Here is a 230,686-nt window from a genome sequence, read left to right on the forward strand (position 1 = left end):
CAAATAACAGCGCCAAACGAGCCTGCATCAGTGCGGTTAACTCCAAGCCCTGCAAAGGTACCATGCGTTTCTGCTGTAAAATCTGGCTGGCGACGGTGACTAACCGTTGCTGCTCCGCTTCATCCAATGGAGAAAGTAAAGGAATAGCCAGTGCTTCATGCCATTGCATCAGCACTTCCGCTTGCGGTTGATTTGCTTTCCACAGCCACTTCATCATCGTGTCGCTCGCAATGTGATTTCTTGGGTACCAAGGCAGGATGTTGTAAACATGCCGTAAAAAAGAGCATGATGGCAACTATAAGCACGGAGAGATGCCGGAGCGGCTGAACGGGACGGTCTCGAAAACCGTTGAGGGGGAAACCCCTCCGAGGGTTCAAATCCCTCTCTCTCCGCCACTATTCAATCAGTTAGGCGAGATTTTTTCAGCGACCCGCATCACAGTTAGTCTATTGTCGATATGTCGGGCTGCCATATTTATGGGCGACTTCACTTTTTTATTCGGTCAATAGGTGTCCAAAATCAGTGAAATATTATTTCACTCGAGCGCCCGGTAATCGCTTATCCTACGATGTAACACAAATGGCTAGCTGGGCTACGTGCTTGGGTAGTAAAAATGATGAGCGGTGTTTTGTTTATAAGTAAAATCCAATAGGACTACTTAGATTATAGTAGACTTTGAATTTTCATATAACCTATAGCGCGAGCCACGCGGCTACTTAAATATGGACTAAGAGATAATTAACGCTTGGGGGCGAATAAAAAGAATCTCTACAATAGAAGGCGTAGGATTCAAAAACGGCGCGGAAGCGACTAATGAAATCATTCAATCTGGTATCTAACCTACCCTCTTACATACTGATATTTTAGAGGAATAATTACTCAGGCGCTTGACCCGGAAAGCTTACTCAGACAGAAAGCGCACTTGGCTAGATATGCCCGCCCATTGCTGCTGATTTGAAAAATCTGCTGTCGGAAGAATAGGTAAGGAATATCCAGGGCTATTCAGAAAACGTTTAGCGCCCAATCTGGAAGTTTCTGTAACCGCTATAGAAAAAAAGTCTGCTAACAGGCGGTGATATAACTTATCGCTTTAACCTATGGAATTTAATTGCTTATATCACGGTAACTTACTTTACCTTCAAGTTTCTTGGTCTATCTTTGCTAAGCTAAATAGATAAACTAAAGGAGCATAAGAAGATGCAAATTCCCCCTAAACCTCCGAATGAGAACGCTCGTATTGCGACACTGCTCGCTTATAATATTCTTGATACTTCTCCCGAAGAACGTTTTGATCGAATCACTCGGCTAGCAAAACGCTTATTTAATGTCCCTATTGCCTTGATATCCTTGGTTGATGTTAACCGCCAGTGGTTTAAATCCAGCGTAGGTCTGGCCGAGTCGGAAACATCGCGAGATATCTCGTTTTGCGGTCATGCGATTTTGGAAGAGGGGATTTTGATGGTGCCCGATGCGTTAACCGATCAGCGCTTTTGCGATAATCCCTTGGTGATCGATGCACCGGGCATTCGTTTTTATGCGGGTTGCCCGTTAGTGGTGCCAAACGGTAGTAAGCTGGGCACTTTGTGTCTGATTGATGTAGAGCCGCGCTCTTTGGATGAAACCGATCAGCAGCTATTATGTGATCTGGCAAAAATGGCTGAGCAAGAAATTGCCGCGGTACAATTGGCTACTATTGACGAGTTGACGCAGTTGACCAATAGACGCGGTTTCGAAATATTGGCACAACATGCGTTAACTTATTGCGTACATAATAATATTCCGGCCAGCGTCGTGTTTTTTGATCTTAATAATTTTAAAGCGATCAATGATAATTTTGGTCACGCCGAAGGTGATAAAGCTTTAATGACTTTCGCGGACGAACTGCAACTATTCTTCAGTGAGACTGACATCGTTGCCCGCTTAGGGGGAGATGAATTTGTGGCGCTACTGACGGCATCTAGCTGCAAAGATATGGTGGACATACTCAGTCGCTTTAAAATTGCCTTAGAGCAAAGAAATCGTCGTGAACGACGAGGGTATGATATCTGTTTCAGCGTGGGTTATGCTAACTGCGATTTTGATAAGTTCACTACAATAAAAGCATTACTAGCTGTTGCAGATTCTTCTATGTATACACATAAACTAGAGTTACGCGATAAACGGAAATCTCAACATAAGAACTGAGCTAATGTTTCGGTTTTGCTGTCATGGTTTGAATCAACAAGAGTGCAAATATCCTTTGGAACTACGTTATCCTATGGCAATCGTTGGTCTATAAAGATAAAAACAACTGACGTACGCACGAAATATTTAAAATGAACTAAATAAGGTTAATAAATTAGCCAGTATCTCTACTAGAAGGCCTCGCTTGAACGAGGCTTTGTTGTTTAATAAACAGGAATAGTTAATCCCACCCTATTGCATTATTCTCAATCAACAATAGATTACTAATGGCACTTCGGTTATTTCCCTCAACCGGAGGGATGTATTTAGTTATGTAGATCATCGGTCAACGATATCGATGAGACACTCTAGGCCTATCTATAGCAAACAATTTAGCTCCATTTCCCAGTTTTTTTATTCATTGAGATATTTGCACGGTATCGCTCGAAAATTAGCCAGATAGGTCGTGGCTTAACTTGATGAAAATGCATGCAAATTAGGTATTAAGATATACATTATTCATCTATGTTGTTTAAGATTTTACATGTAATATTATTTTGAACCGGCCAATCCAGCACCGTATAGCATAGATAAGAATCGCAATTAATTTTTAATTAAGGAATAGCATCGAATGAAGCAGACATTAAGATATTCGACAATAGCCCTTTCGTTATTCGGTGCTTTAATTTTGACCGGATGTAGCCCGGATAAAAAGAACGATAATCATATAAAAGTTGGTATTAGCGCAGGTATCGATCAGCCTCTTTGGGATGTGGTCAAAAAAACGGCTAAAGATAAATACAATCTCGATGTGGAAGTGGTGACATTTACGGATTATGTCTTACCGAATGAAGCGTTAAGCACTGGCGATATAGATGCTAATTCATTCCAGCACCGGCCTTATCTGGATCGCCAGACTGCGGAGCGGGGCTATAAATTAGCGGTTGTTGGTACTACCTTTGTTTATCCTATTGCTGGCTATTCTAAAAAAATAAAATCGCTGGCTGAATTGAAAGATAATGCTCAGGTTGCTGTACCGAATGATCCAACTAACCTCGGTCGTGCGCTGCTGTTATTACAAAAAGTTGAGCTGATAAAGCTGAAAGATGGCGTTGGTTTACTTCCTACCTCTCTGGACATTACTGAAAACCCGAAAAAATTGAAAATCGTCGAGATTGAGGCCGCGCAGCTCCCGCGTTCACTGGACGATAAAAACGTGGCTCTTGCCGTAATTAACACTAATTATTCGAGTCAGATTGGCCTAACGCCTAAGAAAGACGGTCTGTTTGTAGAAGATAAAGACTCGCCGTACGTCAATATTATTGTCGCTCGTGAAGATAATAAAGACAGCGAGAAAATCAAAAATCTGGTTAAAGCTTATCAAACCAATGAAGTCGTGGCCGCAGCAGATAAAATTTACCATGGCGATGCAGTGAAGGCCTGGTAATAATTTAAGGTGAAAAGTCTGGCTGCTTTAGTCAGTAACTAAAAATAGTATTATAAAAAGAAAAGCACTCACCCATTATTAGGTGAGTGCTTTTTTACTACATGTGTTTTTTAGCGAATGACAAAATGTCTTGTTTGAGGTCGGTTACTTTTTTCTCTGGAGATTTCTTGCAAACTTCAACGACTTTCGGTGTGACTAGCGTGTCAGTTTCCTGGAAATCTACATAGTCACCTTGCTTATATTCCGTGGTGTCATTTAACACCCAAAATACAACTGGGGTGTAAGATTTAGGATTTAAGTCAAGGAACTCTTTACAAGTCATATCTGCGGGAGTCGTTGCTGCGAAGGTGGTTGCAGCAGCGGAGAGTAATAGGCTTGTCAGTGCGATTTTTTTAAATGAATTATTAAACATACTGTTTTCCTTTTTATCTCTACCTTGCCAAGGACAATTTATATTTACGCTAAAAAACCCTTGTTAGCAGGAGTATTCTGAACCCAAATAAGTTCATTGGTCAATATCAGAAAGGAAATTCTATATATATTGATGATGACAGGTAATCATCAATAGGCCAAGGTGATTTTAAATAAAATAAATTAGTTAATAATCAATAATTTAAATAGGTTCATGGTCATATTCCATGTATGGATTGTTTTTCTTATCTGTAAACTTTTGTTTAAATTGTAAATCATAGATTACACGAAATTCTAAAGGGGGGCTATTTTAACCATTTAAATTTGGCAATATTATTTTGCATTTTGCATTTTGCATTTTGCATTTTGCATTGGCTTTTAAATTAAATATAAGACCAGAATGAATTGGATAGTTGAAATTATTAATATGTTAGCGAAGATGCAACAATTGCATCACCTTAATAGTAAGGAGGTTACAGAAGCCGGCTATAAATAACAAAGCATGTCATTATCTAACATGGGGCAAATTCATTAATAAAAAATAATATACATTCGCATTTTAAATATATTAGTGAATCATGTTGTTGTAATCACAGTTCTCAACCATACTCCTCGTGATAAAGTTTATTATGAGTGGAGCGGGGGAATGATAACGATAAAGCGGAAGCTAAGCTTATCTGCAATGATATTAACATTTATCGGCAGTGCTATAACTATCCCAAAAGTAGTGGCGGAAGAAGTGGGATATACGCTGGAAAAAGTGGTGATATTGAGCCGCCATGGCGTGCGATCGCCAACTAAGCAAACGGAATTGATGAATGAGGTCACGCCCGATAAATGGCCCGAATGGCCGGTCAAAGCTGGGTATCTTACGCCAAGAGGTGAGCAGCTAGTTAAGATAATGGGACACTTCTACGGACAATATTTCCGTCATACCGGATTATTGCCGAAGGAAAGATGCCCGGCTGAGGGGCAGGTTTACGTTTATTCAGATATTGACCAGCGTACTTTATTAACTGGTCAGGCGTTAATAGACGGAATTGCTCCCCAGTGTGGATTTAAAATATTTCATCAGAAGAACTTAAAGCAGATCGATCCCTTGTTTCATCCCGTTGAGGCTGGTATCTGCGCTTTAAATGCAAAAAAAACGCAGGAAGCAATAGAAAAGAAGCTTGGCGCACCTATCACGACATTAAGTCAACGTTATGCTAAATCCCTGGCCTTAATGGGGAAGGTACTCAATTTTTCTGCTTCCCCATATTGTCAGAAAATGGAAAAGCAAGGGATGGATTGTAATTTTGCCGATCTATCACCTAACGAAGTTCAGGTAAATCAGGAAGGCAGCAAGGCTTCATTGAGTGGCCCGGTTGCTTTGTCTTCTACGCTGGCTGAAATATTTCTGCTACAAAACTCGCAGGGTATGCCGATAGTGGCCTGGCATCGTTTGCTGACGAGAGAGGATTGGCAGACTCTGATGCTTTTGCATAACTCGCAATTCGATCTCATGGCCAAAACTCCTTATATAGCACAGCATAAAGGAACTCCTTTATTACAACAGATAAATGTGGCGCTTTTACAGCCTGAGCAGGGAAAGGCTGGGCTAGATAAACAGCCCGCGACTAAAAAAACGCTAAGCAATACTCAATTACCCGATAACAATGCGGTATTTATTCTAGGTGGCCACGATACCAATATTGCAAATGTTGCCGGAATGCTGGGTTTAAATTGGACATTACCGCTGCAGCCGGATAATACCCCTCCGGGAGGTGGATTAGTTTTTGAACGTTGGCGAGATCAGCATGGACAAAGCTTCGTGGCGATTAAAATGTTCTACCAAACGCTAAATCAGCTGAGAAATATGGAGAAGTTGGATTTGTCGATTAACCCAGCCGGAATGGTTAGCATCGATATTCCTGGTTGCGAAAATGAAGGTGAAAATAAACTGTGCCGCTTAGCGACGTTCCAGAAGAAAGTCGTCGAGGCTATTGAGCCGGCCTGTAATCTGCCATAAGTGATAGCGGCGTAATAAACCAATAAGGCCACTGTAATGCAGGCGGCCTTATTGGTGGTTACGAGAGTAAAGTCAGATGAGAGATTGAAATCTTATTAAGGACGTTATTGGCCAAGACGAACTAGATCAAAAGGCACATAACGTTCGCAGGCGTGTTGTAACTCAACACACTGAGCGCGCTCGGCCTCAATATCAGAGAGTCCATCAGCATGTATTGCCTTCGCAACATCAATCAAACCTGACTGTGCGACCATAACGCGATGCCCAGGGCGAATTTGGTTTCTATTTCTGTCATAGACTTTAACCATATTGACCTCCAGTTAATCCTGTCAATTTGCGGCTATAGGCTACTTATCACGCCCCTAATTTCTTTGCCTCAGATCAAAAATATTTAATTTTTTATAGCTGAGTTTTATCTACTGACCCAACAGCGAATGGATATGCAACCAGAAAGGAAAGGTCTGACTGCCGGATTGCTATTAAAAAAGCTTTATAGAAGGTAACAAGGATTGCAGAGCATAAGCACAACGAGTTTAAATCAGGTTTGGTACGTATGAGTCATTGGATTAGGGTGTTCAGTGATGACTTTCGGTTATTAACCATCTCGACTTATGGTCTGACTTAACAAAAATGTATAGTTCAAATGACTGATTTTTATCTGTAAACAAACTTATATGCTATTAGTGTGATATATTAGCTTGCTATTTATGAGCCGTACTGGTTTAATGCGTCATCGGTTTGGAACACAGACCTTATGAAAGCAGTTTTAGTAAAGCAGTTCACAGTATTAGCGTTATCCTCAATAGATACCTCTTCACCGCGAAACTCCTTCTTAAGTGCCCCATAAGAAATAACTGAAAGACAGACCTCTCTTGCCTTATGGCAGCTTAAATAAATGAAGGAAGTATCGCTATGTCTAATAAAATGACTGGTTTAGTAAAATGGTTTGACGCGGGTAAAGGCTTTGGTTTTATTACCCCAGCGGACGGTGGCAAAGATGTATTCGTGCATTTCTCTGCTATCCAGAGCAACGATTTTAAAACGCTGGATGAAGGTCAGCGCGTAGAGTTCTCGATTGAGAACGGCGCAAAAGGGCCTTCGGCGGCCAATGTTGTTGCCCTGTAAAGACAGGCAATAACGGCTAATTATCAGGTTAGAAATCCCCGGTTTTTGCTCTGATATGAATTGCCCAAATAAAGAACGCTTTGCGCGAGATACCAAGTTTGGAGATCCTTAGATCGATCCTTAAACTACGGTACTATGACGGCTCCTATGACTAGGAGCCGTTTTTTTGTGCTATTTTTCAGGTTAGTGACAACTTTCATTGCTACGGTATTCTTCGTAAAAATCATTCCACTGAATTAATTTATCACAGCCTGTTTAAGCACGTTAGAATTCGCAGGGCTAATCTCAAAGAGAATAGAGCAAACAGCGACGTGGGAATTTTTATAAAGAAACGCCCTCGTCTATCAAGACTGAGGGCGGCAAAGACTTCTATTCGAAAAAACCAGCGCCATTCCAGTTAATCGAGCTGAAGGGATTGGATAAGCGAAATAGCTAGATCAATCGTTGGCCAGTGAGCGCTTCAAGAATTTTCAACGGGGACTGCTCTGGGTGTTTCATACCCTTTACCGGTAATAGGAAGGTCTGTTCCAGCATATATTGGCCTCCCATTGCGGCATGTGGTGTTTGATCTGAAAAACAAATCCAACTGCTACCAGGCGGAAATTCGATCGCAACTTGTTGGCCATTTTGCTGATAATCTGCGTCAGATTTCATTTTATCGTGTAGCTGCAACATTAAATGATCGTAATGGCTGCGTCGGAGTTTGGTGATACCAACTTTATGCTGTAACCAACTGCTAATAGGTGAGTAGCGATCGAGTTTTGGCAGATAACGGCTCGCTAATTGCTGAAAATCTTCACCTACTCGCCAAGAGCGATTTTCACCGTGGGGATTAATATTGGTGAAAATACGAATAATCCGCTCACCGTAATTAGGCCTCGAGGGGAAAGCATCAACGTGTAAACGGCTATCATCTTTGCGCCAGGACGTTTTGTCCCGCCATGCGGCGACTGGATGCAGCCTTAGGCTGTTAGTTGGGCTGCGTAGGGCATGGGTATATTCAGGTAATAATTGTCCTAATAGACTAACGCAGTGTTGATAATAGCGCTCAAGCAGCTGGCGCGTTAGCTCGATTTTACTTTCATCCGTCACACCAGTAAGTTCACCTTCCAGAGGTTTGAAACTGATGTTTTTGCGTTTTATATCGACCAGCGCTGGGTTCAGTAATTGCTTCTCTTGTGAGCTTAACGGGAAAGCCAGATTCGGTAAAAAAAGAACTTTTCCCTGTTCTAAGGCTTCAATTGCATCGGGAATGACATGCTCATTCTTGCCCCAATGTTGGTGAGGGAGAGTGAGAATCATCGGATCTGGGGCGATAGAGTTAGAATTCATCAGATATCCGGCCTAGATTATTTTAGTCAGTGATAAATAATATAACTTTTTTTAAACAATTAATTGCACTTTTGTGGCGAATTGCGAGCAAACAGAACATTCCGGTTAGTGGCAGAGCAAGTAATGGAGTGGCACTTATGCAGAGTGTCCCATTAGGTGATTTTGGTTCTGAATATTCTGAGGACAATGATGCTCAATGAGCTGAGCATCATGGTGCTAGATAAGGTTGTTTTAGAGAGGATGGCGATAGACGACGTATCGTATTCCTTTGGCTAAGAAACGTAGAAAAATTGAATTAATGTAGTGAAATATTAATATGTTAACTGAACTGTGATTGGTTCTAATAAATATGGACATAAAAAAGCCCTGATAATCTGATCATCAAGGCTTTTTTTATCAGGTACATATCATCTGATTAGACAGGCACGATTCTCGAGTCAGTAATCGAGGAGACTTGCTTTTTTGAGTAGGCCAGATCGTAAACATCGTAGAAATCGATTTCGCCTTTATTTTCTATGATGCGTTTAATTTTATTTTTAAAGTCATCATTGATATTTTTATTTTCAAGCAATTTAGCCACTGCTTCTGGAGACAGAGCGCGGCTGAAAAACCATTCGCCGTTATAGCAAACGCGGAGGTCGAGTACACCAATGTCTTCAAATTTAAATATCGGCTTTATTTCCATCAATAAAATTGCTGACATGATGACAAAAAATGCAGTAAAACCAATAACGTAATAAGTACCAAAATAAGGTGTTAAAAGCATCAGAATTAAAACAAAGAAATATGAAATCAGCATTGCCAAACACAAATACGGATGTTTATGAATGAACTCAATATTAAAGTCAAGACGACCATTCCGGTTTTCTTTTTTATTGATTTTCTCAATGTCTTCAATGAGTATTTCTTTTATTATATCCATTGCGATGACCTTGTAATTGCAGATGAGTCGGATAAAATTATTATCTATTACTATAGATTAGCACGAGAAATGCGTCCTCAAGTATATCAGTTCGATGAATTACCTGACCTAACTGTTATAGGCAGTTTCTGCGTATCGTGAGTTTTTGAACACTGTTATCACCTGCTGGTGACGACGTAATTCCCTGCTTTACTGAGCTAAAATTTAGTAGAGCGTAGAACCTGATGAGATTGAACGCTCTACTTGTTTTATCAAGCACGGGGTGACTATTTGAGGTTAGAACGTGAGTACAATTTTACCAATATGAGTGCTCGCTTCCATTAACTCATGTGCGGCGGTGGCCTCCTTGATAGGGAAGGTCGCAAAAACCTGTGGTTTTAGCTTCCCTTTCTCTATCAATGGCCAAATTTTTAGTTGTAACTCTTCTGCAATGATTGCTTTTTCTGCCACGGTTCGTGAACGTAGCGTCGAGCCGGTATGTGTCAGGCGTTTTAATAGCATCGGCATCAAGTTCAGATCTTTAGCAGGACCATTTTGCGTACCTATTTGTACAATTCTGCCATTCATCGCAGCGGCTTCATAATTGCGTGCTACATAGTCACCAGCGATGAGATCGACAATGACGTCGGCACCGTTGCCTTCAGTGGCTAATTTTGTTTCAGCCACAAAATCCTGAGTACGGTAGTTAATCGCTACATCGGCGCCCATTGCCAGGCAAGCTTCTCGCTTATCTTCCGATCCGACGGTGACAATTATTTTGGCTGCGCCAAAAGCTTTGCTTAGCATGGTTGAGGTTGTACCAATGCCTGAGGAACCACCGTGTATCAGCACGGTTTCTCCTGCTTTTAAGCCGCCGCGCTGAAATAAATTAGCCCAGACGGTGAAAAAGGTTTCGGGTAACGCCGCCGCCTCGATCATTGATAATCCTTCCGGAACCGGGAGGGCGTTTGTTTCGTGTATCACACAATATTCAGCATAACCGCCGCCTGCGATCAGGCCGCAAACTTTGTCGCCCATCTTGAATCGGGATGTTTTCTGTCCTAAGGCCACAACTTCGCCTGAAATTTCTAAACCCGGAATGTCTGATGCGCCCGGTGGTGGGGCATACAGGCCGCGACGTTGCAGAACATCGGGCCGGTTAACGCCGGCAGCCGCAACTTTGACTAAAATTTGCCCTTCATCTGGTGTAGGGATAGGGCGTTTCCCTGCCATCAAGACGGAAGGTGGGCCAAATTGGGTTATTTCTATCGCAACCATGCGACTATCGGAGGTTATTGAAGACATATCATTCCTCTTTAGTTATGGCGAACTCATTGAGTAGCCAATGGCTTCTGATTTACAGAAAAGGTTAATAGTTTAATAAACCCCTCTGAGTGCTGACCATATTATCCTCATTGTGAGAATAATCCATTCGTAGAGTGCGAGTCAGATGTGAAAAGTAAGGTACGACAGAAAGTAATAAATAAAAAAGGCGCCCAATAGGGTGGGCGCATAAAAGTGCTAAAAATGAATAACTACAGGACTAAGAGATACTCTGGATCATTTTAATTGTATGGGTAAACCCATAGGCCGTTATATAGGTATAAATCCTAAACCTTGCTCCATAAAAAAGCCGGCTTAGTTTACTTAATTATTTGAACTGCCAGCAGACTTGGTAATGATAGTTTTCTGCATTCAGTAGGAAATCATCATTGACACTGGGACTCCAAGAATCGTCCCCACCAACGCCCATGTGGTAACCATCGATGTTTAACCAAGTCCCTTTTTCATGTTTCAGCAGATGTTGATGTGATGTTTCCATCAATTGTTGCAAGCCGTAGCGACTAATCCCGAAATGGAAGTTACCTGTTAGTTGTAAATTGCCATAGCTTAAACTGCGGGTGTTACAACGCAGGCCATTCTCACTAGGGAACGTATAGGGAGTGTGTAGCGATTCAAGAGGCAAAGTCCATTGGCTGAAAGTCGCAGATAGTTGGCGATCTGGATAATTTTCATGTGGACCCAGCCCAAGCCAACTTACTTGCGATTCGATAAGATTCAGTTGGCAGCACATGCCTATCCGGGCTGGAGATGGTGAGCCTGAGGCCCGCGTAACATTGACTTCAATTTTCATCTGATTTTGTTCATTGAAATGATAGACCCAACGGCTTTTTAATAAACCTCCTTGAGGAGCGTTATACTCATAATCTGCGGTTATCAATACGCCATTAGACATTGTGCTGGCATGTATTGAGATACAACGGCGATCAAGTTGATACATTCCGGCCTGTTTCCAGCGCTCAACCCAGGCATTTGGATCAATCCGCGTCGTTTCGCTGATACCAATATCATTATCTAATGGAGCGCGAATAAACTGATCCTGAAGCGGAGTAAGTAAAAGCGGTTTTTCATTAATTAACCACTGTTCTAATAAACCACTTTGTCGATCGAATAACCAACGCTGACGATTATTTTCAACAATCCAATATTGCTCATTAGATGTAAGTTGAGGATGTCCAATCACGGAGATATTTTGCTTCGATGCGGTGTTCGATGCGTGGGTTAATGAAGGCAGAATGGTAGGTAATTTCCATTGGTGCCACGCTGACTTGTGGTCTTCTTCAGACCACTGGGTAGCGGTTGGTTGTTTAATCTCAACGTGTAGCCACAATTCACCTTGTAACTTTAGGGGAGCTGGTAATGATCCTAACTCTAGCTTTTGGCTTAGCTCTGGGGCGATAACAATAGGTATATTTCCATGCTGAATTATTTCTCCATCCAGTTCTAGTCGCCAGTAAAAATGTTCATTGTCAGTATGACGGAATAGAAATTCACTGGTTACTTCCACTATGAGTGGGGTGGTGCTGACAAGCGTAAATTGAAAGAACTGCTGCGCTCGCTGTGCTTCATAAAGGCTAGGATGGGGAGTTCTATCAGGGAAAACCAATCCGTTCATACAAAATTGGCGGTCGTTAGGAGTATCACCAAAATCGCCACCGTAGGCCCAGTAGGCTTGCCCGTTTTCATCATGGCGAGTCAGACTTTGATCAACCCAATCCCAAACGAACCCCCCTTGTAAGCGTGGATGCTGCCGGAAGGCCTGCCAGTAACGATCAAAACCACCAAAACTATTCCCCATCGCGTGCGCATATTCACAAAGAATTAATGGCCGGGGCTCTTCGGGTAGACCAATCCATTTTTTTATCGACCACTTAGGCACGGCATCAAAAGGTTGGTCTTGATCCACTCTGGCATACATCGGACAGAGAATATCGGTAGCGGCAGTATTGGCTCCGCCACCTTCATATTGAACAGGACGGGTTGGATCGTTAGTTTTGATCCAGCGATATAGCGCATCGTGAGTTGCGCCATGGCCTGACTCATTACCAAGGGACCAGATGATAATGCAGGTATGATTACGGTCTCGTTGTACCATCCGAGTGACGCGTTCACTGAATGCATTGAGCCAACGTGGATCGTCAGACAGTCGGCTCATCGGTTGCATCCCGTGAGTTTCAATATTAGCCTCATCGACCACATAAAGGCCCAGTTGGTCGCATAAACGATACCACAGCGGGTGATTTGGGTAATGAGAGCAGCGAACGGCATTGAAATTATGCCGTTTCATTAACTGAATATCCTGACGCATAGTAGCTTCATCTATGGTCTGGCCTGTCAGCGGATGATGCTCATGACGATTGACTCCCCGGATAAGCAAGGGTTTGCCGTTTAGTTTGAGTAGCCCTTTATCAATTTCGATTTTCCTAAAACCTATGTCATAAGCTTCCGCCTCAATGATTTCTTGATCCAAAGACTTGAGAGCAACAACAACGCGATAAAGTGTAGGTTGTTCTGCGCTCCATAAGTGGGGCGATTCTACCGGTAGTACCAATTCGACACGTTCCGGATAGTTACCTCGTTCATCAATTGTTTTGCTCCCCATGTCCTGTTCTTGCTGCCCAATCAGAACATCATTTAGCCAAAGCTGAGCCTTTATCAAATAATTGTCGGCAATATGAGGTTGCAATAGAGGCAAATTGATCGCCGCCATAACGGAGAGCTCCGCGGAGCGAAAACCAGGTGCCAGTAGTGTCTTAATCTGGATATTAGACAGATGGATATCTGGTTTATGCAGCAACGTCACGTCGCGGAAAATCCCGCTCATACGCCACATGTCCTGATCTTCAAGATAGCTGCCATCACTCCAGCGCAAGACCAACACGGCAATGCGGTTACTTCCGGTTTGAAGATAGGGACTAATATCGAATTCAGCAGGCAGGCGGCTGTCTTGCGAATATCCAACCCAGTTGCCGTTACACCACAGGTGAAAAGCCGAGTTTACACCGTCGAAAATGATGCGGGTTTGACCGGATGCTGGCCAGTCGGGATTGAGCATGAATTCAGTTGAATAACAGCCCGTGGGATTTAAGTCAGGTACATAGGGTGGATTAACAGGTATCGGATATTGGACGTTAGTATAAATAGGTGTATCAAAACCAAATAACTGCCAATTTGAAGGTACAGGTAAAAGAGTTGATTTAGGTAAGTCCTGAGTAATCCAATCCTCGGGAACGGCCTCAGGGCGGTCAAAATAACTGAAATGCCAATATCCATTTAGAGAATGCAGACTTGCCGAATCGGTATCATCACGAGCCTGAGTAACATCACGCCAGCTGCGAAAGGGAGAATGTGCATCCAGTCGATTATATTGAGTGATACCTGGGTTTTCCCAGTCACGTCGAGACAGTATATTTGCCAGTGATTTCTCTCGATTACCTTGCCTTATCTCTGCATTCATTTTCAGCCTTCTTTTTCCGTTTGATTATCGGGGCTTGCATTTAGTCGATAGGCGACACTGAATCGCATAAATATAGCCACACAAATGTTATGCGCTCACATTTCTTGTTTTGCTTACCTTGAAGGGGAAGGAATCGCTTGTAAACGGGTAAAAAATGAATAAGCGAGTGAGATCGCATTTATTTTTGGTTATGCAAAAAATCGTAAAATTTTTTCCGAGAAGGTTCGTAAAATTTATTTATGGCTGATGATATGTGTGCCAATAACACGTAATTTTATTTCGAACTACAAGGTACCCAGACGATTCGCTATTTGTGTTCCGCAAGCTCTTGTGGTGTAGTTTGTGACATGATTGGAACGTTATTTACTGGGGCTGTTGTTTGACGAAGCACAAGTTCAGGGCTTAAAAGCAGAGAGTTTAGCTGGATGCCATGGCTAGTTCGCAGTAACGCGACCAATTGTTGCAGGCTTTTCTCGCCTAGCTGACGAAAATCTTGTCTGACGGTCGTTAAAGGGGGGTGAAAATAGGCACTATCGTCGGTGTCGTCGTATCCAACTATGGAAACATCTTTTGGAATGCTGAGACCTTGTTCCTGGAGGGCGCGTAAAACCCCCAAAGCCATCTGGTCACTGGCAACCAGAATAGCGGTAAAAGAGGTGCCGCTTTGTAAAAGGGATTTTGCGCAAAGATAGCCACTGTGTGCGCTCCAGTCTCCATAGAACACTTTCTGAGGCTTTAGGCCGCTCAAGGCTAATGTGGTTAACCAGCCTTGATAGCGCAGTTGGGAGGAAATTGTGTCTTTAGAGCCTGCGATCAGAACTATTTTCTGATGCCCTAACGCCAATAAATGTTCGGCACCTTGCCTGGCGCCATGAAACGGGTCAAAAACCACGCTATGAGCGGTTGATTGCGGATCAACGTCCAGAAATATGACGGGAACATTGGTGCATTGATGGGTTATTTCTGCGCTTTGCTGCTGAGTTAGTGGCGCATTGATTAATATCCCCTCAACTCGCTGAGCCAGGAGTTCATTCACAGCGCGCTGGCAGGCCTGCTCGTCAAAATGATCAATCATGGCGATGACGACGCTAAAACCTAATTGGCGGGCTTTTATCTTTATTGCAGAGGCAATCTGCGATGGCGCATGTAAAGATAAATCGGTTGTGACTAACCCAAGTGTACAGCTGTTCTTACCAGCCAGCTGTTGGGCAACGCGATTGGGTACATAGTGCAGTGCTGCCATTGCCTGTTCTATTTTAGCTCTGGTTTTGTCTGAGACATTCGGAGCCTGATTTAATACGCGAGAAACAGTCTGATAGGATACACCCGCGTAATGTGCGACATCATCGAGCGTTACGGATTTGGTTTTCATAAACAGCTTCTCAGCAACAGAACTTACTGAACATAATAGCAAAATTGTGGCATAAATTTTTGAACGCAGCAGTAAAAGGTTAAAATCGCCTGCCAGAAGCCAGAAGCCAGAAGCCAGAAGCCAGAAGCCAGAAGCCAGAAGCCAGAAGCCAGAAGCCAGAAGCCAGAAGCCAGAAGCCAGAAGCCAGAAGCCAGAAGCCAGAAGCCAGAAGCCAGAAGCCAGAAGCCAGAAGCCAGAAGCCAGAAGCCAGAAGCCAGAAGCCAGAAGCCAGAAGCCAGAAGCCAGAAGCCAGAAGCCAGAAGCCAGAAGCCAGAAGCCAGAAGCCAGAAGCCAGAAGCCAGAAGCCAGAAGCCAGAAGCCAGAAGCCAGAAGCCAGAAGCCAGAAGCCAGAAGCCAGAAGCCAGAAGCCAGAAGCCAGAAGCCAGAAGCCAGGTTTTATTTTGTCGGCTCACTGAGCTTTATAGATAACACTTATTTAAAAAATCATTCGCAACGAAATTGGCGTAGGGCTAAAACCTGCAGAGTTAATGCAATTTTATAGATAAGCTGGTTTAACTGATGGCGTTGATAGCTAAAAGCATGGGTTAGGGTGAAAAGCGTCAAGCATCAGCATCAAGCATCTGCGCCAATGCCGGATAATCAGGCGTAGTGGTATTTAATGAAATGGTTCTGGCGACAGGTTGTGGCCGGGGGAAGTGAATAAAAAATGGCTTCTTTGCCTTAATTTTAGGCATGTGAATCACAATATTCGGTTCCTGTAATAAAAAGAGTTGCTATTAAAAGCCCGTCATGAGTTAATGCGTCTCGGCCTGTGGTACAGACCTATTTATGCACGACATCTTGAGTAAAGTAGTTCATATTTAAAGCGTTATCGTTGATAGCTCTTCACTGACGAATTTCCTTCATAGTGCCTCCATAAGTAACGACTGATAACCGGCTATAACACGCCCATGGTGGCAAAAATTTTTTAATTAAGGAAATAAACATGTCTAACATGATGAAAGGTCAAGTAAAGTGGTTCAACGAGTCTAAAGGCTTCGGTTTCATCACTCCAGCTGACGGCAGCAAAGACGTGTTCGTACACTTCTCTGCAATCCAAGATCAAGGCTTCAAGACCCTGGCTGAAGGCCAGAACGTACAGTTCTCTATCGAGAACGGTGCTAAAGGTCCGTCTGCAGCAAACGTAACTGCAATCTAATCGGCCTCTCGCTGATTAATTGAAAAAACCCGCTCAGGCGGGTTTTTTGTTATCTGTAATAGGCCATGACTCAAGTTTTACGTTCCGTTTGCAACATCCCGTTCTTCCTCCAGACAATCTATCCTCGAAAGCTACCTATCAGCGCTTCCTTATTTAAAATACTACCTATCGGTAATTACCGTTGCATACCACTCTGGTACGCGTAAACCTTATCATTCTCACTGTATTATGTACTACACTAGCTGCATTGATTAAGGATAGGATAAGACTATGAAAGTTAACGATCTAGTGACAGTTAAAACCGACGGCGGCCCGAGACGGGAAGGCGTGGTTCTTGAGGTTGAGGAATTCAGTGAGGGCGTAATGTATCTGGTTTCACTGAAGGATTATCCTGAGGGAGTTTGGTTCTTCAACGAAATTGATAGCAAAGACGGGACTTTCGTGGAACCGCGTTGAATTGATTAAGCCTATATACAAGAAACCGGAGTAGGGGATTCCCTGTCTCCGGTTTTTTTACATCAATGTTAGCCTGCTACCGGCTAACACATTGAATATCCGATATATAGAGAGTTAATCGGCATGAGTAACTCGCTTAAAATGTTTCCCAGTTTTCCGTATCCAGTTCTGGTTTTTTAGCATTAAAATTATTGCTTGTCTTGGCGTTACTTGCGGGTTGTCCACCCGTGTTTTTACCTTTGCTATTTAATTGGAAAACAGCCACTGCGTGAGTCAGCATTGATGCCTGCTGCTCTAGTGATGCCGCCGCCGCTGACGCTTCCTGCACTAAAGAGGCATTTTGCTGCGTGACATTATCCATTTCAGAAACTGCCTGAGCTACCTGACTAATGCCCCGACTTTGTTCATCGGATGCAGAGGCAATTTCACCCATAATATCCGTAACATGAGTGACCGCAGTTACAATCTCTTTCATCGCTTTGCCTGCGTCAGAAACCAAAATCGAACCGTCGCCGACCAGATCAACGGAAGCTTCAATCAGACATTCTATTTCTTTGGCCGCGTCCGCACTACGTTGAGCCAAGTGACGAACTTCACTAGCGACAACCGCAAATCCACGTCCCTGCTCTCCTGCTCGGGCGGCTTCGACAGCCGCGTTTAGCGCCAGAATATTGGTCTGGAATGCTATGCTATTGATAACATTGGTAATATCTGCGATTTTCATTGAGCTAAGGGATATTTTATCCATCGTGCTCACGACATCGCTGACAATATCACCGCCTTCACGAGCTTTGCTGGAGGCATTGGCTGCCAGTTGGCTGGCATGATGAGCGTTTTCAGAGTTTTGTTTTACCGTGGCGGTTAGCTGTTCCATGCTGGCGGCAGTTTGTTCCAAAGATGCGGCCTGTTGCTCTGTTCGTGCTGATAGGTCGGTATTTCCAGACGCTATTTCACTGGTCCCTTGATAGATAGAATCTGCGCTATTTCTGACAGATTCAACGGTTCGGGATAATGATTCCTGCATCAGCTGAATGTTGCTGCCGAGTAGGCCAATTTCATTTTTGCCGAATGGAATAGTCGGTTGAGTCAGGTCGCCATCGGCAATCCGTTGGATGCGGGTGACCAGCACATTCATGGGCTTGATGATAACTTTACTAATGACTAAAAAAGTCACCAAAGTAAGAACCACGGTGAAAATGAAGGCTCCGCCCATCAAGATATAACCTAACCGAGCCCCTTGTTTAGCCGATTGATTTATCTGATTGGCTTGCTCGGCAAGATAATTAATGCTGGCGAGCAAAGGTTCGTTATAGGCCATATCTAACTGTTTAAGCTTTTCCGCTTCGAGAGAAATAACTTCCTCAAAGTGCCCCTGTTGTGAGGCATCCAACATCGGCATCATCCCTTCGCTGCGATATTGTTCGTAAGCTTTCTTAAGCGGTATATCCAGAGCTAACTCATTTTTATCTTTACCTGGGCGATTGAAGTAAAGATCAAACATCTTTTGCGATTCAGCCAGACGATTCTCCGCCGTTTTTAAACCGGATTGATAACTTTCCGTGTCGCCAATGCGTGCGGCAGAAGCGGCCTGAATCAAAATTAAGCGTGCCGCTCGGAGATAATCTGAGCTGTTGGATAAACCTAGACGAATGTCCACCTCTTTAGTAGCGTGCTCAAGATACTGATTACTTTGTTTTAAGAAGTAGCTAGATGTGCCAATGGCCACGGCAAACAGTGCCAGTATGCCAGCCAGAATTGCCACAAACAGAGTAACCAGGCGGATATTATTAATAAATATGACTTTTGCCTGCGAAGGCGTGGCTGTATCTATTAATTGCTGTGTACTTCCACTTTTCATTATTATTTCCGTCTTAAAGGCGATCGAAGGGAGAGGTAGGAACCGGACAGAACTTTATTCACATTGGTAATTAACTACATAAACTGCATAGAGTACTTTTAAAACCTATCGGCCATTGACCCGAAATGCTTAGGGTTATATATGCGACAGAGATCGCAAAACTGATTAAATACGTTCATAAAACTAAAGAATGGAGCCTATAAGGCCGATAAAGCTGCAAATTTACCAAGGGATTTATCAGAAAAACTGGATTGGCTTAATACAGTATCGCGGTAACTTGCTGTTTTTCATCTTCCTTGCCTTCCTCACGCTCTGGTTGAATGGCCCGAGCGAAGTACGATAGCTAATGCAATAGCGCTCCTACGAATGAAAGAACTGCTGGTGGCTGTGAACTTATGCTTGAGTAAGGGAACATCAGCTCTAAAATGCTGACAACCCGACAACCCGACAACCCGACAACCCGACAACCCGACAACCCGACAACCCGACAACCCGACAACCCGACAACCTGACAACCTGACAACCTGACAACCTGACAACCTGACAACCCGACAGATTGAATTCTTTATACAGATTGAGTTACAGGGAGCGGTAGGGATAAACACGATTATCTTTGCGAAGGATAAGATACGCGAAGCGATGCAATGTCTCATACAGGGCTTGGGCTTTTGTTAATCTTTCTGAGTTAGCCGTCACTGAAACGAGTAAATTCGTGATAGGGGAGCTAAAAATGTTTTGGTTCCCTGCGCGGGAGAGCAAAAATCAGGTGCGCTGTGGCATTACGGAAACTCATAAGCCGGCTTAATTGAACGCCAGAAGATTATTTTTTCCTTGAGCAATAAATTCAATGATAAGAATATTTTCCTTTTTTAAGCGAAATACACTTAATTATCAACGTAAACGAAGTTTTTAATTATATTTCCTAATGAATTATTGTCGTTTATGATTTGTTGAAAAAACCTCGCTTTACATATTTATTCCCCGAACCTATAATTATGCGAAATTTCAGTGGAGAGAATTAATGGACACCCAAAGTTGTAGTCAAATAAGCAAGGCAAGCTGACTCATCTCCTTCTGATTTGTTGCTTGCCGAACATGGCGGGCAGCACCCTCAAGTTTTATTCTGAACTGTGCATACCCTAGTGAATTATAAATAGTCGATGGTTTTATCATCGAAAGAGTTTATTTGGATTTTATTATGGTATTCAACGGTCACTCTCTATTTCCTCCTGGTTTTCACATCAGTTAATTGCTGAGTATTCTCTCGGCACAATTACCTGTGTGCTAAATAGCACATGATTACTCTTCCATTAATAATGTGGATAGAATCATGTCATTGACTCCGTTCGTCTTAAATATATTACTCGCTACGGCTTTGGGCGCATTAATTGGCGCTGAGCGTCAATGGCGTCAGCGTATGGCGGGATTACGCACTTATGCTTTGGTTGCTACAGGCGCTGCGATATTTGTTCTTAGCTCTGCCGTAACATCTCCGGATAGTCCGGGGCGAATTGCCGCACAAATTGTTTCTGGGATCGGTTTTTTGGGCGCCGGTGTTATTATGCGCGACGGCATGAATATTCGCGGTTTGAACACGGCGGCGACTCTGTGGTGTTCCGCTGCGGTGGGCGTTCTTTGCGGACTTGGGCTTGTCTGGCATGCGGTGTGTGCGACTGCGATTATTTTGAGCGCTAATATATTACTGCGCGAAGCTGCTCATCGAATTAATCTACAGCCCCAACAACAGGCTCTCGATCTGGAAGTTCGTTATCGTATTCAGGTAACCTGCGGCACTGAAGATGAAATATTGGTGAGAACATTAATATTGCAGGGATTGAATGGAATGGCACTGCGTTTGCAATCTTTATGTAGCGCAGATATTTCTCGTCCCGGTCAATTAGAAGTGTGTGCCGAAATAATGGCAACGCCAGCGGCGCAAAAAGAAATAGAAGGCATTGTTTGTCGCGTTAGTCTGGAAAGAAGCGTCAGCGCGGTTCATTGGCGAGTGGCATCAGAATTGCCCATATGAAATTTTACTGTTATCTGGCAAAACTATTAATCATAAATAATAAACTATTCTCACCCAAGTGGTAGTAAGGAGCCGTTATGGACGAGCACCCCGGAGTTAAATTAATCAAGCGTTGTTAATTTCGATTTAAATTAATCTGGTTGGCAACGCAATAAATAAATCTCGACGTCAGTTTATTCTCAAAATAATTGGGAGGATAAACCCTGCGTGATGAGTATGAAATAAAAAGAGATGCGTTATGACCAAATTAATGAAAACAGGGCAAGCGGAAAATTATCGCCGTGAAAAAAACAAACCTTTTGTCGTTGCACAAGAGGCCAAAAATAGTCTGGATTTAACCTTATCCAAATTGAATGCCAATTTAAATGGTTTAACCGAAGAGGATGCCCAGGAACGCCTTGAGCAATATGGCGCAAATGAAGTTGCTCATGATAAAGCCCCACATGCGTTGATACAACTGGTCGCTGCTTTTAATAATCCGTTTATTTTTGTCCTAATGGTACTGGCGGCGATCAGTTTCTTCACTGATTACTGGCTGCCGATGAAACAAGGGGAAGAAACCGATCTTACCGGCGTATTTATTATTGTGATTATGGTACTGCTGAGCGGATTTTTGCGATTCTGGCAAGAATACCGTACCAATAAAGCGGCAGAAGCCTTGAAATCGATGGTAAGAACTACCGCAACGGTAATGCGTCGTGAAAAACACAGCGTGCAGCCGGTTAAAAGGGAAGTGTCGATTAAAGAATTGGTTCCGGGGGATATTATTTATTTGTCTGCTGGAGATATGGTTCCTGCTGATCTCAGATTGGTTTCTTCAAGGGATCTGTTTATCAGTCAGGCAATTTTGACTGGTGAAGCAATTCCTATCGAAAAATACGATGCATTAAGCTGTGTAAGCCAAAAATCAACCTCCTCGGAGGCCTGTAGTGAAAGTGAGCTGCTGGAATTATCTAACGTTTGTTTGATGGGAACCAACGTGGCGAGTGGAACGGCGACCGCGGTGGTCGTGGCTACCGGAGGGCATACCTATTTTGGTTCGCTGGCGAAATCTATCGTAGGAACGCGTTCTCAAACCGCATTTGACCGTGGCGTCAACAGTGTTAGCTGGTTATTGATCCGATTTATGCTGGTTATGGTTCCGATTGTTTTACTGATTAATGGTTTTACCAAAGGTGATTGGACGGAAGCGGCATTATTTGCCTTAGCGGTTGCCGTGGGCTTAACGCCAGAAATGTTGCCAATGATTGTCAGCTCTAACCTGGCAAAAGGCGCAATCGCCATGGCCAAAAGAAAAGTGGTTGTTAAGCGACTAAATGCTATACAAAATTTCGGCGCGATGGATGTGTTGTGCACCGATAAAACCGGCACATTGACTCAGGATCGTATCATTCTGGAACATCATTTAGATGCGAAAGGCTGTAACGATACTCGGGTCCTGCAACTGGCCTGGCTCAATAGCTATCATCAAAGCGGTATGCGGAATCTGATGGATCAGGCGGTTATCAGTTTTGGCCGCGGTAAATCAGTTATCGATCCTTTGCGTAGTTACAATAAAGTCGATGAATTACCTTTCGATTTTGTGCGTCGCCGCTTGTCGATTGTGGTGAAAGATAAGGATCAGCGGCAGCAGTTGATCTGCAAAGGTGCGGTGGAAGAAATGCTCCAAATCTGTAGCCATATTCGCGATGGCGATCAGATTTTGCCGATGAATGATGCGCGTCGGCAGGCATTGCTGACACTAGCCAGCCAATATAATCAGGACGGTTTCCGGGTTCTGCTGCTAGCAACTCGGGATATGGGATCGCAGGTCAGCAATGTTCCACTCAGTATTCACGATGAAAAAGAGCTGATTGTCGAAGGGGTGTTGACGTTCCTCGATCCGCCAAAGGAAAGTGCGGCGGCGGCCATTGCTGCACTGCGTGAAAATGGCGTAGCGGTAAAAGTTTTAACCGGCGATAACCCGATTATCACCAGCAAAATTTGTCGCGATGTTGGTTTGGAACCGGGAGAACCACTCGGTGGCAGCGATATTGAATTGATGGATGCTGAAACGCTGGCGCGTGAAGTCGAGTTGCGCACGGTATTCACCAAACTAACACCATTACAAAAATCTCGCGTATTGAAAATGTTGCAGGCCAACGGGCATACGGTCGGTTTCCTCGGCGATGGTATCAATGATGCTCCGGCGTTGCGCGATGCAGACGTGGGAATTTCCGTTGATACCGCAACCGATATAGCGAAAGAATCCGCGGATATCATTTTGCTGGAAAAAAATCTGATGGTGCTGGAGGAGGGCGTAATCAAAGGGCGAGAAACCTTTGGTAATATCATCAAATACCTAAACATGACCGCCAGTTCCAACTTCGGCAATGTGTTTTCCGTATTGGTTGCCAGTGCTTTTATTCCTTTTTTGCCGATGTTGGCGATTCATTTACTGCTGCAAAATCTGATGTACGATATTTCCCAGCTATCATTGCCTTGGGATAAAATGGATAAAGAATTTTTGCGCAAACCGCGTAAGTGGGATGCGAAAAACATTGGCCGCTTTATGCTATGGATTGGCCCAACCTCGTCTATTTTTGATATTACTACTTACGCATTAATGTGGTTTGTCTTCGCGGCTAATAGCGTAGAGCATCAGGCGCTATTCCAGTCTGGCTGGTTTATTGAGGGGCTACTCTCGCAAACATTGGTTGTGCATATGTTGCGCACGCAAAAAATTCCGTTTATCCAAAGTACTGCTGCGTTGCCGGTTTTATTGATGACCGGATTGGTTATGGCGATTGGTATTTATATTCCGTTCTCACCTCTTGGCGCGCTGGTCGGTCTGCAGCCGCTGCCGTGGCAATATTTCCCGTGGTTAGCGGGTACATTGATTAGTTATTGCGTGGTTGCGCAATTGATGAAGCGATTCTATATCCGTCGCTTTGGGGAGTGGCTGTAAATTAAAGATTCTGATTAAACGGCGTCGTACAATTATTCACCGGGGTCTTCTGACCCCGGTTTTATTGTTTATTCGTTGCTCACGCGAATAACCAACTTACCAAAGTTCTTACCTTGTAGCAGACCCATAAAGGCCTGTGGGGCATTCTCCAATCCATCAACTAAATCTTCGCGGAATTTGATCTTGCCCTGTTCGAGCCATTCGTTCATCTGTTTGATGAATTCGCCGTAGTGATGACCATAGTCATCAAAAATGATGAACCCCTGCATTCTGATGCGTTTACGTAAAATCAGACCTTGCAATAACGGCAGGCGATCTGGCCCGTCAGGTAATGCGGTGGCGTTATACTGTGAAATAATGCCGCAAACAGGAATACGTGCTTGGGTGTTTAGCAGAGGTAAGACCGCATCGAATACGGCACCGCCGACGTTTTCGTAGTAAATATCTATACCGTCAGAGCAGGCTTTAGCTAATTGCTGAGGAAAATCAGTAGATTGATGATCAATGCAGACGTCAAATCCCAGTTCTTCTACCACATAGCGACATTTTTCTGTGCCACCGGCAATGCCAACTACACGGCAGCCTTTAATTTTCCCAATTTGTCCAACAACCGAACCTACCGCGCCGCTGGCAGCCGCCACCACCAGTGTTTCGCCTTCTTTTGGCTGACCTATATCCAGTAATCCCATATAGGCGGTAAATCCAGGCATGCCCAAAACACCAAGTGAGCGAGAAGGATGAGACAGTAATGGGCCAAGGTTTTTCACATTGCTGCCGTCAGAAACCGCGTAATCCTGCCATCCGTTAGCGGACAATACCCAATCACCGACTTTAAAATCAGGATGTTGCGAGGCTTCAACCCGGGAAACCGTGCCGCCAACCATCACGTCGTCAATGGCAACTGGAGGGGCATATGATGGGGCATCGCTCATGCGACCACGCATATAAGGATCGAGAGATAAATAGCGGGTTCTCAGCAAGATCTGTCCTGCCGCTGGCTGAGGGATGTCTATGATCTCTAAACGAAAATTATCCGCTGTCGGTGCGCCTTTGGGTCTGGAGGCCAGCACAATACGACGGTTATGGATTTTATCTTGAGGCATGTTGAGTTCCTTGCTCGTTTGACAGATCGGAATGAGGTGTGGCTAGCGCAAACCTCGTTAGGTGCTGCAAAAAGAATAATGGGTATTGCACAAAATGCCTCAATAAGGCACAGCCGTTATAGCGGGACGATCAGGACATCAACGCGGCTGGCATTGATTAATCGGGTTGCTGAGCAATAAATTTTATTCATCATGCTGGCGCTATGATGGCCGCAAATAACCAAATCTATTTGCCGTTTATTACTGACGTAATTCAGGCTATCCGCTAATTCGCCGTGGAGAATGGCCATTTCAGCAATGGGATAATTGGTTTTGGCCTGTAACTCAGCCATAAATAAGCGAGCTTCTTCCTGTAACAGGTTGCGCAGATCGCCCAGCATTGGCGCTGCAAAGTTATTATACATTTCCGGTTCGGTAGTCAGCGTGACCAAAGAAATAATACCGTTATGTGGGCGAACGATTGAAACCGCCTTGTCGACTAATTGCTGGCTGTCCGGCGAAAGTGAAACAGCAACCAGTACATTTTGATATTTCATTATTCTCTCCACTAAACAACATCATAGCTAAAGAGTAGGGGATAGGCCGGCTTGAGGATGAGATCTGCTTCACAGTTAATCTTTTTGTTAAATTCATAGCATAAAATAGCGCCAATCGTATGCAAAATGACCTTATAAACGGTTTTTATGTGTAAATTTTACCCAAAACGAGATTATACCTTTGCAAAAAGTATGGGTATGTACCACATTTAATAAATTCTCTCCAAGCGCAGTAGACAATGACGCTATCTGAAATGTTTTGTTACGTCTGTTGTGGCTTTCCAGACCTCTTTTGGACATTTTTAACCGATTATTCCTAGCTGGTTATTATTCGAACACTTATTAAGTGGCTGCTAATGGTTTTTAATCGTCGCGATTACTCGGGAAAAAATATAGTTTACTTAAGTTATTTATAGTTTTGACGATCATTTAATTTACTTAATAGCGATTAATTCTGGGATTCCCGCCTCATGGCAGATTTATGCTCCGTTATTTTGGTTTGGTGATGTTTTTGTTCGAATTGATCTAAAAAAGCTAAGAATTAGGCTTATATGATTGGATTTTAAGACGGTTTCTGACTTGGGCTTGTTTTTTAACCGTCAAATTGATCAAAAAATAAGCTAGCTACACCATATTTCAGAAAATTATATTTTATTTTTGTGACTTGTGTCACATTACATTTAAAATAAATCACTACTCACGTTGTATGTGCCGACGATTCGGGAGTAGAGTTGGCCCTCTTTAGGAATATTCCTAATATTTGTAAGAAAAGTTTCATGAACATGACGCAATAATAGAACGGTCGAAAAATACTGTAGCCCAAGCGTCTGACATGAGGCTACGTAACAAAATGGTTTTTTTCTGTGATACCAGTAGTCTTTTAATTACTTTTAGTTCTATACGTTTTAATAAACGGTATAACGGGAAGGATCCCTGGTCATGGGTGATAAACACCTTCACCCAACTTATGTTTTAAAACATAATCTGTCGGGATGTATAAGATGAGTACGTCTGAATTACTCAAACATATTTATGATATTAATTTGTCATATTTACTTTTAGCACAGCGTTTAATTAATGATGAGAAAGCATCTGCCATGTTTCGTTTAGGTATCACGGATACTATGGCCGACGCATTATCTCAATTAACGTTGCCTCAAATGGTTAAATTGGCGGAAACCAATCAATTAGTTTGCCATTTCCGCTTTAACGATCACAACACTATTCATCATCTGACGAAAGAATCTCGCGTGGATGATTTGCAGCAAATCCATACTGGGATTTTATTGTCAAGCCACTTACTGCATGAGTTATCGTTGAAAGACGGTAGTGCGTCTAAAAAAAGAGCATGACGATGGTTGAGAAAAGTATTGTTCAGGAAGCCAAAGATATTCATCTCGCAATGGAGCTGATTACCTTAGGTGCGCGTTTGCAAATGCTAGAAAGTGAAACTCAGCTCAGTCGTGGCCGTCTGATTAAACTTTACAAAGAGCTACGAGGCAGTCCGCCGCCGAAGGGAATGTTGCCATTCTCGACGGATTGGTTCATGACGTGGGAACAAAATATTCATTCATCGATGTTTTATAATGCCTACAGTTTCTTACTGAAAAGTGGGCAATGCACCGGCGTTGAAGCGGTTATTAAAGCTTATCGGCTCTATTTGGAACAATGCCCGGATCGGGTGGAAGAGCCGCCGTTACTGGCTTTGACCCGTGCCTGGACTTTAGTGAGATTCGTTGATAGCGGTATGTTGCAGCTATCTGGCTGTAGCTGCTGTGGGGGGACTTTTATCACCCACGCCCATCAACCGCGTAACAGTTTTGTCTGTAGTCTTTGCCAGCCTCCTTCCCGCGCAGTAAAAAAACGTAAACTTTCTCCGCAACCTGCCGATATAACTACACAACTGCTGGATGAGCAGGTTAGACGCGCAGTTTAAGTGAGATTTGATTGTTAGATTTTTGTCAGGCAGGCCCGGTATGGATACTCGGTTTGCCTGATACTAGCGACTTTCGATGGATCTTAAACTCCGCAAAACACCTCACCTTCCACCCACACACTTTGCTAAGGATGTCACGTGTTAGTTATTTTGGGTTATATCGTGGTACTAGGTGCGGTACTCGGTGGCTACATGATGGTAGGGGGCCACCTTGGTGCGCTCTATCAGCCGTCGGAATTTTTAATTATCGCTGGTGCCGGTATTGGGGCATTTATTGTTGGTAACAACGGTAAAGCGATAAAAGCCACATTGCGCGCAATGCCGAAGCTATTGCGCAGATCTAAATATAACAAAGTGCTATATATGGATTTAATGGCATTGTTGTATCGGTTATTAGCTAAATCGCGTCAGCAGGGGATGTTGTCACTCGAAAATGATATTGAAGATCCCCAGCAAAGTGAAATTTTCTCTAATTATCCCCGTATTCTCGCCGATAAAATATTAGTCGAGTTTATTACCGACTATTTGCGTTTAATAGTCAGCGGAAATATGAATGCCTTCGAAATTGAAGCGCTGATGGAAGAAGAAATAGAGACCTTCGAACAGGAAAGCGAAGTCCCCGCCGGTAGCTTGGCCATGGCGGGCGATTCATTACCCGCTTTCGGTATTGTGGCCGCGGTGATGGGGGTTGTTCATGCCCTGGCTTCTGCGGATAGACCTGCGGCTGAACTGGGCGCGTTAATTGCTCATGCAATGGTTGGTACTTTCCTCGGTATTTTATTGGCTTACGGCTTTGTTTCTCCGCTGGCAACCCTATTGCGTCAGCAAAGTGCTGAAACGACCAAAATGATGCAGTGCATCAAGGTGACGCTGCTTTCCAGTCTGAACGGCTATGCGCCGCAAATCGCCGTAGAGTTTGGCCGCAAAACCCTTTACACCACCGAGCGCCCGTCATTTATCGAGCTAGAAGAACATGTGCGTAGAGTGAAAGCTCCTGCACCTCAAGCGACAGAAGAGGACGCATGAAGCATCAGAATCACCCCGTTATTCTGGTTAAGAGGCGTAAAGGCAAACATGGGGGAGGCCATCACGGCGGCTCATGGAAGATTGCTTATGCTGACTTTATGACAGCGATGATGGCTTTCTTTTTGGTGATGTGGTTACTGTCGATTTCCAGCCCCCAAGAGCTGACGCAGATTGCAGAATATTTCCGTACGCCGTTGAAGGTGGCTTTAACCAGCGGTGATAAAAGCAGCTCCAGCACTAGCCCGATACCTGGCGGTGGTGACGATCCCACCCAACAACAGGGCGAAGTGAGGAAAGTAAGCAAATCGGCCGAAGCCCGGCAGGAAGAAAATCGGTTGAATAAACTGCGCGAGAAGCTGGACGAACTGATTGAGTCCGATCCTCGCCTGAAAGCGCTACGTCCACACCTACTGATTAACATGATGGATGAAGGGTTACGCATTCAAATTATTGATAGTCAAAATCGGCCTATGTTCCAGATGGGCAGCGCGCAGGTTGAGCCGTACATGCGCGATATTCTGCGGGCGATTGCGCCAATTTTGAATGATATTCCGAATAAAATCAGTCTGTCAGGCCATACCGATGATTTGCCTTATGCCAACGGTGAACGAGGTTACAGTAACTGGGAGCTCTCTGCCGATCGTGCTAATGCTTCACGACGCGAATTGCTGACCGGCGGGTTGTCGGAAGGGAAGGTGCTGCGGGTGGTGGGCATGGCGTCTACAATGGGGTTAAAGGAGCAGAGAGCCACCGATCCAGTGAACCGACGCATCAGTATTTTGGTGTTGAACAAACAGACGCAGCAAAGCATTGAACACGAAAATCTGGATAACAAAGCGCTGGATATTGAGAAAGCTGAAGGTTTGAAACAGCTCGAATCCAGTGCACAACCTGTCGCAGGAACGGAGTCCACTGCAACGGTTGCACCGCAGGCCGCACCGGCCGTCGAGCCAGCTGTATCTGCGGTAACAACACAATCTGCGCCGGTTGCTGAGTCGCCGGTAGTGGGGAATTCAGTGGCAGCACCTGACGCACCGGTAGCGACACCGCCGGTCGGCGCGGATGTCACTCCGCCGCCGGCAGCAGAGCCACCACAACCGAATACGGAGACGGCTACCTCAGTCGCCACTGGGCCAACAACATCGTTGCCAGCTGCACCTGAATCTCAAGTACCTGTCTCTCCGACAAGCCGCGACGCACAGTAGAGGTGACAACGTGAGCATGGATATTACCGCGTTTTATCAAACATTCTTTGATGAAGCAGACGAACTGCTGGCAGACATGGAACAGCACCTGTTATTGCTGGACCCATTAGCGCCTGATAATGAACAGCTCAATGCGATTTTTCGTGCAGCGCATTCAATCAAGGGCGGGGCCGCAACCTTCGGCTTTACCGTGTTACAAGAAACAACCCATCTGCTGGAAAACTTGTTGGATGGTGCCAGACGCAATGAAATGCGCCTGAGCACTGACATCATCAACCTGTTTTTGGAAACAAAAGACATCATGCAAGAACAGTTGGACGCCTATAAAACCTCCCAAGAACCCAATCGGGATAGCTTTGAATATATCTGTCAGGCATTGCGCCAACTGGCACTTGAAGCATTAGAACCGACGGCTGCGGCTAACGCACCTGCGGCGGCTAACGAGGCTAAAACCACAGCGACCCCGGCTCTGGTTCAGGGAGGAATGCGTATTTGCCTGTCTGGCCTGAAGCCACAGGAAATCCCGCTGATGCTGGAAGAACTGGGCAATCTGGGGGAAGTGAAAGACCCTCATCAGGGTGAAAACAGCCTGGAAGCGACGCTGATAACTTCAGTGAGTGAAGACGATATTTGTGCCGTGCTGTGCTTCGTTTTGGAACCGGAACAAATCAGTTTTGTAGAAGCACCGGCAGTAGCGGACGTTGTTATACCAGCGACAAATGCACCTGCGGCAAGTGCGCCAGCAGTGGAAGCGGCGCCTGTTACAGCCGCTGCACCGGTAGCGGAAGCGGTGAAACCGGCTCCGGCTACCGGCGCTGAGCCAGCGAAACCGCGGCCAAAAGCCAGCGAATCAACCAGTATTCGCGTAGCGGTTGAGAAGGTTGACCAATTGATCAATCTGGTGGGTGAATTAGTGATCACCCAATCCATGTTGGCCCAGCGTTCCAGCACTCTGGATCCGGTAGCTCATGGCGATCTGCTTAACAGCATGGGGCAGTTGGAGCGTAACGCTCGGGATCTGCAAGAGTCGGTAATGTCGATTCGTATGATGCCGATGGAATATGTATTCAGCCGCTTCCCGCGTTTAGTTCGCGATCTGGCCAGCAAGCTGAATAAGCAAGTAGAACTGACGTTATTGGGCAGTTCTACCGAGCTGGACAAGAGCCTGATCGAACGCATTATCGATCCGTTAACGCATTTGGTGCGTAACAGTCTGGATCACGGCGTTGAAAATCCTGAAACCCGTATTGCAGCAGGTAAATCCCCGGTCGGCAATCTGACGCTGTCGGCGGAGCATCAGGGCGGCAATATCTGTATTGAGGTGATCGATGACGGCGCCGGTCTGAATCGTCAAAAAATTCTGGCTAAAGCGATGTCTCAAGGCATGGCGGTGAATGAACACATGAGCGATGAAGACGTCGGCATGTTGATTTTTGCACCGGGCTTTTCCACCGCTGAGCAGGTAACGGATGTTTCCGGCCGCGGCGTGGGCATGGACGTAGTGAAACGAAATATTCAGGAAATGGGCGGCCATGTGCAAGTCAGTTTCCAGGCAGGGAAGGGCACGTCTATTCGCATCCTGCTGCCGCTAACGCTGGCGATTCTGGACGGTATGTCGGTCAAAGTGAATGATGAAGTGTTCATTCTGCCATTGAATGCGGTTATGGAATCTCTGCAACCTCAGGCGGAGGATTTACATCCGTTGGCTGGCGGCGAGCGCGTATTACAGGTACGCGGTGAGTATCTTCCTTTGGTTGAGCTATACCGGGTGTTTGACGTTCCTAATGCTAAAACCGAAGCCACTCAGGGCATTGTGGTGATTCTGCAAAGTGCAGGCCGTCGTTATGCGCTGTTGGTCGATCAGTTGATTGGTCAGCATCAGGTGGTAGTGAAAAACCTGGAAAGTAACTATCGCAAAGTGCCGGGTATTTCTGCCGCAACCATTCTGGGGGACGGCAGCGTTGCTCTGATCGTGGATGTTTCTGCTCTACAGGCGTTAAACCGGGAAAAGCGTGTATCCGTTGAGGATGCCGCGTAGCCAGTCCGAATATGGACACAGGATGCCGACTAAGGTTGGCAGTCCTGAATATAAGCATAACAATCTATTCACGCCGTGCGGTTAGTTGAGTTTAATCGCGCTGGCCGGGCTAAACGGCTTCGTGGAATAGATTATAAATTCAACCTATTGATTGAAGGGTAGAAACATGGCAGGACTAGCAACCGTCACTAAATTGGCTGGCGAAACGGTAGGACAAGAATTCCTGATTTTTACGCTGGGTGATGAAGAGTACGGCATTGATATTCTGAAAGTGCAGGAAATTCGCGGTTACGATCAGGTCACGCGCATTGCAAACACCCCGGCGTTTATTAAAGGCGTCACCAACCTGCGCGGCGTCATTGTGCCGATTATCGATCTGCGCGTGAAGTTCGCGCAGAACAACGTGTCTTACAACGAAAATACCGTGGTGATCGTCTTGAATTTCGATCAGCGCGTGGTGGGTATCGTGGTTGACGGCGTGTCCGACGTGCTGTCATTAACTAACGAGCAAATCCGCCCGGCACCTGAGTTTGCCGTGACTCTGGCAACTGAATACCTGACGGGCCTTGGCTCTCTCGGGGAAAGAATGCTGATTTTGGTGGATATCGAAAAGTTGTTGAGTAGCGAAGAAATGTCGTTAATCGACAGCGTTGCGAAAGGTTAAGTAGATACCAGCGGGGGAAACCCCGCTTTTTTACAGGTGAATACCGTGTCTGCCGCTCAATAGCTCCCTTCAGGTGCCGCAAAATAATAGTTGTGCCCTCAGGTAAAGTTCCCCCTGCCGCTGCCGATAACACATGTAATTGACGTACTTTTGATTTGACGTACTTATGAAGGGATAACATGTTCAAGCGTATGAAAGTAGTCACCAGTTTATTGCTGGTGTTGGTGTTATTTGGTGCCTTACAGCTTATTTCTGGCGGGCTTTTCTTTAATGCCCTCAAAAACGATAAAGAAAACTTTGCCGTTTTGCAGGTTATTCGTCAGCAACAATCTTCACTGAGCGATAGCTGGGTCAATCTGGTTCAAACCCGAAATACCCTGAACCGCGCGGGGATTCGCTATATGGCGGATGCGAACGGTACCGGTAGCGGTACGCCGTTGCCTGAGTTGTTGACCTTGGCGAAAGACACGCTGGTTAAAGCGCAAAAAAGTTACGCTGATTTCGAACAGATTCCAGTGGATAGCCGACAGAGCGCTGAAAGTACCCAACGCATGAAACAGACTTACGATGCATACGTAGGCGCGTTGGCCGAACTGATCCAGTTAATGGAAGCCGGCAAAATCAAAGAGTTCTTCGATCAGCCGACCACCAGTTTCCAGGACGCCTTTGAAAAAGATTACACCGCTTACCGTATGCTAAACGACAACCTGTATGCCTCAGCGGTAGAAGACAGTAATAAGTCATTCACCGTTGCTATGGGTATCCTGATTGCGATTCTGATCGCGGTAGTAGCAGTGATGCTGATCGTTTGGTTCGGTATCCAACACATTCTGATTAATCCGTTAAATCGTTTGATTGAACACATCAAACACATCGCTGGCGGTGATCTGACTCAGCCGATCGAAGTGCTGGGTCGTAACGAAATGGGCGCGTTGGCAGCCAGTTTGAAAAACATGCAGTCAGAGCTGATCAACACCGTGAGCGGCGTGCGTATGGGTGCCGATGCTATTTATAGTGGCGCATCTGAAATCGCTGCGGGTAACAACGATTTGTCTGCTCGTACTGAACAGCAGGCCGCTTCTCTGGAAGAAACCGCCGCCAGCATGGAACAGCTGACCGCAACAGTGAAACAGAATGCCGAAAACGCTCGTCAGGCAAGCCAATTGGCTCTGAGCGCCTCTGAAACCGCGCAAAAAGGCGGCAAAGTGGTGGCTAACGTGGTGCAAACCATGCATGACATTGCCGGTAGTTCACAGAAGATCGCCGATATTACCAGCGTAATTGATGGTATTGCTTTCCAGACCAACATTCTGGCGTTGAACGCCGCGGTAGAAGCCGCGCGCGCCGGTGAGCAAGGTCGAGGCTTCGCGGTGGTAGCGGGTGAAGTTCGTAACCTGGCGCAGCGTAGTGCACAGGCGGCAAAAGAAATTAAAGGTCTGATCGAAGACTCGGTTAACCGGGTAGACATGGGCTCCGTGCTGGTAGAAAGCGCCGGGGAAACCATGGGTGACATTGTGAATGCAGTGACCCGCGTCACTGACATCATGGGCGAAATCGCTTCCGCCTCTGATGAACAAAGTCGCGGTATTGATCAGGTTGGTCAGGCGGTGACAGAAATGGACCGCGTAACGCAACAAAACGCCTCGTTGGTTGAAGAATCTGCTTCCGCCGCTGCGGCTTTGGAAGAGCAGGCCAGCCTGCTGACCCAATCGATGTCTGTTTTCATCCTGCGGGTGGATAACGGTAATAGTAATAAAGATGTGAGAAGAACCAAGCAGCCGGTAGTGGAACAGACCGGTACTGCTAAAAAAACACTGGGAAGTGACCTGCAAGAGAATTGGGAAACTTTCTAGACCCTACAAAATATAATATTAAAAGCCGGCCTTAGAGCCGGCTGAGAAGAGGTTACGATGTTTGGCCGAATCCGGATTTCTACCAGCTTTTTCCTGTTACTGATGATGATTTGCTCTATACAGTTGATATCAAGTGGTCTGTCGTTTACTGCTTTTCGTGCAGACAACCAAAATCTCAACCGAGTGGATCTGAGTAGCCAGCAACGGGATGCATTAAGCCTGAGTTGGGTATCCTTGCTTCAGGCTCGTAATACCTTAAACCGCGCGGCTACCCGGGCGGCTCTCAACGTACCACAGGAAAAGGTCAACGAATTAATGGGCAATGCCCGCAGTTCGTTACAGAAAGCAGATCTCTACTTTAACCAATTCCTGGCTGTACCCCGTGTTGATGCCAGCGCCGTTGAATTAACCGACGCGACACAAGCCAGCTATCAGAATTTACGCGCGGCGCTGCGGGAATTGATCGTGTTCCTCGAAGCCGGCAAGTTACAAGAGTTTATGGATCAACCGACCCAGAAAACTCAGGATCTGTTTGAAGCTGATTTTGTGCAATACCTACAGCATACCTCTGAAATTATTGCCGAATCTGGCCATGAAAATGGGCAGGCTTATTTGCTTTCCAAATGGATTTTTGCTGGTGCAATTGTGCTGGTGATTTCTATGGCGATTTCTTGCCTGATCTGGCTGCGTACCATGTTTGTGACGCCGCTGGCGATTATGCGTGAGCATTTTGACCGGATTGCTCAAGGCGATTTAGCGGGCAATATTTCGGTTACCGGGCGTAATGAAATCAGTCAATTATTCGGCAGTTTGCGCATTATGCAGCAGTCGCTGATTAGCACTGTGAGTAAAGTCCGAGACGGCACCGAATCAATGTTGACCGGTATTCAGGAGATTTCCGCAGGTAATAACGATCTTTCCGCCCGTACGGAACAGCAGGCGGCTTCGCTGGAAGAAACCGCGGCCAGCATGGAGCAATTAACCGCAACGGTAAAACAGAATGCGGATAACGCCCGTCAGGCAACGCTATTAGCCAAGGATGCTTCGGCAACCGCCGCTAAAGGTGGCGCTCTGGCCAGCGACGTGGTTAGCACTATGCACGAAATCGCTGCGAGTTCTCATAAAATCGGTGCAATTACCAGCGTAATCGACGGCATTGCTTTCCAGACCAATATTCTGGCGCTGAACGCTGCGGTAGAAGCGGCTCGTGCCGGTGAACAAGGTCGCGGGTTTGCCGTTGTCGCCGGTGAAGTGCGGAATCTGGCTCAGCGCAGTGCGCAGGCCGCAAAAGAAATTAAAGGACTGATCGACGAATCCGTTGGTCGCGTGCGTCAGGGCTCTACTTTGGTAGAAAACTCAGGCACCACCATGGAAGAAATTGTCCGCTCTGTAACAAGAGTTACCGACATTATGGGGGAAATTGCCTCGGCTTCGGATGAGCAAAGCCGCGGGATCGAGCAGGTTTCGCTGGCGGTCACCCAAATGGATCAGGTAACACAGCAAAACGCCGCATTAGTGGAAGAGGCAGCTTCTGCAGCCAACGCATTGGAAGAGCAAGCAGGTTATCTCTCCCATGCGGTGTCAGTCTTCCGTTTGGCGCAAGATGGCTACGATGGGGATTGGCAGGAGGCTACAGGTGCAGATAAGCAACCTGTTGTTAAGGAAATCTCAGATTGTTAAACGGCGTAGCATGTCATTTTTTAAGGGTGAGGCCGGATGAAACCATCTCCTAAGTCAACCCCCCCAGATTCTGGGTCGATATTAAACCAGATGGTACAACGGTTACCGCTGTCGGATGTGCATTTCCGACGTATCTGCCAGCTGATTTATCAGCGGGCAGGTATCGTACTGGCCGATCATAAGCGGGAAATGGTTTACAACCGCCTGGTGAGACGCCTGCGGTTGCTGAATATTAATGATTTTGGTCAATACCTGGCGTTGCTGGAAACCGATCCGAATAGCGCAGAATGGCAAGCGTTTGTTAATGCTTTAACCACTAACCTGACGGCTTTTTTCCGCGAAGCCCATCATTTTCCGATTTTGGCTGAACATGCTCGCCAGCGACCAGGGAATTATTCGGTCTGGAGTACCGCGGCCTCGACGGGAGAAGAACCTTATTCTATCGCGATGACGTTGAGCGATACCTTAGGGCATCGTGCCGGTAGCTGTCAGGTTTTGGCCAGTGATATTGATACTCAGGTATTGGAAAAGGCCACCAGTGGCGTTTATCGACAGGATGAATTGCGCTCGCTTTCTGCTCAACAGATGCAGCGCTATTTTTTACGCGGAACCGGCCCTCATCAAGGCTTGGTTCGGGTACGACCGGAACTGTCTAATATGCTGACTTTTCAGCAGCTTAATCTGTTAGCGCCAGAATGGGCGCTGCCGGGACAGTTCGACGCGATATTCTGTCGTAATGTTATGATTTATTTTGATAAAGAGACGCAGGAACGCATCTTGCGCCGCTTTGTTCCTTTGCTAAAACCCGGCGGCCTGATGTTTGCTGGCCACTCGGAGAATTTCAGTCAAATCAGTCGGGAATTCTATTTGCGCGGGCAGACCGTTTATGGACTGACCAAGGAGAGGTGATGAGTAAAATCAGAGTATTGTGCGTTGATGATTCAGCATTAATGCGCCAGTTAATGACCGAGATTATTAATAGTCACCCGGATATGGAAATGGTCGCTACGGCGCCAGATCCGCTGGTTGCCCGTGATTTGATCAAGAAATTTAATCCGCAAGTACTGACACTTGACGTTGAAATGCCGCGCATGGATGGCCTGGATTTTCTTGAAAAACTGATGCGACTGCGACCTATGCCGGTAGTGATGGTTTCGTCATTAACTGGTAAGAATTCCGAAATTACTATGCGAGCGCTGGAGCTTGGGGCGATTGATTTCGTCACTAAACCTCAATTGGGTATCCGCGAAGGCATGCTGGCTTATAGCGAGCTGATTGCAGAAAAAATCCGCACCGCGGCGAAAGCCCGTTTGCCACGACGCATTACGGATAATGCGCCGGTCATGCTGAGTCATGCTCCGCTGCTGAGTAGTGAAAAACTGATTGCCATTGGCGCATCCACCGGAGGAACCGAGGCGATTCGTACCGTATTGCAGCCTTTGCCGCCGACCAGTCCGGCGTTGCTGATTACTCAGCATATGCCACCGGGATTTACCCGTTCTTTTGCCGAACGTTTGAACAAGCTTTGTCAAATTACGGTAAAGGAAGCGGAGGACGGCGAACGTGTGTTACCGGGACATGCTTACATCGCACCGGGGGATCGCCATCTGGAACTGACCCGCAGCGGCGCGAACTATCAGGTACGTATTCACGATGGCCCGGCGGTGAATCGCCATCGCCCGTCGGTTGACGTACTGTTTCGTTCCGTTGCCCAGTGCGCGGGGCGTAACGCCGTCGGCGTGATTTTAACCGGTATGGGCAATGACGGTGCCGCCGGTTTGCTGGAAATGCATCGGGCTGGCGCATATACCATTGCCCAGAACGAAGCCAGTTGCGTGGTGTTTGGTATGCCACGTGAAGCCATCGGCATGGGTGGCGTCAATGAAGTACTGGATCTGAACCAGGTAAGCCAGCGTATGTTGGCGCAGATAAGCAGTGGTCAAGCCTTACGTATCTAGGGATCGGCTTCAGATTTTAATATTCCGGTGTAAATCGGCTTTTGTTTTCAATAGCTCAGCGGTGAGCAACAAACCTTAGGAGTAAGTATGGCGGACAAAAATCTCAGATTCTTAGTGGTAGACGATTTTTCGACCATGCGTCGTATTGTCAGAAACCTGCTAAAAGAGCTGGGCTTTAACAATGTGGACGAAGCTGAAGACGGCGTCGACGCATTGAACAAATTACGCGCAGGCGGTTTTGATTTTGTGGTTTCTGACTGGAACATGCCAAACATGGATGGCCTGCAATTGTTGCAAACCATTCGCGCGGACGGCGCGCTCGCAGCTTTACCGGTGCTAATGGTGACCGCAGAAGCCAAAAAAGAAAATATTATCGCGGCTGCGCAAGCGGGTGCCAGCGGTTATGTAGTGAAGCCTTTTACTGCAGCGACCTTGGAAGAAAAACTCAATAAGATCTTTGAAAAATTGGGCATGTAAGGAGTCGAGATGAATAACCATCCAATGCCCGCAACTGATGCGGCATCAGCCAGTGATATAATCAGCCGGATTGGTAATCTGACACGTATGCTACGTGACAGCCTGCGTGAGCTGGGGCTTGATCAGGCGATAGCTCAGGCGGCGGAAGCGATTCCAGATGCACGCGATCGTCTCGACTACGTGGTTCACATGACGGCACAGGCGGCGGAACGTGCGCTGAACTGTGTTGAGGCGGCTCAACCACGCCAAAACGAGCTGGAGTCATCGGCTAAAGCGCTTAAAGTTCGCTGGGATGAATGGTTTGCCAATCCGATCGAATTGTCTGATGCACGTTCACTGGTCACTGATACTCGCGAATATCTGGATTTGGTACCAGAACACACTTCTTTCACCAACGCGCAGCTGTTGGAGATTATGATGGCGCAGGATTTCCAGGATCTTACCGGTCAGGTGATCAAGCGCATGATGGATGTGGTGCAGGAAATTGAGAAACAGTTATTAATGGTGCTGATGGAAAATATTCCGGAACAAACGGCAAAACCTCAGCCAGTCAATAGTTTACTTAATGGCCCTCAGCTGGATAAAAACGGTGCAGGGGTAATTGCAAACCAGGATCAGGTTGATGATTTACTGGATAGCCTAGGTTTCTAAGCTGACGGTGAACGTTTAAATGCAGATGAGGACATTTCCCTCATCTGCAATTTACTGCTTGGCCATCATTTTGACTGGTTATCCAACTGAAAAATGGCGCTTCACTCGTTGTCACAGATTTATAGTACGTCCCTCACTTCTTCCTGCCTGCATTTGGCTAACAACACTGCCTTTTCCGCATTGACTCGCCCGTAGCCATACCATTTGCTGTGCCCATTTTTATCATATTTGCCATTTTTCCGATCAATCTTATCGCAGGAGTCGCGGATGATATCTCTGACCTCAAGGTAGGTGAGCGATGGATTGACGGACAGAATCAGGGCGGCCACGCCAGCGGCGCCGGGGCAGGAACTGGAGGTGCCGCCGAACTTGTTGGTGTAATTACCAAAGAGATCGCCGGTTAGCGTCATACCGGTATTATACCCGTCCTGATTACGTACATCGGTGGTCCAGATGCCGGAGGTGAGTGGGGCGGGGTGGAATTTCTCAGGATGGGCGAAATCCCCGCTGGGGAAGGTACACCACAGCGCTTTGCCGAAGTCACTGTAGGCGCAGCGGGTGCTGCGGTCATTACAGGCACCAACGGCTATGACTTTGTCATTACTGGCGTAACCGTTATTATCGACCGATTCATTACCGTTGCCTGCGGCAAAGAAAACCGCGCACCCTTTCCCGTTACGCCCTTTTTCTACCGCATAGTCTATGGCTAGACGCGTAAGCGCCGGTAATTCGGTTTCTCTATCGTGATATTCATCATCAGGATCAAACCAAATACCGTCGGCGGGCCCCCAACTGCAAGAAATGATATCCGCGCCTTTATCCGCAGCCCACACGAAAGCGAGAGCTTCCCCCATGGAGCCTAAGCCATCGACCAGACGAATAGGCATCAGATTTGCCTCCGGTGCTACGCCGGATGCGCCATACAAACCATCGGCGCAGGCCACGCCGGCGCAGGCGGTTCCGTGTCGGTTACTTTTATCCGGCAAGGGATTTTCATTCTCATAACCCATTTCATAGTTATGGGGATGGACGACTTTACCCGGCCGCATAAATTCAGGGTGCTGAATATCAAAGCCATCATCAATAATGGCAATGGTGATACCCGCGCCGCGTGTTATTTCGTGGGCGGCTTCAACGTTAGCGCTGGCGTCGACATCCGTTTCTGTTCTCACGGTAGTTTTCTTCAAATGCCATTGATTGGGGTGAATCGCTTTAGGCATTTTTTGGTGAATTAATTCAGGATGACAATATTCCACTTCTTCACAATTCAGTATGTCCTCCGCGAGAGTAAATATATCATCGCCGGTATCTTCTATGGCTGAAATAAAATAGGCGTTTTTAAGGAATGAAATTTCATTTTTTATAATAAGATTGTATTTATTAATGATATATTCACATTGGGTTTTTTTTATGTCATTTTTGAATTTGATAAAGATATTTTCTGTATAAACGATCGGCTCAGCAGTTTGTTCATTCCTAAAACCGAAACCGGCAAATCTGACATCCCGATCGGTGGAAAGTTTTTCTCTCAATTCATTGATAACGTTTTCTTCCCCTTCAACCCTAACCACATAGACGTTTACATTACTGATATTAAACAATAAATTGTAATGTAAGGGTTCGTCTTTAATGATTTTATCCATTGTATCGGAAAATTCTTTTCCAGCTTTCATTCTTACAATAAGTAAATCGCCGGATTTAACCAAAGGTAAAATTTTTCTATGGTTATCTTTAATGTCATAAGTAACGTCAAATCTTTTCATTTCAAATCCTTTTTGATTGAATTGGTCATCGGTTTATTATGCTAACAGTGAATGTTAGTTATTCTTGGTTAATGGTTTTGATATAATTAATCACTCCCAACTTCTATTTATTTATATCACCTGGAACCTGTCTTTTACATAAACGCCTCGCTAATGACTATCAGGCGTTTATGACGGGATATTCATTATCATTAGCTAGCCTAAGCGTTATTTTTGCTAAAAATAAAATGATAAAACCGAATGCAGCGTTGAATTTTCAACTGGCGATATCTCCCTGTGGCTTAAAAATTATGCGTGGAGCGAGGCGAAGCCCATCGCCTTATCAGAGAAATAACCGCCTAATTGCTGCTTTGTTCCGTCCATCACCCCAGAAAAATTTTGTCATGCTAGCGGCAATTATTTTTCCTTTAATTTTTTATTCTTAACAGGAACGCCCAAGCTGAACAGGGACACTGACTGTGGCTGAAGATAGCGATCTGGAAAAGAGCGAGGAACCCACAGCCCATAAGCTGGAGAAGGCTCGCGAAAAAGGCCAGATTCCTCGCTCGCGCGAACTGACCTCGATGCTGATGCTCGGGGCCGGTTTGTCGATCCTGTGGGTTTTTGGCGAATCCATCGGGCGGCAACTGGCGGCGATGATCGCGCAGGGATTACAGTTTGACCACAGCGTGATTGGTGATGAAAAGCATATGCTGCGACAGATTGGCATGCTGCTGATGCAAACCGTGACGGCGCTGTTACCGGTATTTATTGGATTGGTATTGGTCGCGCTGTCGGTTCCGATGTTATTGGGCGGCATCTCATTTAGCGCCGAATCCTTTAAGTTCGATTTAAAACGTATGAATCCGCTTTCCGGCTTGAAGCGCATGTTTTCTTCGCAAGTGCTGGCCGAACTGCTGAAAGCGATTCTTAAAGCCACGTTAGTCGGTTGGGTCACCGGCATGTTTTTGTGGCACTACTGGCCTGACATGCTGCGGCTGATAGCGGCTCCGCCCCTTGCCGCACTGGGTGATGCCCTGCGTTTGATTTTGTTCTGCGGTTTTATCGTGGTGTTGGGCTTAACGCCTATGGTGAGTTTTGATGTGTTTTATCAAATTATGAGTCATATCAAAAAGCTCCGCATGACCAAGCAGGAAATACGCGACGAATTCAAGGATCAGGAAGGGGATCCGCACGTTAAAGGACGTATTCGCCAGCAGCAGCGCGCAATGGCCCGTCGCCGCATGATGGCCGATGTACCGCAGGCGGATGTGATTGTTACCAACCCGACGCACTATGCGGTGGCCTTGCAGTATAACGAGAACAAGATGAGTGCGCCGAGAGTGTTAGCCAAAGGTGCAGGAGAAATAGCGTTACGAATTCGTGAGTTAGGTGCTGAACACCGCATCCCGATGTTAGAGGCGCCGCCGCTGGCTCGTGCTCTGTATCGTCATAGTGAGATCGGTCAGCATATCCCGGCCACCCTGTACGCGGCGGTGGCAGAGGTTCTTGCCTGGGTTTATCAGCTTAAACGCTGGAAGCTGGAAGGTGGGCTGATTCCTAAAAAACCTGAAAATCTACCGGTGCCGGATGCACTGGATTTTGCTGGAGAGAGTGAGACTAATGGCTAACTTGGCCGCCCTGCTTCGTTTACCGGGCAATTTTAAAGACACGCAGTGGCAGATACTTGCCGGTCCAATTCTGATTTTGATGATTTTGTCGATGATGGTTTTGCCATTGCCGCCGTTCATTCTGGACCTGCTGTTTACCTTCAATATTGCGTTGTCCATCATGGTATTGCTGGTTGCGATGTTTACTCAGCGCACGCTGGAGTTTGCCGCTTTCCCAACTATCCTGCTGTTTTCTACCTTATTACGCTTATCCCTTAACGTTGCCTCGACCCGAATCATCTTGATGGATGGTCATACCGGTGCGGCGGCGGCGGGGCGGGTGGTAGAAGCTTTCGGCCACTTCCTGGTGGGCGGTAACTTTGCCATCGGTATCGTCGTGTTTATCATTCTGGTGGTGATTAACTTTATGGTTATCACCAAGGGTGCAGGACGTATTGCCGAAGTAGGCGCGCGCTTTGTACTGGACGGAATGCCCGGTAAGCAGATGGCTATCGATGCCGATCTTAACGCCGGTTTGATTGGCGAAGAGGAAGCAAAAAAACGACGTTCTGAAGTTACCCAGGAAGCCGATTTCTACGGTTCAATGGACGGTGCCAGTAAGTTCGTTCGCGGTGATGCCGTAGCCGGTTTGCTGATCATGGTGATTAACGTGATCGGCGGTTTGTTGGTTGGGGTGATGCAGCATGATATGGCCGTGGGCCACGCCGCAGAAACCTATACCTTGCTAACCATCGGTGACGGTCTGGTTGCGCAGATTCCTGCCTTGGTTATCTCTACTGCTGCCGGTGTTATCGTCACCCGCGTGAGTACCGATCAGGACGTGGGCCAGCAAATGGTCACCCAACTGTTCAATAACCCGCGCGTGATGGTGCTGAGCGCCAGCGTTCTGGGGTTACTGGGCATGGTGCCGGGAATGCCGAACTTTGTCTTCCTGTTGTTCACCGCGGCTTTACTGGCTTTGGCCTGGCGTTTAAAGGGCAAACAGACCAGTCAGCCTGCGGTGGCAGAACAGCCCGTGGTGCAGGATCAGCAGCAGGCTGCCGAAGCGACTTGGTCAGATGTACAACTGGAGGATCCGCTGGGCATGGAAGTGGGTTATCGCCTGATTCCTATGGTGGATTTCCAGCAAAACGGCGAATTATTGGGGCGAATCCGCAGTATTCGTAAGAAATTTGCGCAGGAAATGGGCTATCTGCCGCCGGTGGTGCATATTCGGGATAATCTCGAATTGCCACCTGCCAGCTACCGTATTCTGATGAAAGGGGTGGAGATCGGCAGCGGCGAAGCCCATCCGGGGCGCTGGCTGGCTATTAACCCTGGCAATGCCGTGGGAACATTACCCGGTGAAGCGACACAGGATCCAGCCTTTGGGCTGGCTGCGGTCTGGATTGAGAGTGCTTTGCGTGAGCAGGCGCAGATTCAGGGCTTTACCGTGGTTGAGGCCAGCACCGTGGTGGCGACTCACTTAAACCATTTGATCAGTCAATATGCTAGCGAATTATTCGGTCGTCAGGAAACGCAGCAGTTGCTGGAGCGTGTGTCGCAGGAAATGCCTAAGCTGACGGAAGATTTCATTCCGGGTGTGGTGTCTCTGACAATTTTCCACAAAGTGTTGCAGAATTTGTTGTCCGAGCGGGTGTCTATTCGCGATATGCGAACCATTATTGAAACGCTGGCGGAACATGCGCCGAACCAAACCGATCCGTACGAGCTGACGGCGGTAGTGCGCGTGGCGCTGGGTCGTTCGATTGCACAGCAGTGGTTCCCTGGTACCGGAGAAATTCAGGTTATCGGTCTGGATGCGGCGTTGGAGCGTTTGTTGTTGCAAGCCTTGCAAGGTGGTGGCGGTTTGGAACCGGGTCTGGCGGATCGTTTGCTGGATCAGTCGAAACAGGCATTGCAGCGTCAGGAAATGTTGGGCGCACCGCCGGTATTGCTGGTTAACCACGCGTTGCGTGCGTTGCTGGCTCGCTTCCTGCGTCGCAGTCTGCCGCAAATGGTGGTGCTGTCCAATCTGGAGATTGGCGACAATCGTCAAATTCGCATGACATCCACCATTGGAGCCGCCTAATGAAGTTTCATGCTTTGGTTTTAGCCGCGTTAGCGTCAGTGTCGTGGGGCGCTTACAGTGCTTCCGGCAGTTGGGTTGCCGATGATATTGGTGTGACGCAGAATTTACGTGGCGTGCCGACTTCATCGCCGGTATTGCGTCCGACCACGCCTTATGTCACCGCGGAGCATCGCATTGTGTCGGTTAGCTGGCGGATACAGTTGCTTTCCGCCGCTCCCAATGGTCTGCAAATGAAGCTTTGTTCCCCCTCTCGTTGTATTGATTTGAACGGCGGTAGCGGTTCCAGCCGGGGTCTGGCGGGTGAGTCTGCAACCAGTCCGTTGACTTTTGTCTATCTGATTCAAGGGCAGGGGCGAGTGAATCCGCCGTTACAGGTGATGAGTAACCAGGTGATAGTGAATTATCAATAGAATTCCCTTTTTAAGGTAAACAGATTCAGATTGCCAATATCTTTCAATTGAGCCGCTTTTCAGTGGCTCTAAATTGAGGATATTTACCCTTTTCTATCAGATTCACCTTAGAGTAATAAAAGATAAATATAAAACTGGAGCCGATTTTTAAAGCCTCGTCGTTCGGCTTTTCCCTCGCTTTCTTATTGTGTTTTCCCATCTAAGTCAGACGAAGATTAAGTTCGGATCTGGTTTCGAAAGCCCGGTAGCTCACTGTTTCCTCCCTCGTGCACTCTTCGTCCGGTGAGCCAGCGCTAGATTCAGCAGCGGGCGCATCCTGACCCTACGGCTCAAAGCGCTTTAAACAACTGCCGGCTGTTCACTCTGGTTCTTATCCCGGCTTGGCCTACTTCCCGATTGCGCCTTGTTAAAATTAAAACCATTTTTCTTATGAGTCATAATTTGTCTTTCGCCGTTGATATGGCTTTTGACCTTGAGCTTGACCTTTCAGAGCGCATTTGAGTTGTCGAATGAAGAATGCAGGCAGGACGCGAAGCATGGGCGCCGCGCTTGAACAGGCGCGAATCGCGGCGTTCCGTCAACCGAAATTTGATCCGGCACCCAATTTTCATCAGGCTTGTGATGTTGACCAGAAGCGTTATCTGAAACCTTCAGCAATAACAATCAATAGATGAGTGAGAGTCAGATGGGTAAGTTACCTTGCGGTAGATGTAACGACCCGGAAGGAACACAGTACAAGAAAAATATTAATTTTATGAAGAATAATAACGTGAAAAACCAGAGGAAATTAGAAAGGAAAAAATTCACCTTTAACGGTGATGCGTGACGAACGCCACCACCGTCAGATAATCAGCTCAAAAATCAACCGCAGGTTGAAGTTTAAACGCCGATTTTACGCCCCAGCAGGCTAGCGCCGCGGGACTGACCATCGGGGCCATACAGAGACTGACCGTGGCGCGTATTCAATACCGCCAGCGCCTCATCATTGTGCGCGATGTGCTGATTCAGCAAAAAACCGTTGTGCAAATTGGTATAACGCATCTTTTCGGCTTTTTTCAGGATTCGCTCCCAGCGCTCTGTCAGCGCAGGAACTTGCTGATAAGGGGCTTTGATTTTGGCCGCTGTTTCTGCCGCCAGACGGTTTTGATCCAGATAATCCAGAGTCGCTAATAACGAACTTTTTTGCTCGGTTATCCCTTGCAGAACCACGCCGTGAATTCGCCCGTCGCACAGTAATCGCTGCTCTTCAGCAATAACCACGGACAGGGTATCTAAACATTCCAGCTGTTGATCCAGATTGGTCTGTAATCTTTCCACCGCCACTTATCCTTACACAATTAACTATTTTTAAGATAATCCGCAGCGTCTTTTAACAGGGCATCGGCAATTTTACCGGTGTCCATGGTCAGTTGGCCGGAGCGAATAGCCTGTTTCAAACTTTCTACACGTTCTACATTAATATCCTGGCTGCCCGGTTGCATCAGCTTGGCTTGCGCGTCGCTGAGTTTAACCTGCGTGCCGCTAACTTGCGCTTTAGCCTGGGTAGACTTACGCATTTGCTGCGCTGCCTCGCTGGTTTCGCGCGGTTGTACCGGGCTGACCGGCACCAGTGGCTGTGTGCGATCGATGCTCATGGTGTTACTCCCTTCATGGCGGGATTTAGATTAGTGACCCGCAAACTGGTGGCGGGATTTACGCTAATTCACCCGCGAATAACTGCTTGTTAATGGTTATCGGCAACGATGATAAAAACTTTAATCACTATAACATAATGCGAATAACGCCATCGTCACCCAAGGTGCCACTGACGATTTGACCCGACGCCATACGCACCCGAACGTTATCCTGAAGGGCGGCGTTGTTCATCGCCTTGCCTTCGCTATTGATATTAAAGCCTTCTCCCTGCGCGACAACCTGAACCGCCTGACCGGCCTTGATCACCCATGAGCGCCTGAGCATGGCCTTGGTCAGCGGTTGTCCGGCATTAATATGGCGTAAACTGATCGTACCCTTAGCAAAACGTGCCTCGTTTAACGCGCCTTGCGGCAAGGTGTCCAACCGTCCTTCCTTATAAGCCATGTCTTTTTCTGCCAGCTTCTCACCGGCAGTGATCTGGCGGCTGGCCACCAGATATTTCCCCGTGACCTGCACCTGCGTCTGCATAAAACGCCGTTGCTGACCACAGCGCACCGACAAACTGACGTTACCCCATGGGCGCGCGTTGGCCGGTAGCGAGATTTCGGGATTTTCACACTGCGGCCATTGAGCCTGTGGCGTTTTTATTTTCACTTCAACCTGCCGGGTATCCGAGGGGAATTGGCTGTGAAAGAACTGGTCAATCTGTTCGGCCAGATCCGTTGCCTGCGCTGTTCCTACACACAGCCACGCCAAGCCTAACCCGATGACACCGCCTGCTTTCATGGAATCCCCTACGTCTTGAGGCCGATTTAATGGCCCGATAGATTGACTGCTTCCCCACTAGTGTACCTGTAGCTGAAAAGGGTTAAGGGGATAAATAGCGACGCATTTTGCCCTTATTCAAACGATAGGCTTTCCCTAACGCCGTTTATGCTGTCGACTCCAAATTCTAACCTCGCGGGGGGGCTATGCTCGACAAACTGGACGGTGCTCTGCGCTTTCAACAAGAGGCGCTAAATCTTCGCGCTCAGCGGCAGGAAATTTTGTCTGCCAATATTGCCAACGCCGATACGCCGGGCTTTCAGGCTCGCGATATCGATTTCTCCAGCCAACTGCAAAAAGTGATGGAGCAAGGGCGTGTTAACGGCAGCGGGATGTCACTCAGTTTGACCGCAGCCCGTCATATTCCGGCTCAAAATATTCAGCCGCCGGATCTGGATCTGCTATTCCGGGTTCCAGACCAACCCTCGATGGACGGCAACACGGTAGATATGGACCGTGAACGTACCAATTTCGCCGATAATAGTCTGAAATATCAAACCGATCTGACCATTCTTGGCAGCCAGATCAAAGGGATGATGTCAGTGTTACAACAAGGATAAGGCGTATGTCTTTACTGAATATATTTGATATCGCCGGTTCTGCGTTGTCTGCGCAATCCCAGCGGATGAACGTGAGCGCCAGTAACATGGCCAACGCCGACAGCGTAACCGGGCCGGATGGCCAGCCTTATCGCGCAAAGCAGGTAGTGTTTCAGGTTGCCAATCAAGGCGCTCAGGAAACCGGCGGCGTTCGTGTCGCACAGATCGTAGAAGACACGGCTCCGGATCGTTTGGTGTATCAGCCGGGTAATCCACTGGCGGATGCCAAAGGCTATGTGCGTATGCCGAACGTGGATGTGGTGGGTGAGATGGTGAACACCATTTCCGCTTCCCGAAGCTATCAGGCCAACGTGGAAGTGCTGAATACCACTAAATCCATGATGCTCAAAACGCTGACTTTGGGCCAATAATCGGAGCCGACAATGGCAATTAATACCTCAATGAATGACAGCTTGGACAACACTATTCCCAATACCGCTGCCAAGCTTCAGCAAAAACAGACTCTCGGCGGTGCTGGTAGCAGCGAAGAGATGCAAAACAGCTTTCTGACGCTGCTGGTTGCCCAGTTGAAAAACCAGGACCCAACTAATCCTCTACAAAACAATGAATTGACCACTCAGCTGGCGCAAATCAGTACGGTACAAGGTATTGAGAAACTGAATACGACCTTGGGTTCGATTTCAGGTCAGATTGATAACGGTCAATCGTTACAGGCTAGTGCGCTCATTGGCCACGGCGTGATGGTGCCGGGCAACAGTATTCTGGCCGGTTCGAAGGACGACATCGTGAGTACGACGCCGTTCGGTATGGAACTGGTGCGCGGAGCCGACAAAGTGACCGCCACTATCAGCGATACCAACGGTAACGTGGTCAAAACTATTGAATTCCCTGGTGGTTTAGAGGCAGGCGTTCATGTCTTTACTTGGGATGGCAAGCTGGAAGACGGCAGCAACGCACCGGATGGCGCCTACAGCGTCAGTATCGCCGCCAGCAGCGGTGTGGAGTCACTGAACCCAACGGCGCTGAGCTTTGGCGTGGTGAACGGTGTCACCAAGGGCGCTCAGGGTACCAAGCTGGATCTCGGCCCGCGTGGCACCGTGACGATGGATGAAGTTCGCCAGATTCTGTAAGTCCGCTGCTTCGTGCACGGAAGGCATTTTGATAAAGCAGTGGGCCAGACAAGAGTTTGGTTCTCTCATTTACCCGGCGTTTTGATGTTGTATCAACGCCTTGAATCCTAACGGAGAGTAACATGGGTTTTTCTCAAGCAGTCAGCGGTTTAAACGCAGCGTCTAGTAATCTGGATGTGATCGGTAACAACATTGCCAACTCGGCTACCTCTGGTTTTAAAGCAGGTTCCGTATCTTTCGCCGATATGTTTGCCGGTTCTCAAACCGGTATGGGCGTAAAAGTTGCCGGTATCACTCAGGACTTCAACGACGGTACCCCAACCACCACTAACCGTCGTTTGGATCTGGCTATCAGCCAAAGCGGTTTCTTCCGTATGCAAGACAGCAGCGGCGGTATTTTCTACGCGCGTAACGGCCAGTTCAAACTGGATGAAAACCGTAACATCGTTAACCAGCAAGGCTTGCACCTGACCGGCTATCCTGCCACAGGTACACCGCCAACGGTTCAGCAGGGTGCTCAGCCGATTCCGCTGACGATTCCACAGGGCATGATCAGCGCGAAAGCGACCACTTCCGGCAACATGGTCGCTAACCTGAATTCATCTCACAAGCCAATCACCGAAACTTTTGATCCGGCTAAGCCTGATACTTATAGCTTCGTCAACAATATCACCACCTTCGATAGTCTGGGTAACAGCCACGATGTCAGCGTGTTCTTTGTGAAAACCAAAGACAACACCTGGGACGTGTACACCCAAGACACCAGCGTGGCCGGTTCTAAAGCCGACAAGCAAGGCACCATGAACTTCGATACCAACGGTCTGCTCACCGGCACGACCGATGGGGCAGGTGCTCCAAGCGCAACGCCATTCACTCTGAATGTGCCAATGTCCGCATTGAATGGTGCGCCAGCGCAGACGTTTACACTGAATCTGGCCGGTGCCAAGCAGCAGAATACCGGTACTGACAGCATCTCAGCCCAGAACCAAACCGGCTATGCGGCAGGTGAGTTTACTGGCTTCCAGATCGAAAAAGACGGTTCCGTGATCGGTACTTACTCTAACCAACAGAAACAGCTGCTGGGCCAGATCGTACTGACTAACTTTGCTAACCCAGAAGGCTTGTCTTCACAGGGCGATAACGTTTGGAAAGAAACTGCGGCTTCCGGTAACGCGATTCTGGGTACGGCAGGCGGTGGTGGTTTCGGTACGCTGACCAGCGGTGCGTTGGAATCTTCCAACGTGGATCTGAGTAAAGAACTGGTAAATATGATCGTTGCCCAGCGCAACTACCAGTCCAACGCCCAGACCATCAAAACCCAGGATCAGATCTTACAAACTCTGGTCAACCTGCGCTAATCGCGCTAACGGGATAGCAGCATGGATCACGCAATATATACCGCGATGGGTGCCGCCCGGCAGACGCTGGAGCAGCAGGCCGTTACCGCGAACAATCTGGCAAATGCTTCAACGCCGGGCTTCCGCGCGCAGTTATCTGCGTTGCGAGCAGTACCGATTGACGGGCCGAGCATGGCGACGCGTACTTTGGTGGCGGCATCGACGCCCGGTGCGGATATGAGTCAGGGGCCAATGAACTACAGCGGTCGCCCGCTGGACGTGGCGCTGCAGCAAGACGGTTTTATGGCCGTGCAGTTGCCAGACGGCACCGAAGGTTATACCCGCAACGGTAACATTCAGGTTTCTGCCGACGGTCAGATGACGGTGCAGGGTTATCCGCTGATGGGGGATAACGGCCCGATTGACGTCCCGCCGCAGGCGGAAGTCACGATCGCGGCTGACGGCACCATCTCGGCGTTGAACGCGGGCGATCCGCCAAACACCATTGCTCAGATTGGCCGGTTAAAACTGGTTCAGGCGCAGGGCAGTGAGCTGACGCGCGGCGATGACGGTTTGTTCCATCTGACGCCGGCTACGCAACAGCAACGTGGTGCTACGTTGCCGAACGATCCGCTGGTCAAAGTGATGCCTGGCGTGATTGAAGGCAGCAACGTCAAACCGGTGGAAACTATGGTGGATATGATCGCCAACGCCCGCCGTTTTGAAATGCAGATGAAAGTCATTCACAGCGTGGATGAGAACGAACAGCGCGCTAACCAGCTGTTAGCTATGAGTTAAGCGCCCAGGCGCAGAGGAGTACACTGATGATCCGCTCATTATGGATTGCCAAAACCGGTTTAGATGCCCAGCAAACCAACATGGACGTTATTGCCAACAACCTGGCAAACGTTAGCACCAATGGCTTTAAGCGTCAGCGCGCCGTGTTTGAAGATTTGCTGTATCAAACCATGCGTCAGCCGGGGGCTCAATCTTCGGAACAGACTACCTTGCCGTCCGGCCTGCAAATTGGTACGGGTGTTCGTCCGGTGGCCACCGAGCGCCTACACAGCCAGGGGAACCTGTCCAAGACTGATAACAGTAAAGATATCGCCATCAAAGGGCAGGGGTTCTTCCAGGTGCAATTGCCTGACGGCACCAATGCCTATACCCGTGACGGTTCATTCCAGATGGATCAGAACGGTCAACTGGTAACCGCCGGTGGTTTTCAGGTGCAGCCTGCCATCACGATTCCTGCCAATGCCTTGAGCATCACGGTAGGGCGTGACGGTATCGTTAGCGTGACTCAGCAGGGGCAAACCGCCGCTCAGCAGGTCGGGCAACTGACGTTGACTACCTTTATCAACGACACCGGTCTGGAAAGCGTAGGCGAAAACCTGTATCAGGAAACCGCCAGCTCCGGCGCACCGAATGAAAGTACGCCGGGCCTGAACGGCGCAGGCTTGCTGTATCAGGGCTATGTTGAAACCTCTAACGTCAACGTGGCGGAAGAGTTGGTCAACATGATCCAGACCCAGCGCGCCTATGAAATCAACAGTAAAGCGGTAACAACTTCTGATCAGATGCTTCAAAAACTGACTCAGATCTAAGATAGCTTTCGGGGGGCTGGATTGCCCCCTGACTGCGTTAGGCCGATTGGAATTTTGGGGTTCAAGGCAGCTTACCCCTTTGGTTACAGGTAATAAAAACAGAGATGGATACTTCGCCGTTCAGAAAATTAAGTGGATTGAGATGGGTCTGTGCGCCAACAATGGCGGTGCTGCTGCTCAATGGCTGTGCGTATATTCCGCATAAACCACTGGTGGATGGCACCACCTCTGCGCAACCCGCGCCAGCGAGTGCGCCCTTGCCGAATGGCTCAATATTTCAGGCTGTTCAGCCGATGAACTATGGCTATCAGCCGCTATTTGAAGACCGTCGCCCGCGCAATATCGGCGACACGCTAACCATTACCTTGCAGGAAAACGTCAGCGCCAGCAAAAGCTCTTCTGCCAACGCCAGCCGTAACGGTGCCAGCAAATTTGGCGTAGCCACTGCGCCGCGCTATCTGGAAGGTTTACTGGGCAACGCCCGTGCCGATCTGGATATTTCCGGCGATAGCACCTTTGGCGGCAAAGGTGGAGCCAATGCCAATAACACCTTTAACGGCACTATTACCGTGACCGTGGATCGGGTTCTGGCCAACGGTAACCTGCATGTCGTGGGGGAGAAGCAGATTGCAATCAACCAGGGAACCGAGTTTATTCGTTTCTCCGGGGTCGTCAATCCGCGCACCATCAGCGGCAGCAACACCGTTACCTCAACTCAGGTGGCGGACGCACGTATCGAATACGTGGGTAATGGCTATATCAATGAAGCGCAAACCATGGGCTGGTTGCAGCGGTTCTTCCTTAATGTTTCGCCGTTCTAAGAGGCCGATTAATGCGTAAACAATCTCTCATCCCGCTTTTTGCCGCACTGTTGTCATTGGTGTGGCTGCCGGCATCGGCAGAGCGAATTCGTGATTTGGTTACCGTTCAGGGCGTGCGGGATAACGCCCTGATTGGCTACGGGCTGGTCGTGGGGCTGGATGGCTCCGGTGACCAGACCATGCAGACTCCCTTTACCACTCAAAGCCTGAGCAACATGTTGTCCCAGTTAGGGATTACTGTGCCGCCGGGCACCAATATGCAGCTGAAAAACGTGGCGGCGGTGATGGTTACCGCTAAATTGCCTGCGTTTTCTCGCACTGGGCAAACCATCGATGTGGTGGTTTCTTCCATGGGTAACGCCAAAAGTATTCGCGGTGGGACTTTGCTGATGACTCCGCTGAAAGGCGTGGATAATCAGGTTTATGCGTTGGCGCAGGGCAACGTTCTGGTCGGAGGCGCAGGGGCGTCTTCAGGCGGCAGCAGCGTAACCGTTAACCAGTTGACCGGTGGACGAATCAGCAATGGCGCGACCATAGAACGAGAATTACCGACTACCTTTGGCAGCAGCGGCGTGCTTAACCTTCAGTTAAATAACGAAGATTTTACGCTGGCGCAGCAGATAAGCGATGCGATAAACCGTTCGCGTGGCTTCGGTTCTGCCACCGCGATTGACGCCCGTACCATTCAGGTTCTGGTGCCAAGCGGTAGCAGCTCACAGGTGCGTTTCCTGGCCGATATTCAGAATATTCCAGTTAATGTCGATCCGGGCGATGCCAAGGTCATTATCAATTCCCGCACCGGCTCGGTGGTGATGAACCGTAACGTTGTGCTGGATTCTTGTGCGGTGGCGCAGGGCAATCTGTCGGTTGTGGTGGATAAACAAAATACCGTAAGCCAGCCGGATACGCCGTTCGGCGGCGGTCAGACCGTTGTCACGCCAAATACCCAGATATCCGTACGTCAGGAAGGGGGCGCGCTGCAAAAAGTGAATGCCAGCCCGAATCTGAACAACGTTATTCGCGCGCTGAATTCTCTGGGCGCAACGCCAATCGACCTGATGTCTATTTTGCAGGCGATGGAAAGCGCCGGCTGTCTGCGGGCTAAACTGGAAATTATTTGATGAGCGATTTGATGGCCATGTCCGGGGCGGCATACGACGCCCAATCCCTGAACGCCTTAAAGCGTGATGTGGCAAAAGATCCGCAGGGCAACCTAAAACAGGTGGCTCAGCAGGTCGAAGGGATGTTTGTGCAAATGATGCTGAAAAGTATGCGTTCCGCCATGCCGGAAGACGGCCCGCTGAGCAGCGACCAAACCCGGCTCTATACCTCTATGTATGACCAGCAGATTGCGCAGGAAATGTCGGTGAAAGGTCTCGGCCTGGCCGATATGATGGTGAAGCAACTTTCCGGTAGCCAGTCGCCAAGTGAAACGGCCGGTACTGTGCCGATGGCGCTGGATAAAGAAGTCATGCAAACCCTGCCGGCGCAGGCGCTGGCGCAGATGATGCGTCGGGCAATTCCCACGCCGCCGCCGGAAGGTACCAGCCCGCTGTCGCTCAATAACAATAACTTTGTTTCGCGTTTGTCGATCCCGGCCAAAATGGCCAGCCAACAGAGTGGCATTCCTCATCAACTGATTGTGGCTCAGGCGGCGCTGGAATCAGGCTGGGGGCGCCGCGAGATCCCGACGGCGGAAGGCAAATCCAGCTACAACCTGTTTGGTATTAAAGCAGGCAGCAATTGGGAAGGGCCGGTTAGTGAAATCACAACCACTGAGTACGAGCAAGGCGTGGCGAAGAAAACCAAGGCCAGCTTCCGCGTTTACGGTTCTTACGTCGAAGCGATTAGCGACTACGTCAAATTGCTGACCAAAAATCCTCGCTATGCGGAAGTGGCGGCGGCGAATACGCCGGAGCAGGCGGCACATGCCTTGCAGCGAGCGGGTTACGCAACCGATCCACAATACGCGCAGAAATTGGTGGGCGTTATTCAGCAAATGAAGAGCGCTGGGAATCAGGCGGTCAAAGCCTATACCCATGATTTAAGTCAAATTTTCTAACGGCAGGCAGCAAACTGACGGCGTAAAACCCCGACCGCCCTGTGATTTATCCCCGGGCGGTTTTTTTTAGCAGGAATATCGCCGTAATCCATCGGGAAAAATGGGTATTTTTTGCCAAATTTACTCAAGTTATCCGATCTTTGGCCGATAAATATTACAGGCTGCGCGGGGACTTGTACCCCTCAGACAGTAACCCTATTCATCACCGCAGGTGACACAAACTACCGATCGCCTGCCGTAAAAGGATTTCTTTATGTCCAACAATCTGATTAATACCGCGATGAGTGGTCTGAGTGCGGCGCAATACGCCCTGAGCACCGTGGGTAATAATATTACCAACTTCCAGGTCGCCGGGTATAACCGCCAGAACGCTATTTTTGCGCAAGCGGGCGGCACCTTGTCTCCAGCGGGTTTCCTCGGTAATGGTGTTAACGTGACCGGCGTAAATCGTGAGTACAACTCCTTTATTAATAATCAGTTACGCTCAGCCCAAACTCAAAGCGCCGGTCTGACAACTTATTACAATCAGATCTCGCAGATTGATAACCTGTTGGCGGATAAAAATAACAGCCTGTCCGTTACCATGCAGGATTTTTTCAGCAATCTAAAAGGTCTGGAAACGCTTCCTAATGACGACGCGACGCGTAAAACCGTGTTGGGTAAAGCCGAAGGTTTGGTAAACCAATTCAAGAATGCGGATAAATATCTGCAAGACATGAATAACGGTGTTAACCAGAAAATTAGCGACAGCGTTAACCAGATTAATAACTATTCTGAGCAGATCGCCAAACTTAACGACCAGATCACCCGTTTACGCGGCAGCAGCGGCAGCGAGCCAAATGCTTTGCTCGATCAGCGCGATCAGTTGGTTAGCGAGCTGAACACCATTATTCCTGTCACCGTAACCCAGCAAGACGGCGACGCTTATAACGTGTCCTTCGCCGGTGGTTTATCGCTGGTACAGGGGTCGAATTCTTATAATATGCGTGCAATTCCTTCTAGCGCAGACGGTACTCGTATGACCATCGGTTATGACCGCGGTCTGGGCGGTGTGGCTGAGCTGGACGAATCCCGCATTACATCCGGTTCTTTGGGCGGTACGCTGAAATTCCGCAGTGAAGCACTGGATAGCGCTCGCAACCAATTAGGGCAGTTGGCGTTGGTGATGGCCGACAGCTTTAACCAGCAGCACGAAAAAGGCTTTGATATCAACGGCGATCCAGGAGAGAAGTTCTTCAACTTTGCTCAGCCAAACAGCGTCAGCAATGCCAAAAACACCGGCACCGGCCATCTGGATGTGAGCTACAGCAACACTAGCGAAGTGCAGGCCAGTGATTACAGCATGGAATTCGACGGCACCAACTGGCAGGTTACGCGTCTATCAGATAACAGTAAAATCGCGCCTAAAACCGAAGCTGACGGCAGTCTGAGCTTTGATGGCCTGAATGTTTCTGTCGGCGCAGGCGTAGCGGCGAACGATAAGTTCACCATCAAACCGGTGGCTAATACCATTTCTAACCTGGATGTGGCAATCAAGGATTCCTCCAAAATTGCTGCTGCGGGCGCGGATCCAACCGGTGTAGACGGTGGGAAAGGCGATAATAACAACGCCAAGGCGTTACTGGATCTGCAAAACAAACAATTGGTCAACGGCAAAGCGACGTTGTCCGGTGCTTACGCCGGTTTAGTCAGTAACGTGGGTAACCAAACCAGTACGGCGAAAGTGAACAGTACCGCGCAGTTCAATATCGTGAAGCAGCTTGATGAGCAGCAGCAGTCCATTTCCGGGGTAAACCTGGATGAAGAGTACGGCAATCTTCAGCGTTTCCAGCAATATTACCTGGCCAATGCGCAGGTTATCCAAGTGGCTTCGACTCTGTTTAATTCCTTGCTGGAAATTCGTTAAACCGAACCCTGCGGGGATAAATACTCAATCACTGTTCTGCGATACGGCTCGCAGAACAGACGCTAAAAGGAACTGACATCGTGCGCCTTAGTACCAGCATGCTGTATCAGCAAAATATGCGCGGCATCACTGATGCCCAATCTCTGTGGTTGCAGTCTGGCCAACAGATTTCTACCGGCAAACGAGTGATTAACCCATCGGATGATCCCATGGCAGCCTCACAGGTGATCATGCTGTCTCAGGCTCAGTCTGAGAATGCGCAATTTGCCTTAGGCCGCAGCTATGCGCGCCAGACTTCATCTTTGGAAACCAACTTTTTGGCGCAGTCAACCAGCACCGTGCAGCAAATGCAAGCATTGGTGATCAGTGCCAGTAAAGACTCCCTGAGTGATGATGACCGAGCTTCTTACGCGACTCAGTTGCAGGGCCTGAAGGATCAATTGTTAAATCAGGCTAACTCCACGGATGGCAACGGCAACTACATGTTTGGCGGTTTCAAGAATGACAAACCTCCTTTCGTTGCCGATCCGGTGACCGGCGCGGTAACCTATAACGGTGGTGATGAGCCTAAGACTCAACAGGTTGATTCTTTCCGTAACATGACCGTAGGCCACACGGGGTCCAGCGTGTTTATGAGTCTGACCGCCAATGCGCGTCCGGAGCCAACGGATCCGGCTACCGGCACGACGCCAGCGTCAGAAAGCAATATTTTCAATACCATCGATACCGTATTGAACGCGCTGAAAATGCCAATGAATGGCGCATCGGAAGCAGATAAAAAAGCTCTCCGCGGATGCGATGGATAAAGGGATTCGCGGGTTAGACAACTCGTTGAATAATATCCTGTCCGTTCAGGCCGAAATTGGTACCCAATTGCAGGAATTGGACAGTCTGGATAGCCTGGGCGACGACCGTACTCTGATAAACAAACAACAGCTTAGCGATTTACAGGATGTAGATTGGAACGCCGCGATTTCATCCTACGTTATGCAACAAGCCGCATTACAGGCTTCGTATAAAGCTTTCAGCGATATGCAAGGCATGTCCCTGTTCCAGCTTAACCGTTAATACCCTGCGTTCTTACCCGCTGACCAGCTCGGCGGGTCCCCTTTTAAGTGTACTTAAACCGGGTGCACTTTTCGGTATGTCATCTTTTCCCACTAAGGTTTGGGATGGCATACCACCTTTTTATTCGTCCCCCCATCTTTAGCCTCGTTTCAAGTTAACTTCCAACCCTAAAGCATCGCTATAACAATCCGTTATGGCAGAGTGATTATTGCTATTGCTGCAAGTAATTAGTGACGTGAAATGATGGGGCTCAGAGAAAGAGGGCGCTAGCTTCAGGCCATCCCGCCAACAACACCGGCCAGACGATCGAAGAACTCACCGAACAGATGCTCGCAGTAGGGAGCAAGACTCGGCATTAACAAGCCCAGAACCAGCATACCTATGGTTAAAGTGAGGGGGAAACCGATCACGAATACCGAAAGCTGCGGCGTCATGCGGTTTAACATCCCCAGTGCCATGTTTAGCGTGAGCAGAATAGTGATCATGGGTAACGCGAGCATAAGTCCACTGATAAAGATCAGAGAACCGATCTCGGTTAAGGCGCGGAACCCGCCGCCGTTTAGGGGCGCAAACTGAATGGGCAGCGTGTGGAAGCTGTCGGACAACATAGAAATCAGCCATAAATGGCCGTTGAGGGACAAAAAGAGCAGCATTGCGATTAGATTCAGCAATCGCGCCAGCACGGGCATATTGGGGCCACCGGAGGGATCGAAGAAGGTAGCGAAAGACAGCCCCATTTGTAACCCGATGATTTCCCCCGCTAAACGAATGGCTGCAAAGGCGAACTGCATGGTCAGGCCAATAGCGACGCCGATGATCACTTGCTGAATGGCGACCCAAATAGCGCCGACGGAAAAAATGGGAATATCAATGACCGGCAGGGACGGTGCAATCAGAAAGGTAATCATTACCCCAAGGCCGACTTTGACCTTACGGTTGATCGATTTTTCATTCAGAACCGGCGCGGTGCTGATCAGCGCCAATACACGAACCAGCGGCCAAAAATATTGGCTGACTAAATGGCTAAGCTGGCTGGTATCAAAAGAAAGCATGTTTAGCCGATCAGCGTAGGCAAGCTGGTGAAAAGATTACGCATGTAATCCAGAATCAAATTCAGCATCCATGGCCCGGCGATAACCAAAGTGGCGAAGACTGCCAGAATTTTAGGAATGAAAGACAGGGTCATTTCGTTAATCTGCGTGGCGGCCTGTAGCAGGCTGACCAACAGACCGCTGACCAACGCCGCCAGCAATAGCGGCGCGGCCAGTGCCAGGGCGATTTTCATCGCTTCAGTGCCAAGCGCCATTACCGATTCAGGAGTCATAGCCTACCTTTGTATAAAATGAGCTGGATGAGATAATTTCAGGCTAACTGTAGAAACTTTGCGCCAGTGAACCTAGCAGCAATTGCCAGCCGTCCACCAGAACAAACAACATCAGCTTAAAGGGGAGCGAGATCGTCGCCGGCGGCACCATCATCATACCGAGGGCCATTAATACGCTAGCGACCACCAAATCGATAATCAGGAACGGAATAAATACGGTAAAACCGATCTGGAAGGCGGTTTTCAGCTCGCTGGTGACGTAGGCCGGAAGCAAAATACGCATTGGCACCGCTTCTGGGCCTTCAAACGCAGGCAGATTGGCTAAACGGGCGTACAGCGCCAAATCGGTTTCCCGGGTTTGTCGCAGCATAAATTCCCGCAGCGGCTGTGAGCCTTTATCTATGGCGATGTCCATGGTGATCTTATCCTGGCTAAACGGCAGATAAGCATCCTGATAAACTTTGTCGAACACCGGTGACATGATAAAGAAGGTCAAAAACAGCGCCAGACCTAACAAAACCTGATTCGGCGGTGCCGATGGCGTGCCGAGGGCGTTACGTAACAAACCCAGCACGATAATGATTCGGGTAAAACTGGTCATCATCAGCAACGCCGCCGGTAAGAAGCTCAGCGAAGTGATCAGGACTAAGGTTTGTACCGGTAGTGACCAGCTTTGCCCGCCGTTGGCGAGAGGCTGGCTGATAATACCGGGTAATTGCGCAAACACCGCCGGTGAGAACAACAGGGCGGTGAAAGTGAATAGGGGGGTAAGCAGACGGCGCATCCGCACCGTTAAGGCAAAAGTGGCCTTGAATTCAGGGCGCTGAGACGTCATGCCGATTTTTCCGGGTGTTTCAGGATTTTTTGCAGTAGCTGACGAAAATCAGCCGGTTTAGTGGTATCTGGCTCGACGGTAGGGTCTACCGGAGGGCGTTCCATCGTGTGCAACTGAGTGACCTGCTGTGAAGTGACGCCCAGCACTAACCAGGTGTTATCTACTTCCACAATGACTACGCGCTCGCGCTGGCCAACCTGACAGCTAGCGCGCACATTCAGCAATTTGTTATTGCGCGCCTGCGGAGCAAAGCCCAGCCGTTTTACCAGCCAGGCACCGCACAGAATCAGTAAAATAACGCCGCCGAGAACGCTGCCAACCTGCGTTAATACCGCACCAGCCGGAAGGGCAGGTGCCGCGGGAACGGCTGTTTGGCTACTCACTCCAGGGTGAGAATTGGCGAAACCGGTGACCGGCGTTTGTGCTTCACTCATTAGCGGCTTAAACGGCGCATACGCTCAGATGGCGTAATGATGTCGGTAATACGTACGCCGTATTTATCCGCAACCACTACCACTTCACCTTGCGCTATCAGGTAACCGTTAATCAGGATATCCAGCGGCTCACCAGCCAGACCATCCAGAGAAACCACTGAACCTTGCGATAGGCGCAGCAATTCTTTGATGGTCATTTTGGTGCGGCCCAGCTCTACGGACAGTTTTACCGGAATATCAAGAATCAGATCGATTTCCTGCAAATTGCCAAGTGCGTCCGGTGCCTCCAGCGATTTGAATACGCCTTCAGTTGTTGCCGTTGGTTTTTCTGTCGCTTGCTGCTCGTTAAACGCATCAGCCCACAGATCATCCACGGATTCCTTTCCATCGCCAGACGGCAGCTTAGGGTCACTCATTGGGCTGTTCCTCATTTAGAGCATTCAAAATAGGGTTAATCAGATGTTCAACACGAAGGGCGTATTGCCCGTTCAGAGTACCGTACTGGCTGGTTAGCACCGGTACGCCATCAACGTGGGCGATCAGCCGGTCTGGCTTATCTATCGGCAATACATCGCCCGGTTTCAGTTTTAAAATCTGAGACAAACGCAGCGAGATCTCGGCAAAATTGGCCACCAGCTCCAGCTCGGAGTGTTGAACCTGTTTTACCAACGTTTCGCGCCAGTGGGTGTCTTCCTGACGTGAGTTTTCCAGCGGCGGATTGGTCAATAGCTCGCGCAGCGGTTCGATCATGGCGAAAGGAATACAGATATTGAATTCGCCGCTTAGCGCGCCGATTTCCACGTGGAATGGCGTGGTGACCACGATGTCGTTCGGCGAGGTAGTGATGTTGGTAAATTTCACCTGAATCTCGGAACGGACATATTCCACGTCGATCTTGTAAATGGCGGCCCAGGCGTCGCGGTAGGCGTCCAGCGCCAAACGCAGCATGCGGGTAATCACCCGTTGTTCAGTATGGGTAAATTCGCGGCCTTCCACTTTAGTCGGGAAACGGCCATCCCCGCCGAACAGGTTATCGACGGCGATAAACACCAAACTTGGCTCAAACACAAATAGGGCAGTGCCGCGCAGCGGTTTGAGATGTACCAGGTTCAGGTTGGTTGGCACCGGCAGGTTACGGGCAAATTCATGGTAAGGCTGGATTTTAATCGGGCCTACCGTGATGTCCGGGCTACGACGGAGCAGGTTGAACAACCCCATGCGGAACTGACGGGCAAAACGCTCGTTAATGATCTCCAGCGCGTGCAGACGCTCACGCACCACGCGGCGCTGGGTTGTCGGATCGTAAGGCTTAACGTCACTGTCACTGCCGACTATGGCAACCGGCTCATCGTTTCCGCTGTCGCCGTTTAACAGTGCGTCAATCTCTGCTTGTGAAAGTATGCTGTCGCCCATAATGATTATCGCAGTATGAATGCGGTAAACAGCACGTCGCTGATTACCTGATTAGGTTGACCTTTAACCATTGGCGGGCTGAGGACGGTTTTGATTTGCGCCATTAACCGCTGTTTGCCTTCTTCGTTCGCCAGGCTTTCGGCAGTCTGGCGAGACAGCAACAACAGCAGACGGCTGCGAACTTCCGGTAAATAGTCGTTCAGCGCGCGACGGGTATTCTCGTCTGGCAGGCGCAGAGTCAAACCGATGTACAGCACGCGATCCAGGTTGTTGTCCGGCGTGATCAGATTAACGGTAAAGGTATCAAGCGGCATAAAGACCGGAGCCACAGGGACAGGTTTAACGTTCGCAGGCTTGCTGTTGTGCAGTACCCACCAGCTATAGCCGCCGCCCGCAGCAGAAGCCACGGCAATCAGTACTAGCAGAATCACCCAGATTGAACTTTTACGCTTGGCCGGGATGGTGTTATCAGACATGGGGAAGACAAATTCCTGTTTCGTGTATCTGCATAATAACGCGGGTATGACTCGTTGACGGATGTCGCCACCTTGGCAACTTCTGACAACCTACCCGCGTTAAACGAATAATGGTGATGATTATCCCGCGTATCACCGCCGGCAATAGGCAGAATAGGTGGGAAAAAACGGCCTACCTCGCCCGTTTGTTCAATTTTAGGCGAAAATATCAACACCGCCGTTGCCGGATGCTAAAGATTGCAGTGCGGCTGGCGTCACCAACGGTGTCAGAGAATCAGCCGATTCAGCGTTTTCGCCGTAAGCAGGCTGGCCATTAGCCGCATAGTTTTGCTGATTTTGTTGATGCTGCTGTTGCTGAGCCTGCTGCCACTGAGACGATCCTTCGCTACTGACACTGCTCTGGCCCAATTGAATCCCACTTTCAGCTAAAGCATGACGCAGCCCCGGCAGAGCGGCTTCTAGCGCGGCGCGAACCTGACCGTGAGCTGAGGCGAAGTGCAGCTGCGCCTGATTATCTTCGATCTTCAGACTGATTTGCAGCGCGCCCAATTCCTGCGGATGCAAACGCAGTTCGGCATTTTGCTGGCCGTTGCGGCTAAACATTAATACCTGCTGGCCTAACGCCTGCTGCCATTCCTGACTGCCCAACTGAGCGCTCAAATGGCCGGCAACCGGGGCGGAAGCAAGGCCGCCGGTAGGCGCAGCCATGATTGGGCTGGAGACCGGCGGTAATGAAGGGGTGATAGCGCTGGTTAACAAGGCTTTCTCGCCGCTATTGACTGCTTCTGTCGGGGCGATTAACGCACTCAGCGCAGCGGTTTTATTGGCGGCGATGGCGCTGTTGTCCTGTGTCTGACCGGTAGGGCGGTTCTGACGCAGTTCTACCTTTTCGGTTTTGGTTTTTACCTCGGCCAATAGGTTATTCGCGGGGTTACCACCCTCTTTTTTACCGTTACTCAAAGTGGTACTCAACAGCGCGCCCAGCTCTTTATCCTGACCGGTTAAGCCCAGCAGACTGCCCAGCGCTTCGCCTTTACCTGCGGGGCTACTTTTGGAGCCAGCATTCAGATTATCCTGTGCGGTCAGCCCTGATTTCAGGCTGTTACCGCTTGCCAGTGTAGTCGCTACCTGATGGGGCAACATCGCCAGCAAAGTATGTAATGGGTTCAGGTCGGGTTTATCGCGCTGAATTTCCAGTTTTTGATCGTCTTCTGGCGTTGTTTTCTTGCCATGAGACTCGCCTGTCTGACCTGCGGCCGTTAATCCTGCCGGCAGGGTCGCGGTGATATCACCCAATGCGGCCAGCAACTGGTTAAGCTTGCTACTGCCTTGGCTGGTTTTATCCCCTTCGACATCGGCAATGTTACCGGTGACGGCGGCTAAAGAAGATTTCAGCGCTTTGGCATCGGCGGCATCCAGCTTCTGAGCCAATTGGCTCAATTGGCCGCCTAGCAGCTCGGCAAAATCCGCCGGTAAACCCGCATCGCTGAATAACGCAGCGATAGAAGAAGACGCTGCACCCTCAGTTTCGGTTGGTGTCGCAACACCGGGCAGTACAGACAGATTCATGAATTCAGGCTCCTTTGTGAGCTGCGCTGGGCAAACTCATCCATCAATTTTTGATCCATACGGTTTTCATGGTGACGCTGGGTGGTTTCCGCCCGTTCCTGCAAGGTTTCGAACGCGTTGAGGCGTTGCTGTTTCTCTTGCCAGTGCTTGACGGCTAAATCGACGCGCTGATTCCATTGCAATAGCTGCTGCCGGTGCTGATCGATTGCCAATTCCAACGTCTGAATAAACTGCTGATAATTCTGCCAGGTTGAGGAGGCCATCCCGTCGGATAAGGTATCGTTCAGCTTGACCCGATATTCATCCTGATAGTTGAGCAACATATTCAATTGCTGCTCGGCTTGCAGGTACGATTGACGCACCTGTCCCAACTGTGTACTGGCCTTTTCGACGGCCTTCTGCGCCAAGTCGCGCAGGGTAACGAGAGGTGATTGACTTTTCATCGTATTCCTCATCTATTACGGAATGAAGATTGGCGTCAGTGAGCTGACGGCCAATCAGCCGGGAAACAGCGCCTTCAGATGCTGACAGGCATCCTCATAGCTACTTCGCTCAAACATTCCTTGCTGCAAGAAGGTTTCCATCTGGGGGTAAAGCAAGATTGCGCGGTCGAGCAGCGGATCGCTCCCTGCCGCGTAGGCACCGACGCTGACCAAATCGCGGTTGCGTTGGTAGCTCGCCAGTAACTGTTTGAACTGACGAACTTTGCTGTAGTGATCCTCATCAATCAGCGCCGTCATGGCTCGGCTGATGGAGGCTTCGATATCAATAGCCGGATAATGGCCGGATTCGGCCAAACGGCGGGACAGCACCACGTGGCCATCCAAAATGGCGCGGGCGGAGTCGGCAATCGGATCTTGCTGATCGTCGCCCTCGGTCAATACGGTATAGAAAGCGGTGATAGAACCGCCGCCGCTGACGCCGTTACCGGCTCTTTCGACCAACGCCGGTAGCTTGGCGAAGACAGAAGGCGGGTAGCCTTTGGTGGCAGGCGGCTCGCCAATGGCCAGCGCGATTTCACGCTGTGCCATGGCATAACGCGTCAGGGAGTCCATAATCAGCAGCACATGCTGACCGCGATCGCGGAAGTCTTCGGCGATACGAGTCGCGTAAGCGGCACCCTGCATACGTAATAAAGGGGAAACGTCGGCCGGTGCGGCAATGACTACCGAACGTGCGCGACCTTCTGCCCCAAGAATATTTTCAATAAAGTCTTTTACTTCACGACCACGTTCACCGATTAGCCCGACCACAATGACGTCCGCCTGGGTATAGCGTGCCATCATGCCAAGCAACACGCTTTTACCGACGCCGGAACCGGCAAACAGACCCATACGCTGACCGCGACCAACGGTGAGCAGGGCGTTGATAGTGCGCACGCCCACGTCCAGAACCTGTTCGATAGCGGTACGCTGCAACGGGTTAACCGGCGGCGTAATCAATGGTGCGCGATAGCCGGTTTCTGGCGCGGGTAAACCGTCCAGCGGCTTGGCGCTGCCATCCAGTACGCGTCCGAGCAATTCAGGGCCGAGAGGCAGTTGTTTACTGGCGGAAGCGCCATTGGCGGTAATGCGTGCATAGACGCGCGCGCCGGGCACAATGCCTTCCACTTCTTCCAACGGCATCAAAAACAGGCGCTGGCCGTTAAAACCAACCACTTCGCTTTCTACTTCCTGCACTTCGCCGCCGTCGTGTCGTTCAATCAGGCAGGTTGCGCCAAGGGGCAATTGCAAGCCAGTGGCTTCTAAAACCAGACCGGTGGCGCGGGTCAGACGACCATAGCGCCGAACCGAAGGCGACTGAACGATTCGCTGTTCCAGTTTATCCAGTGTAGTCAGCCAGCGGCCAAGACGGGCGGTCATTACAAATCTCCCGGTGCGGCCAGGCGGCACAGCTCATGCCAACGGGTTGCGACGCTGGCATCCAGATCGCCTTCTTCCGCGCTGACTTTACAACCACCGGCGTGAATCTGGCTGTCGGCCAGCAAACGCCAACCGTGCAGGCTCAGGGTGGCGCCTAAGCGCTGCTCCACCATCGCCAAATCGTCCGGATTTACGCGCAACTGCGGTTTGCCGTTAAACATTGGCTCTTGCTGAATCAGCTGTTGGATTTGACCCAGCAGTGCGGTGCCGTCACAAATAGCCGGTTGCCCCAAAATCTGTTTCGCCGCCGTCAGCGCCAATTGCATCAAACGAGAGGCGATGACGCTGTCGAGGGAATCGAGCGTATTTTGGAAATCAGCGACCAGCGCCTGCCAGTGAGCGGTCATCGGCTCTTGCAGTTTCTGCGCTTCCAGCAAACCTTGTTCACGCCCTTCCAGCAGCCCGGTTTGATAGCCCTGATCCAGACCTTCCTGCAAACCTTTGGCGAAACCTTGCTGCCGACCCTGTTGCTCCGCCTGCTGTTGCAAACTTTGCAGCACCTGCTGTTGGTCGGGTTCCTGTGGTTCGCCTGCTTCGTCGGTAAACTCGGTCATCGCGACTTCCGGCTGGGTAGCCGGAGCGTCATCAAACTGACTGGCGAAATCCTTGGGAGCCCAAGGCTGCCAGGGCAGGGCATTAAGCTGATCAGACATAGATGTCCTCGCCGCCGCCAATTACGATCTCGCCGCTTTCCGCCAAACGACGGACGATAAGCAGGATCGCTTTCTGTTCGCTTTCCACCAGTGACATACGCACTGGCCCACGCGTGGCCAGATCGTCGCGCAGAATCTCGGCAGCACGCAGAGACATGTTGCTGAGGAAACGTTCGCGCAGAGCCTGATCCGACCCTTTCAATGCCACCAATAGGGACTCGGAGTCGATCTCTTGCAGCAAACGCTGAATGCTGCGGTCGTCGACGCCAACCAGATTTTCGAACAGGAACATCTCGTCGATAATCTTTTGTGCCAGTTCGCCATCGTATTCGCGCATGGCGTCCATAACCGCTTCTTCCTGCTGGGTTTTCATCAGGTTGATAATCTCGGCAGCGGTGCGGATACCGCCCATTTTGCTGCGTTTGAGATTCTGGCCGTCCAACAGGTTGTTCAGCACTTCAGTCAATTCCGCCAGCGCCGCCGGTTGAACCCCACCGAAGGTGGCGATACGCAGCATGACATCGTTGCGCAGACGTTCGTCGAACAGCGCCAGAATATCGGCAGCCTGACCGCGTTTCAGGTGAACCAAAATGGTGGCGATGATCTGCGGGTGCTCGTCCCGAATCAGATCCGCAGCCATCTGCGGTTCCATAAAGTTGAGGGTTTCCATGCCGCTGGTGGTTTCGCGAGACTCCAGAATATCTTCCAGCAGGCTGGAGGCACGTTCTTCCCCCAAGGCTTTCACCAGCACGCCGCGCAGGTATTCGCTGGCGTTGACGCTCAGCGCTGCATATTGCTCGGCGTCGTCTTCAAACTCGACTAACACGTCAATTAATTGCTGATGAGAAACCTGACGCATACTCGCCATGGTGGTACTCAGTTGCTGCACCTCCCGCGACGAGAGGTGTTTGAAAACTTCTGCGGCGTGGTCTTCGCCCAACGTCATCAGCATGATGGCGCTCTTTTCAGTTCCGGTCAGGCTCATTGGTCTGTACTCATCCATTGACGAATTACCAGCGCGACAACGCGTGGATCTTTATCTGCAAGTTCGCGGATACGCTGGGCCTGAACTTCAGCGCTTACACGCTGTTGTGATTTCTTACGCAGGGCCAGCTCTTCTTTGCTCTGTTTCACTGTTTCAGCGGTTTGTGCCGTCTGCGCTGCGTTATTAGCCGCAGTAATCGCCGGATTCACTTCCTGTTTCTTAGCGATAAACGGACGTACCAGTTTGCGCCACAGAATCCAGGCAACCAGCAGAATCAACAGATAACGACCGGCACTCATCAACTGCTCGAAGAAGGATTGTTGTTTCCAGAACGGCAGGGCGCTGCTGGTTTCTTCGGTTGCGGTAAACGGCGTATTGACCACGTTTAGCGTATCGCCACGCGCGGTAGAGAAGCCCATGGCTTCACGGGTTAGCGCCTCAATTTGCGCCAACTGATCTTTGCTCAGCGCGATCGGCTTGCCGGTTTTCTTGTCGATATCCAGATAGTTAACCACCACGGCGACGGACAGGCGTTGCACCATGCCAGCCTGTTGCTGGGTGTGACGAATAGTCCGGTCAACTTCATAGTTAGTGGTTTCATCCCGACGACTGCTGCCCGGAACGCTATTGCGGTTGCCAGTGCCGGCGGTGTTGTTGCGGTTAGCCGCAGTGGCTGCGGCGGTATTCGCTGCTGCACCGGTAGCCCCCGGCGCTGCGCCAACTGGCGGAGTTTCAATCGGAGCAACCGGCGTGGCCGAAGGCTGATTGGATAAAGCGCCCGGAACGCCGCCGATTGGCGTGCCGCCAACCTGTTCGCTTTGGCTTAGCTGCTGTGACCGTACCGCGCCCTGTTCAGGGCGTTGGTTTGGTTTGTATTCTTCGTCCGTCTGCTCGCGGGTCGCAAAATCAACCTGCGCGGTGACCTGAGCGTGGACATTTCCGTTACCGACCATCGGAGCCAAAATAGACTCAATGCGGCGTTGGAAGCGGGCTTCCACCTCATTGGTAAATTTCAACTGAGCGGCATTCAAATCGCGACCGGCGCTATCTGATTGCGTCAACAGGCGGCCCGTTTGGTCAACGACGGTGACGTTACCCGGAGGTAGACCGGCCACGCTGCTGGAAACCATATAAACAATGGCGTTAATCTGGCCATCATCCAATGCGCGCCCAGGCTGTAAAGCCAGTGTGACGGAAGCCGAAGGGGATTTTTGTTCACGAACAAACAGCGAAGGCTTCGGCAATGCCAAATGAACGCGTACGTTCATGACCGGGCCGAGGGTTTCGATGGTGCGGGATAATTCTCCCTCCAACGCCCGTTGGTAGTTGATTTGTTCACTGAACTGGCTGATGCCGAATTTTTCCTGATCCAGCAGTTCAAAGCCAACGGCACCGCCTTTCGGCAGCCCTTGCTGCGCCAGGCGCAGACGGGTTTCATGCACCTTGTCTGCCGGAATCAGCAGCGCACCGCCGTTTTCGGCAAAGCGATAAGGAATATTGAGCTGAGTCAGTTGAGTGACAATAGCGCCGCCATCGCGATCGCTCAAATTGCTGTAAAGGACGCGATAATCCGGGCTTTTCGCCCATAACATTAAGGCGACAACGATCGACACTGCGGCAGCAGCGGCGATAAGTAACGGAATTTTTGGATTGGCGCGCAGGCGATTCAACAGCCCGCTAAAGCCATTCTCACGGTTCTCTACGCCAGTTATCGAGGCATTCATACGCATTCCTTGCCAGGCTGGACAACGTTGACGTTAGTATTTGTGTAAGTAGTGTATCGAAACAAAACAGACTCCCTGGTACGTAAGCGACAAAGCAGCAATCGCCGGTCTCCCCTTTTATGGGCATGCCATTATTTGTCGGATTAAGGGAATTTGATGAGTCAATAAGGCGATGTTTTTGTATCTAATTAGCCGGTTTAGCTAAAAAATGATGTGTTAGGGTGTCAGCCTGAAAATACCAATCTGTGCCGGGCTTAAAGAATATCCGTCCTGAGCACGCGCTTTTTACTGAGGTTTTATGTCCATTCAAGGTATTGAAGGTGTTTTGCAACAAATGCAGGTCAGCGCATTACAGGCGGCAGGAACGGCCAAAGTGCTGCCGGCTGAGCCGGGTTTTGCCAGCGAACTGAAGGCCGCACTGGGTAAAATCAGTGAAGTGCAGCAAACGGCTCGTACTCAGGCGCAGAATTTCGAACTAGGCAAACCGGGCATTGGTTTAAACGATGTGATGGTCGATATGCAAAAATCCTCAATCTCCATGCAAATGGGAATTCAGGTACGTAATAAGCTGGTTTCGGCCTATCAGGAAGTGATGAATATGGGCGTTTGATGGCAACGCAGCTATTCAGATGATGCTTGCCCATAAAATAAGGTTGAGAGCAGAAAAGTTATTTTCATGGATATAATGGACTAAGATAATTAACTAACAAGGATGAATGTATGAGTAAGAATCAAAGAATTGCTATGTTTGCGGCCATAGGTGGCGTTGGTTATCTGGTATGGTACGTAATTAAACATACTACGGGATTATAATTTTCTATTATTATTGGCTCCCCACTTGTCATCAATGCTACTGGTAGCTCCGAACGATAGGGCTGCCCGAGTTGATCATTATTTTTCTATTTATGTTATGACGCTTAGCAAAACGCTGATTTCCTAGCGCCACTGAAATGCTTTTCCCTGAATGACTCCACATTGTCATAGGATAATGTGGAGTCATTCAGGGGGGCTATTCGACGTAATCCTGCTGTCAGCTTCCGGACAATTCATATAACCCTGTTCTACTGCCTGATTATAACGGTTTAAGGCGACGAAGAACGGTGAGCGATGGCCATCTTTCCGTTAAGTATCATGAAGGCAATCCCCTCTTATCTTACTGATTATCATCATGATATACGGTGTCCCGCCGGTGTTTATCCCCGATTGTTTAGTGGCTTAGGTAGTGAAAATCGTCGCCTGAACAACGGGCAGAGAATCATATTAAAAGAAGCCTAGGCAGCAGGCGCTTAATATCGGAATAGCCAGTAATGATATGTGGCGTATGATATTAAATATCCTTAATTTAAATTTCGATTAATCTTTCGTTTAACTGAATTTATTAATCAAGCCTCAATTAATCAACGGAGTTTCCGCAGTAAGGACTCAATCAGTCAGCAGGAAAGCCTTATATTATAAAGCGTCGCTATTATATGTGTTGGCGTCTATTATTTATATGTTTGTTTATTTCAATTAATGTTAAATAAGAATGGCCAATTAACATGAAAGGAACAGCTATAGTCGAATGCTATATTCGACATGATTTAATTGATTTTTTGTACATCCTTTAATTACATTCATTTTAGTGATAATGGGTGGAGTCTAGGGATATTGTCATGCCACAGTTAAAACTCACTATTTGTTATCAACACAATTGTTGTATTAATCAATGCTGTGTTTACATACAAATCTTGGAATAAAAAGGATGAATCCATGAGTATGAAATTAAGCAGTAAAATCTTTGCTTTTGCTCCGGTATTGTTGGTCGCAGCCTGTACCACGACGCCATTACCCCCAGTACCGCAGGCTTTGCTGGGCGTAGATCGCGGCATGGCAGGAATAGATAACTGTGCGGTAGGGTGTCCAACGGGAAGCCAGAGTGATGAAACCCTGGTTCGAGATAGTTATACGTTGAACAATAATCCAAGTACTAAGTTTGCTAACTGGGTTGCCTACAAGATTACAAAATCTACTCAGGCCAGCAGCCGACCGCGTAACTGGAAAACCGATCCTGATTTACCTGCCAGCGATACTCTAAGCCCTGATGATTATAAGAATGCGAATCAAGTGCTGAAAATCGATCGGGGACATCAGGCTCCACTAGCCAGTTTGGCCGCTGCCCCTGACTGGCAGAGTCTTAATTATTTGTCCAATATTACACCGCAAAAAGCCGCGTTAAATCAGGGGGCATGGGCGAGGCTGGAAGATCAGGAACGTAAACTGGCGAACAGGGCAGACATTAGCGCGGTTTACACCGTCACCGGCCCGCTGTATGAACGTTCTATGGAAAAACTGCCTAATGTGAAAAAACCGCACCAAATTCCAAGCGGTTACTGGAAAATCATTTTTATCAATAACAGCCCGGCAGTCAATCATTACGCCACTTTTATCCTGGATCAGGATACGCCCGCCACGGCCAATTTCTGTGATTTTCAAGCCACGGTCAGTGACGTTGAACGTCGCGCCGGTTTAACTTTGTGGTCGAACTTACCGACTGAAATTCAGGCGGGATTGAAAAAAACGCCCGGCGTATTATCAGAGCAAATGGGATGCTCGCCAGCCAAAGCATAAAATGTAGTGGGGCAGCCTAAAAAAGAAATAAACCCGGGAGATATATTCCGGGTTTTATCTGTCGTAGAGTCATCGGCGGCTTAACCCTATATTTTCACTCAGATAAAACCTATACTGAAGCCACTTTATCACTGATGGTTAGTCTATTGATGAGATTATTTCACAGGATTAAAGGGCGTATATCCCCCACTTTTTGTCTGGCCGTCATGGTCGCTATTAACGGTTACCTGATATTAGGGCCGGTACTTTCCCGTACCTTAAGTTATGTTCCCCAAACCCTGGGTAGCATAGGTACATGGAAAGAAACGTTGTCCATGTTAGGGCTATTGGAAATTCCCCGTTTTGTCATTGGTCTTAGCCTTATTCTGATGGCGATAGGTTTAGCTCTTAAAGCGCGTACTGCTTGGGTTTTCACTCTGTTTTTGCTGCTGGCAATGACATTGCTGAATTTTATGAACGGTAATAGTGATGTGCATATTACCGGTTTGTCCGTCGCTATTATTCTTGGCTTACTGATTTGTTGGCGGCAGTTCGATCATCAAAGCCTGGCCAGTAGCAGCTTATTTGCTATCGTCAGTATTTCTTCATTATTGTTGTACGCGGTGATTGGCACGCTTTATTTAGGCGCTGAATTCTCTCCTGCGGTGGAGGATCTACCGACGGCGTTCTATTTCGCGATAGTGGCGATGTCAACGGTAGGATTTGGCGATATTGTTCCGGCGACCACGCATGCTCGCATGTTTACGCTTTCGATTATTATTATGGGTATTACGGTATTTGCGGCATCGATTACAGCCATTGTCGGGCCGATGATTAGCCATAATATCCAGCGAATCGTTAAAGGCAGGATCTCTCACGTGATACGTAAAAATCATTTTATTATTGTCGGTACAACCCCATTGGCACTGAATGTGTATCAAGGTCTGCGGGATCGTGGCGAACTGGTTACCCTGGTGGTGGCTACCGGAACAACGGCGGAGTTACCGAAAGGCGCAGACGTGGTGACTGGCGATCCGTCATCCGTAGCGACTTTGAAAGTCGCAGGTGCAGATAAGGCGAAATATATTATTACCCTATGTAATAGCGATGCCGAGAATGTCTTTACCCTTTTGGCTGCGAAAGAAGTGGCAGGGCCAGAGACTAAAACAATTTCGTTAGTCAATGAAAGCCAGAATCAGCCGAAAATTAAGCGAGTTAATCCCGATATGGTTTTTTCTCTACAGCTATTGGGGAGTGAATTGTTAGTCAGAACACTCAGTGGTGAAACTATCAATAATGAGCTGATCACTGAAATGTTCTTTGGCAGTTGCGTGAAGGCAAATTGATTTTTCAGACAGCACTGACGATATTCCGTTAAGTGCCAATAGCCTTTATCCCACGCCGGTAACGCCCATTCCGGCGTGGAGCTATTATCAGCAACGATATCTTTAATCACCATAATCTGTATCCGTAGCGCTCACGGTCATATCTCTTGGTATTACGGGGTGCCAACCTTACGTAGCAGAGTGGTAATATCGATGAGATCGACTTGTTCTGGTTGAATATAGGTTTTGGCATAGTCTTGCCAGATTCCCGATTCGATAAACAAGATAAACAATTGTCGATCAAGATGATTGTCGTTAACCATATTCGCCATGATATTCAATGACTCGGACAGTTTTTTACCTGCTTTATAAGGGCGATCTGCTGCAGTCAGCGCTTCAAATACGTCAGCAATGGCCATCATACGCATGGTCAGACTCATCTGCTGGGCATTCAGTTGGTTAGGATAACCTTTCCCATCCATTCTTTCGTGATGTCCACCGGCAATGGTTGGTACGTTTGACATGGTACGAGGGAAGGGGAGCTTTTTCAGCATGATGATCGTCTGCATGATGTGTTCATTGATTTTATAACGATCTTCTTCCGTCAGTGTCCCTCGTCTAATACTGAGGTTATACATTTCACCATGGTTATACAGATGAGTGGGTGGTTGCAATTTGAAATCATAATATTCCGGATGTTTGATTTTATCGTCCCGATAAATAATATGTTCCTCTTTGTCGGCCAAAAGTGGCTCTTGAGCCGGTAAGGGTTTTTGCGGTGTGCGGTTTTTCCTAGACATCTCTTCATTGCCTAGGCCGGTTCTATCATCGAGCGTCCGTGTCCAGCGGTGTTGAGCAATATCATGAATGCGCTTAATGGCTTCATCGGATAATCCCTCCTGACCAATATTGGTCTGGGCGATGAAATAGTAGTCCTCATCCAGTTTCCGTAATTCCTGATTTATTTGCGAGCAATCTGGCTCTTGCCCAGATTGGGCTAGGCATTGGCGTAAAAAATCGATTTCTTTCTCTCGTTTTAATACTTCGAAACGCATACGAATTTCATGAATCCGGTTATAAATGGTTTCCAGCTTGGTGGCTTTATCAACAATAAATTCAGGAGTGGTAATTTTCCCGCAGTCATGTAACCAGCACGCAGTACGCAGTTCTTCCCATTCGTCATTACTTAAACTGAAATCGGCAAAGGGGCCTTCTTTCATTTCAACGGCAACCTTCGCCAGCATTTCGGTAATAACCGGAACCCGTTGACAATGGCCGCCGGTATAAGCGCTTTTGGCATCAATAGCGCCTGCAATCAGCTTGATAAAGGAATCCAGCAGGTTTTTTTGTTCCTGCAGCAAATGCTGAGCCTCGACAGAAATGGACAGGCTACCGACTAGCGCATTAACCAGTTGTATCCGTGAATACTTCCTTTCGTGATTGATCGACTCATCATCAAAGAGTAATAAGAATCCGAGTAAATGATCGTCATGTCCTCGTATCGGGGCAATAATAAAACGCAGAGGAAGCTGGTCGGCCAATACCTCATACAGGGCAGGCCATAAATTATCTTTATTCACTATTCCCGATGAGGTTCTGCCGTACATCACAGGATTAAACGGAGTGAAATAGCTATCGCTAATAGCCAGTTTAGGCATGTTGCTAACGTCAATGGACTGGTTTTTCCATTGAAAGGCGATAGGGAGGAATGCGGGGTTTTTGGCATCATTCAGGAAAATAACACCGCCGGACATACTCGCAATTTGCGTGGTTTCCAATAATAAACCTTCCATTTGTGCCGCAAAATTGTGGCCAGCGGCGAGTATATTCCCCATCGAAATAAATTGATTGAGCGTCAATTTCATCTTCTTCATTGATGCGTGTAATTCGTCAATTTCCTGAATAACTGACGGTTCACTTTCCCGTTCATCAAAATGTAAATGGCTAATGGCATCGGCATCCTGACGTAGCCGTATTAAGGGGTGAGATATTCTCAGAGAAAAGAACCAAATGATGGGTAAGGTTAATAACAGGAGCGCGCAGGCAATGAGAGTCGAGTTATTACGAATCTGGTTAGCATTAGCGGTAAGATACGACGATGGTGTGGCAATAATTAACTGATATTTATTCTCATTTATCGGAATGATGCTGCCATACCATTCTTGCTGTTCACTGGTGAATATATGGCTTTGGCTGGTTGCCCCCGTAGATGATGTTTTGAGGCCTAACAATGACACTAATACTGGGCTAATACTTTGACTCTCTCCTCTTGAATTTAAACTCGCGATAGCATCATTCTTTGCGTCAATAATGACGGCCTGGCTGCCAATAGGTAAATTTTGCTGTTGTAAGAACTCACTCAGTGAAGCGAGAGATATATCCATTCCCACTACTGAGCTTCTATTTAACGCTCTTTTACTAAAGGTTATCCCCGGTTCTTTAGTCGCATGATAGATATAAACTGGCGAAATAGTGACACCGTTATTCTGCAATGCCGAGGTAAACCAGGTGCGTAATCGCGGATCGAAAGGATCCTTTTCTACCCGCCGGTTAGCAATTATTTGTTGCTTCGCATCAAGGAAAATATAGTCTTTTATTGGTGATTCACCGGCTATTTGGCTGCGCTGTATTATCCATTCGGTATTGGGGGGAGCACCTAATATAGGGCGATTAGTATTACTGGCTCGCCTTAGCAGAAAGAAATCACCGTTGTCATAACCACTATAAATAGCACTGGCATACTTATTTGAATTTAAAATCTCGCTGAGCCGTTCAATCGAGACCATTTGTCGTTCAAAGACGGTGTTGTCGGTTATGGGTAAGCTAGCTAAGATATTGACTGACATAGACATAGAGTGAGTAATGCTATCCAGTTCTGTGGCAATGGCTTTCCCTGTTTTTTGATATTGTTCCAGAGTACTGCTTTCGGTCAGTTTGGTGAGCTGGTGGTGATTAAACAAAATAATGACGGTGCCAATGATCAGAATTAGCAGCGTAAATAAGGATGCTATCTGGATATGAAGAGGGTAACGGTTTTTAAGACTCAAAGTCATTCGTAGCATAGGTACCTGCGTGCAGATTACCTCCGATTACTTTTATAATAGTTGTTATTGCAAAAACTGTATTCAAGAGACATAAGTATCATCATTAATTTGTTGATATTAAACTCTTTTATTTATTTTTTCGAAGATAAAAAATGCGGGTTGGTAATACGCTAACGCGTCTAGATTCAACTAAGAATAACATTAAACATTTTAAAATAGCTTACCCGCCGCCTTGCTCTATAACAGGAATAGGCTAGGAATAAGACGGTTTGAAATCACTATTGTATTGCGACTCTGTTTCCAACGAGCCTGACGCCAGTCGGTGGTGGCCGCGTATGGCTGTTGGCGCGAAGCCAAAACGTTTACGGAATCGCTCTGCAAAGCGTGATGAACTTTCATAGCCGACGCGGTTGGCAATTAATGATATCGGCCAGTCGGTCGCTTGTAACAGCGTTAATGCGCTAGTCATGCGGACATCGATCATTAAATTGCGTAATACAACGTTCTCGGCAGAAAGTTTCCGTCGTAATACCACTTCGCTCATAGACATTCGCTCTGCGACCTCGGCAACCGTCCATATTTTATGAGGGTCGGTTGCCAGACAACAGCGTACTTTTTCTGTCAGCGTTTCTGCATCTTTTATTAAGAACTTAACGCCACGCTGGGTCAGCCAAAGCAATAGCTCCACCATGCGATGGCGAATGATGGGCTTCGGAATATCATTGTTATCAGCTAATACCTTAAAAGTATTGGTGAAAGCATTGATAAACTCCGGCGCAGGATTACGCACCGGCATGACATCTGGTATTACGGACAGGTCATGGGCTTTGGGATTATGGGCAAATGTATTGATTAACTGAGGTTCAATACTCAGCGTATGGCTGAAGAAAACCCCATCAGCAGATAACCCGTTGACTATATCTATAGTTTGACCACCGCTGATAGCGGCCATCTCGCCGGGCAGGATTATACATTCCTGGTTTTCCCAGCGAATAACCTTATGGCCGTGGTTAACCATAATCAGCAGTGGGTGTTGTATATAAATCGAGGTGAGTGCAAGTTCAGTATGTTGAATAACATGCCTTGAACTGCCAATCCCCGAACATAGATTAATTGTACGTTCCATCGATATTCATTTCACAGTCTTTACCTGAGAATATCTTTACGCGTTGCGCACCAGACAAGCAACTTATTTTAATACAAATTTAGTGCGTAGTGCTATTTCGTCGAGAAAAAAAACTGGTTTGTTGGCGCACACAAATAGCCATGTAAACAGGGCAAACACACCGATAAAATCACGCTCATCCGGAGTAATAAAAAAACATTACTTGCAATGTTAATGATTTCATTCGAATGTAAAATGAGAATATCTATCTTGTTGTTATGTTGATAAAACCATCGCTATTGTGTTTCACCTAATAACACCGCATGGTCTGGGAACTGACCATAAGTATTATTTACCACTTGTTGTCGGGTTGATTGTCCGACCAGTTCGCTTAATTCATTAAGGCGTAGCTGTAATAAGCGCTTAATTTCAGTTTCATTATCTAAAATGTTTTTTAATTTCTTTCTTAATATCTCTTGCAGTGAAAGAGACGAACAAGAAGAAATGGTCACGTTGGCGGTACTCTCAACAGCTTTCAGATAAGTCATTTCCAGATCAACCAGCGCATCCCAATTTCCCTCAATTGCAAAGGCAAGCATTTGTTCACTGAGGGTCAGGATATGTTGATATTCGGATAGAAGGTGCTGGTGACGTTCCATTAAATGGGGTCCTAATTGGGTTGATAATTGGGGCCGATCTGCCGCCAGGCATCAGCAATATTTTCAAGCAAGGCTTCGACTTCGACAATAGCCTGCTCGTCATTATGCAAATTGGCATGCAGTAAGCGACGTGACATATAGTCATACAACGCTGACAGATTTTCTGCCAGCTCGCCGCCTTTTTCCATATCAAGCCCAGTACGCAGGCCGTTATCAATAATATTGATAGCTTTGGAAATAGCTAATCCCTTTGCGGCAATCTCCCCCTGATTCATCAAAATACGTGCGCGAACCAGGGCGCTTTGCGCCCCGTCGAACAGCATCACGATCAACTGGTGGGGGCTGGCGCTCATGACTCCGCTTTCCAATCCTACCTGTGCGTAAGCCTGGCTCCCTGACCGGTTGTACATGTTTTCTATCCTTTGTTATTTAAATTGTGCCAACAGCATGTTGCCTGTGTTTTTGAACGAGGTAACCAATTTATCTAGCTGACCGAACTGGATCTTGTAGCGTTCAATCGTGGCATTGATATTGGCTGTTGTTGAAATAACCTGTTTATCCAGATTTTTCAATGAACGGTTGATCCCGTCGGTTGCACTTTTCAGCGTACCTTTCGAGGTATCAAGGGCACCATTCAGCAGTTTATCCATTTGGGTAGCAAACCCGGTAGTTTCACCGTCCCCGGCAAAGAACTGGTTAACGCTGCCTGGTTTTTCTTTCAGCGCTTTATCCAGTTTCTCGTTGTCGATTTTCAGCTTCCCATTAAGATCCTGAGTGATCCCCAGGCTAGCTAAGGTTTTGACATCGCCGCCTTGAGCAGAAGATAACTGGGCTTTCAGTTGGGTCTGAATATTACGCAGCGTATTGTCACCGACCAATTCACCGTTGCCGGACGACTGCTCTTGACCCGCTTCAACCGCGGTATATTTGGTCAGTGAGCTAAAAGTGGTTTGCAGTGAGTTATAGGCATCAACAAAAGCCTGGATCGCATCTTTGGTCGCTTTGGGATCGCGTACCACACTCAGAACTTCTGGGGTGTCAGGTTTGGTGACGCTCTTCAACGTAAGCGTCACACCAGCAGGTGCATCGGTAATTACGTTACTTTGACGAGTAATATCAATGCCGTTGACTTTCAATTTGGCATCCGCTGCTGGAACGGTTTGCTTCATGCCATCGGTGCTGGTGCTTCCCGGCGTATAGTTCAGGATCTTGCCTAAATCATCATCGCCAGTCACGCTAACGGTCATTTCCGACTTGGTGCCGGTTTCTTTTGAAGTCAGCGAAAGGTAATAGGTATCGTCATCACCCTTCATTATACTGGCGGTAACATTGCCTTCCTGCTTGTTGATAGCATCGCGGATATCATTCAGGGAGGTTTTATCTTTTGCCAATGTAACTTCCATCGGCTTTTCTTGGCCAGGCTGAGTAATAGTAATGGTTCTTGTTTCATTACTATTGCCCAAATTATCTTTTGTGTTAGGCATCTTGCCGGATAGCAAGGATTGCGCCTTAGCCAATTGAGAAATTTCAATATTATAGCTACCGGCGCTGGCAGCACTGTCGGTTGTTGCACTAAATGCTTCATTTTTACTGCTGACCGACGTGCCGTTTATTGTGTCTGCTTTTTTCAGGGCCGCCGCAGCAGTTTCCACTTTTGCCAGTGCGTTTTGCAGCACGCCAAATGCAGATAGTTTCCCTTTAAAGCTGGTTTGTTGCTGGGTCAGAGGGGTAAGACGCTTTTGTTCTGCTGCAGACAAACCGTCTAACAGTTCACTTAAATTCATTCCTGAACCGCTACCTAATGAGCTGATACTTGCCATGTCTAATCCTTAATATTCAAGTGTCGTGATAGCGTTATCGGCCAGGAGGAAAAAAAGTTTACACATAAAATACAAATAGTGATGGATGGAATAGCGGGGCATTAAGTACAGCTATTTGCGCTATTGAACTGAATGACGGGTATATCGTGTGCATATTTATGCATCAAGGCAGAATGATTTCAATTGCGGATTAAAGTTCTCGGCGCAGGTGCCGATAGCCTTTTGTGATGGCGACGATAACTCAGTCCAATCGCCAATAATACTCATTAGCTACATTGAAGGAATATCACTATGGCGGTAATTAATACAAATAGCCTGTCTCTGATGACACAGAACAACCTGAACAAATCCCAGTCTTCTTTGGGCACCGCCATTGAGCGTCTGTCTTCCGGCCTGCGTATCAACAGCGCGAAGGATGATGCAGCGGGTCAGGCGATTGCCAACCGTTTCACTTCTAACATTAACGGTTTGACTCAGGCTGCGCGTAACGCGAACGACGGTATTTCTCTGTCTCAGACCGCAGAAGGCGCGTTGGGCGAGATCAACAACAACCTGCAGCGCGTACGTGATCTGACCGTTCAGGCACAAAGCAGCTCTAACTCTGCATCCGATATCGATTCCATCCAGTCTGAAGTTAACCAGCGTATGGAAGAAATCAACCGTGTGACCAAGCAAACCGATTTCAACGGTATCAAAGTCCTGGACAACCGTACTGCGACCGATTCCAACTACGATTTCCAAGTGGGTTCTAAAGACGGCGAGAAAATCAGCATCGCTATCGGTTCAAGCGCGGGCTGGAACCTGGCAGCGGCGGGCGCCGGCGGCGTTTCTGGCGATACTGTCAACACTTACCAATTCAAAACGACTACAGCGCTGGGTACTGCCCAAACTGATGTAACGACGAAAAAAACCGACTTTGATACCAAAACGGCTGACGCTGCGGCGAAAAACAGCGCTTATCTGGCTGCGAAAGCAATCTCTGATGCATCTGGCGTAGCGGGTGATGTTGCTGCAACCGCAACAGCTAAAACCGCATTTGATACCGCCACTACCGCTGTCGGTACTGCCAATACTGCATTGACCGCCTCTAACGCGGCCTTCAAAACGGCCTTGGATACATCAACGGCCGCTGGTGAAGCGGTTAATGGCAATGCACGTACCGTTGCAGCTAAAGGTTTTGATGTACTGAAAGGTAATGTGGATTCAGCTGGTCTGGCTGTCGGTACGACGCCATTGGCTGATATCGATAAAGCCCTGAAAGCGGTCGATACTCAGCGCAGCGTGCTGGGTGCGTCTCAGAACCGTTTTGAGTCAACCATCACCAACCTGAACAACACTGTAAACAACCTGACTTCCGCACGTAGCCGTATTCAGGATGCCGATTACTCTACCGAAGTGTCCAACATGAGCCGTGCGCAGATCCTGCAGCAGGCAGGGACTTCCGTATTGGCACAGGCTAACCAGGTTCCACAAACTGTCTTGTCTCTGCTGCGTTAATTCCCCGTCGAGCAGGATATCGAGCCTCCGCATTGCGGGGGCTTTTTTGTGTTTGTTATTTATTGGTTTTTTAATAAAAACACGCGATTTAATTAAAGCTATGAATGCATGTGCCGATAAATAAAGGGACGGTGATTGAAGCCGTAGGCAAGAAGCCTAAACATTAGCCGAAACATATTTAAGGAATAATACCATGGCGGTAATTAACACTAACAGCCTGTCTCTGATGACACAGAACAACCTGAATAAATCCCAGTCTTCTTTAGGCACCGCCATTGAGCGTCTGTCTTCTGGTCTGCGTATTAACAGTGCCAAGGATGATGCTGCGGGTCAGGCGATCGCCAACCGTTTCACTTCAAACATCAACGGTCTGACTCAGGCTGCGCGTAACGCGAACGACGGTATTTCTCTGTCTCAGACCGCAGAAGGCGCGTTGGGTGAGATCAACAACAACCTGCAGCGCGTACGTGATCTGACCGTTCAGGCACAAAGCAGCTCTAACTCTGCATCCGATATCGATTCCATCCAGTCTGAAGTTAACCAGCGTATGGAAGAAATCAACCGTGTGACCAAGCAAACCGATTTCAACGGTATCAAAGTCCTGGACAACCGTACTGCGACCGATTCCAACTACGATTTCCAAGTGGGTTCTAAAGACGGCGAGAAAATCAGCATCGCTATCGGTTCAAGCGCGGGCTGGAACCTGGCAGCGGCGGGCGCCGGCGGCATTTCTAGCGATACTGTCAATACTTACGCATTTACTAAGAAAGCTGCGGTTGATACAGCACAAACTGATTACGACGCGAAGAAAAAAATCTCTGATGCCGATGCCACTAAACTGCCTGACACCGCTACAGCTAAAGCGACTCTTGATGCCAAAATGAAAGAAGCGACTGACGCAGGCGAAGCGGTTAACGGTAACGTGCGTACCGTTGCTGCCAAAGGCTTCGACGTACTGAAAGGCACCGTGACCGGTGGCGCCGCCGGTACCGCAGATGCCGGTGGTCCTTTGGCTGCTATCGATAAAGCCCTGAAAGCGGTTGATACTCAGCGCAGTACTTTGGGTGCATCTCAGAACCGTTTTGAGTCAACCATCACCAACCTGAACAACACCGTAAACAACCTGACTTCCGCGCGTAGCCGTATTCAGGATGCCGATTACTCTACCGAAGTGTCCAACATGAGCCGTGCGCAGATCCTGCAGCAGGCGGGGACTTCCGTATTGGCACAGGCTAACCAGGTTCCGCAGACCGTATTGTCTCTGCTGCGTTAATTTGGTCAGGGTTAATCATACAAAGGCGGCTCTTAGCCGCCTTTTGTCATAGGGTAGCATCCCCAGAAGGGTATTAGCCTATGATACATGCAAGCATTCCAGCAACGGGAAGGGGTATTAAGTGAAAGAACTTCAGGTCATTCAGCCAGATTATGTGGCTAACTTTAGCTGTGTAGGCTCCGCCTGCCGCGACCATTGCTGTAAACGCTGGAGTATTACCCTCGATAAAGAGACTTATCGAAAATATGCGAAAAGCCAGAATGCGGATATCAGACGTATCGCTGTAACCAATATTATTGTTAGTAAGAAAAGTCAGGCAAACTGGGCTTCAATAAAATTGAATGAAGAACAAAACTGCCCTTATTTAGATGAAGAACGTCTGTGTAATGTGCATAAACGTCTGGGAGGGAGGGCATTAAGCGTTACTTGTGCCACCTATCCGCGTATGGAGCACATATATAAGAAGCAAAAATTAAATACGTTAACCATTTCCTGTCCGGAAGCAGCGCGCCAGGTATTGCTGAATCCTAATGCATTAAATATGCAAGCGACGACTATTACTCAAACGGGAAATTTTAAAGCTTCTGATCTGAATATGGAAAATCAGTTGGTTAATCTGTTCTGCGCTAATTTAATTATGCCGGAGCAAAGCCGTATTGAAGAAAATATTTACGCCATCACATCATTCTTGCTGTATTACCAAAAATTAAGTGGTGATGTAGAAAGCAAGTTACCCGCAATGGAAGCTGCCTTTGGTGATTTGGTGAATAAATTACAGAATGGAGATATTGCAGGATATCTTAGTAACATTCCATTTAATCAGGGACTTCAGTGGCAGTTATTAATGCGGTTGCAGAAGTTTACTACTGACGCACCTCACGCGCGCGGCCGCGAAACGTTATTTGCTTATTTGGGACATTTAATCAACCATTTGGTGATCGATTTTGATAATGAGCAGTTGGAAGAACGGATGAAACAGTTGGGTAACATATGGAATGAGCAGGCGATGCCTTTCCTAAAACAGCGTCCTTATCTGCTGCGTAACTATTTCCTATACCGTTTACACCACGACCAGTTTGCAATGAAAGGCGATCAACCTCTGCTAAAAAGCCTGTATCTCCTGGTGGTCGATTATTTCTTTATCAAGTCGTTGATCAGCGCTCATTTGATTAAAATTGGCGATCTGACCGAAGAACATGTCATCGATATTTTCTACTCCTATCACACTTTCCGCCAGCATAGCGCCAAGGCCACCGCCGATTTTATCCATGAAATCGACCAAGTCAAAGTGAACGACGATTTATCTCTTTTGCAACTGCTGGTGTAGTCAAACGTGCTGTGGCGCAGGTTTAAATTGGCCTGTGCCAACTATTTTATGCAGAAATGTTTTGTCACTCCCGAACTAAAAAAGCGCATAAGGCAAATAGCCGCCCTTTTCTATGTCTATTCCGGCGATTGTCTGCGTGACCTGACAGGATAATGGTACGACTCTCTTACCCGTAGGTGCCTGTCATAGTGAGCGATCTATATACCGCCGAAGGCGTGATGGATAAAAATTCCCTCTGGCAACGCTACGTTCCTCTGGTTCGCCACGAGGCACTGCGTTTGCAGGTTCGCCTGCCTGCCAGTGTAGAACTGGATGACCTGCTGCAAGCTGGTGGCATTGGGCTGCTTAACGCCGTCGAACGCTACGATGCGCTACAGGGAACCGCCTTTACCACCTATGCCGTGCAACGTATTCGCGGTGCAATGCTGGATGAGCTGCGTAGCCGCGATTGGGCACCGCGCAGCGTACGCCGCAATGCGCGCGAAGTGGCACAGGCTATGCGTCAGGTTGAACAAAAAGTCGGGCGACCGGCGACGGAACAAGAGGTTGCCCAGATTCTGGATATCAATCTGGATGAATACCGCCAAATCTTATTGGATACCAATAATAGCCAGCTGTTCTCCTACGATGAGTGGCGGGAAGAGCATGGCGAAAGCGTTGAACCCGTATTGGAAGGGCATGATGATGCCAATCCGTTGCAGCACCTGTTGGAAGGGAATCTCCGTCAGCGCGTCATTGAAGCGATCGAGGCATTGCCTGAGCGCGAGAAAATGGTGCTGACGCTGTATTACCAGGAAGAGCTGAACCTGAAGGAAATCGGCGCAGTGCTAGAGGTGGGGGAATCCCGCGTCAGCCAGCTTCATAGCCAGGCGATTAAACGCTTACGTGCCCGCCTGAATAACGACTCTTAATTCACATTCGCTCAATTTTATTTTTTGCTTTAGCCTAATTTATGCAGGTCTTCTTATGTCTGGACTTACCTTAAAGAAAAGGCCGCTGAGCCGCTATCTAAAAGATTATAAACACACCCAAACCCACTGCTCGCACTGTAATAAACAATTGGAACGTATGGCGTTGGTTTTCCGCGGGCAAATTATTAATAAAGAAGCCATTGCCGGAATGGATCAACCGATTGACGATCAGGTCTGGGTTAATTTACAAAATGAGCTGACGGCGCTGTGCCGTTTTTGCAGTGAAATATATTGTAATAGCTCGCCGGGCTATTTTGACATTATGGCATTCAAACAATATTTATTTGAACAAACTGAGATGAGTCACAGTACCGTTAGGGAATATGTGGTGCGTCTGCGTCGTTTAGATGAAATGCTGGTAGCCAGTAATTATCCGGCAGAGAAATTTGCCAGTGAGACCATGCATCAGCGAATTATCGATGATCTGCCAAATGCGGCACATAATAATTATCGCATTGCATTGCGAAAATACGATCAATATTTGGCCTGGCAAAAAAATTACTAAATTTTATTCAGCTATTGATTGACGCCCGACGGTGGAATATTGCCTCGTCGGGCGTTTTGCATTTATATACTCTAATAATCGATTTAGCCTTCACTAAAAGTCAGTGATTAATCATCTGACATCTGATAAATCTATAGAATCGTTCTATTTCATTCCTTTTGGAGGATCTGTGACTCTTCAACAAAAACTGGCGCAATTTCCGCGTCTGGATCTGGTTGGGCATACCACGCCATTAGAAAAACTTTCCCGCTTGTCTGATTATTTGGGTCGTGAAATTTACATCAAACGAGACGATGTCACGCCGGTTGCTCTGGGGGGGAATAAACTGCGCAAACTGGAGTTTTTGGCTGCAGAAGCCTTACAGCAGGGCGCGGATACGCTGGTCACAGCGGGGGCCATTCAATCTAACCACGTTCGGCAAACTGCCGCCGTTGCAGCCAAGCTAGGCTTACATTGCGTGGCACTGCTGGAAAATCCGATGGGAACGCAAGCAGAAAACTATCTGAGCAATGGTAACCGCCTACTATTGGACCTATTTAATGCGGAAGTGGTGATGTGTGACGCTTTGGTCGACCCCAATGCGCAGTTGGCTGAGCTGGCGACTCGATTGGAGGCGCAGGGATTTCGTCCTTATGTGGTGCCGGTGGGTGGCTCTAATGCCTTGGGAGCCTTGGGTTACATTCAGTGCTCGCTGGAGATAGCCGCGCAGTCGCAGGGCAAAGTTAATTTCAGTTCAGTCGTAGTGGCATCCGGTAGTGCAGGAACTCATGCCGGTCTGGCGGTGGGTTTACAACAGTTATTGCCGGAAGTGGAGTTGATTGGTGTGACCGTTTCACGCAAAGCCGAAGAGCAGCGGCCAAAAGTGGCGCAAATTCAGCGAGACCTGGCTCTTTCCCTCGGTATTTCTAGTGTTGCGGATATCAATCTGTGGGATGAATACTTTGGCCCGCAGTACGGTATCCCTAATGATGAAGGCACGGCGGCTGTGCAGTTATTGGCGCAGCAGGAAGGGGTGTTACTGGACCCGGTTTATACCGGTAAAGCCATGGCTGGGCTGATCGACGGGCTGGCACAACAGCGCTTTTGTGATAACGGGCCAATATTATTTATCCATACCGGTGGCGCGCCGGCGTTGTTTGCCTATCATCCTCATATATGAGGATCGATATTATTTATTCCATTTTCAACTATAGTTATCAGGTTATATTCCTTTATTTGATTCCTAAGACTGATAACGTAGCGATATCAAAACGATAAACATGACAATCGGGGTATCTATGGGCTTTTCAATTGTACGTCGTCGAGTGGTTCTGGGCATGATGGCGGTGGCACTGGCAACGGGCTTGAACGTCAAATCCTATGCGGCAGGCGATCTGTTGGATCAGGTTAAGCAACGTGGAACTCTCATTGTCGGGCTGGAAGGAACTTATCCGCCGTTTAGCTTCCAGGGTGAAGACGGCAAGCTGACCGGTTTCGAAGTGGATTTCGCTAATGCATTGGCGGAACACATGGGGGTGAAGGCCAAAATACAGCCTACCAAATGGGACGGTATGCTTGCATCGCTGGAATCTAAACGGATTGATGTCGCTATCAACCAGGTAACTATTTCCGAAGATCGTAAGAAAAAATACGATTTCTCAACGCCTTATACAATTTCCGGTATTCAGGTTCTGGTTAAAAAGGGCAACGAAGGCAAATTCAACAAGCCGGAAGATTTGCAGGGTAAGAAGGTCGGTGTCGGTTTGGGCAGTAACTATGAACAATGGTTGCGAGCCAATCTGAAAGGCGTCGATATTCGTACTTATGATGATGACCCAACTAAATATCAGGATCTGCGTATTGGTCGTACCGATGCCATTCTGGTTGACCGTTTAGCCGCGCTGGATCTGGTGAAGAAAACCGGTGATACCTTGGTTGTTGCGGGTCCGGCTTTTGCTCGTCAGGAGTCTGGCGTAGCGCTGCGGAAAAATAATCCGGAGCTATTGGCGGCGATCAATCAAGCAATTGCTGAAATGCAAAAAGATGGCACTTTGGCGAAAATTTCAGAGAAATATTTTGGTGCGGACGTAACTAAATAATGCAAGAAAGTATTCAACTGGTGCTGGATTCAGCACCATTTTTACTGAAAGGTGCCTGGTTAACCCTCCAGCTTAGTCTGGGGGGAATGTTTCTGGGATTAGCGCTGGGCTTTATGCTGGCTATGATGCGTTTGTCCCATTTTTTACCTTTTTCACTGTTTTCCCGTTTCTACGTTTCAATATTTCGTGGCACGCCGTTGATCGCCCAGTTGTTTATGATTTATTACGGTTTACCGCAATTCAACATTGAACTGGACCCAATGCCGGCTGCATTGCTCGGTTTATCTCTAAATACCGCCGCTTATACCTCGGAAACGCTAAGGGCTGCTATTTCTTCTATTGAGAAAGGGCAGTGGGAAGCCGCGGCCAGTATCGGTATGACGCGCTGGCAGACCCTATATCGGGTGATTCTGCCGCAGGCCGGGCGTACGGCGCTCCCGCCGTTGGGCAACAGCTTTATCGGGCTGGTAAAAGATACTTCCCTAGCGGCAACGATTCAGGTGCCGGAGCTGTTCCGTCAGGCACAGTTAGTGACTTCGCGTACATTGGAAGTCTTTACCATGTATCTGGCCGCGTCGTTGATTTACTGGATGATGGCTACGTTGTTGTCGGCGTTACAGAATCGACTAGAAGCACATGTTAATCGTCAGGATCAGGAGTAACGATGAGTACCATTGAAGTGAAGAAATTGACCAAGCAATTTAACGGTCAACAGGTACTACGTGGCATCGATCTACAGGTAAATACTGGCGAAGTGGTGGCGATTATTGGGCCGAGTGGCTCAGGTAAAACGACCTTGTTGCGTAGCATTAATCTGTTGGAAATTCCTGACTCTGGCACTATTCGCGTTGGTGATATTCAGATTGACGGTTCTAAACCTATTAGTAAGCAGCAAAAACAGGTACGAGCGCTGCGTCAGCAGGTGGGGTTTGTGTTCCAGAACTTCAATTTATTCCCTCATCGTTCCGTGTTGGAAAATATCATTGAAGGGCCGGTGATTGTGAAAGGGGAAAAGCGCGAATCCGCAGAGAAAAGGGCGCGCGAGTTGCTGGCAAAAGTCGGGTTGAGCGGCAAGGAGAATGCCTATCCGCGCCGTCTTTCGGGTGGGCAGCAGCAGCGAGTGGCGATAGCAAGGGCTTTGGCGATGCAGCCTGAAGTGATTTTATTCGATGAGCCGACTTCGGCGTTGGATCCAGAGCTGGTGGGCGAGGTATTAAACACCATTCGAGCTTTAGCGGAAGAACGACGCACTATGGTGATCGTGACTCACGAAATGAGTTTTGCTCGCGATGTGGCTGACAGGGCGATCTTTATGGATCACGGGCAGATCGTCGAGCAGGGGGTAGCGAAGGCGTTGTTTGCAAATCCGCAGCATGAGCGTACCAAGCAGTTTTTAGATAAGTTTCTGAATAATAGATAATGTTTGGGGGCTGGTTTCGAAAGCCCAGCAGTTCACTGTCTCCTCACTTACCGTGGAGGCTTCCGAGCCGGGTTGGCAGTTGCCCAACCCTGCACCCGGGCTTGGCGCGAAAGTGGGGTTCTGCGAACCTCCCTCGGGCGCGCTTCGTCCGGCGAGCCAGCGCTAGATTCGCCTGCGGGCGTTATCAGGATGCCATGCCATCCTGGCCCTGCGGCTCAAGGCGCGCTTTCAACAGCTGACGGCTGTTCACTCTTGGCCTCATCCCTGCTCGGCCCGCTTCCTGATTGCGCCTGTTGAGTGCAAAACCAGTGTTCTTACGAATCACAATTTGCCTTTCGTTTTTGATAGGGCTTTTGACATTGAGTTTGATTTTTCAGAGCACATTTGAGCGGCTGAGACGATGAGTGAGGGAACCCACGCAGCGGGCAGGCGATACGTGCGGAGGCGCGGATTGTTAAGGCTGTGGAGGTGAGATATTCACCAAGATAATATCAATCGAAACCGGATGCGATCTCAAACTAGCTTTAGATGCCGAACCTAAAAAATAAAAAGGCTCCTAAGAGCCTTTCCGTTTATACATAAACCAACCATCAAACTATCAGCCGATAGTCATCAAACTGGCGTTGCCACCGGCCGCGGCGGTATTCACACTGAGGGAATGCTCCACTAACAGACGCTCCAGCAGAATATTGGTTTCACCGCGCGCGAAGCCCTGTACTGACACAATCGCGCCGTCCCGCTGCGCCACTTGCTCGCACAGGGTACGTAGTTGATCGGCATCACCGTGATAAATCACTGCGTCAAATACCGCTTTCTCACTTTGCCAATCCGGCGTCAAGGCCATTCGACTCTGGACGGCAGCAGGCAAGCGACGGAATAATTCCTTCTGAATACCGCTGTCCGGCCATAGTACCTGGCTGCCAACCGACAGCACTGCCGCCAGCTGAATCAAAGCATCTTGCTCATTATCCGCTAGACACAGCACCCGCTCACGCGGCAGCAGCGCATAGGTATTGCGCTCACCGGTTGGCCCCGGTAGCAGGCGAATAGTTCCGCCCTGAGCCAGGTCACTGTAGCGTTCAGCCAGGCTAACGAGATCGTTTCGCTTCTGTTCATTAGCCCAGCTAATCAGTGCGCGATGAGCGGTCAGCAGGGATTCACGTGCGGTGACGTCCTGTGGATGCTCACTGTCCTGACGCGCCAAGGTCGACGTTACCGCGTCTTCCGGACGACTACACAGCAGACGATACAGATACAGCGGCCCGCCAGCTTTCGGCCCCGTGCCGGATAGTCCTTCTCCGCCAAATGGTTGCACCCCAACGACCGCACCGACCATATTACGGTTGACGTAAAGGTTGCCGACTTTAGCGCGATCGGTGACGCGAGCAATGGTTTCATCAATTCGGGTATGAATACCCAGCGTTAAGCCATAACCGGAAGCGTTGATTTGATCCACCAACGCGGTGAGATTCTGGCGCTGGAAACGCACTACGTGCAGTACCGGGCCAAAGACTTCCTTTTGCAACTCGTCAAAGCTTTCCAATTCGATCAGCGTCGGTTTGATAAAGGTGCCGCGCTGCCACTCTTTCTCATCCTGAGTATCCGCCTGCGCGGCCTGATAGACTTTGCGACCTTTGGCACGCATCGCCTGAATATGGCGCTCAATACCGGCTTTGGCCTCTGCATCGATAACCGGGCCGATGTCCGTAGACAGACGCTCAGGATTACCCATACGACATTCCGCCATAGCGCCACGCAGCATTTGCAGCGTGTGCTCAGCCACGTCCTCCTGAATACACAGAATACGCAGGGCAGAGCAGCGTTGGCCCGCGCTGTCGAAGGCGGAAGCAACCACGTCGGTAACCACCTGTTCGGTCAGGGCGGAAGAATCTACGATCATCGCGTTCAAACCGCCGGTTTCTGCAATTAACGGCGTTGGACGACCCTGAGGATCGAGGCGACCGGCAATGCTACGTTGCAGAATGCTGGCAACTTCAGTGGAGCCGGTGAACATCACGCCGCGCACTCGCGCATCATTGACCAGCAAGGCACCAACGCTGTCACCCCGACCCGGCAACAGCTGCAATACACCCTGCGGAATACCGGCTTCCAGTAGAATACGCACCGCCTGAGCAGCGACCAACGGAGTTTGCTCCGCCGGTTTTGCCAGCACGCTGTTACCTGCGGCCAGGGCTGCGGCAACCTGTCCGGTGAAAATGGCCAGAGGGAAGTTCCACGGACTGATACAAACCACCGGACCAAGTGGGCGATGACTGTCATTCGAAAAATCATCCCGAACCATTCCGGCGTAATAATGCAGGAAATCTACCGCTTCGCGTACTTCTGCGATGGCGTTGCTGAAGGTTTTACCGGCTTCGCGCACCAGAATGCCCATCAGGTTTTGCATTTGAGCCTCCATCAACTCGGCGGCGCGTACCAAAATGGCGGCGCGTTCAGTCGGCGGCGTGGCAAACCAGATTGGGCCAGCGGCTGCGGCAGCATCCAATGCGCGGCTGACTTCATCAGTAGTGGCTTCACGGACATAACCCACCACATCACTCGGTTCTGCCGGGTTGATGACCGGTTGTTCTACGCCGCCCTGATCTCGTTCGGCATCAATAATAGGTTCTGCAAGCCAGGCCTGAGTGGCGCTGGTTAATAGTGCGCTGGATAGTGAGGCCAGGCGATGTTCATTGGCCAGATCCAAACCGCTGGAGTTGGCGCGCTCACTTCCGTACAAATCCCGAGGTAATGGAATACGTGGATGAGGCAATCCTAGCTGACCTTCAGCGGCGGCCAGCGCCTCTACAGCGGCAACCGGATCGGCGACTAGCTCATCTAATGGCAGCGTTGCATCGGCAATACGGTTTACAAACGAGGTATTAGCTCCGTTTTCCAGCAGACGACGCACCAGATAAGCCAGCAGCGTTTCGTGGGTGCCTACCGGTGCATAAATGCGGCACGGGCGATTGAGCTTACCATCGGCCACTTTTCCTACCACTTGTTCGTACAGCGGCTCGCCCATGCCGTGCAGGCATTGGAATTCATATTGACCCGGATAATAGTTATTGCCCGCCAAATGATAGATTGCGGACAAAGTATGTGCGTTATGAGTGGCGAACTGAGGATAAATCAGGTTTGGTACAGCCAGCAGTTTACGGGCGCAGGCGAGATAAGATACATCGGTATAAACCTTGCGGGTATACACCGGATAGCCTTCCAGACCCTCCACCTGTGCGCGCTTAATTTCGCTATCCCAGTAAGCGCCTTTCACCAAACGAATCATCAGGCGGCGACGGCTACGCTGCGCCATATCAATCACTGCATCAATGGTGAATGGACAGCGTTTTTGATAAGCCTGAATGACAAAACCGATACCGTTCCAACCGGCTAACTGCGGCTCGAAACACAGTTTTTCCAGCAGATCGAGGGAGATCTCCAGACGATCCGCCTCTTCGGCGTCGATATTGATACCAATATCATACTGACGAGCCTGTAATGTCAGGGACAGTAGGCGAGGGTATAACTCATCCATCACCCGCTCGTATTGAGCGCGACTATAGCGCGGGTGCAGGGCAGAAAGTTTGATGGAAATACCCGGCCCTTCATAAATCCCACGGCCATTAGAGGCTTTGCCGATAGCGTGAATTGCCTGCTGATAGGAAATCAGATAAGCCTGCGCATCGGCTTCGGTCAGCGCCGCTTCACCCAACATATCGTAAGAATAACGGAAACCTTTATCTTCCAACTTGCGGGCGTTGGCCAGCGCTTCGGCGATGGTTTCACCGGTGACAAATTGCTCGCCCATCAGGCGCATCGCCATATCCACGCCTTTGCGGATCAATGGTTCGCCGCCTTTACCGATAATACGGTTCAGAGAGCTGGAGAGTTTAGCTTCATTATGAGTGGAGACCAGACGGCCGGTGAACAGCAAACCCCAGGTTGCCGCGTTAACAAACAGTGACGGGCTGCGGCCCAAATGGGAATGCCAGTTACCGTTGCTAATTTTATCGCGGATCAGCGCATCACGAGTCGGTTTATCCGGAATACGCAGTAGCGCTTCCGCCAGACACATTAGCGCCACCCCTTCCTGAGAAGAAAGAGAGAATTCCTGCAACAGACCTTGCACCATGCCGGCGCGGCCATTGGCACTTTTCTGGTTGCGCAGCTTCTCGGCAATACCGTAGGCCAGTTTGTGGGTCGCATCGGCCAGATCGGCCGGCAAACGCGCCTGTTCCAGCAACATTGGGATGGCTTCGGTTTCCGGGCGGCGATAGGCGGCGGTGATGGCGGCACGGGTGACAGACTGCGGCAGTATATGTTCTGCAAAATCAAGGAATGGTTGGTGGGCTGTTTCCACCGATTGCGGCATAATGTCGTCCTTTTCAGCAGGGGAAGCCGTTGCCAACGCTGGAATTTCTGGCATATCAGCGCCATTTTCCAGGCGTTCCAGATAGTTAAATATGGCCTGCTTAATCAGCCAGTGCGGTGTGCGATCAATTCGTTGTGCTGCCGTTTTAATACGATCGCGTGTCGCCTCATCGAGTTTCACGCCCATTGTTGTGCTGCCCATGCCGTCTGGCTCCTGTCCTAAATTAAGGGAGTTATGTTTTTTATTCGTCACAATATCTAGCATGTTGCAACTTTGTGCAACCATGTTAAATCAGGGCAATTAACGAACTGTGAAATTAGTCGGATTTTTAACATTCTTTCTGGGCGCAGTTATTACTTTGTTTTCATTGGGAGGGGGTTAACATTACTAAATACAGGGTTTCTACGGGTTTTGCTCAGGGTGCAACTCACTTTAGGGTGCAAGGTGAAACCGGGAACTATTGTAAATGTGATGTAGGGTAAATTTTATGTAAATTTTTTGTTGAAAGAGTTGTTGCTAAAGAAGAGAGTCCTCTAGGATAGTCAGCGCGACAAATTAGTTTCGATGATAAATCATCTCAGGTGCAACCTAATGCTACGTTCCGGCATTCGCACTGAACTAGACACCCTGCCATCGCTGGCGAGGTGTTTTTAAACTGATGTATTAATGAAAAACGGAAGTATTAAAACGTATAAAACGCACTATGGAGACGTTGCATGATGATGAACACACCAATGCTGGTGACATTTCTCGTTTATATATTTGGCATGATAATTATTGGCCTTATGGCCTACCGGGCGACGAATAACTTTGACGATTACATTTTAGGTGGACGCAGCTTAGGCAGCGTAGTGACTGCACTTTCTGCCGGTGCCTCTGATATGAGCGGCTGGCTGTTGATGGGGCTACCCGGCGCGATTTTTCTGTCCGGTATTTCCGAAAGCTGGATCGCTATCGGCCTGACTTTGGGTGCCTATCTGAACTGGAAACTGGTGGCCGGCCGTTTGCGCGTGCAAACCGAGGCCAACAATAATGCGTTAACGCTGCCGGATTATTTCACTAGCCGTTTTGAAGATAAAAGCAAACTGCTGCGGGTGATTTCTGCCGTAGTGATTTTGGTGTTCTTCACTATTTACTGTGCGTCCGGGATTGTAGCTGGTGCGCTGTTGTTTGAAAGCACCTTCGGCATGAGTTACAGCACCGCGCTGTGGGCCGGTGCCGCCGCAACCATCGCCTATACCTTTATCGGCGGCTTCCTCGCCGTGAGCTGGACCGATACCGTTCAGGCTACCCTGATGATTTTTGCTCTGATATTGACGCCAATTATTGTCATTCTGGCCGTGGGCGGCATCGATACCTCGATTATGGTGATTAAAGCCAAGGACGCCGCCAATCTGGATATGCTGAAAGGGCTGAATATTGTCGCAATCCTGTCGCTGTTGGGCTGGGGTCTGGGCTACTTTGGTCAACCGCATATTTTGGCTCGTTTTATGGCGGCAGATTCCCATCACACCATCCGTAAGGCACGTCGTATAAGCATGACCTGGATGATTTTGTGTCTGGCGGGCACCATTGCCGTGGGTTTCTTCGGTATTGCTTACTTCCAGCAAAACCCAGAGTTGGCGGGACGTGTTTCCGAAAACGGCGAACGTATCTTTATCGAGTTGGCGATGTTGCTGTTTAATCCGTGGATTGCCGGTATTCTGCTGTCCGCTATTTTGGCTGCGGTCATGAGTACCTTAAGCTGCCAGCTGCTGGTGTGTTCCAGTGCGATTACAGAAGATTTGTATAAAGCCTTCCTGCGTAAAAATGCCAGCCAGAAAGAACTGGTATGGGTTGGCCGTATGATGGTGTTGTTGGTTGCGGTTATCGCTATTGCCATCGCCGCCGATCCGGAAAACAAAGTTCTGGGTCTGGTGAGCAACGCTTGGGCAGGTTTCGGCGCGGCTTTCGGCCCCGTGGTATTGATTTCCGTGATGTGGTCACGCATGACTCGTAACGGTGCGCTGGCCGGGATGCTGGTTGGCGCAGGAACAGTGATTATCTGGAATAAGTTCGCGTGGTTCGGGTTATACGAAATCATTCCGGGCTTTATTTTCGCCAGTATCGCCATTGTGGTTGTCAGCCTGTTAGGCCGTGAACCCTCGAAAATTGTGACCGATCGTTTCCATAAAGCCGAAGCAGAATTCAAAACCATTTAAGCCTTTCGATTCGCTCACTGTCCGTTCAGGCAGGCAGTGAGCGCCTTCCTTATTTATCTAACCTCCATGACACAATATTTCCCCAACCAGTCCGCTCTTATAAATTCGTATCCCTGAAATAATCAGACATATTTATTGGCAACAATCCGAACGAGTTCCTTGAATTTCCCGATGGCAGAATGATAATCACTATCGTTTTAAGTTTTACTTTTTTTATCGCTGGATTGATAATCAATATCGCTAGTGAGTTTTACCTTTCTTTACTTAAATTGACGTTACCCACCATCAGGGGTGTTAAGCATGTTTGTCCCATTTCTTATTATGTTTCGCGAAGGTCTTGAAGCCGCGCTGATTGTCAGCCTGATTGCCAGCTACCTGAAACGCACCCAACGCGGTCAATGGATGGGAGCCGTCTGGGCCGGCGTTATTGTTGCTGTAGCGCTCTGTCTTGGGTTGGGTATCTTTATTAATGAAACCACCGGTGAATTCCCGCAGAAACAGCAAGAACTGTTTGAAGGTATAGTGGCGGCGGTTGCCGTTTGCATATTGACCTATATGGTGTTCTGGATGCGCAAGGTATCCAAATCGGTCAAGGTTCATTTGGAAGGAGCTATCGATCACGCCCTAAACTCGGGTCGTCGTCAGGGCTGGGCGCTGGTGGCAATGGTATTTTTTGCCGTGGCGCGTGAAGGTCTGGAATCGGTATTCTTTTTATTAGCTGCTTTCCAGCAGGACGTCGGCATTGGTGCACCTATTGGCGCTATTTTAGGGTTAACCTGCGCCATTATTGTCGGTATGGCAATTTACTGGGGCGGCGTGAAATTGCATCTGGCCAAATTCTTTAAATGGACCAGTCTATTTATCCTCTTTGTTGCCGCCGGTTTGGCTGCCGGAGCCATTCGCGCATTCCATGAAGCGGGACTTTGGAACCATTTTCAAGATATCGCCTTCGATCTGACTAATGTGCTGTCAACGCATAGCCTACTGGGTACCTTCCTGGAAGGTATATTGGGCTATCAGGAAGCGCCGAGCGTCAGTGAAGTTGCCGTTTACTTTATCTATCTGATCCCAGCATTGATTTTCTTTTTCCTACCGCAGCGCGAACTGGCCGCATCCGGTGCTCGATCTGCGAATAAAACCAACCATTAATCTTATTTTTAGGTCAGGGAGTCATGACATGTCTAATCGGTTCTTCCGTCGTACCGCACTGCACGCCGCGCTGTTGGCGTTGCCCGCTTTCGCTATCAGCGCCGGCGCGCAGGCTGCTGATGCTAAAGTTCCGCAAATAAAAATTACTGTTAATGATAAACAGTGTGAGCCAATGGCGCTGACCATTCCGGCGGGAAAAACTCAGTTTGTGGTACACAATGCCAGCCAAAAAGGGCTGGAGTGGGAAATTCTGAAAGGCGTGATGGTTGTTGAAGAACGTGAAAACATCGCACCGGGCTTTACGCAAAAAATGACGGCTAATCTGGAACCGGGTGAATACGACATGACCTGCGGGCTGCTGAGTAATCCGAAAGGCAAACTGACCGTCACCGCCACCGAAGGTGCAGTAGCGACTAAACCTGACGCTATGGCGTTAGTCGGGCCGATTGCGGAATACAAAGTGTATGTCACACAAGAAGTTAATCAGTTGGTGATTCAAACTAAAGCCTTTACCGATGCAGTGAAAAAAGGTGATTTAGCGCTGGCACGCCAGCTGTATGCCCCAACTCGTCAGCACTACGAGCGGATTGAACCTATTGCCGAGTTGTTCTCCGATCTGGACGGCAGCATTGACGCTCGCGAAGATGATTTCGAGCAGAAAGCCGCCGATCCTAACTTCACCGGTTTCCATCGTCTGGAAAAAATCCTGTTCGGGGATAACACCACCAAAGGGGCGGATAAATTTGCCGAGCGTTTGTATCAGGACACATTAGAGCTGCAAAAACGTATTAAAGATCTGACATTTGCGCCGGGTAAAGTGGCGGGCGGCGCGGCAGGGCTGATTGAAGAAATCGCGGCCAGCAAAATTAGCGGTGAAGAAGATCGCTATAGCCGCACCGATTTGTGGGATTTCCAGGCAAACGTAGACGGTGCTCAGAAGATAGTGAATTTACTGCGTCCATTGCTGGAGAAAGCCGATAAACCACTATTGCAAAAAATTGATGCCAATTTCAAAACCGTTGATACATTGCTGGCTAAATATCGAACCAAAGACGGCTTCGAATCCTATGAAAAACTGACTGACGCTGACCGTAATGCTATGAAAGGCCCTATTACCGCATTGGCGGAAGATTTGGCACAGCTGCGCGGCGTGTTGGGTCTGGATTGAGGTTGTTAACATGGTAATGAAAATCGACCCATTAAATGGGCCGTCTCAGCCATCAGATGGGGCGGAATCGCCTTCGCGCAGACGCTTGTTATTGGGCATGGGCGTGATGAGCGGCGCATTGGCACTGGGGACGAATAAAGCGGCTCAGGCGGCAACGGCAGGTTCTGACATGACCGCTGAAAAGAAAGATGAGCGTTGGCAAAAACAGCCGTTTTACGGCACGCATCAGGCAGGGATTTTAACGCCGCAGCAAGCAGCCATGATGCTGGTGGCCTTTGACGTTTTAGCCACGACACCTGCGGATCTGACGCGTTTATTTAAACTGTTGACCCAAAGAATTGCTTTTCTCACCGGCGGCGGGCGTGCGCCGGAAGTTGATCCTAAGCTGCCGCCGCTGGACTCGGGAATTATCGGGCCAGAAATTTATCCCGACAATTTGACTATCACCGTGTCGGTCGGTAACTCATTGTTCGATGAACGTTTTGGTCTGCAGGCGAAGAAACCGCTGCATTTGCAGAAAATGACCCGTTTTCCTAACGATTCACTAGATGCAAGCCTGTGTCACGGTGATATTCTGCTGCAAATCTGCGCTAATACCAACGAAACGGTGATTCACGCGCTGCGGGATATTATCAAGCATACGCCGGATTTACTTAGCGTGCGTTGGAAACGAGAAGGCTTTATTTCTGCCCATTCTGCGCGCAGTAAAGGAAAGGAAACGCCGATCAATCTGCTGGGCTTCAAAGACGGTACGGCAAATCCCAAAACCAGTGATGTACCTTTGATCAGCCGGGTGGTTTGGGTGCCGGACAATGTGGGAGAGCCAGCCTGGGCGGTGGGCGGCAGCTATCAGGCAGCGCGTATTATCCGCTTTAAGGTGGAGTTTTGGGATCGAACGCCTTTGCAGGAGCAACAAACGATTTTTGGCCGGGATAAACACAGCGGGGCACCTTTGGGTATGGTTCATGAACATGATGAGCCGGATTACGCCAAAGATCCAGACGGTAAAGTTATTCCAATGGATGCTCATATTCGCCTGGCGAATCCACGTACCGTCGAAACTCAGGAAAACCTGATGCTACGCCGTGGTTACAGCTATTCATTGGGTGTATCAAACTCCGGCCAGTTGGATATGGGACTGCTGTTTGTCTGCTATCAGTCCAATCTGGAAAAAGCCTTTCTGGCGGTGCAAAAACGGCTAAACGGTGAAGCGCTGGAAGAGTATGTCAAACCTATTGGCGGGGGGTATTTTTTTAGCCTGCCGGGCGTACCTGATGCGAATCATTATCTGGCTCAGGGTTTGCTGGAATCGTAATTATTGTCGGTCATTGAGTGTCTGTATGGCTGCGGTATCTGATGATATCGCAGCTATTTTTTTACTGATTGTAATGAATGTTTTGTAATAACAATCAAACTTAAATTTTTATCAACGGCTAGATTAATCGGCATAGATTAAATTATTTTTTAATGATTGTGAGTGATAAAAAATAACAACCCTTCCACCTGTAAGTCTCCCATCAAAACGAACATTTGCTTTCTGCTCCTCAATTAACGGGTTGATTTTTTTGTTTTTTTATATTTATTTTAAAATAATTCTGTCTGTGTCATTGGTATGGGTTATTTATCAATGGTATATGTTTTTTATCTTAAATGAACCAGGTATCTTCATATGGTTTTTACGTTATGTAAATATGTAACGTTGTCAAAACACAACCTTACATAATAGGTCGTTGTTAATATTTCTAATTACTTTAATTTAGAATGGCAGCTGCGAGATTAAGCATTTAGATATCATCACACTAAACTTATCAATTATATTAATGGAGGTATTTATGAAACAAATGACTAGAGAAGAATCTCACTTAGTTTCTGGCGCAAACGGTATTACGATCAATAATTCTACGGTTACAATCGCATTTAATCCGTACAACAATGGTATGCCACCTTCAGTGTCAACGCCTGTCACTCCGATTGATAATCCAGGGGTTATGCCTACACTGGATCCTATTCCTGTTGCTACTGAACCTTTCCAGCAGGGAACTCTCATACCAACGCCGATGAGCCTTCAGTTTTATCAAAGATATTAATGAGTCAAACTTGATGATATTGTGGTTTTAATTATCAATTGGTATTGCATCTAAGCTAATATTCATTGATCACCCTTTTATCATTAACAATAGAGTTAGCTACGGTGCATTTATGGCCGTGGCTATTTATATAGCTGATGGTTATTTTTTAATGGACGCTGCGATGGTGATTTTTATACGGTTAGAGGCCTAGGGGAATAACAAGTAAGAAAATCAATGACGAGTGATATGTCATTTGGGTATGACTACGCTGATCTCGAGGTGGATTTTTTTATTACAAACGTAGTAAATGATATGGAAACATTATCAACTCTTTAGAGCATAACGTTATGACCAGAGAAAGTATATTTCGGAAAGAAGTATTGGATAATGGGAAAACAAAATGGAACGGTAAGGCGCTGTTAATAAAAGGCGTTTCACCCTGGATTGTTTTAACCGTATCTGTTGCTATTATTCTTATGCTTGTTACGTTACTTACTTTTGGTGAATATACGAGAAGGATTAATATTGCCGGAGAGATTATTACCGAATCTCACGCTATAAATCTGTTTTCCCCTCAACAGGGATTTATTACGCAATCCCTGGTTAGCGTTGGGCAGAACGTAAAAAAAGGGCAGCAGATTTATCAAATTGATATTAGCAGGGTAACAGATTCCGGTAATGTGAGCGGTAAAAATATGGCATCCATAGAAAAACAAATTATTGAACTGGATAATCTTATTCGACGAGTAAAAGAAAATAAATTCTCAATTGAGATGAATCTGGAAAAACAGATAGAGCAAAATTCACATGCTTATCAGGAGTCACTTAAGCTCATTGAAGCCTCTAAGAAAGGCGTGGCTGAGATGCAGCGTACTTTAGATAACTATCAGGAATATCAAAAAAAAGGGCTCATCAGCAAAGATCAGTTGGCTAATCAGCGAGCAATATTTTATCAGCAGCAAAATGCCTATCAAAGTCTATATCGTCAAAGTATGCAGGAAAATACCCAGCTAACGACCCTCCTAACTGAAAAGAATATTCGCTTGGCTGATTTTGATAATCAGATTTCTCAGTATCAGTATCAGCGTATCGAACTTCAGCGGCAGCTCACTTTGGCTGAATCGAGCGGTATGTTGGTTATCAATGCGCCCATAGACGGAAAAATAGAATCATTGAGCGTAACGCCGGGGCAAATGGTTAATCTCGGCGACAGTTTGGCTCAGTTAACCCCAAAGGAAAAGAAGCAATATCGCCTGGTATTATGGATACCTACCAGTAGCGCCCCCTATGTTAAGCCCGGAGACGGAATCAATATCCGTTATGACGCTTTTCCATTTGAAAAATTTGGCCAGTTTTCCGGACATATTATTTCTATTTCAGCCGTTCCTGCATCCTCTCAAGAAATGTCCACTTATAACAATATTCCCAAAGGAGCGAATCGTAATATAGGAACGGCCTACTACAAGACGCTAGTCGCAATGGATGACCAATCGCTTTTATATCAGGGACGACAATTGCAACTCTCCAACGGTTTAACGGCGCAGGCAACGATATTTATGGAGAAAAGACCATTGTATAAATGGATGTTTTCACCGTTCTATGACATGAAAAAAAGCGTAGGTGGGCCGATTCATGGATAAATTAACGGTGAAGGATCTTTTTAGTCGCCTGGATTTTAATTTTCGTCGGCGGGTGCCCAGAATAATACAGACAGAGGCCGCTGAATGCGGCCTTGCCTGCCTGGCCATGGTCTGTGGATTTCACGGATTTCATGTGGATTTGTTTAATTTACGTAAGCAATACGGAATATCTCTCCAAGGGGCGACCTTAGCTCACCTAGTTGATATTGCCACTGCGCTTAAGCTTAAAACACGAGCGCTATCATTAGATATAGAGGAAATTGATCAGCTTAAAACCCCTTGTGTCTTACATTGGGATCTTAATCATTTTGTCGTATTGGTTACGGTTAGGGCATCTTCGGTAGTTATTCACGATCCGGCAACAGGAAGGAAAGTGATATCAAAAAACGAGTTTTCCAAACACTTTACCGGTGTGGCGTTGGAACTGTGGCCAGCCAGCGACTTCAGCCAGAAAACACAAAAGAGTCGTTTAAAACTGGCTGATCTAATAAAGAATATTCGGGGACTAAAAGGGTTCCTGATTAAGATTTTTTGCCTGTCTCTGTTGATTGAATCTATTAATTTATTGATACCAGTTGGTACGCAGCTGGTTATCGACCATGTCATAAACGCTGAAGATTATAATTTACTGGCACTAATCTGTATGGGGTTAGTCTTTTTTACGCTGTTCCGCACCTTCACCAGCGTATTCAGATACTGGTTTTCTATAGTGTTAGATTCGCTGGTTGATGTGCAGTGGAAGGCCGGTTTATTCGATCATTTGATGACTTTACCGCTGTCGTTCTTTAAAAAACGCAGCTTGGGTGATATTCAATCGCGTTTTGATTCATTAGCAACACTGAGAGTGACGCTAACAACCAGCATAGTCAGCGCGATTATTGACGGGATTATGGCCGTCGGATTACTCATTATGATGATTCTCTATGGCGGCTGGCTGGTCTGGGTTGCTCTAGGATTTACTTCAATCTATATTTTGCTGCGCTTGTTAACTTATTATTATTTTCGCCAGGCGTCGGAAGAACAAATTATTAAAGATGCGAAGGCCAAAACGCACTTTATGGAAACTTTCTACGGCGTCTCTACGATTAAGGCACTCGGCCTAACGGCCATTCGCGCTCAGAATTGGCTCAATCTCAGCATTGAGGCTGTAAACGCAACTATTCATATTACTAAACTTAATATGTTGTTTGGTGGGGTTAACTCACTGATTGGCATGTTAGAGCAGATTATTATTCTCTGGATCGGTGCCTCTCTGGTAATGGATGGGAATATGACGTTGGGGATGTATTTTGCCTTCAACACTTTCCGCGGACAATTTGCTGAGCGGGCATCGAATTTGATCAATCTGGCGTTTAGCTTGACTATGTTAACGTTGCACTGCGAGCGCATTTCGGATATTGCTTTGTCTGAGGGGGAGGTATTAAAACCTACTCGGACCTTTATCAAACGCGGTGAACCCGCGGAGCTGAAAATTCGTAATTTGTCCTTCCAATACGATCCATTTTCCAAACCGTTATTCTCAGAACTGACGCTGACAATTGCCGCTGGCGAAAGCGTGGCCTTGGTTGGACCATCAGGGATTGGAAAAACAACGCTGATGAATATTATTTCCGGTCTGTTGATTCCCACTAAAGGGGAGGTATTGATTAATGGGGTGGAGATAAACGCGTTAGGGCTGAATAATTATCGGGATTGTATAGCCTGCGTCTTACAGGAGGACAAATTATTTTCCGGTTCTATCGCTGAGAATATTGCCAGTTTTGATAAAAATATCGATATGGAATGGGTGATTGCCTGTGCCCGATATGCCAATATTAATGACGATATCGACAGCATGCCTATGGGCTACGAAAGTATTATCAGCGAATTGGGAGGGAGTTTGTCAGGAGGGCAAAAACAGCGCTTGCTGATTGCCAGAGCTTTGTACCGCCGCCCGAGCATTCTATTTTTGGACGAAGCCACCAGCCATCTCGATCTCATTAACGAAGCAGCGATTAACTTGAGTATTGCTTCACTGAATATTACGCGAATTATGATTGCCCATAGACCTTCGACGATTGCGTCGGCACAGCGAGTCATTCAACTGGATCAACTATCTTCTGCCGCTTTATAGCGCCAGATAGCGACGATTGACAGAAAAGGAGGGCGCCGCAAAAAACGTGCGATGCCCATTTGATATTAACTATTTAATTTAGCGGTGATTTTTGCGACATGCTCACCCTGGAAGCGGGCAATGGCTAACTCTTCATTGCTTGGCTGACGTGAACCGTCTCCGCCAGCGATCGTGGTTGCGCCATATGGCGTACCACCGCGAGTGTGCGAGACATCAAACAGTTCCGGTGCACCGTAGCCGATTGGTACAATAATAAAACCGTGGTGTGCCAAGGTCGTCCAGGTAGATGAGATGGTGTGTTCTTGTCCTCCGCCGGTACCGGTTGAGGCAAAAACGCTGGCAACTTTGCCATATAACGCGCCGGATGCCCATAAACCACCAGTTTGGTCAAGGAAAGTGCGCATTTGTCCCGCCATGTTACCAAAACGGGTAGGCGTACCGAAGATGATTCCATCGTAGTCCGCTAATTCCTGCGGCGTGGCGACTGGCGCCGACTGATTGATTTTCCCACCCGCCTTGGCGAAGGCTTCGGCAGGCATGGTTTCCGGTACGCGTTTTACCATCACCTCTACGCCATCAACTCTGCGAACCCCTTCTGCGATGGCCTCTGCCAGCGTTTCGATATGTCCGTACATAGAGTAATAAAGCACTAAAATTTTCGCCATCTCGCCGTTCTCCAATTTTCTATAGGATGATGTTGATGAAGGGATAATAGTGAGCACATAAGACTCTTATTAAACATACTCCAATAAGGCACAGGCGCAACTGCATAGACCGGCGTATTTTTAGCTTTAAATGTGATGATGCTTAAAGTGTGGGATGATTTAAGGTTTACGCAATTTATTTTGTAGTCGCTTCTGCTGCCAGCGGTCCATCCAATTACCCAGAACAAAAATATTGATTGCCTGAATGGACAAAGAGATACCGAATCCTAATACTACCCACCCGATCCAGTAATACTGAGGAGAGGTGAACCAGTTAATCACAAACAGGAACAGGCAAAGTATTAGCGAGCGAAACAATCTGCGGAAGAAGTTCATCTCTTTTTCAACGGCCAGACGCGCATTTTCAACACGCTGATCGATAGGGTCAGTCGCTTCCTTATTTTCTCCTGCGGTTTCGCCTTGTTCATTAACTAAATACAGCTCATTCACCTTCAATTCCATAACAGCGGCAATAGCGCTTAAAGTTTCAAGGCTAGCTTGTTCGCCATTTTCAATACGTTGTATGGTACGAACGCTTAGGGAGGCCATTTCTGCCAACTGTTCTTGTGACCAACCTCGTGCCAGTCTGAGCTCTCGAACCCGATAAATGGCCATATCTTTCTTCCTGATAATAAGGTGTGTTCTCCCAGCATAGAACGATGCGGAAGATGTCACCACGACAAGCACCTGACACTAGGATGACAGCCATAGGACACCAACCTGACAGCGTAATTATCCGTTGAATACTCACATAACGACACTTGTTTTTACTTATGACGGTGACCCAGATCCCACCTTGTTATTGCTCTCCGTACCGCATTTATATATCGGCTATGCTTGGCGCTAAGGTTTAATTAAATAGGATATTTATGGACTCAATATTGTGCCGCGACGCAGATGGGTGCCTCACGATAGTGCAAGTTGTGGTAAATGGATGGCTGATTAAACGTTTCTTTATCGATGGAGAAGTCTGGGGACCTATTGAGGTTAATAGCGCGGATGAAATGGTGATTCTAGGTGTGAAATTTTCAGAACGAGGCTGGTTAAGTATTAAGGGAACAATTCATTCAGACCCTCAGGTATTACGTCGACAATTATCCTGTGGGTGATCGTATTAGTTTAGACAGCTTGTTACTGTAGTTTCAATATGTGTTAGAAGAAAGAAAGCATCGATAGCAGGGAGGGGCAGGGAGAATAAAGGTGAGTAGATTACTATTAAGCTTATCTATATAAATAACATAATAATCCCAGATGAAGAGAGAAAAGAAAGCGTGGTTTTGGCTGACCCAATACCACGCTTTTTTATCACCTTTAAATGGTCTGGCTTATCAGCCAATCATTCCAACGGGCTATTTATTATCATACAAACGGGTTCTGCGTTTTTTCAGGAGAGTGTAGGACACTGCCAGAATAACAAACCACAACGGCGTGACAATTAGCGCCTGGCGGGTATCTTCCTGCAAAGTCAGTAACACTAATACAAAGGCAAAGAACGCCATACAAACCCAAGACATAAGAATACCTGCAGGCATTTTATAAATGGATTTTTTGTGCAGGGCAGGGCGACGTTTGCGATATACCAGATAAGAACACAAAATGATGGTCCAAACGAACATAAACAGAATCGCAGATACGGTGGTGACCAACGTAAATACTGTCATAACGTTAGGAATCAGATAAATAAGAACGACTCCGCCTAATAGGCAAATACATGAAAAGGTTAAGCCGGAAGCCGGAACCGAGCGGCGAGATAACACCCCAAATTGTTTAGGTGCATCGCCTTCTTTAGCCAAACCAAACAGCATACGGCTGGTGGAGAATACGCCACTGTTGGCGGAAGAGGCCGCAGAGGTTAGTACGACAAAGTTAATCACGCTAGCTGCTGCAGGCAGGCCGACTAAGACAAACAGCTCCACGAATGGACTTTTATCAGCCACCACGGAACTCCACGGGGTAACCGACATAATCATGATCAAAGAAAATACATAGAACATGATAATCCGAATAGGGATAGAGTTAATTGCGCGAGGTAAGACGACTTCCGGATCTTTGGTTTCTGCGGCAGTGGTGCCAACTAGCTCAATTCCCACGAAAGCAAATACGGCAATCTGGAACCCAGCAAAGAAACCGCTAATTCCTTTCGGGAACATGCCGCCATCATTCCACAGGTGGTTGAACGAGGCCACGGTGCCTGACGGAGACTGGTAGCTCATTAATACCATGGTTAAACCGGCAAAAATCAAAGCGACGATAGCCACAATCTTAATCATGGCAAACCAGAACTCCATTTCCCCGAACATTTTTACCGTGGCGAGATTCAGAGATAGCAGTAATAGAACGACTAGCAAAGAAGCGATCCACTGTGAGAAGCCTGGGAACCAAAATTGCGCATAGGCGGTAATTGCCACCACATCGGCTATACCGGTTATTACCCAACAAAACCAATAGGTCCAACCGGTAAAGAAACCAGCCCACGGACCCAGAAGGTCGGCGGCAAAATCGCTGAAAGATTTATATTTCAGATTCGATAACAGCAATTCTCCCATGGCTCGCATGACGAAAAACAGCATGAAGCCGATGATCATGTAGACGAAAATGATTGATGGGCCAGCCAGACTGATGGTTTTCCCCGATCCCATAAACAGCCCGGTGCCAATAGCACCACCGATGGCAATTAACTGAATATGGCGGTTGGAAAGGTTTCTCTGGAGGTGTTCTTCTGGCTCTTGTTCCGATTTTATTGCTATCTTGGATTGGTCTACCATCTTTCCCATTCCCTCTTCCTGTGTTGTGATGTTTTTTTGAGCTCTAAATTGGCTCTTTGGATTATTTACTCTGTCTGTCGAACTCTGTCATTTGGGGCATGCATTAATGAAGATAGATTACATTTAATATACTAGTAACATTTTTCATACAATATTCTCCATATTGCATGATGGCTACTGTTTAAATTTCACTCAGTGATATTTGTTAACTGCATCACAATAATTAGAATTACACCATGTTCCCTGACAACTAACAATAATCGCCTGCGTTACTCGCTTAATTAATGAGTTGTCGCCATATAGAGCATATGATAGGCAAAAAAATGGGATGAAGTGTTTGACACCCACAGCCAACAGGAGAATAATTCTCGCGTTGGGTCGTTAGCTCAGTTGGTAGAGCAGTTGACTCTTAATCAATTGGTCGCAGGTTCGAACCCTGCACGACCCACCAACGAAATCAATCAATTAGAATTAGTCTTTAATTTAAAATCTATTCCACGGGACATATTTGGGACCCAGTGATTAAATATTGAGTCTATTTTTCTGGCATGTTTATTTAAATGATTTGGTGAAAGATTTGCATATTTCTTAACCATTTAAATTGATTCCCATCCGCCCATTTCTTTTAATGCAGAAATAGGAACTCCAGATTAGACTAGCCAGCTTGCTCACGTATGCCTTAAATCACGAAATCTAAAATTATTTATTCCCGCTCTCTCATGCCGAATACCAAGCTCTGTTACGATCAATTCTCAATTCTCAATTTCCTTATTTCCGGTGTTAGTGACCCCTCGGATCTATTTGAAGCATGAATGCGAACAAAGATATATTTATCAAGCTTCCCTATTTGTTCCCTACGAAATTTTGCGACAGTGTCATTTAGGGCTTAGCCAATAGTCTTTCTGATTTGCTATCTTCCAGGTTCATCCAGGCAACCTTCCTTTGCATATCTATCTGTTGCCAGTCCCGGTTGATTATATTGGAGCGGCCTAGGTCGGTAGAAAGAGCTAAGCGAACTTCAGACTTCAGTGGCTCTGGGCATTTATTTATTCATCTGATTGCCTCATAGGGTTCAAGCCAACGGATGCGTTTGTTCTTTGGTCGAGGGACTTTGTTTGAACAGTCCTGCCTTAGCTAGCCATCTCCACTCTCTCGGCGGTTCTCATTATCGACTCCATTAATGAAAGATGAGCAGCCTCCGCCGCTAAGGTTTTTATCTGTGTCGACAGATCGCTTCTCTGATTTCTCGTCAATCCAGAGTAAACAGGCCTCTTCGAACATGATTTCAGGCATTTCGCTTCGATTTCTTTGGCGTGGATTATGGCTCTTACATCATGGGTTACTTCAACACCACGTCATGGAGTTCAGACTTCGCTACTTGCTCCGGTGAATGGAAGGTTGCGGATTCGGTCACTTTCGTTGATGACTCGGCAATTACAGTCACCAGTGTAACTATGATCCCGGCAACGAGTAGCGGTGTAGCGGGTTCGACTGTTCAATTAACACCGAACGTCTCCCCAACTGCTGCGACAAATAAAACTGGCGTATGGACAAGCTGCTATGCGACCAAAGCAGCGGTTAGCTCAAGTGGCCTAGTCACTCGCGTTGCCGTTGGCACAGCGATAATCACATTCACCACGAATGATGGCGCTAAAACTGCCTCAAGCAATATCACTATCACTGCGTAAATATCACAAAGAGCATCTATTGGTACTCTTTGTGATATTTATTTCAAAGCTGAACGATTTAAACGAACAACATCGCGATATTGATCTACATTACCAATTATACCCTTATCTTTATTACTACTATCGTTAATTGTGGAAATAAGAAGGGCAATAGATCCATAAAAAATAAAATGAAGATTGGGCTTCTGGTATTGTGTATTTCATCTCTGTTTCAAATTACAGCAAATGCGAATGATTCAATATCAAGTCGCAAATTTTCCGCAGTTAATCGAGCGAAATATTGAAATATTTCCTTCCTGTGCTTGGGCGCACGATAAAGAAGGATATGTGATGATTGCTTATGACATTAACGTAGCCGGAAGGGTTGAGAATGCAAAGATTGTTGAGGTTGAACCTAAGAATCTCTTCGAGAAATCAGCCTTGGACTCTATCTACAAATGGAAGTATGAGCCTAATAAGCCAACCAGTGGAATGGGCGTCACAATAAACTATAAGAGGCCAAAGTGAGGCTGTAAGTATGGGGACCGATCCGCCAAGAGCAGGTTTGCGCATTCTAGCGCTCACGGTCAATGAAAAAGACGTGACCGCACTATGAGTTAGCGGCCACATTTGAGCAAGTGCCTATGTGGAATAGTGGTCAGAGCTTCACTATTTTACTGACGTTAATCTCACGCCCTCTTGCCGTTGATTTATTTTTCACCTTGTCTTTGGCAATAGATAAGGCAACGCTTTCGCTTTCAGCTTCGACCGTCTCAGACGTAGTCGCGGTATTTTTACCACCACCTTGGGAGTACTGAATTAAGTCGAAATGCACTCTATACCTTGCCATGTGGGTTCCTTTTTAATTTAAGTCCTAATTTTCAAGCTAATAGACTTCATTTATTCATGTTTTAAAACATATCTAGTCGTTAACCAGAATACAGGGTTATTACTGATTTAATAACCTGATATTTCAACAGTAGTTGCTTTTAGGGTGACATATAAATGGTTAATTTATATGCAATATGCCTGCAGAATTTATTATCGAGAGTATTGACGCTGGTGTTGGCGTGATGATTGACCTGTTCGAGGTCGATTTACAGTTATTTGGCGGCGATGTGATTCGCTCTCACTCGGGAACTCATTGCTACTATACGATGCTATCTGGAAAGGTCCTCAATATTCAGCCTATCCAATCGTAGTTGAAGGGGGGCGAAGTTAAGTCAAAAGGGACATACTCGTAGCTTTCCCAATTAACAGAAGATTGGTCAGACGATGCTTTTCGCTCTGAAATGAAGATTTTTCACTTATACCTTGGTTAAACTGCTGATTCAACGAGAAAGCAAAGATCACATGGTTAATGTAAACAGAAGTTATACTTCATAATTGTAAATGGTTATTATTGTTATTTGTGTTTTAAACGGTTATACGCGTCCAATATAAGAAGGCTAAATGCAACTTATTTTGTTTAAATTACGGTTTAATAAGTTTGAGCCATGGAGGGAGAGAATGACTCAAACGGATAAAAAAATATGCACTCAAATGGCTTTAATGGATAATGGCATAAATTTATTTTCAGGTCGGAATCCAACCGGTTAAGGCTAAGTGCTTTGATATATAAGATAAAAAACAGATGATAAACACAATAAAAAGGCGAGGGATAGAGTGATGCAGATGAAAGTCACGGAAAACGACTGACGGTACAGTTTACGGATTAATAAAGACGTCATAGTTGGAATCTCAACGTTACTGCAGCGTGAATTTAATCCATAGGGTATTGTTTCTTTATGTGATTAATCCATATCTACATTATTAATGATTATAGGATGGTTACCTTTTTGGCATTCATGTTTTCCTGCCTATTTGAATTAATTTCGTCCTTTCTGTGAACTTAATCACACTTATTTATTTGTTACAAAAATAACAAACTAGGTAATACCTTCACTCTTTATCAAACTAAGCCATACTGAAAAACAACTTGATTTTACTGCGGAGCTATTCTCTTTATGAAGAACCCGACGCTTATTCAATTTTTCCATTGGTATTCCCCAGGAGGAGGTCAACTTTGGCAAGAGGTTAGTGATAAAGCCTCGCAACTGAGAGAGATAGGAATAACAATAGTCTGGCTTCCGCCTGCGTATAAAGGTGCGTCTGGTGGTTATTCAGTGGGCTATGACACATATGATTTATTTGATTTAGGCGAGTTTGAGCAAAAAGGGAATCGTGCGACAAAATATGGTGATAGAGAGGCATTACAGGCTGCAGTTGAGCGTTTGCAAGAATGCGAGATTCAGGTTCTGTATGATGTGGTATTCAATCACAAAATGGGGGCGGACGAGAAAGAACCGGTAAGAGTATCGAATGTTGAAGAGAATAACCGTAATCAAATTGCTGACGAAATAATAGACGCTCAAGCTTATATACGCTTTACGTTTCCCGCCCGCTCAGGCCAGTATTCTCAATTTATTTGGGATCAGACTTGTTTTAGCGGGATAGATTCTATTGAAGACCCATCGGCTAATGGCATATTCAAGATTATTAATGATTATGGTAATGATGGTTGGAACGATCAGGTCGATGACGAGTTAGGTAATTTCGATTACCTGATGGGGGCTAATATAGAGTTTCGTAACCCTGCCGTGGTGGAGGAATTAAAGTACTGGGGACGTTGGCTATTGGACTCATTACCCTGTAATGGTTTCCGTCTGGATGCGGTTAAACATATTCCTGCATGGTTCTATAAAGAGTGGATAGATCATGTTCGGGATCATGCTCAGCATGACCTTTTGGTTATTGCAGAATACTGGTCGCCTGATATTGGTAAACTTCAGAAATATCTCGAGCAGGTGGAAGGTAAACTTATGTTGTTTGATGTGGCGTTACAACATAAGTTTCATCAAGCTTCAAAGTCTGGTGATAGTTTCGATCTCGCTCAAATATTTGCCAATACATTGGTGGATACCAATCCTATGAATGCGGTTACGCTGGTGGCTAATCACGACACCCAACCGCTTCAGTCCCTCGAGTCCCCGGTCGAACCCTGGTTTAAACCTCTGGCATATGCATTAATTTTATTAAGGGAGCAGGGGGTTCCTTGTATTTTTCACCCTGATCTTTATGGTGCTAGTTATCAGGATGAAGGCGACGACGGGGAGGTGTATCAAATAGATATGCCGATAATTCCAGAATTGGAGCCGCTTATTCAGGCGAGGCAGAAATTTGCTCACGGCGCGCAGACGGAATATTTTGATGATAATAACTGTATTGCATTTGTGCGTTCAGGCAATGAAAACCAACCCGGCTGTATTGTTATCATGACTAACGGTGCTGAAGCTGAGAAAAATATTTTTTTAGGTGAAGATTTCAAACATCTTCGATTCGGCGATTTTTTAGGTAATCGAAAAGATATCGTTATTATTGATGAGCAGGGGCATGGGGTGTTTAGGGTTAATGGTGGCAGTGTAAGTCTGTGGGTACAGGAAGAGTTCCTGTGAGCTCAGAGGCGTTACATATGCAGTTAAGTTTGTTAGTAGCTGACTAATAATTAAGTAAATGTAATGTTTATGTTTTCCTATTTGTTTTTATTTTGCCCTTTTGTACTGAAAAATTACTATTTTTAGTGCTTCATACTTTATACCTATTTGTGATTAGCTTCAGAAACTGAAAGGTTATAAGGTAATGGTATCGCTTATTTGTGTGATAAATCGACGAGTTAACAAAGGGAGTAACAAATGCGATTTGAAAACAAAGTGGTCGTTATTACCGGTGGTGGTAATGGGATGGGGGAAGCTGCCGCCCGTCGTTTCTCTTCTGAAGGTGCAATTGTGGTACTAGCTGACTGGAATCAGGACGCCGCTGAATCAGTTGCGCGCTCTTTGCCAGAAGGTAAAGCATTAGCATATCCAATCGATGTCTCTGACCATGTAGCCGTTAAAAAGATGATGGACAGTATTGCTGAAAAATTCGGTAGAATTGATGTGTTACTGAATAATGCGGGTGTTCATGTTGCGGGTAGCGTTCTGGAAACAACGGTTGAAGATTGGCGCCGTATTGCCGGAGTGGATATTGACGGGGTCGTGTTCTGCTCTAAATTTGCACTTCCTTATTTATTGAAAACCAAAGGAAGTATTGTTAATACGGCATCTGTCTCAGGTCTAGGTGGTGACTGGGGTGCGGCGTATTACTGTGCTGCCAAAGGTGCTGTCGTCAACCTGACTCGTGCAATGGCATTAGATCACGGTGGTGATGGCGTCCGTATTAACTCGGTATGCCCGAGTTTAGTAAAAACAAATATGACCAACGGTTGGCCACAAGAAATCCGTGATAAGTTCAACGAACGTATCGCATTAGGCCGCGCAGCTGAGCCAGAAGAAGTGGCCGCGGTGATGGCGTTCCTTGCCAGCGATGATGCTAGCTTCATCAACGGAGCAAACATTCCGGTTGATGGTGGTGCGACTGCATCAGACGGTCAGCCCAAAATTGTCTGATTAAACGTTCAAGCGTTTTACTCTGTTTACCTAGTCTGAGCTGAGTCCGAAAGTATGGCGATTCAGCTCTGATGGCATTCCTTTCATCAATAAAATTATCTCTCCATCTACCTATCTGCCTAAGCCTTTCGTTGCTGTCTTCCCTGTTTTTAACTTATTTTTGAGGTGTTTCCTGCGTGATTCTGATTTTTACTGCTAATCTTTTTTAATCATTAAGCTAAAAAACATCGTTAAAATCGAAAAATTGCAATAACAAGAATCAACTAATTCCTCAAAATAGGGGAGGTTACATGACTCTTGGTATTAAATTTTGCATTTTATTTATTTGTGTAGGTTTAATTACTATCAAATAGCGCCTTTATTAGCTTCATATTCTTATATCTTTTTTGAATAATTTATGACATTTAACTCTTGGTCATCCCTACGTAAGTTAACAGCTACATTATGAGCCAAGGTGTACAACGATGATTTTTGTCATTTTATGGTTTGTTATTGCCGGATTAAGTGAGTTTTTAGTTTGGGGCCGCCCTTTACTTATGGCGCTGTTATCACTGATATTCTTAGCTGTAGGGGGACTATGGATTTATAAGGTGAGAAAGATACAGGTTAATACTTTGTTACCGTCAGAAGGAAAAACAAAGCGTATCAGTAACCTAAACCTGATCTTTTCCGTAGGTATTCTGGCTATTCATGCGATTACGCTTTTATTGTTTGGCTAATTCAATCAATGTTTTGTTTAATTTCTGTTCGATCATATCTTTAAGCTATTTGTTGATATCGGTTGTCATGAATATGACTAATTATGCCAATAGTTCCAGCCGAGTATCCGCATCCATGCAGCTAAACTCCAACAGATTACAGCTGAGTTCAGTGCTAGGGAAAGGCCTGAGTGGTCGAGAAAGAAGTTAAAGGGAAATCAGGTAGATAAGATACGGAATTACCGCCCACCTTCCGTAGGTGATAGTGAGACGTAAAGCTTCGATTGAACGTTTGCTACCCACAATATTATATTGTGCGATCGGAGCAAAGGTTGGAAACAGCGGAATTAACCCGGCAATTTAGTAGTTTCACGTTTTGAATAACAGAGCAATAAGAATCACGACTACTGCGCCTAACAATGCTTTGATTAACAGACTCATACCAATAGATGGGATCAGCATGGTAACAGTTTACTTGTTGATAATTAATAAATTGTAACTAACAGACCCAATGGGTATTTGGGTCTGTATCAGACGCGCGTAATGTTATTGGCGGAAGGCGTGTTTGATTTGTGCAATGGTATTTTCGAACACTTCTGCCTGGGTTTTGTCTTCTATCAGAGGTAAGGATCTTTCCATCTTCAGAATAACTTTACCTGCGTCTGCCTGGCCAATTGCCTTGAGCATCAATGTCAGCGTGGTTTTCAGGCATGTAACTTCGTGAGCTAAAGTCTCAAGATCGGCGGCAGTAGTGAAGTCTGTGTTACTCATAGTGTCTCCTAATGGACATTGTTGCCGCGTGGCTTATCCTCATATTGGCGTGCCATTGAGGTTAAAAGCAGCATTTTTTACAGTTACCTCATTATATCACAGCGTAATGAATAACTCTGCGCACGGTAATTATTTGTTAGGATACACACAGATACTGAATACTCTCTACGGAATTCGGATAATTCTCAACTGAGCCACATAATGAATTTTTATGCTAAATAACTAAGAACTTGTGCGTTTACTTAATTAAGTTCATAAAGTTTACGGTTAGCCATATGTTTAAATAATGACGATAGAAGACTAATTCAGGTTTTTTAATGTGGTAATCCTGTAACTGTGGCAGAGTTGGCATGCTAGGAATTATTCTTATATGATGAATGTTTGTGCAGAAAGTAATTATTCATAACAGTATCAGGTGGTTGTCTTTTTTAAATTAGAAAAATAACTTGTTGTAAACTATTTATTGCACTAATAATTAGTTATTTGAGTAGATTGTGTTGTAAAATTCATCACTTATTTTGGGATGTATTTTCCTTTCGTTGACCGCTCCCTTTAATAGGCCGACTTGCCAAACTAATGGCGGATGAAAAGCGATCGCGATAAAAATAATTCTGACCAAAATAGAGATGTAAAATTACAATTATTCTGTATTCATTCTTTGGCTGAAAACAAGTAATATCACTGCCGTAAACAAAGAGTGATTAGGTTACTCCCTTATTTTTTTGGAGAATTTTCTTTGATTAGCGTTCTTCTTGTTGATGACCACGAACTGGTGCGCGCAGGGATACGACGCATTCTGGAAGATATCAGGGGTATCAAAGTTTCGGGTGAAGCGCAGTGTGGCGAGGATGCGGTAAAATGGTGTCGCAATAATACTGTTGATATCGTTTTGATGGATATGAATATGCCTGGTATTGGTGGGTTGGAAGCCACGCGGAAAATTCTCCGTTTCTCCCCAGATATCAAAGTCATCATGTTAACCATTCATACGGAGAATCCGTTACCGGCCAAGGTGATGCAGGCAGGCGCAGGAGGATATCTGAGCAAAGGCGCTGCGCCGCAAGATGTGATCAATGCGATTCGGGCCGTTCATTCGGGTCAGCGTTACATTGCTTCTGATATCGCGCAACAGATGGCATTGAGCCAGCTAGAGCCGCAGGTTGATACACCTTTTGCCTGTCTTTCCGAGCGCGAATTGCAAATCATGCTAATGATAACTAAAGGTCAAAAGGTGAATGAAATCTCGGAGCAACTTCATCTCAGTCCTAAAACAGTGAATAGCTATCGTTACCGGATGTTTAGTAAACTAAATATAAGTGGTGATGTTGAATTGACCCATTTGGCGATTCGCCACGGTCTGTTTAACGCGGAGACATTGTCAAATAGTGACTGAATGCTTTGATGCAAAAGAGTTTTTGAAAACAGTAACCAGCCAGCCCGGCGTCTATCGTATGTATGATGCCAAGGGTACTGTTATCTATGTTGGTAAAGCGAAAGATTTGAAAAAGCGACTTACCAGCTATTTCCGCACGCAGGTAAATAGCCGCAAAACCGAAACATTAGTTAAGAACATCGCTCAAATTGATGTCACTGTTACGCATACAGAAACTGAGGCGCTGTTGCTTGAACATAATTACATCAAGCTTTACCAACCTAGATATAATGTGTTGCTGCGGGATGACAAATCATACCCACTTATTTTTCTCAGCGCAGATACTCATCCTCGCCTTGCTACGTATCGCGGAGCCAAACATGAGAAGGGCGAATATTTTGGGCCTTTCCCCAATTCCTATGCTGTGCGCGAAACGCTAGCTTTGTTACAAAAACTTTTTCCGATTCGACAGTGTGAAAACAGCGTTTACCGCAATCGCTCCCGTCCTTGCTTACAGTATCAGATTGGTCGTTGCCTGGGACCTTGCGTGAGTGGGTTAGTCAGCGATGAAGAATATCAACGTCAGGTTGATTACGTTAGGCTATTTCTTTCCGGTAAAGATCAACAAGTACTAACTCAATTGATTTCTCGCATGGAAAATGCCAGCCAATTGCTGCATTTTGAAGAGGCGGCTCGTATTCGGGATCAAATTCAGGCTGTTCGACGAGTCACAGAAAAACAGTTTGTTTCCGGGAATAGCGAAGATCTGGATGTGATTGGTGTCGCCTTTGACTCGGGGTTAGCGTGTGTGCACGTTCTGTTTATTCGGCAAGGTAAAGTGCTGGGAAGCCGCAGTTACTTTCCTAAAGTGCCGAATGGTACTGAGCTGAGCGAGGTGGTGCAGACTTTCGTTGGTCAGTTTTATTTACAGGGCAGTCAGGCGCGAACCTTACCAGGGGAGATTTTGCTTGATTTTGCATTGGTAGAAAAAGATCTACTGGCTGAATCCTTAAGCGAACTTGCGGGACGAAAAATTCAGATTCAAAGCCGACCGCGAGGTGATAGAGCGCGTTATCTTAAACTAGCGCGGACCAATGCGGCGACGGCGTTAGTCACCAAGCTATCGCAACAGTCAACTATCCACCAGCGAATGAAAGCATTGGCGGAAACGTTGAAGTTGAATGAGATAAACCGCATGGAGTGCTTTGACATTAGCCATACCATGGGGGAGCAGACGGTTGCCTCATGCGTTGTTTTCGATGCGAATGGGCCGGTGAAGTCAGAGTATCGGCGCTACAATATTACCGGAATTACTCCGGGTGATGATTACGCGGCAATGAATCAGGTGTTAAAACGTCGTTACGGCAAAGCAATAGATGAGCAAAAAGTTCCCGATGTTATTTTTATCGACGGCGGAAAAGGCCAGTTGGGTCAGGCTATTGAGGTTTTTTCCGAACTGGATGTGCCTTGGAACAAACAAAAACCTTTATTAATAGGTGTAGCTAAAGGGAGTGACCGTAAGGCTGGGTTGGAAACGCTATTCTTTGCCGCAGAAGGTGAGGGGATATCGCTACCTTCTGATTCGCCAGCGCTGCATTTGATCCAGCATATTCGTGATGAATCGCATAATCATGCAATCACGGGCCACCGACAGAGAAGATCAAAAGTAAAAAATACCAGTGCATTAGAGCTGATAGAAGGCGTTGGTCCGAAACGGCGGCAAATACTGTTGAAGTATATGGGCGGACTTCAACCGTTACTTAACGCCAGCGTCGAGGAAATTGCAAAAGTGCCAAGTATTTCACAAGCATTGGCAGAAAAGATCTACAATGCATTGAAACACTGAGCGTAATATTGCACCATACTCATTATATCCTTACTCGCCAGATAGCTATAGAAGCATTATGCAATTGAATATACCGACTTGGCTCACCCTGTTTCGTGTTGCACTTATCCCATTCTTTGTTCTGGCATTTTACCTGCCATTCGTTTGGGCCCCGGTGTTGTGTGCTGGCATTTTTGTATTCGCAGCAGCAACCGATTGGTTCGATGGATTTTTAGCTCGCCGCTGGAAGCAAACGACCCGTTTTGGTGCGTTTCTTGATCCAGTAGCGGATAAAGTGATGGTTGCCGTAGCATTGGTGCTGGTTGCCGAATATTATCACCAATGGTGGATTACTTTACCGGCAGCCACCATGATCGCTCGTGAGATCATTATTTCCTCGCTACGCGAGTGGATGGCAGAAATCGGCAAGCGTAGCAGCGTTGCGGTGTCCTGGATTGGTAAAGTCAAAACGACGGCGCAAATGATGTCATTGGTTGGTTTATTATGGCGTCCAACGGCTTACGTAGAGTTGGCTAGTTTTGTTCTACTTTATATCGCTGCGGTGCTGACTTTCTGGTCAATGTTCCAATATTTAAGCGCAGCCTGGAAAGATTTGCTCGAACCTTGATCGAAGTGCCGCAAAAATCAGCAAACGGACGTTTTAGATTGATAATTTTATTGACTCATTGCGTCAGGTAAGTAGAATGCATCGCATCAGACGGCAGCAACGAAACGCCGAAAGATAGCAAAAAAATCAGTAAGTTCTGATGTTGCGGGAATAGCTCAGTTGGTAGAGCACGACCTTGCCAAGGTCGGGGTCGCGAGTTCGAGTCTCGTTTCCCGCTCCAAATTTGGCAGGCTTGCAGAAATGCTAGTCTCAGCAGTAAGGCAATGAAGAATACGGCGCGTTGGCAGAGTGGCCATGCTACGGATTGCAAATCCGTCTACCTCGGTTCGACTCCGGGACGCGCCTCCAATTTTCCTGAGCCCGGGTGGTGAAATCGGTAGACACAAGGGATTTAAAATCCCTCGGCTTATGGCTGTGCGGGTTCAAGTCCCGCCCCGGGCACCATGGAAAATAGTATAAGTAAAACAAAGCAGTATGAGTATGTCGTTAACCGCCGAGAGGCGGTTTTTTTGTTTCTGGCGTCTGCCGAATTTGGCGAAGTGGCGACCAAATGACTACATTGTGTCTACGACCTTTTTGCCCCCGTTTAAAGCCCTGCCAAATCAGCATCAGCTTGCGCTGGATAAAATTCTCCTAGAACTGAATTGCTTCGGACATCTTTCTTGCAACCAAAGGCGCTGATATAACCGATGGCACGTCACTGCGGGCAAATGGTCGCCAGTGCGGTGGCAATCTCCAAATTATCCAGCCTCGGTACGCCCGGAATACGCGGCCGGACGCCGGTCACGATCTGGGCGGCTAACAGGGCTTTCATGCCGGTATAGCGGCCATTCTCGTCTGACCTGCCGATAATATTGGGAGTGATTTCGGCCGCATCGTTGCCGGTAGTCACGCGTACCACAATGTTGACCAGCTTGGTCTGCTCGGCAATGGCTAACAGTGATGGCGCCAGCGTATCTTTTTTCCTGGTTTTCCCCGGCGGCGGCCAATACATCGGTGATCAGTATCGGGGTATTGAGGGGAAAGGTCTTAGCGTCGGCGGTGCCGACCATGCCAACAATAGCGGTGGATACGGTGGAAATAACCCGTGTGCCTTCGTTAATTTCGAGGACACGGACGCCTTGGTGATAATCATTCATACAGTCAATTTTTGTGAATGGAGGGGTGAACCTATGGTGACGAATTTGTGGGTGGGGGTACCAGATGAGGGATGTGTGAGCTGTGGCACAATAAAAAGCGCGGAATACATTCCAGGATAAAATTAAAGCTGTATCAGTCTATGGTGATTTGTACTACCTTATTTCTGACGTTACTACGACTCTATTTCTGCTTGTTTGGGACTCTTTTCATGCTCAGTATTTTTCATGATTATTCGGGCGCTATTGTTAATTCTGCCCTTGGTGTCTTATTTACATTTATTTTTAGCTTCTTTTTGAGACGACGTAATGATTTAAGTTGGCAAAAATTTGAGGACAGCTCCTGGGATAAAAGAATGCTCGCCATCTCAAAATTCGGTGAGCTTTATTTTAAACCGAGGGGGGATTTTAATAGACTTGAAGTCCAGTATTTATCAAAGTTTCTGACACATAGAGCGGAAGAAAATTACTGTTTTGCTGTTTTACAGTATGTGTCCCTAAGAAAGGATCTAAGTGTTGATGCGACATTAAAGGTAGCCAGAGAACACTCTGGCTTAGTTGATATATGCCCTGATGGTTCAGCGAGGATGAATAAGAAGAAAGTATTGATGAGTCTTCTTCTTTTAACATTATTCTCCATTTCCATGGGATATTGGGTTCCTGTGAGAGCTATATCCCTTCTCGACGACGTGATGAAGACATCCTCTAAAAATGATTTATTGGTCGTCATCCGATATTGTTCATGGTTATTTTCCGTATACGCTATTTATGTGGTCATTAGGCAATTAAAAGCATTGCATGAATTTAGAAAGTTGATTGAGAAAATAAACTTAACAATATTATTAGGTAAGTTGAAAAGGGCATCTGCGTCTTAAAAAAGAGTGGGTAATCCCCACATATTGATACTTATTGTGAGGGTTTAAAAGCGCCATGTGATTAGATATAACCTATGGAACACATGGTTTTTCTCCGGTTAAGCGTTCAGGCGCTATGATGCCGGATTGTTGAGCACGGAACAGGTGATGGGCGTTGTGCGGAGGATGGCACAAACATCTGAGGGGGAGAGCAGTAACGCCGCAAAAATATTATTGCGGCATTAAAATATCAGGTCAATTTATTGACTATTTTTCAGTAACCGAATCGTTTTATCTTCGATGACAAATCGCTTTTCAAATGCAGCACCAATCATAACACCGCCCCAAGCATGGCTGACTAACTCATTGACCAATTCGCATTCAGTAATCAATGGCCTGAAAACTTCGGTACTTACTTCCAGATGTTTAATCCCTGTGCCTTTCTTGGAGTTGGTAGGTTTAAAGCCTGTCCCCGTTGAAAAGTCATTATCTTCTGGAGAAGACCAACCAATAAACCAAGTTCCATGAATGATTTCGTTTCTACGTTCAATCAGGTTAGTCACCCGATTATTGATTTTAGCTAATATGTTTTTCTGTTCCTCATTTAGCTCTGCGCTAACCATAAGAACGGAATGAAAAGCCTTTGATAGTGGATAAGCTGTCAGCTCAGCCGTAAGGGCATGGGTGATTTGTTGGTTCTGCAACCCGTGGCGCCCGGATAGCGCTACAATACCTGTTCTCATAGCAAAACAAACTAATTCAAACTTGGCTGTAAATTCGCCCACCAAAGCATATTGCTCCTGGGTTTGTGCTAACCTTCTGGCTTCCCGCTCTTGATCTGACATCAGTCTCTATACCATTTATTTAAATCATTTATTCGCACAGAAACGATTGAATTTCTGGCAACCGTGCCAAACAATATAAACGTTATTACAGTGCTAGCACATGCTCATCTGGTGTTTATTCAGATTGTTTGGTGCCCCAACCCATATCGCCAAACCTCATTAGACAGCGTAGCCATATCCGCCAGTACGCTGGTGACGGTCTCCGTCTTCAACGTTTACAGCAGAACCAGACTGTCATTTTTATCATTACTATGAGCCACTTACAGAATTCTCTCGACAGGCTGCGCCGCTGTTTTCAGTCGTGAGATCAATCGCCGTCAGCGTCACGCGGGGTTCCCAGCGCATGACTGCGCCATACACCGCCGCCATCATTTTGAGCCGTAAGGCGGGGTTCTGCGGCTGATCAATCAGCGTGGACAGCAGCGAACCGTATTCCCGACGCATCACTCTGGAGCCTTGCGGCGTGATTAAAATATCGCTGATAGACTGGCGAATGTGAGCCATATCGGTAATGGCTTTACCTGTCTGCGCATTCATGCCGAGATAAGTCATTGCGGCCCCCCGGAGGAATCACCGCCACCTTTGACGCCGCCGTGTTGATGGGTGTGAACCACAATGCCGTTTGAGGTCAGATTGCCACCGGAATGGTTAAAGTTGCCTCGCGCCTCACCGCCTTCTTCAATCAGAAGGGTTCGGGTAATCAGGTGTTGAGTACATTTCACCACTGGCGTGGTGAGGGTGATCGAGGTTTCGGCCACGATATTGGCGGTTTTCATGCCGGTAATGGCTAAATGACGGGTTGTAGGTTCATATTCAAATCTGGCCCCATCGGGAAATGTCACTACGATGGCATCCGCTGAAGCCGAGGGTGCAGGGTTGCTATCGGAAAACACCGCGGGCAACACAAAAGCGGTGGTGAGTTCGCCGCCGATACTGAGGATAATCACCTGTTCCCCCACCGAGGGCGCAGCCCAAAAGCGCACCCGACCGGCGCGGGGCGTCAGCCAGTTCAACCAGTCGGTTTCTAGCTCGCCCATTTTTACCCGACATAAACCTTTGACCGTATCCACTTCGGATACAATGCCGATGCGGATCAGATTCGCCAGGGCGCGTTTAAGTGCTGCAATAAGCGTTTTCATTCAGCCAGTGTGCCGCGTGCGGGCGCGACTGGCATGTGATAGGGGTTGTGTGAGGGATGGCACAAAGAATTAACTGCAAAAAGAATAAACGCGTGTATTAAAGGTTAATCAAAATGTGAACAATATGGGGGTTCGGTAATACATCAGGTGCATCTAATGACTAAACCCTGTAACCTCCCTACGTTTTATTATTTTAACTATTCCGCTTTGGTACAACAACTACACTCATGTATTTGTTAACTTCACGAATGAATAGATCAATAGCAATGCACCCTAAATTAAAAGCGTCTTTGGGCATTTTTCGGGGTGCGGCGATAAACTCCATATTGACCGCAGGTGCATTGGCAAGCCACTCAGCTTATGCCTCCAGAGAGCTGAGAGAACAAAACCCAAGATTATATTGGCGTTTACGTTCTATGGGCGAACTGGACATATTGTATTTTTTAATTAAAGATTCAGTGTCTGGCTATGTGGAGGCCAGCGGTATGCAAGAGCAGGGACGAGATGATGAATACAGGAGGATAATAGATAATGTCATCAACCAACTCAACGGTTAAAAAAATCTTAGTCGGTTTTCTATATTATCTTTCTTATATGGCGGCAAATACCGTTGCTATGATCGCAATAGTATTGATGGTTACATCATTTTTCTATTTTGAACATTGGTATGTCGCCATATTAGCTTGCGTGGGTATTTTTGCGGTTTACCACTTTATATTGTATTTATTCCCGCAAAGACCAGATTAATAACTACTTCGCAATATGCCCCAACGCCAGACCCCAATCCACTCTACATCGCCGTCGGTTAGCCCTAGCAACTGGCGGCGTTCATATTTTACCGTCGGCCCGTTGCGGCTGATTTTATCCCGCAGGCCGTAGTGATGGACTCTGACAGATGTTTGGTACAATGTGCGCGCAATGCTATGGGCGGTATAAATATGATTATCTCAGCCTGGTTGGAGTGTCATTAAAAGTGGATCTGCATACTAAGAACGACAATTCCGGGGAGAATAACGCCGCCTTCTACGCCAAAAGAGTCATTAAAATCATATTGGAGGGCGTGATAAATATAGGGTGCAAAGCCTACTCCAACGGCGTCCTTTATATTTTTATAAATCCCCTCATCGCCACAATGACTGAATTGAGAAAAGAAAAACTCTCCTGCATATGCATACCCGCCTTTGAAGGTCCAATGATCCTTTTCCCACCAGTCTTTTCGCACGCCTAGCAACATACATCTGTTGGAAAAACTATTGACTAACGTTCCAACAGATAAACTGTAATCTGACTGGGCATTTAACTTTCTCTCAACGGCAATATACTGATTATCAAAGTATTGCGTATAGTCAGTTTTGGGTTCATATGCATGAAATATAAATGCCCCCGGATTCACCGAGTAAAGTTTGTCATTTGATGCGATAGCACTGGCTGAAATAGCGATCAAATCGGTGGCGATAGCAGCTCTCATTATTTGTACCTACATGTGTTCGTGTCGTCACGCTCCGCGATGGCTTGTTTGTCGAAGCCCAAGCTTGAAACGGTGTACAGTTCGAACTTAATCGTAGCAGCCTGCTTTTGTTCCGGCGTTAATGATGGATAGATAAACGATTTCAATTTTTGCCTGTTAACCAAATAGGGATTTTTTATTTAAAGAGAACGGTGATTTACAGTTCGCCTATTCGGTCTGCTTATTCAGATAAAGTTGCCCGGCTTTCTGATGTTTTCCATGTGGTTAACAAGATGCCTTCGGCCATCAATCAAGAATGCGATGAACATAATGATGAGCTTGTTACCTGAATTTGCTGAGGTTTTTATGCACGCCAGAGTTGTTACAACATAGGAATCTGATTTTTGTTGAAAAATACCCTCAGCGTTTTATTTACACCGCATTGACTTTTCCCGGGCTGGTGTTAACACTTTAGTGATGCTTATGAAGTAAACTCACTTATTTAAACGAATATCAAAATCAAAGGTAAAAAATGAAATACATGACATTAGTTTTGGCTGTGACCGTCCTGTTTTCTGCTTCATCCTATGCTGCCAAACAGATCACTCGTCAAGAGTCTGCTGGTTATACAAAAATAGGGGAGCTGTCCTTTAAGCAGTCAGGTATACCAACCGTAGGTCATAAAGAGCTTTCAAAAAAGGTTAATCAAAAATGTGAGGAAATGGGTAATGTGAAAGCCGATAATTGCTATTACTTCATTTTGGATAAAACCGGCAACGAATCAAACCATGAAAACGTTGATGTCGAAATTTTCAAAAAATAACGTTTAAGGCTCTCCTTAGCTCTGCATCATATTCATACCTGATACAGGGTTTGAATTATGTCGAATGAAGAACGTATCCGTATTGTGAGGTGAGGATTGGCATGATAAAGAACCCGGCATTCTTGTTATCGCTATCCATTGGCTTTTTATGTTCAGCACAGGCCTCAGCAAAAGTTATTGTCGAAGAAGGTCTGAGCCTGTATAGCCATACGGCTATGATGACTATGAGTCTACAGCTGCACGCCTTACGGATATTGCGGCTCGGAATGGCTTGTGGGTGAATGTTTTATTGGTGCAGCCCCTTGGTTCCATGGTCCTGGTGATTTTCACGGCCACGTAGATAACCGGTTTGATCCCCACAATGGCTATCATGGCGCATTCCCTAAGCGCGGAGATGCACCTTTCCATCACTTCAGAGGGAACGAGGTTCGCAATAGCCGTGTTGAATATCGCCGCTCGTAGCAGAAAATCTTTTCTCGGGTTATTTATCGTACTTTTAGCTTAAGGAAATACCAATGAATAAATTTATCTTTTGTGTTTTTCTCTGCGCACTTTCTGGATGTTCCGGCGATGATCGATCGGAATGGGGCAAGGCACCCGCTGAGCCTTTGGATGCGCAAACTTGCATGGATGATATCAGCGATGCCAATAGCGATTGCGCGCATTCTGTCGATCCAAAATTCAATTAATATGAATGCGTTCAGATAATAATTAATTAAAGAGAGACCTGTGTCTCTCTTAGTCTACCAAATAAAATCAATCTGCTTTTAATTGTGTCTGTGTCAATGCCATTGTTGAAGTCGTGCGTTTATATTCAATTATTGATTTATTCAGGTTAGGAGGGGCAGCTTTAGGTATTGATGCTTACTGGGCTATTTTCAGGAATCAAGTAAGTATAAGGGAAAAGGCGGTCATCGTTCTTTCTATTAATTTTATCAGTGATCCCTGATAGTTATTTTCGAAAACCTGTCAGGTATGGGTAAATAATCGGGTTATCTTTTCTGGTGAAAATTTCTTCCCCTTACCAATCAATATACTCTCCCAAATAGCCATGATGAAGCTACTCCGAATAGGGTGTAAATTTCAACCTTTCCTTAATGATAGAAGAGATCAATCTGGTCGCGAGGAAACTGTATCTTTCTTGCGGTTTTCGCTTTATCGGAAAACTCGAAAAAGATAAATATTGTGATTTCCTGAGTCTCAATAACGATTGAGCAACGGTGGTTCCGACAAACATATCCTTCTTCTGTGATGCTCTCTGAACATGTCTTATTTTAGTGTCTTGGCGCTGTGTATTTTCTCAAGAACCGAAAGGGGAATTCTATCGCTTCAGTGGCAGATAGCAGCGGGCTTCAAGCCATTATCTACGCAATTATTGCTGCCGGCGAACGCTAGCCAGGGGATAATCCAGCGGGAATAACTTGGATGAAACTTAACATATTCGCAAATTTGATGTGTTTTACTGAGAATCCAGATCGATAGGCAAAAGTGACAGTCATCAGCGTATAGCAATGAGGTTCAAGGCATTCAAAGGGACTTGAGCTCACTCGTTGTAACCTGTTTCTCTCTGGGATTTAAAACAAAAAACCCTTACACGAGGTAAGGGTTGCCAAATGGCCAACACCAGGGAAAGTTAAGATGATTTTATTGATTATAAGGCTATTGAATCATATTAATGTGATTCATGTCACGCATTTATTGATAACTTAAATAAATTCAATACATTAATTTGAAGATTAATAATTATACTTAAGTCAAATTGGCTGTATTCATTATTTAATTTAATGTTTATATTGTTTTAATATAAATAGTAAATCATCGAAAATTTGTCAGATGCCGCTTATTTTCTTCGCATCATCCCTGAAAAAATGGTTGGGATAGGTCTTATCCTTATCGGCATCTTTAACGTTCTGAGATGTCACAAAAACCCCGATACACCGTGATTCTTGTGACAATCGGTCTTTAAGGTTTGTCATCGTCAGTTAACGAAGAATATTATTTAGTGTTTTTATTCAATAGGTTATAGGGATTGCAACAATGAGGGATACGAGGGTTTATACTCTGTGGGTTGTTTTACTTTCTTATCACCTTTCGCCGAGCGAAGCAGAGTCATTTATCCCCGCCGCTCTCAACTGAAAGTGGTATTGGCCGATTCTCCAAAAGATTGTGCCAAAGCGGCCATGACGGACATCGGCATTATTGGCGTGGTAAAAATTTGGTGTAATGCCGAACGTTGCATTGGTTGCGGTGCCTGTGTGACGTACTGGATTCCTCCCTAAATTTAGCTTCATGCTGAAATGAGGGAGGGCTCCATTTCATTTTTTTAGACTTCATGTTAAGAAAATGGATTAAAAACGGGCGCTTAACCCAATGTTATACATAAATTGCTCGCCGCTGCTCAGGCCGGTGGTCTGCGATATGGAGGCAAACGAGGCCACGTTATCCGTGAGCGGCACGTTGGCACCAAGAGTGAGATTCACCCAGTTCTTATCCTGTCTGGCGCTGTCGCGGACAAAATGAGTTTGAGTTGATTTCAGGCCCCCACCGCTTCGATAAACGTCATCCCCAAACTGATGTTGGTAATTCACTTCGGCATAAGGGTTAAATAAGGAAAATTTGCCATCCAGCCGCCAGCCCAAAGATCCAATTTGCGAATGATAAGTTTGATCGCTGAAGCGCATGGCCGTACTGTCGTTACCATTTTCGCTATATCCCGACACATTGCTGTAATCCAGCGCAAATTGCGCCATCGGGCCAGTGGTCAGGTAAGTGGTGATCGGAATATTATATCCGGTAGTGAATCTGGCTCCCCACTGTTTGCCATCGGTATTACCGGTTTCAGTTCGGGTTAATGTGCCGATCTGCATACTGCGACGTATATCATCGTAATTCATGCTGGCGTAGTGTACGTCGGCATTCATCCAGGCATAATCCGCGAATTCCAGAGCGCTGAAGGCTGAAAGCAGCAAACCACGCGCCTTATAATCGTAACGGCTGGAAGGCCGTTGATTATCATTCGATCCCGCAATTAATGCGCCAATCAGCCAATTTTCGGTCAACTGATAATCTATACCCAAGGTCAGATTATGAGTAGTGGCATTGCCATCTCCGGCGGCAATGTTGGCTGAATAATCATAATGCTGCCCGGCATAACCGCCAAATACGCCAAATGAGTCCTGCGGATTTTTATGAGTGCGCAATTGCTGGAAACGGCTGTCCAGGGTAGCTCGAGTGTCGCGAGCCATCGCCGCCGTGGCTTGTGTCAGCGCAGCGGCTTGCGCGGGGGCATCAAGTACCGCTTGCATATAATCGGCTATCATCTGATGCGCCTGCGGGCTTGGGTGAAAATGATCGGAGAAAAGGTAGGATTGGCCCGGGGCAAAGCCAGCCTGACCCGAAGTACAAACCGCTGAAGAAACGCCTATCGGGCAGGGCATTACTGCCGTATTGGTAAACCCGAACAGATTCGGATTACTAATAATTTCACCGAATAGTTTATTCACATCGACGCGGACAATATTGCCGCTACCTTGGGCGAGCAAAGCGTCCTCACTATTATTATAAAAATCTGTGAGTTGCCCGGCCAGAGCGCTTTGATCATCAAAGGCAGCTATGAGCTGAACGGCAATCCCTTGCTGTACTTGCGGAATAGAGCTGATTCGTTCAGAGGCGGCGGTGAGTGCCTGATGAATAGCCTGTCTGCGGGAGGGGTTATCAGGCGTAGTCAGGGCATTTAGCGTGCTGAAAGCGGCCTGTAGAGCGCCGGGTATTGCTGAAGGCTGTACGGCAGCCAATCCCTGTTGAATAACCAGTTCCATTAACATTGGGGTAGCGCCGATATTGGGCACGGTCGGAACGATAACCGTATTGGCTCCGGCATTGAGTAAAGCCTGTACCTGCGTTGCGGCAGCGGCAGCGCTGTTATACGCCACGCTGGGTGCGCTGGCCGGGTTTGAGGCCGCCGCAGCGGCCAAATCGTTACCGCCTACCCAATGCAGATACAGGCCGTTACTGTCGGCCTGACCGTTCACTCGCTGCAAGTAACTTTGTACTTGATTCTGCGTATTGTAGGCGGGGTTGAGTGCTGGCACCGCAACGGCGCCGCCAGCGGCGTAGTTAAACCCGCCTTTATCCGACGCGACTAATGTCATACCTGCATTTTTCGCCAAAATCTCGTCGTATAAATAATGCTGGTTGCTATCGTAGGTGAATCTGCCGTTATTTCCGGTATCACTCAGACTGTCGCCGAAAACATAAACATTGTCGTAAGCGAATGTAGGGCCAGTGGCGCAAAAAAATAAAGCAATGGCCAGTGCATCCATGCGATACGGATACATTATTTTGATAGGCATATATCAACTCCCTTGAACCTAAATATGAAAGAGGAAACTCTTGATGGTCGTTCCGGATGTAACAATCGCTACCTAAATATTGTCGGTTTCCTGATTTAGTCAAGGCGACCGGATATATTCCTGCCTGCAGGCCCATGAATCAAAATTGAATTATGGTCAGTAAGCTGCCACGAACTGGGTTTTGGCTACGCTGAAAATATAAGCAGGCATAATAAAGGGGGAAACTGGCAAAGTAGAACAAACCTCAATATAATCGTTTAATTAATTCACTATAAATATATTAAGGGGGATTGCTATGTTGACTCGTGAATTGTTTCTTTTTTCACCCGTCCTCAGTCATCGCAACTGCTCAAGCGTTACCGGTATCGTGCTGCGATAACCAGCTTGAGCGAAGCTAACTGACAATCTGAAAACTTCCCTCCGGCTTACTGCATTGCGAGTGCGTCCGACGGCTGAGGCTTCGGTACTGTTCCAAACAGCGTTTGCAAGAATGGCACGATCTAGCACCGGTTTACGATATTTTGACCGACAAACCTGCGCCAGCCGCTACGGCTCCGGTTGAGACAAAACTGGAAAGCATTGCGCAGCAGGAAACTGAAGAAGAATACTTACTGGCGATGTTGCTGGGTCTGGAAAGCAAACTTGAAGGCGATCTGGCGCGTAAACCCAAGCATCAAAAACCAGAGTTACAGCGCCAGTGGCAGCATGAAATTGTGCAGTTAAGTAGACAGCTAGGTTTGGTTTAAACGGTAAGATGAGTATTCAGGCCGTAGAAATGCGGCCCGTTTATCGGGTATAGAATTTGAGATTAATAGCATGGCGCATTTGGTTTTATTGAGGTGATAATCGCTGACCAGTAAATATTATCTTTAAACCAATAGGAAAAAACACTAAATAAACAGCCTCTGAAAATAATCTCTTCGTATATCGGAACAATAAATATCAGTAATAACGGATTTATGATTGAAATATACCCACGATGTGAAACTTGATCCGTCATCCACTTTTCTGATTTTGTTACTCCCAGCAGATAAGGTCTAACGAACTGAATGGCAAGTATGACGAGCAGCAATATCAGAAAAAGGCGATAAAAGATTTCCTTTTCCAAAGCCGTCACGTTTTCTAAAGAAAAACTAATATGAAGGAACGATAATGCTGAGCTCTAATAGGTACATTATAGGGAGCAGCAGCCCTTGTCTCAGCAATTCCTGACTGTGTGCGATGAACAAAGGGATACAGGTGATACCCAACATCAAGAAGAACATCGAGAAGTAGCCTGAAACTGCCTTGGTTTTTTCAGTAAACTCATTATCGGCCATGCAATACCCCTATATTCTGTTCGACGAATGAGTCTCTACGCACTTCACGTCACAGTGTCTTTTGAGTTGAACGTAGCCTTTGATTGAAATCCGATACGCATAATCCGAAGAGTCAGATGCAGGTGGTTTGTAAAATCTGCCTTTCGTTAGGAAAGGCAGGGAGTTCTCTTTTAACGTCTCTTTAATTCCCGCATTTTCTGCCTTTAGCGGAAAACACGGCTACGGTGCCATGTAATTGCACGTCCACCTGTTTGAAATGTGTGGAGAGCACCGAGTGTAAATTATCTAACGAATCCTGATAATTACTAAAAATTCCTTTTTGGTTATAGACCGACATCAGTTTGCGGGCAAAGGCATTATGTTCCACACCTTCACCAAGAATTGTTGCACCACAAACAACACCATCGTCCTTTATTGCCGACGCGGCGAGTGCAATAGCGGGCGCTTTCTCTGACATATTACCGGGCAGGCAATGAAGCAGATAAAATAAAGAAACCGAGTCGAACTGATTATTCAGATGCTCAGGTAACGGTTGAAAAACATCATGCAACACGCATTCTGAAATACGATGCAGTCCGACGCGATTTTTAGACGCTTCAAGACTGTTTGGGTTGAGGTCCAACAGAGTAATATTCTGTGAGCCTCGGGGCGTATTGGCCAGGTAATAACCGGTTCCGACGCCAATATCCAAGTGTTTTTTTCCCATGTGTTGCTGTAAATGAGGTAATAAAATATCTTTGGTACTGCAACGCCAGGCGTATTTATTCGATATGTTTAGTACCCACCAATCATAGAGTTTCAGTGACAGTGGTGTATAAACCTGAGCACCTTTAGCGTTTTTGGCATTCATCCGTAAATCCTTTTCTTATGTTTTTATTCAACAATCAATTGCTAAAATAACCAATTTTTATCTTGGAATTCAATATACAGGTGTTAAATTTCCACATTCTCTTATTAGGTAGTTAGGGGGATTAAAACAGGATAAAGAGGGTTGCATTAGATTTATGAATGGAAATCGGGCGGCCTTACTTAAACGCGCTTAGGGGAAATTTGTTAAGGGCGCACGCAGATGCGATAAGGGATACCTGAGTTAATTAAACCGCCCCTATCGATAACGATGATTCACTAGCGAACGCACCAATTTTCCTTACACTTCAATCGCACTTAGATGTTACTCTTTATTCAGTTAAAGCGATGGGAGCTGGCAAGTGAAAAAGTCACCGTTTACGCTATTAGTTGCACTTTGTGCCGTTAGCGTATTTTTCTTAATCGGCGGGTGTGAGAAAAGAAACTCCTATTACTTGATGCGATAAAGAATGACACCCGAGTTCAAATATTAAACTGCGATAAATATTCGGATGAAAACGGTGATGCGCCAGCCACGCAAAAATACAGCGTAGAGAAAAGCTTATTCGGGCAAACTCCCTTGATTTCCGGCAGTGAAATTACCTGCGAATTAGGTAAGGATGTTTCAGAAAAACAGCTGGCACGCGTTATGGCGATCGAGAATGGTGTGATTAACGGCATTGACTATACGCTTTTCCATTCTGATGCCTCAGGGAGCGTTGGGCAGAATAACGCTGAATGGCAGGTGGTGTGTGAAAAAGATGCAATGACAGATGCACAAATTGTGCAGCGTTGTGCAGCGCCGAAAACCACGATTTATATCTTTATAAGAATGACTTGGGTTATTTGGTTTCCGTGGAAAAACCGGCTATAGCAATTCGGGGCCTGATACTCAGGCTCGACGCCGAAAATCCATTGTTCACTAATACTGACCAGTTTGATGCAAAACAGTCGAGGACAATTATTTCTGCTCTGCGTAATGGCACAAAATTAGTTTATCGATTTAAAAAACGCCCAGGTGATATCTCTGAGGATGTTTACGTCAACACCAATAATATTGAGCAAGCGTTGCTGTTGCTGAATAAAGCCTATGCTGCTTTGTGACGGGCGAGCTAATCATTTGATTCGGGCCGTGTGAATACGCGGCCTTTTTTATATGGGGTGTCTGACATTTATTTACTGAGTGCTAAACGAATTAACGGGTAAGGTCGCCCCTGACTGTCTAATTCAGAGTGGCCGGTGATTTGGAAACCCAAACGCGGATAAAACCTTCTGCCCGCGTATTTTGCGCATTCACGTCGGTCGTTATTATTGAATATAGCGCCACGGCGTAATCAATTATTTTACGACCAACGCCGACTCCCCGATATTTCGGATCGATAAATAAAACTTCCAGCTGAAATTAGTTAAATAGCATAAATCCGATAGACCCATCTTGGTTATCGACCCAAGTAACAAGGGGGCAGCGGGAAGCAGTGTAGCCGCGTTTTGCCGTTGAACGAGAGCTTCAATCTGGTGCATGACAGGCGCTGCCTTTTCCCACTTCACAGTTAACCATTACTGCTCGGTGCGCTCATCATGCTGGAAAATGCGTTAGCCCAGCGATGCGTATTTTTCTTGAAAGTAGACATCAGGACTTACCCGCGACGCTATGCGCCAATGCCGAACGGCTAGCGGTGGCTGGTTAGGCGAGTTTATTTTTTGTTATTTTATGAGCGGCTTTAGCGTTATTTCCCCGAATCCATACATTATACATTCTTCTGAATTCAGGCCGCTTCCCGCTAAATTATCTTTTGTGAGCGAAGGTGAGTCTGAATCAGGTCGCCCCGCGTTAAGAATTCTACTATTTTCTCTTTTTATTGATGAAATTCCTATAGTTTTTCTATGAAAATCAGCATTTCGTATTTCAGACTCGTTGCAGGTTAATGTGCGGTATCAGCCATTTCTTTACTTATCCCAATAATTTTGTACGGATTTTTCGCAATTCCTTTCGTAGCTGCTATTTTATTTTTTATAAATCAATAAATTAAACTTATTTCGCAAAGCTAAAAAATGATGGTTTTGGGAGGTTCATCACAATGCGAACCCGAAGAAGTGTGAAGAATGTCAATCTGAAAGGTCAATGAGAGACGATTACCCCAAATAGTGGATTACTGCCTTATCTGGCAACTCCGTATACTTTCGACAACCAGAGACAATGGATGTGGGCTAAGGCTCGCGATGACGTACAGATAAAGGGAATTTTACCATTGCAACTGGCATATCAATAACTTGTGTCTTTTGAACATCAAAAGGTGTTGGGTATGGAAAAGAAAAAAATTTATCTGTTTTGTTCTGCCGGTATGTCCACCTCGCTGCTGGTATCCAAAATGAAGGCGCAAGCGGAGAAGTATGAAGTTCCGGTGGTGATTAACGCCTATCCGGAAGCGCTGGCATCAGAAAAAGGCCCAGAGGCCGATGTGATCTTGTTAGGGCCACAAATCAGCTACATGTTGGGTGAAATCGAAAAAATGTTCCCGCACAAACCCGTTGAAGTTATCGACGCGCAGCTCTACGGCAAAGTCGATGGTTTAGGGGTATTAAAAGCTGCCGTGGCCGCTATAAAAAAAGCAAAACAATAATAGGGGATTGTCGTGAGCCAATTTATTGCTTCTCTGGAAAAAGTCATCTTACCCTTTGCCGTTAGAATAGGCAGACAACAGCATATCAACGCCATCAAGAATGGGTTTATCAGGCTGATGCCGTTAACCCTGACCGGGGCGATGTTTGTTCTGATCAACAACGTATTCTTAAGTTTCGGCGACGGCTCGTTCTTCTACTCAATGGGGGTGCGTTTAGACGCCGATACCATAACCATGCTGAATGGTTGGAAAGGCATTGGCGGTAACGTTTATAACGGTACCCTTGGTATCATGTCGTTAATGACGCCGTTCTTTATCAGTATGGCGCTGGCCGAAGAGAAAAAGGTCGATCCTCTGGCCGCTGCGCTGCTGGCGGTTGCAGCCTTTATGACCGTTACGCCGTACAGCGTGGGTGAAGCCTATGCCGTTGGCGCAAACTGGCTGGGCGGTGCCAATATCATTTCCGGTATTATTATCGGGCTGGTGGTAGCTGAACTCTTTACCTTTATCATTCGTCGTAACTGGGTTATCAGCCTGCCAGACAGCGTGCCTACCTCGGTTTCGCGCTCATTCTCTGCAGTTATTCCTGGTTTTATCATCCTGTCTATCATGGGTGTGATTGCATATTTCCTCGCCCAATATGGCACCAACTTCCATCAGGTGATTATCGATAGTATCTCGGCGCCGCTGTCTAAAATGGGCAATGTAGTCGGCTGGGTGTACGTCATGTTCTCCTCCCTGCTGTGGTTCTTCGGGGTGCACGGCGCCATGGCGCTGTCCGCGCTGGAAAGCGGCATTATGATGCCGTTCGCACTGGAAAACGTTGCAACCTATACCCAATACGGTTCGGTAGATGCCGCGCTGGCTGCGGGTAAAGAGTTCCATATGTGGGCCAAACCTTTCGTCGATTCCTACATTTTCCTCGGCGGAACCGGTGCGACTCTGGGTCTGATTATTGCCATTTTTATTGCTTCCCGTCGTGAAGATTACCGCCAGGTTGCGAAACTGGCAGCTCCAGCAAGTATTTTCCAGATCAATGAACCAATCTTGTTCGGTCTGCCGGTCATTATGAACCCACTGCTGTTTATCCCGTTCATCATGATTCAGCCGATATTGGCGATTATTACTTCCGTGGCTTATTACAGCGGTTTTATCCCGCCAATCACCAACATTGCGCCATGGACAATGCCTGCCGGTTTAGGTGCCTTCTTCAATACCAACGGCAGCATTGCGGCGTTACTGCTCAGTTTGTTTAACCTGGGGGTAGCGACATTGGTTTATCTGCCGTTCGTGATTATTGCTAACAAGGCGCAGGGCGAGATTGACCGTGAAGTTGAAAGCGAAGAAGAAATCGCAAACAGCCTGAAATTCTAATAATTACACTTTGTTTGAGCTGCACTCTGTTTATGACGTAAAGGTTTGGGAGCTGGAATGAAATATCAATTTTCCGATGATTTTTGGTGGGGAAGTGCCACCTCGGCAACGCAGTCCGAAGGGGCGGCGTTACGGGAGGGTAAAAGCAAGAATATCTTCGATTACTGGTATGAGATTTCCCCGGAGCGTTTTCATGACTTAGTTGGTCCAGAAAATACTTCGACATTTTACGATAACTATAAGCAGGATATTTTGTTGTTAAAGGCGCTGGGGCATAACACGTTCAGAACGTCTATTTCCTGGTCCCGATTGATCCCCGACGGTGACGGCGAGCTGAATCCTCAGGCCGTCGCCTTTTATAACGGGGTGATAGATACTTTACTGGCAAACGGCATTAAGCCTTTTATTAACCTCTACCACTTTGACATGCCGTTATGCCTGCAAGAGCGAGGGGGGTGGGAAAACCGAGTCGTAGTGGAGGCTTATGCCCGTTATGCCGAAGCCTGTTTTAAGTTGTTTGGCGATAGAGTTAAACACTGGTTTACCTTCAATGAGCCTATTGTGCCGGTTGAAGCCGGTTATCTGAATGACTTGCATTACCCTTGCGTGGTGGATTTTAAGCGAGCGGTGACGGTGGCTTACCATAGCGTATTGGCTCATGCCAAAGCGGTGGGGCGCTACCGCAGCGCGGAGCAAAACGGGACAATTGGCATCATTTTGAATCTGAGCCCGACTTATCCGCGTTCAGATAGCGCCGAAGATCGTGCGGCGGCGTATCATGCCGATCTGTTGCTTAATCGCAGTTTCCTCGATCCAGTAACGAAAGGCGCTTATCCTGCTGATTTGGTGGAATTATTACGCCAGCATGATTTATTGCCTCGCACTGAGCCGGAAGACGCTCAGCTGATTGCCTGTGGAACGGTGGATGTGCTTGGGGTGAATTATTACCAGCCGAGGCGTATCCAGGCTAAAGACGTTCCGGTTTCTGCCGGGCAGGTAAAAACCCCAGAAGATTTATTTAGTTTTTATGCGATGCCGGGTCGTAAGATTAATCCCCATCGCGGCTGGGAAATTTATGAAAAAGGGCTGTATGACATTCTGAAAGACCTACAGGAAAATTACGGCAATATTCCCTGCTATATTTCAGAGAATGGAATGGGCGTGGAGGGCGAGGAGCAGTTTATGGACTCGACCGGAATGATTAATGATGACTACCGAATTGATTTTATTCGCGAACATTTAACCTGGCTGCATAAAGCTCTACAGGAAGGTAGCAATTGTAAAGGCTACCATTTGTGGACCTTTATCGACTGTTGGTCGTGGCTTAATGCCTATAAGAATCGTTATGGATTGGTTCGGCTGAATAGGGCAGACCAAACCCGTGAACTGAAAAAAAGTGGTTATTGGTTTGCAAATGTCGCAAGGCAAAACGGCTTTAACTGACGGAGTAATATCATGTTTGATTTAGATTCTATCGTTGATAATGAAGAAACCAGCAGTGAGTTGGAAGACGTCGTTATGGGGCTGATTATCAACGCGGGTCAGGCGCGCAGCCTGGCTTACAAAGCGTTAAAGCTGGCTAAAACCGGTGACTTTGCTCAGGCTGAAGAAATGATGGCTCAGTCCCGATTGGCACTTAATGAGGCGCATTTGGTGCAGACCCAACTGATTGAAGCAGATCAGGGCGAAGGGAAAACCAAAGTCACGCTCGTACTGGTTCACGCTCAGGATCATTTAATGAATGCTATGCTGGCCAGAGAGTTAATTGCCGAATTGATCGAATTACACCAACGAGTTGGTTGATGTTGATGTTGGCACTTTGTCCGTTTTGAATATTAAAATGACGGTGAATAAAATGGATATAAGATTAGTACGTGAAAAAGATCTTTTTAACGACAAGGAATTCCATCTATTTATTTACAATAAAACGGAAAGTGCCACAGGTTTACATCGGCATGATTATTATGAATATACGCTGATATTGACGGGAATGTGTTATCAGGAAATTAACGGTAAACGGGTGTTTTTAGAGCGCGGAGACGTGGTTTTTATCCCCGTAGGGTCTCACCATCAAAGTTTTTATGAGTTTGGCGTGACTCGCATTCTCAACGTTGGTATCAGCAAAGCGTTTTTCGAGCAGCATTATAAACATATTTTATCCCGCAGTTTTGTGGCTTCTCAGGCCTATCGTATTAAAGGCGATTTTCTTTCCTATATCGAATCAGCGATTTCTGCGGCTCACGTACAGGAAGATGAAATAACGGAGTTGTTGGAATTACTGACATTCTATGTCACAAACCGCATTAGCCATTATAAAGAGACCGCTCCCAGCGATGATATTCCCCAGTGGCTAAAAAATACCGTTGATAAGATGCATGATAATTCGCAGTTTGGGGAAAGGGCGCTGATCAATATGGTCGAACTTTCTGGCAAAACTCAGGAATATCTCACTCGCGCGACCCGACGTTATTACCAAAAAACGCCCATGCAAATTATCAATGAAATTAGAATCAATTTTGCCAAAACCCAGCTTGAAGTGACTAATGACTTGGTTTCCGATATCGCTTTTGAAGCGGGTTACAGCGACACCACATTATTTATCAAAAACTTCAAGAAGCTCACCTCTTTTACGCCGGGTAACTATCGTAAGAAATTCTATGGCGTTGCTGAGAGTTTATCCCACTAATTTTTGGCTGACGCTGGCGACAGCGGGCTACGCAGAAAGGTATTACTCATGGGGAAGTTACTTATTATTAATGCTGATGATTTCGGGCTAAGCAAAGGGCAGAGCTACGGTATTATCGAAGCTTTTCGCCACGGAGTCGTTTCTTCTACCACGGCAATGGTGAACGGCACAGCAATTGATCACGCTGCGGAATTGAGTCGGGAAAATCCTGATTTACCGGTGGGGTTACATTTTGTCCTCACTTACGGCCGCCCACTCACTGAGATGCCTTCTTTAGTTGATGCCAAGGGCGAACTGAATAAATCTCTGTGGCAGCACGCGGAGGCCGGCACGTTGAATCTGGATGAAATTGCCGGAGAGCTAGTTAGCCAATTTGATAAGTTCGTTGCTCTATTTGGCCGCCCGCCAAGCCATATCGACAGCCATCATCACGTTCATATGTTGCCGCAGATTTATCCACGGGTTGCCGCTTTTGCCCGCGAGCGAAATCTATCGCTGCGTATTGACCGTCATTATGCGCAGCAGCAAAAAATCGCGTTGGGTGATTCTCGCAGCAGCCAGTGGTTTGAGGACGGTTTCTATGGTGAGGAAATATCGGAACAGCTATTTTTACAATTGTTGGATAAAGCCAATGAGAGAGGCGTGAATTCCGTTGAGTTTATGTGTCATCCGGCCTTTATAGATAAAATCCTAATGACCAGTAGCTATTGTTATCCGCGTTTAACTGAATTAGAAGTATTAACCTCTCCCACACTAAAACAAGCCATTGCGCAGCGCGGTTACCGATTAGGTTCTTTTCAGGATTGCTAACGTTCGCCTATTTATCTGATAAACATCCTAGTAAAACGGCCCAACCAGGGCCGTTTAGTTGAGAATAAATAACTCTCAAAGGCTTCCTGGTACTTCAGATGTTCTTATTCATTATGCTTCAGCTGCGACTCACTTTATTGAGTAATTTATGGCAACCGCTTTTTTCCATTTTAATGATATGGGTAGCATCGGTGGTGGCATCTTCATAGCTTTTACGTAATTCCTCCAGATCACAGCCACTCGGATGATTGCCATTGCTGGAAGAAACTTGAAAGGGAAGTATATTCTGGTTGCTTAACATGGTTGCTCCCGTGTTGACACTCAGGACGCACAGCAGAGGCAATATGATGAATTTTGAATTTCTCAACATTGATCTTCCCTACGGAGTTTCTTAATCATGGGTCTCAGACCATACTCTCTGAAGATTGTATTAGTGAGAGTAAAGGTAAATATGATTAAGCTGAGGGTAATAAATTATAGATTTTTCCTCTGAAACGGCTTAATTATTGACAATATAAGATATAGTCAAGTGCGTGACTTTCTCCGCGGGCACAGATACATGCTCTAGCGCTAAAAGCATTGTGCTATAAAGTATCCGATGCCAGATAATAGGAATATTTCTATGGCAAATAGCAGAATCATCAGGATATTGATGTTCGCCGTAGCCATTTTGAATCGTTCAAAAAAAATACTATACATGGTGATGAATCTTTAAATTGGAAACGCTATTAATCTTGCTAAGCATAAGCTTATCCTGATAGACGCAGCGTCTATCGCTACCGATTTCAGACGTGATATTTCCTTCGGCATAAACTTGTTTCAGCAACGCTGGGTAGGCCGTAATCAGCCGCGATGTATTTAACATGGCTGAAAGTCTGGACGATAGCTCTCTGGCGATATTGATTGCCGGATGAACTGCTTCTGAATTTTGCTGCGTGAGTTCCGCTAATCCTCCGCGTAAAAACCAGTAGTGAAGTTCGGTGCTATTACGAAATTTAAGCTTAGCCATTGCCGTACGTTTATGATTGCTCACGGTTTTAACACTAATACGTAACATATTGGCTATACTGCAATTTGTCATGCCCAGCGCTAATGACTCTAAGACTTCGCGCTCGCGGCGGGTCAATGCTTCCGTAATGGGTTTAATGCCGATAAGAGCATTCCGGGACTGTATTGAGGAAAACATTGGCTTTATCAAATTCACTAATTTATCAACTGATAAATTACGTGAAATGACTCTAATATTTTCCTGATTGATAGTGAGTGAGTGATGATTAACGCTATCCGGATTTTGGATCAAAAAGAACCGAGTGTTAGAGGTCTCCGGGTTAGCGGCAATCTCCGATAATAATCCTGACTCTGATAGTGAACTTCCACAAAAAATGATGTTGGCACGATAACGGTAGTAAATGTCGTTAGTAAAAAATACACGTATATTTAATCGGGAGAAAAAAACAATAAGCACCTGACGTAAACCTTCCGCATAGTACTTATCTTTCTCGATAATCAATATTGTCAGGGAGTTATTCCCAGAAAATCGATTGTTTCTCGTGGCGTGATTATTAATGACGCTGGATTCCATGCGTAGTCTATCCTATGTGGCAATAATATTTATTATTATTTTTCTGAAGGTTGTATTTATTTTATTTTCTGCTGTAAAACAAAAATATCAAATATCGCTCAAATAAGTTTAATTTTTCAATCGTCAGTCATCATATTTCAATTATGTTCTCATTTCTTTTCAATCATTATTGATCTCTCGAGTGCGGCTATTATGAGCTGTCATGGGTTTTATTATAAATCTTCATTTTTCATAGGGAAAAGCAAGAAACCTTTTATAAATCCTTAAGTTATTTAGGAAAGTCCACTCGAATATGAAACATAATATTAAAGGAATTTTTATTCCACTAACATCGCGCTTTGCGATGCCGGTTGCTTGGTTAAATATTGTCATACAGATTCTTTTTCCTCTGGCGGGTGCATTTACGCCAGTCATGGCTGCAAAAGCAGATAATCGCTCGATGCTAACCCCGCCCTCGGAGAAAAATGTAATACCTTTAACTAAGGTATATACGTTAGCTAAGGGGGAAACTCCATCAAGCGTGGCAAAAAAGTATGGTATTAGCCTGGATGAGTTACGCCAGCTAAACCGCCATCGACTCTTTTTACAGGAGTTTGATAAATTGCCTGAAGGAACATTGTTGAATGTGCCGAATAAAATTCCGGCAAAAACAACTGAAACCAATATAGGAGAGTTGAATAAACAACAGATTGAAAAGGAAAATAAATTTGCCAGTTGGGCTTCGCAATCTGGCCGCTTTCTTCAAAATAATCCTAATGGCGATGCAGCGGCAAATCTTGCGTTAGGTGCAGCAACCAGCAAAGCTAACCAAGAAGTGCAGCAATGGTTAAGTCGTTTTGGTACCGCGCGCGTACAGCTAAATCTGGATAAAAGTTTTTCTTTGCAAAACTCACAGATTGATTTGCTTATTCCACTAAAAGATCGAAAAGACACGCTGTGGTTTAGTCAGAGTAGTTTGCATCGTACTGATAGCCGGACTCAGGCCAATTTGGGGCTGGGAATTCGCTATTTTCAGCCTAGCTACATGGTGGGTACAAATAGCTTTCTGGATTATGACTTATCCCGCGATCATGCTCGCTTAGGCTGGGGGGTGGAATATTGGCGCGATTTCCTAAAGTTAGGTGCCAATACGTATTGGCGCCTAACTAACTGGAAAGATTCTAAAGATTTTGTCGATTACGAAGAACGTCCGGCAAACGGTTGGGATATACGCGCCGAAGGATATTTACCTGCTTACCCGCAGCTGGGCGCTAAATTAACCTATGAACAATATTACGGCGATGAGGTCGGATTATTTGGCAAAGATAAACGCCAGAGCAACCCTCATGCTATTACCGCTGGCGTTAATTACACGCCGTTTCCTTTATTAACCCTTAGCACGGAACAACGTCAGGGTAAATCCGGCGAAAATGATACCCGATTTGGAATCCAACTAACCTATCAGCCAGGAATACCCTGGAGTCAGCAATTGGACGGCGCGGCAGTGGCCGTTCGTCGTAGTCTGGCTGGAAGCCGCTATGACCTTATTGAACGTAACAATAATATTGTTCTGGAATATCGCAAAAAAGACGTGGTGTTCCTCACGTTGACTAATAACGCCAGCGGCTATGCCGGTGAACAAAAATCACTGGGCGTATCCGTGAATGCAAAATACGGATTGGATCGTATTGAATGGGACAGCGCCGCGCTGGTGATGAACGGCGGCAGCCTTGTTCAAGAGGCCGCCGATAGATTCAGCGTGATATTACCGAATTATCAACCCGGTGGACGCGCCGCGAATACCTATAATTTAAGCGCCGTTGCTTACGATAAAAAAGGAAACGCTTCATCCCGCGCGCAAACTGAGATTGTGGTGACGGAAGCCGCCGTCAGCACCTTAAACAGCACCTTTAGTCCAGCAGAAAGTCAGCTAACTGCCGATGGGCAGCAGACTGTCGATCTCGTGTTGAATATTCGCGATAAAGATAATCAGCCAGTTGATGTGCAAGATACTGAGATCAATCTGGATATTAGCAGTCAGGCGAGAAGTAAAGTCAGCACTCAGGTTACGCCATTTACTCGCGTGGATGTGGGGCAATATCGCGCAACGGTGACGGCAGGAACTCAAACCGAGCGAGTCATCTTAACGCCTTCGACGCGCAATATAACATTGGCTGAGGCCAAGGTTACGCTGGTGGCCGGGGATGCGGATATCGGACATTCCACTTTGACGGTATCACCTGAAACAATTGTGGCTGACGGTTCTACTCACAGCACGCTGACCTTTACCGCTAAAGATAGCCATGACAATTTGGTTAGCGGCTTAACCGATGTGAGTTTTGCTATCAGTGGGCTGAATGATAATAGCAGCCTGGTGGTAGGCAAAGTGGCAGAGAGCCACGGGGTTTATCGCGCAACATTGCAGGGAACCGAAGCGGGCGCGGCCAGTTTGACACCGGTCATTAACGGTGTGGCGCTCGGTGGATTGGCGGCGTTGCTCACACTTACCGCCGATAACGGAACGGCGCAGATTACCGATGGCAATTTGTGGGTGACCTCCGACGGCGCGTTGGCAAATGATATTGAAACCAATGGTGTTAGCGTCAGAGTTACCGATGCATCGGGTAATGTAGTACCAAATCACGAGGTCACGTTTAGCACCAGTAACGGGCAGATCCTTACGCCGCATGTCATAACTGATGTGAATGGATTGGCATCGACGCTGCTGACCAGCACTCTCTCTGGGACTATTCCTGTCACCGCGACGGTCAACGGGCAATCGAAATCTGTCGATACCCAGTTTGTCGGTGATCTATCGACCTCTTTTATTACCGACCTTACGCCATCGGTGACGCAGGCCGTGGCTGATGGCAGCACGAAGGTGATATATCGAGCGACGGTAAAAGATGAAAAGGGGAATACTTTACCTAACGTACCGGTGTATTGGGAGCGCGACAATACTCAGGTTATGTTGAGTGCCGCTCGCAGTGAAACCGATGATCAGGGCATCGCGCAAATTGAGGCTTCCAGTCTGAAAGCGGGGGAGGTGATTGTCAGTGCTCAAAGTCGGCTTTCTCGTAAATCGGCAACCTCGGTTTCCTTTATCGCCGATATGACTCAGGCCAAGATCGATCGGCTTAGCGCGGATAAAAATATCTTAGTGGCAGATAATACGGAAACCGCCACCTTGACGGTCGGCATCACTGACAAGAATGACAATATTCTGACTGGTGTACCGGTGAGCTGGCAGATTATTGAAGGCAGCGGCACGATCATTCCCGTTGAGTCAGTTACCGATACGCAAGGGCTGGCGACCGCCTCTCTAAATACCCGTCAGTCTGGCGTATTAAAAGCGAGCGTAAGTCTGAATAATGGTGATTCGCGCAATATTACGCTGAATGCTGTGGCCGATAACCGCACGGCAAAAGTGTTATTGACGGCGGAAAATAACAAAGACTCGGCCATTGCGAATGACGTCGATTCTGTTGTGCTGCTTGCCGAGGTTAAAGATGCCGAAGGTAACGCCATTATTGATTTGCCAGTCACCTGGCGCAGTTCGATTAATTCAGTAAATCAATCCGTGTCCAACACCGATATCACGGGTGTTGCGCGGATGACGCTAAAAGGCAACCAGGCCGGAGATGCGCAGGTAACGGCGCTACTGTTCAATGGCGAACAGGCGGATAAAAGCGTCAGGTTTGACCCTACAGCGGCAGAAATTGGGAACAGCCAATTGAGCACATCGCCACAAACTATCGTTGCAGATGGCGTTGCCAAGTCGCTGGCCACATTGATATTGCGTGATACCAACGGTAATCCGGTATCGGGGCAAAGTGTGAGATTCAGCGCGGAAAACGGTTCCGATATTTCTTTCGTCAATCAACTCGAAAAAGGTCAGGGTGTTTATCAGGTCGAGGTGATAGGAACGCGTCAGGGAACGCATACTTTAACGGCTCATATCGATGGAGCAAATCCATTTAACAAGAGTATTGATCTGGGGCTGGTTGCCAATGCTTCAGATGTACGGATTAAGTCGGTAACCGTTGCTCGTTCGCAGGCCAATGCTGACGGCAACGATTCAGTGGAAATAACGGCTCAGGTTGAAGACAGCCACCAAAATACCGCGCTGGAAAACGTGGCGGTAGGCTGGAAAACCAATCTGGGAGAATTAATACGGCCGGTTAGCCAGACTAATAAACAAGGGGTTGCAGTGATTTCGCTGACCAGTACCGAAGCCGGAAATGCGCAAATTGCCGGGCTATTAGGTTACGGTCAGGAAGAAAATGCCGACAAACTGGTTACATTTGTGACCGGAATGGTATCCGATGACAAATCAACCTTCTCGTTGTCACCGACGGTCATTACTGCCAATGGTAACGATAGCGCCACGCTGCTGGTGACTGCGCGGGATGCTCAGGGGAATTTGTTAACTGGATTGCAGAAAGAGATCGTGCTTTCTTCTCCGGAGGGCATCACCTTAAAGACCTCGGCATTTACTGAGGTTTCCACCGGAATTTATGAAGGAAAAATCAGCGGGACTAAAGCAGGGGTTGCCACCCTAAACGTTGCGATCAAAGGGGTTACCCTTAAGCAGCAGCGCCAATTAACGCTACGGGCGGATGCGGCTACGGCGAAGATGTTGGGTAGCGCAACGGCGACCCCAGCGTCCGCTATGGTGGGCGAGTCGGTTATTTATCGGGCGACTTTAGTCGATGCCTATGATAACCCGCTGGGGGCGGGTATTCCGGTGACCTGGCGTGCTAACGCCGACAGCTACTTGAGCCAGCAGCAAACCCTGACTAATGCCCAAGGGATAACCGAGGTGTCGCTCAGTCGCACCAAGGTGGGTACGGCGCAACTGAGCCTAATATTGACCGGTGGAACCTTTGATGCGCCGAATGTGCCTTTCCACGCAGGCGCGGTTGATGAAAGTAAATCCGAGTTGTCTCTCAGTCCGGGCAGCATTACCGCCGATGGCGTAGATATTGCGACGCTGAAGGTGATACTGCGTGATAAACAAGGCAATTTGCTGTCACTGCAAAAAGTATCGGCGGAGGCGGATCAGAAAGACGCGGTGACGATCTCTGCGGCTAAGGAAAATTCACCAGGTGAATATCTGATCCTGGTTCAGGGAAAAAAGGCGACCACCGTCAGTTTATCCACTCAGGTCAATGACGCTCCGTTCAAAACTGCGCAGACGCTAACGCTTAAGGCTGATATTTCCAGTGGAAAGGTCGATAGTATTACGCCGGCCGTCACCAGCATTGTTGCAGGGAAGGACAGCGTCGTTTATCGCGCGGTGATTAGCGATGCTGAGGGTAATTTACTGAAGGACGCTATTGTGTCCTGGCAATTAATCTCAGGTTCGGCGGTCTTTGATCGAATATCCAGAACGGATGGGATGGGAGTAGCACAAACTACCTTGAGCAGCACCGTAGCGGGTGACGTGGTTATTGCAGCTTATCTGAACAGTAACCAATATAAGAATGCTATACCGGTAACGGTGAAACCCGGCGCCATCGATCAAAACGCGTCGACCTTTGTCAGTGACAAAATCACAATAGGCTCGGATGGAACCGAAGCGGCCAATTTGCTGGTTAAGCTGAAGGATATTTACGGGAATAATATTCCTAAAGAGGTGGTTAATATTACCTCATCTTCTACATTGACCGGTTTTAAGGTGACGCCTCAGCCAATGAAGGATATAGGCAGCGGTAATTACACCGCGGCTGCTACCTCTACCGCCAAAGGTCAGCAGGTGATCAGTGCCAAAGTGGGCAGCACCCAAATTGGCAAAGATATTACGATTACCATCGGGGCAATAACGCCGGATTTGCGTTTTGATAATGCGCAGCAGCAAGTGACCTATGTCAAAACCTTTAACCAATCGCAGCCGGCCAGAAATGTTCCCGTCGGCGTGCGCCAATTTTGGAGCAGTAGCGATCCTGATGTGGCGCAGGTAGATGACGTTGGCAAAGTGACCCTATATAAATCGGGCAAGGTCACTATCACGATTCAAACCAGCGGTAATGGGCAATATAACCCGGCTCAGGGCAGCTATGAACTTCAGGTAGATAAAGCCGATCCTCAGCTCACGACGGATCAGGCAATTATTGCCGATTACTGGGCGGAAGGTAACAATCCATCGGTGAAGGTTTCACTCAATAATAGTGATGCTGCCGCCTTAACCCCAACTTATCGAAGTAGCGATAGCAAAGTAGTGACCATCAATGCTCAAGGTAATCTGACGCAAGTCAGACCCGGAGCGACTGATATTACCGTTTCAACGCCGGAAACCGATCAATTCAAAGGGAGTGAATTAAAGATTGGCTATACCTTAAGTAAAGGGCGGCATCCTATTACCTTCAGCCAACCGACTTTCCAGGTAACGGATCAGGAGAATCTGTCGGTAGAGCAGCCTATTGTGGCACTACCCGCTAATGCTAAATATAGTTGGGGAAGCAGCGATAGTTCCGTCGTTAATATTAAACCTACTACTGGGGAGATAAATAGTCAGGCTGTCGGCAAGGCTCGGTTGACGTTAACCATGGCATCGAATGAATTCTACGAGGAAAGTAGCGGCTATTACGATGTGGAGATCTACGGAAAACCGAGTATTAGCGGCAAGGTAGTTCACCTGAGTAAAGGTCAGTCATCTGAATCGAATAAATGGAATCCGACGTTTACCCGCGATACGATATCGGTGAACTGGTCATCCGAGAGCAGTAATAAATACACGGCGCCAACGAAGGTGGTAATTCAGATATTTGATAACAGTACCAACGCTAAGCTTGAAGAAATAACGGAAACTTCCAGCTTTATGTCGAAAACAACGACCTTCCAACCCAAAGAAAGCTATTGGGGAAAAAGGCTAAGGATTGTTGCCACGGCATACGGGTTTAATAATCTGCAGGATCGCTACCAGTATATGGTTGACGCGTACCCCTTAGAGCCGGCCGCTATTTGGAATAGTGCTATTCTAAGATCGCGTAGCCTTATTTATATCACTAGCTCAGGGGCAAGAGATTCATCATGTCGGGAGACATGGTTGGGTCGGGAGCATCATGTTAACGCGAACATTGATAATTTGGCCTTAAACTTTAGTTCAGGGGATAGATTAATCGCACCGATGGAAGTGACGGTAAGAGTCGACTTTGGCGGTCAGTCCAATTCGAATGTTTATACAAAAACCAATATTTTCTCCAGTGAGAATATTGCCGTTAATAAAAGCACCAAAATTTTCAGCGAGTGCTGGAAAAGCCACGTTGGGGGTTACTCACCATCATTAGTTGTCAAGTTCGGTGGGATGACAAGAACTTACTGGGGCGGGTCTCATGGCTGGGGGGGGAAATGGTGACGGCAACGATACGCCGCGTGTGGATAATTACTAATGCTAAAAATATGACTATGGGGTAGTCATTTTAGATAAGTAGGACAGGGACGTTATTTACAATCCTCACCGCGACACTCAGTTTCGGTGAGGGTTATTTTGACAATAACAGGTAATGATTTTCACAGTAAAAATGATATCAAAAGATCAGAAATGTCCTACGATTAGTTATTTTAACCATGATGTGATGTCGCAGGCCGACCGCGGTGATCATTTTTCTCAGAGAGAGAGTCAGTTACTGAGTATTTCTAATATAGGAGACAGTTTTATTCAGGACAGAGTGATGTACAGCGAAGATGTGTTGGATTTAAATCCGGCGTCGAATAAAAGAATATTGGCAGGAAGTAAAACTAAAGCAGAGTCTAGCTGTAGAGTAAAATTACAGACATTAAAAAAAATAACCATTTATTTAATCGAGTGTAATGAAGAAGGTTTTTATTTGTTGAATCAGCGCTCTGCCTTATCTGAAAATCCTGTCGGCATTAATAATAAACAGGAGATTAAATATAGCCTTTGTAACAATGATTCTTTTCCTGCGCGTAAAGATAAATTAGGCCAGGGGATTTTGTAGTAAAAGTCAGGGGGAATAATGTTCCCCATTATGTTAATAACAGCAAATCAATCAAGAAAAAGGAATGAAATATGCATTTAAGAAATCACTCATTCAGATCCTCTTGTCGTCATTATATTAAAAATGCAGAAGTAACTAAAAAGGCATCAGAAGTTTCTATAAATATAGGGAGAGTTAATTCTGGTTATTTTGCTAGTTTATTCGGTGTAAGCAATACCAATGTTAATATTAGTTGGAAAGGAAATTCCACGTCATTAGATCTGAATAAGGTAGTTAAAAATTGTTGGAAGACAATAAAAAATAATAATAAAGATATGGAAGAATGGCGGCGGCAGGAGAGAAGCGTATATATCCCTGCTGCCATTAATAAATCAATCGACACTGCTGCTGGATATTTAGGTGCCAAGGTAAGCACGGAGACGAAGGATCGTGTTTTTGATAGAACATTCCAATATAGGTATATGTCTGCCGAGTTTTCTGGTGTGAGTAACGTAAAGAGCGCAGCTCAGACTTCTATTGGACAAACGGTAGGGAACTATCTTAGTCGGAATAATTCTCTAGACAATTTATTTAAAAATAATGAATTGGGAAGAGATGCCAGCCAGCCAGATATGAAAAGAAAAATCAGAGAAGAGCATTCTTTAGTCAGTGCGGAAGTAACAAATTTCATCTCAGACCAGATCTATAAAAAATATTTCTCACAGGATGTCAGTGCGATAAGAAAAGTTGCATTGCAATTAACACTTGAGGAAACAGGGATGTTTAAGGCTAAAAAAATCATGCCGCCGCGGGTGTAAATTCTAAGTAAACAACCAACCCACATATAAGTGATATTGCCAGTAAAGCCATATCTTGGGTAATGACCGAAAAAATAAAGCGTGATTAAAATATGCAATATATGATCGAACTTTAAATTCACGTGAACTAAAAGTGAATTCTCGCTTTATGATATATAGAAGGAACAATAATGAAGATTAACAATTCAAGCACGTTGGTGATCAACCCTACTAGGGTAAATGAAAATAGTCAGACTGAAAGTGAGAGTTCTCGTCTCAAAAAAAATGTCGCAACAACCACGGCAGTCAGTAATACGACATCTACATTAAAAGCAAAAATAAACAGATATAAAGCTCAAAGAGATGAAGCGAATAAGACATTCACACCTAAAGAACAGCGTGTAAAGGAGTTTTATGGTTCAAAGTTTACTGTGACTCAAGAAGGCGGGTTACTCACCACCTCTAAACCTTATCCTAAGGAAGTACACTCCTTATTACATACCGATGCTAATATATCCGGAGCTAAAACGGCTGCCACGATGAGGGCTTTAATTGCCGAGGGGAATATGCTTGCGGCCAAAAAGTCGCACATGCCTGATGCCAATATTGACTTGGCTAAAGCGATACAAAACACTTTGTTCGAGGCAGCCGCAAACAATTTATCAGCGCTCACTGCACCTATTTCCTTACATATAGATAAAGAGCAGGGCATTTCACTCAATAATGCTAAAAGAGAATCGGTTAATGAGTGGGTGGCAAGGAATGATAATAGTGAAACCTTTATCATCTTAAATGGAAATAATGATGAAACCTACGTCAATTTCATTGCTGAGACGCTGAAGGATTCAAAGAATATCAATTTCATTACCAGTGGATTTGGCGGACATGGAACAACGGATCGGCACAATATTGCGATAAACAAAACCGAAGGCGATCGCTTCAAGGAAATTTTGGTCGGGAAAGGGATTTCGGCTAGCCGGGTAACCGTCGATCCTTTCTCTACTAACAGTGGCCAAAACGCTACGAATGTCGCAGATATTCTAGATCGTGTCGCTGATTCAGGTAAACCTGTATCAACCGTCGTGGTCAGCGGTACGCCAGCTGCAGTACCCAGGCAGACTCTTACCTACGGACAACAGCTGAAGTTAGATAATACAAAGAGTTTCAATATAGAATCATTCCCATTCTTTAATCCAAGTGAATATAACACTTTGGCCGATAGCCTAGCGACAATCAGAGAGTTTTCAACAACGCTTAATTATCTGTTCAACACGTCATATTTGCCTGCCAAACCCGAGCTGTATTCCGATGATTTTTTCTCTGCGGCTAAAGCATGTTTTAGCACATTGGAATCGAAATTGGGTAGTGAACATTCAGAGTTCGCCCAACAGAATAAACCTCTATTAGAGGCAATGAGGAATGTGGACGATGCCATGATAGAGAGATTCCGCAGCCAAAGTTTGACTGAAAATGATAAGGCGGCGGTAAAAACAATAGATAATTTCTTCAGATCTTTGTTCAATCCTCTTGAACTGACCTTTAAGCGTGATAATAGCTAGTCAATACCAATGTGCCCTCTTTGGGGGGCACATTCAATAGTTTTTGGAGGGGGCGTCATTTGCAGCGATATGGGATTTTTTATCAGGTCATGCAGATTATCTAACGGGTACGAAGACTAGAAGGGCGGGTTTCCTTTTCGGTAAACGTCCCAAACTTTTTTCGCATATTTCATCCGCATTTCATGACGATCTTTTCCTGTTCCTGAATTATATGCCCCGACGGCTTCCCAGCTATAACCATAGATCTTCATCATATCGGATAGTATTGAGGCACCGACCAATATGGAAACACAGGGATCTGAGGTCAACATTGCATCATCTACGCCTATTTTGCGCAGTCGGGGAATATGGCTGCTGTTTATTTGCATTAATCCTAAATCGTAACTTCCGTTATTATTTTTTCCTACGGCTTCTGGTTTCAATCCAGATTCTACCTGAGCGATAGAATAGAGCAGCTTGGCCTCAATGCCGAAAAATTGTTCTGAATAGGTCCAGCAGTTGGCGTAACCTTGATAAGGGAAAAAAAAGCTCAGGATAAAAATAATTATCCTCGATAAAGTCACGCTATTCATTAATTTATTTTCCCTGGTGGAATGGAACGATTCTTGTGATAAGTGGGGTTGTAAGAATATTATCAGTAAATATATCATCATGAAATGATAATAACTGGTTATGTATAACAAGCTGGTTTTTTGGAACAAAAGTGACATCCGGTGGATTAGTAATATTAATATTAAACATAATCATAATTTGTATTGATCTTCCATTTTTGTTTTTTGATTTCATTTGTAATTCATTGTATTTATTGGTTTTTATTTATAATGCTTGATTTTTAATCTTATCAGATAGGGTTAGGATATTTATTAAATAACGCTAAATCAATGGGTGATTGTTTGTCACTGGTACAATCTGTTCTACATCATGAATTGATGGGGAACGGTAACAATCTTTCCTAGATAATTAAATTTCCTCTCGTTAATACTAACGTTATCGATATACTCTTACGCAGTGTCTCGTCATTTTCTCATCATGTTTTTACTGAATCAAAGACATATATTGAGCCAAGAGATCATGACGCTCCCTATAAAGAATATAATAGATATATCTTTAATCGAATATGTCGGAATGTTTCTGAAACGAATGGTAACTAACTTATGGATAGGCTTAGTACTCATCTATATCTACAACAAAATGATCGGTTAGAGTTTCAAAAGCCGCAGCTGTTGCTGACTGAACCTCATAAAAGCACCGGTGTTGATTTTAAATTGATCGGTGAGAACGGCAGCGATGTTACCTGCCAGTTTAAGCCGGGTGAAACGGGTATCGCGGCTTTTTTACCAATGTCATTGCATATTATCGAAGGGAGTATGCGCTATCGGTCATTGGATCTCATTGCCCTGTGCAAGCTACAGGCATTTATAGATACTTCGCTTAATCGCGTAGGTTTTGAACGTAACAATGATATTTGCTGGGGGTTTGAACCCCTAGGGTTTCAAGAGAATGTGACTTTTAAACATATTGAGTATTGGTTAATCCGTCAATCGTTACGGGCAGACTCCGGAACGGGGAATATCGCCAGCATCTTACGTTCTACCGAATGGTATCGCTTAGTCAGATTTTTACTACAGGAAGCGGATAGCACCGAACGTTTGCAGGATTTGGGCGCACGCTATGGCGTTTCTGTGTCTCATTTTCGCCGCCTGACGCGTAAGGCTTTGGGTAATACAACCAAAGTAGAAATGTGCGATTGGCGGCTAGTTCGGGCGTTATTAGATCTGATGGGAGAACAGAAAAGTTTGACTACGTTGGCGATGAAGCATGGTTATTCGTCTCTTTCTCATTTTTCTAACGACGTCAAAATATCATTAGGTGTTTCTCCACGTAGCCTGAAAGATGTCATTATCAGCGATGCTAAAAAATGAATTATGTTATTGGTTTTAAAAGAACCTGCGTCTGTATTTTAGGGGTGGTTGTACTAGCAGGCATGCCTGAAAAGGCATTTTCTGAGGAAAATTCATCAAGTCTTTCGGGCTATGTAGCACGGCAAAATGATATAAAAGGGCTGATTGACGCTTTGTCATCAAGAATGAATAAGCCAATTATTATCAGCAAAGCCGTGGCGCGAAAGAAGATTAGCGGGGAGTTTGATCTTAATAATCCTCAGCGTTTAATTGACAACATTTCGGCGCAGTTAGGGCTGATTTGGTATCACGATGGGCAGGCTATTTATATTTACGATGCATCAGAGATGCGCAATGCCGTGGTGGTATTAAGAAACACCTCTTTTTCAGCGGTGAGCAATTTTTTGCGTAAATCTGGTCTATATGATCAGCGTTACCCATTGCGCTCAGATAGCGTGAGTTCCACGTTTTATGTATCTGGGCCCCCGATCTATGTTGAATTGGTGACAAATACAGCCAAATTCTTAGATGAAAAGAACAACGATTTGGATGGACGCTCAAAAGTTGCGTCTATCCCGTTGTTTAATACGTTTGTTCAGGATCGTGATTTTAAATATCGTGACGATAGGATCATTATTCCGGGAGCCGCTAGCATTGTTCAGCAATTACTTAACGGTAATGAATCCGGTGGGGATGTTATGGTGCCAGCACCGGCGACAGATACTATTGCCACGGATTTACCTCCTCGGCTGGATGAATTTCCCGGTGTCAGTCAGGCAAAACCCAAATTACCTTTTGCAGATTTGACTACGGCAATAAGGGGGCGTCCTTCAGCCTCGGGTTTTCAGATTGTGGCTAATCCGGGAACCAATAGTCTATTGGTTAAAGGAAGCGCTGAGCAAGTCTCATACGTGCAAAATATTGTCAGTGTTCTGGATTTGCCCAAGCGCCATATTGAGCTATCGGTGTGGATTGTCGATTTGCAAAAAGATGCGCTGGAACAAATGGGCGTTGAATGGAATGGTGGCGTGAATGTTGGGGGGAAACTAGGGATTTCTTTTAACGGTGGAGCATCCAGTACTGTAGATGGCGCAACATTTATGGCCTCAGTGCTGGCATTAAGCCAAAAGAACCAGGCGAATATAGTTTCCCGTCCGATGGTATTAACACAGGAGAATATTCCTGCCATTTTTGATAACAGCCGGACGTTTTATACTCAATTGATCGGTGAGCGTAGCGTTGAATTACAGCATATTACCTATGGTACTTCGGTTAACGTATTACCGCGTTTTACCGATGGTAACGAAATTGAAATGATGCTGAACGTAGAAGATGGGTCGCAGGTTCCTGTCTCTTCAGACACTCCAAATGGTTTACCGGAAGTTGGACGCACCAATATCAGTACTATTGCCAGGGTGCCCAGAGGGAAAAGCTTGTTAATTGGCGGTTATACGCGAGATGAAAGTACCGATGGGGAGGCCAAAGTTCCACTATTGGGAGATATTCCTCTAATAGGCGGGTTATTTAGATATAAAAAATCGCGCAACTCTAATACGGTACGGGTTTTCCTGATTCAGCCGCGAGAGATTGAATCTCCGTTACAACCGGATGCCAGTAATCTTATTGCCGATATGCAAAAAAATCTGGCCAATCCTGCGTTGCAAGACTGGATGCGAAATTATGTGGATAGCCAGAAATGGCTATAGATATTGGCAAGTTTTCCTCTTCATCACTCGATTTGTACCAGTTACGTCGGGATAAGGTGAGCAGTGAAAAAAGTGCTAATACGCAAAAAGCTGCCCAAGAAGGGGCTGTGAATAGTGACGAAACGCAGAATATTGCAGATGATTCACCAGCCGCCGCGGTGCAGCGTTTTGGCGACTCTATTGATGAAATGTCAATTCTATTATCGCAATTTCGCAATCGTCGAGATTATGAAAAAAAGATTGGTAGTGCGAGTGAAAGCAGCTTTGAACAAATTTTGGACGAGGACGTACTGCCTAAAGTCTATGCATTATTAAAAGTCACGTCGAGTGTCGATGGTTCAAATATAAAGAATCTATTGCAACAGGTGCGCTCATTATTTCCTGATGACAGCGATCTGGTTTTGGTGCTGCGCGAACTGCTACGTCGCCGCAATATTGATGAGGTAGTTAGACGCCGCCTTAAAATCATGTTGCAGCAGGTTGAAAAGCAGGCTAATCCGCGCCGGCTTAAAGCTGGAATAAATGTGGCGTTTAAGGCCCGCTTATTTGGGAAGGCACTGCAGCTTGATCCGGCACTCATGCGCGAGAGTTACCGTGATTTTTTAGAGAGTGATGCCCATGAGGTCGAAGTTTATCAAGATTGGATTTCGACATATGGCGCTAAGCATCGTGCCGCGGTGGTCGATTTTATGGAAAGTTCGCTGCTTAGCGATATGGATGCCCAGGATCCAAGTTGTTCTCATATTGAATTTGGTAATTTATTAGGGCGGTTAGGACAGGTAAAACTGATTCGTTCAAGCGACAGTGCCTTTATAGATAACGTATTGAAAAATGCCTTAATACGGGCGCATAACGATTCGGAACAAGCTTGGTTGTTATTTATGCTATGCGTATTACAGCATCCGGAACATATAAAAGATTATTTACAAGAAGCGATTGGTGAGAGAATAAAATTAAGTAAACACGCGGAACGTTCCTCGTTACTACATATTATCTCGCAAGCCTGTAAAAATTTACCCAGAGAATTATTTTATGAACCTGAAGATGCCGATGTATTAGCGCGGGAATTCGAGAGATTGGCAACAATAGCCTATCGCTACGAGTTAATTGAGCTTCGTCGGGGCAATTTAGAGTAAACGAAAAAATTACCCGGCTCGCACACTGACTCTATTGTTAAACCACCGCCCGTTATTATGAATTCGAGCATGTCGGGTTGTGCCTGAAATTGCAGTAGACCTTTTACTGTTAATTTCTTATTGCGTATATGATTTATAACTCTGTTGGCATCAATAATGGAACCTGATTTTGATTACTGAATTTCTTATTAAAACTAGACGGCATCCAGAGTTATTTATTCTACTGCTGGTTATTGTCATTATTGCCATGTTGGTTATACCACTGCCGACTTATCTGGTCGATTTTCTCATTGGCCTGAATATTGTTATTTCTGCATTGGTTTTCCTGTCGTCTTTTTATATTGACAGAATATTGAGTTTTTCGACCTTTCCAGCCGTACTGCTGATAACCACGCTGTTTAGGTTGGCTCTATCTATTAGCACCAGTCGATTGATACTTAATGATGCTGATGCAGGCGATATTATTGCGACATTCGGCCAGTTCGTTATTGGCGATAATCTGATCGTTGGCTTTGTTATTTTCTCTATTGTGACCATAGTGCAGTTTATGGTCATTACCAAAGGCGCAGAACGCGTTGCGGAAGTTGCCGCTCGTTTTTCTCTGGATGGAATGCCTGGTAAACAGATGGGGATTGATGCCGATCTCCGGGCGGGTTCTATTGATGCAGATGCAGCAAAAGAGCGCCGCAGCGTGGTTGAAAGAGAAAGCCAGCTCTACGGTTCTTTTGATGGCGCGATGAAATTTATTAAAGGTGATGCTATCGCTGGCATTATCGTCATTTTCATCAACTTTATTGGCGGTATGGGCGTGGGCATTAGCCAGCATGGCATGGATATGTCCACAGCGCTGGCGACATACACCATGCTGACTATTGGTGATGGATTAGTGGCTCAAATTCCATCTCTGCTGATTGCTATCAGCGCCGGTTTTATTGTCACCAGAGTCAACGGCGATGGCGATAATATGGGCCAGACCATGATGGACCAGTTATTAGGCAACCCATTTGTGTTGCTGATTGCTGCCATGCTGGCGCTAGGAATTGGCAGTTTACCGGGTTTCCCGTTCTTTATTTTTGCTATTCTCGCCGCAGGACTCAGTGGATTATTCTATTTCAAATGGAGTGAGAAAAAGCGCCATGCAGCTAAAAAGAATGCTCCGGCAGAAATAGCTTCAGGAGAAAAGAATATCGATGCCGAAGGGACATCTCTGGGGCTAATTGGTGATCTGGATAGCGTGGCGGCAGAAACAGTGCCTTTAATCCTATTGGTTCCGACAGCGCAACTGGCCGCATTACAGAAAGCCAGCGTGGTGGAGCGTTATCGGAGTCAATTCTTTATCGATTACGGCATTCATTTGCCTGAAATGATGTTGAAGGCATCGGATAATCTTAGTGCTAATACCGTCGCCATCTTAATAAATGAAATAAAAGCGGACGAATTTAATATTTACTTTGGCCTGCTGCGTATCGTCAACAGTACCGATGAGCTAAAGCAGTTAGGTGTTGAATGCGTTACCCATAATAAAGAAAGTTGGACCGATAGCACTAATCAGGCATCGCTTACACAGCTAGGCTATCAGCTTAGACCGGCAATTGATGAGCTCTATTACTGTCTGTCAGTTTCTCTGGTTCGCCACGTTAATGAGTATTTTGGCGTACAGGAAACCAAAGATTTATTAGATAAGTTAGATAATAAATATCCTGACCTGATGAAAGAAGTCCTGCGTCACGCGACGGTTCAGCGTATTGCCGAGGTATTTCAACGCTTGCTGAGCGAAAAAATATCTATCCGTAATATGAAGATGATTATGGAGTCGCTGGCTTTATGGGCGCCCAGAGAAAAAGACGTGATTGCGTTAGTTGAACACGTACGTACTTCATTATCGCGTTATATATGCCATAAATTTTCACAGGGAGAGACGCTACGCGTTATTAATCTCTCTGCGGAGTTTGAAGAGAAATTACGGCAGGGAATAAGAAATACCTCCGGTGGTTCATTTTTGAATCTGGAACCTGCGGTAGCGGAGGAACTCATTGATGCGCTGACGTTAGCCACAGATAAATTGACAATATCTAATAAAGACATGGTTATTTTATCTTCGGTAGATATAAGGCGATTTGTTAAGCGCTTTATAGATTCTCAGTTTAAAGACTTGGAGGTAATGTCTTTTGGCGAAATCACGGATAGCGTATCTATTGATGTTTTAAGAACTGTCTAATCAACAAGGAGATAATAATGAATCTAGATATTGTAACTTTAATTCGTGACACACTATTGGAAACAGGCTGCGATGAATCGTTATTAAATGATTTCGACGGCCACTCGACTATATCGCTAGATTTTTCAGATCGTGCCAGCATGTTAATTAGCCTGATTGACGATCAGGTCTGGTTATGGTCGCGTATTGGTGAGGAAAATACTCACGTATTAAGTCAAAAAGCTGATGACCTTTTAAAAACTTTAATGGAAGGCTGCGCTTTCACTCCGTCAGGGCAATTACAGTTAGCCACCAATGACGGGTATATCGAATTAAAGGGGCTAGTTAATTCAAGCTATACCGAGACCAGTACTCGATTTGCTGAAGCATTAGATGAGTTCTTTGCGCTGCAAGAAAAGTTTGTGGAAATTCTTCAATAATGAGTGAAATACCATTGATCCGTTATCAGGCTCATCCTTTGCGCCTGAGCGGGCCGATTCTTGAATCGGTTCTGCCAGGGGTAAAGATCGGTGAAATCTGTGAAATACGTCAGCATTGGCAAAGTACCGAGGTGGTTGCTCGTGCCCAAGTGCTGGGATTTAATCGCGATCTGGCGGTACTTAGCCTGATTGGTAACGCCAATGGTTTATCCAGAGATGCCGTGATTAGCCCAACCGGTAGCGCATTGACGGTCGCACTGACCCATTCATTATTAGGTTGTGTATTAGATCCCTCAGGGCAAGTCGTCGAACGATTCTCCGATTCCGCCGCCATATTGGGGCATGAAATTCGCCCCATTGATGCACCGCCACCATCATATTTGCAGCGCGTAGGTATTCGTCAATCGTTTATTACTGGCGTGCGAGCCATTGACGGCTTGATTACCTGCGGGATCGGTCAACGGCTCGGTATTTTTGCTGCGGCAGGCTGCGGAAAAACTACGCTAATGCATATGTTGATCGAGCAGGCAGATGCAGATGTGTTTGTTATCGCACTCATAGGTGAGCGCGGCCGAGAAGTGACTGAATTTACTGATATTTTACGAAGGTCTGGGCGGCAACAGCAGTGCGTGTTGATTTATGCCACCTCGGATTTTTCTTCTTTGGATCGCTGTAATGCGGCTTTAGTGGCTACCACGGTTGCTGAATATTTTCGTGATTCAGGCAAAAAAGTGGTGCTGTTTCTGGATTCAGTTACGCGTTATGCCCGCGCTTTGCGGGATGTGGCATTAGCCGCAGGCGAAGCACCAGCCCGGCGAGGCTATCCGGCTTCGGTATTTGAGGCTTTGCCAAAATTACTCGAGCGTCCCGGCTGTACTCATAGTGGAAGTATCACCGCGTTTTATACCATTTTACTGGAAAGTGATGATGAACCAGATCCAATTGCGGAAGAGATTCGCTCTATTTTGGACGGACATTTTTACCTTAGCCGCAAACTGGCGGCCAAAAATCATTATCCGGCAATTGATATTTTACGCAGTGTGAGTCGTGTAACCGGTCAGGTTTGCCAACCGTCGCATTTACACAGCGCAGCCGAAGTCCGACGGATATTGGCGAAAATCGAAGAATTACAGATTTTTGTGGACCTAGGGGAATACAGCGCCGGAGAAAATGCGGAAAACGATCGCGCTATTCAGCGACGTGATGATTTATTCCGTTGGCTGTGTCAGCCCGTTGAAGAACACGCTGTATTTGAAAATACATTGAGTCAATTGCATGAATTTGCTTCGTAAATTCACTGCACTACTACTGCGCAGTGAAAGCAAAACTCAGCGTCAGGAGCGGATATTAACGCAGCTTGATAGCCGGATACGTGAGTGCCAAAAATCTGTTCAGGCTCTAGACGCTCAACGCAAAGCGGCAACCGGCCTGTTGCACAGTTTGCGCCCGCAGGGGCAGGGACTAAATCGCGCCATGCTGTATGCAGTACAGCGGAAACAGTCCGCGCTTCGTCGCCGAATTGCCAATATTGACCTGGAAAAAGTACAGCAGCTAACGGATCTGAAAAGCTGTGAAGAGGACAGGCAAAAGGCGCAGGTGCAGCGTCTGAGACTCATTCATCAGTCTGATAAATACAAGCATTTGCAAATGCTTGAGCGGAAAGCTCACCGCCAGATGGCCGACCGAATGGAAGAAACCGAAATTGAGGAGATTATTGCATGGAACAAGTAAATAGCGTTTCAGGAGCCAATACGGGGCGAACGGAAAATATCTCCGAAGTTGCGCAACCTATTTCCGATATTGTCAGAAAGAAACAGCAGGAAGAAAAGGGCGAGCGTTTTACCGAGATCGCCGATAAAACCGTTCCGTCTATGCCAACCCTATTATCGCCGCTATTGGCCTTGCAACTTGGAATTGGTCATAACGCTGACTCTACAACCAAAAAGGCTGAAATAAGCGCGCTGAAAGGATCTAAGCTTCAGGCAACTCATCCGCGTTTGGATTATTTAACTCAGGAAATTCCTGCTAAGCCGATCGCACAGCTTCAGCAAAGGATTCCTGAGCGTCTAACAACGAAAGATATGACAGATAAATCCCTACTGGCTGCTCTACCGACGGGAAAAGAAACAAAAAATATTGAAGTAATAAGAAATCCGCAGCCGTTGCAGAAAAATAGCCATGTCACAGATGCCATACCCGTTGCTTCTCTTGCCCGGTTCCCTACAGATAAAACCAGCGAGTTTTCTGCCAATGGAGATCGTCAAAATTTAACTGCGCCGAATCATGAAAAGTTAAATATTGTGCAACAGATTGGCGGCAAACCGACATCGACTGATATGACAGCTACTGGAGAGAGTGAAGCTTTATTTCCTCAGTTTAAAAAAGAGGTAAAAGTGGATTCTCTAGCCTCAGATAAAGGGCGCCCTGAATGGTTATATCCGGTACCGAATAAATCAACCCATTCGGTGGTGGATATAGCAACCAAGGCTGCATTGCCTATGGGAAAAACCGATAAGTTTCCACAGCCGCAATCAGGAAATAATGAAATAGAAGGGCCAGGGAAACTCACTTACCGTTTTAAACAATGGGGTGAAGGACATCATGTCAATATTTCAACGCAAACCCAAAATCACTCAGCTCAGGTGGTCTTTCAACCCTCGGACGCCACGGTTCAACAGCGTTTAGGCACTGGAGAAATGCCCCAGCATTGGAGCTTATTGCGTGACGGGGAATCGCAACAGCAGCAGAAACAGCATCAGGAACAACCGACTCAGGACGAGGAGGAAGCTCAGTGATTGGCCGGTATTTTCGTCAAATAAGTCAGGAACAACTTGTCTGGTCACGTGTTGCTGAACATTGGGAACGGCAAGGTATCGACGTGAGTTTTACGATTCCTCCGCAAAATGTTTGCCTGGTGTCATTTGCTACTGATGCCGGTTGGGAAGGCCTTCTTGATTTACGTAACTGGTTTATGCAAATGATGCCAGAACAGGCAGGGTTAGCGACCAGCGCTTTTACCAATGAACAAATTAAAAATTTATTTATCGGATGCTCGCAGCCGATAAATATGGCGTTGCCGGAATTTAGCTATCAATCAATGCAGAATATTGAGACGGTTGAAGATAACAAGCTATTTAATACTCCGTTGTACGCCATAGATACGGATCGCGGTCGAGTATGGTTGACTAAATTTGTTCACGAATCTGTCAATATTCCAGCAAAAAATCAACGGACAGATTTATCCCATCTTCCTTTGCCGATATGTTTTGAAATAGGAAGTAGCAAGGGGAGTTTAAGGTTACTTAATAAATTAATCTGCGGTGATGTTTTACTTATTACTGATGTCAGGCAGCAAGTAACAATTCATGGCAAACATATTAGATATTACCAGCGTAATGGAGATGAAATAATGCTAGAGGAAGCGATGTCAGATATGCCTGTAGAAAACAAATCTCAGGATAACCAGAGTGATGGTAGCCATGACCAAGAAATATCTATGGGTTTGTCCCCTCGCTCTCAAATGCCTGTTCGCTTAACATTTACCTTGCAACAAACTCAGGTAACGGTTGAAGAACTGGAATTACTATATAAAGGACATATTTTCACCTGTGATCCTGATGCGGAAAAGAAAATCATCATTAGCGGTAATGGCCTGGCACTGGCTCGCGGCGAATTAGTTTGGATAGAAGATCGCTTAGGCGTTGAAATAACCGAGATATACCACGAGGCTGGCAATGGAAAATGATGTTTCCCTTGTTGGGCTATTAGCGTTTGCCACTTTACTACCTTTTATTATTGCCTGCGGCACCTGCTATATCAAATTCTCCATTGTCTTTGTTATGGTCAGAAACGCGCTGGGATTGCAGCAAATCCCTTCAAATATGACGCTTAACGGTATCGCGCTGTTGTTATCGATGTTTGTCATGATGCCTGTGGTGCAAGAGGGCTACCACAGTTATCGCGAGAATAATGTCGATATTAGCAGCGTAGAGTCGGTGACTTATTTCGTAGAGAATGGCTTCGAAGGTTACCATCGCTATTTAGAAAAATATTCAGATCCGGAGTTAGCGCGCTTCTTCTCTGATGCGCAGCTAAAAAGGGACGGTGTTAAAAGTGGTAGTGCAGAGGATACCGAAAGGGTTTCTATTTTATCCCTGTTACCAGCCTACGCTCTAAGTGAAATCAAAAGTGCCTTTAAAATTGGCTTTTATTTATATCTACCTTTCGTGGTAGTTGATTTGCTAATTTCCAGTATTTTGCTGGCTTTGGGAATGATGATGATGAGCCCGGTGACCATTTCTGTGCCGATAAAATTGGTGCTGTTTATTGTGCTGGACGGTTGGTCGCTATTGTCTAAAGGCCTAATCACGCAGTATCTGGATCTGGCTCTATAGCTCGGAGGGCTGGAACAATGAATGAACTCGTCTTTGCCGGTAATAAAGCCTTATATCTGATTCTAATGCTTTCCGCTGGGCCAATTGCCGTGGCAACCATCGTCGGATTAATTGTAGGCCTGATCCAAACAGTCACGCAGCTACAAGAACAAACTTTACCCTTTGGTATTAAATTACTTAGCGTCGCGTTATGCCTTTTTTTAGTTTCAGGTTGGTATGGTGATGTATTGTTGGGCTTTGCTCAAGAAGTATTAACAATAGCGTTGAAATAACCTATGCAAATCGGACTGTTTTTTAATATTCACGACTGGCTCTACGCAATGATATTGGCTTCGGCCAGGTTGATGCCTTCTTTTATCCTACTGCCGTTCCTTAATAATAATACTCTAACGGGTATGATCCGTATGCCGGTTGCCATGATTGTGGGGGTGTCATTGTGGCCTTATCCACTCCAGGAACTACCTGATTTTGATACGTTGTTTTATTTCGGACTGGTTGCAAAAGAAGTTATCATTGGACTATTAATGGCCTGTTTTTTTTGCTGGCCATTATGGGTATTACATGCCGTCGGTAGCATGATTGATAACCAGCGGGGTGCGACGCTAAGTAGTAGCATCGATCCATTAAGTGGTGTCGATACATCAGAACTTGCCAATTTATTTAATTTGTTTGCTGCCGTGATTATATTAGAAAGCGGCGGGCTTTTGCTCATCTCTCAGGTATTTCAAGCAAGTTATCAACTTTGGGACCCACTGTCTTTTACTTTGCCTTCCCTTTATCCAGCGCTAACTTTCCTGAGTATTATGATGGCGAAAGCATTTATTCTCGCCAGTCCGGTTTTGGTCGGCTTTCTATTGGCTGAAGCGCTGTTAGGTTTATTATCCCGTTTTGCCCCGCAAATGAACGCATTTTCGCTGGCGTTGACGATTAAAAGCAGCATAGCGTTCTTTATTCTTATTTTGTATTTCACCCCGATTATTCCAGTCGAGGTCATTAATATGCGCTTTCATGCGGATTCATTATTTGGCTGGTTGAAATAATACGGTAAAATGGACGTTTTATGTCATCAAATAAAACAGAGAAACCCACGCAGAAAAAACTGAAGGATGCGGCTAAAAAGGGCCAATCTTTTAAAAGTAAGGACTTGGTTATCTCATGTCTTATCTTAATTGGTGCCGAGTACATTATTAATATATCGAGCTTTTTAGAAATGGGGAAAATCGTTACCGAAGCCATCGCAAATGGTTTTTCCAGTACCTTCCATGAGTATGCGCGAATGGTGGCATGGACGGGATTAAAGTTATTGCTTCCCTTTTTACTGCTATGCATATTTGCGTCCGTATTCCCGACGTTGTTACAAACGGGATTTCTCATCGCCACTAAAGCACTAAAGATTAATTTTGCAGCGCTTAATCCTGCGAGCGGTGTGAAAAAGCTATTTAGCTTACGGTCAGTTAAAGATGTGATCAAATCATGTTTGTATTTGGTTAGTTTTATCGTTGCCGCAAATATTTTTTGGGAAAAAAATAAAGAGCTCCTTTATTCGCAGGTTAACGGGGCGCCTCAGCAGATTATATTAGTTTGGGGGGTGCTGTTTCACTCGCTGATCCTGATATGTCTCTCTTGTCTGCTTATGGTCATTATTCTGGATGCATTAGCTGAGTTCTTCCTGCACATCAAAGACAACAAAATGGATAAGCAAGAGGTTAAACGGGAAGCCAAAGAGCAGGATGGCAATCCGGAAATGAAATCCAAACGTAAAGAAATACATATGGAAATGTTGTCGGAACAGGTGAAGTCTGACATTGAAAATTCCAAGGTGATCGTGGCTAACCCAACTCACATCGCCGTGGGAATTTATCTAAATGTAGATGTTATTCCAATCCCCTTCATTTCAGTGCTGGAAACCAATCAGCGAGCCATTGCCGTTCGTACTTATGCGAAAAAGGTCGGCATACCAGTAATCGAAGATGTGAAATTAGCCCGACAAATCTTCAAAACTCACCGACGCTATTCCTTTGTCAGTATGGAGGAATTAGATGAAGTACTCCGTTTACTGGCCTGGCTTGAACAGGTTGAAAATGCCTGGAGCAGCGAGGTCCCTAAAGAATAAACATCGTTTTACAAAGATATTTTTCGCTCATTATTTAAGAATTGCCTGTGTTTGAAAGGGGATGAGCGTTCCTTAAATGTAGTTTTTATTTACCCATGATTAAATATCGTTATCGGCAGCAGCATTCACGCGGTAACGAACAACCTAGGAGATAACAAGGTATGACCCAGGAAAATACGATTATTAGCGATGATGAAATTGAAAACATGCTGTGGGCTGCTCTCAATCAGGGTGCCATGCTAAAAGACATTCACGGTGTATCTGATGAAATGATGGAGCATATATATGCTCATGCCTACCAGTTTTATCACAAGGGGCATTTAGACGAGGCTGAAAATTTCTTCAGTTTTCTCTGTATGTATGACTTAAATAATACCGATTACTTTATTGGATTAGGCGCAGTGAATCAGCTGAAGAAAAACTATCAGAAGGCATGCGATCTCTATTCTCTTGCTTATGTGATGGGGAAAGATAATTTCAGCCCGGTATTCTTCAGCGGTCAATGTCAATTATTAATGGGTAATTTTGTTAAGGCCATGCAGTGTTTTGATTTGGTGTGTAAGCGTAGTGACGATGAAAATTTAATTAAAAAAGCGAAAGTTTATTTACAAACTATTCGACAAAACAGGAAAGAAACGAACGAAGAGGCAGATTAAGCCGAAGATCGTTACGTAATTGGAGAAATTATGGCTACGACGAGTGTTAATAATACCCCTATCCAGCTTGCTGGCTATTTGTTAAATGACGCCAGCAATGAAAATATGGCGGCATTAAAGCAAAAAACTCGAATGCTGCCGCAGCAGGGTGGTTCAATTATGGCGGCGGCCAATCAAAAATTGCAGGCAGCGCAAGAATCTGCACGCAATATCATTTCCGCCGGCATTGACCCAACGCTCAGTGGTGATGTTGAAGTTGAGCTGAATAATGCGCTTTTACAGGAAGCTCCAGTCCTGAGAAAAGCGAACAGTAATCTGACTAAAGACGGAGCTCTGTTGCTGTTATTAACTCAAATGCTGAATTTAAGCAGTGAAATGGCATTGAGTAAACTCTCGTCTAACCTTTCCATATTAATGTCTACCCTGGACGCGCGTAAGAAAGAGGGAGAAAAGGCAAATGCCGAGATTGATAAAGCAATGGGCGAGACCGAGCAGGCTTTATCTGAGTTTGAAAATGCGGTAAGCCAATTAGGCTCGGCTAATAAAAATCAATCGCAGAAAAAAGAGCTTCTCGATCAGGCCAAATCAGATCTGGACAAGCTAAAGAGAGAAGGCGTAGAAAAAGACGATCCTCGTTATATTGCCGCGGAAAAGAAAGTCGCTGGCGCGCAGTCCGATCTCAATACGGCAGAGGCGGCAACCAGTAAAGCTCAGGCCGTGGCGGATCAAAAGCAACAAGCGGCCATGAGTCTGCAAACGAAACTTGAAGGGTTAATAAAGGCGGCGGACGTTAAATACAGCGCCGCTTTACCTGGCAACGCAGCTATCGCTGGGCAAATCGATCAGCAGAAAGAAAAACAGCTCAGCAGCATGGCCACCATGACCATGCTGATGGGGAAATTTATTGAAATCGTAGGTGAGAACTCGATCAATAAATTAAAGAATGATTTAGCCATGACGCAAAAACTCCAGGAAGCGCGTCAAAAGGATATGACCAAAAAAGCCGCTGAATACGATGAGCAACTGCGTAAGGCGGAAGAAACGCGCAAGATGACCGGCTGCATTGCTGATATTCTGGGCGGACTAGCCATTGCCATTGGTGCTATTACATCGGTATTTGGCGGCGCCGGAGTAGCATTAATGGCAATAGGTATAGGTTTAATGGTTGCCGACCCTATTATGGAGGCGGCGACGGGACAATCTTTGACTGGCATGATTTTAAATCCATTTATGGAACATATCTTTATGCCATTAATGTCATTAATTTCTAAAGTAGTGGAAGAGATATTTGATAAAACTCCGATTGGTTTATTGCTTAAAGCAATAGATAAAGCCACCGGGGCAAATATGATGGATACCATTCATAGCGTAGTTTCTGCCGCAGTGACCGTTGCGGTTATTATTGCCGTAGCTTATTTTGCTAAGTCAGCGGCTAAGTTTGTCATCGAAAAAATGGGTAAGGCGATGACAAATATGATTATGGAAACGATTAAGAAAACCATCGAGCAAGCGCTGAAAAAACTGGTGCCGAAAGTAGTTAAAAGTGCCGGTAAGCAAGTGAATCAGGTTTTCAAACAAGCGAGCAAAAGCCTGTCCAAGTCACTATCAAAAGATCCGGTAGCATTGAAAAAGCAATTGAATAATATGGAGATGTTACGTAGCGTAACCACCGTTGGCTCTGGCGTGACTCAAACCACCGGCAATATAGTGGCAGGGAATTTACAGGCTGATGCTATGGAGGCGTTAGCGGCATTTAAACTCGGTAGCGCAGATATGGAAATACTGAAAAAATTCTCAGAGCAGATTCTTGCGTATTTTAAACAAGAGCAAACGCTAATGCAGGAGTTGATGAAGAATATGTCCTCGGTACTCCTTAAACAACAAGACACAGGACGTACTATTCTTCGCAATATGCACGTTTAATATCACTCCATAACCTAATAGGTAAATAATATGTCATCATCCATTGGCAGTAATAGTCACAACCTTATTCTGAATTATCCGAATCTAGATATTACAAAAAAAGAATTAAATGGCGATAAAGAGTCAATTAAAAAAAATGCAAATAATACGAATCAGCCGACTGAATCGAATAAATCAACGGCTGAAAATAAAAATGTAAAAACAGAGGGGAAAATTAGCCCTCAGGCGGCGGCGCTGCGAGAACCTCAAGGTGAGATTCAACCAACGGCGAGTAAATTGATGATGGTGGATTTGGCTGAGAAGAGAACCACCGCTGCGGTGAGCCCTGCGGACGACACGCCAAAACCGGCGATTGCCGCACCGACGGTTGAAACCCAGCCAACGCTGTTGCAAGAGCAGCTGAAACATATTACCGGCGTCAGCAATTTCGCTGCTGAACAAACCAAGGCTACCGATGCAGCACAGCCTAAACAGGGCTTTGCCATCACCAATCTTAATAATTCATTTGGTGCCAGATTATCTAATGTCGTGATGCTTGCAGTGAAAGTATTGACTGAAATGCGAGTGGCGGAAAATAAGCTGGGCGGCCATCAGCTAGAGCTTTCGGCTAAAGCGGCGCAAGCCTCTGCCGCACATACTATCCAAAGTGGTAAAGAAGCACGAAATCAAGCGATTACTCAAGGTGTCGTTGGTTTGGCCACCACCGTGGGTGGGCAAGCTCGGGCGATGAAGGGCACCAAAATGTCGAATAAATCGCTTGATGTGTCCAAACAACAGGCTAATTTCCAGAATCAGGCGAACAAAAGTATCAGCGCTCTGAACAAAGTGGGGCCAGGGCAAAAACCTGGCTCTGCCGTACTACAGAATGATAAATCAATTATCGAAGGCGGCGCGATCCACGATAAACAATACAGTGCAACGCTGAAGGGGATCGAAAGCAGTCGCCAAATGAATAATGCGCAAAAAGTCATTGGTCAAGGTAACGCGGCCAGCCAGATGGGCAACCCTATGGGGGCGGTAGCGGCGTCCCAGTTCCAGGTGAATGAGGCTGAAGAGAAAGCCGGCGCGGCGATTCAGGAAAATGAGAAATCCGTCAAGCAGGAAACCCATGCTGAATCAGTCAAACGTAGCGACCGTGATAAGCAATTGCTGAATTTGCTGATGAATATGCTGTTCCAAACGGTAACGGCAAAAAATGAAACGATCAGCAGCATGATCAATAACAAAGTGTAGTTGCTAAGCCCCCGGAGTTTTGGGGGCGATTTTTCATATGTCTGAGCGATAAGTGAGTCAGTTATGGATGGAATTACTAATAATCACAACACTGTGCGTTTTTCCGAGCATTTAGCGGTTAATTCTAATGAAACGTCGCAGGCTCCCGCCGCTGCGGTTAATGAAGAGGCAAAAGCTGCTCGCATGACCATCCGGCAACAGGTTTTGACGAAAACAAAAACTCAGTTAGATACCTTGCATAATTCAGATAAAATCGCTCAGGGCGCCAACGCGCTGTTAGGCACATTACGCGATATTGAGCAGCGTCAGCCTGAGCGAGCTGCGCGATTAGCCGCATTTTCTACTGAGGGAAAAAGTCAGCAGGATTGTGATAAACAGCTAGAGATATTGCTAACACCCGATAAAAGTGACGCTCTTGCTCGCACGCAGTTAGATGCATTACGTGCTGCGGCTTCGGATAAAAGCAGCCTTGCTCGCCGCACATTGTTAATTGACAGCACCAGTAAGCAATTGCAAACCATTGCACAATTGGCGCAGGCAAATCCTGAGAACTATGACTTAACGGACGAACAAGCGGCTGAATTACAGGCTGCCGCTCGGTCTGTTCGGTTCGCTCCTGCGACAGAACCGACGGAAAATAAAGGTCCGATCTCCAGTTGGGATATTTATAAGGACTTGGCCGACGCCATTGGCGAAATGGATGACAGTTATTTATCCGTCCATGAGTACGCAGTGAAACAATATTCTGATTTTTTCAGTGATTTCTCCGATCTGAAATCTAAATTACAGGAATTTATTAGTTCCGGTAAAGACGGAAATATCATTCTGAAGTCAGGTGAGATCAGAAAGGAATTAGATGCATTACTGAAAAAATATTCTGTAAACCCTGTCACTAAAGCCGCCGTTTTATTTCCTAAACAAAGTGAGACCGGTGGGATTAAAGGGGCATCTAAGGACGATGCAAAGGCATGGGCCAGTGAATTAGGTGTTGATCCAGATACCTGCGTTAAACAACTGCCTGATGGTTCTTGGGTTTGTACCATAGACACCAGCCCGCTAACAAAAATGAAAAGCGATCTGCCGCATAACGATGTTGAAGATATGAACTCTGCCAAATTCCAGGCTTGGATGGCAGGTTTTGACGCGCAGGCAGAAAAACTACAAACAGCTATGCAAAGCCACTTACAGAAATACAGTACCGCCAGCTCCACGTTCGATAATTTAATTAAAGTTCTCAGTAGCACTATCTCCAGTTTGCTTGAGACAGACAAAAGCTTTTTCAGTAATTAGCGATAAGGAAAGAATATGCCATCTTCTATACAACTGGCTGTCACTCCTCAACTTGATTTCAGCCGTATCACGCAGAACGCTAATACCCATAGCCAGTCTTCTGTGGCTGCGAATATTAGTCACATACAGAATGTGCCTGTTAAACCCTCAACAGAACCTGCATGCAATAATCCCAGCAGCAAGTGTTCTAATGTGCGTAGCGTTTGTGCCCAGTTACATACCCAAACGCAGTCGCAGTTGCAGGGTTCAAACTCCCCTGAGCCGCAGGCTCGTGCTGCGACCTTAAATGCTCCCGCTGATATTCCAACCGGCGAGATTTTTTACGGTCAGCATATGGAACAGGCTAAAGAAGCCTTTCTCTCCGAGCTACCGGCAGACAAAAAGGCTGAGGTCAAAGGAATATTAGACAATGCCATTGATGCAAAGGGGAAAGATAATGTCCTGAGATTTATGCAGTTATTTAGCGAAACCAAAAACTATTGCTGCGAAAATCAGCTTACAGGGGAGAGTAAAGACAAGGCGTTTTCTGATATCGCTAATTCTTTAGTCAAACTGCTGACACAGGATAAATTGCGTAATAATTCTGCGCTAGGCGATAATAGTACAAAAAAGAATCACGAAAAATTTGCTGAATTGCAGCAGAAGCTAATTAGTATGGGATCAGCGGAACCGAAAAAACTTGGTGAACAAATATTGGTTAATCAGGTGTGGCCGCTGGTGTCTGCTTATTTTAGCGATAATGCCGATCCTCACGAAATATTTCGTGAATCATTGTCATTGCTCGATGGGCAAAGGGATCAAAATATAGCGGACAGTGCCAAGTCGCGGTTTGAGAATCTTACTCAGGATTTCAAGCTGATTGCGGTGGTATTAAATCTTCTGCAATCGAGAATTAACGCTCCGCAGGGAGACACCATCGACGGCCCAAATCCGCCCGCGGCACCGAACAGAGAAACGCCTGCCGCTCCGGCAGCACCGGCCACGCCAACGCCAACAGCAAACGCGCCTGGAGTAACCTACAATACTTACAACTATTACTTTGGTGCTAGTTCCTCATCGCCAACTCAGCCGGCTAATCCAACGACTGTTACGGTAAATCCGACTATCAGCCCTTTATTTAATCCGGTATTTAGCCCATCTATTAATGGTTATCCGGCAGGTGACAGACCAGCATCGGCTCATGCGACGGAGACTAAACGCGTTAATGTTGCAGATAAAACTCTGGAAAACGATGGGCAGAAAGACATCGCGCAAAGAGAGGCAATGGGTAAGTCGGTCATTGGTGTTAGTAATGACAGCAAGCCAACGCCATTCACAACTTTTGTTGATGGTAATACGCCGGGAATGGATTCAACGGAAGTTCGTGAACCCATTAGCCCCGCGCCTTTGATGAATCATAAATCGATTCTGACCCGCGACAGGTCAGCGCAGGGGGATCATGTACCTGCGACTGAAACAGATACCCACGACGAATTGGTGGTCCAGAAAAAAGTTTCTCATCAGTCAGAGATAACTCGGTCAACCCGTGTAGTAACAGATAGCATTTCACAGCTTGATTCAGATGTGGTACTGCGTAGCAAGAATTCTAATCATGAAACGGGAGTCTCTACTCGTTCCGCGACTATTACAGCTAATCCGATTAAGGCTGAGATAAATGCGCCAGAGACGAACGCGCAGGTAAATAATAGGGTAGTGCCGCCACGGTTTAATGGTTCCGCTACGACGTGGGATTCAGTTACTCCGTATTTGCCGAAGCAAAATCATGTCAATCCGCCTAATACGCGTACTGTAGGGCCTGCTTTTATCGGAGGAATGGAATCGCCAAACCGAATTGATCAATTAAACCGGAGAAGTAGTGAAGCGGTTCGTAATAGCGGCCAGTTTTTGCCTAAGATGACTGCGGAGAAAACCTCCTCACCAGAACAAGAGAGTCATAATGTCAATCGTACCCGCGTGATAATGCCGCCAAATCGGCCATTGAATAATCCTACGGTGCAGACTCAGGTTGAAACAGCGTTAAATATTACTGAAACAGATTCTATTTCGACACCAAATGCAGCACATACTAATTTAAATGCAGTACCCGAAGAGCATCCAGAATCATTTACCGCCAAACGCCAACGCTTCGAAGATGAGAGTAAAGGGCGTGATGCGTCACGATTAAAACCTAAAAACCCTGCACCTGCGGCGGTTGATTCTGATCGAATAGTGATGAGTCCAGGTTCTTCCTCGGCATTATCTGGGTATCAGCCTCCTCGCAGCGCAAACAAATAAATTTAACTGAGCTAATTTCACCTTTCCTTATTGTAGATAAGGAAGGGTGAAATTAAAGGACAGATTAGATATGAAAGCGATTATTGATGAAGTTTTGGTGTCCTGCCTATTTTGTGAGCAGGTTGATATTTCACCAGATAAGCACATTGTTAACGATCTTTATGCTGACTCCGTTGCTTTGCTTGATATTACGATGGCTTTGGAAGAACGATTCGGATTTGATTTCAATAAACAGGATATCGAGCAGTTTGAAACCGTTGGCGACCTTTACGAAATTGTCATGAGAAATACGGTAACTCTTTAGTAGTATCTTAATGTTCAATGAAAATCATTATTTTCTTATCTCAAGGATAAATCAATGACTCACAAATCACTTTGAGTTAATGCATCAGCCATCATAGTTTTGTAAATATATGTATATATTTATCATCGGCAGTGAGTAAGATATTGCGCAGAATCTTTCTTTATCAAAAGGCCTTAGGTTACGACCTCAAAAAAATCAATTTAATCTAAATCATAATAATTATAATGATCGTTTTTTTAAAGTAATCACTTAGTGATCTGGTTAATTATATAAGCATGTAGATATCTTGTGAGTTTATATTTGCAGGCCGATTAGTCTATTTTTCAGCATGGCTGCGACTCGTTAGATATGTTGCATAATAAGAATGATTTACATTACACCTTGTAAAATTAATATTCCCTTTTGATTTTTTAAAGGGTGAACATAGGAAAGAGTAAACTATGAGGGCCGCAAAGTGATTCAGCATCGATTTGGTAATTACTCATTAAGCTATGATGGCGACCTTATGCATCTTAACGAACGTATTCTTATTCCACCGAAAGAATTGGCGCTCTTAAGATTGTTTCTTGATTCACGAGAGCAACTGCTCTCTAAAGATACGATTATTGAAAAAATCTGGCATGGTGTGCAGATTTCCGATGAGTCTTTAACCCGCTGTGTTTATGGCCTAAGGCGATTATTAGGTGGGAATAAAGATTATATTGTTACCGTATATGGACGAGGTTATCGCTTTGTTCCTCCTGCGAAGGAAAAAGAAGCTTCAACGCTGTTTTTCTCCCGCAGTAATAGCTTCTTTCAACGGCCGGATCGATTCATCTATCCATTACTAAATTAATGTTAACTTGACGGTTAACTATATGGTTTTATAATGATTTTTATTGAGCTTTACTTCGTGTTTTGAGAGGGCGTATTTTATATGGCTCTCTCGCTTTTTCATGCTAACTCTTCTACTTAGCCTGTTCCTTTCGGACTGTAAACCTGCATCAATCTCTCATCATTTTTTAATCAAGATCTCACTCTAAAAAATGTTTCTAATAGCGCCAGTAATTTGAATATTTCAATAAATTAATAACGCGCGCTTGGGGCTAGAACTCTCAATTATGGTTAATGAAACTGAACATGGCGGCACATCACCACGCATTGTTGTGCGTCTACTTAACAGTGTCTTGCGAGGGTGCGAGTTTGTTTTAGACTCGGGTACAACTTTATTTATCGTGTCTGAACGGGAGAATATTCACGCTCAAAATTCAGGAACGGTACTTCCAGAAAATATGATATTTGTTCCTATGGAACAAGGCGGTGTTAGCTTTGAAGCCGTGGTGGAGAATAATCAAAATGAAAAAACCACTCTAACACTACGAGAGTTAAAACCTGACGGTAACATAGAAAATACAGTTAATCTTAACGAAGTGATTCATATCGGTACTTTAGATCTCGCCGCGCGTTTTGAACATGATACGTGGAGCCAGGATATCCTCAACCATCCTGAAACGGGAATCAAAAATACGTCAAAGCCGATGGAGAAGAAAAAAGGTTGGTTTTGGACTGGGCTGATACTCCTGTTGCTCACGCTGTGCATAACGGTTTGGGGCTATACCTATTTTAATAGCCAGCAGCGCAAGATTTTAGAAATTTCGTCTCTGCTTGGATATAAAAAGAATCAGTATCAGTATCTTCAGGGAAGAGACAAGATAACTTATATTCTGGCCAATGATGAAAAATCAATGTATTGGGCACAACAAGCCTTGGTAAGAAATCCACCTTCATCTTCAGTTAAAGTGGTCAATATCCCGGCAGAGGAGTCGCGTATTAGCCTTTGGCTGAATGAACATTGGCCAGCGTTAAAATTTCATCGCATTTATCTCAGCAATCCCACAGAGCCGGTTGTTCTGTTGAGTTATGAAAGAGGGCGTCTGGACAATACTCAGAAAAACAGATTGTCTGAATTGCTGAAAAAAGAAATACCTTATGCTGATTCAATTGTTTTTAATCAGATGAAAGATTCGTTAGTGGCGAAAGAAGCTGAGCAAGGCTTGAGTAAAATGTCGATTGTTTTTAGTGAGAATAAGAACGTTGATAGCGTCACTTTTGTTATCCGGGGAGAAATGGATGACAGCGAATTACAAAGAATAAAGACCTTTGTCCAAAGTTATTATCAGCTTTGGGGGGGCCAGTATGTGCAATTTTCCATAGAGCTAAATAATGACTGGCTCAAGGGCAAATCCTTTAAATATGGTGATCAGGGGTATGTAAAGGTTTCTCCTTCTCACTGGTATTTTCCTAAACCTTTATCTTTAAATGAGAAATAAATATGGCTAATCCTCCAATTTATGCGACACCTCCATGGGAAGGTTTTCTTTCCGAGAAATCAGCCTCTTTTGATACTGGCGTAACCAGTTTGAACGAGGAACTTGAGAAAGCATTGGCCTCGTTGAAAGGGGATCCATCTGACCCGATGCTGTTAGCACAATATCAATCACGACTTTCCGAATATACGTTGTACCGAAATGCACAGTCCAACGTGGTTAAAGTCTATAAAGACGTTGGTTCGGCGATTATTACCAACTTCCGCTAGTTATTACGTATGAGTTATTACACAAAGGGTATGACTGCCCTTTGTCATTAATTAATTGAGATCACTATGTCCGAATCTATTACTGGAGTTATGTCCGTCACGGCGTTTTCTCATGATGCGGTGATGGCATCTGATGATGTTATGTCGCTAGATAGTCTGGTTATGCAGGCTCTGGCTAAAGGCGTGGTGACATCTGATGCTGAAAAAAGCCATGTGCTGAATAAAATACAGGACCCGCAAACAACGTCAGATCCGGCACAGCTATTCGAGTTGCAGCAAAGAACCGCTGAATATAATTTGAAAATGTCCTTATTCGCCACGCTGACCCGAAAAGCTATCGGGGCAGTTGAAACCGTTGTGCGTGCATAACAATGCTTAAATTTAAAATACTTGTTCCTCTGTTGTTGTTGTTATTGGTCGGCTGTAAAGAGCAGGAGCTGCTTAAAAAGCTCGATCAAACGCAGGCCAACGAAATTATCGCGTTATTACAGCGTAATAATATTGATGCCAGTAAGAAGGAAATTACCAAAGAAGGCTATGTGGTATCGGTCAATAAGATCGATTTCGCCGCGGCGGTTGATCTGATGAATACCTATGATTTACCCACCAGACCTCGAATAGAAATTGCCGAAATGTTCCCCAGCGATTCTTTGATTTCTTCTCCACGAGCGGAGAAGGCACGACTTTATTCGGGAATCGAGCAACGTCTCGAACAGTCGTTACAAACCTTGCAAGGGGTTGTTTCAGCGCGGGTTCATGTCAGCTACGATTTAAGCTCGAGTGAAGGCCAAAAGAATAGTATTCCGGTTCACCTTTCGGCGCTGGTGAAATACGATGCTGAAAATATTGATGCCACAGTGATGATCAGCGATGTGAAACGCTTCCTGAAGAATAGCTTTGATGACGTTGCCTATAACGATATTTCGGTGGTTCTTTCCAAAATACCGCAAATGCAACATCAGGCTCCTTTCACCGTGAAAAAAGGTTTAGGTGGGACGCTGTGGTTTATGATTGCCGCGGTAATTCTCTTTATTTTTTCCAGTATCGCTATGTACCTGTATCGGAAAAAACGCACTGAAATTCATCCAGCGGCGGAAAGTGAATGAGCTTGAAGAAGGGAATGGGTGTTAGCCAGCTTGACCGGATATTATTTGATCCTTTGTCCTGGATACATCCTGAGCGCGTTCGAATTCCCGACCAATTTAACCGCGGCCTATGCCGCAGCGTAATCAATCAAGTCTTGCTTGACGCGTTGAATATTTCGACACAATACGACCACAGGATATCTAATGGGCTAACGCGCCTTTTTATTGATAACTGGTTCATTCTTCCCAAGGTGGCTTTTTTAATGAGCTGCCAGCGTTATCGTGCCTGTCTGGCATATGGTGGAAAGCTGGAAATGCTTTCTGCTATGGCACGTCAGTTCGCCCAATTAGAATTAATAGAAACCAGTCGTTGCCCGTCAGATATCTCGCCGGATGTTCAGTGGCTGCGGGCTCAGGCAATAAATGAATTATTGTGCTTCAGTCAGGATTTACCTGACGCAATCAGGCAACGTATTCCATTACTCTTTCCTGGCGGTGGAGCAATCAGCCTTGAGCGGCAGATAAATCCGACTGCTGATGTATTGTTATTAAGGTTAGCTATCCAACATGCAAAACGATATAGAGACTAGCCATCCGCTAAATGCGCTAGAAGGTATCTTGTTAACTAAGTCGGCTATTTTACGACGCAAGATGGCTAAAAATATTCTGGTAGAGGCTCAGATTCGCGCCAGAAAAATAATTAAACAGGCGCAGGCAGACGCTGAAATTTTACATCATCAGGCTTATACCCAAGGTTATGAAAAAGGGATAGTGAGCGCGGCAGAAGCCGTAGTCGGTTATATGGAAGATTATCAGTCTCTCAGCCACCAATTATACCAAGAGTTACAGCTCGAGGTTAAAAACATGTTATCGGGGATATTACATCAAGACGAAGTTTTTCTTGCCCTGCTGGATAATTGGTTACATGAATTGCGTGTTGAAGATACGCCACAATCTCTGCATCTATTACTTCCTGCGACGATGAATCAAGGCTCGAAAGAATTGGCTGGATTGCTGGAGCGAATTTGGAAAGGGCCGGTGGTGATTGATTACCACGCCGATCGGCGTTTTGTCATGAAATATAAAGATCAGCTCGCTGAGTTTATTCCAGATGAGTTTATTGATAGCGAAATGCCCAAACTGTTAGGGACAAAATCACTACGGGAATCATGTGGGAAACTGTCTGAGAATGGCTTACAGCGGCTGAGAACTGTACTGACTCGACATTTGGATAACGCGCCACAGAATTTACCGGTAAACGAGGCGTAATTAACTAAGGATGAATGTGATGATCGGTGATATTAATAAGATTAGCGGTGGGAACCTTGCAGGGGATGTGGCTGATAACACAAAGGTAGAATCGCTGGATGTCATGATGAATCAAAAAACAGATATACCCATGACGCCTGAAGAGTTTGCTTTCAAAATGCTTTATAACGAGTGGATGCAGGAAACATTATTATCAGACGGACTTCGCCCTGAAGATAAGGTTGAATGGTGAAACCGATGATTTTTAAAAGAACAACATCACCGCTATATTTTCTCCCTTTGGGGCTAGTAATTGTTCTGAGTGGCTGTAGTTACCATAAACAAATAACCCCTTTGTTTAAATCGCAGGAATCCTTAACGCGAGCTGAAATAATAAAGCAGTTGCAGTGCAATGATGCTAAAGATAATACGGCTGACTCATTGTTACCGGTGGCGCTTTACCAGCAAATGAATCAATGTGCTGAACAGGGAAATTACCGCTCGGCTACGTTGTTATTTTCATTAGCGGGAACCTACACCTGGTACGACGCCAGTCGAATAGATACGGATTCGGCGCGCAATAAACATGCACAATTACTGGGAGAGGCTCTCGGACGATTAGCGCCAGAGCGAAGAGAATACCTGTGGCGCAATATTCAATCGGTGCTAGGAGATCGCCAACAGCTGGATACCGTTTGCCAAATGGTTCGCCTGATCGGCCCGCCAGCATACCAGCCGGATTATATGGCTGGAGGTGAGGGTAAGATGATGCCTGATTTTTCGGCGTTGCCACGTTGGGATGGAGCATTGCAGAATTATCTACATTGTCCGATAGATTAAATGGTCGGATTGATATTGGCCAGCCGCTTTTGTCTTTCCATTTTCAATCCCTTCATGCCAATGGCGTTTGTAAATTAGGGGTGGCCAATTTAATTTCCCATCGTTCACAAACGCCGGTTCCAAGCAGTGATTCAGGGCATAACGCGGATAAATGCAAATAATAGTGCCAGTAGGATAACGATTACCCCCGTGGCTACAGCAAGCCTTTCAGAAAATAGACGACGCATTAGGAATATCCTTAGGCAAAGTGATAACGTTCGGAGTGGTATTTGGATAGCGGCACGTTCAATTCATCCAACGCTTTTTCTATGGCATCCATCATGATATCTGGGCCGCAGATAAAGTATTCATGGTCTGCATATTCGGGCGGCAGATGACGTTTTAGCAGTTCACCGGTAATAAAACCACGTTCACCCGGCCAATCCGGCGGTGGCTGGGTAAGTACATGTACCACCTTCAGATCCAGTTTTAATTGCAACGACTCTAACTCTTCGCGAAAAGTAATGGATTCCCAGCTTTTACTGCCATAAAGCAGAATGACAGGGCGTTTATCCCCGCGATCGGCCAGCGTGCGAATCATGCTCATCATGGGGGTAATGCCTACGCCGCCCGCAATCAAGATATGCATATCGGCCGGATGACCCAAAGTAAAAGCGCCGTAAGGCCCATCAAGGTAAAGCCGTTGTCCGGGAGTGACCTCTGGAATTCTCTGAGTAAAGTCCCCAAGATTGCGAATTGACATCTCAACTCGCCCATCCTGAGCCTCGGCGCTCGACGAAAATGAAAATGGATGACCGGTAATCTTAAACGGGCTGCCCCAAAGCGTTAACCAGCCAAACTGACCCGGAGTAAAACGAAAGCCCTTATGCCCATCCGGATGCATCACCAAAGTCACGGTATCGCCGCGCTCCCGGCGCACTTCGCTCACTCTATAAGGTTTTCGTAGCATAAATAACGGCTTAACCAGGCGAATGTAGAGCAGCAAGGAAAACCAGAAAGCGATCAGCGCCACCCATAGCCCGCGTTTCCACGGGTCTTGCAAATAGAAACTCCAGCCAATCATATGCAGAATACCGGCGATCACCGCCAGTAATGCGAGAATAATGTGGGTTAGATGCCAAATTTCGTAGCGAATTTTTAACTGCACACGCCATAAAGCCGTCACAACCAATGCTATTAATGAATAAGTTGAAATAGCGGCGAAGCGGGCGCGCCAAGGTGCTTCGATAAAATTCAGCAGAGCCAGGAGTTCGGGGCGAATAACAAACAGAATTATCGGGTGAGCGATAACCAGCGCAACGGCAATCAGAGAAATGCGACGGTGGAAGTGATAAATTACGTCCTCCCCCCAAGGTTCAGTTACATAGCGAAAGCGAGCGGTCAGGCCGAATTGTAGCCCCATCATCGCCAAACCGGCATAGCCTAGAGCCACAGAAAACTCGGTCCAGAAATCTCGCGCAGGCGGCATGGTGCCAAGCAACATGGCAAATAGCGGAGCCAGAATAAAGAACAGATAGGTTAGAATCCAAAGCGTGCTGCGTATGGCATAAGGCATCTATTGTCCCTTTTTCTGGATCACGATATGACTAAGTATAATCGGACAATATAAGCCTCCATTTTTTTATTAATCTTGAAGCGTTCCCATGCATAACTCATTGTAAAAACTGAATTGTGCCCTGCGAGCTAAATTAGCTAAAGGGGAGGGGAAATACCGGCGGGCTATCACCCTTTTTGGCGTCAACGTTGTCAATTCAGTCGGTTTAATCAATTGGCTTAATTAATAGGAGAATAGCAACCGGAAAGTCATCTATGCGGTTATAGCGGCTCTTGTTGTGTTGTGCAGTGAATACCGCCACCGCCTGCTGCGATCCCGTCAATGTTAATCATCACGATATCTCTATTTGGATAAAGGTGTTTAAGCTGCGCTTTGGCCGCTGTATCAGTGATTTTGTCGCCAAACTCCGGTGCAATAACCGCATTATTACAGACATAGAAATTGATATAACCGGCGGCAAAATCGTGGTTTGCATATTCCCCTCGGCTATCAGAAGGATTTTCTAATACCACGACGTTGAGCTTACGGCCTTTGGCGTCCCGCGCATTGCGTAAAATAGCCAAATGCTTTTTAGTGACTTCGTGATCGAAAGACTGCGGATCGGGATCGTAACCAGCCACCACCGTTCCCGGCGTGGTGAAACGGGCATAGAAATCGGTATGACCATCGGTAATATCTTTACCTTTGATACCGGGCAACCAGATGATTTTTTCTAAACCTAACAGGCGCTTGAGTTCGGTTTCACAATCTGCTTTGCTCAGACTTGGGTTACGATTTTGGTTCAGCACGCAGCTTTCGGTGATAATGGCGGTGCCTTCGCCGTCAACCTCAATTCCTCCTCCCTCAAGAACCAGGTTTGTGGTCATCCGTTCTACGCCCGCCTGTTCAGTGACAAAACTGGCTACGTGCGCATCCTGTCGATGCAGTTGCTTATTTCCCCAGCCGTTAAAGTTAAAATCAATACCGGCTTTTTTACCCTGAGCGTTATGGACAAACACCGGGCCGGTATCGCGTAGCCACAGGTCATCTAATGGGCAAATCAGCAGTTCTAACGCCGACCCGATTAATTGATAGGCGATTTGGTAATCATCCTCTCTGACGAGCATGGTGACCGGCTCATAGTCGGCGATAGCTAACGCAATGGTGGCAAGATTACGCTGCACTTCCGGTAATAAACGACCGCCCCAGATAGCTTTGCTGGCACCAAATGCCATCCAGGTGCGACGATGGGGCGCGCTTTCGTCGGGCATCATCCAGCGCTGTTTATCATCCTGATCAATCATAGAGAACACCTTATTTGATTGTAATAATAAGCCGCCCGCCATCAGCGTGGCGGCCTGAATAAATCGTCTACGGGTTGCCATATTTTCGTCCTTCGGGTTTATGTTTACTGTAGATAAGTATCGCTGGTGCGGTAGCTTATCTCGCGCTGGCACCGTTCATTTCCTGCATAGCGGATGAGTGGCTTTATTATCTGCCTTCTGTTTCTTGATAAAAATTGATGTTTATTGCATTAATACCCCAATAAAATTAATGTGTGAGTGAAAAGTGAACCGTATTCCCTCTCTCAAACTATTAATGGGGTTCGAAGCCGCAGCGCGATTAGGCAGTTTTGCGCGAGCCGCCGATGAGCTTTGCCTATCGCAATCCGCCATTAGTCATCAGATTTCGCAGATAGAAGCTCAGACCGGGCAGCCGCTGTTTCGACGGGTTGGCCGAGGTGTAGAATTAACCGTAGCGGGAGAAGTGTTACAGCGAACGGTACTGCGCACGCTGGAAACTTTGCGTAGCGGAATGAGCCGGATTGCGACTTATCTTGATCCTGGGCTGGTGGCGATGGTTTGTCCCTCGCCGATATTACAGGGTTGGTTACAGCCGCGTTTAGATGCGCTACAACAGCAGATTCCCGATCTTTGTCCGCTGTTATCCTCCGATGAAACCGCCCGTTTTATTGACGAAATTGATGTGGATATTGCCATTGGGAGTCGACCTCTCGATCAGGAAGGATTGCTACAGCTTCCTTTTTTGCAGGATGAGTGGGTGATGGTGGCGAGCGCTGCCGTAGCGGAAAAATTGATTCTTCACCCGGCGAATCACCACAGTGACATCACCAGCCTGATTTGTCTGGAGGAGCATCTCACCGGTGAGAAAACCGGCGCGCTGCTGGCGACCTTGTTACAGCGCTTCCGGCTGTCCGCCATTTATGATGATCAATCTGGCGTGATGGATGCAGTGCGGCGGGGAAGGGGAATGGCGTTGCTGTCCCGTTTGGCGGCAGATAGCGGATTACAGGATGGAACGCTGGCTGTGGTTGACGACTATGCGCCGTTGCCGGGGCAAACGTTCTGGATTTCCCGCGTGGCAGGAGAGGCGCGATCGCCTCAAGTCATGGCGGCATTCGCTTGGCTACAGCAGCAAAATAATATATCTGAGTCATTCCAAAAACATATTTGATTGACTACAGATAACCCGCTTTAATTTGCTGAATGGGGTTTTAAAATCAATCGGTAGCGATTAAGTGCGAGTTAGGATGAAATGTAACAAATAAGTTAATTAACTCCATGATTGCAGGCGTTAATTTTATTTAGTACATTGTTGCGCGTATTTAGTCTGTATCTGGTTTTTAGCACGCCTAATTGGAAAATTAATACAATCTAGAGAAATAGGGATATATGAAAACCTCTCATAAGTTACTCATCAGCTTCATTTGTGTCGCTGCGCTTTCCGGCTGTGCACGTACCGTTCCTGTATTAACGCCTTACACCAATATCACGACCCATAATTCTACCGAACAGATCAAAACGGCCATCCTGGATGCAGGTCAGAATCGTGACTGGATTATGACTCCGGTGGCGCCAGGTGTGATTGATGGGCGCTTAATGAACCGCGATCACAGCGTGAACATCCGTATTAACTACACCCCGACCAACTACACCATTAAATATGTCAGCAGCACAAACTTAAAATCTGCTAATGGAAAAATCCATCGTAATTATAATCGTTGGGTTAATAACCTCGATAAAGATATTCAAAAACGTTTAATGGCTAATGCTAATAAATAATACGGAAATTTGAGTTAAGTCGGGGCCGGATTAACCGTAATCTGGCTTTGGCGATTTGATATTGGACATCAAACCATGGCCGTGCGCTATAACTACGATAAAGATAATATTAGTGCGCTTGACGCAATTACCGAGGCACAGAGAATTGCTTTTGCGCCCATGTTATTTCAAGCGGCGGTAAATCTCAGGGATTCAGGCATTCTATCGCTGTTGGATAATTGCAGAAAGCAGGGCGCGACCCGGCAGGAAATTACCTGCGGCTGCGAGCTGAACGATTATGCCGTAGGCGTGTTGTTAGATATGGGCATGAGCGGGAATATTGTTTACCAAACCGAAGGCCGCTATTTTATCGGAAAAATTGGCCACTATTTACTGCATGACGCTATGACCCGCGTCAATATGGATTTTACGCAGGACGTTTGCTATCAAGGCTTATATCATCTGAAAGAATCATTACAGCAGGGTAAACCGGCTGGACTTCAGGTTTTCGGTTCCTGGCCGACGATTTATCCGGCGCTGAGCCAGTTGCCTGAGCCTGCGAAACAAAGTTGGTTTGCTTTCGATCATTTCTATTCCGATGGCGCTTTCAGCGCTGCTTTGCCTCACGTCTTTGCCCTTGAGCCGGCAAAAATTTACGACGTGGGCGGCAATACCGGAAAATGGGCTTTACGCTGCTGCAAATATCATGCGCAGGTCGAGATGACCATCATCGATTTACCGCAGCAAATTCTGCTAGCTGAGAAAAACATCGCGAAGCATGGGCTGTCTGAGCGTATTTCTGTCCATGAGGCAGATATATTGACCGATGTGCAGTTACCGCAGGAGGCTGACGTTTGGTGGATGAGCCAGTTCCTAGACTGTTTCTCGGAAGCTCAGATTATTGCTATTCTCAAAAAAAATCGCAGCGGCGATGAAGCCCGACGCCAGAGTGTGTATTATGGAGCTCTTCTGGGATTGCCAGCCCTACGAGGCTGGAGCATTTAGTTTAAATGCTTCTTCGCTGTATTTTACCTGCATGGCTAATGGTAACAGTCGTTTTTATAGCGTCACTGATTTCCTGGGTTATTTACAGAAAGCCGACCTTGAGTTGGAAAAGCAAATAGATAATCTTGGCATTGGCCATACTTTATTGATTTGTAAAAAACGATAGCGGCTGACTGAAAAAAGCCGAATCGAGGCACTAACCGAAAAATTATAAGAAATAAGGGGCAATTGGGCATCAGTCAATTATTGCCTCGGTATTTTTCTCATTTTCTCCGCCAGAGATCACGAATTCATGCAGTTTACTCTGAACATCACCGATTGGCAGGCTATCGCGCCTGGATTAGCCTTGGCAGATGAATGGCGCAGATGGGCTAATCAATCGCCTGCCAGGATAGATCACACCCAGCCGCTGGCTAAATGTAGCCTGTTGCCGATGATGACGGCTCGTCGCCTGAGTTCAGGAAGTCGTCTGGCCGTGGAATGCGGGTTAGCGATTTTGCGCCGCCAACCGGTGGATGCGATTGTATATACCAGCCGTCACGGTGAGTTGGAGCGTAACTACCGCATTTTGCAGGCGCTGGCGACGGAACAAAGCCTGTCACCCACGGATTTTGCTATGTCGGTGCATAATTCTGCGGTGGGTAATCTTACTATCGCCGCCAGAAAACCGCTGGTTTCATCGTCTTTATCCGCCGGCGCGGAAACTTTTCAGCAAGGTTTGCTCGAAGTTATGGCGTTACATCAGGCCGGCTATTCCCGCGTATTAATAGTGGATTTCGATGGCGTAATTCCAGATTTTTACCATCCATATATGACATCGGATATGCCAAAATATCCGTTTGCCGTAGCTTTACTGATTGAACCGGGTGATATCTTGCGCTGCGCTACCCGCAAGGGGCTGTCGCCCGAGCCGGAGGTGCCCCAGAGTCTGCAATTTTTGCATCATTGGCTGGGTTCGCACGCTTCCTTTGTCGTAACCGGCGGTCGATTTGATTGGCAGTGGAGCCGTTAGGATGAAAGCGTTGAAGCTGGGGCGACAAATTAATGGGCTGTGGCGGCTGATCATGACGGGGCTATGTTTTGCCCTGTTCGGGCTGGGCGGGCTGTTATTATCGTTGCTGTGGTTCAATTTTCTCCTGCTGACTCAGCGTGATGGTCAGCAGCGGCGCATTCTGGCCAGACGCAGCATTTCCGCCAGTTTTCGCCTGTTCCTCGCTTTGGCCCGCAGGCTGGGTGTGCTGGATTACCGCTTGCAGGGCATCGAAAAGATTCGCGCTGATAAAGGTTGCCTGATCGTCGCGAATCATCCCACGCTGTTGGATTACGTTATTTTGGCTTCGGCCTTGCCGGACGTCGATTGTCTGGTTAAGGCTGAACTCTTGCGTAATCCCTTTGTAAACGGCGTGATTAAAGCCGCCGATTATTTGGTCAATAGTCAGGGACAAACCCTGCTGCTGGCCTGTCGCCAACGTTTAAACCGCGGCGAGAATATTTTGATTTTTCCCGAAGGTACGCGCACCAGTCCGGGAAAACCGCTGAAATTACAGCGGGGTGCGGCCAACGTTGCTGTCCGTTGCGAGTGTGATTTGCGTATTGTGCATATTCACTGTAGCCAACAAACGCTGAATAAACAGAGCCGCTGGTATCAGATACCGCCAGAAAAACCGGTGTTCAGCGTTGTAGTGGGCGAACGTATTGCTAACGAATATTTTGTGGCTGTCGAAGAGGATGCGCAAGCGCTTGCCGCTCGCCAGCTGAATCGACAATTAGCCCAGTTATTGACGCCTGAGAATGGCCAACCCATGGATACGGATGATGCAAGAACGCTCTCTTGAATTAAAAAAACTAATTATTGATACCCTGAATCTCGAAGATATGACTCCCGATGAGATAGACGCAGACGCCGCGCTGTTTGGCGACGGTTTGGGACTGGATTCCATTGACGCGCTGGAGTTAGGTCTGGCGGTCAAAAATCGCTATGGCGTGATGTTATCTGCCGAAAGCGAAGAAATGCGTCAGCATTTTTACTCCATCGCCACGCTGGCGTCATTCATTCAATCTCAACGCGCTAAATAGTCGGATAACTTATGGATAAACAAGATATTTACCAGGAAGTGTCGGATCTCTTGGTCAAACTTTTCGAAATCGACCGGTCGCAGATCACGCCGCAGGCGCGTCTGTATGAAGATCTGGAATTAGACAGTATTGACGCCGTGGATATGGTGGTTCATTTACAGAAAAAGACCGGCCGTCGGATCAAGCCTGAATCCTTTAAGTCTGTGCGTACCGTGCAAGACGTCGTGGATGCGGTAGAACAATTATTACAGCAACCAGGCTGATCGGTTGTTTCGGAAAACCACGCCGTTTATGCAAAATTTCCTGCGCATCGCCAATGGGCTAATTATGTTGTTATGGCCGTTCATTATTTGGGCGGGCGTGACACAGGGTCTGTCCTTCTGGTTAATTCCGCTGTTTATTGCCTTTTTCCTGCTACGCCTGTGGTTACTGAAAGATCATGGGGGGCTGCAAGGTCAAACGGACGGCCAAATGTATGCGGGGAAAGCGCTGGCGTTAACCGGTATTGCTCTTTGCGCTGCGAGCGTGCTGATGCGCGATCATCATGTGCTGATGTATTACCCGGTGGCGGTTAATCTGGTGCTGTTGATTCTGTTCGGCAGCTCTCTGTTTTATGGCATGCCAATCGTGGAGCAAATCGCCCGTTGGCGTGAGCCGGATTTACCGCCGCAGGGTGTGCGCTATACCCGGCGTGTCACTCAGGTTTGGTGTTTGTTTTTTATCATCAACGGCTCGACTGCACTGGCGACCTGTTTGTATAACGACATGAAAATCTGGGCGTTATGGAATGGCATGCTGAGCTATATCTTTATTGGCGGCGTGATGGGCGTGGAATGGCTGGTACGCCGACGGATAAAAAACCGATGAATACATTACCGTTGACTCAATGGCTGTCTGAAGAACGGGCGGGTAGCACTTTGATTGCCCGCCGCGGTGATAAAGATATCGACCTGAAGACGTTTCGACAGGATGTGACCCAGCTTTATGCGCGCCTGATAAGCAGTTCAGAAACCTGTTGGGCGCTGTGTTTTAACGATAGCTATCAGTTTTGTGTCGCGCTGCTGGCCACGCTGTACGCGGGCAAAATTCCGGTACTGCCAGGGCATAATCGGCGAGCGCAGCTCGTTGAGCAAAGCCAGCATTTCGAGGGGGTATTAAGCGATCTGCCGCTGAAACTAGACTGCCCTGTGTGGTCGCTATCGGACACCGCCCCTGCGAGCGTGCCGTTACCGTCGATTGCCGCTGACGCTAGTCTGCGGTTATTCACCTCGGGTTCCTCCGGCGAACCCCGTCGGGTGGATAAACCGGTTGCCGTGATGGATAGAGAGGCCGTCTGGCTGGCTGATTTATGGGGCGATCGGCTGAGTCACTGTGTGGTTCGGGCATCCGTAAGCCATCAACATCTGTACGGTCTGACGTTCCGCATCTGGCTACCTTTAGCGCTAGGGCTGCCTTTCGCCAGCGAAACGGTGGAGTTCCCTGAGCAACTGGCGAACAGTCCGCGCTGCGCCTTTATTACCAGCCCGGCGTTTTTACAGCGGCTGGATAGCCAGTTGCCGCCGCCGCGTTGCGAATGGGTGGTTTCCGCCGGTGGGCAGCTACATTTTGACGATGCTCAACGAGCGCAGAACTGGCTCGGAATCACGCCCGATGAAATTTATGGCAGCACTGAAACCGGAGTGATGGCATGGCGTAGCCGGCATCATCCGCAGACACCGTGGCAGCCTTTTAGCGGCGTGCAGCTGAGTCGCGATGAGCAGGATAACTGGCGCGTGGTTTCCCCTTTGATTCCCGATCCGTTGGGAATGGCGTTGGATGATCGAATTATTGTCGACGATCAAGGGCTATTTACACTGGCCGGTCGTCGCGATCGGGTAGTCAAAATTGAAGAAAAGCGTCTGTCTCTCAGTGAGATTGAGCGGCGATTGCAGACTTTGTCTGGCATCGAAGACGTTGCGGTGCTGGTGGTTAAACGCGGTGCGCGGCAATGTATCGGCGCGGCGGTGGTGCTGAATCAGGCAGGATTGGACGAATTAGAGCAAATCGGTTGGCTGCGGCTGACCCGCCGCTGGCGACAGCAGCTTGGCGGTTGGCTGGAACCGGTGGCATTACCGCGCTATTGGCGCAAATTATCGGTTATTCCGCTTAATCAGCAAAGCAAACGTTCTTGGCCTCAGTTACAGGAGTTATTTAATGAAACCCGTTGAGCTATCCCGTCAACAGTCGGAACGGCATCAGATGGAGGTTAGACTGTATCTGGACCCCAAATTAAGCTGGTTTACCGGACATTTTGACGTACAACCGCTGCTGCCGGGCGTGGCGCAGATCGATTGGGTGATGGGGTACGCGGCAGATATCGCGGGCGCAGCCTGGCAGTTTTCCGGTATCGATAAAGTCAAATTCCAGTTGCCGCTGTTGCCGGGCAATCAGGTGTTACTCCGCCTCGATTGGAATGAATCCCGTGGCTTGCTCAGTTTTAGCTATACGCTGGATGAAGGCGTCGCTGCGCGCACGGCCAGTAGCGGAGCCATAAAATTATGTCGTTAACCGTTCACGCCTTCGCGCCGTGCGTGGTTATTCCTTGCTATAACCACGGCGCAATGATGAATGATGTGTTGGCGCGGCTGGCTCCCTTTGGCCTGCACTGTTTTATCATTGACGATGGCAGCGAACCTGCCACGCAACAGATTTTACAGCAGTTGGCCGGAACGCACTCTGGCATCACGTTGGTTAGATTGCCTTGTAATCAGGGCAAAGGTGTGGCGGTATTAACAGGTTTTACCGTGGCTGCCGAGGCGGGATATAGCCACGTGTTACAGGTGGATGCCGATGGGCAACACTGTATTGAAGATATTCCCGAGATGCTGAAACAGTCGCAGCGCTATCCGGATATGCTGATCTCCGGCCGCCCGATTTACGACCAGTCGGTGCCAAAATCTCGTCTGTATGGTCGCTATATTACCCATGTGTGGGTATGGATAGAAACTCTGTCGCTCTCCCTGAAAGACAGTATGTGCGGGTTTCGGGTCTATCCGCTGGCTCCGGTAATAGCCCTGATGGCGCAATATCCATTGGGGAAACGTATGGATTTTGATACGGAAATCATGGTGCGCCTGTACTGGCAAGGCATTGATAGTCGTTTTGTTCCTACGCGAGTGACTTACCCCGCCGACGGGCTTTCCCATTTTGATGCACTGCGGGATAACCTGCGGATTTCGTGGATGCATACCCGGTTATTTTTGGGCATGTTGAGACGTCTCCCGCAATTGTTAACGCGACGTCGTCCGCGTCACTGGGCTGGAGTCAAAGAGCGTAAAGGTCTGAACGGCATGCGCTTTATGCTCGCGGTTTATCGTCTATTAGGGCGGAAAACTTTCGAGATATTACTACGTCCGGTAGTGGGATATTTCTGGCTAACCGGCCGAACTCAGCGGCAGGCCTCGCAGCAATATCTGGTACGTTTGCAGCAAACTGCCCAGAAAAAGTCATTGGCTTTGCCGGGCAATCTAACCAGTTATCGACATTTCCTGCGGTTTAGTCGCGCGATGCTGGACAAAGTCGCCAGTTGGCGCGGGGATTTGCGACTGGGGGAGCAAATTGTATTTGCTCCCGGAGCGCAAGAAACCATTAATGCCGAGTCTGACGGTGGGAAGCTGATTCTGGCTTCTCACCTCGGAGATATCGAGGTGTGCCGCGCATTAGCACAGCAGGATGGTCATAGGGTAATTCACGCTCTGGTATTTAGCGAACATGCCCAAAGATTTAAGCAGGTATTGGAAGAAATCGCGCCGCAGGCGGGGATTAATCTGATTCCCGTGACCCGCATGGGGCCAGAAACCGCTATTTTGCTGAAAGAGAAGCTGGACGCCGGTGAATGGGTGGCGATTGTCGGCGATCGTACCTCGGTGACTACCCAGCGCGGTGGAGACCGCCGCGTGGTGTGGAGCGAATTTCTCGGTGCGCCCGCGCCGTTTCCGCAAGGACCATTTGTTCTGGCATCGGTATTGCGCTGCCCGGTGTTACTGATGTTTGCCTTGCACCAGCAGGGCAAACTCCATATCCATTGCGAACCTTTTGCCGATCCGTTGCTGTTGCCACGTCAGCAGCGTGAGACCGCATTGCAACAGGCGGTGGATCGCTATGCGTCACGTCTGGAGTACTACGCGCTGCAATCGCCGCTCGACTGGTTTAACTTTTTTGATTTCTGGCGGCTGCCTGATTCGCCGTCTGGCAAGGAGTAACAAGTGCTGACCGATGCCCGTTTTACCGCCGAAGTAGAGATTACCGTGCCTTTCCACGATACCGACCCGATGGGCGTGGTATGGCACGGTAATTACTTCCGTTATTTCGAAGTGGTGCGAGAGGCGCTACTGAATCAGTTTAATTATGGTTACCGGCAAATGCGTGAGTCTGGTTATGTTTGGCCGGTTGTTGATACGCGGGTGAAATACCGTGACGTGCTGGAGTTCGAACAGCGAATTCGGGTCAGAGCCCACGTTGAAGAGTTCGAAAATCGGCTGAAAATTGTGTATCAGATTTTCGATGCTCAAAGCGGCAAGCGGACTACCACCGGCTATACCATTCAGGTTGCCGTCGAAGAAAGTACGCGAGAAATGTGTTTTGTCAGCCCTGATATTTTGTTTGAAAGAATGGGAATCAAACCATGAAAAAATGGATTTTAATGTTGTCGCTGGCGATCGCCGCTGGCGCACAGGCAGTGACGCTGGATGAGTTACAGCAGCGTTTGGCGCAGCAGCCGGTGGTACGAGCGCAGTTTAGTCAGGAGCGCCAGATCAAGGATATGCCGCAGCCGCTGCGTTCCAGCGGTGAGTTACTGATCGCACAGAAAAACGGCCTGTGGTGGCAACAGCAAAAACCTTTTCCATTGACGCTGGTGTTGGATGATAAGCGTATGGTTCAGGTAATTAATGGGCAGGAGCCACAGATTGTTACCGCTGATTCCAATCCGCAGATGTTCCAGTTTAACCACTTGCTGCGCGCACTGTTTCAGGCTGAGCGTCAGGTGTTGGAACAAAATTTCTCGCTGACCTTCAGCGACTTAGGACAGGGGAAATGGCAGTTGGAGCTGAAACCGACCACGTCGCCGCTAGATAAGCTGTTTAACACTATCACGCTGCAAGGGCAGCAGTATCTCGATCAGATTTCGCTTAACGATCGTCAAGGGGATCGCACCAAGATTACCTTTAGCAATCAGCGCCTGACACCAGATACGTTGACCCATGATGAGCAGCAACGTTTTGTCTTCTAAGCCGAGTTTATGGGCCTGGCTATGGCTGGCGGCTTGCCTGTTGCTGGGGGCGACGCTCACGGTATTGTTACCGCAATCCAAGCTTTCCAGTAGCGTGCTGGCGCTGTTACCTGCGCAAAGTATGGGGCAGATTCCTCCGGCGCTGAACGACGGTTTTATGCAGCGTTTGGACCGTCAGGTGGTCTGGATGGTCAGCCCCGCCGAAGGCGATGATCCAGCGGCGGCCGCGCGCTGGCTGGAACGCTTGCAGGGTCTGCCGTCGTTGACCGCCGTTCAAGGACCTATCGACGCTGATCAGCAGCAGAAATGGGGGAAATTCTTCTATCAGCATCGTAATGGCATGATTGACCCGCAGACGCGACAGCGCCTGATGAACGGTGGTGATGAGCAGGCTAACTGGATACTGGCACAGCTTTATTCGGCCTTTGCCGGTGTGAGCGGCAGCGAAATAAAGAACGATCCGTTGATGCTGGTGCGGGGCTCCCAGCTGGCGCTACAACAAAATACCAGCCGTTTGAGGATGAAAAATGGCTGGTTGGTGGCTCAGGATGAGGCGGGGCGCAGCTGGTATTTTATCCACGGCGAGCTGAGTGGCTCCTCCTACAATATGCAGCAGGCGCATCAGGTAGTGACAGATTTGGCGGCGCTCGTGACCGATCTTAAGCATCATTTTCCGGGCGTCGAGGTCATGTCGCGCGGCACGCTATTTTATAGCGATTATGCCAGCCAGCAGGCCAAACATGATGTTTCCACCTTGGGTTCCGCCACGGTCATCGGCGTTTTGCTATTGATTCTGGGCGTGTTTCGCTCTCTGCGTCCGTTACTGTTGTGCGTGTTGTCCGTCGGTATCGGCGCGTTGGCTGGCAGTACACTGACCTTATTGCTCTTTGGCGAACTGCATTTAATGACGTTAGTGATGAGTATCAGCATTGTCGGTATTTCAGCTGATTACACCATTTATTATCTTACCGAGCGCATGGTGCATGGGCGTGAAACCTCGCCGTGGCAAAGTCTGCACAAGGTTTTTCCGGCGTTAATGATGGCGTTGGGGACCACGGTTCTGGCCTACCTGATTATGATGTTGGCGCCGTTCCCTGGCCTGCGCCAGTTGGCGGTTTTTGCCGCCGCGGGTCTGACTGCCTCTTGTCTCACCGTGGTGTGCTGGTATCCGTGGTTATGTCGAGGATTACCGGTCCGGCCGGTGCCATTCATGATGCCATTGATGCGTTGGCTTTCCGCGTGGCGCACTCAACGCACGCTGTATTTAGGTTTGCCACTGGTATTGGCGTTGTTCTCCGTAGCCGGACTGCTACGCTTGCAGATTAATGATGATATTGCCCAATTGCAGGCGCTGCCGCCGGATATTCATCGGGAGGAGCAGGCTATCACGGCCTTGACTGGGCAAGGCATCGACCAGAAGTGGTTTGTGGTTTATGGCGATACGCCCGAGCAGACGCTACGGCGGTTAGAGCAATTTGCTCCGCAGTTACAACAGGCGAAAAAACAGGGCTGGCTCAGCGGCTACCGTTTGCTGCCATTGGCCTCTCAGGCGCAGCAACAGCAGGATCTGACGCTGCTGCAACAGGTTGCCCCCAACGTGCTGGCACAGCTTGATACCGTTGGGATAGACGGGTTGAAGATCGATCTCACTCCAATGCCGGTCACGCCGGAGAACTGGCTCAATAGCGTAGTGAGTGAGGGCTGGGCGTTGATGTGGATGACGTTACCGGATGGGCGTAGCGGAGTATTGGTGCCGACCGACGGCGTGCAAAACAGCGCCGCTTTGGCAGCGCTGGCGGCCAATCATGCTGGCGTCAGTTGGGTTGATCGCAAAGCCAGCTTCGACCAGATGTTTTCTTTCTATCGCACTATGCTGGGTTGGCTGTTGCTGGGAGCCATTGTGGTTATCGCCTTGAGTTACATGTTGCGCCTGGGCGTGCGGCGTGGGCTGGTGTGCGTATTGCCTTCGTTACTTTCTCTCGGCTGCGGGCTGGCAGTGCTAGCGTTTAGCGGCCACTCCCTCAACCTGTTCTCGCTACTGGCGTTAGTTCTGGTGCTGGGGATTGGCATTAATTACACCTTATTTTTCAGTAACCCACGAGGAACACCGCTGACGTCATTATTAGCCGTAACCGTGGCGATGAGTACCTCATTGCTGACCTTGGGTATGCTGATCTTTAGCAGCACTCAGGCTATCAGCAGTTTCGGTATTGTGCTGTGCAGCGGTATATTTGCCGCATTTTTGCTGGCTCCATTGGCGATGCATCAACGCCGTAAAGGGAAGAAATCATGATGATTTTACGTTGTATCTTGGCTATGTCCTTGGCTTTGATGCTGACGGCATGCGCCACTAAACCCGCGGATAATCGGCCTCAGGCCTGGTTAAAACCGGGCGTGAAGGTCAGCTTACCTGCGCCGGGTATCACGCCGGCGGTGAATGAACAACAGTTGCTGACCGCCACGGTGAAAGGTAAGCAACAGTCTTTGCTGGTATTGCTTAATGCAGATCGGCAACAGCTTTCGCTGGTGGGATTGTCATCTCTGGGTATTCGCCTGTTCAAACTGACCTACGGTGCGCAGGGGATCGAAAGCGAGCAGTCAATCGTGCTACCTGAGTTGCCTCCGGCCAGTCAAGTTCTGGCCGATATTATGCTGAGCTACTGGCCGATTTCTGCCTGGCAAGAGCAGTTACCCGCAGGCTGGACGCTGGTCGACATCGGATCCCGCCGCGAACTGCGTGATAAGCAAGGAAAACGGGTAACCGAAATTGTTTATATGACCAGCAAAGGCGTGCGTCAGCCGATTAGCATCCGCCAGTACGTTTTTGGTTATCAGATCGCGATTCAACATCTGGACAGCTAACATGATTTATATTTCTGCGGTAGGCATGCTGAACGCGTTAGGAAGCAATGCCGATCAGATTGCCAGCCAGCTTCCTTTGGGCATCGCTCCCGGCATGAAGCCGCGCGATGGCTGGGTTCAGCCCGAACAACCCTGCTGGTTAGGCGCCGTTGAAGGTGAACTACCGGAAATCCCGGCGGCGCTTGCTATGCATCGCAGCCGCAATAATCAATTGTTATTGGCGGCGTTGGAGCAAATTCGTCCACAGGTCGATCAAGCGATAGTGCGCTTTGGCCGCGATCGTGTGGCGGTGGTATTGGGCACCAGTACTTCTGGATTAAATGAGGGCGACCGACAGGTTAACCAGCGCAGTCACGACGAGGAAAGTGACGGCTATGATTATTATCAACAGGAATTAGGCGATCCGGCACGTTTTCTTTCGGCCTATCTCGAACTGGAGGGCCCCGCGTTCACCTTGTCTACCGCCTGTTCTTCCAGCGCCAGAGCTATTATCAGCGGCCGGCGTTTAATCGAAGCCGGGCTGGCGGATGTGGCAATTGTAGGCGGCGCAGATACGCTTAGCCGGATGCCGGTCAACGGTTTTCTCAGTCTTGAATCGCTTTCCACTCAGCTTTGCCAGCCTTTTGCCGCCGAACGCTGCGGTATTACTATAGGTGAAGCATCGGCTCTGATGCTGCTCACGCGGGAGCCTCACGAGATAGCCTTGCTCGGAGTCGGTGAATCTAGCGACGCATGGCATATGTCGGCGCCGCACCCTGAAGGCGAAGGTGCTATTCGCGCCATTGAACAGGCGTTGGACGATGCGGCAATTCAACCTCAGGATGTGGGGTATATCAATCTGCATGGCACCGCTACCCGGCTCAACGATCAAATTGAGGCTAAAGTGGTCAATCGCATATTCGGTAATGGCACGCCCTGTAGCTCAACCAAGCATTTAACCGGGCACACATTAGGTGCGGCAGGCGTGTGCGAAGCCGCGCTGTGCTGGCTGTTATTGACTCGTGATTTACCCTTGCCGGCACAGGATTTCTCTCATTCAACGCCGGATGACAGCTTGCCGTCTTGTGGGTTACTGCTAGAGCAGGAGCCATTGATGAAGGCAATTGTTATGTCCAATTCATTTGCCTTTGGCGGTAATAATACCTGCCTGATTGTGGGGAAGCGTCATGCCTGAATATTTACCGGCGGGAGATTATTTGCCTCACGCGGCGCCGATGATGCTGCTGGATGAGGTTGTCGCGGTAGAAGCAGAAAGCGTGCATTGTCGGGTTAAAGTCACAGAACAGGGCGTTTTAGCTCCTTTCCTCACTGCCGAAGGGCATTTGCCTGGATGGTTTGCGTTGGAATTGATGGCACAGACCGTCGGCGTGTGGTCGGGTTGGCATAGCCGCCAGCGGGGCGAGCGGGCGGCGAATTTGGGCATGTTGCTCGGCGCGCGTGCGCTACGCAGCCAGACTCGGTTGATTGAAAACGGAAATTTATTGGATATCACTATGGTCTTGCTAATGCAGGACGAAAAATTTGGCAGCTTTGAAGGTGAAATCAGCTGTGCAGGGCAGGTTTTGGCCACCGCGCGGTTGAATACCTATCAACCGGATCAACAAGAACTTAAACAATTATTTCAACAGGATGAAATGGAATGACACGTTCAGTTTTGGTCACGGGCGGCAGTAAAGGTATTGGGCGAGCGATAGCCCTCCAACTTGCCGCCGATGGATTTAGCGTGGCCGTGCATTATCACAGCGATCTTCCAGGGGCTCAGCAAACGGTAGAACAGCTAACTGCGCAAGGCGGACAAGGGCGGATTATCGGTTTTGACGTAGCCGATCGTGATGCGACGCGGCAGGCCATCGAGCAGGATATTGATACTCATGGTGCTTACTACGGCGTGGTGAACAATGCCGGAATAGCTCGCGACGGCGCGTTCCCAGCGCTCAGTGAAGACGACTGGGACAGCGTGATCCATACCAATCTTGACAGTTTTTATAACGTCATCCATCCCTGTATTATGCCGATGATCGGGTTGCGTCAAGGCGGCAGAATCATCACGCTGTCGTCGGTTTCCGGTTTAATGGGGAATCGAGGTCAGGTCAACTATAGCGCGGCGAAAGCGGGCATTATCGGCGCAACCAAAGCGCTGGCAATAGAACTGGCGAAGCGCAAAATCACTGTCAACTGCATAGCGCCGGGGCTGATTGATACCGGTATGATTCAGATGGAAGAAGCATCGTTAAAAGAAGCGATGAATATGATCCCGATGAAACGGATGGGCGCCGCAGAGGAAGTGGCCGGGCTCGCCAGCTATTTGATGTCTGATATTGCCGGTTACGTGACGCGTCAGGTGATTTCCGTTAATGGGGGCATGCTATGACCCGCCGCGTAGTGATCACCGGCATGGGCGGCGTAACTGCCTTTGGCAATGACTGGCAGAGCGTGGCCGCTGGGCTAAAGTCTGGTAAAAATGCGGTACGCAGCATGCCGGAATGGCGGGAATACGCGGGATTGAATACCTTGGTCGGCGCGCCTATTGATGATTTCACTTTACCGGAGCATTACACCCGCAAACGCATTCGCTCAATGGGGCGAGTTTCCCTGCTAGCGACCAGAGCGACCGAACTGGCGCTGATTCAGGCGGGTTTGATCGGCGAAGCGGTGCTAACCAATGGTGAAACCGGCATCGCCTACGGCTCTTCTACCGGCAGTACCAAACCGGTCAGCGAATTTGCCACCATGCTAACGGAAAAACACACCAATAATATCACCGGCACCACTTATGTTCAGATGATGCCGCATACCGCGGCGGTGAATACCGGGTTGTTCTTCGGGCTGCGTGGGCGAGTGATTCCAACTTCTAGCGCCTGTACTTCCGGCAGCCAGGCAATAGGTTACGCGTGGGAGGCCATTCGCCATGGTTATCAAACGGTGATGGTTGCCGGCGGAGCGGAAGAACTTTGCCCGTCCGAAGCCGCGGTGTTTGATACCTTATTTGCCACCAGTCAGCGCAATGATTCGCCACACACCACGCCGTCGCCTTTCGATATCAATCGAGACGGGCTGGTAATTGGCGAGGGCGCGGGCACGCTGGTGTTGGAAGAATTGGAGCATGCCAAAGCGCGAGATGCGAAGATCTACGGCGAAGTCGTGGGGTTTGCCACTAACTGCGATGCGGCTCACATTACTCAGCCACAGCGTGAAACTATGCAAATTTGTATCGAACAGGGGCTGCGGATGGCGCAGTTACAGGCGGCGGATATCGGTTATATCAGCGCTCACGGTACGGCGACCGACCGTGGCGATCTGGCTGAAAGTCAGGCTACCGCCGCGGTGTTTGGCAATAATACGCCGATTTCATCGCTGAAAAGTTATTTCGGCCATACGTTAGGTGCCTGCGGAGCGCTGGAGGCCTGGATGAGTCTGGAAATGATGAATGAAGGCTGGTTTGCGCCGACGCTCAATCTGACTCAGCCCGATCCGGCCTGTGGCGAACTTGATTACATCATGGGGAAGCCACGCCATATTGATACCGAGTTTTTCCAAAGCAACAACTTTGCCTTTGGCGGTATCAACACTTCACTGGTTTTCCGGCGCTGGCGTTAATCGATGATGCGCATCGCTCTGGCTCGAATCAGCGATCTCAGCCAACCTGCTGTCACCACCGATTGGTTGTCGCCGGAGTTACTGGTTCAGGCTCCCAGCGGCAAACGGCGGGAGGCGTGGCTGGCGGGAAGAGTGTTGCTGGCGCAGCGGGTGGGTCAGCGACCTCTCAGGGAAATGATCATTGAAGCATCGGGAAAACCTGCGTTTCGGTGCGATCAATTGCCACATTTCAATATCAGTCACAGCGGCGATTTTGTTTTTGTCGCCGTGAGTGATAAAGGGCCGATTGGCTGCGATATTGAAGTGATCAGGCCGCGAACCGGTGCGATAGAGATTGCCCAACACTATTTCTGTGAGGCTGAATATCTGTGGTTGGCGGCGCAGCCTGCCGAAAATGTCATGATGGCGTTTTGGCGCTTGTGGACCGCGCGCGAGGCACGATTAAAACAACGCGGGCTGAGTGTTTGGCAAATGCGTTCAATAGCGTTAAAGCCCGAAACATTGGGCATTGCCGGCAGCGAAATTTATCATTGGTATCAGCAAGGGTTGAGCATGGCGGTCAGTTGCTGTCCGTCAGAAACGGCAAACAGCGATCTCACCGTGGATAAATGAGCGTATTCCTGACATTTATCAGATTATTACCGATGAACTTCCCCACAAAGCAGCACCACATCCGGGCGGCGCTGATGGATTTTAGCCGCCACGGCAAGGCATTCCTGACGGGTAGGATATATATCTTCAGACACGGGAAGCGCGTCACAAGCATCTATTCCGCATGTGCTGACCAGTAGAACAAATCCTATAAGCATATATCCCCCTTATTCTTCAAAGTATAGCGCGCTTATCTTGCGAGTATAGAGGTTTTGTTGTGGCATAGCGCTCGCTTTAATCATAAAAAATGCCTTACTAACAAAGATTTCCACAATATGCCGCGCACGGCGAATTCCACATGGCGTAACCCGCTCTTGGGGGATGTTATGAATAATCATATTGGCAGCCATTAGCGCGAGACGGCAGTGGAAGGATCACTCTGTCTGCTATTGAGGGTCCATCGTCTATTAGGATTTTCTGCTTTGTATTTATGCCGTCACCATATTGGCTATTGTAAGCGTTTCATTTTCATCTTCACCGCTATGGGATATCACCTATGGGTAAATCATCGCGTATATATTCTTTAAAACTTTAGTTGGCCTTAGAGCGGAGTGAGCGCGCGTGTCTGTGGTGGTAAAAAGAGTGAAAAGGATTCTCACTAGTTGGAGATATGTCTGAAAACCATTAATAAGATAAGGGTTTGAGCTTAAAACACTAACGTAATGGAGTACATACCAATGAAAGGTAAGTTGCTATTAGCGATATTACTGAGCGCGAGCTTTTCGCTTCAGGCTGATGAAACCAGCTCTTGGACTGATGAAGGTCAACCGTCTCCTGAGCATTTGGAGATGCAGAAACCCGAATTTCATCTTTGTCAGGATGGACAAAACCAGTCACCGATAGATATCCGTGGGGAGTTAAGAAGTAACCTGGCACCGCTGACCATGCAATATTTTACCACGACGCTGAATATCGTAAATAATGGTTATACGATTCAGTTGAACGTACCCAAAGGGAATAAAGTGCAGTTAGATGGCGAAACTTTTATGCTGAAACAGCTGCATTTCCATGCTCCCAGTGAAAATACCATAAAGGGTAAGCAATATCCGATGGAGGCACACTTCGTACATAAAAATGAGCAGGGAGAATTGCTGGTTGTTGCCGTGATGTACAATCTGGGCAAAGAAAATATGGCGCTGGAAAAAGTGTGGCAGCAAATGCCAAAAGGATTGAATCAGGAACAGAAGATCAATCCAGCGTTGGATCTCAATGGCCTGATTCCGGACAGCAAATATTATTATCGCTTCAGCGGCTCGCTAACCACACCGCCTTGTTCAGAAGGGGTACGCTGGCTGGTGTTTAAACAGCCTTTAAGCATTTCTGAAAACCAGATTACGCAGTTTAAGTCGGTCATTCATCGCGATAATAATCGACCGGTACAGGAGTTACACGGTAGGGTTATTGTAAATTGATTTCTGGATATTTTAATTTTTCAGGGAATCTAAAAGGATTTTCAATAAAACTGTTAATAAATCGCTAAGGGTGAAAATAAATCTTTATCGATATATTTAATGTAATGTTTCGTCAGCGTAAAACAGCGTGCTTTATTTGGTTTATGCTGACGGAATCTTATTGGATATATTTATGGCTAAACAGCCAGACGTCTAAATGGGTATTTAATTTATTTATAAATAAGGCTTGATTAAAATGATTGGCTATGAGTAAATAGCGTCATCGGTTTGGAACACAGACCTTATGAAAGCAGTTTTAGTAAAGCAGTTCACAGTATTAGCGTTATCCTCAATAGATACCTCTTCACCGCGAAACTCCTTCTTAAGTGCCCCATAAGAAATAACTGAAAGACAGACCTCTCTTGCCTTATGGCAGCTTAAATAAATGAAGGAAGTATCGCTATGTCTAATACAATGACTGGTTTAGTAAAATGGTTTGACGCGGGTAAAGGCTTTGGTTTTATTACCCCAGCAGACGGTGGCAAAGATGTATTCGTGCATTTCTCAGCTATCCAGAGCAACGATTTTAAAACGCTGGATGAAGGTCAGCGCGTAGAGTTCTCGATTGAGAACGGCGCGAAAGGGCCTTCGGCGGCCAATGTTGTTGCCCTTAAAGACAGGCAATAACGGGAAGAGGCTTTCCGACCGCGATGACGGGTTTCCCTGAGCAGTGAAAGCCCTCTCCATAAAAAGTATTACCGGTTTGCAGTAAAGATTATGTCAGCAGTTTTAGTTAAGCAGTACGTCGAATTAGCGTTATCCGAACGATACCTTCTTTGTCAATGCCTCTCTAGCGATGCCCATAACTATTAATATTTCTGACCGTTACGCCAGATGGCAATTAAAAAACAAATAAAGGAAGTATCGCTATGTCTAATAAAATGACTGGTTTAGTAAAATGGTTTGACGCGGGTAAAGGCTTTGGTTTTATTACCCCAGCGGACGGTGGCAAAGATGTATTCGTGCATTTCTCTGCTATCCAGAGCAACGATTTTAAAACGCTGGATGAAGGTCAGCGCGTAGAGTTCTCGATTGAGAACGGCGCGAAAGGGCCTTCGGCGGCCAATGTTGTTGTCCTGTAAAGACAGGCAATAACGGCTAATTATCGGATAGAAATCCCCGGTTTTCTATCCGATAAAAATTGCCAACAAAAAACCCGCCTTGTGCGGGTTTTCTGGTTTTATAGGAAATTAAATGGCCTGCGCTGACGATGTATATAGCTGGAATAGTGGCACATTAAGATTTTGTAGCAGAAACCAAAAATAACATTGGGCGCTCTTTTTCTTCATCCAATGCCGGTTGTTCTGCAATTTGCTGCGCCGTAGGCCCCCATTCTTCAAGGCGATGTAGAGTAAAGCCGGCGTCTATCAACAGATTAATATAAGTGGCTAACGTACGATGCTGCTTAATCACTCCGTCTGCCAGCCAATTGGTGACGCGGTTGCCTTCGGCCTGATAATGATTAACCGGCCATGATCTTTGGCCTTTATCATCAGTTAACCAACCCTGCTGGATCGGTGCGCTAAAAATAGGGTGTTCGGCAGAGAAAACAAATTTCCCACCGGGTTTAAGAGAGCGAAAAATCGTGTCGAACAGTGCCGATAGATTAACGACATAATGCAAAGCTAATGAGCTATAGACTAAATCGTAGTTATTTTCCGGTAATTTAAGTTGTTCCAGATCCTCACGGCAGTAGCTTATTTTGCTGTCGTCGGTCATTTCATTGGCCTTGGCCAGCATTTTGGCGGAAACATCAATACCTTTAACTTCCCGAGCACCTTGCTCGCGGGCATAACGGCAGAACCAACCGTAGCCGCAACCTAAATCAATAACGTTAAGATCGTGTAGGTCGGGTAGCATTTTGGCAATCGATGGCCATTCTGGTGCGCCGTTTAACCCCTGAGTTGAACGATTCAATTGTGCGTAGCCAGCGAAAAATGCCGGGTTATCATAAATATTCTGAGCCATATCTGCTCCAAAAGTCGTTAGGATAAACTGAAGTTTATTATTAAGGCGTTTTTCCAGGGCAGTTTAACAAGAGGATTTTAATCTTAATGCACTGCGCCAGTGGGAAAATAAGGATAGCGCCGAAACAGACGGCGCTATCTGAGTAATAGGCTTTTTAGGATTTCAGTAGAGGTCAAAAGACGCAAACTGAAGGCTTACCAGCCAAAGCGAGCGCCACCGTCGGTAGAGTTGTCCTGTTGACCGCGTTGTTGAACCTGCTGCATTCGACGGTCAGTCTGGCCTTTTTCATTTATCACATGGCCAGAACTCATATATTTACCACGACATTCTGCTGAGGTCTTATCGTGACACTGATAGTAAGAATCAGCATCGGAAGAGCTTGAACATCCGGCAACTAATGTGGCGCAAGCCAGCAAAAAAACTATTTTCAAGTCCATTCATTTCCCCTTAAATTCCGTTTACCTTATTGTTGCTCAGTAAAGATAAATATATCAGCAACGAGAATAATATTACCTCCAGTTTGCATTGAAATCTATTATTGATGATTAGTAACGGATTTATCTCGCGGAACTATTACGCTATTTGAACGCGCAATCACAGCCCCTATGGGCACAATAGGGCAATATACTTTGGTACGACGACATTGACATTATAGAAAGGGGCGTTTATGCAAGTGAGAAAAGCCAGAGTAGAAGAAGCCGAGGCGCTATGGGCGCTAAGAAATAATGCCCTTAGGAGTGGCTGTCGGAACGTTTATGATCAGGCCACGCTTGCGGCTTTTACGCCAGATGTCATGCCATCGGGATTTCCTCCGGTCATCATGGTCAATCCATGTTTTGTTATAGATGATGAAGCAGGGATCTGTCCCGTTGGTTCAGGCTTTCTCGATCTTAAAAATCATTCTGTGGAGGCGGTATTTACGCGGGATACCTATCAGGGAAAAGGCGTGGGTTCACGGATACTGGACGCTATTAAACAGGAGGCTATTGCCCGCGGTATTAATACCCTGAGGCTTTCCTCAACCCCCAACGCTTTGGCATTTTATTTACGCCATGATTTTAATTTGCTGCGTGAGGGCGAGTATTTTTCACCGTCAGCGCAAAAATATTTGCAGTGTTTTGAGATGGAATGGCGGCGATAAAAATTGAATTAAGCTAAATGCTACATTTTGCCCTTTGAACAGGCGTTTGAGCTAGGGAGTTAAATTCCTCAGCGCCGTGTCTGTCACTAAAAAATGTAGAGATAAAGGGGTTTAACACTGCCATATCCAAAATTTTTATTCTTTTATTGTCAATTGATTAGAGCAGTTTTGGCAGCAGACTGGTTAATCAACTAATCATATTGCTTAAATAGACAATTTGGCATATACACTCACGCAATTTTATAAATTATTAAAAATTGCTGAGCGCTAAGGCTGATTGTTAAATGAAAAGTATAGGGATAGCCATATTAACCGGGATGTTGACGTTGGGAAGCGGTGCTCAGGCAGCTGAAACTCAATCTTACTTCTTCGATGGCAAAATGCTGGCTCACCCGGTTATTTATGGTGCCAGAGAAGGCACCGCCGTGATCGCCTTTATTAAAGAGGCCAATGGGGTTAACGGATATTATTGTCTGTGTGAGGACGAAGCTAACCCGGATCCTACACAGCGTACGCTGGATCGTTTTGGCCATGCCAGTATTGAGTCGGTCTTTTTCTTCGATATGGATAACGCTGGCCCGCTGACCTTGGTATTAAGTAAAACCGGCAAGGCCTATCAATTACGAGCTTATCGCTATTGGGAGAATGGTCGCGGTTTTGTTAAAGTCGATAAATTGCAGTCTGCCCTCGATAAGATTATCAGCAATCAAAAAGCGCCGACGGCGGTGATGATTAAAACCGCATTAGCTAAATTGACGCCATTCGACCTCGCTATAACTTACCAGCCGACCGGAATTGCGGAATTTGACGCGATCGATCATTTGCAGGGGAAATTGGTCAGCTACTTTAATGAAGACGAGCAACCCATACCTGAACCTAAAGATCTCTTCTCTACCGACGCGGTATTTTATAAAAAACATACCAGCAAAAAGAAGGGCTTTTCCTGACTGTTACTTATATCCGCTGGGTATTTAGCGAAGAAGATGCGCGCCCAAGTTACCATATTGCCAGAATGAGCTGGGAAGCCGATCCTAAACAATATCGCGGTACTGAAGATGGCCCATATATTGTCTATCAAATGGGCGAAATTATGACACGCGGACAATATAAACAAGGGAAAGAAACCGGCGAATGGAGTATCAATAACGGCGAACAGGAGCAATTATTCGGCACTTATGTTTACGGCAAACGCCACGGTAAATGGAAAATCATCGGGCGTGAAGCAAGTCGCACCGGCATGATGGTGAACGACAAACGCGAAGGGCGTTGGGAAATTAGTGACGGTGAAGCCAGTGAAGACTATGGCCTAACGGGGTTCGATACTTTTGTTAACGATCGGCGTAATGGCCCAAGCGAGAGACAGTTTAAAGGGAAGATTACTGAGCAGGGAAACTACGTAAACGGTGAAAAAGAAGGTCACTGGCGAATGCCCGGAGCAGTCGGCAGCTATTTGCACGACCTCAGAACCGGCGATTGGCTTATTTTGACCGAAGACGGCGGTCGCGAAGAGCTAGTGCTGAGCAAAGGTCAAAGGGACGGGGCATATCGTAAATTTGATGCCAAAGGCCAACTGCGGGAATATTCTAATTATAAATCTGGTGAATTATCCGGTGATAAAGAAGTGTACAGCGAGCAAGGTAAATTACTGTCTCGTGGTACTTATGCACACGGACAACTAAACGGACGAGAAATTGTTTATTACGAAGATGGCGTGACGTTACGTGCAGATCGTGGATTTTTAAATGGAGAACTGCATGGCTCCTTCCGCTATAACTTCCCTAACGGTAAGCCTCAAGAAATTGCTGATTACATTCGCGGTAGAAATACCGGTATCCGTCAGGTATTCAATGAGAAAGGTGTATTGCTGATTGAGGCTAACATTTGCCAATTCAGTAATGGTTTTGAACAAAGCGGCTATTGCGGACATCAGCGCGAATTTAACCCCGATGGCAGTCCAGTGAGCGATAAAGATTATCTGTGGGGACGTCAGCAAACTAATAATAGCTGGTACCCCAACGGGCAGAAAAAAGATGAAACCCTGCTAGGTAAAAATGATTCGCGTATTCAGACTAGTTATTATCCGAACGGTCAGATTGAATGTCGCGTCCATCTGCAAGGTTTTGAAGCTTTTGTTCTCGAGGGGAAAGAGTATAAGGATAATCAGGGGGCTCATCGAGAGGGCGAAAATATCTGTTATTACCCAAATGGACAGGTAAAAAGCCGCGGAATCTATAAACAAGGCGTGGTTGTAGGGGGGTGCGAAACAAAGTTTGATGAAAGTGGTAAGCAAATTTCCCCCGGCCCGCAGGGGTGTCCTAAACATACCTGGGTTTACGAAAGCTAATTAAAGCTAACTATTGATACGAAGGGCGGCGTTTCGCCCAAATTTGCCTCTGGCATTTATCTTAGCGGTGATGCCTTATTTTTCGTGGCTCACTGCTAACGGATACCGAGAACGAATTCAGATGAATGGACACTCCTTTGATTGATCAAAATTATCAGCGCTGGTTATTGACGCTATCTGCGCCTTTGGTTGCCCTGAACCAGGAACAGGGGGCGGCCTATGATTGCCCTAAATTCTATCCTTTTGATACTACGGTAGATTTAACCGAGAGCTGGGGCGTGGATAATCGCGAGGAACTGATCGCTATGGTCGTTCGGATGACCGATGACGGCCACGCACCACATTTGGCAGGTTATTATCATATGTGGCATCGCTTTAGCCATAGGGAATGGCAGGATTACGTGGCTCAACGCACCGGGCGAGAGCAGGTTTGGCTCAATCTGGTCGCTGAGACGGCGGCAATTTGCGGTGAAGGAGGAATTCAGGCCTGGGATTTGGCTCGCGTCAGTTTTTTATGCCGCATTGGGCTGCTCAACCGTTGGATTAATGAAGAGGAAAATCTGTGGTTCCATACCCAATTTGCTTCACGCGCTAGGCATTATTACGGTGATTGGGAAAGTTATTATAACGCCTTTCTGATTGGCCGAGCCTATTGGTTAACGCAAGATAACGACACGCCGGAAACCCTGAATTTTGCCCTCAGTCAATGCAGCGGCACGGCGGCTAGCATGGAGTATGCCAGCGAATTGTATCTCACCCGAAACCCGACTTTTAAGCGCCTTCCGTGGCAAATCGAAATAATCGAAATAGAACGACCAGAATCTTTACAGGGAGTGAATCTGTGATGGAGACAAATTGCTGGGCACTGCTGGGCGTGGCTCCAACGGAAGATCAGGAGATTATTCAGGCGGCTTATCGTCAGCGTTTGCCTGACTTCCATCCGGAAAGCGATCCTGAAGGGTTTAAGCGACTGCGTGCGGCCTATGATGAGGCGCGCCGCTGGGCGGAGAAACCGGTGATTTCCCGTTCCCTGTGGAACCAGAATAATGTCACAGAGAGTGAACAACGGATAAGCGTCATCAATAATGAGTCAGATTCTGAAGAAGATGAGGACGACGACGACGATGAGTTTATCGATGAGGATTATCCGGCGATTCAACGTCTGCTGAGCGAATTCGATGAGCTATTAGTCAATCCGACCGAGCGCTATCAGCCGGAGAGCTGGCATCGTTTCATTTATCATCTTGATCAATACAGCGTGACAATAGTCGATCGTTTACGTTGGCCGCTGTTAGGGCGCGTTCACCAGGGGGCTGCGCTTTCCGCTAACTGTGTCCGGCTGCTGGCGGAACGTTTGCAATGGCGCAAGAGGCTAGATGAAATATCGTTACAAGCTGCGGCTGATATGGATGCATTTCTAAATCATATCTATCGTGAAGATATGTTCGATTTTTCCTTGCTGTCGTCGATGAGTTTGCCCGCACAGGTGGAAACTGTGGTTTATTTCCATCATGCGCGCCAGCTTTATTGGGAACAGCCTGCCGCGGCGTTACGGCGCTGGTTGTTGATGCCGGTAGCGATATTCTGGCCAGATTGTCAGCAATTATTACAGCAAATGGCTCGTTGGTTCAGTTTAGCCGAAATCCCCAGCCCGTGGCTGCGGGACCTTTGTCAGGCAAAACTGGCAGAATCTCCGCGAGATGCGGACTGGCTGTACCTGTGCGCTCGCCATGCCAATTTACTGGGCGACGGCGAGCAGGCGATAGCTCACTGGATGGCCTTGTATCAGTTAGATCAACATGCTGAAGCCGAGCAGGGCATGTTGTCCTGGTGTCGCCGCGAGCAGCCGGAAATGTTGCCATTGCTGATTCAGGCGTTGGATCGCCCCAGTTATCCGGCTGATACCTCGATGGAAATCGATGACGATGAGCAGCAATATCTGAGGCCGACCCAATCGATTCAGACGCAGGTGCGTTGGGGAAATGCATCGCAGCTGACGTTTTCTCCGCAAGGGGAAGCGCTGGTGAAATGGAAATCGGGCGCGCATCGGTTAGAGAGTATGTACCCGCATTTGCTGAATAATCGCGGTGAGAATGAGATCGACCGTTTGTATTGGCACGCCAGCATGTTAGCACTGGGGAACGAAGCGTTATTACAGGATATTCTGGATGAACCGCAGCCGGATTCGCCGCTGGCAGCCCTGATTTTACATGGATTACAGCGACAGGCTGCCCAACGATTGGATTGGCTAACACATTCCACAGTGATCGCCGGGTTAATTCATTGGCTGAATAGTCCGCAGGATCAACCAATGCCGTCAATATTGGGTCAGGAAACGGCGATCCGTCAGTGCCAAATGTGGTTGTGGCAATGGCGTCATTTACCTGCGTTGAATCTCGCACATTTATATGAAAGCGAGTTGTACCAGCCCAAACTGGAACCGATTAAGGATTGGCTCACATTCTTGTCTACAATGGATAAAATCGAGCTACCCGCGCCGCAAAATATTTCTCATCGTGATGATTTCCGTCAGGGTATCTTGCTGATATTGATGCTGGGATTTGCCGATGATCAAATGGCGACGATCTGTCAGGCTGATTCACGCCTTCTACCGCCGCAGCACTTGGCTTTTTCGCTGTTTCGAGCGTTTAAACGAGTCGATTTGACTCGGGGCAACGGGGTTGAGCAGTTAAAACATCAGTTACGCATGGAAGACCGGCTCCACTATCTTTGCTGGACGCATTTGCCGCTGACGGTGGATGATTATGTGGCTCACTATCAGTATTGCGCGCACGTTAGCGGTTGCGATTTTTATCAGGCTAAGTGGCAGTCTCTGATGGCGCAATCGCCGATGCCTCATAAATCATTGCTGTGGGCTTTCTTCTCCTACCACGGTGTGCATGATTATGTGGCAGCGTTGCAAGAGCAACAGACGGAAACCCGGGATGAAGCGGCGTTTAAAAAAATGATCGTGGATATCACGCCGCCGCATCTGGAATCTAAAACAGCGTTACTGAAGGAAAATCCACGCTTACTGAGTCTGGCTACCGGTAATTTCCGTTTTTATGACAACCCGGACTATCTGCCGGAACAATCATTGAGCGATGAATGGCTACTTTGGGCGCAAGATGAAGAGGAAGATCCGGCGCTGCGATTAACCGCCATTATGTTGGTACAATTAGGGCGAGAGCGTTTAGCCGGTTTCAAAAATGCGCCGCGTCAGGTGAGTCGCTTTTGGCAGTTCTGGCGTTTGAAAACGCGCCTGGGCCGCGGAGGATTAGTGAAGCAAGTGGCGGGTGGAACCCTGCTGATTAGCTTGGTTGGCGATATAGTGCTGCTGGATACTTTGCCTAATACGTTGCTACTTTCTGTCCTGATGGTGGGAAATCTGTTTAGCGGTCTGACTCGTCGCGCCAACGATCTCAATCAGGAATCCCCGCGCCTTCAGGCTTTGGTCAGTATGCTAACCCTATTCCCGTTGCTGCTGTTTTTCTTCGGTAAAAGTTATCCTGGATTTACCCATAGCGGGCCGCCAGCGGGCAATGGCGAATAACCGAGGGGAGGCACCGTCGCAGGTGCCTCCCGCGTTTTCGTCTCTGCTATCGCGGCATAGGGCTTAAGTCGCAATTCGCTTAAGTTACGATCGGTTTAAGCTACATATCTCGCTTGAGTCCTAAATGGTTTATAGCTGCATATCGTCGAGAAACTGTTCCAATCGTTGACGAATCGGCGCGATAACCTCTTCATCCTGCCCGGCCAACACCGTCTCGAACTCCCGTAACCAAATGCCAATTTGCCTGCGCGGGTCACCTAACGTCTGCGCCCAGGCTTTCTCAATACGCGCTAATAACGCCCGATTGTGCAGACTGTCGCGAGGATGGATTTTCAGGCAGTTGAGACGTTGATGGCTTTCCCGACGCTGCTGCTCTGTCAGTCCGGTTGGGCTATGGTCGATGACTTTGCTAAAAGTGCCGCCGCTGTCTGGAATATTCACGTCCACCTCTAACAACCCGTTGATATCGTAACTGAAGCGCACATCGAGAGATTGCAAGCGTCCGTTAGGCTGAACTGGAACTTCAAACTCATCGATAAAGATATTGTTATCTACGTGAGGACTTTCCCCTTGATAAATGGCAATACTGATGGCTTTTTGATTCGGATAGCGAGTGGAGTAAGTCTCCACCCGCGAAGTGGGTACTACGGTATTTCGTTCCAGAATCGGTGAGAAAATACCGCTGCGTTTCTCCTCGGCGGTAGCAATACCTAGGGTGTAGGGGCACACATCGGTCAAAATAACTTCTTCGATATCTTCATTACGTAAACGACAGGCGGCCTGCGCGGCGGCACCTAACGCCACAATAGTGCTAGGATCGAGGTGCTGATGTGGCAGTTTGCCGAATAAACGTACCACGAGTTTCTGAATGATGTTCATCCGTGATGCGCCGCCGACCAACACCAAATGATCCAACTGCTGTGGCTGCAAACGTGCATCGTGCAACGCCTGTTCGATAGGCGCCCGCAGGCGATTGATCAGCGGTAGCCAGATGTCTTCAATACGTAGCTCATCCAGAGCCATACACCAATGCTTGTCTTGCCAGTGCCAGCTTAATTCGTAGCGGGCCGTTTGCCCATTGAACTGATATTTCAGCTGTTCGGCGCTGTGGTAGAGGCGAGACAAATCCGTTGCCGGTATCGATTCGGCAGACAATTGCCACTCTTTCAGCGCCGCATTTATCAACGCCTGAGTGAAGTCTTCGCCCCCCAGATAGTTGTCACCGGCGGAACCCTGAACTTCGATCAGCGGTAATGCGTATTCCAGAACGGTAATATCGAAGGTTCCACCGCCCAAATCGAACACTAAAGTGCGCCCGTGATTCTGAGTATGCAAACCGTAAGCCATGGACGCGGCGGTCGGCTCGTTGATCAACCGAACCGCATTCAGCCCCGACAGCTCAGCGGCAAAACGGGTTTGCTTGCGCTGTTCATCACTGAAATAGGCCGGAACTGAAATCACAACGTCGCTAACCGGTTGGCCGAGATAGTTTTCTGCATCGGCCTTCAGGGATTTCAGCACCAGAGCGGACAGTTCGGGCGCATCGAAGTTTTGCTGAGCCAGTTTGAACTGCTTTTTGCTGCCCATATAGCGTTTAAACACTGAGGCTGACCTTTCTGGATGAGTGGTCAGGCGAGAAAGCGCGGCGCGTCCCACCAAAATAGAGCCGTCCTCGTCGATACTGACCACCGATGGGGTCAAAAACTCGTTTAAGGCGTTGGGAATCAGTACCGCTTGCCCCTCTTGCCAAACGCTAATCAGGCTATTGGTCGTGCCTAAATCGATGCCAATGGCTAAAGGCGCGCGCTGTTGTTCCGTCATGTTGATTATCTCGCTGAAATATTAGCGTTAAATTCAGGGTGAAGTTTCGCTGGGCATGGTGCATGCCCAGCGCTGTGCTGACAAAAAGGGGCTTTCGCTAAAACGGATAAAAACTTAACGCTTTTTGAGGAACTGAATATTCTGTGCCGTTGTATTTCAACAGCATACTGTTTTTCCTCACTTTGACTTCTTTATCGACACAGTTATCTTCTTTTAATAATTCGCTGCGACGGGAAGTGGTGACCGAATTGATTTGCAGATCGTTAAAGCCGTGAGTCTGGGTTTTAGCGACGGAAATCGTGCGTTTATCTTCGGAAAATTCACCGGTACAGTTACCGTCCCATTCGCCGCTATATTGATCCATCTGCAACGGCTTAGTTAATTTATTCAGTTTGCCATCTTGCAGGTTATATAAGGTTAATACGTAGTCCGCGATTGGATTAACGCGCGATGAACCGCGATGGTAGGTGCGTATGCCGAAGGCGCGGTTCTCCGCCGTTAATTGATAGCGTGCGGTGTCAATGCTAATGTTATCGGTATAAATCGCATCATCGCTGATGGCTTTTTGATCGTAGCGGTGAGCGATTAACTTACCGGTAGCCGAATCGACCACTAATACATCGACATCATAAGTCGGTTGATCGGAATACTGTTCGGGAATATCCGAAATCAGGGTCATCACGACAATAGTTTTATCCGGTGCATAGGGCCAGACTTTACAGATGTTCAGGTTTGACGGCGCTAGCGTTAATTCCGGATGTAGTGTTTTCGCCAATTGAGGAATAAAGCTCTGGCAGTCCGCCAACGAATAAGATGAAAACATAAGTGAAGAAAGAAGAAGGAAAATCCTGCGCATAGTCTGAGTCCCTGACGCTAGCCAAATAAAATAGGCAACGGTAGAAAGAGTGTGGAAATCACCGATACACGGTAACTCACTGAAATAAGGTAACTAAATGCTACCTGTCTATGGATTATTACACGGATAGAGAGAGTTACCTAACGGCGTAATTATGAAAGGGGAAATATTTTAATCGAATTTTTTATGCCAGATGGCTGTAAAATAATGCGGTGCTTTATTAACCAGAATACGTCAGGTTGCGATCTGAAATTTATTAAAACCAAGCCAAGGTTGGGTTAGTTAGAGTATTTAGCTAGCAATAAGCTTTTTCCAGCGTCAAGATTGTCTTATTCCGCAAGGAAAGACTTACGTAGAGCAGAAAACTGTATTAGTGTGATGAGCCTGCTGTTAGAGCACTGAATTGTCACATTTCGCCGCCCATTTATCGGGGGCAGAATAACTAACGTGCCGGGGTTACCCAAAAGCAGAATAACAATGTTGCTGTGCGAATTTTAGCATGACTTTACTTATCGGTTGGTAATGGGTTGAAGAAGGAATCTGGCGTGACGAAAATACGGGTTGGGGTCATTTTTGGTGGCAAGTCGGCTGAGCATGAAGTGTCATTGCAATCGGCTAAAAATATTGTTGATGCCGTAGATACGGAAAAATTTGAAGTCACCTTGTTAGGCATTGATAAACAGGGCCAGTGGCATATTAACGATGCGTCGAGCTATCTGTTACACGCGGAAAACCCTGCGTTGATCGCCCTGAATCACTCGAATCAAAACGTCGCTTTGGTGCCGGGCCAACGACAGCATCAACTGATTGATGCAAGTAATGCCGCAGCGTTGACGCAACTGGACGTAGTCTTCCCTATTGTTCACGGTACGCTAGGCGAAGATGGCTCTTTGCAGGGCTTGCTTCGCATGGCGAACATTCCCTTTGTCGGCTCTGGCGTAGTCGGTTCGGCTGCCAGTATGGATAAAGACGTGACCAAGCGCCTGCTGCGGGATGCCGGGCTGAACGTTGCGCCGTTTATCACTTTAACCCGCGCCAATCGTCACCAATACACTTTTGAGCAAGTGCAGGAGAAACTGGGGTTGCCGCTGTTTATCAAACCGGCTAATCAGGGATCTTCCGTTGGGGTCAGTAAAGTTCGTAATGCCGTAGAATTTGCCCATGCGGTCGAGCTGGCCTTCAGTTTTGACCATAAAGTATTGGTTGAATCGGCTATTGTTGGGCGTGAAATCGAATGTGCGGTATTGGGAAACGATCGCCCGAAAGCCAGCCTGTGTGGCGAAGTGGTGATCAGCGATGAATTTTATTCTTACGATACCAAATATATTAGCGACAGCGGTGCTCAGGTTGTGATTCCGGCGGTTCTGGAGCCACACATCAGCGATAATATTCGCGCCGTAGCTGTGGAAGCGTTCCGTACTCTGGAGTGTTTGGGTATGGCGCGTGTGGACGTGTTCCTGACGCCTGATAACCAAATTGTCATCAATGAAATCAATACGTTACCTGGTTTTACCAACATCAGTATGTATCCGAAGCTGTGGCGCGCCACTGGCATCAATTCTACCGAGCTTATCACTACACTGATTGAACTCGCTTTGGAACGTCATCAGCAGGATCAGGCGTTAAAAAGCTCGATTTCACTGAGTGAACAAGCGAAATAGCCTCTATTTATTTCACCTATGATGATGTGCGATAGGTGAAATGGAACTCTGTAAAAAGCTGCCTGGTGCAGCTTTTTTATTGCCTAAAAATATGTGGACGGTAATTATTGTCAGTATTTGACATTATGTCACTTAATGACAATAATTCAGAAATGAAACTTACAGAAGACCAGCTCTTACTTCGAGAGAGCAAAAAAATTGTCGAAGCCTTAGGAAACACTTTTGCGCCGCTGGTGGAATTCGTGCTGCACGATTTAACCCATCCGGAGTACGCCATTGTGGCAATTGCTAATAATTTGTCCGGACGAGAAGTGGGGGAACCTGCTACAGAACTGGGGTTGAGCCGCATAGCCGATCCTAACTTTCCCGAAGTGCTCCAAAACTACCCCAATCAGTTTCCCGATGGTCGCCCAGCCAAAAGCACCTCTATCGGTTTGAAAAATAGCAAAGGAGAGTTTATTGGTGCGCTCTGCCTCAATATGGATATTTCTCTGTTCTCCGCCGTTAGCAGCAGTCTGGCGCAGCTGACGCAAACGTTGCCCAATGACATTCAGGAAAATCTGCAATCCCCGCGTTTGGAAACTCTGCGTGCGCGATTGGAACAATTCGCCACGGCCTGGAACACCACGCCACGCGGCCTGACGCCGGCTCAACGCCGTGAAGTGGTTCGGCAATTGGCCAAGGAAGGATTGATGGATTTGAAAAATGCGCAAACAGTCGTGGCCAACAATTTTGGGGTCGCGCGCTCCACAGTTTATACCTATCTCCCAACTGATGAAGGAAGTTGAAAATGCCCCGGCTCGCAATTGGATATGACGATATTGTACAGGCACATCAACGTATTGCCGATGAAGTAGTCAAAACACCGGTATTCACTTCTGCCACGGCAGACGCCCAAACCGGAGCGTCGTTGTTTTTCAAATGTGAAAATTTTCAGCACATGGGCGCTTTTAAGTTTCGCGGCGCTTTTAACGCTTTAGCGCAGTTAACACCAGAGCAGCGAGAGAAGGGGGTCGTCACTTTTTCATCTGGCAATCATGCTCAGGCCATCGCACTGGCCGCGCGAAAACTGGGCATCCGCGCCACCATCATTATGCCTATTGATGCGCCAGCGGTGAAAATTGCCGCTACCAAAGGTTACGGTGGCGAAGTCATTCTCTACGATCGCTATACCGAAGATCGCGATGCGATTGGAAAACGATTGGCGGCTGAACGAGGTTTAACGCTGATACCTCCCTATGATCATCCCCATGTAATGGCTGGGCAGGGCACGGCGGCGAAAGAACTGTTTGAGGAAGTGGGGGACCTGGATGTACTCATCGTTCCTTTGGGCGGTGGCGGTCTGTTATCTGGCTGCGCCACGGCCGCCAAGGCTTTGAATCCACACTGTTTGGTGATCGGCGCTGAGCCTGAAGCGGGTAATGACGGGCAGCAGAGCTTTCGCAGTGGGAAAATTGTGAAAATCGCTACGCCGCACACTATTGCCGACGGTGCGCAGACGCCATTTCTGGGAAACTATACTTTTCCGGTGATACAAGAACGAGTGGACGACATACTTACCGCCAGCGACGCTGAGTTAATTACAACCATGAAATTTCTTGCTAGTCGGATGAAAATACTGGCCGAGCCTACGGGATGTCTGGCGGCCGCTGTGGCGTTTGGGGAGGCGCTGGACCTGCGCGGCAAACGGGTCGGGGTGATAATTTCCGGTGGAAATGTGGATCTCAGCCGCTTTGCCCACTTCATCCAGCAGGAAAATTAATCTCTGATATTCACCTGATAAATCTTAATAGAAATCCGCCGCCAGGCCATGACAGCCACGTAGCCTGCGCCGACGGCCGGGCCTATCTTTTCGGCCAGTTGACCATAATTGCTCTAGGGAAACCGTTGACGAATCAGCCAGTTGAATCTCAGTTGGCACAGGTATTCGACAATATAGATCGCGTACTGCTTAGTTGTGGCTGCGATTGCAGTGCGTTGATACGGATTCGGGGGTATCTGAACGATGAAGGATTGTGCTTGCAATTCAATCAATTATACGCTCATTGTTTAGGGGAACATCGGTCAGTGCGTTGCGTAGTACCCGTAGCCGAATTGCACTATGGATTAATGGTCGAAATTAAGGCCATTGCTCAATAAGTGCACTAAATATTGTACCTGTTTATAAATAAGGTTGGGCGCCAGGCGCAGATGAGTAGGACTGGCATTTATCTTTATCATCATTTTATTTTATCTATCATCTGTTTTTCCATAGTAGACGGCAAAACAGATGCCTCTCCCCGAGTCTTTATCTCTAAGATTTTTATCGTCAGTTAATTTATAACCAATTGTAAATAAAGCTATATTTTTTTGTTTTTTTAATGGCTGGTTATGATGAAGTCGAAACCCTTTAATTTTGACTGCCCTCAATGAAGAAAATAGAGAAAGTTTCATTAGTGTAACTAAAGTGTTTATTGCGGGTTACAATCGGAGCTGCAAACATGATGCTGGTCATCATTTGCGCATTTCGCATTATTTTCCTGTTGTATTTTATCCACCATATAAATGCTGTGCATATATACAGTATATTGCTGTACACATAATGAAAATTAATTCAAGGATGAGTAATATGAAAACTTCAACAAAAACACAGTACCCTATTATTTTAGTACACGGCCTATTTGGTTTTGACAAAATGCTGGGCTATCCCTACTTTTTCAAAATCCAGCCAGCATTGGAAGTTGCCGGTGCACAAGTGTTCACTGCGTCAGTTTCTGCAACCAATTCAAATGAAACGAGAGGTGAGCAACTACTTGATTTTATTCGATATATTTTGAATAAAACCGGAGCGAAAAAGGTGAATCTCATCGGCCACAGCCAAGGGCCTTTAGCCTGCCGTTATGCTGCCGCGATGCGTCCTGACCTGGTGGCGTCTGTCACTTCGGTTAACGGTGTCAACCACGGTTCAGAGTTTGCCGATCGGGTTCGTGAAGCCTTTGTCGAAGGTGGCCTGCCTGAATCAGTGGCTAATTTGGTTGTCTCTACATTCACAAATTTAATGTCTTTACTCAGTGGTCATCCAGAACTGCCTCAGGATGCTATTGCGTCACTGGATGCATTAACCACGAAAGGCGTTACGGAATTTAACGCCAAATATCCGCAGGGTCTGCCAGAGAAATGGGGGGGCGAAGGCAAGGAAGTTGAAAACGGCGTTCATTACTATTCATGGGGTGGATTTATCCAAGGAGGGATTCTTGAGCAAGGGTTGAATACAGCTGATCCACTGCATATCGCGATGCGCGTTGGTTCACAATTCTTTATTAGAGAGGCAGAACAGAACGATGGCATGGTAGGGCGTTTTAGTATGCATTTAGGTAAAGTTATTCGTTCGAATTATTCAATGGACCATATGGATGCGGTCAACCAAACGGCTGGCGTAGTGCCAGTGCATCTTGATCCGGTGAAAATGTTCGTCGACCATGCAGCATTCTTAAAGTCTAAGTCTCTGTAGTCCACTTCGACTGAGATGAAAAGGGGAGCGTTGTTGTTAAGTCACGCAACCTGATTAGTGACGTTGTAACCTAATCGCTCAACTATTCAACTCAACCATAAAAGAGAAATAACAGAGACTCCCCTGCGGCCGAGAAGGAGTCTCTGAAAACGATTACAGGTGTTTTTTCGCGAAGTTAACAATATCTTGCTTAAAGTCGCTGACCTTCTTCTCTGGTGATTTCTTACATAACTCAACCACCTTCGGCGTTACAACGGTATCAATTTCTTGATAGTCAACGAAATCGCCTTTTTTATATTGCGTATCGTCATTCAACATCCAGAATACGACCGGAGTGAAGCTTTTCGGGTTCAGGTCGATAAACTCTTTACAGCTCATATCCGCTGGCGTAGTCGGGCTGGTAGCGGCAGCAAATGACGCGGTGGCTGCGCACAGCAGCAAACCAGCCAATGGGATATTACGTAATGATTTAAATGACATGCCTATCTCCTTGCGGTTTCGGATCAATAATTTCCAATATAACTCAGGTTCTGGTTTATATTTCGAGTCTAAGCATGGACCAATAATTTAAATTAGGCCAGTAATTCACTTAATTTATCTGTTGCGCCATTCGACTACTTATCCTCTACAGTAAATATTCAATTTATAGTTATGCGTCGATATTATATTAATTCGCATGGTTATTATTGGGTTTATAATTTGATTTTTATTTGAAATTGGCTAGGAGATTATTTTTATTTGTTAGTAAGGCTTATTACGTTGTTTTCAGTGTGATATTTAATTCGGATAAGCGTAATGCCAGGCTCCGGATGCTATTATTTTACAGTTTGAACTGAGGTGAGAATAGCATGGGGTGGGAAACGGAAGTTCTAAATTTCAATAAACGGACTAAAGGTAAATCATGAATAAAGAAAAACCAAACATGGCACTGATATTTATCATTTTACTTACAGTGAGAATTCATGCTGAGGCTCACAACATTAATAATGTCATCCCTCGTTCTGATAACCGAGAACACTTATCATCGCGCGTATTGGAAGAAAGTAATCAGGCTGTATCTCTCTATAATATTGGTAGCGGCACGTTGGTCTACAGTTCCGAATACAAACAAAAAGAATATCTATCTGCTGATTATGCATATAATCTTAATGGAGGATGGAAAGAAAATGCAAACTGGAAATATATTTATAATAGGAATGGTACGGTATCATTTAAAAATAGATACTCAGGACTATGCCTACAATATTACGGGACAGAATATCAGGTCATTGAAGATACCTGTGATCCCTTATTGAGAACTCAGCAAATCAATCTGGAACTGGTCAGCTCTGGCGGAATGCTTATGCGGTTTAATAGTAATAATGAATGCCTTTATATTCATCCTGGCATCAGCCATTACTATGTATACAGTGATAAATGCGAAGAGATCAATTTTTATCATTACTGGACCATCGTACCTCCGCTCAATAACTGAGTGAATCCACAGGGAGTGAATAATGAAGAGTGTTTTATCTAGGATGTTTGTGTTTGGAGGCTTGTATTGGTCAACGTTATTATCAGCCTCAGTGACAGACTACCAATTAGCGACCTGGAATATTCAAGGCGCGGGCAGCGGCGCGGCCAGTAATTCTAAATGGGTTAGCGGCATTGCCAATATGTTTTTGCGTGAAAATATCCAGGTTGTTGCCATTCAGGAGGCGGGGGCCAGACCGCCTTCCGCATGCCCTTATCCCAGTCCGGGAACCCCAGGAGGCATTGATTTACAACGAATCGCCGGCGGGGCACCAAATAGAGTCAATCCACAACGGCGTGGTGTGATCTCCGACGTTGAAGAATCGCTCTGGCAACCCGGCGGACGACGTGGCGGAAATATTTATATCTATCATATAGATCATGATACCAACGCGCATCGGGTTAATATTGCTATTGCCTCGCGGATTCGGGCGGATGAAGTCCTTATTATTCCTCCGTTGGAAACCGGGCCTAATGCACGGCCAACATTAGGCATTCGAATCGGTAATGACTATTTTTTTAGCCTTCACGCTGGAGCGCATCAACATAATGAGGCTGCGATGATTGTGCAATTCATTGATAACTATATGGCTAACAGCGTATTACCGCGGCGTGCGGAGGCAACTTGGATACTCATGGGGGATTTTAACCAATCGCCGGATAGTTTACGCGCCAGCTTGTCATTGCCTGGCACTACGATGCTGAATACTTACCACGTTGTTGATCCCAATGTGCCAACGCATCAGGGGGGGAATACGCTGGATTACGCCGTGCTGGGGGCTGCAACCGGTACGGTTAGGCTGTTTGCCGTCCCGCTTATAGCTGCGATGATGACTTATATGTCCGATCACATTGCCGTTCGATTTAATCAATAATACCGAATTAATACACAAGACTGTTCAGAAAGGCGCTTAGAATCTATGGGCTAATCTACTTTAATATGACGGATAGCCCTTTTTTTAAATTGAGAGTAACGGTTGTTAAAGTTAATAATGTTGGATTTACGAAATATATCACTACTGTAATGTTTAATGCTGTAATTAATACTAAAAATTTCTCAACAATACTTATTTAAACAAAGTGTAGTAATAATGGCGATGGAAGAATAGGTTACGTTAGACCATTTAAAAAGTAAGGCATTAGCTTGGGTGTAACATATTGATTATAGCTATCATATTTATAGGTAAAAACAATTCTATTATTTCTCACAACTTACCTTGTTCTCAGCATCCCTTTGGGTTCTATAAAAAAACAGTCACCTATGCTATCATTTACAGTAATTATCATTAATAAACTTAATGAAACGTTATTGTTTTATTTACATCTTTAAATATAGGTGAGTTAATTTTATGAGTTTACGTTATTTTTACCGAAATAGCCTGCGGCTCTTCGCCAGGAGATTAGCGGGCAACTATCGTAAAAGTGATCGATCTCATAAACATGCCGGTAATGATCAACTGATTAATCTGCATTTGGAATCACTGCTTAATGCTGCAACTCAGGTAGCGATTATCACGACCGATCTGGATAATCGTATCCAGATTTTCAACGCTGGCGCAGAAAAGATGTTTGGCTATGAAAAGGAAGAAGTTTTAGGAAAATTAGCGACGGAGGTTATCTATGTCGACTCCAACAAAGCCGAGCAAAGCTGCGTAAAAAATCTGTTGAAGAACCAACCTGAATCAAGCGAATGGCTTTATCGACGCAAAGACGGTGATGCTTTTTGGGGCGATTTAAGCATACACGTTATTAATAATGAGTATAAAGAGCCCATTGGTTATGTCAGCCTGATCTCAGACATTTCCGAGCGTAAAGAGCTATTGATAAAGCTGGAAAACAGCAAAAGAATAATGGACAAGTTGACGCGAAACATCCCAGCGATGATTTATGCCTATCATCTCAGTGAAGCGGGAGAGTCTTATTTTAAGTATTGTAGTGACGGTATCCATAAAATATTCGGGTTGTCCCCAGAACAGGTGACGAATATTCCGAAACAAGATAATCCGATATTCTCGCTGATTCATCCTGAAGATATGGCCATGCTGCAAGAAGAAGTCATGGTTTCACGCCGTGATTTATCGGTTTGGCGCTGTGATTTTAGAGTCATATTGCCGGATAAAGGAATGCGCTGGCTTCACGGCGAATCTTTTCCTACTCGTCATGATGACGGATCGACGATGTGGTATGGCTCGTTTTTCGATATAACTGAACTGAAGCAGTCTGAATCAATTTTAAAAGCCTTAGCGCAGACGGATGTGCTGACCGGCGTTTCCAACCGTCGTCATTTCGATGAGGTTTACCATCAAACCTGGAAGGTCAGTCAGGTATCCGAAGAGTCTCTTTCCATATTAATGATCGATTTTGATAACTTCAAAAGCTTTAACGATCAGTATGGTCATGCTCGCGGGGATATTTGTTTAAAACTGGTGGTGGAGACCTTGTCTTCTTTCATCAGAGAAAATACCGATATGATTGCGCGTTACGGCGGGGAGGAGTTCATTGTTCTGCTATCACCAAGCAACCATGACGAAGCGCTTCTGGTTGCTGAACGGATGCGCGATTCTATTGAGCGGTTGGATATTCCTCATGCGATGTCGCCCAAAGGTAAGGTGACGATCAGCATCGGCGTGGCGACGATGGTTCCGAAGAAAGAGGGATTATCCGCCAGCGATATGTCGGATATTGCAGATAAAGCGTTGTATCGGGCAAAACAGGCGGGTAAAAATCGTGTGGAGGCCGTGTCGCTCTGAGGCGAACTGAAAATGCGAAACTGGCGTTGCGTCAGGCGGAGAGAAAATATCGGTTTGAGGGAAATAAATGGCAGAGCAACAGGGAGTGCTCTGCCCGTGGTATTAATCAGGATCCTGAGCGGCGCGCAGACGTTCCTGCTCTTCTGCAATGACCGCTTTAATTTCTTCCAGCACTGACTCGACATCCGCTGCCTGAGTACTTTCTGCAAACACTCCGGTTAGCTGAGTGTCAGGACGAAGTTTGCCATCTTCATACAGCGCCCACATTTCTTTGGCATATTTTCGCCCTAATAACTCAGGCGCATACTGGCCGTAATAGTTGGTCATGTTGGCTACATCTCGTTCCAGCATGGATTTGGCATGGTTATTGGCAGCGGCGTTAACGACTTGCGGTAGATCGATGATCACCGGGCCTTCCGCATCCATTAACACGTTGAATTCAGACAAATCGCCATGAACTAACCCGGCGCACAGCATGCGGACCACGGATTGAATGATCAAGGCGTGATCGTGCACCGCCTGCTCCGGCGTGAGAGGAACATCGCTCAGACGCGGTGCGGCCGAGCCGTTTTCATCGGTTACCAACTCCATCAACAATACGCCGTCTAGACAGGCATAGGGCTGAGGAACGCGCACGCCGGCGTTGGCTAACACATACAGAGCGTCAACCTCGGCGGTTTGCCAGGTTTCCTCTTGCTGCTTACGGCCAAACTTCGAGCCTTTCGCCATCGCTCTGGCATCGCGACTGTTTCTGACTTTGCGACCTTCCTGATACTGTACGGCCTGCTTGAAGCTACGGTTTTCGGCTTCTTTATAAACTTTGGCGCAGCGAATATCGGAGCCGCAGCGAACGACATAGACGTCGGCTTCTTTACCACTTTTCAAACGGCGGATGACTTCATCAACCAAGCCGTCATCAACCAAGGGTTGGATTCGTTTTGGAATTTTCATGGCGTCCTTTTACCCTATTTAAGCCCGCGATGGAATGGTTTTGGTCGAATTTTCCTCCAGTTTACCATCCGCCATCTACCGCAGGTGGTATTTAGGGGATCAGGCCGCGTTAAATTGCGCATTGTACAATCGGGCATAGGCGCCTTGCTGTCCTAAAAGCTCCTGATGATTGCCTTGTTCAACAATACCTTCCTTATCTACCACGATGATTCGGTCGGCGTTTTGAATGGTGGCCAGACGGTGGGCAATCACTAACGTGGTACGACCACGAGATAGCTCAATCAGCGCCTGCTGAATCGCCTGTTCGGTGGCGGTATCCAGGGCAGAAGTTGCTTCATCCAAAATCAGAATCGGCGGATTTTTTAGGAAGATTCGCGCAATGGAAAGACGCTGTTTTTGGCCGCCTGACAGCTTGACGCCGCGTTCACCTACCCGCGTGTCCAGTCCATCGGGCAGGGCGTTGATGAGTTCATCCAGTTTGGCCTGTTGGGCCGCGAGCATGATTTCGTCATCGCTGGCATCCAGTTTGCCGTAGGCAATGTTTTCTCGAATGGTTCCGCCAAACAGGAAGACATCTTGTTGAACAATACCAATGTTATGACGCAAGGATTGCTGCGTCATAGTTTGGATATCAATACCATCAATGGTTATCAAACCCGAATCTATCTCGTAGAAACGTGGCAGCAGAGAGCATAGGGTCGTTTTACCTGCGCCAGACGGCCCAACGAAAGCCACGGTTTCTCCTGCGCGAATACGCAGATTCAAGCCGGTAAAGATAGGGCTTTGTGGCGTATAACCGAAAGTGACATTGTTATAACAAATATCACCTTTTAAATGGCCAACCTGCTGTGCATCTGGGCTGTCCTGAATGTCTGGTGCAGTATCAATCAACTGGGTAAAACGTTTAAAACCGGCAATCCCTTTCGGATAGCTTTCTAATACCGAGGTGATTTTAGCCACCGGCCGGAAGAAGACTTCCACTAGTAACAAGAATCCGACGAAACCGCCGTAGCTCAATTGCCCCTGAATGACGTACCAGGTGCCGAAAACCATCACGATCAACTGAACCAAACGGGTACTCAGATAGCTGAGCGTCATGCTGGTGGTCATAATGCGGTAAGCACGTAGCTTGGTGGTACGGTAGTTTTCGTTATCTTTAGCAAACAGTTTCTTTTCGTGAGACTCATTTGCAAAAGCCTTCACTACGCGAATTCCTCCGATGCTTTCTCCGATTCGCGCATTAAAATTGCCTACCTGACCAAATAGTTTTCTCCATGTATCAGTCATTTGCGAACCATAGCGGCTGACCATATAAGTCATACAGGGCACGATAACAATGGTGATGAGGGCCAGAGGCAGATGCACCATGGCCATCAGGATAAAGGCCCCGATAAAGGTCATGATTGCGATAAACAAATCTTCCGGGCCGTGGTGCGCTATTTCACCGACTTCTTCTAAATCTTTAGTGACATGGGTAATGATATGGCCAGTTTTTGTATTGTCATAATAGCGGAAAGACAGTTTTTGCAGGTGGCTAAACGCTTGTCGGCGCATATCGGTTTCTATACCAACGCCAAGCGCATGACCCCAATAGTTTACGACGGCCATCAAAGCAGTATTCAACAAATAAATTAAGAGTAAGCCGGCTGCGGCCCATAGAATCAATGACCAGTTCTGGTCCGGAAGCAGTTTATCAATGAAGGTTTTGACTGCCATAGGGAAGCCTAACTCCAGCAAACCAGCCAGAATGGCACAACCAAAATCGAGGAGGAAAAGCCCTTTATACGGCGTGTAGTAAGCGAAAAAACGGCGGAGCATCAATGCTTCCTTAAAGTCGGAGAGAGACAAATGGGTGAGTTAGTGAATAAATGGCTCATTACCAGTTCGCAGCATAATAAATTTAAATGATTATTAATAGCATCGGTTCCCACAGATGGCAGGTTAGACGGAAAGCGTGGAGTTGGATATGCTAGCCGGGCAGACAAAAAAAGAACTGGGTAATACTGCCGCGTAACCCGATATTATCGTGGTGGTTACGCGATGGAATCATTAATCTAAACTGCAAAAAATAATAAATAGAATAGGAAGTTCTTATTTGCTTCCCGCCCAACTGTAAGGCTCAAGCTCTACGTTTAACGGCGGCTGGGCTAAGTTATTGGCAAAATTAGCCAACGTTGCCAGGCTTACGCCGAAAATGACTTCCAACGCATTCTCCATATTGTATCCGGCTTGTAAAAATGCCTGGTATTCAGGTTCAGAGACATTTCCTTGGCTACGTATAATGGCCCGCGTAAATGCGGCAATCGCGTTTAAACGATCATCGGCTAAATTATCGCCCTGACGTAAAGCTTGAGCAATATCTGGGGCAAGCAAATCGTTTCTATCAATAACCGCGCAGTGGCCAGCCACGCAAAAATGGCATTCATGAGCCGTAGCTGAAGCTAATTTAACCACTTCGCGTTCGCTTTGATTAAGGTCTGCGCTGCCGTTGACAGCCGACATTTTTGTATAAGCATTCAATACCTTGGGCGCATGAGCCAAAACGCCAAATAAATTGGGAATAAAACCCAGCTCATTATTTACATGTTCAAATATAGGGCGATTTTCTCGGCTGACGGTTTTAATGGTATAGGGTGTTAGGCGATTCATTATTGGCCTCCTGTCGTCTTTCAGATCTACTATTTTTCACATCTACTAATAATAGATGAAGAATGCCGGTTCTTTTTTTAAATAAACTACATATAGCATTTTTAGATTGTTTTAGTTGTCAAGCTATTAGCCTATTAAAAGTCACCTGATGTGATTAAATTTTGTCGGCGAAACTATTAATTACCATAAAGTGCAAATTAGATGACTATCGTCACGCATTGGCTCATTTTTATCCGTTGCAGATTCTTCCGGCTATTGAGTATTGTTAATGCCCAATGATCAGGAGCTGAATAATGAAACTAGAATTAACCGATGCACCAAAACCTGAAGATATTGAGGCTATTAGTGACGGTTTGAGAGTTTTTAATCGACGTTTTGTTGGTGCGCAACGCAGAAATCCCTTGGCGGTATTTATTACTGATGACAATGGCAAAAACCAGGGCGGGCTGACCGGTTATACCTTAGGCCTATGGCTAAATATTGAAATGCTGTGGGTCTCCGATAGTGTGAGGCACTCTGGGATGGGCACCAGATTGATTCAAATGGCTGAAGAAGAAGCGGTTAAACGAGGTTGTCAGTTTTCTCAGGTTGATACTTTTAGCTTCCAGGCGCGACCATTCTACGAAAAACAGGGCTATCAGCTACAAATGGCGTTAAATAATTATCTGGATACCCATCATCGCTATTATCTCACGAAAGCATTGTCAGTTAGTTAGGGTAAATCGGTTGAGTATCCGAAATATGTTTTTGGCGTAATGATCGTGCCGACAGGGATCAAAACGATAACCTTTGCGCCTCATCAGAATCGAAAGGTTATATACGGTAAGTGATCCCGTCGGCATTGGGGGGAAATGCAGCTACTATATCGACAGCCTTATTTGTTCGATAAGTCGTAATGCTGATTCTTAGCTAACTTAAGACTGGGGCTGCGCTTTATCTATCATATGGAAATCGCGTAGAGCAACGTAGGGATCCCAATATTCTTTGACGTTTTTTAACTGACCGTCGGGTGAAACCGTCACAATACTGATAAAGTTCTGGTGATAAGGCTTTTTATGGTTTTTCGATTTTTTATCTTCAGATGTAGCGGAACGAATAAAACCTGAACTGCTGTATTCGAACACGTAGACTCCAGGTTTATCTGTCGCTAATTGGGTCCAGGTTTGAGGTTTGGAATAACGTAAGTCCTCCAGATAGGCACTTATTTTAGTGAAATAGGCCGTCATCGCTTCGCGGCCTCTTGAACCTCGCGAAAATATTGGGAAATCATCCACCGGCGCATAAACCAATTCGAACTCTCCGGCGGGCGTAAAATATTTTGCGACGTTATCCGGATTTTCTGACCAACGATTCAGGCTTTGCCAAAAGAATATGGCAACATCTTCAGTGCTATAGCCTGGGAGCAGATAGTATTTACCCTCTTTACTTATAATATGATCTGACAGTTGTTGTGCGGCCAGGGCGGTAGAACTGGCTGATATTGCGGTGAAGATCAATAAACATTTTATTAGCTTGCTCATGAGAAACCCCACTATTTTGTTTAGACAGCCAGATGCTGCATTTTTATTACGGCTTTAATTGTGCTGCCAGACTGAGAGTCAGCCATGGCCTGATTAATTTGATCCAGGGCGTAAAAACGTACCAATTTGTCGACAGGAAAGCGTCCCTGCTGAAATAGGCTAGCCAATCGCGGAATGAATGATATCGGTGCGGCATCACCCATAATGGAACCTCGAACCAAACGGCCACGTAGTAAGTGCATAATATTTAATGGTAAAGTGGCATTTGGTGCGACCACGCCGGTCAGGACGCATTGGCCGTTCTCTGCCAGAGCCGCAATTGCGCTTTCCATCACTGCCGGGCTACCTGCGGCCTCCACCACGTAGTCCACTCCTCGGCCATCGGTTAGTTCTTGAAGCAGCATTGGGAGGCTATTTCGCGTGCGATCCTTTGAGGAATCGATACTGTGAGTGGCGCCCAGGCTTTTTGCCAGCGTCAACCGATTGGCTTTGATATCCACGGCGATAATTGTGGTACAGCCCGCTAAAACTGCGGCCATGATAGCGGCAAGCCCAACGGCTTCCATCCCGAAAATAGCTATCGAGGAACCCGCCTCAGGTTTCAGGCTATTTAAGACGGCACCGGCGCCGGTCATCATCCCGCACGCCAGCGGCCCCAAATATTCCAGAGGAATGGTTTTATCCACGGGCACCACGCTGCGGACATTTACCGTGGCATAATTGGCAAAAGACGATTGGCCGAAAAAATGGCTATGAATGGCTTCGCCACTCGTGGGGTCTTGTAGCGAAACCGATTTATCGCTGCGACTGGCGTGCCAGTTAAGTGGCCAATGTTCACGGCAATAGGTCGGTAAACCGATATGGCATTTTTCACATTCTCCGCAGGAAGCAAGCGAAAGCACGACGTGATCGCCCGGTTGGATATGCTTAACACCAGAACCGACGCGTTCAACAATGCCAGCACCTTCATGACCTAAAACCGCAGGCAGAGGTACATTGATCACTTGTTGGTGCGATGCAATGTCGGTATGGCACAGGCCCGTTGCAATAATTTTTACCAGAACCTCATTCTCTCGCGGTTCCTCCAACCTTAATTGGCGGATCTGGAGCAAAGGGTTACTCTCAACGCTAACGGCTGCATGAATATTCATAGTGTTATTCCTAGGTCATCAATATCTGATCAGAATCTTTCCACGTATGCCACCTTGGCGTATTTGCTCCAACGCGGCGGGCACCTGCTCTAAGCCAATAGTTCGGTCGACCACGACCTGCAGCGTGTTGTTCGCCAGTTTTTCCATTAGCAGGCGCAGGTCCGATAGTTCGGGTTTCATCTCTAGATTCACCAGGCGAATATGCTGGGACATCTTGAGTGACGCGGAACCTATGGTACTGATAGCGGTACCCTGCGGCTTTAGCAGAGGAAGCAGCTGAGCAAAGGCATCTGGAGGGTTTACAAGATCGATAATTCCGTCAATTCCGTTGGTATAGCGCAGTAAAACTTGGGTGTTAACCGAACTCTTATGGCGATCGATAACATTGCAGGCACCGAGTTTATGCAACAAAGTCGTTGCCTCTGTAGCGGCAACAGCAATGACTTTGTAACCGACCTGAGCGGCAAACTGAACTGTAAACGTGCCAACTCCACCGCTGGCACCGACCAGAAGCACGCGGCTACCGGAGGGAAGATTCAATGTGTTAACGGCCTGCCAGGCGGTCATTGCGGCAATAGGTAATGCTGAAGCTTGAACCAGATCGATCAGATTATTAACCCGCAATAACATCGCATCTTCCTGAATGACCTGGTATTCAGCGAAACTCCCGTGACCAATTTGATGATGTAAAAAGTTGCCGATAACCGCATCACCAACCAAAAATTTTGTCACGCCTTCGCCAACGGCTTCAACAATACCCGAGCCTTCCGCACCTAAAATCAGCGGAAAATGATGGGGCTTTTTGCCATCCAAAAACCCTGTAGCAATGCGCCAATCGATGGGATTGAGACTAGCGGCTACCATTCGCAGCAGAATTTCACCTGGGGCTGGAGTGGGTTTATCTAGCGTGGCTAGTTTGGGTGTGTCAGAAAATGAATCAATCATAACCGCTTCCATAGCGCTCTCCTTTCGACTGCGACGAGGTTTTTTATGGTAAATGAGTATATTTGCTGGCTAATCGCGGCAGAAGAGGGGTAAATAGGAAGGACTGTCTCGATTTTTAGGATAATGCAATGCAGAAACTGATGAATCTGGATTTGAACGATCTGTATTACTTCACCTGTGTCGCTGAATTTGGCGGTTTTAGCGCCGCCAGTCGCGCTTTGGGGATTTCCAAATCCAGACTCAGCGCACGTGTGTTAACGCTAGAAAAGAATCTTGGCGTATTGTTGTTTCAACGCACAACCAGACAGGTGCAGTTAACCGAAATTGGGCAAAACATTCTGGAAAACTGCAAGGCCTTGGTCGCAGAGGCTGAAGTGGTGCAAGGCGTTGTTTCCAATTCGCGGGCCGAGGTCGCGGGGCTGGTACGGGTCAGTTGCCCGCCGCTGGCTGCAAGACTTCTGCTAGCGCCTTATCTATCCGATTTTCTGCAGCAATACCCCAAGGTTAGGGTGCAATTGGTCACTTCAGATCAACGTTTCGATCCCATCAGCGATAATCTGGATGTATTAATTCGCCTGCGCGCTGCATCGCAAATGGACGAAGGATTGGTCTCACGCGTACTGGGTCACAGCCAGCGTATTCTGGTCGCCTCACCTGATTATCTTGCTCAGGCCGGTGCTTTGATGGCACCAGAAGACCTGATTAAACACCAGACTCTAAGCCTGATTGATTCAGAGTCGGTACAACAATGGCCGCTCATTGGCCCGGATGACAAGTTGGAGAATATTCAGATTCAGCCCCGGCTAATGTGCATGGAGTGGAGCGTCATGCTGCAAGCCGTTTGTCAGGGATTGGGCATTGCTTCTGTGCCGGACATCGCCTGCCAAAAAGAGATTGCCAGCGGAGCTTTGGTGCGCGTGTTACCGCAATGGGCTTCAAATCCGCTAGTGGTGCATGCCGTTTTTCCTACCCGACGTGGAATGCTGTTATCGGTGCGCGTATTTTTGGACTTTCTGATTGCCACTATGCCTAGGGCGCTCTCAGCTGATAAGTAAGTTGTGGGGTAGCTTCGTGCGCTCTCCGACGTTACTGATATAGTTAATGATAAGAGTTCTGTCTATTACGTTAGCCAGCCTTAATGCAGGTATACCTATATGTCAGCTTCGTCAATTAAAAAGCTATCTCTGTGGTCGTTAACGTCTTTGGTAGTAGGATCAATGATCGGGGCCGGTATTTTTTCGCTTCCGGCGACGTTTGGCCGAGCTACCGGCGGTTTAGGGGCAATGATTGCCTGGGTGATTGCCGGTGGCGGGATGTTAACGCTGGCCTTTGTGTTTCAAACATTGGCGCAGCGTAAGCCTGAGCTGGATTCCGGCGTGTATATTTATGCGCAAAAAGGTTTTGGTGATTACGCTGGATTTGCTTCCGCGATAGGTTTTTGGGCTGGAGCCTGTATTGGCAGCGTGTCCTATTTTGTACTGATAAAATCGACGCTGGGGGCTTTTTTCCCTTTATTAGGTGACGGTAATACGCTTTCGGCGGTGTTGATTGCTTCCTTAATCCTCTGGAGTTTTCATTTTATGGTGCTGCGAGGTGTGAAAGAAGCCGCCACCATTAATACCATCGCGACGTTCGCTAAAGTCGTTCCTATCTTTATTTTTATTGTGGTACTGATTTTCGCCTTTAACAGCGATATTTTTATGCAGAATTTCTGGGGCGCGCCGGTGCCGTCGATGACGGCAGATATCAACCATTGGGATAATTACGGTTATGTCGGCCATGCGGCCACGGAAATAGACGCGTCTTCAACCTCATTATTTACTCAAATACGTAGCACGATGTTAGTCACGGTATTTGTTTTTGTGGGGATAGAGGGCGCCAGTGTTTATTCGCGCTATGCCAAAGAACGCAGGCACGTTGGTATTGCCACCGTACTTGGTTTTATCGGGGTACTGTGTTTATTAGTTTTGGTCACGATGCTGTCATACGGCGTGTTACTGCGCCCCGATTTAGCCAGTTTAAGGCAGCCATCAATGGCGGGCGTGCTGGAGCATATTGTTGGCCGCTGGGGCGCTATTTTTATTAGTATCGGTTTAATTATCTCGGTGATGGGGGCTTATCTTTCGTGGACGTTGCTGGCTGCCGAAGCGCTGTATTCCGCGGCTAAAAGTCATATTGTGCCAAAAATCTTTGCCACGGAAAACAAGCATGGTGTGCCCTCTGCGGCGGTGTGGATGTCGAATATTTTTATTCAATTTTTCTTAATTGTCACCCTATTCACAGAATATGCGTTCCAGCTAGCTTTAGAGTTAACCAGTTCTCTGGTGCTGATTCCTTACCTGTTGGTTGCGGCCTATGGCTTAAAACTGGCATGGCGCAGGGAAACCTATGAAAAGGATAGTAGAGAGCATAGAAAAGACTTTTTGATTGCCGCCATAGCTACGTTGTACGCCATTTTGATGGTGTATGCCGGTGGACTGAAATACGTATTACTGTCGGCCGTCATCTATGGACCAGGCACTTTGTTGTTTATTTTGGCCAAGAGAGAGCAGCATAAACCGGTATTTACAGCCGTTGAGAAGGTTTTATTTGCCGTCGCCATTGCCGCGGCAGCGGGCGCGGTTTATGGTTTGGTGACCGGCGCCATCAATATATAAATACACGGCACTCAATCCAGGATACCGCAGTGTAGAGCCCAATAGTTCTTCTCGCTGCTATATTATCTTTAGCAACAATCACTTATAACGACAGCCTCTGGGGGCGTTCAGAGCCTGAGTGTTTCACGTTCATAGCGATGGGAATACCGCAGAATGTTTCAGATCTCAACGGATAAAAATGTGCTGGATATCGAGCTTATTCATGATTTTCTGTCCCGCCAGAGTCTCTGGG

At 46.8% G+C, this 230,686-nt stretch carries 210 protein-coding genes, 5 tRNA genes and 6 pseudogenes (2 of these 221 running past the window's edge); 154 read left to right on the forward strand and 67 right to left on the reverse strand.

Translation table 11 applies throughout. The features are described from left to right. Positions 1–217, reverse strand: the 5' end (the start) of a protein-coding gene (mtfA, locus tag PL78_RS17445; RefSeq protein ID WP_064517565.1) for a DgsA anti-repressor MtfA. The gene continues 566 nt to the left of window position 1, outside the view; the window shows 217 of its 783 coding nt (coding positions 1–217); its start codon is at positions 215–217; its stop codon lies beyond the left edge, outside the window. Between the two features lie 88 nt (positions 218–305). Here mtfA and PL78_RS17450 point away from each other — a divergent pair. The 3 genes from PL78_RS17450 to metQ all read left to right on the forward strand — a co-directional run bounded on the left by PL78_RS17450 (position 306) and on the right by metQ (position 3,610). Next, positions 306–395, forward strand: a tRNA-Ser gene (locus PL78_RS17450). A gap of 802 nt (positions 396–1,197) precedes the next feature. Continuing rightward, entirely contained in the window at positions 1,198–2,184 is a 987-nt protein-coding gene (locus PL78_RS17455) for a sensor domain-containing diguanylate cyclase (RefSeq protein ID WP_064517567.1), read from the forward strand. 610 nt (positions 2,185–2,794) lie between these two features. Then, positions 2,795–3,610, forward strand: coding sequence for a methionine ABC transporter substrate-binding lipoprotein MetQ (gene metQ / locus PL78_RS17460; protein WP_064517570.1), 816 nt, complete (start codon positions 2,795–2,797; stop codon positions 3,608–3,610). A gap of 97 nt (positions 3,611–3,707) precedes the next feature. Here the strand turns inward: metQ and hdeB (PL78_RS17465) are convergent, their stop codons facing one another. Beyond that, a complete protein-coding gene (gene hdeB, locus PL78_RS17465) occupies positions 3,708–4,022 on the reverse strand; it encodes an acid-activated periplasmic chaperone HdeB (protein WP_064517573.1) in 315 nt (104 codons plus the stop codon). Between the two features lie 645 nt (positions 4,023–4,667). On the opposite strand from hdeB (PL78_RS17465), the gene PL78_RS17470 reads away from it, so the two are divergent. Next, positions 4,668–6,032, forward strand: a complete 1,365-nt coding sequence (locus PL78_RS17470) for an AppA family phytase/histidine-type acid phosphatase (RefSeq protein WP_064517576.1) — start codon at positions 4,668–4,670, stop codon at positions 6,030–6,032. Between the two features lie 104 nt (positions 6,033–6,136). Here PL78_RS17470 and ydfZ read toward each other — a convergent pair whose 3' ends face one another. Continuing rightward, positions 6,137–6,340: a putative selenium delivery protein YdfZ gene (gene ydfZ / locus PL78_RS17475; RefSeq protein ID WP_049597160.1), complete on the reverse strand. Its 204-nt coding sequence runs from the start codon at positions 6,338–6,340 to the stop codon at positions 6,137–6,139. Positions 6,341–6,944: 604 nt separating this feature from the next. Between ydfZ and cspE (PL78_RS17480) the strand changes: the two genes are divergently transcribed. After that, a complete protein-coding gene (cspE, locus tag PL78_RS17480) occupies positions 6,945–7,157 on the forward strand; it encodes a transcription antiterminator/RNA stability regulator CspE (RefSeq protein ID WP_064517579.1) in 213 nt (70 codons plus the stop codon). Between the two features lie 432 nt (positions 7,158–7,589). On the opposite strand, the gene PL78_RS17485 is transcribed toward cspE (PL78_RS17480), so the two are convergent. From PL78_RS17485 to PL78_RS20920, 7 genes are all read right to left on the reverse strand, one after another. After that, entirely contained in the window at positions 7,590–8,489 is a 900-nt protein-coding gene (locus PL78_RS17485; protein WP_064517582.1) for a Kdo hydroxylase KdoO, read from the reverse strand. Between the two features lie 415 nt (positions 8,490–8,904). Further along, a complete protein-coding gene (locus PL78_RS17490; RefSeq protein WP_064517584.1) occupies positions 8,905–9,411 on the reverse strand; it encodes a YlaC family protein in 507 nt (168 codons plus the stop codon). Between the two features lie 276 nt (positions 9,412–9,687). After that, the gene (locus PL78_RS17495; protein WP_064517586.1) at positions 9,688–10,695 is read right to left on the reverse strand and encodes an NAD(P)H-quinone oxidoreductase; all 1,008 of its coding nucleotides are present in this window, start codon (positions 10,693–10,695) and stop codon (positions 9,688–9,690) included. A gap of 346 nt (positions 10,696–11,041) precedes the next feature. Continuing rightward, complete coding sequence (locus PL78_RS17500; RefSeq protein ID WP_064517588.1) at positions 11,042–14,188, reverse strand: beta-galactosidase; 3,147 nt, start codon at positions 14,186–14,188, stop codon at positions 11,042–11,044. A 307-nt stretch (positions 14,189–14,495) separates the two neighbouring features. Continuing rightward, on the reverse strand, positions 14,496–15,560 hold the full coding sequence (locus PL78_RS17505) for a LacI family DNA-binding transcriptional regulator (RefSeq protein WP_064517589.1): 1,065 nt from the start codon (positions 15,558–15,560) through the stop codon (positions 14,496–14,498). Between the two features lie 23 nt (positions 15,561–15,583). Then, on the reverse strand, positions 15,584–16,012 hold the full coding sequence (locus PL78_RS17510) for a hypothetical protein (RefSeq protein ID WP_084414350.1): 429 nt from the start codon (positions 16,010–16,012) through the stop codon (positions 15,584–15,586). A gap of 147 nt (positions 16,013–16,159) precedes the next feature. Beyond that, a complete protein-coding gene (locus tag PL78_RS20920) occupies positions 16,160–16,294 on the reverse strand; it encodes a hypothetical protein (protein ID WP_268806860.1) in 135 nt (44 codons plus the stop codon). A gap of 251 nt (positions 16,295–16,545) precedes the next feature. Here PL78_RS20920 and cspE (PL78_RS17515) point away from each other — a divergent pair, with 251 nt between their 5' ends. After that, positions 16,546–16,758 carry a transcription antiterminator/RNA stability regulator CspE gene (gene cspE, locus PL78_RS17515; protein ID WP_002210893.1) on the forward strand — a complete coding sequence of 71 codons (213 nt, stop codon included), beginning with the start codon at positions 16,546–16,548 and terminating at the stop codon, positions 16,756–16,758. 270 nt (positions 16,759–17,028) lie between these two features. Further along, positions 17,029–17,214 carry a protein DsrB gene (gene dsrB, locus PL78_RS17520; protein ID WP_064517591.1) on the forward strand — a complete coding sequence of 62 codons (186 nt, stop codon included), beginning with the start codon at positions 17,029–17,031 and terminating at the stop codon, positions 17,212–17,214. A gap of 136 nt (positions 17,215–17,350) precedes the next feature. Here the strand turns inward: dsrB and PL78_RS17525 are convergent, their stop codons facing one another. Next, positions 17,351–19,072, reverse strand: coding sequence for a methyl-accepting chemotaxis protein (locus PL78_RS17525; protein ID WP_064517593.1), 1,722 nt, complete (start codon positions 19,070–19,072; stop codon positions 17,351–17,353). Positions 19,073–20,402: 1,330 nt separating this feature from the next. Here PL78_RS17525 and PL78_RS17530 point away from each other — a divergent pair. Next, positions 20,403–21,101 (forward strand): MgtC family protein, encoded by a 699-nt coding sequence (locus PL78_RS17530; protein ID WP_064517595.1) that lies wholly within the window; start codon positions 20,403–20,405, stop codon positions 21,099–21,101. Positions 21,102–21,339: 238 nt separating this feature from the next. Beyond that, positions 21,340–24,048, forward strand: coding sequence for a magnesium-translocating P-type ATPase (gene mgtA / locus PL78_RS17535; RefSeq protein ID WP_064517597.1), 2,709 nt, complete (start codon positions 21,340–21,342; stop codon positions 24,046–24,048). 68 nt (positions 24,049–24,116) lie between these two features. On the opposite strand, the gene PL78_RS17540 is transcribed toward mgtA, so the two are convergent. Further along, complete coding sequence (locus PL78_RS17540; protein ID WP_064517599.1) at positions 24,117–25,151, reverse strand: NADP-dependent oxidoreductase; 1,035 nt, start codon at positions 25,149–25,151, stop codon at positions 24,117–24,119. Positions 25,152–25,267: 116 nt separating this feature from the next. Continuing rightward, a complete protein-coding gene (gene uspC, locus PL78_RS17545) occupies positions 25,268–25,687 on the reverse strand; it encodes a universal stress protein UspC (RefSeq protein WP_064517600.1) in 420 nt (139 codons plus the stop codon). A 1,001-nt stretch (positions 25,688–26,688) separates the two neighbouring features. On the opposite strand from uspC, the gene flhD reads away from it, so the two are divergent. The 12 genes from flhD to cheZ all read left to right on the forward strand — a co-directional run bounded on the left by flhD (position 26,689) and on the right by cheZ (position 39,175). Continuing rightward, positions 26,689–27,039 carry a flagellar transcriptional regulator FlhD gene (gene flhD, locus PL78_RS17550; RefSeq protein ID WP_038242066.1) on the forward strand — a complete coding sequence of 117 codons (351 nt, stop codon included), beginning with the start codon at positions 26,689–26,691 and terminating at the stop codon, positions 27,037–27,039. Between the two features lie 2 nt (positions 27,040–27,041). Beyond that, complete coding sequence (flhC, locus tag PL78_RS17555) at positions 27,042–27,623, forward strand: flagellar transcriptional regulator FlhC (protein ID WP_049597484.1); 582 nt, start codon at positions 27,042–27,044, stop codon at positions 27,621–27,623. 138 nt (positions 27,624–27,761) lie between these two features. Beyond that, complete coding sequence (gene motA, locus PL78_RS17560; RefSeq protein ID WP_064517603.1) at positions 27,762–28,649, forward strand: flagellar motor stator protein MotA; 888 nt, start codon at positions 27,762–27,764, stop codon at positions 28,647–28,649. Continuing rightward, the gene (gene motB / locus PL78_RS17565; RefSeq protein ID WP_064517605.1) at positions 28,646–29,854 is read left to right on the forward strand and encodes a flagellar motor protein MotB; all 1,209 of its coding nucleotides are present in this window, start codon (positions 28,646–28,648) and stop codon (positions 29,852–29,854) included. Before motA ends, motB begins: the two co-directional genes overlap by 4 nt. A 16-nt stretch (positions 29,855–29,870) precedes the next feature. Beyond that, positions 29,871–31,892: a chemotaxis protein CheA gene (gene cheA, locus PL78_RS17570; protein WP_064517607.1), complete on the forward strand. Its 2,022-nt coding sequence runs from the start codon at positions 29,871–29,873 to the stop codon at positions 31,890–31,892. A gap of 166 nt (positions 31,893–32,058) precedes the next feature. Continuing rightward, positions 32,059–32,556, forward strand: a complete 498-nt coding sequence (gene cheW / locus PL78_RS17575; protein ID WP_049597488.1) for a chemotaxis protein CheW — start codon at positions 32,059–32,061, stop codon at positions 32,554–32,556. A 179-nt stretch (positions 32,557–32,735) separates the two neighbouring features. Then, positions 32,736–34,409: a methyl-accepting chemotaxis protein gene (locus tag PL78_RS17580; protein ID WP_064517610.1), complete on the forward strand. Its 1,674-nt coding sequence runs from the start codon at positions 32,736–32,738 to the stop codon at positions 34,407–34,409. A 57-nt stretch (positions 34,410–34,466) separates the two neighbouring features. After that, a complete protein-coding gene (locus tag PL78_RS17585) occupies positions 34,467–36,089 on the forward strand; it encodes a methyl-accepting chemotaxis protein (RefSeq protein ID WP_064517612.1) in 1,623 nt (540 codons plus the stop codon). 36 nt (positions 36,090–36,125) lie between these two features. After that, complete coding sequence (gene cheR / locus PL78_RS17590; RefSeq protein WP_064517614.1) at positions 36,126–36,998, forward strand: protein-glutamate O-methyltransferase CheR; 873 nt, start codon at positions 36,126–36,128, stop codon at positions 36,996–36,998. After that, the gene (locus PL78_RS17595) at positions 36,998–38,047 is read left to right on the forward strand and encodes a protein-glutamate methylesterase/protein-glutamine glutaminase (protein WP_049597492.1); all 1,050 of its coding nucleotides are present in this window, start codon (positions 36,998–37,000) and stop codon (positions 38,045–38,047) included. The genes cheR and PL78_RS17595 overlap by 1 nt, the downstream gene beginning before the upstream one ends. An 87-nt stretch (positions 38,048–38,134) precedes the next feature. Beyond that, the gene (gene cheY / locus PL78_RS17600) at positions 38,135–38,524 is read left to right on the forward strand and encodes a chemotaxis response regulator CheY (RefSeq protein WP_049597493.1); all 390 of its coding nucleotides are present in this window, start codon (positions 38,135–38,137) and stop codon (positions 38,522–38,524) included. 9 nt (positions 38,525–38,533) lie between these two features. Beyond that, positions 38,534–39,175: a protein phosphatase CheZ gene (gene cheZ / locus PL78_RS17605; RefSeq protein WP_049597494.1), complete on the forward strand. Its 642-nt coding sequence runs from the start codon at positions 38,534–38,536 to the stop codon at positions 39,173–39,175. A 119-nt stretch (positions 39,176–39,294) separates the two neighbouring features. Here the strand turns inward: cheZ and PL78_RS17610 are convergent, their stop codons facing one another. Then, positions 39,295–40,938: a S8 family peptidase gene (locus PL78_RS17610; RefSeq protein ID WP_064517616.1), complete on the reverse strand. Its 1,644-nt coding sequence runs from the start codon at positions 40,936–40,938 to the stop codon at positions 39,295–39,297. 170 nt (positions 40,939–41,108) lie between these two features. On the opposite strand from PL78_RS17610, the gene PL78_RS20375 reads away from it, so the two are divergent. Genes PL78_RS20375 through PL78_RS17625 form a run of 4 tightly spaced genes read left to right on the forward strand, consistent with a single transcriptional unit; the run spans position 41,109 to position 45,029 of the window. Then, a complete protein-coding gene (locus PL78_RS20375; RefSeq protein ID WP_128821883.1) occupies positions 41,109–41,363 on the forward strand; it encodes a hypothetical protein in 255 nt (84 codons plus the stop codon). 33 nt (positions 41,364–41,396) lie between these two features. Then, positions 41,397–42,548 (forward strand): flagellar biosynthesis protein FlhB, encoded by a 1,152-nt coding sequence (gene flhB / locus PL78_RS17615; protein ID WP_064517619.1) that lies wholly within the window; start codon positions 41,397–41,399, stop codon positions 42,546–42,548. After that, on the forward strand, positions 42,541–44,619 hold the full coding sequence (gene flhA, locus PL78_RS17620; protein WP_064517621.1) for a flagellar biosynthesis protein FlhA: 2,079 nt from the start codon (positions 42,541–42,543) through the stop codon (positions 44,617–44,619). Before flhB ends, flhA begins: the two co-directional genes overlap by 8 nt. After that, a complete protein-coding gene (locus PL78_RS17625) occupies positions 44,619–45,029 on the forward strand; it encodes a flagellar protein FlhE (RefSeq protein ID WP_064517623.1) in 411 nt (136 codons plus the stop codon). The genes flhA and PL78_RS17625 overlap by 1 nt, the downstream gene beginning before the upstream one ends. 879 nt (positions 45,030–45,908) lie before the next feature. On the opposite strand, the gene PL78_RS17630 is transcribed toward PL78_RS17625, so the two are convergent. The 3 genes from PL78_RS17630 to flgA form a co-directional block, all read right to left on the reverse strand. Further along, complete coding sequence (locus PL78_RS17630) at positions 45,909–46,352, reverse strand: flagella synthesis protein FlgN (protein ID WP_064517625.1); 444 nt, start codon at positions 46,350–46,352, stop codon at positions 45,909–45,911. A gap of 14 nt (positions 46,353–46,366) precedes the next feature. Further along, positions 46,367–46,663: a flagellar biosynthesis anti-sigma factor FlgM gene (gene flgM / locus PL78_RS17635; RefSeq protein ID WP_064517627.1), complete on the reverse strand. Its 297-nt coding sequence runs from the start codon at positions 46,661–46,663 to the stop codon at positions 46,367–46,369. A 127-nt stretch (positions 46,664–46,790) separates the two neighbouring features. Further along, positions 46,791–47,450: a flagellar basal body P-ring formation chaperone FlgA gene (gene flgA / locus PL78_RS17640; RefSeq protein ID WP_064517629.1), complete on the reverse strand. Its 660-nt coding sequence runs from the start codon at positions 47,448–47,450 to the stop codon at positions 46,791–46,793. A 185-nt stretch (positions 47,451–47,635) separates the two neighbouring features. On the opposite strand from flgA, the gene flgB reads away from it, so the two are divergent. The 11 genes and pseudogenes from flgB to flgL all read left to right on the forward strand — a co-directional run bounded on the left by flgB (position 47,636) and on the right by flgL (position 57,980). Continuing rightward, on the forward strand, positions 47,636–48,049 hold the full coding sequence (flgB, locus tag PL78_RS17645) for a flagellar basal body rod protein FlgB (protein ID WP_049597502.1): 414 nt from the start codon (positions 47,636–47,638) through the stop codon (positions 48,047–48,049). 5 nt (positions 48,050–48,054) lie between these two features. Further along, complete coding sequence (gene flgC, locus PL78_RS17650; protein WP_049597503.1) at positions 48,055–48,459, forward strand: flagellar basal body rod protein FlgC; 405 nt, start codon at positions 48,055–48,057, stop codon at positions 48,457–48,459. 12 nt (positions 48,460–48,471) lie between these two features. Beyond that, positions 48,472–49,179: a flagellar hook assembly protein FlgD gene (flgD, locus tag PL78_RS17655; protein WP_064517631.1), complete on the forward strand. Its 708-nt coding sequence runs from the start codon at positions 48,472–48,474 to the stop codon at positions 49,177–49,179. Between the two features lie 122 nt (positions 49,180–49,301). Further along, positions 49,302–50,537, forward strand: a complete 1,236-nt coding sequence (gene flgE, locus PL78_RS17660; protein WP_064517634.1) for a flagellar hook protein FlgE — start codon at positions 49,302–49,304, stop codon at positions 50,535–50,537. Positions 50,538–50,558: 21 nt separating this feature from the next. After that, positions 50,559–51,314 carry a flagellar basal body rod protein FlgF gene (locus tag PL78_RS17665; RefSeq protein ID WP_049597506.1) on the forward strand — a complete coding sequence of 252 codons (756 nt, stop codon included), beginning with the start codon at positions 50,559–50,561 and terminating at the stop codon, positions 51,312–51,314. 26 nt (positions 51,315–51,340) lie between these two features. Further along, positions 51,341–52,123, forward strand: a complete 783-nt coding sequence (gene flgG / locus PL78_RS17670) for a flagellar basal-body rod protein FlgG (RefSeq protein ID WP_049597507.1) — start codon at positions 51,341–51,343, stop codon at positions 52,121–52,123. Between the two features lie 104 nt (positions 52,124–52,227). Continuing rightward, complete coding sequence (flgH, locus tag PL78_RS17675; protein WP_049597508.1) at positions 52,228–52,944, forward strand: flagellar basal body L-ring protein FlgH; 717 nt, start codon at positions 52,228–52,230, stop codon at positions 52,942–52,944. An 11-nt stretch (positions 52,945–52,955) separates the two neighbouring features. After that, positions 52,956–54,065, forward strand: a complete 1,110-nt coding sequence (locus PL78_RS17680) for a flagellar basal body P-ring protein FlgI (RefSeq protein ID WP_064517636.1) — start codon at positions 52,956–52,958, stop codon at positions 54,063–54,065. Continuing rightward, a complete protein-coding gene (gene flgJ / locus PL78_RS17685) occupies positions 54,065–55,006 on the forward strand; it encodes a flagellar assembly peptidoglycan hydrolase FlgJ (RefSeq protein ID WP_064517638.1) in 942 nt (313 codons plus the stop codon). Before PL78_RS17680 ends, flgJ begins: the two co-directional genes overlap by 1 nt. Positions 55,007–55,259: 253 nt before the next feature. Next, positions 55,260–56,912, forward strand: a complete 1,653-nt coding sequence (gene flgK, locus PL78_RS17690) for a flagellar hook-associated protein FlgK (RefSeq protein WP_064517640.1) — start codon at positions 55,260–55,262, stop codon at positions 56,910–56,912. Between the two features lie 80 nt (positions 56,913–56,992). Next, positions 56,993–57,980, forward strand: a pseudogene (gene flgL, locus PL78_RS17695) (flagellar hook-associated protein FlgL). A 272-nt stretch (positions 57,981–58,252) separates the two neighbouring features. On the opposite strand, the gene fliR reads toward flgL, so the two are convergent. The 13 genes from fliR to fliF all read right to left on the reverse strand — a co-directional run bounded on the left by fliR (position 58,253) and on the right by fliF (position 69,315). Then, positions 58,253–59,032 (reverse strand): flagellar biosynthetic protein FliR, encoded by a 780-nt coding sequence (gene fliR / locus PL78_RS17700; protein WP_064517642.1) that lies wholly within the window; start codon positions 59,030–59,032, stop codon positions 58,253–58,255. 2 nt (positions 59,033–59,034) lie between these two features. Continuing rightward, positions 59,035–59,304 carry a flagellar biosynthesis protein FliQ gene (fliQ, locus tag PL78_RS17705; RefSeq protein ID WP_049597514.1) on the reverse strand — a complete coding sequence of 90 codons (270 nt, stop codon included), beginning with the start codon at positions 59,302–59,304 and terminating at the stop codon, positions 59,035–59,037. 43 nt (positions 59,305–59,347) lie between these two features. Then, positions 59,348–60,088, reverse strand: a complete 741-nt coding sequence (gene fliP / locus PL78_RS17710; protein WP_064518546.1) for a flagellar type III secretion system pore protein FliP — start codon at positions 60,086–60,088, stop codon at positions 59,348–59,350. Positions 60,089–60,135: 47 nt separating this feature from the next. Next, complete coding sequence (fliO, locus tag PL78_RS17715; protein WP_064517644.1) at positions 60,136–60,573, reverse strand: flagellar biosynthetic protein FliO; 438 nt, start codon at positions 60,571–60,573, stop codon at positions 60,136–60,138. Continuing rightward, positions 60,573–60,989: a flagellar motor switch protein FliN gene (fliN, locus tag PL78_RS17720; protein WP_049597516.1), complete on the reverse strand. Its 417-nt coding sequence runs from the start codon at positions 60,987–60,989 to the stop codon at positions 60,573–60,575. The genes fliO and fliN overlap by 1 nt, the downstream gene beginning before the upstream one ends. After that, entirely contained in the window at positions 60,982–61,986 is a 1,005-nt protein-coding gene (gene fliM, locus PL78_RS17725; protein WP_049597517.1) for a flagellar motor switch protein FliM, read from the reverse strand. Before fliM ends, fliN begins: the two co-directional genes overlap by 8 nt. A 5-nt stretch (positions 61,987–61,991) precedes the next feature. Next, positions 61,992–62,462, reverse strand: coding sequence for a flagellar basal body-associated protein FliL (gene fliL, locus PL78_RS17730; protein WP_064517646.1), 471 nt, complete (start codon positions 62,460–62,462; stop codon positions 61,992–61,994). Between the two features lie 195 nt (positions 62,463–62,657). Further along, on the reverse strand, positions 62,658–64,031 hold the full coding sequence (locus PL78_RS17735; RefSeq protein WP_064517648.1) for a flagellar hook-length control protein FliK: 1,374 nt from the start codon (positions 64,029–64,031) through the stop codon (positions 62,658–62,660). Further along, positions 64,028–64,474, reverse strand: coding sequence for a flagellar export protein FliJ (gene fliJ, locus PL78_RS17740; RefSeq protein ID WP_064517650.1), 447 nt, complete (start codon positions 64,472–64,474; stop codon positions 64,028–64,030). The genes PL78_RS17735 and fliJ overlap by 4 nt, the downstream gene beginning before the upstream one ends. 54 nt (positions 64,475–64,528) lie before the next feature. After that, the gene (fliI, locus tag PL78_RS17745) at positions 64,529–65,893 is read right to left on the reverse strand and encodes a flagellar protein export ATPase FliI (RefSeq protein WP_064517652.1); all 1,365 of its coding nucleotides are present in this window, start codon (positions 65,891–65,893) and stop codon (positions 64,529–64,531) included. Beyond that, entirely contained in the window at positions 65,893–66,606 is a 714-nt protein-coding gene (gene fliH, locus PL78_RS17750) for a flagellar assembly protein FliH (protein ID WP_064517654.1), read from the reverse strand. Before fliH ends, fliI begins: the two co-directional genes overlap by 1 nt. After that, a complete protein-coding gene (gene fliG, locus PL78_RS17755) occupies positions 66,599–67,591 on the reverse strand; it encodes a flagellar motor switch protein FliG (RefSeq protein ID WP_049597523.1) in 993 nt (330 codons plus the stop codon). Before fliG ends, fliH begins: the two co-directional genes overlap by 8 nt. Continuing rightward, complete coding sequence (gene fliF / locus PL78_RS17760; protein WP_064517656.1) at positions 67,588–69,315, reverse strand: flagellar basal-body MS-ring/collar protein FliF; 1,728 nt, start codon at positions 69,313–69,315, stop codon at positions 67,588–67,590. The genes fliG and fliF overlap by 4 nt, the downstream gene beginning before the upstream one ends. Positions 69,316–69,613: 298 nt before the next feature. On the opposite strand from fliF, the gene fliE reads away from it, so the two are divergent. From fliE to kch, 3 genes are all read left to right on the forward strand, one after another. After that, entirely contained in the window at positions 69,614–69,925 is a 312-nt protein-coding gene (gene fliE, locus PL78_RS17765; protein WP_064517658.1) for a flagellar hook-basal body complex protein FliE, read from the forward strand. A 1,145-nt stretch (positions 69,926–71,070) separates the two neighbouring features. Beyond that, complete coding sequence (locus tag PL78_RS17770) at positions 71,071–71,922, forward strand: DNA/RNA non-specific endonuclease (protein WP_201030836.1); 852 nt, start codon at positions 71,071–71,073, stop codon at positions 71,920–71,922. Between the two features lie 149 nt (positions 71,923–72,071). Further along, positions 72,072–73,247 carry a voltage-gated potassium channel protein gene (gene kch / locus PL78_RS17775; RefSeq protein ID WP_064517663.1) on the forward strand — a complete coding sequence of 392 codons (1,176 nt, stop codon included), beginning with the start codon at positions 72,072–72,074 and terminating at the stop codon, positions 73,245–73,247. A gap of 152 nt (positions 73,248–73,399) precedes the next feature. On the opposite strand, the gene PL78_RS17780 is transcribed toward kch, so the two are convergent. The 5 genes from PL78_RS17780 to fliD form a co-directional block, all read right to left on the reverse strand. Continuing rightward, positions 73,400–76,288: an HD domain-containing phosphohydrolase gene (locus PL78_RS17780; protein WP_064517665.1), complete on the reverse strand. Its 2,889-nt coding sequence runs from the start codon at positions 76,286–76,288 to the stop codon at positions 73,400–73,402. Between the two features lie 235 nt (positions 76,289–76,523). After that, positions 76,524–77,396 (reverse strand): helix-turn-helix transcriptional regulator, encoded by an 873-nt coding sequence (locus PL78_RS17785; protein WP_064517667.1) that lies wholly within the window; start codon positions 77,394–77,396, stop codon positions 76,524–76,526. Between the two features lie 275 nt (positions 77,397–77,671). Continuing rightward, entirely contained in the window at positions 77,672–78,034 is a 363-nt protein-coding gene (fliT, locus tag PL78_RS17790) for a flagella biosynthesis regulatory protein FliT (protein WP_064517668.1), read from the reverse strand. A gap of 11 nt (positions 78,035–78,045) precedes the next feature. Continuing rightward, positions 78,046–78,444, reverse strand: a complete 399-nt coding sequence (fliS, locus tag PL78_RS17795; protein WP_038241981.1) for a flagellar export chaperone FliS — start codon at positions 78,442–78,444, stop codon at positions 78,046–78,048. A gap of 15 nt (positions 78,445–78,459) precedes the next feature. After that, on the reverse strand, positions 78,460–79,854 hold the full coding sequence (gene fliD, locus PL78_RS17800; protein ID WP_064517671.1) for a flagellar filament capping protein FliD: 1,395 nt from the start codon (positions 79,852–79,854) through the stop codon (positions 78,460–78,462). Between the two features lie 291 nt (positions 79,855–80,145). Here fliD and PL78_RS17805 point away from each other — a divergent pair, with 291 nt between their 5' ends. From PL78_RS17805 to tcyN, 9 genes are all read left to right on the forward strand, one after another. Further along, the gene (locus tag PL78_RS17805) at positions 80,146–81,351 is read left to right on the forward strand and encodes a FliC/FljB family flagellin (protein WP_064517673.1); all 1,206 of its coding nucleotides are present in this window, start codon (positions 80,146–80,148) and stop codon (positions 81,349–81,351) included. Between the two features lie 193 nt (positions 81,352–81,544). Continuing rightward, positions 81,545–82,624, forward strand: coding sequence for a flagellin N-terminal helical domain-containing protein (locus PL78_RS17810; RefSeq protein ID WP_064517675.1), 1,080 nt, complete (start codon positions 81,545–81,547; stop codon positions 82,622–82,624). 121 nt (positions 82,625–82,745) lie between these two features. After that, positions 82,746–83,951, forward strand: coding sequence for a flagellin lysine-N-methylase (gene fliB / locus PL78_RS17815; protein WP_064517677.1), 1,206 nt, complete (start codon positions 82,746–82,748; stop codon positions 83,949–83,951). Between the two features lie 188 nt (positions 83,952–84,139). After that, positions 84,140–84,862, forward strand: a complete 723-nt coding sequence (locus tag PL78_RS17820) for an RNA polymerase sigma factor FliA (protein ID WP_049597537.1) — start codon at positions 84,140–84,142, stop codon at positions 84,860–84,862. 55 nt (positions 84,863–84,917) lie between these two features. Continuing rightward, the gene (fliZ, locus tag PL78_RS17825; RefSeq protein WP_049597538.1) at positions 84,918–85,427 is read left to right on the forward strand and encodes a flagella biosynthesis regulatory protein FliZ; all 510 of its coding nucleotides are present in this window, start codon (positions 84,918–84,920) and stop codon (positions 85,425–85,427) included. Between the two features lie 169 nt (positions 85,428–85,596). Then, entirely contained in the window at positions 85,597–86,586 is a 990-nt protein-coding gene (locus PL78_RS17830) for a D-cysteine desulfhydrase (RefSeq protein ID WP_064517679.1), read from the forward strand. Positions 86,587–86,704: 118 nt separating this feature from the next. Further along, positions 86,705–87,505 (forward strand): cystine ABC transporter substrate-binding protein, encoded by an 801-nt coding sequence (tcyJ, locus tag PL78_RS17835; protein WP_064517681.1) that lies wholly within the window; start codon positions 86,705–86,707, stop codon positions 87,503–87,505. Further along, the gene (gene tcyL, locus PL78_RS17840) at positions 87,505–88,167 is read left to right on the forward strand and encodes a cystine ABC transporter permease (RefSeq protein ID WP_064517683.1); all 663 of its coding nucleotides are present in this window, start codon (positions 87,505–87,507) and stop codon (positions 88,165–88,167) included. Before tcyJ ends, tcyL begins: the two co-directional genes overlap by 1 nt. 2 nt (positions 88,168–88,169) lie before the next feature. Further along, the gene (gene tcyN / locus PL78_RS17845; RefSeq protein WP_064517685.1) at positions 88,170–88,925 is read left to right on the forward strand and encodes an L-cystine ABC transporter ATP-binding protein TcyN; all 756 of its coding nucleotides are present in this window, start codon (positions 88,170–88,172) and stop codon (positions 88,923–88,925) included. Positions 88,926–89,523: 598 nt separating this feature from the next. On the opposite strand, the gene putA is transcribed toward tcyN, so the two are convergent. Continuing rightward, positions 89,524–93,498 carry a trifunctional transcriptional regulator/proline dehydrogenase/L-glutamate gamma-semialdehyde dehydrogenase gene (gene putA / locus PL78_RS17850; RefSeq protein WP_064517689.1) on the reverse strand — a complete coding sequence of 1,325 codons (3,975 nt, stop codon included), beginning with the start codon at positions 93,496–93,498 and terminating at the stop codon, positions 89,524–89,526. Between the two features lie 515 nt (positions 93,499–94,013). Between putA and putP the strand changes: the two genes are divergently transcribed. The 7 genes from putP (at position 94,014) to PL78_RS17885 (ending at position 103,637) form a co-directional block, all read left to right on the forward strand. Beyond that, complete coding sequence (gene putP, locus PL78_RS17855) at positions 94,014–95,498, forward strand: sodium/proline symporter PutP (RefSeq protein ID WP_064517691.1); 1,485 nt, start codon at positions 94,014–94,016, stop codon at positions 95,496–95,498. A gap of 300 nt (positions 95,499–95,798) precedes the next feature. After that, positions 95,799–96,647, forward strand: a complete 849-nt coding sequence (efeU, locus tag PL78_RS17860; protein ID WP_064517693.1) for an iron uptake transporter permease EfeU — start codon at positions 95,799–95,801, stop codon at positions 96,645–96,647. A gap of 28 nt (positions 96,648–96,675) precedes the next feature. Next, complete coding sequence (gene efeO / locus PL78_RS17865) at positions 96,676–97,815, forward strand: iron uptake system protein EfeO (protein WP_064517695.1); 1,140 nt, start codon at positions 96,676–96,678, stop codon at positions 97,813–97,815. A 10-nt stretch (positions 97,816–97,825) separates the two neighbouring features. Next, positions 97,826–99,130 (forward strand): iron uptake transporter deferrochelatase/peroxidase subunit, encoded by a 1,305-nt coding sequence (gene efeB / locus PL78_RS17870; RefSeq protein WP_064517697.1) that lies wholly within the window; start codon positions 97,826–97,828, stop codon positions 99,128–99,130. 517 nt (positions 99,131–99,647) lie between these two features. Then, a complete protein-coding gene (locus PL78_RS17875) occupies positions 99,648–99,902 on the forward strand; it encodes a hypothetical protein (RefSeq protein ID WP_064517700.1) in 255 nt (84 codons plus the stop codon). A 329-nt stretch (positions 99,903–100,231) separates the two neighbouring features. Next, positions 100,232–101,524: an HlyD family secretion protein gene (locus PL78_RS17880; RefSeq protein WP_064517703.1), complete on the forward strand. Its 1,293-nt coding sequence runs from the start codon at positions 100,232–100,234 to the stop codon at positions 101,522–101,524. Continuing rightward, positions 101,517–103,637, forward strand: a complete 2,121-nt coding sequence (locus tag PL78_RS17885; protein ID WP_064517705.1) for a peptidase domain-containing ABC transporter — start codon at positions 101,517–101,519, stop codon at positions 103,635–103,637. The genes PL78_RS17880 and PL78_RS17885 overlap by 8 nt, the downstream gene beginning before the upstream one ends. Before the next feature lie 65 nt (positions 103,638–103,702). Here the strand turns inward: PL78_RS17885 and wrbA are convergent, their stop codons facing one another. The 3 genes from wrbA to cycA all read right to left on the reverse strand — a co-directional run bounded on the left by wrbA (position 103,703) and on the right by cycA (position 107,106). Next, the gene (wrbA, locus tag PL78_RS17890; RefSeq protein WP_064517707.1) at positions 103,703–104,302 is read right to left on the reverse strand and encodes an NAD(P)H:quinone oxidoreductase; all 600 of its coding nucleotides are present in this window, start codon (positions 104,300–104,302) and stop codon (positions 103,703–103,705) included. A 159-nt stretch (positions 104,303–104,461) separates the two neighbouring features. Then, positions 104,462–104,956, reverse strand: a complete 495-nt coding sequence (locus PL78_RS17895) for a helix-turn-helix domain-containing protein (RefSeq protein ID WP_064517709.1) — start codon at positions 104,954–104,956, stop codon at positions 104,462–104,464. Positions 104,957–105,690: 734 nt separating this feature from the next. Further along, complete coding sequence (cycA, locus tag PL78_RS17905; protein WP_179207950.1) at positions 105,691–107,106, reverse strand: D-serine/D-alanine/glycine transporter; 1,416 nt, start codon at positions 107,104–107,106, stop codon at positions 105,691–105,693. Between the two features lie 375 nt (positions 107,107–107,481). Between cycA and PL78_RS17910 the strand changes: the two genes are divergently transcribed. The 3 genes from PL78_RS17910 to PL78_RS17915 all read left to right on the forward strand — a co-directional run bounded on the left by PL78_RS17910 (position 107,482) and on the right by PL78_RS17915 (position 109,301). Next, positions 107,482–107,557, forward strand: a tRNA-Lys gene (locus tag PL78_RS17910). A 1,003-nt stretch (positions 107,558–108,560) separates the two neighbouring features. Beyond that, positions 108,561–108,794, forward strand: a complete 234-nt coding sequence (locus PL78_RS19785; protein WP_235601046.1) for an Ig-like domain-containing protein — start codon at positions 108,561–108,563, stop codon at positions 108,792–108,794. A gap of 231 nt (positions 108,795–109,025) precedes the next feature. Next, positions 109,026–109,301, forward strand: coding sequence for a TonB family protein (locus PL78_RS17915; protein ID WP_235600986.1), 276 nt, complete (start codon positions 109,026–109,028; stop codon positions 109,299–109,301). Positions 109,302–109,431: 130 nt separating this feature from the next. On the opposite strand, the gene PL78_RS17920 is transcribed toward PL78_RS17915, so the two are convergent. Then, positions 109,432–109,623 carry a hypothetical protein gene (locus PL78_RS17920; protein WP_064517715.1) on the reverse strand — a complete coding sequence of 64 codons (192 nt, stop codon included), beginning with the start codon at positions 109,621–109,623 and terminating at the stop codon, positions 109,432–109,434. A gap of 175 nt (positions 109,624–109,798) precedes the next feature. On the opposite strand from PL78_RS17920, the pseudogene PL78_RS20855 reads away from it, so the two are divergent. From PL78_RS20855 to PL78_RS17935, 4 genes and pseudogenes are all read left to right on the forward strand, one after another. Then, positions 109,799–110,014 (forward strand): annotated as a pseudogene (locus tag PL78_RS20855) (phage minor tail protein L); the annotation flags it as partial. Positions 110,015–110,779: 765 nt separating this feature from the next. Next, entirely contained in the window at positions 110,780–112,267 is a 1,488-nt protein-coding gene (amyA, locus tag PL78_RS17925; protein WP_064517717.1) for an alpha-amylase, read from the forward strand. 237 nt (positions 112,268–112,504) lie between these two features. Beyond that, the gene (gene budC, locus PL78_RS17930) at positions 112,505–113,260 is read left to right on the forward strand and encodes a meso-2,3-butanediol dehydrogenase (protein WP_064517719.1); all 756 of its coding nucleotides are present in this window, start codon (positions 112,505–112,507) and stop codon (positions 113,258–113,260) included. Between the two features lie 464 nt (positions 113,261–113,724). Next, the gene (locus tag PL78_RS17935) at positions 113,725–113,979 is read left to right on the forward strand and encodes a hypothetical protein (RefSeq protein ID WP_064517721.1); all 255 of its coding nucleotides are present in this window, start codon (positions 113,725–113,727) and stop codon (positions 113,977–113,979) included. Between the two features lie 77 nt (positions 113,980–114,056). Here PL78_RS17935 and PL78_RS19795 read toward each other — a convergent pair. Continuing rightward, a pseudogene (locus tag PL78_RS19795) lies at positions 114,057–114,399 on the reverse strand (GlpM family protein). Positions 114,400–114,504: 105 nt separating this feature from the next. Further along, positions 114,505–114,729, reverse strand: coding sequence for a DUF2594 family protein (locus PL78_RS17940; RefSeq protein ID WP_049597559.1), 225 nt, complete (start codon positions 114,727–114,729; stop codon positions 114,505–114,507). 736 nt (positions 114,730–115,465) lie between these two features. Between PL78_RS17940 and uvrY the strand changes: the two genes are divergently transcribed. The 6 genes from uvrY (at position 115,466) to PL78_RS17970 (ending at position 118,998) form a co-directional block, all read left to right on the forward strand. Further along, positions 115,466–116,122, forward strand: a complete 657-nt coding sequence (gene uvrY / locus PL78_RS17945; RefSeq protein ID WP_049597560.1) for a UvrY/SirA/GacA family response regulator transcription factor — start codon at positions 115,466–115,468, stop codon at positions 116,120–116,122. Then, entirely contained in the window at positions 116,115–117,947 is a 1,833-nt protein-coding gene (gene uvrC / locus PL78_RS17950; RefSeq protein WP_064517724.1) for an excinuclease ABC subunit UvrC, read from the forward strand. The genes uvrY and uvrC overlap by 8 nt, the downstream gene beginning before the upstream one ends. A gap of 58 nt (positions 117,948–118,005) precedes the next feature. Then, entirely contained in the window at positions 118,006–118,554 is a 549-nt protein-coding gene (gene pgsA / locus PL78_RS17955) for a CDP-diacylglycerol--glycerol-3-phosphate 3-phosphatidyltransferase (protein WP_049597562.1), read from the forward strand. 144 nt (positions 118,555–118,698) lie between these two features. Continuing rightward, positions 118,699–118,774 (forward strand) — tRNA-Gly (locus PL78_RS17960). A 54-nt stretch (positions 118,775–118,828) separates the two neighbouring features. Continuing rightward, positions 118,829–118,902 (forward strand) — tRNA-Cys (locus PL78_RS17965). Positions 118,903–118,912: 10 nt separating this feature from the next. Beyond that, positions 118,913–118,998: transfer RNA gene (locus PL78_RS17970), tRNA-Leu, on the forward strand. Positions 118,999–119,190: 192 nt separating this feature from the next. Here the strand turns inward: PL78_RS17970 and PL78_RS17975 are convergent. Continuing rightward, positions 119,191–119,693 (reverse strand): annotated as a pseudogene (locus PL78_RS17975) (phage tail sheath protein); the annotation flags it as partial. Between the two features lie 209 nt (positions 119,694–119,902). Between PL78_RS17975 and PL78_RS17980 the strand changes: the two are divergent. Next, positions 119,903–120,565 carry a hypothetical protein gene (locus PL78_RS17980; protein ID WP_128821873.1) on the forward strand — a complete coding sequence of 221 codons (663 nt, stop codon included), beginning with the start codon at positions 119,903–119,905 and terminating at the stop codon, positions 120,563–120,565. 239 nt (positions 120,566–120,804) lie between these two features. Here PL78_RS17980 and PL78_RS17985 read toward each other — a convergent pair whose 3' ends face one another. The 3 genes from PL78_RS17985 to PL78_RS17995 form a co-directional block, all read right to left on the reverse strand. Then, positions 120,805–121,389 (reverse strand): hypothetical protein, encoded by a 585-nt coding sequence (locus PL78_RS17985; protein ID WP_064517728.1) that lies wholly within the window; start codon positions 121,387–121,389, stop codon positions 120,805–120,807. Between the two features lie 249 nt (positions 121,390–121,638). Further along, positions 121,639–121,941: a GPW/gp25 family protein gene (locus PL78_RS17990; protein WP_064517730.1), complete on the reverse strand. Its 303-nt coding sequence runs from the start codon at positions 121,939–121,941 to the stop codon at positions 121,639–121,641. Next, the gene (locus PL78_RS17995) at positions 121,938–122,528 is read right to left on the reverse strand and encodes a phage baseplate assembly protein V (RefSeq protein WP_064517732.1); all 591 of its coding nucleotides are present in this window, start codon (positions 122,526–122,528) and stop codon (positions 121,938–121,940) included. Before PL78_RS17995 ends, PL78_RS17990 begins: the two co-directional genes overlap by 4 nt. A 266-nt stretch (positions 122,529–122,794) precedes the next feature. On the opposite strand from PL78_RS17995, the gene PL78_RS18000 reads away from it, so the two are divergent. Then, positions 122,795–123,085 (forward strand): hypothetical protein, encoded by a 291-nt coding sequence (locus PL78_RS18000; protein WP_064517735.1) that lies wholly within the window; start codon positions 122,795–122,797, stop codon positions 123,083–123,085. Positions 123,086–123,278: 193 nt separating this feature from the next. On the opposite strand, the pseudogene PL78_RS19805 reads toward PL78_RS18000, so the two are convergent. Together PL78_RS19805 and PL78_RS18005 are read right to left on the reverse strand one after the other, a co-directional pair. Continuing rightward, positions 123,279–123,418, reverse strand: a pseudogene (locus PL78_RS19805) (phage virion morphogenesis family protein); the annotation flags it as partial. Positions 123,419–123,495: 77 nt separating this feature from the next. Then, a complete protein-coding gene (locus PL78_RS18005) occupies positions 123,496–123,996 on the reverse strand; it encodes a hypothetical protein (protein WP_064517737.1) in 501 nt (166 codons plus the stop codon). Positions 123,997–124,507: 511 nt separating this feature from the next. Here PL78_RS18005 and PL78_RS18010 point away from each other — a divergent pair. The 3 genes from PL78_RS18010 to PL78_RS18015 all read left to right on the forward strand — a co-directional run bounded on the left by PL78_RS18010 (position 124,508) and on the right by PL78_RS18015 (position 127,077). Continuing rightward, positions 124,508–124,798: a hypothetical protein gene (locus tag PL78_RS18010; protein ID WP_064517739.1), complete on the forward strand. Its 291-nt coding sequence runs from the start codon at positions 124,508–124,510 to the stop codon at positions 124,796–124,798. A 515-nt stretch (positions 124,799–125,313) separates the two neighbouring features. Then, the gene (locus tag PL78_RS20495) at positions 125,314–125,487 is read left to right on the forward strand and encodes a hypothetical protein (protein ID WP_158513773.1); all 174 of its coding nucleotides are present in this window, start codon (positions 125,314–125,316) and stop codon (positions 125,485–125,487) included. A gap of 1,374 nt (positions 125,488–126,861) precedes the next feature. Further along, positions 126,862–127,077, forward strand: coding sequence for a hypothetical protein (locus PL78_RS18015; RefSeq protein WP_064517742.1), 216 nt, complete (start codon positions 126,862–126,864; stop codon positions 127,075–127,077). 69 nt (positions 127,078–127,146) lie between these two features. On the opposite strand, the gene PL78_RS18020 is transcribed toward PL78_RS18015, so the two are convergent. Next, positions 127,147–129,150 carry an autotransporter outer membrane beta-barrel domain-containing protein gene (locus PL78_RS18020; protein WP_064517743.1) on the reverse strand — a complete coding sequence of 668 codons (2,004 nt, stop codon included), beginning with the start codon at positions 129,148–129,150 and terminating at the stop codon, positions 127,147–127,149. Between the two features lie 521 nt (positions 129,151–129,671). On the opposite strand from PL78_RS18020, the gene PL78_RS18025 reads away from it, so the two are divergent. Further along, complete coding sequence (locus PL78_RS18025; protein WP_143711280.1) at positions 129,672–129,896, forward strand: hypothetical protein; 225 nt, start codon at positions 129,672–129,674, stop codon at positions 129,894–129,896. 62 nt (positions 129,897–129,958) lie between these two features. Here PL78_RS18025 and PL78_RS21140 read toward each other — a convergent pair whose 3' ends face one another. Together PL78_RS21140 and PL78_RS18035 are read right to left on the reverse strand one after the other, a co-directional pair. Next, entirely contained in the window at positions 129,959–130,150 is a 192-nt protein-coding gene (locus PL78_RS21140) for a CPBP family glutamic-type intramembrane protease (RefSeq protein ID WP_371112920.1), read from the reverse strand. Between the two features lie 500 nt (positions 130,151–130,650). Next, positions 130,651–131,319 carry a class I SAM-dependent methyltransferase gene (locus PL78_RS18035; protein WP_064517749.1) on the reverse strand — a complete coding sequence of 223 codons (669 nt, stop codon included), beginning with the start codon at positions 131,317–131,319 and terminating at the stop codon, positions 130,651–130,653. Positions 131,320–131,895: 576 nt separating this feature from the next. Between PL78_RS18035 and PL78_RS18040 the strand changes: the two genes are divergently transcribed. From PL78_RS18040 to chbG, 8 genes are all read left to right on the forward strand, one after another. Then, entirely contained in the window at positions 131,896–132,189 is a 294-nt protein-coding gene (locus tag PL78_RS18040; RefSeq protein WP_064517751.1) for a hypothetical protein, read from the forward strand. Then, complete coding sequence (locus PL78_RS18045; protein WP_064517753.1) at positions 132,171–132,419, forward strand: hypothetical protein; 249 nt, start codon at positions 132,171–132,173, stop codon at positions 132,417–132,419. Before PL78_RS18040 ends, PL78_RS18045 begins: the two co-directional genes overlap by 19 nt. A 1,199-nt stretch (positions 132,420–133,618) precedes the next feature. Then, a complete protein-coding gene (locus tag PL78_RS18055) occupies positions 133,619–133,936 on the forward strand; it encodes a PTS sugar transporter subunit IIB (protein WP_049596361.1) in 318 nt (105 codons plus the stop codon). A gap of 12 nt (positions 133,937–133,948) precedes the next feature. Continuing rightward, positions 133,949–135,310: a PTS N,N'-diacetylchitobiose transporter subunit IIC gene (chbC, locus tag PL78_RS18060; RefSeq protein WP_064517758.1), complete on the forward strand. Its 1,362-nt coding sequence runs from the start codon at positions 133,949–133,951 to the stop codon at positions 135,308–135,310. Positions 135,311–135,367: 57 nt separating this feature from the next. Further along, positions 135,368–136,753 carry a glycoside hydrolase family 1 protein gene (locus tag PL78_RS18065; protein ID WP_064517760.1) on the forward strand — a complete coding sequence of 462 codons (1,386 nt, stop codon included), beginning with the start codon at positions 135,368–135,370 and terminating at the stop codon, positions 136,751–136,753. Positions 136,754–136,765: 12 nt separating this feature from the next. Next, positions 136,766–137,113, forward strand: coding sequence for a PTS N,N'-diacetylchitobiose transporter subunit IIA (gene chbA, locus PL78_RS18070; protein WP_064517762.1), 348 nt, complete (start codon positions 136,766–136,768; stop codon positions 137,111–137,113). Positions 137,114–137,165: 52 nt separating this feature from the next. After that, the gene (chbR, locus tag PL78_RS18075) at positions 137,166–137,996 is read left to right on the forward strand and encodes a transcriptional regulator ChbR (RefSeq protein WP_064518549.1); all 831 of its coding nucleotides are present in this window, start codon (positions 137,166–137,168) and stop codon (positions 137,994–137,996) included. A 48-nt stretch (positions 137,997–138,044) separates the two neighbouring features. Then, entirely contained in the window at positions 138,045–138,806 is a 762-nt protein-coding gene (gene chbG, locus PL78_RS18080) for a chitin disaccharide deacetylase (RefSeq protein ID WP_064517765.1), read from the forward strand. 118 nt (positions 138,807–138,924) lie between these two features. On the opposite strand, the gene PL78_RS18085 is transcribed toward chbG, so the two are convergent. After that, positions 138,925–139,107, reverse strand: a complete 183-nt coding sequence (locus PL78_RS18085) for a hypothetical protein (RefSeq protein WP_064517766.1) — start codon at positions 139,105–139,107, stop codon at positions 138,925–138,927. A 390-nt stretch (positions 139,108–139,497) separates the two neighbouring features. Beyond that, on the reverse strand, positions 139,498–140,388 hold the full coding sequence (locus tag PL78_RS18090) for a response regulator transcription factor (RefSeq protein WP_064517769.1): 891 nt from the start codon (positions 140,386–140,388) through the stop codon (positions 139,498–139,500). Between the two features lie 520 nt (positions 140,389–140,908). Here PL78_RS18090 and PL78_RS18095 point away from each other — a divergent pair. The 4 genes from PL78_RS18095 (at position 140,909) to PL78_RS18110 (ending at position 150,663) form a co-directional block, all read left to right on the forward strand. Beyond that, positions 140,909–147,724, forward strand: a complete 6,816-nt coding sequence (locus PL78_RS18095) for an Ig-like domain-containing protein (RefSeq protein ID WP_158513774.1) — start codon at positions 140,909–140,911, stop codon at positions 147,722–147,724. 316 nt (positions 147,725–148,040) lie between these two features. Beyond that, complete coding sequence (locus tag PL78_RS20390; RefSeq protein ID WP_120806716.1) at positions 148,041–148,328, forward strand: hypothetical protein; 288 nt, start codon at positions 148,041–148,043, stop codon at positions 148,326–148,328. A 71-nt stretch (positions 148,329–148,399) separates the two neighbouring features. Continuing rightward, the gene (locus PL78_RS18105) at positions 148,400–149,125 is read left to right on the forward strand and encodes a type III secrection system effector, WxxxE family (protein ID WP_064517775.1); all 726 of its coding nucleotides are present in this window, start codon (positions 148,400–148,402) and stop codon (positions 149,123–149,125) included. Positions 149,126–149,295: 170 nt separating this feature from the next. Next, positions 149,296–150,663: a YdcF family protein gene (locus PL78_RS18110; protein WP_064517777.1), complete on the forward strand. Its 1,368-nt coding sequence runs from the start codon at positions 149,296–149,298 to the stop codon at positions 150,661–150,663. Positions 150,664–150,779: 116 nt separating this feature from the next. Here the strand turns inward: PL78_RS18110 and iagB are convergent, their stop codons facing one another. Continuing rightward, entirely contained in the window at positions 150,780–151,235 is a 456-nt protein-coding gene (iagB, locus tag PL78_RS18115; RefSeq protein ID WP_084414354.1) for a type III secretion system invasion protein IagB, read from the reverse strand. A 582-nt stretch (positions 151,236–151,817) separates the two neighbouring features. Here iagB and PL78_RS18125 point away from each other — a divergent pair. The 28 genes from PL78_RS18125 to PL78_RS18260 all read left to right on the forward strand — a co-directional run bounded on the left by PL78_RS18125 (position 151,818) and on the right by PL78_RS18260 (position 177,978). Beyond that, entirely contained in the window at positions 151,818–152,585 is a 768-nt protein-coding gene (locus PL78_RS18125) for a helix-turn-helix domain-containing protein (RefSeq protein ID WP_071925615.1), read from the forward strand. Continuing rightward, on the forward strand, positions 152,582–154,270 hold the full coding sequence (gene sctC, locus PL78_RS18130) for a type III secretion system outer membrane ring subunit SctC (protein ID WP_084414355.1): 1,689 nt from the start codon (positions 152,582–152,584) through the stop codon (positions 154,268–154,270). Before PL78_RS18125 ends, sctC begins: the two co-directional genes overlap by 4 nt. After that, complete coding sequence (gene sctW, locus PL78_RS18135; protein ID WP_084414356.1) at positions 154,261–155,406, forward strand: type III secretion system gatekeeper subunit SctW; 1,146 nt, start codon at positions 154,261–154,263, stop codon at positions 155,404–155,406. Before sctC ends, sctW begins: the two co-directional genes overlap by 10 nt. Positions 155,407–155,575: 169 nt before the next feature. Further along, positions 155,576–157,624 carry an EscV/YscV/HrcV family type III secretion system export apparatus protein gene (locus PL78_RS18140; protein WP_064517781.1) on the forward strand — a complete coding sequence of 683 codons (2,049 nt, stop codon included), beginning with the start codon at positions 155,576–155,578 and terminating at the stop codon, positions 157,622–157,624. 17 nt (positions 157,625–157,641) lie between these two features. Continuing rightward, entirely contained in the window at positions 157,642–158,043 is a 402-nt protein-coding gene (locus PL78_RS18145) for an InvB/SpaK family type III secretion system chaperone (protein WP_084414357.1), read from the forward strand. Then, the gene (gene sctN / locus PL78_RS18150) at positions 158,043–159,335 is read left to right on the forward strand and encodes a type III secretion system ATPase SctN (protein ID WP_064517786.1); all 1,293 of its coding nucleotides are present in this window, start codon (positions 158,043–158,045) and stop codon (positions 159,333–159,335) included. The genes PL78_RS18145 and sctN overlap by 1 nt, the downstream gene beginning before the upstream one ends. Next, positions 159,319–159,774, forward strand: a complete 456-nt coding sequence (locus PL78_RS18155; RefSeq protein WP_064517789.1) for a hypothetical protein — start codon at positions 159,319–159,321, stop codon at positions 159,772–159,774. Before sctN ends, PL78_RS18155 begins: the two co-directional genes overlap by 17 nt. After that, complete coding sequence (locus tag PL78_RS18160) at positions 159,762–160,838, forward strand: SpaN/EivJ family type III secretion system needle length determinant (protein WP_064517792.1); 1,077 nt, start codon at positions 159,762–159,764, stop codon at positions 160,836–160,838. The genes PL78_RS18155 and PL78_RS18160 overlap by 13 nt, the downstream gene beginning before the upstream one ends. Next, positions 160,835–161,788 carry a type III secretion system cytoplasmic ring protein SctQ gene (gene sctQ / locus PL78_RS18165; protein WP_064517794.1) on the forward strand — a complete coding sequence of 318 codons (954 nt, stop codon included), beginning with the start codon at positions 160,835–160,837 and terminating at the stop codon, positions 161,786–161,788. The genes PL78_RS18160 and sctQ overlap by 4 nt, the downstream gene beginning before the upstream one ends. Next, the gene (locus PL78_RS18170) at positions 161,778–162,437 is read left to right on the forward strand and encodes an EscR/YscR/HrcR family type III secretion system export apparatus protein (RefSeq protein ID WP_064517796.1); all 660 of its coding nucleotides are present in this window, start codon (positions 161,778–161,780) and stop codon (positions 162,435–162,437) included. Before sctQ ends, PL78_RS18170 begins: the two co-directional genes overlap by 11 nt. 17 nt (positions 162,438–162,454) lie before the next feature. After that, positions 162,455–162,709, forward strand: coding sequence for an EscS/YscS/HrcS family type III secretion system export apparatus protein (locus PL78_RS18175; RefSeq protein ID WP_049596341.1), 255 nt, complete (start codon positions 162,455–162,457; stop codon positions 162,707–162,709). A 3-nt stretch (positions 162,710–162,712) separates the two neighbouring features. Next, entirely contained in the window at positions 162,713–163,477 is a 765-nt protein-coding gene (gene sctT / locus PL78_RS18180) for a type III secretion system export apparatus subunit SctT (RefSeq protein ID WP_064517798.1), read from the forward strand. A gap of 20 nt (positions 163,478–163,497) precedes the next feature. Continuing rightward, a complete protein-coding gene (locus PL78_RS18185; protein WP_064517800.1) occupies positions 163,498–164,550 on the forward strand; it encodes an EscU/YscU/HrcU family type III secretion system export apparatus switch protein in 1,053 nt (350 codons plus the stop codon). A gap of 161 nt (positions 164,551–164,711) precedes the next feature. Beyond that, entirely contained in the window at positions 164,712–165,206 is a 495-nt protein-coding gene (gene sicA / locus PL78_RS18190) for a type III secretion system translocator chaperone SicA (protein WP_064517803.1), read from the forward strand. A 30-nt stretch (positions 165,207–165,236) separates the two neighbouring features. After that, entirely contained in the window at positions 165,237–167,129 is a 1,893-nt protein-coding gene (gene sctE, locus PL78_RS18195; protein ID WP_064517805.1) for a type III secretion system translocon subunit SseC family protein, read from the forward strand. 30 nt (positions 167,130–167,159) lie between these two features. Then, complete coding sequence (locus PL78_RS18200; RefSeq protein WP_064517807.1) at positions 167,160–168,362, forward strand: hypothetical protein; 1,203 nt, start codon at positions 167,160–167,162, stop codon at positions 168,360–168,362. A gap of 63 nt (positions 168,363–168,425) precedes the next feature. Further along, a complete protein-coding gene (gene sctA / locus PL78_RS18205; RefSeq protein WP_064517809.1) occupies positions 168,426–169,652 on the forward strand; it encodes a type III secretion system needle tip protein SctA in 1,227 nt (408 codons plus the stop codon). A 15-nt stretch (positions 169,653–169,667) separates the two neighbouring features. Then, on the forward strand, positions 169,668–171,926 hold the full coding sequence (locus PL78_RS18210; protein ID WP_064517811.1) for a hypothetical protein: 2,259 nt from the start codon (positions 169,668–169,670) through the stop codon (positions 171,924–171,926). 70 nt (positions 171,927–171,996) lie between these two features. Then, positions 171,997–172,230, forward strand: coding sequence for a phosphopantetheine-binding protein (locus tag PL78_RS18215; RefSeq protein ID WP_084414358.1), 234 nt, complete (start codon positions 171,997–171,999; stop codon positions 172,228–172,230). A 454-nt stretch (positions 172,231–172,684) separates the two neighbouring features. Further along, complete coding sequence (locus tag PL78_RS18220; RefSeq protein ID WP_128821904.1) at positions 172,685–173,065, forward strand: winged helix-turn-helix domain-containing protein; 381 nt, start codon at positions 172,685–172,687, stop codon at positions 173,063–173,065. 265 nt (positions 173,066–173,330) lie between these two features. After that, entirely contained in the window at positions 173,331–174,539 is a 1,209-nt protein-coding gene (locus PL78_RS18225) for a PrgH/EprH family type III secretion apparatus protein (protein ID WP_071925616.1), read from the forward strand. 2 nt (positions 174,540–174,541) lie between these two features. Further along, a complete protein-coding gene (locus PL78_RS18230) occupies positions 174,542–174,805 on the forward strand; it encodes a type III secretion system needle complex protein (RefSeq protein ID WP_064517818.1) in 264 nt (87 codons plus the stop codon). A gap of 66 nt (positions 174,806–174,871) precedes the next feature. Then, the gene (sctI, locus tag PL78_RS18235; RefSeq protein ID WP_064517821.1) at positions 174,872–175,174 is read left to right on the forward strand and encodes a type III secretion system inner rod subunit SctI; all 303 of its coding nucleotides are present in this window, start codon (positions 174,872–174,874) and stop codon (positions 175,172–175,174) included. A 2-nt stretch (positions 175,175–175,176) separates the two neighbouring features. Further along, positions 175,177–175,911, forward strand: a complete 735-nt coding sequence (locus PL78_RS18240) for an EscJ/YscJ/HrcJ family type III secretion inner membrane ring protein (RefSeq protein ID WP_064517823.1) — start codon at positions 175,177–175,179, stop codon at positions 175,909–175,911. Next, positions 175,908–176,480, forward strand: a complete 573-nt coding sequence (locus PL78_RS18245; RefSeq protein ID WP_064517825.1) for a type III secretion apparatus protein OrgA/MxiK — start codon at positions 175,908–175,910, stop codon at positions 176,478–176,480. Before PL78_RS18240 ends, PL78_RS18245 begins: the two co-directional genes overlap by 4 nt. Next, positions 176,458–177,159, forward strand: a complete 702-nt coding sequence (locus PL78_RS18250; protein WP_064517828.1) for a hypothetical protein — start codon at positions 176,458–176,460, stop codon at positions 177,157–177,159. Before PL78_RS18245 ends, PL78_RS18250 begins: the two co-directional genes overlap by 23 nt. 19 nt (positions 177,160–177,178) lie before the next feature. Next, positions 177,179–177,391 carry a hypothetical protein gene (locus tag PL78_RS18255; RefSeq protein WP_064517830.1) on the forward strand — a complete coding sequence of 71 codons (213 nt, stop codon included), beginning with the start codon at positions 177,179–177,181 and terminating at the stop codon, positions 177,389–177,391. A 5-nt stretch (positions 177,392–177,396) separates the two neighbouring features. Further along, positions 177,397–177,978 carry a hypothetical protein gene (locus PL78_RS18260; RefSeq protein ID WP_128821903.1) on the forward strand — a complete coding sequence of 194 codons (582 nt, stop codon included), beginning with the start codon at positions 177,397–177,399 and terminating at the stop codon, positions 177,976–177,978. A 238-nt stretch (positions 177,979–178,216) separates the two neighbouring features. On the opposite strand, the gene PL78_RS18265 is transcribed toward PL78_RS18260, so the two are convergent. Both PL78_RS18265 and PL78_RS18270 read right to left on the reverse strand, forming a co-directional pair. Next, a complete protein-coding gene (locus PL78_RS18265; protein ID WP_064517832.1) occupies positions 178,217–179,533 on the reverse strand; it encodes a ferredoxin reductase family protein in 1,317 nt (438 codons plus the stop codon). Between the two features lie 260 nt (positions 179,534–179,793). Continuing rightward, positions 179,794–180,897: an agmatine deiminase family protein gene (locus PL78_RS18270; protein ID WP_064517833.1), complete on the reverse strand. Its 1,104-nt coding sequence runs from the start codon at positions 180,895–180,897 to the stop codon at positions 179,794–179,796. Between the two features lie 184 nt (positions 180,898–181,081). Here PL78_RS18270 and PL78_RS18275 point away from each other — a divergent pair, with 184 nt between their 5' ends. The 23 genes and pseudogenes from PL78_RS18275 to cspE (PL78_RS18385) all read left to right on the forward strand — a co-directional run bounded on the left by PL78_RS18275 (position 181,082) and on the right by cspE (PL78_RS18385) (position 200,567). After that, complete coding sequence (locus PL78_RS18275) at positions 181,082–181,987, forward strand: LysR family transcriptional regulator (RefSeq protein ID WP_064517835.1); 906 nt, start codon at positions 181,082–181,084, stop codon at positions 181,985–181,987. Positions 181,988–182,205: 218 nt separating this feature from the next. Then, positions 182,206–182,595, forward strand: coding sequence for a hypothetical protein (locus PL78_RS18280; protein ID WP_064517839.1), 390 nt, complete (start codon positions 182,206–182,208; stop codon positions 182,593–182,595). A 75-nt stretch (positions 182,596–182,670) separates the two neighbouring features. Further along, positions 182,671–183,745, forward strand: a pseudogene (locus PL78_RS18285) (methyltransferase). A 126-nt stretch (positions 183,746–183,871) separates the two neighbouring features. Further along, positions 183,872–184,591, forward strand: coding sequence for a beta-ketoacyl synthase chain length factor (locus PL78_RS18290; RefSeq protein ID WP_064517840.1), 720 nt, complete (start codon positions 183,872–183,874; stop codon positions 184,589–184,591). 1 nt (position 184,592) lies between these two features. Beyond that, positions 184,593–185,414: a lysophospholipid acyltransferase family protein gene (locus PL78_RS18295; RefSeq protein WP_064517842.1), complete on the forward strand. Its 822-nt coding sequence runs from the start codon at positions 184,593–184,595 to the stop codon at positions 185,412–185,414. Continuing rightward, positions 185,395–185,655, forward strand: coding sequence for a phosphopantetheine-binding protein (locus PL78_RS18300; RefSeq protein ID WP_064517843.1), 261 nt, complete (start codon positions 185,395–185,397; stop codon positions 185,653–185,655). The genes PL78_RS18295 and PL78_RS18300 overlap by 20 nt, the downstream gene beginning before the upstream one ends. 11 nt (positions 185,656–185,666) lie before the next feature. Further along, positions 185,667–185,918: an acyl carrier protein gene (locus tag PL78_RS18305; protein ID WP_064517844.1), complete on the forward strand. Its 252-nt coding sequence runs from the start codon at positions 185,667–185,669 to the stop codon at positions 185,916–185,918. A gap of 28 nt (positions 185,919–185,946) precedes the next feature. Continuing rightward, a complete protein-coding gene (locus PL78_RS18310) occupies positions 185,947–186,522 on the forward strand; it encodes a COG4648 family protein (protein ID WP_064517845.1) in 576 nt (191 codons plus the stop codon). Beyond that, the gene (locus PL78_RS18315; RefSeq protein WP_235600988.1) at positions 186,489–187,862 is read left to right on the forward strand and encodes a class I adenylate-forming enzyme family protein; all 1,374 of its coding nucleotides are present in this window, start codon (positions 186,489–186,491) and stop codon (positions 187,860–187,862) included. The genes PL78_RS18310 and PL78_RS18315 overlap by 34 nt, the downstream gene beginning before the upstream one ends. Beyond that, positions 187,849–188,202, forward strand: coding sequence for an ApeI family dehydratase (locus tag PL78_RS18320; RefSeq protein WP_064517849.1), 354 nt, complete (start codon positions 187,849–187,851; stop codon positions 188,200–188,202). The genes PL78_RS18315 and PL78_RS18320 overlap by 14 nt, the downstream gene beginning before the upstream one ends. Continuing rightward, positions 188,193–189,896 (forward strand): glycosyltransferase family 2 protein, encoded by a 1,704-nt coding sequence (locus PL78_RS18325; protein ID WP_064517852.1) that lies wholly within the window; start codon positions 188,193–188,195, stop codon positions 189,894–189,896. The genes PL78_RS18320 and PL78_RS18325 overlap by 10 nt, the downstream gene beginning before the upstream one ends. 3 nt (positions 189,897–189,899) lie before the next feature. Then, complete coding sequence (locus PL78_RS18330) at positions 189,900–190,322, forward strand: acyl-CoA thioesterase (protein WP_064517854.1); 423 nt, start codon at positions 189,900–189,902, stop codon at positions 190,320–190,322. Beyond that, on the forward strand, positions 190,319–190,924 hold the full coding sequence (locus PL78_RS18335) for a LolA family protein (RefSeq protein ID WP_064517857.1): 606 nt from the start codon (positions 190,319–190,321) through the stop codon (positions 190,922–190,924). The genes PL78_RS18330 and PL78_RS18335 overlap by 4 nt, the downstream gene beginning before the upstream one ends. Beyond that, positions 190,896–193,217: an MMPL family transporter gene (locus PL78_RS18340; protein ID WP_064517859.1), complete on the forward strand. Its 2,322-nt coding sequence runs from the start codon at positions 190,896–190,898 to the stop codon at positions 193,215–193,217. The genes PL78_RS18335 and PL78_RS18340 overlap by 29 nt, the downstream gene beginning before the upstream one ends. Beyond that, positions 193,214–193,786, forward strand: coding sequence for a DUF3261 domain-containing protein (locus tag PL78_RS18345; RefSeq protein ID WP_064517862.1), 573 nt, complete (start codon positions 193,214–193,216; stop codon positions 193,784–193,786). The genes PL78_RS18340 and PL78_RS18345 overlap by 4 nt, the downstream gene beginning before the upstream one ends. Position 193,787: 1 nt before the next feature. After that, the gene (locus PL78_RS18350; protein WP_064517863.1) at positions 193,788–194,960 is read left to right on the forward strand and encodes a beta-ketoacyl-[acyl-carrier-protein] synthase family protein; all 1,173 of its coding nucleotides are present in this window, start codon (positions 193,788–193,790) and stop codon (positions 194,958–194,960) included. Further along, positions 194,953–195,429, forward strand: a complete 477-nt coding sequence (locus PL78_RS18355; RefSeq protein WP_064517865.1) for a hotdog family protein — start codon at positions 194,953–194,955, stop codon at positions 195,427–195,429. The genes PL78_RS18350 and PL78_RS18355 overlap by 8 nt, the downstream gene beginning before the upstream one ends. Continuing rightward, complete coding sequence (locus PL78_RS18360; RefSeq protein ID WP_064517867.1) at positions 195,426–196,157, forward strand: 3-ketoacyl-ACP reductase FabG2; 732 nt, start codon at positions 195,426–195,428, stop codon at positions 196,155–196,157. Before PL78_RS18355 ends, PL78_RS18360 begins: the two co-directional genes overlap by 4 nt. Continuing rightward, positions 196,154–197,383, forward strand: a complete 1,230-nt coding sequence (locus PL78_RS18365; RefSeq protein WP_064517869.1) for a beta-ketoacyl-ACP synthase — start codon at positions 196,154–196,156, stop codon at positions 197,381–197,383. Before PL78_RS18360 ends, PL78_RS18365 begins: the two co-directional genes overlap by 4 nt. A gap of 3 nt (positions 197,384–197,386) precedes the next feature. Further along, on the forward strand, positions 197,387–197,995 hold the full coding sequence (locus PL78_RS18370) for a 4'-phosphopantetheinyl transferase superfamily protein (RefSeq protein ID WP_064517871.1): 609 nt from the start codon (positions 197,387–197,389) through the stop codon (positions 197,993–197,995). Positions 197,996–198,711: 716 nt separating this feature from the next. Next, the gene (locus tag PL78_RS18375) at positions 198,712–199,446 is read left to right on the forward strand and encodes a carbonic anhydrase (RefSeq protein WP_064517873.1); all 735 of its coding nucleotides are present in this window, start codon (positions 198,712–198,714) and stop codon (positions 199,444–199,446) included. Positions 199,447–199,887: 441 nt separating this feature from the next. After that, positions 199,888–200,112: a transcription antiterminator/RNA stability regulator CspE gene (gene cspE, locus PL78_RS18380; protein ID WP_064517875.1), complete on the forward strand. Its 225-nt coding sequence runs from the start codon at positions 199,888–199,890 to the stop codon at positions 200,110–200,112. A gap of 242 nt (positions 200,113–200,354) precedes the next feature. Continuing rightward, positions 200,355–200,567: a transcription antiterminator/RNA stability regulator CspE gene (gene cspE / locus PL78_RS18385; protein ID WP_064517877.1), complete on the forward strand. Its 213-nt coding sequence runs from the start codon at positions 200,355–200,357 to the stop codon at positions 200,565–200,567. A 154-nt stretch (positions 200,568–200,721) separates the two neighbouring features. Here the strand turns inward: cspE (PL78_RS18385) and PL78_RS18390 are convergent, their stop codons facing one another. Beyond that, on the reverse strand, positions 200,722–201,453 hold the full coding sequence (locus tag PL78_RS18390; RefSeq protein WP_064517879.1) for a class I SAM-dependent methyltransferase: 732 nt from the start codon (positions 201,451–201,453) through the stop codon (positions 200,722–200,724). Between the two features lie 194 nt (positions 201,454–201,647). Beyond that, positions 201,648–201,890, reverse strand: a complete 243-nt coding sequence (locus PL78_RS18395) for a hypothetical protein (RefSeq protein ID WP_064517882.1) — start codon at positions 201,888–201,890, stop codon at positions 201,648–201,650. A 230-nt stretch (positions 201,891–202,120) separates the two neighbouring features. Between PL78_RS18395 and PL78_RS18400 the strand changes: the two genes are divergently transcribed. From PL78_RS18400 to PL78_RS18415, 5 genes are all read left to right on the forward strand, one after another. Then, positions 202,121–202,594: a GNAT family N-acetyltransferase gene (locus tag PL78_RS18400; protein ID WP_064517884.1), complete on the forward strand. Its 474-nt coding sequence runs from the start codon at positions 202,121–202,123 to the stop codon at positions 202,592–202,594. 284 nt (positions 202,595–202,878) lie between these two features. Further along, the gene (locus PL78_RS20040; RefSeq protein WP_145933981.1) at positions 202,879–203,541 is read left to right on the forward strand and encodes a hypothetical protein; all 663 of its coding nucleotides are present in this window, start codon (positions 202,879–202,881) and stop codon (positions 203,539–203,541) included. Between the two features lie 65 nt (positions 203,542–203,606). Further along, positions 203,607–204,938 carry a toxin-antitoxin system YwqK family antitoxin gene (locus PL78_RS20045; protein ID WP_084414361.1) on the forward strand — a complete coding sequence of 444 codons (1,332 nt, stop codon included), beginning with the start codon at positions 203,607–203,609 and terminating at the stop codon, positions 204,936–204,938. Positions 204,939–205,075: 137 nt separating this feature from the next. Then, positions 205,076–205,783: a DUF1266 domain-containing protein gene (locus PL78_RS18410; RefSeq protein WP_235600989.1), complete on the forward strand. Its 708-nt coding sequence runs from the start codon at positions 205,076–205,078 to the stop codon at positions 205,781–205,783. Next, complete coding sequence (locus tag PL78_RS18415; protein ID WP_145933983.1) at positions 205,780–208,491, forward strand: J domain-containing protein; 2,712 nt, start codon at positions 205,780–205,782, stop codon at positions 208,489–208,491. Before PL78_RS18410 ends, PL78_RS18415 begins: the two co-directional genes overlap by 4 nt. 129 nt (positions 208,492–208,620) lie before the next feature. Here the strand turns inward: PL78_RS18415 and PL78_RS18420 are convergent, their stop codons facing one another. Then, positions 208,621–210,312 (reverse strand): molecular chaperone HscC, encoded by a 1,692-nt coding sequence (locus PL78_RS18420; protein ID WP_064517890.1) that lies wholly within the window; start codon positions 210,310–210,312, stop codon positions 208,621–208,623. Between the two features lie 97 nt (positions 210,313–210,409). Then, on the reverse strand, positions 210,410–211,168 hold the full coding sequence (locus tag PL78_RS18425; RefSeq protein WP_128821890.1) for a PA3715 family protein: 759 nt from the start codon (positions 211,166–211,168) through the stop codon (positions 210,410–210,412). Between the two features lie 545 nt (positions 211,169–211,713). Between PL78_RS18425 and ddlA the strand changes: the two genes are divergently transcribed. From ddlA to PL78_RS18445, 5 genes are all read left to right on the forward strand, one after another. Next, positions 211,714–212,829 carry a D-alanine--D-alanine ligase gene (gene ddlA, locus PL78_RS18430; protein ID WP_064517894.1) on the forward strand — a complete coding sequence of 372 codons (1,116 nt, stop codon included), beginning with the start codon at positions 211,714–211,716 and terminating at the stop codon, positions 212,827–212,829. 152 nt (positions 212,830–212,981) lie between these two features. Then, positions 212,982–213,617 (forward strand): helix-turn-helix transcriptional regulator, encoded by a 636-nt coding sequence (locus PL78_RS18435; RefSeq protein ID WP_064518565.1) that lies wholly within the window; start codon positions 212,982–212,984, stop codon positions 213,615–213,617. Positions 213,618–213,619: 2 nt separating this feature from the next. Beyond that, on the forward strand, positions 213,620–214,591 hold the full coding sequence (locus tag PL78_RS18440; RefSeq protein WP_064517896.1) for a threo-3-hydroxy-L-aspartate ammonia-lyase: 972 nt from the start codon (positions 213,620–213,622) through the stop codon (positions 214,589–214,591). A gap of 98 nt (positions 214,592–214,689) precedes the next feature. Then, a complete protein-coding gene (locus PL78_RS21145) occupies positions 214,690–214,968 on the forward strand; it encodes a RidA family protein (RefSeq protein WP_420822906.1) in 279 nt (92 codons plus the stop codon). A 469-nt stretch (positions 214,969–215,437) separates the two neighbouring features. Beyond that, complete coding sequence (locus PL78_RS18445) at positions 215,438–216,319, forward strand: lipase family alpha/beta hydrolase (RefSeq protein WP_064517898.1); 882 nt, start codon at positions 215,438–215,440, stop codon at positions 216,317–216,319. A 153-nt stretch (positions 216,320–216,472) separates the two neighbouring features. On the opposite strand, the gene hdeB (PL78_RS18450) is transcribed toward PL78_RS18445, so the two are convergent. Further along, positions 216,473–216,799 (reverse strand): acid-activated periplasmic chaperone HdeB, encoded by a 327-nt coding sequence (hdeB, locus tag PL78_RS18450; RefSeq protein WP_064517900.1) that lies wholly within the window; start codon positions 216,797–216,799, stop codon positions 216,473–216,475. A 421-nt stretch (positions 216,800–217,220) separates the two neighbouring features. On the opposite strand from hdeB (PL78_RS18450), the gene PL78_RS18455 reads away from it, so the two are divergent. From PL78_RS18455 to PL78_RS18465, 3 genes are all read left to right on the forward strand, one after another. After that, entirely contained in the window at positions 217,221–217,793 is a 573-nt protein-coding gene (locus tag PL78_RS18455) for an RICIN domain-containing protein (RefSeq protein WP_064517902.1), read from the forward strand. Between the two features lie 22 nt (positions 217,794–217,815). Beyond that, complete coding sequence (locus PL78_RS18460) at positions 217,816–218,706, forward strand: cytolethal distending toxin subunit B family protein (protein ID WP_064517904.1); 891 nt, start codon at positions 217,816–217,818, stop codon at positions 218,704–218,706. Positions 218,707–219,180: 474 nt separating this feature from the next. Next, on the forward strand, positions 219,181–220,581 hold the full coding sequence (locus tag PL78_RS18465) for a sensor domain-containing diguanylate cyclase (RefSeq protein WP_064517906.1): 1,401 nt from the start codon (positions 219,181–219,183) through the stop codon (positions 220,579–220,581). Positions 220,582–220,683: 102 nt separating this feature from the next. Here PL78_RS18465 and PL78_RS18470 read toward each other — a convergent pair whose 3' ends face one another. The 3 genes from PL78_RS18470 to PL78_RS18480 all read right to left on the reverse strand — a co-directional run bounded on the left by PL78_RS18470 (position 220,684) and on the right by PL78_RS18480 (position 224,181). Further along, positions 220,684–221,532, reverse strand: coding sequence for a PA4780 family RIO1-like protein kinase (locus tag PL78_RS18470; RefSeq protein WP_064517908.1), 849 nt, complete (start codon positions 221,530–221,532; stop codon positions 220,684–220,686). Between the two features lie 99 nt (positions 221,533–221,631). Next, a complete protein-coding gene (locus PL78_RS18475) occupies positions 221,632–223,350 on the reverse strand; it encodes an ABC transporter ATP-binding protein (protein ID WP_064517910.1) in 1,719 nt (572 codons plus the stop codon). A gap of 273 nt (positions 223,351–223,623) precedes the next feature. Continuing rightward, positions 223,624–224,181 carry a carboxymuconolactone decarboxylase family protein gene (locus PL78_RS18480; protein WP_064517912.1) on the reverse strand — a complete coding sequence of 186 codons (558 nt, stop codon included), beginning with the start codon at positions 224,179–224,181 and terminating at the stop codon, positions 223,624–223,626. Between the two features lie 293 nt (positions 224,182–224,474). Here PL78_RS18480 and PL78_RS18485 point away from each other — a divergent pair, with 293 nt between their 5' ends. Next, complete coding sequence (locus tag PL78_RS18485; protein ID WP_064517914.1) at positions 224,475–224,897, forward strand: GNAT family N-acetyltransferase; 423 nt, start codon at positions 224,475–224,477, stop codon at positions 224,895–224,897. Between the two features lie 198 nt (positions 224,898–225,095). On the opposite strand, the gene PL78_RS18490 is transcribed toward PL78_RS18485, so the two are convergent. From PL78_RS18490 to PL78_RS18500, 3 genes are read right to left on the reverse strand one after another with little or no spacing between them, the layout of a single operon-like run. After that, positions 225,096–225,701: a nuclear transport factor 2 family protein gene (locus tag PL78_RS18490; RefSeq protein WP_064517916.1), complete on the reverse strand. Its 606-nt coding sequence runs from the start codon at positions 225,699–225,701 to the stop codon at positions 225,096–225,098. A gap of 20 nt (positions 225,702–225,721) precedes the next feature. Further along, the gene (locus PL78_RS18495; RefSeq protein WP_064517918.1) at positions 225,722–226,852 is read right to left on the reverse strand and encodes an NAD(P)-dependent alcohol dehydrogenase; all 1,131 of its coding nucleotides are present in this window, start codon (positions 226,850–226,852) and stop codon (positions 225,722–225,724) included. Positions 226,853–226,870: 18 nt separating this feature from the next. Then, the gene (locus PL78_RS18500; protein WP_064517921.1) at positions 226,871–227,809 is read right to left on the reverse strand and encodes an NADP-dependent oxidoreductase; all 939 of its coding nucleotides are present in this window, start codon (positions 227,807–227,809) and stop codon (positions 226,871–226,873) included. Positions 227,810–227,925: 116 nt separating this feature from the next. On the opposite strand from PL78_RS18500, the gene PL78_RS18505 reads away from it, so the two are divergent. The 3 genes from PL78_RS18505 to PL78_RS18515 form a co-directional block, all read left to right on the forward strand. Continuing rightward, the gene (locus PL78_RS18505; RefSeq protein WP_064517923.1) at positions 227,926–228,852 is read left to right on the forward strand and encodes a LysR family transcriptional regulator; all 927 of its coding nucleotides are present in this window, start codon (positions 227,926–227,928) and stop codon (positions 228,850–228,852) included. Between the two features lie 99 nt (positions 228,853–228,951). Beyond that, positions 228,952–230,454, forward strand: a complete 1,503-nt coding sequence (locus PL78_RS18510; RefSeq protein WP_064517925.1) for a basic amino acid/polyamine antiporter — start codon at positions 228,952–228,954, stop codon at positions 230,452–230,454. A gap of 153 nt (positions 230,455–230,607) precedes the next feature. Next, positions 230,608–230,686, forward strand: the 5' end (the start) of a protein-coding gene (locus PL78_RS18515; RefSeq protein WP_064517927.1) for a GNAT family N-acetyltransferase. The gene runs 341 nt beyond the window's last position; only the first 79 of its 420 coding nucleotides appear in the window; its start codon is at positions 230,608–230,610; the stop codon falls past the right edge of the window.

Source organism: Yersinia entomophaga (assembly GCF_001656035.1).
In the GTDB taxonomy this organism is placed as follows: Bacteria; Pseudomonadota; Gammaproteobacteria; order Enterobacterales; family Enterobacteriaceae; genus Yersinia; species Yersinia entomophaga.

What these genes read in the sequence shown, in the direction of transcription:
- PL78_RS17455 (WP_064517567.1), top strand. Translation starts at nt 1,198, where the DNA reads ATGCAAATTCCCCCTAAACCTCCGAATGAGAACGCTCGTATTGCGACA.
- metQ (WP_064517570.1), top strand. Translation starts at nt 2,795, where the DNA reads ATGAAGCAGACATTAAGATATTCGACAATAGCCCTTTCGTTATTCGGT.
- hdeB (WP_064517573.1), bottom strand. Translation starts at nt 4,022, where the DNA reads ATGTTTAATAATTCATTTAAAAAAATCGCACTGACAAGCCTATTACTC.
- PL78_RS17470 (WP_064517576.1), top strand. Translation starts at nt 4,668, where the DNA reads ATGATAACGATAAAGCGGAAGCTAAGCTTATCTGCAATGATATTAACA.
- ydfZ (WP_049597160.1), bottom strand. Translation starts at nt 6,340, where the DNA reads ATGGTTAAAGTCTATGACAGAAATAGAAACCAAATTCGCCCTGGGCAT.
- cspE (WP_064517579.1), top strand. Translation starts at nt 6,945, where the DNA reads ATGTCTAATAAAATGACTGGTTTAGTAAAATGGTTTGACGCGGGTAAA.
- PL78_RS17485 (WP_064517582.1), bottom strand. Translation starts at nt 8,489, where the DNA reads ATGAATTCTAACTCTATCGCCCCAGATCCGATGATTCTCACTCTCCCT.
- PL78_RS17490 (WP_064517584.1), bottom strand. Translation starts at nt 9,411, where the DNA reads ATGGATATAATAAAAGAAATACTCATTGAAGACATTGAGAAAATCAAT.
- PL78_RS17495 (WP_064517586.1), bottom strand. Translation starts at nt 10,695, where the DNA reads ATGTCTTCAATAACCTCCGATAGTCGCATGGTTGCGATAGAAATAACC.
- PL78_RS17500 (WP_064517588.1), bottom strand. Translation starts at nt 14,188, where the DNA reads ATGAATGCAGAGATAAGGCAAGGTAATCGAGAGAAATCACTGGCAAAT.
- PL78_RS17505 (WP_064517589.1), bottom strand. Translation starts at nt 15,560, where the DNA reads ATGAAAACCAAATCCGTAACGCTCGATGATGTCGCACATTACGCGGGT.
- PL78_RS20920 (WP_268806860.1), bottom strand. Translation starts at nt 16,294, where the DNA reads ATGCCTAAAATTAAGGCAAAGAAGCCATTTTTTATTCACTTCCCCCGG.
- cspE (WP_002210893.1), top strand. Translation starts at nt 16,546, where the DNA reads ATGTCTAACATGATGAAAGGTCAAGTAAAGTGGTTCAACGAGTCTAAA.
- dsrB (WP_064517591.1), top strand. Translation starts at nt 17,029, where the DNA reads ATGAAAGTTAACGATCTAGTGACAGTTAAAACCGACGGCGGCCCGAGA.
- PL78_RS17525 (WP_064517593.1), bottom strand. Translation starts at nt 19,072, where the DNA reads ATGAAAAGTGGAAGTACACAGCAATTAATAGATACAGCCACGCCTTCG.
- PL78_RS17530 (WP_064517595.1), top strand. Translation starts at nt 20,403, where the DNA reads ATGTCATTGACTCCGTTCGTCTTAAATATATTACTCGCTACGGCTTTG.
- mgtA (WP_064517597.1), top strand. Translation starts at nt 21,340, where the DNA reads ATGACCAAATTAATGAAAACAGGGCAAGCGGAAAATTATCGCCGTGAA.
- PL78_RS17540 (WP_064517599.1), bottom strand. Translation starts at nt 25,151, where the DNA reads ATGCCTCAAGATAAAATCCATAACCGTCGTATTGTGCTGGCCTCCAGA.
- uspC (WP_064517600.1), bottom strand. Translation starts at nt 25,687, where the DNA reads ATGAAATATCAAAATGTACTGGTTGCTGTTTCACTTTCGCCGGACAGC.
- flhD (WP_038242066.1), top strand. Translation starts at nt 26,689, where the DNA reads ATGAGTACGTCTGAATTACTCAAACATATTTATGATATTAATTTGTCA.
- flhC (WP_049597484.1), top strand. Translation starts at nt 27,042, where the DNA reads ATGGTTGAGAAAAGTATTGTTCAGGAAGCCAAAGATATTCATCTCGCA.
- motB (WP_064517605.1), top strand. Translation starts at nt 28,646, where the DNA reads ATGAAGCATCAGAATCACCCCGTTATTCTGGTTAAGAGGCGTAAAGGC.
- cheA (WP_064517607.1), top strand. Translation starts at nt 29,871, where the DNA reads ATGGATATTACCGCGTTTTATCAAACATTCTTTGATGAAGCAGACGAA.
- cheW (WP_049597488.1), top strand. Translation starts at nt 32,059, where the DNA reads ATGGCAGGACTAGCAACCGTCACTAAATTGGCTGGCGAAACGGTAGGA.
- PL78_RS17580 (WP_064517610.1), top strand. Translation starts at nt 32,736, where the DNA reads ATGTTCAAGCGTATGAAAGTAGTCACCAGTTTATTGCTGGTGTTGGTG.
- PL78_RS17585 (WP_064517612.1), top strand. Translation starts at nt 34,467, where the DNA reads ATGTTTGGCCGAATCCGGATTTCTACCAGCTTTTTCCTGTTACTGATG.
- cheR (WP_064517614.1), top strand. Translation starts at nt 36,126, where the DNA reads ATGAAACCATCTCCTAAGTCAACCCCCCCAGATTCTGGGTCGATATTA.
- PL78_RS17595 (WP_049597492.1), top strand. Translation starts at nt 36,998, where the DNA reads ATGAGTAAAATCAGAGTATTGTGCGTTGATGATTCAGCATTAATGCGC.
- cheY (WP_049597493.1), top strand. Translation starts at nt 38,135, where the DNA reads ATGGCGGACAAAAATCTCAGATTCTTAGTGGTAGACGATTTTTCGACC.
- cheZ (WP_049597494.1), top strand. Translation starts at nt 38,534, where the DNA reads ATGAATAACCATCCAATGCCCGCAACTGATGCGGCATCAGCCAGTGAT.
- PL78_RS17610 (WP_064517616.1), bottom strand. Translation starts at nt 40,938, where the DNA reads ATGAAAAGATTTGACGTTACTTATGACATTAAAGATAACCATAGAAAA.
- PL78_RS20375 (WP_128821883.1), top strand. Translation starts at nt 41,109, where the DNA reads ATGACGGGATATTCATTATCATTAGCTAGCCTAAGCGTTATTTTTGCT.
- flhA (WP_064517621.1), top strand. Translation starts at nt 42,541, where the DNA reads ATGGCTAACTTGGCCGCCCTGCTTCGTTTACCGGGCAATTTTAAAGAC.
- PL78_RS17625 (WP_064517623.1), top strand. Translation starts at nt 44,619, where the DNA reads ATGAAGTTTCATGCTTTGGTTTTAGCCGCGTTAGCGTCAGTGTCGTGG.
- flgM (WP_064517627.1), bottom strand. Translation starts at nt 46,663, where the DNA reads ATGAGCATCGATCGCACACAGCCACTGGTGCCGGTCAGCCCGGTACAA.
- flgA (WP_064517629.1), bottom strand. Translation starts at nt 47,450, where the DNA reads ATGAAAGCAGGCGGTGTCATCGGGTTAGGCTTGGCGTGGCTGTGTGTA.
- flgB (WP_049597502.1), top strand. Translation starts at nt 47,636, where the DNA reads ATGCTCGACAAACTGGACGGTGCTCTGCGCTTTCAACAAGAGGCGCTA.
- flgC (WP_049597503.1), top strand. Translation starts at nt 48,055, where the DNA reads ATGTCTTTACTGAATATATTTGATATCGCCGGTTCTGCGTTGTCTGCG.
- flgD (WP_064517631.1), top strand. Translation starts at nt 48,472, where the DNA reads ATGGCAATTAATACCTCAATGAATGACAGCTTGGACAACACTATTCCC.
- flgE (WP_064517634.1), top strand. Translation starts at nt 49,302, where the DNA reads ATGGGTTTTTCTCAAGCAGTCAGCGGTTTAAACGCAGCGTCTAGTAAT.
- PL78_RS17665 (WP_049597506.1), top strand. Translation starts at nt 50,559, where the DNA reads ATGGATCACGCAATATATACCGCGATGGGTGCCGCCCGGCAGACGCTG.
- flgG (WP_049597507.1), top strand. Translation starts at nt 51,341, where the DNA reads ATGATCCGCTCATTATGGATTGCCAAAACCGGTTTAGATGCCCAGCAA.
- flgH (WP_049597508.1), top strand. Translation starts at nt 52,228, where the DNA reads ATGGATACTTCGCCGTTCAGAAAATTAAGTGGATTGAGATGGGTCTGT.
- PL78_RS17680 (WP_064517636.1), top strand. Translation starts at nt 52,956, where the DNA reads ATGCGTAAACAATCTCTCATCCCGCTTTTTGCCGCACTGTTGTCATTG.
- flgJ (WP_064517638.1), top strand. Translation starts at nt 54,065, where the DNA reads ATGAGCGATTTGATGGCCATGTCCGGGGCGGCATACGACGCCCAATCC.
- flgK (WP_064517640.1), top strand. Translation starts at nt 55,260, where the DNA reads ATGTCCAACAATCTGATTAATACCGCGATGAGTGGTCTGAGTGCGGCG.
- fliR (WP_064517642.1), bottom strand. Translation starts at nt 59,032, where the DNA reads ATGCTTTCTTTTGATACCAGCCAGCTTAGCCATTTAGTCAGCCAATAT.
- fliQ (WP_049597514.1), bottom strand. Translation starts at nt 59,304, where the DNA reads ATGACTCCTGAATCGGTAATGGCGCTTGGCACTGAAGCGATGAAAATC.
- fliP (WP_064518546.1), bottom strand. Translation starts at nt 60,088, where the DNA reads ATGCGCCGTCTGCTTACCCCCCTATTCACTTTCACCGCCCTGTTGTTC.
- fliO (WP_064517644.1), bottom strand. Translation starts at nt 60,573, where the DNA reads ATGAGTGAAGCACAAACGCCGGTCACCGGTTTCGCCAATTCTCACCCT.
- fliN (WP_049597516.1), bottom strand. Translation starts at nt 60,989, where the DNA reads ATGAGTGACCCTAAGCTGCCGTCTGGCGATGGAAAGGAATCCGTGGAT.
- fliM (WP_049597517.1), bottom strand. Translation starts at nt 61,986, where the DNA reads ATGGGCGACAGCATACTTTCACAAGCAGAGATTGACGCACTGTTAAAC.
- fliL (WP_064517646.1), bottom strand. Translation starts at nt 62,462, where the DNA reads ATGTCTGATAACACCATCCCGGCCAAGCGTAAAAGTTCAATCTGGGTG.
- PL78_RS17735 (WP_064517648.1), bottom strand. Translation starts at nt 64,031, where the DNA reads ATGAATCTGTCTGTACTGCCCGGTGTTGCGACACCAACCGAAACTGAG.
- fliJ (WP_064517650.1), bottom strand. Translation starts at nt 64,474, where the DNA reads ATGAAAAGTCAATCACCTCTCGTTACCCTGCGCGACTTGGCGCAGAAG.
- fliI (WP_064517652.1), bottom strand. Translation starts at nt 65,893, where the DNA reads ATGACCGCCCGTCTTGGCCGCTGGCTGACTACACTGGATAAACTGGAA.
- fliH (WP_064517654.1), bottom strand. Translation starts at nt 66,606, where the DNA reads ATGTCTGATCAGCTTAATGCCCTGCCCTGGCAGCCTTGGGCTCCCAAG.
- fliG (WP_049597523.1), bottom strand. Translation starts at nt 67,591, where the DNA reads ATGAGCCTGACCGGAACTGAAAAGAGCGCCATCATGCTGATGACGTTG.
- fliF (WP_064517656.1), bottom strand. Translation starts at nt 69,315, where the DNA reads ATGAATGCCTCGATAACTGGCGTAGAGAACCGTGAGAATGGCTTTAGC.
- fliE (WP_064517658.1), top strand. Translation starts at nt 69,614, where the DNA reads ATGTCCATTCAAGGTATTGAAGGTGTTTTGCAACAAATGCAGGTCAGC.
- PL78_RS17770 (WP_201030836.1), top strand. Translation starts at nt 71,071, where the DNA reads ATGAAATTAAGCAGTAAAATCTTTGCTTTTGCTCCGGTATTGTTGGTC.
- kch (WP_064517663.1), top strand. Translation starts at nt 72,072, where the DNA reads ATGAGATTATTTCACAGGATTAAAGGGCGTATATCCCCCACTTTTTGT.
- PL78_RS17780 (WP_064517665.1), bottom strand. Translation starts at nt 76,288, where the DNA reads ATGCTACGAATGACTTTGAGTCTTAAAAACCGTTACCCTCTTCATATC.
- PL78_RS17785 (WP_064517667.1), bottom strand. Translation starts at nt 77,396, where the DNA reads ATGGAACGTACAATTAATCTATGTTCGGGGATTGGCAGTTCAAGGCAT.
- fliT (WP_064517668.1), bottom strand. Translation starts at nt 78,034, where the DNA reads ATGGAACGTCACCAGCACCTTCTATCCGAATATCAACATATCCTGACC.
- fliS (WP_038241981.1), bottom strand. Translation starts at nt 78,444, where the DNA reads ATGTACAACCGGTCAGGGAGCCAGGCTTACGCACAGGTAGGATTGGAA.
- fliD (WP_064517671.1), bottom strand. Translation starts at nt 79,854, where the DNA reads ATGGCAAGTATCAGCTCATTAGGTAGCGGTTCAGGAATGAATTTAAGT.
- PL78_RS17805 (WP_064517673.1), top strand. Translation starts at nt 80,146, where the DNA reads ATGGCGGTAATTAATACAAATAGCCTGTCTCTGATGACACAGAACAAC.
- PL78_RS17810 (WP_064517675.1), top strand. Translation starts at nt 81,545, where the DNA reads ATGGCGGTAATTAACACTAACAGCCTGTCTCTGATGACACAGAACAAC.
- fliZ (WP_049597538.1), top strand. Translation starts at nt 84,918, where the DNA reads ATGTCTGGACTTACCTTAAAGAAAAGGCCGCTGAGCCGCTATCTAAAA.
- tcyJ (WP_064517681.1), top strand. Translation starts at nt 86,705, where the DNA reads ATGGGCTTTTCAATTGTACGTCGTCGAGTGGTTCTGGGCATGATGGCG.
- tcyL (WP_064517683.1), top strand. Translation starts at nt 87,505, where the DNA reads ATGCAAGAAAGTATTCAACTGGTGCTGGATTCAGCACCATTTTTACTG.
- tcyN (WP_064517685.1), top strand. Translation starts at nt 88,170, where the DNA reads ATGAGTACCATTGAAGTGAAGAAATTGACCAAGCAATTTAACGGTCAA.
- putA (WP_064517689.1), bottom strand. Translation starts at nt 93,498, where the DNA reads ATGGGCAGCACAACAATGGGCGTGAAACTCGATGAGGCGACACGCGAT.
- putP (WP_064517691.1), top strand. Translation starts at nt 94,014, where the DNA reads ATGATGATGAACACACCAATGCTGGTGACATTTCTCGTTTATATATTT.
- efeU (WP_064517693.1), top strand. Translation starts at nt 95,799, where the DNA reads ATGTTTGTCCCATTTCTTATTATGTTTCGCGAAGGTCTTGAAGCCGCG.
- efeO (WP_064517695.1), top strand. Translation starts at nt 96,676, where the DNA reads ATGTCTAATCGGTTCTTCCGTCGTACCGCACTGCACGCCGCGCTGTTG.
- efeB (WP_064517697.1), top strand. Translation starts at nt 97,826, where the DNA reads ATGGTAATGAAAATCGACCCATTAAATGGGCCGTCTCAGCCATCAGAT.
- PL78_RS17875 (WP_064517700.1), top strand. Translation starts at nt 99,648, where the DNA reads ATGAAACAAATGACTAGAGAAGAATCTCACTTAGTTTCTGGCGCAAAC.
- PL78_RS17880 (WP_064517703.1), top strand. Translation starts at nt 100,232, where the DNA reads ATGACCAGAGAAAGTATATTTCGGAAAGAAGTATTGGATAATGGGAAA.
- PL78_RS17885 (WP_064517705.1), top strand. Translation starts at nt 101,517, where the DNA reads ATGGATAAATTAACGGTGAAGGATCTTTTTAGTCGCCTGGATTTTAAT.
- wrbA (WP_064517707.1), bottom strand. Translation starts at nt 104,302, where the DNA reads ATGGCGAAAATTTTAGTGCTTTATTACTCTATGTACGGACATATCGAA.
- PL78_RS17895 (WP_064517709.1), bottom strand. Translation starts at nt 104,956, where the DNA reads ATGGCCATTTATCGGGTTCGAGAGCTCAGACTGGCACGAGGTTGGTCA.
- cycA (WP_179207950.1), bottom strand. Translation starts at nt 107,106, where the DNA reads ATGGTAGACCAATCCAAGATAGCAATAAAATCGGAACAAGAGCCAGAA.
- PL78_RS19785 (WP_235601046.1), top strand. Translation starts at nt 108,561, where the DNA reads ATGATCCCGGCAACGAGTAGCGGTGTAGCGGGTTCGACTGTTCAATTA.
- PL78_RS17915 (WP_235600986.1), top strand. Translation starts at nt 109,026, where the DNA reads ATGATTCAATATCAAGTCGCAAATTTTCCGCAGTTAATCGAGCGAAAT.
- PL78_RS17920 (WP_064517715.1), bottom strand. Translation starts at nt 109,623, where the DNA reads ATGGCAAGGTATAGAGTGCATTTCGACTTAATTCAGTACTCCCAAGGT.
- amyA (WP_064517717.1), top strand. Translation starts at nt 110,780, where the DNA reads ATGAAGAACCCGACGCTTATTCAATTTTTCCATTGGTATTCCCCAGGA.
- budC (WP_064517719.1), top strand. Translation starts at nt 112,505, where the DNA reads ATGCGATTTGAAAACAAAGTGGTCGTTATTACCGGTGGTGGTAATGGG.
- PL78_RS17935 (WP_064517721.1), top strand. Translation starts at nt 113,725, where the DNA reads ATGATTTTTGTCATTTTATGGTTTGTTATTGCCGGATTAAGTGAGTTT.
- PL78_RS17940 (WP_049597559.1), bottom strand. Translation starts at nt 114,729, where the DNA reads ATGAGTAACACAGACTTCACTACTGCCGCCGATCTTGAGACTTTAGCT.
- pgsA (WP_049597562.1), top strand. Translation starts at nt 118,006, where the DNA reads ATGCAATTGAATATACCGACTTGGCTCACCCTGTTTCGTGTTGCACTT.
- PL78_RS17980 (WP_128821873.1), top strand. Translation starts at nt 119,903, where the DNA reads ATGCTCAGTATTTTTCATGATTATTCGGGCGCTATTGTTAATTCTGCC.
- PL78_RS17985 (WP_064517728.1), bottom strand. Translation starts at nt 121,389, where the DNA reads ATGTCAGATCAAGAGCGGGAAGCCAGAAGGTTAGCACAAACCCAGGAG.
- PL78_RS17990 (WP_064517730.1), bottom strand. Translation starts at nt 121,941, where the DNA reads ATGACTTATCTCGGCATGAATGCGCAGACAGGTAAAGCCATTACCGAT.
- PL78_RS17995 (WP_064517732.1), bottom strand. Translation starts at nt 122,528, where the DNA reads ATGAAAACGCTTATTGCAGCACTTAAACGCGCCCTGGCGAATCTGATC.
- PL78_RS18000 (WP_064517735.1), top strand. Translation starts at nt 122,795, where the DNA reads ATGCACCCTAAATTAAAAGCGTCTTTGGGCATTTTTCGGGGTGCGGCG.
- PL78_RS18005 (WP_064517737.1), bottom strand. Translation starts at nt 123,996, where the DNA reads ATGAGAGCTGCTATCGCCACCGATTTGATCGCTATTTCAGCCAGTGCT.
- PL78_RS18010 (WP_064517739.1), top strand. Translation starts at nt 124,508, where the DNA reads ATGAAATACATGACATTAGTTTTGGCTGTGACCGTCCTGTTTTCTGCT.
- PL78_RS20495 (WP_158513773.1), top strand. Translation starts at nt 125,314, where the DNA reads ATGAATAAATTTATCTTTTGTGTTTTTCTCTGCGCACTTTCTGGATGT.
- PL78_RS18020 (WP_064517743.1), bottom strand. Translation starts at nt 129,150, where the DNA reads ATGCCTATCAAAATAATGTATCCGTATCGCATGGATGCACTGGCCATT.
- PL78_RS21140 (WP_371112920.1), bottom strand. Translation starts at nt 130,150, where the DNA reads ATGACGGATCAAGTTTCACATCGTGGGTATATTTCAATCATAAATCCG.
- PL78_RS18035 (WP_064517749.1), bottom strand. Translation starts at nt 131,319, where the DNA reads ATGAATGCCAAAAACGCTAAAGGTGCTCAGGTTTATACACCACTGTCA.
- PL78_RS18055 (WP_049596361.1), top strand. Translation starts at nt 133,619, where the DNA reads ATGGAAAAGAAAAAAATTTATCTGTTTTGTTCTGCCGGTATGTCCACC.
- PL78_RS18065 (WP_064517760.1), top strand. Translation starts at nt 135,368, where the DNA reads ATGAAATATCAATTTTCCGATGATTTTTGGTGGGGAAGTGCCACCTCG.
- chbA (WP_064517762.1), top strand. Translation starts at nt 136,766, where the DNA reads ATGTTTGATTTAGATTCTATCGTTGATAATGAAGAAACCAGCAGTGAG.
- chbR (WP_064518549.1), top strand. Translation starts at nt 137,166, where the DNA reads ATGGATATAAGATTAGTACGTGAAAAAGATCTTTTTAACGACAAGGAA.
- chbG (WP_064517765.1), top strand. Translation starts at nt 138,045, where the DNA reads ATGGGGAAGTTACTTATTATTAATGCTGATGATTTCGGGCTAAGCAAA.
- PL78_RS18085 (WP_064517766.1), bottom strand. Translation starts at nt 139,107, where the DNA reads ATGTTAAGCAACCAGAATATACTTCCCTTTCAAGTTTCTTCCAGCAAT.
- PL78_RS18090 (WP_064517769.1), bottom strand. Translation starts at nt 140,388, where the DNA reads ATGGAATCCAGCGTCATTAATAATCACGCCACGAGAAACAATCGATTT.
- PL78_RS20390 (WP_120806716.1), top strand. Translation starts at nt 148,041, where the DNA reads ATGTACAGCGAAGATGTGTTGGATTTAAATCCGGCGTCGAATAAAAGA.
- PL78_RS18105 (WP_064517775.1), top strand. Translation starts at nt 148,400, where the DNA reads ATGCATTTAAGAAATCACTCATTCAGATCCTCTTGTCGTCATTATATT.
- PL78_RS18110 (WP_064517777.1), top strand. Translation starts at nt 149,296, where the DNA reads ATGAAGATTAACAATTCAAGCACGTTGGTGATCAACCCTACTAGGGTA.
- iagB (WP_084414354.1), bottom strand. Translation starts at nt 151,235, where the DNA reads ATGAATAGCGTGACTTTATCGAGGATAATTATTTTTATCCTGAGCTTT.
- PL78_RS18125 (WP_071925615.1), top strand. Translation starts at nt 151,818, where the DNA reads ATGGATAGGCTTAGTACTCATCTATATCTACAACAAAATGATCGGTTA.
- sctC (WP_084414355.1), top strand. Translation starts at nt 152,582, where the DNA reads ATGAATTATGTTATTGGTTTTAAAAGAACCTGCGTCTGTATTTTAGGG.
- sctW (WP_084414356.1), top strand. Translation starts at nt 154,261, where the DNA reads ATGGCTATAGATATTGGCAAGTTTTCCTCTTCATCACTCGATTTGTAC.
- PL78_RS18145 (WP_084414357.1), top strand. Translation starts at nt 157,642, where the DNA reads ATGAATCTAGATATTGTAACTTTAATTCGTGACACACTATTGGAAACA.
- sctN (WP_064517786.1), top strand. Translation starts at nt 158,043, where the DNA reads ATGAGTGAAATACCATTGATCCGTTATCAGGCTCATCCTTTGCGCCTG.
- PL78_RS18155 (WP_064517789.1), top strand. Translation starts at nt 159,319, where the DNA reads ATGAATTTGCTTCGTAAATTCACTGCACTACTACTGCGCAGTGAAAGC.
- PL78_RS18160 (WP_064517792.1), top strand. Translation starts at nt 159,762, where the DNA reads ATGGAACAAGTAAATAGCGTTTCAGGAGCCAATACGGGGCGAACGGAA.
- PL78_RS18170 (WP_064517796.1), top strand. Translation starts at nt 161,778, where the DNA reads ATGGAAAATGATGTTTCCCTTGTTGGGCTATTAGCGTTTGCCACTTTA.
- PL78_RS18175 (WP_049596341.1), top strand. Translation starts at nt 162,455, where the DNA reads ATGAATGAACTCGTCTTTGCCGGTAATAAAGCCTTATATCTGATTCTA.
- sctT (WP_064517798.1), top strand. Translation starts at nt 162,713, where the DNA reads ATGCAAATCGGACTGTTTTTTAATATTCACGACTGGCTCTACGCAATG.
- PL78_RS18185 (WP_064517800.1), top strand. Translation starts at nt 163,498, where the DNA reads ATGTCATCAAATAAAACAGAGAAACCCACGCAGAAAAAACTGAAGGAT.
- sicA (WP_064517803.1), top strand. Translation starts at nt 164,712, where the DNA reads ATGACCCAGGAAAATACGATTATTAGCGATGATGAAATTGAAAACATG.
- sctE (WP_064517805.1), top strand. Translation starts at nt 165,237, where the DNA reads ATGGCTACGACGAGTGTTAATAATACCCCTATCCAGCTTGCTGGCTAT.
- PL78_RS18200 (WP_064517807.1), top strand. Translation starts at nt 167,160, where the DNA reads ATGTCATCATCCATTGGCAGTAATAGTCACAACCTTATTCTGAATTAT.
- sctA (WP_064517809.1), top strand. Translation starts at nt 168,426, where the DNA reads ATGGATGGAATTACTAATAATCACAACACTGTGCGTTTTTCCGAGCAT.
- PL78_RS18210 (WP_064517811.1), top strand. Translation starts at nt 169,668, where the DNA reads ATGCCATCTTCTATACAACTGGCTGTCACTCCTCAACTTGATTTCAGC.
- PL78_RS18215 (WP_084414358.1), top strand. Translation starts at nt 171,997, where the DNA reads ATGAAAGCGATTATTGATGAAGTTTTGGTGTCCTGCCTATTTTGTGAG.
- PL78_RS18225 (WP_071925616.1), top strand. Translation starts at nt 173,331, where the DNA reads ATGGTTAATGAAACTGAACATGGCGGCACATCACCACGCATTGTTGTG.
- PL78_RS18230 (WP_064517818.1), top strand. Translation starts at nt 174,542, where the DNA reads ATGGCTAATCCTCCAATTTATGCGACACCTCCATGGGAAGGTTTTCTT.
- sctI (WP_064517821.1), top strand. Translation starts at nt 174,872, where the DNA reads ATGTCCGAATCTATTACTGGAGTTATGTCCGTCACGGCGTTTTCTCAT.
- PL78_RS18240 (WP_064517823.1), top strand. Translation starts at nt 175,177, where the DNA reads ATGCTTAAATTTAAAATACTTGTTCCTCTGTTGTTGTTGTTATTGGTC.
- PL78_RS18245 (WP_064517825.1), top strand. Translation starts at nt 175,908, where the DNA reads ATGAGCTTGAAGAAGGGAATGGGTGTTAGCCAGCTTGACCGGATATTA.
- PL78_RS18250 (WP_064517828.1), top strand. Translation starts at nt 176,458, where the DNA reads ATGCAAAACGATATAGAGACTAGCCATCCGCTAAATGCGCTAGAAGGT.
- PL78_RS18255 (WP_064517830.1), top strand. Translation starts at nt 177,179, where the DNA reads ATGATCGGTGATATTAATAAGATTAGCGGTGGGAACCTTGCAGGGGAT.
- PL78_RS18260 (WP_128821903.1), top strand. Translation starts at nt 177,397, where the DNA reads ATGATTTTTAAAAGAACAACATCACCGCTATATTTTCTCCCTTTGGGG.
- PL78_RS18265 (WP_064517832.1), bottom strand. Translation starts at nt 179,533, where the DNA reads ATGCCTTATGCCATACGCAGCACGCTTTGGATTCTAACCTATCTGTTC.
- PL78_RS18270 (WP_064517833.1), bottom strand. Translation starts at nt 180,897, where the DNA reads ATGGCAACCCGTAGACGATTTATTCAGGCCGCCACGCTGATGGCGGGC.
- PL78_RS18280 (WP_064517839.1), top strand. Translation starts at nt 182,206, where the DNA reads ATGAAAACCTCTCATAAGTTACTCATCAGCTTCATTTGTGTCGCTGCG.
- PL78_RS18290 (WP_064517840.1), top strand. Translation starts at nt 183,872, where the DNA reads ATGCAGTTTACTCTGAACATCACCGATTGGCAGGCTATCGCGCCTGGA.
- PL78_RS18295 (WP_064517842.1), top strand. Translation starts at nt 184,593, where the DNA reads ATGAAAGCGTTGAAGCTGGGGCGACAAATTAATGGGCTGTGGCGGCTG.
- PL78_RS18300 (WP_064517843.1), top strand. Translation starts at nt 185,395, where the DNA reads ATGCAAGAACGCTCTCTTGAATTAAAAAAACTAATTATTGATACCCTG.
- PL78_RS18305 (WP_064517844.1), top strand. Translation starts at nt 185,667, where the DNA reads ATGGATAAACAAGATATTTACCAGGAAGTGTCGGATCTCTTGGTCAAA.
- PL78_RS18310 (WP_064517845.1), top strand. Translation starts at nt 185,947, where the DNA reads ATGCAAAATTTCCTGCGCATCGCCAATGGGCTAATTATGTTGTTATGG.
- PL78_RS18315 (WP_235600988.1), top strand. Translation starts at nt 186,489, where the DNA reads ATGGCTGGTACGCCGACGGATAAAAAACCGATGAATACATTACCGTTG.
- PL78_RS18320 (WP_064517849.1), top strand. Translation starts at nt 187,849, where the DNA reads ATGAAACCCGTTGAGCTATCCCGTCAACAGTCGGAACGGCATCAGATG.
- PL78_RS18325 (WP_064517852.1), top strand. Translation starts at nt 188,193, where the DNA reads ATGTCGTTAACCGTTCACGCCTTCGCGCCGTGCGTGGTTATTCCTTGC.
- PL78_RS18335 (WP_064517857.1), top strand. Translation starts at nt 190,319, where the DNA reads ATGAAAAAATGGATTTTAATGTTGTCGCTGGCGATCGCCGCTGGCGCA.
- PL78_RS18340 (WP_064517859.1), top strand. Translation starts at nt 190,896, where the DNA reads ATGATGAGCAGCAACGTTTTGTCTTCTAAGCCGAGTTTATGGGCCTGG.
- PL78_RS18345 (WP_064517862.1), top strand. Translation starts at nt 193,214, where the DNA reads ATGATGATTTTACGTTGTATCTTGGCTATGTCCTTGGCTTTGATGCTG.
- PL78_RS18350 (WP_064517863.1), top strand. Translation starts at nt 193,788, where the DNA reads ATGATTTATATTTCTGCGGTAGGCATGCTGAACGCGTTAGGAAGCAAT.
- PL78_RS18355 (WP_064517865.1), top strand. Translation starts at nt 194,953, where the DNA reads ATGCCTGAATATTTACCGGCGGGAGATTATTTGCCTCACGCGGCGCCG.
- PL78_RS18360 (WP_064517867.1), top strand. Translation starts at nt 195,426, where the DNA reads ATGACACGTTCAGTTTTGGTCACGGGCGGCAGTAAAGGTATTGGGCGA.
- PL78_RS18365 (WP_064517869.1), top strand. Translation starts at nt 196,154, where the DNA reads ATGACCCGCCGCGTAGTGATCACCGGCATGGGCGGCGTAACTGCCTTT.
- PL78_RS18370 (WP_064517871.1), top strand. Translation starts at nt 197,387, where the DNA reads ATGATGCGCATCGCTCTGGCTCGAATCAGCGATCTCAGCCAACCTGCT.
- PL78_RS18375 (WP_064517873.1), top strand. Translation starts at nt 198,712, where the DNA reads ATGAAAGGTAAGTTGCTATTAGCGATATTACTGAGCGCGAGCTTTTCG.
- cspE (WP_064517875.1), top strand. Translation starts at nt 199,888, where the DNA reads ATGTCTAATACAATGACTGGTTTAGTAAAATGGTTTGACGCGGGTAAA.
- cspE (WP_064517877.1), top strand. Translation starts at nt 200,355, where the DNA reads ATGTCTAATAAAATGACTGGTTTAGTAAAATGGTTTGACGCGGGTAAA.
- PL78_RS18390 (WP_064517879.1), bottom strand. Translation starts at nt 201,453, where the DNA reads ATGGCTCAGAATATTTATGATAACCCGGCATTTTTCGCTGGCTACGCA.
- PL78_RS18395 (WP_064517882.1), bottom strand. Translation starts at nt 201,890, where the DNA reads ATGGACTTGAAAATAGTTTTTTTGCTGGCTTGCGCCACATTAGTTGCC.
- PL78_RS18400 (WP_064517884.1), top strand. Translation starts at nt 202,121, where the DNA reads ATGCAAGTGAGAAAAGCCAGAGTAGAAGAAGCCGAGGCGCTATGGGCG.
- PL78_RS20040 (WP_145933981.1), top strand. Translation starts at nt 202,879, where the DNA reads ATGAAAAGTATAGGGATAGCCATATTAACCGGGATGTTGACGTTGGGA.
- PL78_RS20045 (WP_084414361.1), top strand. Translation starts at nt 203,607, where the DNA reads ATGAGCTGGGAAGCCGATCCTAAACAATATCGCGGTACTGAAGATGGC.
- PL78_RS18420 (WP_064517890.1), bottom strand. Translation starts at nt 210,312, where the DNA reads ATGACGGAACAACAGCGCGCGCCTTTAGCCATTGGCATCGATTTAGGC.
- PL78_RS18425 (WP_128821890.1), bottom strand. Translation starts at nt 211,168, where the DNA reads ATGCGCAGGATTTTCCTTCTTCTTTCTTCACTTATGTTTTCATCTTAT.
- PL78_RS18435 (WP_064518565.1), top strand. Translation starts at nt 212,982, where the DNA reads ATGAAACTTACAGAAGACCAGCTCTTACTTCGAGAGAGCAAAAAAATT.
- PL78_RS18440 (WP_064517896.1), top strand. Translation starts at nt 213,620, where the DNA reads ATGCCCCGGCTCGCAATTGGATATGACGATATTGTACAGGCACATCAA.
- PL78_RS18445 (WP_064517898.1), top strand. Translation starts at nt 215,438, where the DNA reads ATGAAAACTTCAACAAAAACACAGTACCCTATTATTTTAGTACACGGC.
- hdeB (WP_064517900.1), bottom strand. Translation starts at nt 216,799, where the DNA reads ATGTCATTTAAATCATTACGTAATATCCCATTGGCTGGTTTGCTGCTG.
- PL78_RS18455 (WP_064517902.1), top strand. Translation starts at nt 217,221, where the DNA reads ATGAATAAAGAAAAACCAAACATGGCACTGATATTTATCATTTTACTT.
- PL78_RS18460 (WP_064517904.1), top strand. Translation starts at nt 217,816, where the DNA reads ATGAAGAGTGTTTTATCTAGGATGTTTGTGTTTGGAGGCTTGTATTGG.
- PL78_RS18465 (WP_064517906.1), top strand. Translation starts at nt 219,181, where the DNA reads ATGAGTTTACGTTATTTTTACCGAAATAGCCTGCGGCTCTTCGCCAGG.
- PL78_RS18470 (WP_064517908.1), bottom strand. Translation starts at nt 221,532, where the DNA reads ATGAAAATTCCAAAACGAATCCAACCCTTGGTTGATGACGGCTTGGTT.
- PL78_RS18475 (WP_064517910.1), bottom strand. Translation starts at nt 223,350, where the DNA reads ATGCTCCGCCGTTTTTTCGCTTACTACACGCCGTATAAAGGGCTTTTC.
- PL78_RS18480 (WP_064517912.1), bottom strand. Translation starts at nt 224,181, where the DNA reads ATGAATCGCCTAACACCCTATACCATTAAAACCGTCAGCCGAGAAAAT.
- PL78_RS18485 (WP_064517914.1), top strand. Translation starts at nt 224,475, where the DNA reads ATGAAACTAGAATTAACCGATGCACCAAAACCTGAAGATATTGAGGCT.
- PL78_RS18490 (WP_064517916.1), bottom strand. Translation starts at nt 225,701, where the DNA reads ATGAGCAAGCTAATAAAATGTTTATTGATCTTCACCGCAATATCAGCC.
- PL78_RS18495 (WP_064517918.1), bottom strand. Translation starts at nt 226,852, where the DNA reads ATGAATATTCATGCAGCCGTTAGCGTTGAGAGTAACCCTTTGCTCCAG.
- PL78_RS18500 (WP_064517921.1), bottom strand. Translation starts at nt 227,809, where the DNA reads ATGGAAGCGGTTATGATTGATTCATTTTCTGACACACCCAAACTAGCC.
- PL78_RS18505 (WP_064517923.1), top strand. Translation starts at nt 227,926, where the DNA reads ATGCAGAAACTGATGAATCTGGATTTGAACGATCTGTATTACTTCACC.
- PL78_RS18510 (WP_064517925.1), top strand. Translation starts at nt 228,952, where the DNA reads ATGTCAGCTTCGTCAATTAAAAAGCTATCTCTGTGGTCGTTAACGTCT.